Raw genomic sequence first — 215515 nt, 5'->3', positions numbered from 1 at the left:
TTTCGCCTGACGACCATAGCGTGCGGGAACCACCTGATCCCTTGCCGAACTCAGCAGTGAAACCGCTCAGCGCCGATGGTAGTGTGGGGTCTCCCCATGCGAGAGTAGGTCATCGTCAGGCACCTATTCCGAGAAAACCCCGAGTTCACTGAACTCGGGGTTTTTTCATATTCAGACCCTTAAAGTCTCACCTGTTATCATGCGCTTACGAATGACCTGCGGAGATTGTCCATGACGCTGACCACTCCAGCCCTGCTGTTTCCCGCCATCTCGTTGCTGCTGCTGGCCTATACCAATCGCTTCCTCACCCTGGCCCAGTTGATCCGCAAGCTGGCTGATGAAGAACGCAACCGGCACCAGGAGGCAAATGCCACGCAGATCCTGCTGCTGCGCAAGCGTATCTCCCTGACCAAGCGGATGCAGCTGGCCGGCGTCCTGAGCTTCCTGCTCTGCACCCTCTCCATGTTTGCCCTCTTCCTCTCTCTCGAGCTGCTGGGGGTGGTGCTGTTCGGGACCAGCCTGGTCCTGCTATCCGTCTCCCTGATCTATTCCCTCTGGGAGATCCAGATCTCCACCAATGCCCTCAATGTACAGTTGAAGGACATCGAGGAACTGCTGGCGTCTGACTCGCGCCAGGCAAAGTCGAGAAGGGAGCACCATGACCGTGGCAAGTGAACTGCTGCTCTACTGCCGTCCCGGCTTCGAGCCGGATCTTGCCGCCGAGATCACCGACAAGGCCGCCGCCCTGGGCTGGCCCGGCACGACGGAGTATCGGCCGGAGGCGGGTTTCGTCCGCTTCATGGTCGACGGAGATGAGCCGGCCAACAGGCTGCATCGGGCCCTGCCGCTGGAAAGCCTGGTGTTTGCCCGCCAGAGCCTGGTGGCCCTGTCCCCGCTCTCCCTCTCCCGTGAGGACCGGCTGACCCCCATCCTCGACCAGGTGGAGGCCAGCGGCTGGAGCTTCGACTCGGTCTGGCAGGAGACGCCGGACACCAACGATGCCAAGGCCCTGGCCGGCCTGATCAAGGCGCTGAAGCGACCCCTGGAGTCGCTGCTCAAGAAGCGCGGTGCCTTGCGGCGAAAGGCGGGCGGACGACGGCTGCACCTGCTGTGGAGCGAGGGGGATCGGGTCCAACTGGGCATGAGCTTTCCCGGCAATCGCAGCGAGGTTGTGGGCGGCATACGGCGGTTACGTTTTCCCCATGCTGCCCCCAGCCGTTCCACGCTCAAGCTGGAGGAGGCCTGGCACGAGTTCGTCCCGAGAGGCGAATGGGAAGAGCGACTAGGGGAGGGCATGCAGGCGGCCGATCTGGGGGCGGCTCCGGGGGGGTGGACCTGGCAGCTGGTGCAGCGCGGCATGCATGTCTATGCCATCGACAACGGCCCCATGGACAAGGGGCTTATGGCCACCGGGTTGGTGGAACATCTGCGCGAGGACGGTTTCGTCTGGGAACCCCCCGGACGGCTCGACTGGCTGGTGTGCGATATCGTCGACAAGCCGTCGCGGGTGATGTCGATGGTGCAGCGCTGGCTGGTACGACGCTGGTGTCGGGAGGCGGTGTTCAACCTCAAGCTACCGATGAAGCGGCGCTGGCAGGAGGTCGCAGACTGCCTGTCACGCCTCGAGTCGGCCCTCGCCGAGGCCGGTGTACGGGCGGAGGTGGCGTGTCGCCACCTCTACCATGATCGCGAGGAGGTGACGGTGCACGTGCGGCTGCTGGACTGAGCCGTGGCGGCAAACGTCAGTAGGCCGTTGCCTCGTAGATCCGGATGCTCTCCTCCTCGGTCAGCAGCGGCAGCATGCCCTGCATGACCCGTCCGCGGGCCTCGCTCTGGTACCACTCCTTCCAGGCGCGCAAGTCCCGCCACTTGGTGATCATCAGACGTCGGTCGCTGTGGCCGAGTTCGACGAGGCTCTCGCCTCCGACGAAGCCGGGAGCGCCGAGGGATTGGCGCATGGCGTCCCTTGCGGCCTCCTCGTATTCCTCCTCCAGGCCGGGCATGATGCGACGTTCGATAATGATCTTGATCATCCAGTTACTCTCCTGCTTACCTGTCCTTCAACGAGGTCATCGATGGTTGATTCCGCGGATTCCCTGCCGGCCTGTGATGCTCAGCTCGATACCACCGGGCTCTACTGTCCTGAACCGATCATGCTGATGCATAACAAGGTTCGCGACATGCAGCCTGGAGAAGTGCTCAAGGTGGTGGCCAGCGATCCAGCCACGACACGTGATATTCCCAAGTTCTGCAGTTTCCTCGGACATGAGCTCCTGATCCAGCAGGAAGAAGATGGAAGTTACCTCTACTTTATCCGTCTCGGCTGAGAGGCGGCCAGCCCGTCACTCAGCGGTAGGTTCAACGTCGATGTCGGGCATGACCATCAGGGCCAAGGCCTCGAGGGTGGTGGGATCCTCTTGCCGGATGCGGTTGGCGATCTGACGCTGGAAGAAGTAGACCACCCGGTGCTGGCTGTGGCCGGGATAGAGACAGGGATCGCCGGGCAGGATCGGGGTGGTCCTGGCGAGCCGCTCGTCGGCGAGCAGGGCCTCCACCGCGCCGTCGCTGTAGAGGCGCCAGCCGAAGACCTGCTTGAGCTGCCAGGGAGCGTCCCCCTCGTCCATGCACAGGGCGTGGGTCCCCTGCGTCTCCGGAAGCTGCTGGATCATCGTGGTCTCGTCGGTCTCTTCATAGTCGAAGTAGGCGGCGGCGTGCTCGAGTTCCAGCACCTTGTGTTCGGGGGGCTGGTCGAAGAGCTCTTCGGTTTCCGGGTCACGATAGCCGATGAATTGGCCGTGCTCGGTGTCGTCGAGACGATGGCAGGGCGTGAGGGCCTCCATCCAGGGCACCAGGCCCACCACCTCGCCATCTTCCTGCAGCCCCCATGCCAGCAGGGGCATGCCGTACAGGGTGTCGGAATCCGATGCGAGCTGGTAGACCATTTCCAGGTTGTCCAGCTCTGGTGATAGGCGTACCAGCCTGCGTCTTGCCAGCTGGCGTTGGCGCATGGCCTCGAGGTCGATGACCTGGGCGCTGCGGGGTGACTGCGGGATTCCCATGATGTCCCTCCAAGTGCTGCATGGTCACGGCCTAGGCCTGGTAAGCAGCGCACTGCGTCACTGTCGTCTCATCAATAGCACATAGTCATTGCACAGGTTAACCCCCGAGGGCTCATTGACACTGACGGGCCCATCGGGATCGAAGCGCCTCGTGATGCGCGCGGGCCTCCGTAAAGGCCGGCAGGGGCGCCTTGGAATGGGTCAGTGACAGCCACCGTCGCCGATAATCGGTGACCGTCGTCGGGGGCGCTATCTGGGCCTCAAGCAGGGCATCGATGGCTCCGAGCCAGTGCCGAGCAGACTGGTCGAGGTCCTGCAGCCACGCCGCCAGCCGGGTGGCCTCGGGAGAATCGGTCAGACGATCGATCGAGCCGGGACACGCCTCCTCATCGGTGCGAGCAAGCGCCGCCTCGATGAGCCCCGAGGCCTCGTTCAGTCGCCGTTCGGCCAGCAGCAGGGTGCGCAGCAGTTCGGCAGAGAACGGACGCTCCTGAAGGGTCTTGAAATGGCCCTCCAGGATGGCCGAATCGGCTGCCCACTCCGGGTCGAACTGGTGCAGGGTCACCTTGCGCAGATAGATCAGGGCCGTGCTGCGAAGCCGAGCCTCGCCGAGGGCCTCGGGAGAAAGGACCGAGCTTGCCCGGGAGAAGTTCTTGACCCACTCCTCGGAGGCGAACAGGGCATTCCAGCTCACCCTGGGCAGCTGCCGGGTCTTGATGGCGATGAGACGGGACAGGCGTTCCCGGCTGTCATCGGAGAGTTCCGAGGGCACTTCGCTATTCCAGCAGGCAGCCAGCTGTCGCCACAGATCAAGCTCATAGAGCCAACGTTGGCTGGGTGGGGCCACCCGGCCCAGCTGGTTGTTGCGCCCCGCCACCAGGTTGGCGATGTGGCAACCGCGCAGGGCGTAGATGTCGAGCATACCTTCGCGGGTCTCGGTGACCTCCAGTACCCGCTGGTCTCGCTCCGGGAAGGCGCCGATATTGTCCGGGGACGAACGGTGTGGTGCCTCGAGCCCGAGTGTCTCGGCCAGTCGCTGTTGGTAGTCCTCCAGCAGTGCCTCGGTTTCGCCATCGCCGCAGCCGGCCAGGATCGACAGGATCATGACGAGCAGCATGCCACGGGCCAGACGCTGGACCTCAATCATCGGGAACCTCGCTGCTGGCATGAGCCATCGCCTTGCTCATGCGCCTCAGCCGCTCGCCCAACAGAAACGCTGCGGTGGTCAAGCCGGCGACCAGGCCGATCCAGTAACCATGCACGCCCAGTGGGTCGAACCATCCGGACAGGCCGTAGCGTCCCAGCCAGTGACCGCCTCCCAGCCCCACCAGCCAGTAGGCCAGCAGGGTGATCAGCATGATGATGCGGGTGTCCTTGTAGCCGCGCAGAGCCCCGGCCAGATTGACCTGCAGCGAGTCCGACACCTGGTAGACCATGGCCAGGACGACCAGCGACAGGGTCAGGCTCGCCACCTCGCTGTTGTGAGTGTAAAGCGCGATCACCGGCTCGGCAGTGAGCCACAGCAGCAGGCTGTTCAGTCCCGCTACGGCCAGGGACACCAGGATGCCGTTCCAGGCCACCAGGCGGGCATGGTCGTGGCGGCCTTGCCCGAGGGTATTGCCTACCCTCACGGTCAGCGCCATGCCAAGCGACAGGGGCAGCATGAACAGGATGGAGGTGTAGTTGAGCGCGATCTGGTGAGCCGCCACGGTGATCTCGCCGAGGCTGGCGACGAAGAGGGCGATCAGCGTGAACAACGTGACCTCGAAAAAGATCGCCACGCCGATCGGAGCGCCCACGCGCAGCAGTTCGGCGATGAGCGACCAGCGGGGCGGGGAGAGGGGCCGCCAGAGATCGATGTCGCCATAGGCCCGGGAACGGCGGGTATAGGCGAACATGGCCAGGCTCATCACCCACATGGAGATCGCCGTGGCGATGCCGCAGCCCAGGGCGCCGAGGGCCGGCAGGCCCTGCAGCCAGTTGGGCAGCCAGTCACCGAAAAGTCCCGTCAGTCCCTCGCCGCCGTAGATCAGCACGAAATTGCAGGGGATGTTCACGCCGAGTCCCACCAGGCTGATCCACAGGGAGGGCCGGGTATGGTTCATGCCGTCGGAGAAGGCGCGCAGCGCCTGGAACAGCGCCACTCCGGGCATGCCGAAGGCCACGGCAGCCAGGTAGGCCGCGGCGCGTGTGGCGACCTCTTCGGGGACCGCCATCAGACGGAAGAGCGGCATCACCGCGCTCCACAGCAGCACCGCGGCGATGATGCCCAGTGCAAGGGCCACCCAGAGCGCCTGATGCACATTGGGCCGAATGCCAGCGGTGCGTCCGCCGCCGAGCAGTTGAGCGACGATGGGCGTCAGTCCCATCAGGGTGCCGGTCATGAACAGCATCAGCGGCATCCACAGACTTGAGCCGACCGAGACCGCCGCCAGGTCCGTGGCGCTGAGCCGTCCGGTCATCATCACGTCGACGACACTCATGCCTGCCTGAGCCAGCTGTGCCCCGCAGATCGGCAGGGCCAGGCGCATCAGCGAGGAGGTTTCCCTGCGGCTGGTGGCCAGCAGGCGTGAAGAAAACGGCACCAAGTAACGGCTCCATGCAGCAGAGGAGAGGGCGCCGTCGGTGCGCGACGAGCGCCGGGAGGACGGGCAGTCTATCAGTCGGCAGCGATTTTCGCTCCGTCCACCCAGCGCCTATAATGCCCTCCATTTGCGACTTCCGGGAGCCAGCGTGACCCACCGACTCAAGGATGTCATCGCCCTGTTCGACGGTCTCTTCCAGGAGACCTTCACTACGCGCCTCGTCCGGGGGGAAGACGAACCGCTCTATCTGCCGGCAGATGAGGCGTCCCCCTGGCATCGGGTGATCTTCGCCCGCGGCTTCTTCGCCAGCGCCCTGCACGAGGCCAGCCACTGGTGCATCGCCGGGGTCAGGCGCCGCGAGCTCGAGGACTACGGTTACTGGTACCAGCCGGATGGCCGCGATGCCCTCCAGCAACGCCAGTTCGAGACAGTCGAGGTGGCGCCACAGGCCCTTGAGCTGCTCTTTTCGCAGGCCTGTGACCTGCCCTTCAACGTCAGCGTCGACAATCTGGGTGAGGTGGAGGTCGATCGTGTGGGCTTCCAGTCGCGGGTCGAGGCGCGCGCCCAGCGCTACCTGAACGAGGGCCTGTCGGGGCGTGCGGAGGCCTTCCGCCTTGCCCTCTCGGCCTTCTACCGGGAGGGAGCCAGCCTTCAGGCCGCCGTGGCCGAGGGACGCCGTCTTCTCGGGGCGGCCTCCGGCGGGATGGTCAGGACGACAGCCCTGGAGGATAGTCCTTAACGACAGCCCTGTAGAACAGCGCTGCTCCTCAGTCCTCGAGGTCGTCACCCTCCATCAGGCGGCCATCGAACGGGGTGGCTTCGTGGGCCTCGCCACCCGGGACGAGACGCTGGTGCAGGTAGAGCATCACCTCTACCTCGTGCTCCGGCCGAAGCGGTTCGAGCCCCATCTCGCTGAACAGGTCGCCTCGGGCACGGGCCCAGTCGCCGGGTCCCAGGTCTCGGTAGAGGCTTTCGGCCGGTGCCAGCTCCACGAAGGGGTCGAGGCCGTAGGTGTCGAAGATGCGTGAAATGGCCGCTTCATCGTCGCTGACCCCCGCTGTGTAGAGGGTCTCGCTGAAGTGATCGTTCTCCAGCTCGCGGATCACGTCCAGCGGGCTCACCCCGATGCTGTTGAGCTCCTCCAGACTGTAACCGCCCAGCGAGACCATCTCGTTTTCGAGCCAGTCATCGTCGGGCTGGATCAGGGTGTGCTTGATGCGTCCGTCGGGCAGCGTCCAGGCGATCGCCAGTGGCAGGCCATTGTCGTCGCCGGTCTCTACCGCAATGAAGCCGGGCGTCTCGTTGATGCCGGAACCGGCCATGTCAGGATTCCTCGTGTTCGATGTCGTGGTGCGTCTCGCCAGGCGCCAGGCGGAAGAAGGCGCAGGCGGTGGCCGTGGTGGCGCGGGCCAGGTCGGCCTCGGCCATGCCCCGCCAGTGGGCGATCTCCCTGACGATCCAGGGCAGCAGGGCCGGCTCGTGCCGTCTTCCCTTGAGTTTGGCAGGTAAATTGCGCGGCAGCAGGTAGGGACAGTCGGTTTCTACCATCAATCGGTCCAGGGGAATCTCGCCCACCAGGTCGCGCAGGTGGTGACCGCGTCGCTCGTCGCAGAGCCAGCCGGTCAGGCCGATGTGCAGGTCGAGGTCACGGTAGCCGAAGAGCGTCTCGCGGTCGGCGGTGAAACAGTGGATCACGGCGTCCCCGATGTCGTCGCGCCAGGCATGCAGCATCTCGCGCATGCGTCTCCCGGCATCCCGCTCATGGAGAAACAGCGGCTTCCCGCTCTCCGCCGCGAGGCCTAGCTGGGCTTCCAGGGCGTGCTCCTGCTCTGCGGGGGTGGAGAAGTTGCGGTTGAAGTCCAGGCCGCACTCGCCCACTGCCACCACCTCGGGCAGGCGATGCAGGTCGCGCATGGCGGCCTCCAGCGTCGGGTCCCACTGGCTGGCGTCGTGGGGGTGCACGCCGGCGGTGGCGTAGAGCCCCGGGTGGCGCCGGGCCAGGGCCACGGCCTGCTCGGCGTGCTCCCGGTCGGTGCCGGTGAGGATCAGGGTGGTCACGTTGGCGGCTCGCGCGCGCTGGATCGTCGCCTCGAGGTCGCGGGTGAAGCTCTCGTGGGTCAGGTTGGCGCCGATATCCACCAGCGAGGCCGGTGAACGGAACCTCAGCGCCTCGGGCAGCACGTCATCGAAGGGGGGCGTTGCGTCGGCCACGGCGGAACACTCCTTTGAAAGCGGGCGCGCATTGTACCCGGGAGTGGTGGGGTGGGGCCACGCCGGCCCGGCCATGCGTTACACTAGCGCCCTCGTTGAATGAAGAGGTGAACGCGTGACCCTGCTACGTCTGGAACAGCTGCAACTGGCCTATGGTACCCAAGTGCTGCTCGACGGCGCCGACCTGGTGCTGGAGAAGGGCGAGCGCCTCGCCCTGGTGGGACGCAACGGCACCGGCAAGTCGACCCTGCTGAAGATCGTGGCCGGAGAGGTCCAGGCCGATGGCGGCAGCATCTGGCGCGCGCCGGGACTTAAGATCGGCGTGCTCGCCCAGGAACTGCCGGATGCCTCCGGTCAGACGATCTTCGACGTGGTGGCCCAGGGCCTCCCCGAGGCGGGTGAGCTGCTCTCCGAGTACCATCACCTGATCCACGAGGCCGACCCGGACATGGAACGCATGGCCAGGCTGCAGACCCGTATCGAGGCCATCGACGGCTGGTCCTTCCACCAGCGCATCGACGTCGTCCTGACCCGGCTGGGGCTGCCCGAGGAGGCCGAGATGAGCGACCTCTCCGGTGGCTGGCGTCGTCGTGTGGCGCTGGCAAGGGCCCTGGTTGCCGAGCCAGACCTGCTGCTGCTCGACGAGCCCACCAACCATCTGGACCTTGACACCATTTCCTGGCTGGAGGAGCAGCTCGCCGACTTCAATGGCGCGGTGCTGTTCATCACCCACGACCGTGCCTTCCTGTCGAAGCTTGCGACGGCGATTCTCGAGCTCGACCGCGGACGCCTGGGACGCTATCCGGGCGACTATGCCGCCTATCAGGAGCAGAAGAACCACGAGCTGGAGGTCGAGGCCCGGGAGAACGCCGAGTTCGACAAGAAGCTCGCCCGCGAGGAGGCCTGGATCCGCCAGGGCATCAAGGCACGACGGACCCGCAACGAGGGCCGGGTGCGGGCCCTGCAGCAGCTGCGCCATGAGCGCAGCGAGCGTCGCGAGCGTCAGGGCAAGGCCGCGCTGTCCGTGGACAGCGGCGCCCGCAGCGGCAAGCGGGTCGTGGAGCTCGATCACGTCACCCACCGCTTCGGTGATGAGGTGGTGATCGACGACCTCAGCCTGGAGATCCAGCGCGGCGACCGCATCGGCTTCATCGGCCGCAATGGCGCCGGCAAGACCACCCTGCTCAAGGTCCTGCTAGGTGAGCTGGAGCCCAGCGAGGGCAAGGTACTTCTCGGGACCAAGCTGAAGGTGGCCTACTTCGACCAGCTGCGCGCCGGCCTGGAACCCCAGAAGACCGTCTACGACAACGTGGCTCAGGGCAGTGACCGCATCACCGTGGGCGGCCGTGACCGTCACGTGATGAGCTACCTGCAGGACTTCCTGTTCACCCCGGACCGGGTGCGCCAGCCGGTCAAGGCGCTCTCTGGCGGCGAATCCAACCGCCTGCTGTTGGCCAAGCTCTTCACCCAGCCGGCCAACGTGCTGGTGCTCGACGAGCCTACCAACGACCTCGACGTCGAAACCCTGGAACTGCTCGAGGAGTTGCTGCTCGACTTCGACGGCACCCTGCTGCTGGTTTCCCACGACCGGGCCTTCATGGACAACGTGGTGACCAGCGTGCTGGCCTTCGAGGGCGAGGGTCGGGTGCGCGAGTACGTGGGTGGATACAGCGACTGGGTCCGCCAAGGGGGGAGGTTGCCGCCGGCCCCCTGGGAGGGGGCGGCACGCCAGGGCGCCGAGCCGTCGGCCCCGGCGGTGAGCGACAGCCAGGACCAGGCTGGGGCGTCTTCCGGCACCGCCTCGACACCACGCCCGGTCAAGCTCTCCTACAAGCTTCAGCGCGAGCTAGACGGCCTGCCCGCCGAGATCGAACGCCTCGAGGGGGAAGTGGCGGCCTTCGAGGAGCAGGTGGGCGCGCCGGCCTTCTATCAGCAGGATGCCGAGGCCGTCACCGCGACCCTTCAGTCGCTGAACGATACTCAGGCCGAGCTGGAGGCGGCCATGGAACGGTGGATGGAACTGGAGGCGATGGCCGCCGGCGAATGACCGTGGCAGCGGTGTCGGCACAGCGGTGTCTGCAGAACGACGGGCGAGATTATCCGCTGACCGATGAGGAGGCCCCTTGCACAAGAAAGGCGCCCAGTGGGCGCCTTTCCGGTGAGACGGCGAGCAGACTACTCCTCGCTCTTGGCACCCACCCGCACGGCGAGCACGTCGCACCGGGCGCCATGCAGCACGCCGGTGGAGGTGGAGCCCAGCAGCAGGGCGAAGCCGTGACGGCCGTGGGAGCCGACCACGATCAGGTCGACATCATGCTCCTCTGAGAAACGATGGATCTCGGTGTCGGGCATGCCGACCAGCACATGCTGGTTCTCGCTGGAAACATGGGTTTCGGCGATCTCGGCGAGCCGCTGCTTGGCGTGTTCGTCGAGCTGGTCCTGAATGCTGGTGAGGTCCATGGGGATGTCGCCGCCATAGGCAAATCCCAGTGGCTCCAGGGTATGCATGATGGACAGCTTGGCCTTGTTGCGATCGGCGATCTGCATCGCGCGTTCGAGGACCTTGTGGGAGTCCTTGGTCAGATCGACGGCGACCAGGACATGACGATATTCGTTGCTCATGGTGTGACTCTCCGTACAGCGTCCAGCGTATCTGGTGATGCCTCAACTCTAGGACGCCTTGCAAGACAAGACAACGACTTGCGTCAATATTTCCGAAGGAGGTCATCATGGTCTGGTTGCTGATCATCGTCATCGTCGCCCTGGTCTTCGCCCCGGCGATGTGGCTCAAGCCGTCACGCGGCCAGAAGCGCATGGGCAACCTGCGCGCGGCTGCTCGGCAGGCGGACGTGACGGTGAGGCTCGAGACGCCGCCGCTCCATGAGCCGGGCGTTTCCATGGCGGCCTATCGCTGGCCCTATGCCCAGTTGCAGCCTGGGCCCGACTTCGTGCTGGTGCGCGACGAGGTGGCCAGCCCCTCGCTCAAGCCCTTCATGGAGGGCTGGCGGTGGCGTATCGAGCCCCTTCGCCCGTTGCCGGCCTCGGCCCAAGCGCGACTCGAGGCCGTTCTGGAGGGTCTGCCCGAGGATGCGGTGGTGCTGGAGTCCGGCGCCCATGCCCTCACCCTGTGGTGGGCGGAATCCCTGGAGGTCGAGGACCTGGCACCGATCATGGAGCGAATGACCGTCCTGCGCGATGCTCTCTCGGGAAAACCCGACCGGCCGGGCGGTCGTCCCCGTCCCCCCTCGAAGCCACGCTGAATCAGATCACTCCTGCGCTTCACGGGCCTGGATCGCCAGGCCGTTCTCCTCGATGCGCGACAGCAGGTTCGCCAGCTGCGCCACGTCCTCGTCCTCGAGGCCGGCCAGCATCTCGGAACGGGCCTGGCTGACCAACGCATCGATCTTCTGCAGCAGCGGCGTGGCCTCGGGGGTCAGGAAGATCCGCTTGGTGCGGCGATCCTGCTCGCAGCCACGACGTTCGATCAGCCCCTGCTCGGACAGTTGGTCCAGGGTGCGGACCAGGGAGGGCGCCTCGACGCCGATGGCCTTGGCCAGGTCGCACTGGGGTTGGCCGTCGCCGAGCCGCCAAAGGTGGTAGAGGGTGATCCAGCGCGTCTGGGTCAGGCCCAGAGGGGCCAGGCGGCGGTCGAGGACGGCGCGCCACAGGCGTGGCACGCGAGACAGCTGGAAGCCGATGTTCTGGGGCATGGGCAATGCATCCACAGGAAGCCTGCTCGGATTGTCCGAAGCACCTGCGTGGAATGCAAGCAGGCTTATCATTGTGCCGATGGCGCCGTCGCTTGCGCGCCGGTCACTCCTGCGCCGAGGAGGAAGTGGGCGTCGTGGACTCATCGCCCTTTTCCGGTGCGTCCTGCGTGGCACTCGCTTGGGCAGTCTTCGCCTCGTCGGCGGGGGTTGCCTCACCGTCCGTCATTTCCGCCCCGGGCTCTCCGATCGCGTCGCCGGAGGACGGGGTCTCGGCTGTCTCGGACTTCGGCAGGAGCCGGCGGATATCCAGGCCCGGAATGCCGAGGGGCGATTGGATACTGCCATCGGCCAGGGTGGCCACCTCCCCATCCTCGCTGACGGTGAAGCGCAGCACCCCGATGCGCTGGCCGCTGTCGGTCATCACGTCGATGCGCCATGCACCGCTCGGGTCCGTGGGGAAGTTCTGCTTGTGACTCCAGGACCGATAGCCTTCCGCTCGTCCGCCCTGGATCTCCAGCGGAATGCGGTCGACCTCCACCCCCTCCTGCCGCCAGACGTGCACGACCTCCTCGCGCAAGCCGCGCGGCGCATGGATCGCCGTGTAGGCATAGAGCCCCTGGCCGGTCAGCGCTGTCGGCACCAGTCGCGTGCTGCCCAGCGGGCTGCGAGTCTCGGTATCGAAAGCGGGGGAGAGGGCGCTGCCCGAGATCCACAGGCTGACCGGTGGCACCCAGGCGCGGCCCATCCAGGCGCCGCCGGCCATCAGGGGAAGCAGGGCCAGCATCGCCAGATAGCGAGGCGTGGTCATCGGTCGCAGCAGGCGCATCAAGCTCGGCAGGCTGAACAGCACCATGGCGAGGATGGCCAGCACCAGGCTCTGGCCGGTGGTCAGGTGCAGCAGGGTGGGCAGGGTGACGAGCACCACAATGAAGACGCACTGGGCGTGGAAGGCGAAGTAGAGCCAGCGAAGTCGCCCTGCCAACCGATAGTAGAGCGGATCGAGTATCGACAGCAGTGCCATGGCCATTATCACCAGGGTGAAGAGCGCCTGGCCGCTGCGCCATACTGTGGTGGCGAGCAGGAAGGGCAGGGTGAAGAACAGAGTCTCCTGGTGGATCAGCTGGGTAATGAAGGTGGTCAGCCCGCGGGGCAGTCTCGGGTAGCCGCGCCGGATCAGCATGCGGCCGATCAGGCTCTCCGACAGCAGGAGTATCCAGACCATCAGCATCCCGAGGGCCAGAATGCCCCCCAGCCACTGCTGCCGCTCCACCAGAAAGAAGCTGCAAAGGCCGGTCAAGAGGGCCATCGGGGGCCACAGCCAGCTCCAGGGCCGGATGCGCTTCACCAGGCGATCGGTGCGTGCCTGCCAGGCGTCCAGATGCGGCGGGGGCCCGCCGTCAGGCGATGCGGGGGTGCGGTAAGTGTCGATCCTGGGCTCTCGAGTCATGGCCGAATCCTACCAGCATGATCCAAGCTTTAGTGAGTCGGCATGGAGATGCCATCCTTTGTGAATGGGCTTGACGTTGACGTATCACTCCCTCAAGCTGTCAAAAATCAAACGGCCGTATGAATTCTTGCATGGAGATGGATGGATGATCTATCAAGGCAATGCCATCACGGTGGCGCGTGGTCTCGATGGAGGGGGCGGGGATATCGCCATGCTCACCATCGACCTGAAGGACGAGTCCGTCAATACGCTCTCCAGCGCCGTGGTCGAGGAGCTGGGCCAGGCCGTCGAGGCGATCCGTTCCGAGCGGGGCCTTAAGGGACTGGTGATCGGCAGCGCCAAGGAGGCCTTCATCGTCGGTGCCGACATCACCGAGTTCCACGGCATGTTCGAGCAGGGCGGAGAGGTGCTGCAGCGTATGCTGGAGACCGTGCACGGCATCTTCAACGCCATCGAGGACCTGCCGTTCCCGACCGTCACCGCGATCAACGGCCTGGCGCTGGGCGGCGGCTGCGAGCTCAGCCTGACCACAGACTTCCGCGTCATGGCCGAGTCCGCGAAGATCGGCCTGCCCGAGACCAAGCTCGGCATCGTGCCGGGCTGGGGTGGTTGCGTGCGCCTGCCGCGGATCATCGGTGCCGACAATGCCATCGAGTGGATCGCCGGCGGCACCGAGAACCGGGCCGACGCGGCCCTGAAGGTGGGGGCCGTGGATGCGGTGGTGCCCGCGGAGGAACTCGAGGCGGCGGCCCTGGATATCCTGAATCGTGCCAACGGCGGCGAGCTCGACCACCGGGCCCGCCGTGACGAGAAGACCTCGCCGCTCAAGCTGGACGCCATCGAGCAGATGATGGCCTTCGAGACCGCCAAGGGCTATGTGGCCGGCAAGGCGGGTCCGCACTATCCGGCGCCGGTGGAGGCCATCAAGGTCATCCAGAAGGGCGCCGGCGAGCGGCGTGACCGGGCCCAGGCCATCGAGGGCAAGTCCTTCGTCAAGCTGGCCATGGGCGACGTGGCCTTCAACCTGGTCGGGCTGTTCATGAACGACCAGGTGGTCAAGAAGAAGGGCAGCCGCTACGCCCGCCAGGCCCGCCCGGTCAACCGGGCCGCGGTGCTGGGGGCCGGCATCATGGGCGGCGGAATCGCCTACCAGAGCGCCTCCAGGGGCACGCCGATCCTGATGAAGGACATCAAGAACGATGCCATTGAGCTGGGGCTCAAGGAGGCGCGCAAGCTCTTCGCCAAGCAGGTCGAGCGCGGCAAGCTCACCACCGCCCAGATGGCCGAGAAGCTCACCAACATCCGCCCGACCCTCTCCTACGGTGACTTCGGTGGCGTCGACCTGGTGGTCGAGGCCGTTGTCGAGAACCCGAAGGTCAAGGACGCGGTGCTCACCGAGGTGGAGGGGCAGGTGACCGAGGACACCATCCTCGCCTCCAACACCTCGACCATCTCGATAAATCGCCTGGCCGAAAACCTGAAGCGGCCCGAGAACTTCTGCGGCATGCACTTCTTCAACCCGGTGCACCGCATGCCGCTGGTCGAGGTCATCCGCGGCGAGAAGACCGGTGACGCCGCCGTGGCGGCGACCGTGGCCTATGCCCGCGCCATGGGCAAGACACCCATCGTGGTCAACGACTGCCCCGGGTTCCTGGTCAACCGGGTGCTCTTTCCCTACTTCGGCGGCTTCAGCCAACTGGTGGAGCAGGGCGCCGACTTCCAGCGCGTCGACAAGGTCATGGAGCGGTTCGGCTGGCCCATGGGGCCCGCCTACCTGCTCGACGTGGTCGGCATGGACACCGCCGTGCACGCCGGCGAGGTGATGGCCGAGGGCTTCCCGGAACGGATGGCCGGCATGGCCGGCGACCGGGGAGACGGCAAGGGCAAGAGCGCCATCCAGGTGATGTTCGAGAACGACCGCCTGGGCCAGAAGAATGCCAAGGGCTTCTACGCCTACGAGGAAGACAGGAAAGGCAAGCCGCAGAAGGTGCGCGACGAGGCGGCCATCGCGCTGGTCCGGGGCGTGGCGAAGGAGAGCCGCGAGTTCTCAGACGAGGAGATCATCGCCCGCATGATGGTGCCGCTGTGCCTGGAGACCGTGCGCTGCCTCGAGGACGACATCGTGGGCAGCCCGGCCGAGGCCGACATGGCCCTGATCTACGGCATCGGCTTCCCCCCCTTCCGCGGCGGTGCCCTGCGCTACATCGACGCCATGGGCCTCTCGGCCTTCGTCGAGCAGGCCGATCGCCTGGCCGAGGAGTTGGGACCGCTCTATGCGCCCACCGAGAGGTTGCGCGAGATGGCCGCCGCCGGCGAGCGCTTCTACCCCGCCGGGTCAGGGGACTGATTCCACCACGAACGGTCAGCCAGTGACGGTCAGTAATTCAAGGAGTTATCGATGAATGTGAATCCGAGAGACGTGGTGGTGGTCGACTGTGCCCGTTCCGCCATGGCCAAGGCCAGGAACGGGGCCTTCCGGCACGTGCGTGCCGAGAACCTGTCCGCGTCGGTGATGCAGGCGCTTCTCGACCGCAACCCGGGGCTCGACCCTGCCGAGGTTGACGACGTGATCTGGGGCTGCGTCAACCAGACCCTGGAGCAGGGCATGAACATCGCGCGCAACGCGGCGATCCTCACCGGCATCCCGCGCAGCGTGCCGGCCCAGACGGTCAATCGCCTGTGCGGGTCCTCCATGAGCGCGCTGCACATCGCCGCAGCCAACATCCAGGCCGGCATGGGTGACGTCTACCTCATCGGTGGCGTCGAGCACATGGAACATGTCGGCATGACCCATGGCGTCGACGTCAATCCTGCGGCCAGCAAGCACTTGGCCAAGGCGGCCATGATGATGGGCCTGACCGCCGAACTGCTGGGCAAGATGCACGGCATCTCCCGCGAGCAGCAGGATGCCTTCGGCGTGCGCTCCCACCAGCGGGCACAGGCGGCCATGGAGAACGGCGGCTTCGACAGCGAGATCGTCGGGATCGAGGGCCACGATGCGCGCGGCTTCCGGGTCCGGGTCGATCGCGATGAGGTGATCCGCGCCGACGCCAGCCTGGAGAAGATGGCCGAACTCAAGCCGGCCTTCGACCCGCGCAGCGGCACGGTCACCGCCGGTACCTCCTCGGCCCTCTCCGTGGGGGCGGCCGGCATGGTAGTGATGAGCGCCGAGCGTGCCCAGGCCCTGGGGCTCGAGCCTGTCGCCCGCATCCTCTCCACCGGTGTGGCGGGCTGTGACGCTTCCATCATGGGCTACGGGCCTGTGCCGGCCTCGAAGAAGGCCCTCAAGGCCGCCGGCCTGACCATCGAGGACATCCAGACCGTGGAGCTCAACGAGGCCTTCGCCGCCCAGGCCCTGCCGGTGCTGAAAGACCTGGGCCTGCGCGACGCCATGGACGAGAAGGTCAACCTCCACGGCGGGGCCATCGCCCTGGGTCATCCGCTGGGCTGCTCGGGGGCGCGCATCAGCACCACCCTGCTCAACGTGATGCAGGAGCGCGATACCAGCCTGGGCCTGGCCACCATGTGCATCGGCATGGGGCAGGGTGTGGCCACGGTGTTCGAGCGGTTGAGATAGCCTCGACACCCCACCCCATGGCCTTGCCACAACACTTGCCACAACACAGGACGGCACCCCTTGGGGTGCCGTCCTGTGTTGTGGTTCCTGTGCCTGGCGTGGGGGCGGTCAGTCGGTCACGGCGGCCATGTCCTCCTCCTCGATCCATCCCTGCTCGCGGTAGTAGCGCAGGGCGCCCTCGTGCAGGGGCGCGGTGAGCCCGTCACGGATCATCTCCTCGGGCGTCAGTGCACCGAGTGCCGGATGCGAGGCCTTGAAGCGGGCGAAGTCCTCGAAGACCGCGGCTACCAGCTGGTAGACCACGTCGGGATCGGTGTCCGCCGAGGCGACGAGGGTGCCCTTGACCCCGAAGGTGTGCACGGCCGGCTGGTCCACGCCATAGATGTCGGCGGGAATCCAGGCGCGCGTGAAGTAGGGGTAGGCACCCACCAGCAGGTCGATGGTGTCGCCCTCCACGTCCACCAGGACGGCATCGCACATTCGGATGGCCTTGGCCACCGACGCGTTGGGATGACCCACGGTATAGACCATGGCGTCGATGTTGCCGTGACATAGCTCCAGCGCCTGCTGGTCGGCCGGCAGGTTGTGGATCGAGCGGAAGTCGCTACGGCTCCAGCCGCGGGCATCCATCAGCCGCAGCATGGTGCCGCGCTGTCCCGAGCCCGGGTTGCCGATGTTCACCGAGTGCCCGGTGATGTCATTAAGGCTCTTGATGCCGGAGTCCCGGCGCACCACCAGGGAGAATGGTTCGTTGTGCAGCGAGAAGATCGATCGCAGCTTCGGGTCCGGCCCATCCTTCAGGAATCCCTCCGTACCCAGGGTGGCGTAGAGGTGGAGGTCGGACTGAGCCAGGGCGATCTTCAGCTCGCCTCGTTGCAGGGCCCTCAGGTTGGCGCTGGAGCCATCGGTGGGCTGCGCCCGACAGGGCTCCTTCAGGGTGCGACATAATGCTCGCCCGACTACATGGTAGACCCCTGCCGGGCTGGCGGTGGCGATGACCAGGGGCTCCTGGTCCTGTGCCGCGATCGGGCCCGAGAGCAGCAGACTGCCCAGGAAGGCAGCCAGGAGTCTGGCGGATGATTTCATGAAGCACCTCATGCGAGATAGCCAACCAGGGGACCCTGGACCAAAGGAGGGACCGGGGGGAAAGCCAGGGGCTGCCCCGAGATGTCTGGCCGACAGGATTGCGCCTGCGTGGCGGTTGTTGTTCGTTTTCTTACTGCTGGTTCTTACTGCTGGTTCTTGGTGCTGTTGCTTGGAGTGATGTCTTTGGTTCTGTGTTGTTTTTCAGTATGTGCTCAATCAGCCGTTTCTTCTATGTTTCCTGCTGTTGATTCGACACCCTTGAGGTATAGCATGATGCGTCCGTGTAAAGGGGCAATGGGGCCATCAACTTTAGTCGCGAAAAACAGACTTTCGTTTGATACGGGCTAGAGGATGCCGCCGTCGAGTCCTGCGGCCATCGTCATGCCCAGCTCCTCCACCTGATCGACGAACCTCTGCTGCCAGTCACCGCGCAGGATCAGCGGCGCCTGCACCCACTTCCAGCGCAGGCCGGTGACGATACTCTCCACCGCTCGCCGGGTACCCGTGCCGTCGTGGCCGGCGCGCACGTAGAGGGCGCAGGGCAGGCCCTGCTTCTCTTCCAGCACGGGGTAGTAGCTGCGATCGAAGAAGTCCTTGAGGGCGCCGCTCATGGTGCCCAGGTTCTCGGTGGTGCCGAGCAGGATGGCATCGCAGGTCAGCACGTCTTCGGGGCCCGCCTCCAGCGGCGGCTTGACCACCACCTCCACGGCCTCGATGTCCGGGTGGCGGGCGCCGCGCTCCGCGGCTTCCCGCAGCCCGAGGGTGTTGGGCGAGGGTGCATGGGCGACGATAAGCAGGCGAGGCATGGTGGTCTCCCGGGTTGAACTGGTGGCTGCCGGCCATCATGCCATGGCCGGGGAGCGTTGACAGGCGCCGGGCTTTCTCCGACGCTGAGTCGGCGCCGTCACCCCGACAACTTGATATCCAGGGAGGTTGATCATCATGGCCTTTGCACTCTCGACCATGCAGTTGGACAGCTCCGCCTTCGCGGCGGGGGGCTCCATTCCCACGCAACACACCGGAGAGGGCAAGGACACCTCGCCGGCGCTCTCCTGGCAGGGCGCCCCGGAGGGCACCAAGGGCTTCGCGCTGATCTGCCACGACCCGGATGCCCCTCTGGTGCAGAACGGCACCTATGGCTTCGTGCACTGGGTGCTCTACAACCTGCCGGCCTCCACGACCTCGCTCGAGGAGAACAGCGGCCAGGGCACCTCCGGCATCAACGACATGGGCAAGCCGGGCTACGGCGGACCCATGCCGCCAGAGGGCCACGGCGTTCACCACTACTACTTCTGGGTGCTGGCACTGGACAAGGCCACCGACCTGCCGCAAGGCCTCTCGCTGCCCGAGCTGCTCAAGCAGATCGAGCCGAACATTATCGGCATGAACCGCCTGGTCGGCACCTACCAGCGCGGCTGAGGTTGGCGGCGCCTCGTCGCGCCTCGGCAGGAAAGACGGGCCCGCGTCGTTTTACGACGCGGGCTCGCTTCGTGTTTGCCCTGGAACAGTGAAAGAGCCGACCCACGATGCCGCTCTTGTCGTCAATAACGACGCAGGCTGTAGGAGATGGCGCACACCGAATAAGACATCGGATACAACAACGCCAAGAACGTCACATCAGGCGGGCAATATTAGGATATTGCGGCTACGATGGGGCCATGATTGGCCATGCAGTGGGGCAGCAGGGATGCCACAGCCAGCAACTACTTTAGAACGGTCGCGCTTGAAATCCGCCCACGGCAATGGGGTTCGAGGGCATGCCTTTATCGGCGCGAATGAAGGATCGTTTTCGACCCGGAACCGACATCCCGGAAAAGGACGTGAGCACGTTATTCGTTGCAATGCTGCCGAGTTATTTTTAATATTTTGGCATTTCAGAAAGTTATGGGGTAGGTGAGCATGCAAAATAATATTGTTGAACGTTCATGCATGTTTAAGTGAAATATCGAGCACGCAGTGTAATATCTATTAGCCACTCAACCAAAGTAAAGGTGGTGTCATGCGACTCAAGGAAGTAAAAATAAAAAACTTTAGGGGCTATAAAGAAACAACCTCTATATCATTTGACGACGAGTTGACGGGTATTACCGGAAGAAATGACGCAGGAAAGTCTACAGTTCTTGAAGCCCTTGAAATCTTCTTTAATAATAAATCTGTAAAAATTGATAGTGATGATAAAAATGTAAAAGCTGATGAGGGCGAGATAGAGATCTCGTGTGTTTTTGATGAATTATCAGACGAAATTATCGTAGATGAGAACTACCCAACTAGTTTTCAGGCTGAGTATCTTCTAAATATTCATGGTGATATCGAAGTAGCAAAAATATATAAGGTACAGAAAGCGATCTCTGCGCCTAATATTTACATTCGATGCTTGCACCCTACCGTTGAAGGGGGCGGCGATCTTCACGGCTTGAAGTTATCTGATTTAAAGGTTCGCGGTAAAGAGCTTGGTGTCGATGAAAGTGTAGAGGATAAGCGGGTTGCCAGTTTATGGCGCTCAGCTATTTGGAAGAAATTTGACGATTTAGAGTTAGCGGACTTATATTTAGACGTAAGCGCATTAGAAAAAGACTCCAAAAACATATATAAAAAACTTGAGTCGGAAATGCCTACTTTTGCCTTATTCAAAGCCGATAGAGAGAGTAGCGATTCTGATCCTGAAGCAAAAAACCCAATTCAAGTTGCTGTAGAACAAGCAAAAAAGTCTCTCCAAAAAGAAATTGATGAATTACAGGAGAAGATTGAAAAATCAGTTCTAGAGGTTGCTGATCGTACGAAAGAGAAATTACGAGAAATGGACCCGGCACTTGCATCGGAATTACAGCCAAAATTTAAGGATAAACCAAAATGGAGCTTTAATTTTACTTTAGATGGCGAAGGTGGTGTTCCGATTAATAAACGGGGTAGCGGAGTTAGAAGATTAATTTTGCTAAACTTTTTTAGAGCGGAAGCGGAAAAAGTTAGAGTTGAAAATAGCTCTCCGAAAGTTATATATGCTATTGAAGAGCCTGAAACTTCTCAGCATCCGAGCTATCAGATTATGCTGATTGAAGCCTTGACTTCTTTGGCATGCAGGCCGGACTGCCAAATTCTATTAACAACACACGTCCCGGCGTTGGCTGGGCTCCTTCCTGTAGAGTCTATTCGTTTCATAGAAAAAGACGAAAACAATATTCCTGCAATAACAAGCGGTTCCGATGACGTGCTTGAAAAAGTTGCAAACAGTCTAGGAGTTCTTCCTGAAAGTGAGATTGCGTCATCTCAGGGAGTTCTATTAGTTGAAGGTCATAGTGATGTCACGTTTATTAACCATTCTTCTGAGCAATTAAGAAATAATGGCGACATTGGCAGCACGTTGTCTGAACTGGGCATAGCATGCATTCCTATTGGTGGTTGTGGAAATCTAAAACACTGGGTGTCAAAGAAACTTATTGATCAATTGGGGCTCGATTGGGGAATACTGATGGATTCTGATTTGGGTGACCCAATTCAGAACCCAAGGAATGTGGCCAAAATTTATGAACTGAGGGAGCAAGGAAAGATGGCGCTCCTTACCAGGAAAAGAGAACCGGAGAACTATCTGGATCCTGCGCTTTTCCAAGCTTCTCATAACATGACTATTGAATATACAGATACATGTGATGCTAAAAAGAAAATTGCAACGGCATTGACGGTTAGAAAAGACGATGTATTGGAGCGATTCTGGCCAAAAATGACAGCTGAGCAAATTAAAGAAAGATCAAAATATAATGACGATGGCATAGAAAGGTGCGAAATTTTAGAGATTATCCAAAGGGTATCGCAACTTTCAAATGGCTAACCAGGCGCTGCTGTCGGACAACCTTTCCGCTGCGCTAAAAAGTTACCGCAGAGCGCGGCGTTAGGCTATTACAGGAAAAAATTGGGAAATTGAAAATGAAGTTACTAAAAATATTTTTGTCGATTGCTGTCGTTGGAGCACTGTCCGGGTGCGCACACCGAATTAATGTTGCACCAGAACTCGCCAATATTGAGAGCCTATCTCATGGTTTTGATAACAGGTCTGTGAGTGTTGGCTATTACATACCCTCTGAGCTTCTCTCGCTTGAAGTGACAACTCCAGGTGGCGGAGGAGACAATGTCAGATACTTCCCATATCGTGACATTGAAACTGGGTACGAGCGAGTGTTGTCCAATGTTTACTCCGGCGTGGTGAAGTTGCGTTCTACTCCTGATTATTCTCGAACTAAGCAGCTAGGGCTTGATTATGTTATTCAGCCGCAAATAGTGACTAGCTCGGGCAGCACAGGGTTTTTCACTTGGCCACCAACCAATTTCACCGTCGACCTTGAAAATAGCATTCGTGATGAAAGCGGGACAGTAATAGCGGCTCCTCGTGTTGTTGGAGTTGGTACCGCTGAAACAGCTGAGCGTTTAAGTGACCATGGTGTTGCCGGAAAGCGGGCGATGAATGACGCTCTGTCGAAGATGCAAGCTGCACTACTTGGACTTAAATTGGGAGCCCCATCAAGCAACGAATCAACCATAAAAACCAAATCACCTAGGAGTTCGAGTGTTGCTTCCCGCCTGGGTGACCTTAATGAACTAAAGGGCAAGAGCCTGATTACGGAAGCTGAGTATGAAGCTAAACGCAAAGAAATATTAAATTCTCTATGACGTGAACTGACGCTTAATGCCGTCTAACGAGCCCAAGCACGCGGCCGCAGCAGAGTTGAGCCGGTGTTTGGAGCATTATATCAACTCACTAAACATCCGCTTTTGGCCGACAGCTGAAACTGCATAGGCCGTTTCGCGGCACTGGTTCGAGTCGCCGGCCGAGGCCTTACTGCCGTCGCCCGTAGCGGTGCATACGGCGCCTCAGCGCTCGCGGTGGGCCGACCAGTGACGCTGCATCTCGAGGAAGGTGATCGAGGCCGACCAGGTGATCAGCATGAAGCCGATCAGCGCCTCGGTGCCGGTAACGAAGCGCATCGGCCCGGTCGGGATCAGGTCGCCGTAGCCCAGGGTGGTGTAGGTGATCGCCGAGAAGTAGACGTAATCGAGGAACTTGAGGGTGCCCAGGCCCTCCAGGCCACCGCTGAGCGGGTGCTCGCCGAGCAGGGCCATGGCGAGGGCGAAGAGCCAGATCTGGGCGACGTGGGTGCCGAACAGCACGAAGCTCAGCATCAGGAAACGGGTCCGCAGGGAGTTGCGCGACCGCTCCAGGCGCTGCCAGAGGCGAAGCGAGACCTCATAGTGCATCACGATGCAGACCAGGACGGTGATCGTGGTGATGGCCACCGCCCACAGGTGGCCGGTATCGAAGGGGGCAGCGAACACGTTGGGCGTTCCTATCGTCGGGCGTACCGCCAGCCTAGCGTGATCCCTGCTCCGTCGCCACGGCCCGCCATGTCGCGGGTCAAATGACGCCCCCGCGGGGCGCTGCTAGGATGGGGCCATCCGTCACCAGGGTGACATGTGCCCGGCTCACCGGGCGCCGAGCAAGGAAGGTCTCATGAACAATACCTCCCCCGAGAGCGCGCCGCTGGAGGATACCCTCACGCCGCTAACGTTACGCCGTGTGGGGATCGACACCTACCGCGAGAACGTGGCCTACCTGCACCGCGAATGCGCCCTCTATCGTGCCGAGGGCTTTCAGGCGCTCTCCAAGGTGGAGATCCGCGCCAACGGCCAACGCATCCTGGCCAGCCTCAACGTGGTGGATGACACCGCCATCGTCGACTGCCAGCAGCTCGGCCTCTCCGAGGACGCCTTCACCATGCTGGGGGTGGAGGAGGGCCATCCGGTCAGCGTCTCCCAGGCCGAGCCCCCGGCCTCGATTCCCGCCCTGCATCGCAAGATCGGGGGCGAGCGGCTCTACCGCGAGGACTTCCGTCACATCATCCAGGACATTGCCGAACTGCGCTATTCCAAGATCGAGCTCACGGCCTTCGTGGTGGCCTGTGACCAGAACGAGCTCGACCGCGAGGAGGTCTTCTTCCTCAGCGACGCCATGAGCCGGGTCGGTCGACAGCTCGACTGGCGCGAGCATCCGGTGGTGGACAAGCATTGCATCGGGGGCATACCCGGCAATCGTACCTCGATGCTGGTGGTGCCTATCACCGCGGCCCATGGCCTGCTCTGCCCCAAGACCTCGTCCCGCGCCATCACCTCGCCCTCGGGTACCGCAGACACCATGGAGGTGCTGGCGAATGTCGACCTGCCCTTCGAGGAGCTGGGACAGCTGGTCCGGACCCACCGGGGATGCATCGCCTGGGGCGGCACCAGCGAGCTGTCCCCCGCCGATGACGTGCTGATCTCGGTGGAGCGCCCCCTGTCCATCGACTCGGCGGGGCAGATGGTCGCCTCCATCCTCTCCAAGAAGGCGGCCGCCGGCTCCACCCACCTGCTGCTCGACATTCCCGTGGGGCCGCATGCCAAGGTGCGCTCGATGCCGGAGGCGAGACGGCTTCGGAAGCTGTTCGAGTTCGTGGCCCAGCGCATGGGGATGACCCTTGACGTCGTGATCACCGACGGCAGCCAGCCGGTGGGGCGCGGCATCGGCCCGGCCCTGGAGGCCCGGGACGTGATGCAAGTGCTTACTAACCACCCTGAGGCCCCCGTCGACCTGCGCCTGAAGTCGCTGCGCCTGGCCGGACGCATGCTCGAGTTTGACCCCGACATGCGCGGCGGTGACGGCTTTGGTATCGCCCGGGACATCCTCGATTCCGGCCGGGCGCTGCAGAAGATGATGGACATCATCCGTGCCCAGGGCGAGAAGCCCTTCGATGCGGACCATCCCCCCCTGGCCCCGCACACCTTCGAGGTGCAGGCCCCCGGGAGCGGCGTGGTCACCGCCATCGACAACCTCTCGCTGGCGCGCATCGCCCGGCTGGCCGGCGCCCCCAAGGCCATCGGCGCTGGGGTCGACCTGATGGTGCGCATAGGCGACAGCGTGGAGGCCGGCCAGCCCCTCTATCGGGTCTATGCCGCCTATCCCAATGAGCTGACCTTCGCGCACCGCTTCACCGAGCGCGACAGCGGCTTCACCTTGGGCACCCCGGCCGAGATCACCCGGCTCAACGTCGAGCTCTGACCAGGAGGCCTGATGACCACCGCGCTGCTGCATTTCCCCGATGAGGCGGGCCCCGCCCGCCGCCTGGCCGATGCCGCCGGGTTGCCCGCGGCCCCCGTCGAGCGCCACCGCTTCCCCGACGAGGAGCTCAAGCTCACGCTGCCCTACCATCAGGCGGGAGCCTTCCCGGAGGTCCTCGTGCTCTACCGCAGCCTCGACCGTCCCGACGACAAGCTCGTCGAGTTGCTGCTGGTGGCCCGCCATGCGCGGCGCCAGGGCGTGAGGCGCCTGGTGCTGGTGGCACCCTACCTGGCCTACATGCGCCAGGACATCGCCTTCCATCCCGGCGAGATCGTCAGCCAGACCATCATCGGCGGCTTTCTCGCCGAGCTGTTCGATGCCGTGATCACCGTGGACCCGCACCTACACCGCATCGATCGCCTCGACCAGGCCATTCCCCTCGAGCACGCCATCGCGCTCTCCGGTGCCCCGCGCCTGGCCGAGCTGATCGCCGCCAGGCGCGAGAATCCTCTGCTGCTGGGGCCCGACGAGGAGGCGCTGCAGTGGGTGCGCCAGGCCGCCGGGATCACCGGTTTCGATCACGGCACCGGCCGCAAGACCCGCAATGGCGACCGGGACGTGGTGATCGCGCTGCCCGAGGTCGACATCCGGGGCCGCCAGGTGGTGCTGATGGACGACGTGGCGAGCTCCGGTCACACCCTCGCCCGCGCCGCCGAGGCGCTGCTGGCCTCCGGAGCGGCGTCCGTGGACGTGGCCGTCACCCATGCGCTCTTCGCCGGTGATGCCCTGGCGGTGATCCGGGCCGCCGGCGTGGGGGAGGTATGGAGCACCGACGCCATCGACCACGAGAGCAACGCCATCGCCCTGGCGCCGGTGCTGGAAGTGGCGCTCGCGGACGTGCTTCGCGCGTTCGCCTGAGCGCCTATTTCTTCTCCTCGGGCGTGTCGGCGCCCTGGTGACCCAGCGGCCCGGCCTGGTCGAGGCGCGGATGGTTGTCGAGGAACTCGCGGTGCGGGTCCGACAGGCCATCCAGGGCCCGGACGGTATGGGTGATGGCATGGATCGCCGCTAGCACGTCCTTGGTGTACCCGGTCTCGGAGATGGTGTGCATGTTGCGGATCGGGAAGCCGATGGAGGTGGCGGCGCAGTCCACGGCGGCGAGTACCCCGGCCATGCCGTCGGTGCCGGTGTCCGGCCCCACGATATCGCGCTGCATGGGGATGCCCTGTTCCCGGGCGGTGGTCTCGATGATCCGGTTGAGCTGCTCGCTGGCGATGGCGCCCACCGACATGGTGAATCCCTTGCCCATCTCCAGCGGCTGCATGCGCCGGTCGCCGATACCCGGGGCGGCCACGTAGTCGTGGTTCACGTCCACGGCGATGATGGCGTCTGGCCGGAGCTCGCCGGCCAGCACCCGGCTGCCGAAGCGGCCGATCTCCTCGTAGCTGGCGATGGCGAACAGCACGCGGATTTGTTCGGTACCGCCCGCCTCGGCGATCAGTCGCGCCACCTCGGCGGTGACGAAGCAGCCCAGGCCGTTGTCCAGGTAGGCGCCGTAGAAGGTGTCAGGGCTGAAGCCCGGGCGGATCGGCCGGTTCAGCAGGATGGCATCGCCGGGGCGCACGCCGAGGTTCAGCACCTGCTGCTTCTTGTTCTCGCCGTGTATCTGCAGGTCGAGGTACATCTGCTCCTTCTTCAGGCCCTTGCTGCCGTCGCGCACCGATGGGTCGGAGAAGTGGATGGCGCCCAGGGCTTCCACGGTGCCGCCCTCGATCACCCGATACTGCCCCGGGGCCGCGGGGTCCTCGCTGAACAGCTTGACCTCGTGCCCGAGCAGGGTGGTAGGCAGGAAGGAGTCGGTGTTGATCCAGATCTTGCCGTCCTCGCCGATCGAGCGCACCTGCATGCGGATCTTGTCGGCGTGGCCGATGATCATCACCTTGAAGAGGTCGTCCCGCCCCGGGTGGGTGTCCAGCACGACGCCCGCGTGGCCCTTGAACTGTTGCAGTTGCCAGTCGCCGGGCGCGAAGCCCTCGAAGTGGGGCTTCAATACGCCGTAGGTCATCGCGCCCTCCAGCCCCACCGGGCTGGGGGCGGCCAGGATTCGCCGCATCAGGTCGAACTGCGGGTCGGGCATGGGGCGGTTCCAGGGCTTGGGGGTGTCGCTCATGACGCTCTCTCGTGGTGGGAACAGAATGGACAGGATGAGGCCTTGCGCCTTGGCGGCGCAACTCAGCAGCGCCGGATCCAGTGGCGTCGGCCCATGGGATCGGGACGTTCGATGATGACCGGGGCGGCTTTGCTCTTCTCGTCCTCCTGATCTCTGCACTACAGCTTGTGCAGCCCTGGAGGGGGCACTTAAATGGAACAATCAGAGTGTGCTTGGCTTTCGCATCTGGCCTAATTTTCAGCTTTAGACTAATCTGATCCAGCGTGCTGTATCTGACGAACGACACTGCGTGAAAACGCTTTGAGGTGCTTCTTATCGTTCAAGAGTCGATTGGCATGAGGGTCTTTCGTCATTTCTGTCATGAATGTAGGTGCCGACTATAAAATGGCTTTCTGCGAAAGAAAGAACTGGCCTGACTGAAAGATAATATCCTGTAACGCTTTACCTTACTAAAAATCGCACTTTGTGCCGGGAGATAATAACATGAATAAGAAAATACTAACCTTTGTTCTCGTGACCCCCATTGCCATACTGTTGTCCAGTTCGGTACAGGCCTTCGAGTGCCCCAAGCATTTCGAAGCAGCCCAGAAGACCATCGACAAGGTGTCTGCAGACATGGAGGGTATGGCAGAGTCGATGGAGCAGCAGGATAGGGCGCTCGTGCATGCGCTGCTTGACGATGCCAAGTCGCTGCTCTCGTCGGCTCAACATAACCACGAGAAGCCGCAGGGAGCCTATGATCACGCCCGGGCCATTGCCAAGGCCGACAGCGCACACGGCTACGCAACCGCGGCCGATATGCTGCACTTTCACCACATGGGTCAGTAATACACCCGCGCGAATGAAAGTGTGAGGGTGGGGCCAGAGCGCGAGTGTCCCCGCCCGTGCTCTGGAGGTGGTTTTCATGATCATGCGCACGCTGCTTGCGCTAATGGCCTTGTTTGTTTTCGGCGAAGCGTGGGCCGAGAGTCACGGGGTGGAGTTGGCTTCGCCCATGGGCGTTCCTGAGGCCGTGCAACTCGGGCGGGATCTGGACGGGGACGGTGATGCCGATGAGGTGGACATCAGCCTGGAAATCATCGAGGTCCAGGAGGAAGTTTACCCCGGTGAATTCGTGACCTTTTGGGTGTTCGCTCCTGAAGGACGGGGTATGGTCTCCTCGGCGCGCACCCCGAGTCCGACCATCCGAGTGGAGCAGGGCGACCGCGTCAGGATCACGCTGCGCAACACGCACTATTTTCCGCATACCATCCATCTGCATGGCACTATTCATCCCAATGAGATGGACGGGGTGCCCGTGTTTACCCAGCCACCGGTAAACCCGGGGGAGGCATTTACTTATGAATTCATCGCCACGAACCCCGGCACGCATTTCTACCACTGCCATGTGCAGCCGGACGTGCACGTGCCCATGGGGCTCGTGGGGATGCTCATCATCGAGCCGAATCGGCCCGACAATGAGTTTGCGCGCCTCATTCCGGGCGCGGGGCGTATCACTGAGCTGAGCCAAGCGGCGCAGGAGCACTACCAACGAGAGTACTCGCTCGTCTACATGGACATCGATGCGCGCTTGAATCGTATTCCGGCCGCATACCACGATCCCCGCGAGATCGAGCAGCGTATGCACCGGGAATACGATTCCACACAGCATCGCCCCAACATCTTTCTCCTGAATGGTCGCGCATTTCCCTATACGCTGCGGGATTCCTTGATCGAGGTGGACACCGACGAGCGGGTCAAGCTGCGGGTGCTGAACGCCGGCGCCCGCACCATGCAGCTCCACACACACGGCCATCACCCGGTGCTCACCCACTTGGACGGTTACCCCCTGTCGCCGGAGGCACAGGTCACACGGGACGTGTTCACGATCGGGGCGGCGCAGCGCGTTGATCTCGAGCTCCGAACGGGCCGCGACGATACCTACGCCTCGGGACCGGGGGTGTGGCTCATGCACGATCACGTGGAGTCCACCGTTTCCAACAAAGGGATCAGTCCCGGCGGCGATATAACGGCCATTACCTATGAAGAGTTCGTCGGTCCCGATGGATTGCCGAAAGTCGCGACCAGCCTGGATCGATACTTCGATCCGGCCTACTACCGCGGCGAGATCCCCGTCTTCGATCCGGAGATCTTCCACACGACTCCCGAGGAGTATGCCTACGGATGGTCAGAGAAAGCGCCCATTGGTGGCGCTTTCGACTATGTGTCCCGGGAGGCGACGATGCCCCCCTTGCCGCAACGCAGCTCCATCGAGGGTCATCGCATCGTCGCCGACGCATGCGAAAAGCCACGGGGGTTCCGGCGGATTCGGGTCCAGGGTGGCACCCGGTTTTCGCGTGCCGGCGAGGTATTCGCCTTCGAGCCCCGCGTGCTGCGCGCGGAGCCCTGCGAGGAAGTGGAGATCGTCTTCGAGAACGTGGATGCGGTCCGCCACGCCCTGATGCTGCCGGGCTTGAATCCCATGTTCACGCTCGAGTTCACCGGTCCCGACACGCAGGTTGCCCGGTTCGTGACTCCCGACCGGGACATTACTCTCGACTTTCACTGCCACGTGGAGACGCATGACGAGATGGGGATGCACGGCCGGCTCATCATCGGCGAGGGCGGCCAAGCGCATGCTCACGAGGAGCAGCACGCCGTCGGGGGTGAAGAGAAGCGGCTTCATGAAGGACGCGGCGTGGTGGTCGCCGTGGACAAGCGTGCGAGCCGGTTCGTCATTGATCACGAGGAGATACCGGGGTTGATGGCGCCGATGGTGATGAGCTATCAGGTCGAGCCCGCGAGTCTGTTGCAAGACGTGATGCCTGGCGGTCAGGTCCGTTTCACCATCGACGCGACCCAGCGGACCATCATCGACATCGTCATTGAGCGATAGTGACCTGGCCCTGCTCAGGTCCGCCTCCAAGTCCACCATTCGGACCTGGGCGCAACTCAGCGGCGCCGGATCCAGTAGCGTCGGCCCACAGGGCTGGGACGTTCGATGATGACCGGCGGGACCTCGGCGTGGTCCCCATGGGGCGCATGCAGGGGGGCCTGGCCCGGCGCCATGGCGGCCTTCAGGCGGCGGATCCGCTCCCGCGTCGGGGGATGGGTGCGCAGCCAGTCGATGCCGGTGGGCGGATGGCGCCCGAACAGGGTGGCCAGCCAGCGGCCATGGTGGTGTTCCAGCACGGCCAGGGCCGAGGCGAGGCCCTCGGTGTCGCCGGTCAGGGCCACGGCGTCCAGGTCGGCGGTGTATTCGCGGTTGCGGGAGAGGGCCAGCTGCAGGAGGGTACTGAGGCTCGGGGCGAACGCCACGACCAGCAGCAGCCCCCAGGGCAGCCGGAACTCCCCGGCCAGGATCATCGGCAGCATCAGCAGCAGGCTGATCTGCAGCACGGTGGTGAGAAAGAGGGTCAGGCGCGTCATGGCCGCGGCCATTGACATCACCTGGGTATCGCCATGGCGCAGGTGGCTGACCTCATGGGCGAGCACGCCGGCCAGTTCGCGCAGCGTCAGCACGCTCAGCAGGCCCTCGGTGACGGCGATGCCGCCGTTGTGGCGAGTGCCTACGGCGAAGGCGTTGAGGTCCGGCGAGGGCGTGTAGAAGAGCTGTGGCGAGCGACCCAGGCCGGCCCGCCGGTAGAGGGTGTCGAGCAGACGGTAGAGGGTCGGCGCCTGGTGGCGTTCGAGCAGGCCGGCCCCGGCATCGGCCAGGATGATTCGGGCCGGCACCCAACTGCTGGCGAGGGCCCCGGCCACCACCGCGCCGAGGCTGACCAGCAGCCCGACGCCGCCAGCCAGCAGGTAGCCGGGCACCGCCAGCACCAGGGCCAGCCCGCCCATGATCAGCATGGTCTGCAGGCCGTTCTTAAGGCGACTGCGCCAGAGTCGTGGTGTCCCGGCCGGCATGGCGTCCCCTGTGATCTCAAGCGTGGTCGTCTGGCGGCGGCGCGAGACCCGCATGGCCTCTGTCGCTGGAGCGCGCCTGTCGCATCACACGTCCTCTCCGTTGGAGTCTACTCTACGCCGTGTGCTCTCTGCCCTGGCATCGAAACAGGCGTTGTGTGAAGGGAATTCCACTGGAAGCCGCCGCCGTCCACGTTCAGCGGCCATATCCGTCGGCCATCGGCCAGCCGGTGGTCAAGCCTGTCAAGCATCGGGAGCGTCGGCGGTGGCCCTCGTCACCTGCGGATCTCAGCGATCACCTCGCCGGTCACCTCGCTCAGCCCCGCCTCCTGGAAACCGAGGCTGGCGTAGAAATCCCGGGCGACCCGGTTGGTGGGCACATAGCAGATCGCGATTCGCTCGAAGGGTCCCTGGGCCCTGATCTCGTCCAGCACGAGCTGCATGGCCCGGTACCCGATGCCTCGGCCCTGGTGGTGCCGGTCGACCATCAAGCGAAAGATGCTGTAGGCCGGTGGCCTCCCGTGCTGGTCGAACGACTCATACATGAGAAAGCCGACCACTTCCCCGTCGCAGACAATGGCGCGAGGCCGGTAGGTCGAGTGGAGTGACGATTCGGCAAGGGAATAGAGGTTTCCGGCCAAATAGTCGCGCTGGGATGTCGCCAATTCCAACGCGATGACGGACTCGAAGTTCTCTCGTGTAACCTTCTGCAGCGATACGTCCATCGGTAATTCATCCATTCGGGAGCGGCAGGCTCCGCCTGGCAAAGGCTTGCGGACGGATCATGCCGGTGCCTCGCCGGGCCGAGCCGTGCTGTCAGTAGGGTTCATCCCCGGCAGGGGAGAGCGCGGCGCCAGGGCCAGACGGGGCAGCCTGTGATGGTCAGGTGCCCGGCGCCCCGGCCCCGTCTTCCGCATCCTGTTCGACAAAGGCGCTGCGATGGAAGGCCGCGGCTGCCTCCACCTCGGCCACCCCGCAGATGCCAGGCTCGGGGGGCGTCTCGCCGGCCAGCACAGAGAGCACGGCGTGGGTGCCTTTCGAGAGCGACTCGAGGTTGTAGCCACCTTCCAGCACGAAAACCAGGCGGCCGTCGCAGTGATGGCGGGCGAGCGACTGAAGCAGGCCGGTCATGGCCCCGAATCCCTCGTAGGAGACATTCAGGGCCAGGTCGTGCCAGTGCGGATCGAAGCCCGCCGAGACCAGGATCAGGTCTGGGCGGAACCAGTCCGCCGCGGGGGCCAGTATGTCGCGGAAGGCCTTGAGGTAGGCCTCGTCGCCGCTGCCCGCGGGGACCGGGACGTTGATGATGGTGCCCTCGCCGCGGCCGGCGCCGACCTCATCGAGATGACCCGAGCCAGGGTAGAAGGGGCTGGCGCGATGGATATCGAAGAACAGGATATCGGGATCGGCCCAGAAGATATCCTGGGTCCCGTTGCCGTGATGGGCGTCCCAGTCGATGATCATCACCCGCTGGCAGCCCAGGACCTCATGCGCGTGGGCGGCGGCCACCGCGACGTTGTTGAACAGGCAGAAGCCACGCGCCCGCACCGGCTCGGCATGATGGCCGGGTGGGCGTACGAGGGCAAAGGCAGTCTCGGTTCGGCCCTCCATGACCGCCTCTACGGCGGCGATTGAGGTGCCGGCGGCCACTTCGGCGGCCTCGATGCTGCCAGGCGAGACCGCCGTGGTATCCACATCCAGCCAGGCATTCTGTCCCCGCAGACTGAAGATCTCGTTCAGGTAGGAGGTGGTATGTACTCGGGCGAGCTGCTCGCGGGTGGCGGCTCTCCCAGGTTCGAAGACAAGGCCGGGAATCGGTTCCTGCTCCAGCAGTTGGAGAATGGCGCTCAGGCGTCCCGGATGCTCCGGATATTTCCAGGGGGCGCCGAGCCCGGAGAGCAGCTGACGGATCCTTTTGTCCATGCGGTCGGGCAGGAAGGGCACCTCGATGTCGGGCTGGTGGTCCAGCATTCGCTCGTCATAGAAGGTGATCACGCGGGTCTGGCTAGCCACGATGGCGACTCCCGAGAAGCAGTAAGATGGCGCCCGGTAGCGGGCACGTACTTGTATCATAGCCGGGATGGTCGGTGCCCTGCATCCAGTGCTGGGCCCGGTCGGCCTGCAGGGGAGCAGGCCTGGCGTGTCGGTGACAGGTCGGCGTAGGCTTTGGCACATCATGACATTGCAGGGAGTCAGCAAATGGAAGGTTTCATGCAAGCCGCACTCGAGGAGGCTCGCTTTGGTCTCGACGAAGGTGGAATTCCCATCGGTTCGGTGCTGGTGCACCACGGGGTGATCCTTGGCCGTGGCCGCAATCGTCGCGTTCAGTTGGGCAGTGCGGTGCTGCACGGCGAGATGGATGCCTTGGAGAATGCCGGCCGTCATCCGGCCGAGATCTATCGCGAAAGCACCCTCTATACCACCCTCTCGCCCTGCTCGATGTGCAGCGGGGCCATCCTGCTCTATGGCATCCCGAAGGTGGTGATCGGCGAGAACCGCACTTTCCTGGGCGAGGAGGCCCTGCTGAGAGAGCGTGGCGTGGAGGTGCAGGTGCTTCAGGATCCCGAGTGTATCGCGCTGATGGAGTCCTTCATCGCGGCCTCTCCAGAACTGTGGCACGAGGACATCGGTGAGTAGCGGCCTGCGGCGCCTGATGACGGTGAGAATCCTGTTGATCTGAGTCAACACGGCAGGGCTGTGCTAGTTTGGGGGAGTCTCCTCGGCGGTGACGGTTCGTCGCCGTCGAGGGGGAAGGCGGATGAGGGCGGCGGATCGCTGGCCTCCCGCTATCCGGTTGCGTGCCCATCGGCATGATGCCTTTCCTGTCTGTGGGAACAGACGCCACCAGGACAGAACTCTTGCTCTTCTCCCGTCTTGTCGTTCCGTTCCTCTATGGCACGCGGGCCCCATGACGCTCTCCATCCCCCGCGCCGTATACTTCGCGGCAGGCGCTGCGATGATCGGGCTCGTGGTCGTGCCGACCGAGGAGGCCTTCGCCACGGGTCTCAGTACCGCCGAGCTTGTCACGGGCCGCCTTTTCTGGGGCGCCCTGGCCGTGATCGGGGTCTGCCGCCTGAACCGCGGCGCGGTGCCGATCCAGCGCACCCCTCGGGAGCATCTGTCCCTCCTGCGTAACGGCCTGCTGATCGGCTGGGCGACTATCTTTCTCTACAGCCTGGCGCTGAAGACCAACGACGTGACACCCGTGATCGTCACCCTCGTCGGCACGTCTGCCGTCGTCGGCTTTCTGGTGGAGACCTCTGGTCGCCTGCGCCTAGAGCATGTCTTCATCCTGACCTCCGTACTGGTGGCGCTGATCGCCACGATCCTCTCGGCGCATAACGCCCGTGCGGAGGTCTCCTGGACCCTCTCGGCTGCGGTCCTGAGCGGTGTGATCTACGGTCTGCTGCCCGTGCTGCTGCGCGGGAGGGAATCCGACGAAGATCTGACCTCCGTCGGCTGGTATCTTACCTATGGGTGCGTCATTGCTGCCGCCCTGGCGCTGCTGACCACCGACACAACCATCGCTGGCCTGCTCGAGGCCGCGGGGAACGGGGATGTCATTCTCGCGGGCGCCGTCGGCACGGGCCTCGGGTACGCGCTGCTGCAGCTCGGGGTGGCCCATGGCGACGACGGGCGCGAACCTCTGAGCCCCGGGGTGGCGGGCATTCTCTACGGCTTCGAGCCGATCACGGCGATCGTTGCGGCGGCCCTCTGGCTGCGACAGCCGATCTCGCCCGAGACGATGTTCTTCAGCTGCGCCTTCCTGATGCTGGCGTTCTCAGCGGGATCGGTGCTCAAGGCACGAGTGGACTGAACCCTCGCGACAGGCGAGCGGGGCGCGGATCGGATCGCGCCGCCAGGGTCGCGTCTACCGGTCAGTGCATGGCGAGACTCCTGTTGATCTGCGTCAACACGGCCGGGTAGGGCGGGGCTATCCTGAATCCTGGGACGAGCATTTCTTAATGCTGCTGGCCGGAGCCGCCTGCCGGCGTGGTTTTCCCGGCGGTGCCGAACTCGTCCTCTTCGACCCGGTCCAGTGTGACCTGCTGATCAGGAGATATGACCATGGCCAAGAAACCCACCAAGGCTTCCAAGGATGTTCCGGTCTTTTCTGGCACTTCCGCGCCCGAGTCGTCGCGTGCGATGAGTCCGTTCCGGGAATTCGATCGGATGCTGGATACTTTCTTCGATCGCGGCTGGATGCCTTCCATGCGCGGCGAGCATCCCCTCTGGGAGCGATTCGCCGCCTTCGAGAAGGGCATGCCGAAGGTCGATGTCATTGATCGTGACACCGAGGTGGTGGTACGCGCCGAAGCCCCGGGCTTCGATCGCGAGGAACTCGACGTCTCGGTGACCGACGGCGCGGTGACCATCAAGGGCGAACACCGCGAGGAGAGCAAGAAGGAGGAGGGCGAGTACTTCCACTCCGAGATCTCTCATGGGTCCTTCACCCGGACGGTGGCACTGCCCTGCGAGATCGATGCCGACAAGGCTGAGGCCAGTTTCACCAATGGCGTCCTGGAGCTGACCCTGCCGAAGCGCAAGCAGGCCAATCGCCGCAAGGTCGAGGTGAAGTAACCCTGCTGGATCCGGCATGCCGGGACGAGCATTCCGGCATGCCGGCCCCAGGTCCTGGCCATGGTATCGAGCCTGATCGACATCCTCCGGGGCCTCATGCTCGACAAATGCCGCACAGTGAAAGGCCGCTGCGGCTTTCACCTCGGTAACGCCGCGCTGACTGGGTTCCGGTGGCGCTTCACTGGCGAACACCTTGAGCACTGACCTGACGCCGCGCCCCAACTGCTCAGGCGTCGACGCCCTGCGGGTCTCGAAGGTCACTCCGTGAACTGGCTCGAGATCGAGCAGGTGCCGAATGGCGGTGAGCCTGGCGGGGTTTTCGGGATACTTCCAGGGCACCCCTAGCCCCGACAGCAGGCTGCGGATTCGCTTATCCATACGCCCCGGCAGGAAGGGCACCTCGATATCCTGTTAATGGGCCAGCATCCGTTCGTGATAGAAGGCGATCACGCTGTTCTGTTCGGCCACCGTGAAGGCACCATGTTGTGCATGACATATGGGCGAGGCGGGTCATGCATCTGACTACGGCATATCAGGGGCCAGGCAGCGAGGGGCTTATGAACAGGCGTGGCGATCCGGCAGGTCGTTGAGCTGCTGACATCGGGGCCGCTCACCTTGGTGATGGACCGTCACATCAGCCCATCGCGTCAAGCAATCGCTCCATGGCCAGGAACAGTTGCCGACGCGGCTGCGCGCCCTCGAGTACGCCGGCGTGCTCACCATCCAGCGAAAAGCGCAGCCCCGGCACGCCGCCGATGCCTAGCTCGCCGGCGAGCCGCTGGTCGGCGAGCACCTGTTCTCGGTAGTCACCCTCGTCCAGCGCCTGGTGCAGGCTTGAGCCGTCCAGGCCGAGCCCTTCCGCTACCCCGGCGAGTGCCTCGGGGTCGGCCAGGTCCAGGCTCTCCTCGAGGAAGCCCTTGAACAGCGCCGTGCGCATGGCATCGCCGGCTCCGGGGCGGACGCCTTCCTGGTCGCCGGCCCAGGCGCTGGCCTCGTGGGCCAGCCGCGAGCGCGGCTGTAGGCGGGGAAGCCGCAGGGTCATGCCGCGCTCGGCCGCCATGGGATAGACGGCCCGCTGCCAGACGTCGTGCAGGTAGTCGCCATCGGGGTCGAGGGTCGGCTCGGGTTCGGGACGCAGCTCGAAGGCTCGCCAGCGGATCTCCACCTCGCCGCTGAAGCGCTCGGCCAGGGCCTCGAGCTCCGGCGCTTCCAGATAGCAGAACGGGCAGACGTAGTCGCTGAAGACGTCGAGGGTGATGCGCGGCCGGGTCATCGGGCCTCCTGGTGTCACGGCAAGGCCCGACAGGGTAACAGCAGGTCCAGCAGAGGACACGTCGGCCTAGCCTGCCGCCTCGTCTGCTCGGGCCGTCCGCTCCTGAGGCAGCAGGGCGGCATGGATCATGGTGTTGAGCGGGGTGTCGACGCCGACCTCTCGGCCCAGGCGCACCACCGCCCCGTTCTGGGACTCCAGCTCGGAGGGTCGACCCGCCAAGATGTCTCGCTGCATGGAGGCCGTGCTCGCGGCCGGTAGCGCGTCGATGGACGTCATGGCACGGTCCACGGCGTCCTCCGGCAGCGCCACGCCCCGGGCACGTGCTACCGCCTCGATCTCGGCGAGCAGCTGCTCGATCAGCGCGCGGGTCTCGGGAAGGGTGCGGGTCACCCCGATGGGGGCCCGGGTGATGGCCCCGATGCCGCTCATCGCGCAGATGAACTGGAACTTGCTCCATACCGCGGCCTGTATGTCGTCGGGGATCTCGGCACGCACGCCCGGGGCGCGGTCCAGGGTGGCCTGCAGGCGCCGGGCGCCCTCGGCCTGATCGGGGTGTCGGGGCCCCAGGCGCACGGTGGGGGAGACGCCGGCATGGCGAATCCGGCCCGGCCCCTCGCGCCAGGCAAGGATGCCGCACAGGCCGTCGAGCACGCCGGACTCGCCGAGGACATCGGCCAGGGTGTCGGCGGCCTCCACACCGTTCTCCAGCGGCAGCACCAGGGTGGCGGGGCCGACCATCGGGCGGATCGCCTCGGCGGCCTCGCGGACCTGCCAGGCCTTCACCGCCATGATCACCGCGTCCACCACGCCCACCTCGGCCGGGTCATCGCTGGCGCTGGCCGGCGCGATGGTCACGTCTCCCTCGACGCTCGACACGGCGAGGCCGTCGCGACGGATGGCCGCCAGGTGCTCGCCGCGGGCGATGAAGGTGACGTCCACGCCGGCCTCTGCCAGGCGGGCGCCGAAGTAGCCGCCCACGCCGCCGCTGCCCATGATCGCGATCTTCATTCTTGTCTCCTCGTCCTTCAGCGAATCCTCATCGGGAGCATACCGTCACGTGCGCGACTGGGCGATGATCGACTGGGAGATGACTCGGCTGCAGCGGCTCGGACGCGGGGGGTGTAGGCTTTCCGCCTTGATCTATATTGCACAGGACATTTTCGATGAGTGACCTGCCCAACTGCCCCGAGTGCGGTTCCGGTTTCACCTATGAAGACGGCAGACAGCTCGCCAGGCTCTCGTAAAGCGAGTGAGGCAGGATCTTCAGGTCACGGAAGCCGCCGACATCCTCGTCGGCGACGTTGTCGGACTGCATCAGGATCACCTGGTCGCGGGTCAGCGGTGGGCCGGGCAGCCATGTGGCCAGGGCGGCGAGTAGCCGCCATGCGAGGAAGGGTATCGGCACCAGGGTCCGTTCTCGATTGAGGTGGGCGAGGAGCGTCTCGAGGATCTCGCGGTAGCTCAGCACGTCGGGCCCACCGAACTCGAAGAGGCGCCGCTGGGTGGCGGGATGGCCCGAGAGCTGTGCGATGGCTCGGGCCACGTCCCCCACATGCACCGGCTGCAGCCGGGTCGTGCCGCGACCGAACAGCGGAATCAGCGGTAGCCGGGTCAGTCCCTCCAGGCCCGAGAGGAAGGCATCCTGAGGTCCGAACAGCACGCTGGGGCGCACGATGATCGCCTTGGGCATGGCCTCCAGCACGGCATCCTCGCCGCGGGCGCGGGCCCGCACATAGGCCGAGGGCGAGTCATGGGAGGCTCCGATGCCGGAGACCTGCACCAGCCGCTCTATGCCGGCCGCCCTGGCCTGACGGGCCAGCCGTCCGGCACCAGTGACATGGATCGCCTCGAAGCTGGCATCGCGCGTCTCCGCATAGAGACTGACGGCATTGACCACGGCGCTGGCGCCCGCCAGCGCCTCGGCAACGCTTGCCTCGTCACGGATGTCAGCGGCGGCCAGTTCGATGATGTCCCCCGCTTCGGCCCACTCAGGCCGCCCCGGGTGGCGGGCGGCGATGCGCACCGGGTGGCCCGTCTCCACCAGCTCCCGGACGATGGCGTCACCGAGAAACCCGGTGCCGCCGAAGACCGTGATCGGACCCTCGCGCATCATCATTTCTCCTGTGGCCGCTCAATCTCGGCCCGAATCGTCGACGCTCCGGTCGGCCGGGGAGGATCGGGTGATCGCCCGCTTGACCAGGCGAAACACCAGCCAGTGAAGGGCGGCAAGTACCGTCAATGCGGCACCGATCAGCAGCATGAAGGATGTCGACATCGGGTCTGCCTCAAACGGTTTTTTGACATGCTACCGAGGCGCTGAGCCGGGGGAAAGGTCGGTCGGCCATCGAATGCGAATGATGACAGCATCCATGAAAGAGGCGGATAACGTGCCGTGATCCGGGCGATTGGGCGGCGGGGCTTCACATCAAAATCATACAGGACTAAAATGGTCCCCAATCGAACATGAGGGGGAAATGCTCCCCCGGGGAGTGAGGCCTTGCTCAAGCTTTCGCGACTGACCGACTACGCCGCCGTGGTGATGGCGCAGATTGCCCGTCACCCGGAGCAGCCCCAGGCCGCCGCGGAGCTTGCCGAGGCGGTCCAGCTGCCTCATCCCACGGTCAGCAAGACCCTCAAGATGCTGGTGCGTGCAGGCCTGCTGGAGTCGCGCCGTGGCGCTCAGGGCGGCTACTCCCTGGCCCGCCCCGCGTCGCAGATCACCGCCAGCGACATCATCTCTGCCATCGAGGGCCCGGTGGCGATGACCGAGTGCAGCCAGGCCGGCGGTGACTGTGATCTGGCCGCTACCTGCGGGGTGGCGGACAACTGGCAGCGCGTGTCCCTGGCTATTCGCAACCTGCTCGACAGCGTGACCCTGGCCCACCTGGCCGACAAGAATCCGATCAAGCTACCGGTACAGTTGCCCATTCAGAGTGTGAGTCTGGCCGCCGAGGCCTGACGCATCCGCGCATTTCACTACCCGAGGCGAGCCTCGCTCGCCGACCCAACCGCCCGGGAGGGGAGACATCATGGCAAGTCAGGAAATGGAACAGCTTGTCCGTCGCGATTACAAGGAAGGCTTCGTGACCGACATCGAGAGCGACACGGTACCGCCAGGCCTGGACGAAAGCACCATTGCCTTCATCTCGAACAAGAAGGGTGAGCCGGAGTGGATGCTGGAGTGGCGCCTCAAGGCCTACCATCAGTGGCTCAAGATGACGCCGCCCTCCTGGGCGCATCTGGACTACCCGCCCATCGACTACCAGTCGATCTCGTACTACAGCGCCCCCAAGCGTGACGAGGACCGCCCCCAGAGCCTCGACGAGGTCGACCCAAAGCTGCTCGAGACCTACGAGAAGCTGGGCATCCCGCTTCACGAGCGGGCTGCCCTTGCGGGCGTGGCGGTGGATGCGGTCTTCGACTCGGTGTCGGTGACCACCACCTTCAAGGATAAGCTCTACGAGGCGGGGGTGATCTTCTGCTCCATCTCCGAGGCGATCCGCGATTACCCGGAGCTGGTCAAGCAGTACCTGGGCAGCGTGGTGCCCCAGGGCGACAACTACTTTGCGGCGCTCAACTCCGCGGTGTTCACCGACGGCTCCTTCGTGTTCGTGCCGGAGGGGGTGACCTGCCCCATGGAGCTCTCCACCTACTTCCGCATCAACGCCGAGAACACCGGGCAGTTCGAGCGCACCCTGATCATCTGTGAAGACCGGGCCCAGGTGTCGTATCTGGAGGGTTGCACCGCGCCCCAGCGTGACGAGAACCAGCTGCATGCCGCGGTGGTCGAGCTGGTGGCCCTCGAGGATGCCTACATCAAGTACTCCACGGTGCAGAACTGGTACCCCGGCGACGAGAATGGCAAGGGCGGCATCTATAACTTCGTCACCAAGCGTGGCGACTGCCGCGGCGATCGCTCGCGCATCAGCTGGACCCAGGTCGAGACCGGCTCCGCCATCACCTGGAAGTATCCCTCCTGCGTGCTGCGCGGCAAGGACAGCATCGGCGAGTTCTACTCCGTGGCGGTGACCAACGGCCGTCAGCAGGCCGACACCGGCACCAAGATGATCCACATCGGCGAGGGCACCCGCTCCAGCATCATCTCCAAGGGCATCTCTGCCGGCCGCAGCAACCAGTCCTATCGCGGCCTGGTGAAGGTGGGCCCGCGGGCCAAGGGGGCGCGCAACTTCACCCAGTGCGACTCCCTGCTGATCGGCGACCAGTGCGGCGCCCATACCTTCCCCTATCAGGAGATCGGCAACAGCACCGCCACCGTCGAGCACGAGGCGACCACCTCCAAGATCGGCGAGGATCAGCTCTTCTACTGCCAGAGCCGGGGCATCTCCGAGGAAGACGCGGTCAGCATGATCGTCAACGGCTTCTGCAAGGACGTCTTCCAGGAGCTGCCCATGGAGTTCGCCGTGGAGGCCGAGGCACTGCTCAACGTCACCCTCGAAGGCGCCGTCGGCTAAGGCGGCCTGACGCGTTCCGGGTGAGTGAGAAACGAATTTATCTATGCGAGCCGCTGCGGCGGCTGCCAGATCAGAAGGTAGTCAACATGCTCGAAGTCAAGGATCTGCACGTCACGATCGAGGGTTCCGAGATCCTCAAGGGGCTCGATCTGACCATCAATTCCGGTGAAATCCACGCCATCATGGGCCCCAACGGGGCCGGCAAGTCGACCCTGTCGGCGGTGATCGCCGGCAAGGATGGCTACGAGGTGACGAAGGGCTCGATCACCTTCGAGGGTAAGGACGTGCTCGAGATGGAGATCGAGGAGCGCGCCCGCGCCGGCCTGCTGCTGGGCTTCCAGTACCCTGTGGAGATCCCGGGGGTGAAGAACATCTACCTGCTCAAGGCGGCGCTGAATGCCAAGCGAGAGGCCGAGGGCCTGGGCGAGATTCCGGCGCCGGAGTTCATGAAGCTGATCAAGGAGAAGGTGGCCTCCATGAAGATGGACACCAGCTTCCTGCAGCGGGCCGTGAACGAAGGCTTCTCCGGCGGCGAGAAGAAGCGCAACGAGATCCTGCAGATGCTGGTGCTGCAGCCCAGGCTCGCGATGCTCGACGAGATCGACTCCGGCCTCGACATCGATGCCATGAAGGTGGTGGCCGACGGTGTCAACTCTCTGCGCGCCGAGGATCGGGCCATCCTGCTGGTGACCCACTATCAGCGCCTGCTCGACTATATCGTGCCGGATCGCGTTCACGTGCTGGTCGACGGCCGCATCGTCAAGAGCGGCGACGCCGATCTGGCACGTGAGCTCGAGAGCCGCGGCTATGACTGGCTGCAGGAGGAGTCTGCTGCATGAGTGATGACGTGAAGACCTTTCTCGACCGTCTCGCCGAGCGCAATGCCGGCCGCGGGCCGGAACCCACCTGGATCGCCGCCAGGCGCCAGGCGGGTGCCGCGCGTTTCGAGGCCATGGGCTTTCCCCATCGCCGCATCGAAGAGTGGAAGTACACCGATGTGCGTGCCATCGCCCGGGGCGACTTCGCGCTGGCCGACGACGCCGAGTTCTCCCCCGCCAGTGCGGCGGCGCTGACGCTGCCGATCGAGGCCCATCGACTGACCTTCGTCGATGGCGTCTTCGCCCCGGCCCTGTCCCAGCTCGACGACTTGCCCGACGGCGCGCAACTGGTACCGCTCTCGTCGGCCCTCGAGGAGAACCATGAGGCAGTGGGCGGGCCCCTGGGTCGGCTGACCGGGGTGGAGTTCTCGGCCTTCGCCGCGCTCAACACCGCCTTCATGGAGGAGGGCGCCGTGCTGCGCCTGGCGCCGGGGACCCGGGTGGAGAAGCCCATCATCCTGCAGTTCCTCTCCCGGGAGGGCGAGCAGGCGGTGATGAGCCATCCGCGCATCCTGATCCAGATGGCTGGCCGCAGTGAGGCCACGGTGATCGAGCACCACGTAGGTCAGGACGCCGCCGCCAACTTCACCAATCTGGTGGAGGAGATCATCCTGGAGCGCGGAGCGATCCTCACCCACTACAAGCTGCAGGAAGCGCCGCTCAAGGACCTGCACGTGGCCAGCATCCACGTGGAACAGGCCCGCGACAGCCGCTACACCTCCTTCAACCTCAACCTGGGCGGCGGCCTGGTGCGCAATGACCTGGTGGCCGAGCTCAACGGCCAGGGGGCCGAGGCGCAGTTCAACGGCCTCTTCTACGGCCAGGGCCGCCAGCATGTGGACAACCACACCCTGGTCAACCACAACGCGCCGCACACCTTCTCGCGCGAGAACTACAAGGGCATCCTCGACGACCGGGCCCATGGCGTCTTCAACGGCAAGGTGATCGTCAAGCGCGACAGCCAGAAGATCGAGGCGGAGCAGAGCAATGCCAACCTGCTGCTCTCCGATCGTGCGGAGATCGACACCAAGCCCGAGCTCGAGATCTATGCCGATGACGTGAAGTGCGCCCACGGCGCTACCACCGGCCAGCTCGACGAGGAGGCCGTGTTTGCCCTGCGCACCCGCGGCATCGACCTGCAGACGGCCCGTGGACTGCTGACCCTGGCCTTCGCCGGTGAGGTGATGGATGAGGTGGATCTCGATGTCGTGGCCGAACGCGTCGAGCTCGCGGTCGCCGGCAAGCTTCCCGAGCGCTTCAATCTGGCCGGCCTGGTGGAAGCCTCTGCGGCCCTGAACGAGGAGTAAGCATGGCCGATTTCAGCGACCTGACGCTGGATGTGTCGAGGCTGCGACGTGACTTCCCGATCCTCGACCGGGAGGTCCATGGCAGGCCACTCGTCTATCTGGACAATGCCGCCACCACCCAGACTCCTCGCCAGGTGATCGAGGCGTTCGACGACTACTACAGCCGTTACAACGCCAACATCCATCGGGGCCTGCACACCCTGGCCGACGAGGCGACCGCGGCCTTCGAGGGAACCCGTGAGGCCGTGCGTGCCTTCCTGAATGCGGCAGAGACTCGCGAGATCGTCTTTACTCGTGGCACCACCGAGGCGATCAACCTGGTGGCCAACGCCTGGGGCCGGACCAACCTGACGGCCGGCGACGAGGTGCTGATCTCGCGCCTCGAACATCACTCCAACATCGTGCCCTGGCAGCTGCTGGCCGGTGAGCTGGGGTTCACGATCAAGGTGATTCCGGTGGATGAGCGCGGCGTGCTGGATATGGCAGCCTATCGCGACCTCTTCACCGAGCGCACCCGTCTGGTCGCGGTGAACCACATATCCAATGCGTTCGGTACCGTCAACCCGGTGCAAGAGATGGCCCGTGTGGCCCATGAGCATGGGGCACGGATCCTTGTCGACGGTGCCCAGGCCGCGCCCCATCAGGTCATCGACGTGCGTGACATCGATGCCGACTTCTATGCGTTCTCCGGCCACAAGGTCTATGGCCCCACGGGCGTTGGCGTGCTCTACGGCCGCGCCGAACTGCTCGAGGCGATGCATCCCTGGCAGGGCGGCGGCGAGATGATCAAGACGGTCTCCTTCGAGACACCCACCACCTTCGCCGATATCCCGTATAAGTTCGAGGCCGGCACGCCGGCCATCGCCGAGGTGATCGCCCTTGGGCGTGCCCTCGAGTGGGTCGGCGAGATCGGCGTTCCGTTGATCGGCGCCTGGGAAGCGAGGCTACTCGAGCACGCCACCGAGGGTGTGCTTCGCATCGAGGGACTGCGTATCCTGGGCACCGCACCGGAGAAGGCCGGTGTGCTCTCCTTCGTGGTCGACGGCGCGCACTCCCAGGACATCGGGCTGCTGATCGACCAGCTTGGCGTGGCGATCCGTACCGGTCACCACTGTGCCCAGCCGCTGTTGTCGCAGTTCGGGGTAGACGCCACCTGCCGGGCATCCTTCGCCGCCTACAACACGCCCGAGGAGATCGACGTCTTCGTCGAGGGGCTCGAGCGCGTCGTCGGCATGCTGCGCTGAGGATTATCAAGGAGCGACATGAGCGATATCGAGCAGATTGCCACCCTTCACAGGGGGCAGGAGCTGCCCCTTCAGCGCGACGTGGAGGCGATCTCCATTCCGTTCGGCAAGGCCGTGACCATGCCGGAGGACAGCATCGTCAGCGTGATGCAGGCCAAGGGCAGCACGGTCAGCGTGGGCTTCGAGGGCCGCCTCTACCTCATCGAGGGCGCCAACCTGGATGCGCTGGGCCTTGAAGCGCTTCCTCGCCCGACGCTTCCCGAGGAGGCATCGGAGGAGGAGATCGAGCAGTTCGTATGGGACCAGCTGCGTACCTGCTTCGACCCCGAGATCCCCGTCAACATCGTCGATCTGGGCCTGGTCTACGGCTGCCGCATCGAGCGGCTGATCACCGGCGAGCGCATCGTCACCATCCGCATGACCCTGACCGCCCCGGGCTGCGGCATGGGCGATGTGATAGCTGCCGACGCCCGCAACAAGATTCTCGGCGCCCCGCAGATCAGCAAGGTTCATACCGAGATCGTGTTCGATCCTCCCTGGAGTCGTGAGATGATGAGCGACGAGGCAAAGCTGGAACTGGGGATGTTCTAGCGCCTTCTGCGGGGAGACCCATGCGCCTGCCAGTCTGGAAGGTCTTCAAGGCGGTACTGATGTCGCTGGGAGCGCTCTCGCTCCTGGCAGGGGTGCTGTTCGTGCTGGCCAATTTCTATGTGCTGGGCCGGACCCTTGGCCTCATCGAGGCGGAGCCGCAGCAGTGCGTCAGCGAACCCGTGGGCATCGTCTTCGGCACTTCTCACTGGACGCGCAGCGGGGATCGCAATCCGCACTTCGAGGGGCGCATGGATGCTGCTTCCCGACTGATCCAGCTCGGACTGGTCGACCATCTGCTGATCTCCGGCGACAACAGTACCCGCTACTACAACGAGCCGGTCACCATGTGGCGTGACCTGCGTGGTCGCGACGTGCGCGATGAAGACATGACCCTGGATTATGCTGGCTTCAGCACTTTCGACACCCTGTCGCGGGCACGGGATGTCTTCGGTGTAGAGCGGGCGCTGCTGATCACCCAGGACTGGCACCTGCCGCGGGCGTTGTTCATTGGCAAGGCGTTAGGCCTCGAGGTGCGCGGCTGTGCCGCTCCGGAGCACGTGGTGTCCGGGCTGTGGCGATTGAAGCTGCGGGAATGGGTAGCTCGGGTGGCCACCCTGGGGGATCTCTACGTGTGGGGGCGTGAGCCGCATTTCCTGGGGCCGCTGGAGCCGCTGGACATCATGCCGCGGGAACAGGATCGCCTGCTCTTGCCGCCGGGGATGTTCAGTGTTTCTGGTGCTCCGTCTGGAGACGATACAGCTCGCGAATCAGAGCCCGACAGTCCTTCCAGCAATTCTCGATGACCGGCTCGATAGTCTCGGGCAGGGGATGCGTGAAGAGCGTGGAGAGCGTCTGCATCAGCACCCGCTCCTGTTCCAGCAGCTCACCGATCACCACCAGGCTCTCGTTGCCGACGAAGCTCTTCAGGCGGCTCCACAGCCACATGTAGTCGTCACGCTCGACATCGGCGTCTCGGGGCAGCAGGTTGAGGTGCTTGCGCGCCAGATCCTGCAGCTTCTGCATGCACTTGGCCCGAGCCTCGTAGTGGGGCTTCAGGGTGTCACGCAGAGAGGGGTCCAGGCGCTCAATATTGTCCTGGAAGTAGTCGATGCTGTCGGCCATCGCCTCGAGGGCGCTGTCCATCGCCACCTGGCGATTGTCGAGAAACATGAGTTGTCACCTCCTTCGGTGACGCAGATTGTGGGGCTGTCGCCCTGCATTTGCCACCCCCGGGGCTCAATAAATTGGGGGTTCCCCGCTAGCCTTAGGGGGAAATTGTCATCCCTTGGGGCGGGGCGGGGCCTTGAACCGCGGGGCGGCGTTGCGCTCCAGATGCTCGATGATCAGGCCGGCGATGTCCTTGCCGGTGGCCGTCTCGATGCCCTGCAGGCCCGGCGAGGAGTTGACCTCCATGATCACCGGGCCATGGTTGGATCGCAGCAGGTCGACGCCGGCCACTCGCAGTCCCATGGCCTTGGCGGCCCGGATGGCCGTGGAACGCTCCTCCGGGGTGATGCGGATTGTGGTGGCGCTGCCACCACGGTGCAGGTTGGAGCGAAACTCCCCCTCGGCGGCCTGTCGCTTCATCGAGGCGACCACCTTGTCGCCGATCACGAAGCAGCGGATATCGGCGCCCTTCGCCTCCTTGATGTACTCCTGCACCATGATGTTGGCCTTCATGCCCATGAAGGCCTGGATCACGCTCTCGGCGGCCTGGTTGGTCTCGGCCAGTACCACGCCGATCCCCTGGGTGCCCTCCAGAAGCTTGATAACCAGCGGGGCGCCCCGGACCATGGTGATCAAGTCGGGGATGTCGTCCGGGGAGTGGGCGAAGCCGGTGATCGGCAGCCCCAGCCCCTTGCGTGACAGCAGCTGCAGCGAACGCAGCTTGTCGCGGGATCGTGTGATGGACACGTTGTCGTTGATCACGTAGGTGCCCATCATCTCGAACTGTCTCAGTACCGCGCAGCCGTAGAAGGTGATCGAGGAGCCGATACGCGGAATAACCGCATCGAACGGCTCTAGCTCCTGGCCCTTGTAGTGGATCGAGGGATGGTGCGAGGCGATGCTCATGTAGCAGCGCAGGGTATCGACCACACGTGCGGTATGCCCCCGTTGCTCGGCCGCCTCGATCAGGCGCTGCGTGGAGAAGAGGTTGCGATTGCGTGACAGCAGCGCGATATGCATTCAGGACTCCTGGGTCGATACAGAGAGAGGGAAGGTCAGGGTTCGCCGTGCAGGAAGGCAACGCCTGGCGCCACCAGCAGGCGGCGCAGCGCTCGACGCCCCAGCAGCATGGGGTGGCGCATGTCGCGGCGGTCGGTCAGGCTGAGTTCCACCGGGAATTCCATGGTGCCCAGTTGCATCATCGTACGGATCACGAAGCGCCACTCGGCCTGGCCGTTGGAGCTTGTCACCTGTCGCCTGTCGTGCAGGTGCATGCGGTGGACGTGGGCTGGCGTGCCGGGGCCTCCGCTGCGGGTGGTGAAGCTGACCCAGAGGTGGCCATCCTCCTCGAAGGACTCGATGTCCTCGGCATGCAGCGCCGAGGTACGGGCGCCGGTGTCGGCCTTGGCGCAGAGGCTCAGGTGAAGCTCCGGCAGGTTGACCATCTCGCGGCGACCGATCACCGCCTTGGGCGTAAAGGGCAGTTCTTTCATCATCTCGCTCCCAGGTTTCTGCGCTCAGCGTGACAGGCCTGCCAGGCGTCGGCCAATCGCGGAATCCGCCTCGGCCTCGCGTAGCGTCATCAGCAGCGGCAGACGCAGCCGCGGAATCAGCGCCAGGTCGCGGGCCACGGCCATGAAGTCGGCCGCGGGGGCCTCGGCCAGGCGCGTGAGGAAGCGGGGCAGGCGCTCGGCGTCCTCCAGGTGGTGCCAGCCGCGCCCGGCCATGGCCGCCAGCAGGTCGGGGCCGCAGGCATCCGGGTCGTCGAGCAGGGCATCGAACCAGGCGCCGGCCTGTTCGGTCGCGGCGCCACTCATTGCCCGCACGCAGGCGCAGAAGGTCTCGATATCGCCGCTGGCGCCTGCGGCCTCCCCGCGCCGGCGCAGTGCCTGTGCCAGGTCGACGTCGATATCGACATGCTCCAGACAGTAGCACAGCGAGGTCAGTACCTCGCTTGGCAGGGCGTCGAGGTGGGCGGCCAGCGCCCGGCGAGAGGTCTCGTCGCTGCGCACCACGGCATCGGCCAGACCTTGCAGGCCCAGGGCACGCCAGTCGATCGCCTGCTGCCCGGTCAGGTAGGCCTCGGCAGGTTCCAGGTGCTCACTGGCCGGCAGGTCGGCATCCAGGCTGGCGCGGGCATGCAGTACGGCCTGGAAGGGCAGCGAGGGGCTGAAGGCCAGCGGGTTATCCTTCATCAGGTTGTCGATCTCATCGCTCTCGGCACGGCCGAGGCCCTGCACGCTACGGCCGAGGGTCTCCAGCAGGCGTTGCACGAAGGCGTCTCGCGGGGCCGGGTCGATGTGACCCTGCTCATCCAGCGGCAGGGCCAGGAACCAGATCAGCGGGTCTTCCAAGTCTCCCAGGCGGAAGACCATGGCCAGGCGAGCGGTTCCCTGCCACGGCGCCGGCCAGGCCAGTTCGCCGGCCTCGAAGGCGGCCAGGGTCTCCAGCGCGCAGGGTTCGACCCGCCGACCCAGGTGGTAGAGCCTCACCTCGGCACCGCTGCGCTGGAAGAAATCATGAAGGCTGTTGATAGGTTGCATGCTGTCTCCGTATCACGAACCGTGCACTCTACCGCGCCGTCTGGGTGCTGTCAGCCGCCCGAGGACGTCGCCTCGACGAACATGAGCTGATCATTTCCTGACCAGTCGGCGCCATCACGCATGAGACGTGGGCAGGCGACACCTTTCCAGCGTTTATCCACAGGGCCGTTCAGGATATCTGTGCACTGTGCAAAAGGTGGGTGGTGGTCGTGGCCCAAGGGGTGGAAAAGCTCAAGAGGTGGAAAACCTTCGGGGTGGCCAGCGGCGGGGACGAACGGGGATAATGGGACCACATGCACCGAAGAGATTGTTCATGACGACCGTTCACGACGAACTCGGGACCGCGTTGCGCGAGCTCGAGGCCACCATGAAAGCCGCGAGCCTTTGGCGTATGGAGCGCCCCGACCCGGACGCCTTCGACAGCGTCCAGCCGTTCTGCATCGATACCATGAGCCTGCCCCAGTGGCTGCGCTTCGTCTTCATCGTGCGCCTGGAAGCCCTGGTCGAGGCACGTTCGCCGATGCCGGTGAAGTGCGACGTGGCACCTGCGGTGGAGGCCTGGCTCACGCAGGAGGGAGCCCGCGCCAGCGACCGGCTGCTGTTGTGCCGCGTTGTCGAGGAGATCGACCGCCTGGTCACCGAGAATTGAGACCGTCACATGCCTTACTATTTCGCCTATGGCAGCAACATGAACCCCGCGCGGGTCGCCGCCCGGATTGGATGCACCCGCCGCGTGCTGCCAGGTGTGCTGCACGACCATGTCCTGCGCTTCGACAAGGCATCGAAAGTGCCGGGCATCGCCCATGCCAACGTGTCGGCATCGGCCGGTGAACGGGTGGAGGGGGCGCTGTTCGAGCTCGAGCACCCCGGGCAGATCCGGGACATGGATCCCTTCGAGGGCTATCCCCACGAGTATGACCGCCATCGCCTGCCGGTCGCGACGCGTGAAGGAACCATCGAGTCCTGGGTCTACATCGCCGCGCCGGGCACCACCGCCGGAGCGCTGCGGCCGGCCCGGGAGTACCTCGTGCACCTGCTGGCCGGGGAGCCCTTCCTGACCCCCGATTATCACGCCCGCCTTGCCGGGGTGGAGGCGGTGGCCGGGCTGGATGAAGCTACCCTGGCGGCCCTAGGTCTCTCGCGACATACCCCGCGCTGAACGCTGTCCTGATTCAGCCCCAGATGCAGACGCCAGACGCGACAAGGCCCGCCGTAAGGCGGGCCTTGCACGGTTCGGGAGAGGGCGATCAGAAGCGGAAGCTGAGGCCCGCCATCACCACCACCGGGTCGATCTCGACCGTGCCGACATCCTGGCCGGCCACGGTCGCATCCGTGTCGATATCAAGGTACCAGGCCGCGGCGTTGAGCGCCCAGTTGTCGTCGATCAGCAGGTCTACGCCCAACTGGCCGGCGGCGCCCCAGGAGTCATCCAACTCGATCGACAGCCCATTATTTAGCTCCTCGTCTGAGAAGCGGGTGTAGTTGACGCCGACGCCGGCGTAGGGCTGAACGCGGGCATCCGAGCCGCCCAGAGGGTAATACTGCAGTGTCAGGGTCGGCGGCAGGTGATCGGTTGAACCATTCGTCACGTCCTCGACCTGGAAGCCATGGTCGAAGGGCTCGGCGGCCAGCAGCTCCATGCCCAGCTTGTCGGTGAAGCGATAGCCCAGAGTGAAAGCAAAGGCGCTGTCGTCGTCAACGTTGACGTCTTGTGAAGAGAGAGCCGCATCAGCAAAGGAAAGATCAAGGCTTCCGTTGTCGCTCTTGGGCTCGACCTTGGCCACGCCCACGCGGGTGAAGACGTCGCCGGCGCCATAGGCGAAGGCCTGGGTGCTGGCGGTGAAGCCGGCGGCGGCAAGGCCGGCGGCGAGCAGGGCGGGAAGGGCATTCTTTTGCATGGGTCTACTCCTGGTTTGGGGAGGGCGGCAGCGGGCCGCGTTAGAGAATGCCAGCAGTCTAGCGATGCCTCGCTGGTGCAGCATTGATCCAGCGCAAGAATTTGGCGGCATCGGATTGCAGGCGAAAAACGAAGACGCCGGGCCATCTGGCCCGGCGTTTGATGATGTCTGTCAGGAAGGTCAGAAGCGGAAGGTCACCCCGCCGCCGATCGTCATCGGATCGATCTCGGCCTCGCCAATGTCACTGCCGTTCAGCTCGACATCCGCATTGACGTCCGAATACCGGGCGAAGGCCCCGACCAGCAGGTAGTCCGTGACGGCGAGGTCCACGCCGACTTGACCGGCGAAGCCATAAGAACTGTCGATGTCCAGTCCGTCCAGTTCCTCCTCGGAGAAATGGGTGTAGTTGAGACCGGCGCCCAGATACGGCTGTACCCGGGAGGTGGTGCCGCCCAGCGGGTAGTAGTTGACCATCAGGTTGATCGGCATGCGATCGACACCACCGATGCCGGTATTTCCCAGCGCCAGGTCGTGTTCGACGGCCTCGGTGCCGTTGAGCTCGATGCCCAGCGCGTCGCTGAACAGGTATCCGACACCATAGGCAAATCCGCGCTCGTCGGAGACATTCAGGTCTGTGCCAGCTACTCGGCCGTTGTCGTCTGCGACCTCGGCCTTGGCGATGCCGCCACGCACATAGATATCACCGGCCTGGTAGGCCATGGCTACCTGGGTGGTGACGATGCCGGCGGCGGCGAGGGCGGCAGTGGCGATCAGAGTCTTCGATTTCATGGTCATGCTCCTTGTTCATCAAGAGTGCTTACGCCCGTCAGGCATCGAGTTGGCGCATGCGGGATTCTAGGGAACGGTGTATTTCAACGTCTTGTAGAACTTTTTTATCAACCTGATAGCCCAGCAGGGCGCTTTCTTTGCGATATAGCTGTACAAACAGTAGCTCGACAAACAATACTTGTATAATAATTTTTTCTTTTCCTGCCTGGCGCCTCGCCAGTTGGCCCGGTTTCGGCTTCACTGAAGGAGCGTGATGTCATCGGAGCCGCTCATGGTTGGCCGAAATCTCCGTGCCGGGTCTGCCCTCGGCATGATCGATGGAGCGATGTTGCCGCTATGTCTGGCGGCGGGGGTGGCGGTGTGGCTGCTGCTGCGTCCCGATCTCATCCAGGCGTTGCCGTTGGTGTGGCGGTTGCCGCTGATCGTGATCGGTGCCTGGGCGCTGGGGGCGGCCTTCGTGCGACCGCTGGCGCTCGAGGTGGGAGAGGGCTGGCTCTGGCGTCAGGCCGGAGCTCCCTGGAGTCACCTGGCCCTGTGGGTGTTCGCGGGGGTGATCGTGAGCCTCTCCATCCTGGGGTGAGCCCTTGACGAGGAAAGCCGCCCTCGGGCGGCTTTCGTGTTGCCTACCCCAGGCGATCAGGCCAGGGTGTGATTCTCGTGGTCGTGTGACTCTCGTGATCAGAGCGCTGGTTATCGTGGCGGCCATACTGGTTCGGTTGGCCATGTATCAGCAGCCAATAAAAAGGGCTCCCGCAGGAGCCCCTTTCACTACATCGAGTGCGTCATGCGCGCTCTTTTAGCGAGTGATCTGCTGATATTCACCAGCATCGGCAGTCACACTGCTCACCACCACGATGGCAATGAAGGCGGCGATGAAGCCAGGAATGATCTCGTATACCCCGGGACCACCCATGAACTCTCCGTTCCAGCCCAGCGAAATCCAGAGCATGACGGTGACGGCACCCACAATCATGCCCGCGAGGGCGCCGGCGCCGTTCGTCCGCGACCACATCAGCGACAGGATGATGAGCGGGCCGAAGGCCGAACCAAAGCCTGCCCAAGCGTTACTGACCAGCCCCAGGACCTTGGAATTCGGGTCAGACGCAATGACGGCGGCAACCAGGCCCACCAGCACAACACAAATGCGGCCAATGCCGACGGTTTCCTTCTCCGAAGCTTCTTTACGCAGGAACAGGCGGTAGAAGTCTTCGGTCAGTGAGGAAGATGACACCAGAAGCTGGCTGGAGATGGTGCTCATGATCGCAGCGAGCAGTGCGGCAAAGAGGAAGCCGGTGATCAGCGGATGGAACAGCAGGTCCGCCAGGATGACGAAGATCGTTTCCGGATCCTCGACATTCATGCCATTGCGAACGGCATAGGCCCGGCCGAAAATACCCAGAGACACAGCACCGATCAGAGAGATCAGCATCCAGCTCATGCCGATGTTACGGGCAATGGGAACATCCTTCTGAGAGCGGATGGCCATGAAGCGCACGATGATGTGCGGTTGACCGAAATAACCCAGCCCCCACGTCACCGCAGACAGCCAGCCGATGATCGTCAGTCCCTCCGTCCAAGACAGCAGGGTGGGATCGACGTCATTCAAGGTCTGTGATGCCTGAGCGAAACCGCCGCCACCTTCGCCAAAGAGCACCACCGCCGGCATGATCACCAGTGCCAGCATCATGATGCAGCCTTGCACGAAGTCCGTCATGCTCACGGCCAGGAAACCGCCAACAACGGTATAGGCAAGTACCACGCCCAGCGTGATGACGACGCCCGCAGCATAGTCACTCAGGCCACCGATGTTGAAAAGTCCGGCAAACGCGGTTTCGAACAACTTGCCGCCTGCCACCAGGCCTGATGCCGTGTAAACCGCGAAAAAGACAACGATGACGACAGCGGATACCGTTCTCAGCGGAATGGCCTGAGTCGGGAACCGGTTGCCCAGGAATTCCGGAATGGTGATCGCATCGTTATAGTGAAGCGTCTGTTCGCGAAGACGAGGTGCGACCAGCGTCCAGTTGAAGAACGCGCCCACGAGCAGACCGATACCGATCCAGGCCGAACCCAGACCGGATACAAACATTGCCCCGGGCAAACCCAGCAGCAACCAGCCGCTCATGTCCGATGCGCCGGCCGACAGGGCCGCCACCTGTGGACTGAGTTGTCGGCCACCCAACATGTAATCTTCGGACGTGGATGTGGATTTGCGCATCGCATAAAAGCCGATGGCGATCATGAGCGCAAAATATGCGAAAAGACTAATCCAGACACCAATAGCCATAAAACCTCTCCAGTTCTTTACGCCGGAAGTAGCTCCGACAGGTTATTGTTACGCATCATGCCAGAGTGCTGATGGCGAGCATCACGATCAGGCGGGGCGCGAAGGTGAAGCCGGTAGCGGCATTTTTATCAACCATAGGGGGCCTTCCGTGTTGTTGTGTTGATGAGTGAGGTTCACTCGTCTCCAAGCGCCAGTAGCGACGCATTGCCACCCAGGGCGGCGGTGTTCTCCGTCACGGTCTTCTCGGTGGCGAAGCGCAGCAGGTAGTGCGGTCCGCCGGCCTTGGGACCGGTACCAGAGAGCCCTTGTCCGCCGGAGGGCTGGACGCCGTCAACCGCACCGATGATGTTGCGGTTGACGCAGACGTTCCCGGCACGGATCTTCTTCGCTATCTCGTTGGCGAAAGACTGGTTTCGGCTATGCACGCCGAAGGTCAGACCATAACCCCGCCAATTGATGGAGTCGACCACCTTGTTGATCTCGCCTGCCTTGTGGCGAACGATATGCAGGACGGGACCGAACTGCTCGCGTTCCGGAGCCTCGATGCCATCGATCTCGAACGCGACAGGTGCGACGAAGGTGCCGTCGGCGGTGGCCTTGTCGGGAATACGCAGCATGGCCTCGGCGAGGCACATCAGCAACAGGCCTTCATGGGTGTCCAGGCTGTACTGCTGCAGCAGCTCATCGATGGAGTCCACCGCGGTGTCCATCTCGCGGACTTCACGCACCAGTTCAGCCGCCTGGTCGGCGGTACCCTTGAAGTCAGCCTCATCGGCGGACAGCAGGTCGATCAGTTCGCGAACGAAGGCTTCCTCATCGACCACATAGTGATCGCTGATACGCGCGAACAGGGTATCGAGTTCTTGCTGCCAGGTCTCTCCAGCCAGCATATCCTTGGCGTTTAACATCTAACCCCCAGGTTGTGAGCCGTCTTCATTGGGCGATTCTCGGCCGGAGACGACACGTCTCATGCCGTGACGGGGTTCCCATAGAGAGCGTAGGAGCCTTAGAGGCGTCCTGCTTGTCGATTTCCCGGTAGAATTTAACGGTTTGCCGGGTTATGGCCATGTGATGGTTGAAAAATCCACTTCGTCTAATAGGCATGGCTGACCTTCTGGGTCGGCTCAAGGGGGCCGGGGCTGAGGCTTCCACGCAACTGGCTGGGGGGCCTGCCGAATGCCTGGCGGCATGCACGTGAAAGGGCGCTCTGGCTGGAGAAGCCGGTCAGGGCGGCAACCTCGGAGAGCGGCAACCGGTTCTGCTGCACCAATGCTCGGGCGCCATCGAGTCGGCGTCGCATCACGTACTTCCATGGTGAAAGTCCGGTGCTTTGACGAAAACGCTCGCTGAAATGTGCCTCACTCAGGCAGGCCTCCGCGGCCAGGTCGGCCACTCGCAGCGTGTTGCCCAGGTGACGGTCGATGAATCGATCCAGGGCAGCCAGGTCGAGGCTGCGGGCGGATGTCGCTGGCTCGCTGGCCAGGCGGGCATGCAGCGAGCCCAGCAGGGTGCCGGCCATGCGCTCGTTGTGGAGGGGGGCGACGGGCCCTTCACGGCTCAGCAGGCTCAACTCCTGAAGCAGGAAATCCAGGTAGTGCTGCAGGGCAGTATCGAGCGAAAAGAAGCGTGGGGCGTCGAACAGGCTGATCAGTTCGCTATGAGGCCCCGTCACGGCGAAGGCCTGCCGAGGAAGGTCCAGTATCAGCTGGTGATTGTCGCCAGTGCCGGAATAGTAGTGCATGTGGTTGGCCGGAACGATGCAGCCCGAGTAGGGTGAAATCGAGCCACCCAGACCCTCGATATCGAACTCCGCCTCGCCGCGCAGGCCGATCACGATCTGGTGGAAGTCGTGAGCGTGGTGATGGGTCGCGGTGTCGAGCGGGATCTGGCGGATGGCGCTGGGCATGATTGGCCTCCGGCTGGGCATGGCGAGTACATGACAACACAGTGTGACGGATGGGCCTTCAACGTTTGGTGTCAGTCGCGCTTGCGCTTGAGGGCGGTATGGGCTGCCAGGTGGTCACGCAGCGCCTTCAGTTCCTCCTGCCCGGTGCTGTCGAGCAACGGCTTGCCCCTGGTCAGACGGCCATGCCGCCCGTGCTCGTCCATCAACCGCTGTGCCCGGCCTCGAATCCCCTCCAGATAGTCGTCATGGCGAATCGGGTAGCCGACCACGGCATACCATTCGGACTCGTTGACGCGACTCTCCAGCGCCTTGTCGAAGAGTTCTATCAGGTGTTCGGGCTCAGTCCGGAAGCGCGGGGTGCCAGAGAGCATCAGCAGGGCGACCATGCCGCCGAAGATCACCAGGCAGACAACGAGGACCAGCAGAAACACGTACATGATTGACGACTCCGGGAGGTCGGGCCCGTTCCAGGCCGGGTCCGGCAGTGTGTGGGAGGTGTGCGTGGCCTAGGATAGCAAGGAGTTTTGCCTGGCCTTGAGCAGTGAAATGGTATCTTCTAACACCAACGGTCGGCTGAAATGAAAACCTTGTCCGTACATACAGCCGGTGGAGCTGAGGAACTCCTCCTGCTCCGGTGTTTCAATTCCCTCGGCCACGGTCGTCATTCCGGCCATGTCGGCCATGTACACGATGGTCTTGATCAGGAAGGCGTTTGATGCCAAGGAATCACTAACGAAAGACTTGTCTATCTTTACCACCTCCAGCGGGTATCGCTGAAGATAGCCTAGGGCGGAATACCCGGTGCCAAAGTCATCCAGGGCCAGCCGGTAGCCTTTTTCGGATAGCTCGCAAAGAACACTATGTTCATTGGCATGCTCGCTGATCAACAAGCTTTCAGTTATTTCAAGGCGGATTCTGGAGAGATCGATGCCATGTCTTTCTCGAATTTCCTCCATCTTTGAAGGGAAATCGTCACTCCTCAACTGCCTTGCCGAGATATTGATTGACAGTGTGAGCTCAACTTCCGTGTCTTGTGTGATTTTTACGAGGTCGTTCAAGGCCCGATCGAACACCCAGTATCCAATATGGCAAATCATGTCGCTTTCTTCTGCCAGGGGAATGAATTCTGCTGGTGATACTTGCCCCAGTTCTTCATTCTGCCAGCGTGCCAAGGCCTCGATGCCTGTTATTTCACGATCGCTCAAGGTATAGATGGGTTGATATTCGAGGTAAAGCTCGTTTCTATCAATGGCGCCTGCAAGTTGCGACTTGACCCTGGTTCTGTTCCTGGAGGTTTCCTCCATGTCGCTCGTATAGAAGCAGTGGCCATTTTGGCCAATGGATTTCGCTTTATACATGGCGATATCGGAAAACCTGAACACGTTGGAGCAGTCAGTCGTGTCATCAGGTATGATCACGATGCCCAGGCTGGCGCCAATAACCAGCCGCATGTCGCCGATCGTGAAAGGGCTGGAGAAATGGTGGTGAATCTTCTCGATAACGCGATAGATGTCGCTATCTTCTGAAATGTCGGTCAACAGGATGCAGAACTCATCGCCGCCGAAACGTGACACAACATCCTCTTTTCTGACATTTTCAGCCAATTGTTCAGCGACAAGACATAGCAGTTCATCGCCTGTGGAGTGTCCAAGAGTATCATTTACGGACTTGAATCCATCGAGGTCAATGTATATTACCGCAGACTTTCTTTTGTGACGGATGCAATGGGATATCTCTCGGGAGACATGGTCCACAAACAGGGATCGATTTGCTAAGCCGGTCAGGAAGTCATATTTCGCCAGGCTAAGCAGCGTTTTTCGGCTGGAGTTCAGCTCTGTCAGGTGTTCCTGAGCGATTCTGCTGTAGCTTCGCAGCTTGTAGTAGAACATGGCACTGAACAGCAGGATAAACCCTCCGACGGCTATCGCCCAGGGAAGTACCAGACTCAGGAACCTCTTGCCAGCCGACTCAGAGTTCCAGATGAGATGCCCGATACTTTCTCCTTGTACATTACTTATGACAAGAGAGTTGTATTGTTCAATTTTTATATCGTTATTTCTGAAATTTTTCGAAATGAAAGTCAGTTCGCCAACCTGGAAGTCTTCGGACCATCTTGACAAGAATTCCCTGTCAAGCATCCTGATGAGAATCAAGGCCCCATGTGAGCGGTCAATCTCAAGGTTGGTTGGCTCATAGGCCGTGAAGCTCGTAATGCCAACCAGACCCGGCTCTCCATTGATGTCGATGATGCCGCTTGCCGGCTTGGGGGCGCTGAAATCAGTATGGATGGCCTCACTGATCAGCTGTTTCAGCTCTGGCGTCATTACCGCGGCGGGGATTGATGCTATGGTTTCATCGCCATGCTTTCCGTGAGCGAGTTCCCCGTTGGCATCAAGGCTCAATACCCAGTCCATCTCGTAGTTTTTCTGAAGGTATCCGCCAGCGTTGCTCTCTGCCCACTCCATATTCCTGCCATAGATGACCTCCTCCACCATTTCATTCCACCAGCCATACTCGAGGCTTATTGATGAAACGTCGTCGAGCTCCAGCTCTATAAGCCGTTCAATCTGCTCAACCGACTTATTGTTGGCAAAAAGATCTATTCTTTCGGCCGAATAGAAGACCACGGCGAAGATGGTGGCTACGGAGGCGAGGATGAGAACCAAGCTTAAGCTGATGCCATCTGAGAGAGACTTGATCGTACCGAGGCCGGCCGCGTCAGCGTCTTTCGTCTCGGCCTCAGCCATTGCCGGCCGGTGCCGGGTTTCACGCTTCATGTCTTCGGCCATATTTCTCTCATGTGTGGTATGACCTCGGCTCAGTCACTGGCATGATGGCCGTCACTAAATCGCTCGCCAATATTCACGATGCTAGGGCCTTCTTCATCGGAACGAGTATGAGATTCCTGATGCCTCAGCTGATGATCATAGCCCAGAATGCTTGAACATTCATGATTACTTGAACAGTCAGTGGCGGTGTTCCGCCCTGCCGGTGAAGCCCTTGGCGACCTGCGCGGAAGTGATACAGCCTCTCATTGGTTCGCATCAGGGAGATTGCAGGGTATGGTCTCCAGCGGGTGCCCCATCATGAGACAGCAGGGGGGCTTCTTGGGGATTACCACCCAATACAGAGACGCTTTCCGAAGATGCTCGCGATCCGCTGGTCGCGTACCGCGGAAGGAGGGTGCAGATGGTACGCAAGGCCTGGAGCGGGTGAAGGGAATCGAACCCTCGTCTTAAGCTTGGGAAGCTTCTGCTCTACCATTGAGCTACACCCGCGAGGGGATTTCGATAGTAAAACCAGATGGTTAGCCTTTGCAAGCGGCCGTTGGAGTTTTTTGCCTCTTCGTTGCTAAGCTCCTGTTTTCCGTTGCCTTGCCGAAGCGTGCCAGGCCGTGGTGCCGTTGCCCGAGGGGGCGGGGCCCATAATTTTTTGCTGACCGGCGAACTTTTCTCCTCACCGCTGTCTGAACTTGAGTAGGCAGCATCGCGATAGCAGTCGCTAACACTGTTGCCTCGGCTTGCACAATCGATCTTTCCGCCCCATGCCTCATGGGGCGGTTTTTCTTTGTACGGGCCTTGCTTTATAAAGGGTACAGGCTGTCTTCGGGTACCGGCGCTGGTGCGGCAAATGACGACATTCGGCACCAGGCCGAGGGTCAAAGGCCGCTGGCGTCACTCAGGAATGGCGCATGCGCAGCAGGGCACTGAGCACGTCACGGCGTGTGACGATCCCCACCAGTCGGCCTTGCTCGACCACCGGATAGACCTTGGGCTTTGCACCGAGCATCTCCTGGGCCAGGTCGGTGATGCTCTTGGTGGGTGGCACCGCCAGGACCTCGTTGCGCATCATTTCCCTGACCAGCGGTGGCTCCTCGTTGAGATAGGAACTCTCCAGCACCTTGCCCATCACGTCCTGTTCGGAGATGAAGCCGATCAAGTGGTCCCGCTCGTCGACCACGGGTACGCCGGGCAGGCGATGCAAGGCGAGGCCCTCTGCCAGGGTGGAGACCGAGGTCTTGCCGGTGACTCGGTAGCAGTCGCGAGACATGATCTCGCGGACGGTGGTTGGGGCCTTGTTGGGCATGGCATATCTCCTTGTGCCGAGCGTTGATGGCCGGGGCTGCGTCCCGCATCCGCGGGGCCGTCTCGTGGCGCAGCCGTGTCTCGCTCCCCATCATAGTCGACTCGTGAGCTTCCCAGCCAAGGGGCCAGCCAACGTTTCCCACGCTGTCCTGGTCGCTGCCCACCGCTCAGGAACCCGGTCCCGCTTACAGGCTCCAATATGGCACACTCATGCACATGGACCGGCGGTTGCGCCGGCGTGGAACGATCGAGGGAGCTGACTCATGGATGCTCGGGAATACATGGCGCGAAAAGGGCTGGACGGTGAGCGTGATCATGAGCGCCCCAATACCCTGGAGGAGAAGGCCTGGTCTCGTGCCAGGGAGGCCGGTGAGCATCGGCCTCGCGCCGGAACACCATTCGACTGGGAGGAGTGGGAGCGCTATCACGAGACCCTGGCCGAAGGCGCCGAGGCGCTGGAGCAGAAGATCGACCACGAGGCCCACCGCCGGGCGCTCGAGCACGAAACAAGCGCGGCCGTAGAGCACTTCACCCCGGCTGCCGGAGACAGCGTCAGGGTCGGCAGGGTGGCCGAGTCACCCCGCGTGGACCAGAACCAGGATCAGGGCCAGGAATTGGCGGCGGTCGTCCAGCCCGGAGCCGCTCTGAACGTGATGGCCGTGCTGTTGCCGCCTCTGTCCGTCGGGCTCTCTCATGGCGGTAAGAGGCGCGTGGTGGTCAGTATGGCGCTCACCCTGCTCGGCTGGTTGCCCGGGGTTGCGCATGCGGTGTGGTGGTTGCGTCACCCATCCCGTTGACGCGGCAGGTCGGAAGCGTGGACTTGGTTATACGGCCAGGGTAGGTATACTTCCCGTCAACCTTTCACTTCTCGGGAGTTTACCGTGGGCCTTCTCGCCGGCGTCACCGTCCTCTGGGCGTTCTCGTTCTCGCTGATCGGCGTCTACCTGGCCGGCCAGGTGGACAGCTACTTCTCCGTTCTCATGCGCATCGGCCTGGCGACGCTGGTCTTCCTGCCATTCCTGCGTCCCTCGCTGCTGCGCGGTGGTCAGCGCCTGGCCCTGATGGGGCTGGGGGCGGTCCAGCTGGGCGTGATGTATATCTTTTTCTACCAGTCCTTCCTGCTGCTTTCCGTGCCGGAGGTGCTGCTGTTCACCATCTTCACGCCGCTCTACATCGCGCTGCTCGACGATGCCCTGTTCGGCCGCTTCACTCCCTTCTATCTGTTGACCGCGTCGCTGGCGGTACTGGGCGCTGCGGTGATTCGCTTCCAAGGCCTAGATAGCGGATTCTGGACGGGTTTTCTGGTCGTCCAGGGGGCCAACCTCTGCTTCGCCCTGGGCCAGGTGGGCTATCGGCGGTTGTCGGCGAATCTGCCCGATTCGCTGCCGCGACACAGCGTGTTCGCGTGGTTCTATCTCGGCGCACTGGTGGTGGCCGTGCCGGCCTTCGCGCTGCTGGGCAATGCCGCGGGCCTACCCACGTCCGGGGTGCAGTGGGGCGTACTGCTGTGGCTGGGTCTTGCGGCATCGGGGCTAGGCTATTTCCTGTGGAACCTCGGCGCTACCCGCGTCGATGCCGGTGCCCTGGCCATCATGAACAATCTTCTGATCCCTGCGGGCCTGCTGGTCAACCTGGTGATCTGGAATCGTGACGCCGACCTGCTTCGCCTGGTAGTGGGCGGTGCGATCATCGTGGGTTCCCTGGCCCTCAATGAGTGGTGGCTGAAGCGTCGCAGCCTCAGTCCGGCCTGAGGGCGTTTGCCCGCCTCGTGGCCAATCGCCATAATGAGCGGCCGCGATGCGAGAGCTCTTTTCATGCCAACCTTCAAGAACATCGGTCTGATCGGTCGCCTGGGCAGCGCCAAGGTGGTCGATACCCTAAAGCGTCTGATCCGCTTCCTCGAAGCCGGTGGCTACCATGTCATCATCGAGGACAGAACCGCCACGGTGCTGCTCGACCATGGCCATCCCGAAGCCAGTCGTCGGCTCCTGGGGGAGCTCTGTGATCTGGTCATCGTGGTCGGTGGTGACGGCAGCCTGCTGGGGGCCGCCCGGACCCTCTGCCACAGCGGCACCCTGGTGCTGGGGGTCAATCGCGGGCGACTCGGCTTTCTCACCGACATCTCCCCCGACGAACTCGAGGCGCGCGTCGGCGAGGTCCTCGCGGGGCGCTACGAGCTCGAGGAGCGCTTCCTGCTGGATGCCGAGCTCTACCGGGATGGCGTCCAGGTGGGCAATGGCGATGCCTTGAACGAGGTGGTGCTGCATCCGGGCAAGGCGGTGCGCATGATCGAGTTCGAGCTGTTCATCGACAACCAGTTCGTTTACAGCCAGCGCAGTGACGGCCTGATCGTGGCCACGCCCACCGGTTCCACGGCCTACGCGCTGTCCGGCGGTGGACCGATCATGCACCCCAAGCTCGATGTCGTCACCCTGGTGCCGATGTTTCCGCATACCCTGTCGAGCCGACCCATCGTCATCGATGCCGCCAGCGAGATACGCATCCACATCGGCGAGACCAACCAGACCTACCCGCACATCAGCTGTGATGGCCAGACGCGCGCGGTGGCCAAGCCAGACGATGTCCTGGTGATCCGTCGCAAGCCCCGCCGGGTCCAGCTGGTGCATCCGCTGGGTCACAATTTCTTCGAGGTCCTGCGCAGCAAGCTGGGCTGGAGCAATCGTCTGGGCGACTGAGGTAAGCATGCAAGGCACTCTCGATGGCACCCTCGAAGGCACTCTAGAAGGCTACGACCTGATCGGTGATGTGCACGGCTGCGGTGCGACGCTCGGCTCGCTGCTCGAACGCCTCGGCTACCATCAACGCGGCGGGGTCTACCGGCATCCACGACGCAAGGTGATCTTCCTCGGGGATCTGATCGACCGGGGGCCACGTATCCGCCTGGCCGTCACCATCGCCCGGCGCATGGTGGAGGCGGGGGAGGCGCACATCGTCATGGGCAACCACGAGTACAATGCGCTGGCCTATTGCCACCACGCGCCTGCCGGCATGGGTCGCGAGTGGCTGCGTGAGCACACCCCACGACATAATCGCATCATCCGGGAGACCCTCGAGCAGTATCGCGACTACCCCCAGGAGTGGGAGGAGGCGTTGGCCTGGTTCCTGGAGATCCCTCTGTGTCTCGAACTCGACGGCCTGCGGGTGGTGCATGCGTGCTGGGACCACTCGCTGGTCGATGATCTGCGTCATGACCATCCGGACGGGCGCATCGACGAGGACTTCCTTGCCGCCTCGGTGGTTCCCGGTACCCGTGAGTTCCGTATCCTCGACCGCCTGACGCGCGGGACCCACGTGCAACTGCCCGAGGGGGTGCAGATCCAGTCGGGGGACGGCTTCACCCGGCGCAGCTTCCGTGCCCACTTCTGGGCGCGACACCCCCAGACATGGGGGGACGTGGTGTTCCAGCCCGACAACCTTCCCGGAGACCTCGAGCGTCGCGAGCTCTCCGATGAGGAGCGCTCTCGGCTCAGCTACTATGGTCCCGAGCAGCCCCCGCTCTTCATCGGCCACTACTGGTGCGAGGGTATTCCGGCCCTGCCTGCCGCCAACGTCGCCTGCCTTGACTACAGCGCCGTCAAGTTAGGCCGTCTGGTGGCCTATCGCTGGAGCGGCGAGCAGCAGCTCGACGCCAATCACTTCATGTGGATTCGCGTACCCCGTGAGGAAGAGGCTCGACCACAGCCCTGGGAGATCGATTTCGATTGATACAATTCTTTACGATAAAAGCATGCCATCAGGATGAACTCTCGTTGCTCGACGTCATCAGAGTAAGTGTTCCCTTGAAAGACCCCTTGCTCTTGTCCGGCGGCCCCCTCCGCCGGACTTTTTCTTTGCACGACCGGCAAGTGCCGTCACGGCTGGTGCGTCAACCGTTGGAGATACCGTCGTTGGAGAGAAAGAGAACATGTATCGGGTAATCCTGCTGCCCCACGATGTCGATACCCGCCCGTTGCGACAGGCACTGTGGGCCCATCGCATCGGGCATCGGTTCACTGAGGAGGGTCAAGGGCAGGTGCTCTGGCTGGTTGACCCGGCGCAGCAAGACGCGATGCTGCGCCTGATCGAGCGCTGGCAGCGCGGCGAATCCTTGATGCCCGACGAACCGCAGGTGCGCAGCATCCCGTCCGGCCGGCTGCTGGCCCCCTTCCTTCGGGTGCCGGTGACCTCCATCGCCCTGGCGCTGTGCCTGGTGGTCTTTGCGGTCATGGGCGTGCTGGGTGATCGGGTGGTCGCGGCCCTGACCATCGTGCCGGTGATCGTGGCCAACGGCGGCCTGGCCTTCGGCAACCTCGGCGAGACCCTCGCCTCGGGCCAGGTTTGGCGGCTGCTTTCGCCTGCGTTCCTGCACTTTGGCTGGATGCACCTGATCTTCAACATGCTCTGGCTCTGGTACTTCGGCCGCCAGGTGGAGGCGCTGCAGGGTAGCCTTCGGATGCTGACGCTGCTGCTGGTTGCCGGCATCGGCGCCAACCTGGCCCAGTATGCGGCCGGGACCGTGCTGTTCGGCGGCATGTCCGGCGTCGACTTCGCGCTGCTGGCCTATGTCTGGCTGATGTCCCGGCGAGCGCCGCGCAGCGGCTTCTTCGTGCCCCAGATGCTGGTGGTCTTCATGCTCGGCTGGCTGGTCTTCGCGATGACCGACATGGCCGCCATGGTAGGGTTCGGCAACGTGGCCAACGAGGCGCACCTGGGCGGGCTGGTCGTTGGGCTGGCGCTGGGCTGGTATCATTCCGGCCGTGCCCGCCGCCTATCTTAAGGCCCCTTCCTGAGAGAACCCGTCATGAGCGAGATGTCCTTCGATCGCATGATCCAGCAGATGACCCCGTCCATCTACGAGAGCCTCAAGCAGGCCGTGTCGCTGCGCAAGTGGCCCGATGGCCGGATGCTCACCGCCGAGCAGACCGAGCTCTGCCTGGAAGCGGTGATGCGCTACGAGGTGGAAAACCAGGTACCCGAGGAGCAGCGGGTCGGCTACCTGCAGCGTCGCACCTGCGGCAGCGCCAGCAGCGGTACCGACGTGCCCCCCGAGCTTGCCGGACTGGCCCGGGATGCCGGCAGTGACTGAGTCGATCGACACCGCCACGTCGGTCCAGGGCTGCCTGACCAAGATGGCCATCGAACCTGATGCCCCGGCCCGCTATGTGCTGCGGGCCGGCGAGCATCGCCTCGAGCTCAACGCCTGCCTCGGCAAGCCGTTGCGACTGGAGTGGACGGGGGCCATCGCCTGTACCCACTGCGGCCGGGCCACCAGGAAGAGCTTCGCCCAGGGCCACTGCTACCCTTGCTTCAAGAAGCTCGCGCAGTGCGACACCTGCATCATGAAGCCCGAGCTCTGCCACTTCTTCGAAGGCACCTGTCGCGAGCCCGGCTGGGCCGAGCGCCACTGCTTCCAGCCCCATGTGGTCTACCTGGCCAATGCCTCGGGGCTGAAGGTCGGCATCACCCGGGCCAGCCAGATGCCGACGCGCTGGCTTGACCAGGGGGCGGTGCAGGCCCTGCCGGTCCTCGAGGTCGATACCCGCCAGCAGTCGGGATTCGTCGAGGTGCTCTTCAAGGAGGAGGTCTCGGATCGCACCAACTGGCGGGCCATGCTCAAGGGAACCACCGAGCTCCTCGACCTGGCCGCCGAGCGTGATCGCCTGCTGGCGCGTCTGGAGAGCGGTCTCGCCAACCTTCGCGAGCGCTTCGGGGCCGATGCCATCCGTGTCCTCGATGACTCGCCGCTGAGCTTCGACTACCCGGTGCTGGAGTTTCCCGCCAAGGTGGTTTCCCATAATCTGGACAAGAATCCCCTGGTCGACGGCACCCTGCTGGGCATCAAGGGACAGTACCTGATCCTCGACAGTGGCGTGATCAACCTGCGCAAGTTCACCGGGTATGAGGTCAAGGTCTCCGCCTGATGTCTGGGCGCAGCTCATTCGTCAGACCTGAATGTGAACAGGCCCCGAGAGGGGCCTGTTGTCTATGGAAACTCGTGGATGGCAACTCGGATATCAGCCCGAGTCGGCCACTGTCGAGTAGGGATTGTCCGGCATGAGCGCCCTGGGAAGAGGCGGGCGACGCGCGCCCTCCTTGGGCCCGTAGTTTTCCGCCAGGTAGTCGAGGATGGTCGACTCGGTCTCGGCATCGAACTGCCAGAGCCCCTGTTTCTCCTGCATCCACCGGATCAGGTACTGCCAGTGGTTCCGGGAGCCGCTGTTCTGGGTGACCAGCTTGGTCGAGTGGCAGGCCGAGCAATTGCCGAGCACCGTCTCCCAGCCTTCCGCCATGATCAGGCCGGATGCCGGATCCTTTTCCTGGGCCCCCGCCGCCAGAGGCAGGCAGGCCAGGGCGACACCCAGTGCGGGCATGGCAAGTACATGCAAGTGTTTCATGGCTACCTCCTAGGCCACCTGGACCGCGATACGATGGCAGGCGTTGTTGAGATAGCCCTTGGGGTTCCAGCCCGGGACCACCATGGGCTGGGAGTGCCCGTTTTCGTCGGTGGCCTTGGCCCACACCTCATAGTATCCCTGTTCGGGAAACTCCACCGTGGTGGTCCAGCGCTGCCAGGCCAGCCGGTTGGGCGGGGCCTTCAACTCGGCCTTCTGCCAGGTCGCCCCGAAGTCGATGGAGACGTGCACTTCGTTGACGGCCAGGTCGCCGGCCCAGGCATGGCCGCGAACTGTCATGGCCTCGCCGAGGGCATGGTCGATTCCGGACCTCGGGAAGGTCACCAGGGACTTCACCGGCATCGACTCGATGGTGACGAAGTCCTCCAAGGGCACGTTGCTGCCCGGCGCGACGCGGTTCTTGGGCACGCTGTAGGAGGGCGCGCCCATCTTGGTGCCGTCATGCTTCTGGTTGCGGATCACGATGCGCTGCAGCCACTTGCCGGAGACTGAGCCCGGCCAGCCGCCACAGACCACCCGCAACGGGTGGCCGTTGAGGTAGGGGATGTCCTCGCCGTTCATCGCCCAGGCAATCAGCGATTCGTCCTCCAGAGCCTTCTCCATGGGCACGCCCCGGGAGATCGGGTCCTTGTTGGGGTCGCCGCTGGCATGGGCATCGGCGCCGTAGTAGCCGATGTAGACGGCATCGTCCTTGATGCCGCAGGCCTCCAGGACATCGCGCAGGCGCACGCCGGTGAAGGTCGGGCAGGCTACCGCGCCTGTGGTCCACTGGTTGCCGCTGGCCGAGGGCACATACTCGCTGCGGCCATTGCCGCCGCATTCCACCTGGAGCTGGTAGGTGTGGTGCTCGAACCTCTCCTTGAGGTCGGCGATGGAGAAGCTCTGCGGGTTCACGCAGGATTCACCACCGATCTCCAGTTGCCAGGCGGCGACGTCGATGCTTTCCAGGGCAGGCGGGATGCCGTTGTTGCGGACGAACATGACCTTGCCGGGGGTGACGTCGTCGTCGAGCAGGTGAGGCGGCGTCTCGGCATTGATGGGACGGTCGTTGAGGACAGTCAGTCCTTCCTTGCCTTTCAGGGTGAAGGGTTCCTCGCTCTGTGCCAGAGCGGCCGGGATCAAGCCTCCGGGCATGCGGTCAGCGAAGGGGATCGATCCACCCACGGCGGCCGCCATGGCGAGCAGGCTGGAGCGTTTCAGGAAGCCGCGGCGCGTGACAGGATCGACTTCCCTGTCCCAGAGCTCGCGGTCCGCCGACTCGGGATCTTCGGCATAGAGCTCGTGGATGCCGCGCGTCTTGGTATCGGGGGGCAATTTTGTCATGGCTGTGCTCCTGGCGTGCGTCGGTCGGCACATCCTGTGCGCGTGCCGGGCCGGTATTGTTATCGTGCCGAAGTGTTTTCTCACTTCAGGCCTTACGATATTCCAGCTTAGCAGCGAATTGTGGTTTGCAAACTCGGCTCTCCGATCGAGGGGCTCACTCTTGCTCGAAGAGATCACTCTGGGCGCGTGGCGCCCGGAAGGCCGAGGTCTCCAGTGTCTGGTCCGCCAGGGTCGCAGGGTCATTGAGTCCGAAGCGGCGGCAAGCCATCTGGAAGCGCTGCTCCAGCAGCTCCGCGAACACCCCTTCGCCCTTCATGCGCTTGCCGAAACGTGGATCGTAGTCCGCTCCACCGCGGCACTGGCGGACGAGGCTCATCACCTTGCCGGCCCGTTCTGGATAGTGGGTGGCCAGCCATTCCTCGAACAGCGGCGCGACCTCTCTGGGCAGGCGCAGCAACATCCAGCCGGCGGTGGTGGCACCGGCCTCCGAGGCGGCCTCGAGCAGGCGTTCGAGCTCATGGTCGGTCAGCCCGGGAATCACCGGCGAGACCAGGGTGCCCACCGGGATGCCGGCCTCGGCCAGAGTGCGGATCACTCGCAGTCTCGCGGTCGGCGAGGCGGCCCGCGGCTCCAGGGTGCGCTTCAGCTCGGTATCGAGGCTGGTCAGGCTGACCATCACCCGCACCAGGCGCCGTTTCGCCAGGTCCCGCAGCAGGTCGAGGTCGCGCAGGATCAGTCCGCCCTTGGTCAACAGGGTCACTGGATGGCGGCACTCGAGCAGCAGCACCAGGATGGCGCGGGTGGTGGCGTAACGGGCTTCCAGGGGTTGGTAGGCATCGGTGTTGCCGGAGAGATTGATGGGCCGGCACTGGTAGCCGGGCTTGCACAGCTCTTCCTGGAGGCGCTCCGTCAGCCCGGTACTGGCGATCAGACGAGTCTCGAAGTCCAGCCCCGGCGAGAGGTCCCAATAGGCGTGGCTCGGCCGGGCATAGCAATAGATGCAGCCATGCTCACAGCCACGATAGGGATTGATCGAGCGGTCGAAGGGCAGGTCGGGGGAAGTATTCCAGGCGAGCGCGCTGCGTGTGCGCTCCTCGCGCACCTCGGTCGCCAGGCTTGTCGGTGACTCCTCCTGCCACCAGCCATCGTCGACCGCCTCGCTGGTGGTCGGGGCGAAGCGGTTATGCGGATCGAAGGTGGCGCCGCGGCCCTTGCGGACCACCCCGGCGAGGTTGGAATAATGAACCATCTGGGCTCCGGAATGCTGTATAAATAATCAGTTTATACCGAAAGCGATGGTCTGTCAGCTCATCGGCAGAGCCTCCGCGACTGGTCAGTCCGTCGGAGGGTGCGCGTTGACGCGTCATCAAGGGGTTGCTAGCTTACCCGCACTCTCAGGTACTGGTGGAAGCATCTACCAGTGAAACGGGAAGTCGGTGATCTCATTCCGACGCTGCCCCCGCAACGGTGATCGAGGAAAGAACGGCCATCACGCCACTGTGCTGCTGCACGGGAAGGCGGTCGTTCGGGACGTCGGGTCTGCTTCATGCCCGGCGTTCACTCGTCAGCCCGGAGACCGGCCCGAGAGTTCATGCCGAGTTGCGGTGGGCAACCTCGAGGCAGGGCTGGCGCCGCTTCTCCGTTTGTCCTTCTTCCTCGACCCCTTGCCGCCTCGGCACTCAACATGCCATCACGCCGTGCGGGTGAGCACGGTGAGCAAGGGACATACCATGAAAATCAGAAACCATACCGCTTTTGGCCTTGCCTCCTTTGGCTTAGCCACGCTTCCGCTGGCCGTCCACGCCCAGTCGCCCACCGCCGACCAGGCGTCCACCACCATCGAGCTCAATCCGATGGTCGTGACCGCCGCCCTGGCCCCCCGCACCGCCGACCAGAGTCTGTCGTCCGTCACCGTGCTCGATGAGGCCAGCCTGCGTCGCCAGGATCCGGCCAGCATAACCGAGGTGCTGCGTGGCCAGCCCGGGGTTGATGTCAGCACCAATGGCAGCTTCGGCAAGGTCAGTAACATCTATATTCGGGGTACCACCAACAAACAAAGTCTGCTTATGATCGATGGCATCCGCCTGCGTTCAGCGACAGCCGGAGGAGCTGCCTGGCAGTTTCTCGATCCACGGATGTTCGAGCGTGCCGAGATCGTGCGCGGCCCCCGGGGCAGCCTTTACGGTGCCGATGCGGTGGGGGGCGTGGTCCAGCTGTTCACCCCGGAAGGGGAAAAGGGCGCTCCCCAGCCACGCATCTCTGTCGGCGGTGGCTCCTTCGAGACCCAGCGTGTCAGTGCCAGCCTCTCCGGCGCCGAGGGTGGTACCCGCTACCATGTCGGCGCCAGCCGCTTGGAAACCGAGGGCGCACCGGTGCGCCGCGATGGCGACGACAAGGGCTACGACAACACCACCGGCCTGGTGCGGCTCTCGCATACCCTGCAAGACGGCGCCGAGGTTGGCATGATCGCCCTCCGGGGCAAAGGTGAGACAGAGATCGAAGCTGGGAGCACGGATTATATCCAGCAGGTGGCGGGTATTTATGGTGAGGTTCCCGTTACCGAAAATTGGCGTAGCCGTCTAACCTTAAGCGATGCAAGAGACGAGCAGGAAACAGCTGCTTATAGCGATGCATACCTTACAAAGACTCAAACGGCTAGATGGAAGAATACTGTTGATATTGATGCCCATGAATTGATTATTGGCGCTGAGCATACAGAGGATAGTGTAGGCGGAAGCAATACGGGTAGTGGGGCTTACGATGTCGAGAGTCGTTATAATTTGGCTGTATTTGCCCAAGGGCTGCTCGATTTTTATCCTTTTTCGCTCCAGGCTAGCCTTCGACACGACCACAACGAGGCTTATAGAGAGAAAGTCACTGGCAGTCTGGCGCTAGGCTATGAACTCGATGCTCTTCATACCCTTCGGGCCAGCTATGGCACGGCATACCGAGCACCAAGTTTCAACGAGCTTTACTTTCCTTACACTGATTATGGCTTTGGCTATTCATTTGAGGGTAATCCTGACCTGAAGCCCGAGTCATCCTCCACCGCGGAGATTGGTATTCGTGGCCAATATAGCGACCATTTCTGGGACTTCGTCGTTTACCAGACTGATATTGATGACTTGATTGTGTCTGCTGGAACTTCTCTCGACAATATTGATAGTGCGAAGATAAAGGGCGCTGAGCTCTCAGCCGGCACCGATCTTGCTGGTTGGACATTGCAAGCCGCACTTACCTATACGGACGCTCAAGACTCTGATTCTGGTGAAAGGCTTCCGAATAGAGCCAAGCGAAGTTTTCGGGTCGATATCGATCGCTCAATTTCTGACTTCGATGTTGGTGCATCCTGGCTTACGCAAAGCGATAGGATCGATGGGTTCAGCCAGGAGCGTGTAGCAGGTTATGGCATTGTCAACCTGCGCGCCGGCTGGGAGTTTGCGCCGATGTGGTCTGCCCGTCTGACAGTTGATAACGCCCTGGACAAGGAGTATGAGACAGCAAAGGACTTCATCAACGCCGGCCGAGCGGCCTTTGTCAGCGTCCACTTTGGCCAGTAGGGCGTCGTTGGTGCTCCGCCGTCTGTTCGGCTGGTCTGGGCTCTGGCTTGCACTGCTGTGCGGCCTGACCGGCCAGGCAACTGCCGCCGAGGTCTGCGCCATCGACGATGCTGACCACGAGGTCTGCCTGGCGGCGCCGGCCGAGCGCATCGTCGCCCTGTCGCCGAGCATCACCGAGCTTCTCTATGCCGCCGGGGCCGGTGAACGACTGGTCGGCACCGTCGGCTTCAGCGACTACCCGCCCGCGGCGATCGAGCTGCCGCGGGTGGGCAGCCATGAGCGCCTCGACCTCGAGGCTCTGCTGGTCCTCGAGCCGGATCTGGTCGTGGCCTGGATCAGTGGCAACCCGCGGGAGCAGCTGGATCGTCTGCGTCGGCTGGGCATTCCGCTCTTCCTCTCCGAGACCCGGGACTTCGAGGGCGTGGCCGACAGCCTCGAGCGCCTGGGCCGACTGGCCGGCAGTGAGGCCTCGGCCGCCGCCACAGCGGCAGCCTTCCGCGAGGATACCCGGGCGCTGCGCGCGCAGTATCGTGCCGCTTCGCCGGTGCCGGTGTTCTATCAGGTGTGGGAGCAACCGCTGATGACAATCAATGGCGAACACTGGATCAGCCAGGCGCTCGCCCTGTGTGGTGGCGAGAATGTCTTCGCCGAGGCATCGGCGGGGGTGCCACGCGTCGGCATCGAATCGGTGCTGGCCCGGGATCCGGAGGCCATTCTCACCGGTGGGGCGGGCAGCCCCGAGTCCCCGTGGCTTGAGTCCTGGCGCGACCATGCTCGGATGACCGCGGTACGCCGCGATAACCTCTTCGTCGTCGACCCCAGCCTGGTGCAGCGAGCCACACCGCGGCTGCTGGAAGGTACCCGGAAGATCTGCGAGCACCTGGAGGTGGCGCGTGATCGTCGCTAGCCGAGTCGGCCATGGGCCGCGTCTCGCGCCCCTGGCCCTGCTGGCCCTGGCCGCGCTGCTGGCGCTGGGGCTGTCCCTGGCCCTGGGCAGCGTTTCCATCCCGTTCGAGGCACTGCTGGAGGTGCTGAACGGGGAGGGCGAGGCCCTGCATCGCACCCTGGTGCTGGAACTGCGCCTGCCTCGGGCACTGGCGGCCTTCGGCACCGGGGCCCTGCTGGCTCTGTCGGGTGCGCTGATGCAGGTGCTGCTGCGCAACCCTCTGGCCGACCCCTACGTGCTGGGGCTCTCCGGCGGTGCCGCGGTGGCCGCACTCGCGGCGATGCTGGCGGGCCTCGGCGCGACCCTGGTGGCCGGTGCGGCCTTCGGGGGCGCGCTCGCCTCGATGCTGATCGTCTTCGGGCTGGCCCACGGCACCGGCAGCTGGACGCCGACCCGCCTGCTGCTCACCGGGGTGGTGATGGCCGCCGGCTGGGGGGCGTTGATCACCTTGCTGCTGGCGATCAGCCCGGTGGAAAGGCTGCCCGGCATGCTCTACTGGCTGATGGGCGACATGGCCTACGCGGCCAGTCCCTGGCCGGTACTGGCGGTGGCCGCCGTCAGCCTGGTCGTCATGCTGCCGCTTGGTCGTACCCTCAACGTTCTGGCTCGAGGCGGGCTGCAGGCCATGGCCCTGGGCGTGGCGGTGCGGCCGCTGGAGTGGACCCTCTACCTGCTGGCCAGCCTGATGACGGCCGTGGCGGTGACCACCGCCGGCAGCATCGGCTTCGTGGGCCTGATGGTGCCGCACATGCTGCGCCTGCGACTCGGCAACGATCAGCGGTTGATCCTGCCGGCGAGCCTGCTGGCCGGCGGTACCCTGCTGACCCTGGCCGATACCCTGGCGCGGACCCTGATCGCTCCCCAGCAGCTGCCGGTGGGCGTGATCACCGCACTGCTCGGGGTGCCAAGCTTCCTCTACCTGCTCTACCGGAGCCGCTGATGGATGCCCTGGAGACACACCGTCTGGTCATCGACATTCCCGGGCGAGCGGCAGGGCGTCCGCTGGACCTGCGCGTGTCGCCGGGGGAGCGCTGGGGTGTGCTCGGCCCCAACGGCGCCGGCAAGACGACCCTCCTGCATACCCTCGCCGGTCTGAGGGCGCCGCGTGCGGGGGAGGTGCGCCTCGCTGGTCTGCCCCTGGCACGCCTCGGGCGTCGGGCCGTGGCGCGTCGGCTGGGCATGGTCTTCCAGACCAGCCACGACGACTTCCCGGCCACGGTGCTCGAGACCGCGCTGATCGGTCGCCATCCGTTTCTCTCGCCATGGCATCAGGAAGGGCCCGAGGACCTGGCCCTGGCCGAGGCGGCGCTGGCGCGGCTGGATCTCACTCATCTGGCCGATCGCGAACTCTCGACTCTATCCGGCGGGGAGCGCCAGCGCGTCAGCCTGGCCACGGTGCTGACCCAGTCACCACAGACCTGGCTGGCCGACGAGCCTACCAACCACCTCGACCTTCACCATCAGGTGGCGATCATGGACCTGCTCGCCGAGCAGGCCGCCCAGGGCAGTGGCGTGATGATGTGCCTGCACGATCTCAACCTGGCGGCGCGCTGGTGCGATCACCTGCTGTTGCTCTATCCAGACGGCGAGGCCTGCTGGGGGCCGGCGGAGGTCATGCTGGTGCCTACGGTGCTGGAACGCCTCTATGGCCAACCACTGACCACCGCCATGGTGGATGGTGCCCCGGTGTTCGTGCCACGGCGCTGAGCCCTCTCTGCGCACTTTCTTCATGGTCTCGTCCCGGATCAGGGCACGAAGCGGGATGGGTCGTCACTGATCACTGCATCGACGCCCCATGCCCAGCGAGGGGCGAAGGCAGCGGGGTCGTTGGCCGTGTAGCAGAGCAGCCGATAGCCGGCCTCGGTGATCTCTCGGGCGCGCGGCGCCTTAAGTCGCTTCCAGTCGGCATGCACGCTGTAGGCCTCCACCGCCTCGCACTGCCGTCGCCAGTCACGGCCGATCCCCTCGAAGAGCACGCCCAGCGACAGCGACTCGTTCCCGGCCTGTGCGCGGGCATGGTCCAGGGCCGTGGCGTTGAAGGAGGAGAGCAGCCTTCGTGACGTCGGCAGTGCCTCCATCACGGGGGGCAGGGCGGCGTCGACCAGTGCTCGGGGATCACGACCACGATTCACCTTGAGCTCCAGGTTAACCCCCATGTCCAGCGCCTCGAGCAGGGCCAGCATCTCCTCGAGGGTAGCCATGCGCTCGCCGCGGAAGGCGTCGCCGAACCAGCTGCCGGCATCGAGCCGTCGCGCCGCGGCCAGGTCCAGGTCGGACAGTCGGCCGCGACGGTCAGAGCAGCGCCGCAGGGTGGCATCGTGCCAGATCACCGGGGTCCCGTCGCCGAGCAGCTGCACGTCCAGCTCGACCCAGGCGACCCCCGCGGCATGGGCGGCTCGCACGGCACTGAGGGTGTTCTCCGGCGCATGGGCGGAGAGGCCGCGATGGGCGATCAGGCGGGGCAGTGAGATGTCGGGGTGAGGCATGCAGGAGCGTCCTGGTCAGCGAGGCGCCGTCCACTGGCGGCAGGGGGCTTACAGCCTATCGCCATTGGCCCCCGGCGGGAAACGCCGATCCGGCGAGGCGGGTCGCCCGGGTCGCGGTGATCGCGTCAGGATGTGGTAGGCTGCGCGTTTTCGATCCTGGCGATGGCGCCGAACACACGACGATGCGAGGACACCGAGATGAGAGTCGTGCACATCAAGAATCCCCAGCAGCGCGATGCCTGTCTGGCCCGGTTGTGCGCCGAGGCCTACGGTCAGGACGCCGGTCTCGTGCCGCTGGCGATCTTCGCCGGCACCCTGGGGGTGCTGGTCAAGCAGGAGGCGGTAAGGGTGCTGGCGCTGGTGGATGATCAGTCGCGCCCGGTGGCGCTGGCCATGCTGGTGCTCGATGAGATCGGCACCAGCATGACCGTGATGTTGCTTGCCGACCTCGAGAGCGAGACCGTGACCCGGCCGGCCGAGATACTGGTCGCCGAGTTGGCACTCAAGGCGCCATTGCGCATCGATGCCATGGGACCCGAACAGGAAGCGCGCTTCGTCGAGGCGGGCATCACCCGCTGGCTGGACGGCAAGGGCGGGGTACGGATCGGTCTCGGGCCCAAGCATCCCGCCTCGTCCCTGGAGGACCTGCCCCGCGCACTGAGCTTCGACGAGGCCTCGGTGATCCAGTCGTTAAAGCGCGACCGCGCGCTCTTCGATGACTACAAGGCGCGATTCATCCGCGGACTGGAATCCTTTCCCGCGACCCTCTGAAGCGGGTGCGACTTGACCCGTGGGGCGCTCGGCGCTTGACTGGTGGGCCCATCCCGCAAGCATCAAAAGGAAAACGACACCCATGGCCAAGCGCATCCAGTTCGCCCGTACCGGTGGCCCCGAGGTTCTCGAACTCGTCGACACCACGCCGGCCGAGCCGGCCCCCGGAGAGGTACGCGTCCGGAATCAGGCGGTCGGCCTCAATTTCATCGACATCTACTTCCGCACCGGCCTCTATCCGGCGCCGTCGCTGCCCTCGGGGCTCGGCACCGAAGGGGCCGGCGTGGTCGAGGCGGTTGGCGAGGGCGTCACCCACCTGAAGGCGGGCGACCGGGTCGCCTATGCTCAGGGGCCGCTGGGGGCCTACGCCGAGCAGCATGTGCTTCCGGCCGAGAAGGTGGTGGTGCTGCCCGAGTCCATCGATGTCGAGACCGCCGCGGCCAGCATGCTCAAGGGCCTCACGGTCCAGTACCTGCTGCGCCAGACCGCACCCCTGCAGGGTGGCGAGACCATCCTCTGGCACGCCGCCGCCGGGGGCGTCGGCTCCATCGCCTGCCAGTGGGCGAAGGCGCTGGGCGTGAAGCTGATCGGCACCGTCAGCTCCCCGGAGAAGGCGGCACTCGCAGAGAAGAACGGCGCCTGGGCGACCATCGACTACACGAAGGAGGACGTGGTCGAGCGGGTGCGCGAGCTGACCGGCGGCGCCATGTGTGATGTGGTCTACGACTCGGTGGGCAAGGACACCTGGGAGACCTCACTGGACTGCCTTAAGCCGCGCAGCCTGATGGTCAGCTTCGGCAACGCCTCCGGCCCGGTGGATGGGGTCAACATCGGCATCCTCAACCAGAAGGGTTCCCTGTTCGTCACCCGTCCGAGCCTCAACGGCTATGCCGACACCCGAGAGCGGCTGGAGTGGATGGCCGGCGAGCTCTTCGAGATGCTGGAAAGCGGCAAGGTCAAGGTCGACATTGCCCAGCGCTACCCGCTGGCGGATGCCGGCAAGGCCCAGGAGGCCCTCCAGGGCCGCCAGACCACGGGCTCGACCATCCTCTTGCCATGACCCCGGTAATCGGCGTGGGCGGAGATCACAGCGAGTCGTGGAGCTCGTCGATCAACTGCTCGCGCCGCTTGAGCGCGGTCAATCCGACATCGCCCAGCAGGTTCGCGGCCTCGCAGAGCAGTCCCTCGGCCAGCAACATGAAGGCACACATGCTGTTGCTGAAGAACAGGCTGTGGTTGGGAACAGCGAAGCTGTAATCCGCCACCTTGGCGAGGGGTGATCCGCTGGAGTCGGTCAGGGCGATGACGCTTATGCCCTGGCGGGCCGCTACCTCTGCCGTGGCCACCACGCTGGGGGTATAGGGAAAACAGCTCACCACCACCAGCACGTCGCCCTCATCGAGCTGTGCAAGCGCATCCGCGACCCCGTGCCGGACGGCGTCGAGCGGTGCCGCATCGGAACGCAGCATGCCGAGGCCATAGGCCATGAATGAGGCCAGCGAGGCGAACTGGCGCATGCCGTGAACCCTCACCCGCCTAGCCTCCACCAGCAGCCGGGCGCTCCCCGTGAAGGCTTCGCCATCGATACCTGCCACCATGTCGACGATATTGGCGTTTTCCTGACGACCCAGGCGAGCCAGCCGTGCGAGGGCATCGCCGTCACCTTCGCTGTCCAGCAGGCGGGAGACTTGATCGCTGTAGAAGCTCTTGCCCTCCGTGACGTTGCGGCGAAACACGGCCTGCAGGCCGGCGAAGCCGTCGAACCCCAGGCGCTGGGCCAGGCGCGACAGCGTCGAGGGGCTGACGCCCAGGCGCTCCGCAAGGTCGCTGATCGACGAGACCGCGGCCTGCTGGGGGGCGGTGACCATCGCCGACAGCACCTGACGCGAGCGCTTGCCCAGTCGTACCGAGCTCTCGCCGTCCTCGATCTGGGCGAGCAGGCGCTGGAGGTCGCCGAGGGTGTCCGGTCGAGAGGGCTCGGGAGTCATCATGGGGGGATCAGCACTTCCTGTGGCGATGGGGGAGGGGCATTGTAGGGCTCGTCGCTCGTGGCGTCAGACGGGTGGCGAATCTATTTGCAAAAATATTTCCTTTACATAAAAATGACAAGTTGATTTGCAAATTTCCTGGTGAGGTCAGCATGAGCCACGTCTTCCATCGTCATCTGAAGCAACAGTACCCGACCGCCGTGAGCGGCGACGGCCCCTACCTCATCGATGCCGATGGGCGTCGTTACCTGGATGCCTGTGGCGGCGCCGCGGTGTCCTGCCTGGGCCACAGCGATACCGAGGTGATCGAGGCGGTGCGTGAGCAGGTCGGGCGGCTTGCCTATGCCCACACCTCCTTCTTCACCAACGAGCCGATGGAGGCCCTGGCGGACTTCCTGGTCGAGCGGGCGCCGGCGGGCCTGTCGTCGGTCTATTTCGTCTCGGGGGGGTCCGAGGCGGTGGAGGCGGCCCTCAAGCTGGCGCGCCAGTACTTCATCGAGCGGGGCGAGCCCCAGCGCAAGCACCTGATCGCGCGTCGCCAGAGCTACCACGGCAACACACTGGGCGCCCTGGCGACCGGCGGCAACGCCTGGCGCCGGCAGCAGTTCGAGCCGCTGCTGGTTCAGGTGAGCCACGTCAGTCCTTGCTATGCCTATCGGGATCAGGCCCCCGGCGAGACCCCGGAGGCCTACGGCGAGCGTCTGGCCGAGGAACTCGAGTCCGAGATCCAGCGCCTGGGGCCGGAGAACGTGATGGCCTTCGTCGCCGAGCCGGTGGTCGGCGCGACCCTGGGAGCCGTCCCTTCGGTGCCGGGCTACTTCAGGCGGATTCGCGAGGTCTGCGATCGCCACGGCATCCTGCTGATCCTCGACGAGGTGATGTGCGGCATGGGGCGGACCGGCAGCCTGTTTGCCGCCGAACAGGAGGGCGTGACCCCGGACCTGATGACCATCGCCAAGGGCCTGGGGGCCGGCTACCAGCCGATCGGTGCGACACTGGTGAGTGAGCCCATCCGCCGGGCCATCGCCGAGGGCTCGGGATTCTTCCAGCACGGGCACACCTACATCGGCCACGCCACCGCCTGCGCCGCCGCCCTGGCGGTACAGCGCGCCGTCGAGGAACGCGGCCTGCTGTCGCGCGTCGTCAGCCTGGGCGAGGGGCTGCAGCAGCGCCTTGAGGCGCGTTTCGGCGAGCACCCCTACGTCGGCGACATCCGCGGGCGTGGGCTCTTCCGAGGGATCGAACTGGTGGCCGACCGCGGCGACAAGACGCCGTTCGATCCGTCGCGCAAGCTCCACGCGGCGGTCAAACGCACGGCCATGGACAAGGGCCTGATGTGTTACCCGATGGGTGGCACCATCGACGGCCAGCGGGGCGACCATATCCTGCTGGCCCCGCCCTTCATTCTCGAGGAGTCCCACCTGGACGAGATCGTCGACAAGCTCGACGCGACCCTGCAGACCGTCTTCGACCATACCTAACGGAGCCCCGCCCGATGTCGATCGATTCCCGTCTCTCTCCTCTGGACGAGGCCAGCATGGCGCCCGATCAGCGCCGCGTTCTGGACGCCATCCTGAGTGGCCCCCGCGGTAACCTGGATGGCCCCTTCCTGGCCTGGATCCACAGCCCGGAACTGGCCGATCACGCCCAGCGACTCGGCGCCTTCTGTCGATACGGGACCCGGCTCGAGACGCGGCTGACGGAGCTGGCGATACTCTTCACCGCGGCCTGGTGGCAGTCCCAGGCCGAGTGGCAGATCCATGAGCCCATCGCCCGCGAGGCCGGGGTCAGCGAGGCGGTGATCGAGGCCCTTCGGGAGCGGCGGGAGCCCGCCTTCGAACGCGCGGCTGAGGCGCTGGTCTATCGCCTGGGCAAGGTGCTCTACACCACGCGGCGCGTCGATGATGTGCTCTATGCCGAGGCCGTGGAGGCCTTCGGCGAGCCGGCGGTGGTCGAGCTGGTCGGCGTGCTGGGCTACTACGCCCTGGTGGCCATGACCCTCAACGTATTCGAGGTGCGTCGGGGCACCGAGCCCCTGCCGTTCGCCGAGCGTTAGGGGCTGCCAGGCAGGAAAAGCGACACACGGCCACGCGACGGGTGTCGCCCCTTCGGAGCGGCGAGGGGGAAAAGGCTGGATTTTCTGTCATGCTGTTGATGTGCTTGAGCCCTCACTGATCTACAGGGAGCTGTCATGGCCGACAGCACGCTGATCTTCATTGTCCTGGGTCTGACCCTGGCCGCCTTCGTCTGGGGGCACTTCCGCTACGACCTGGTGGCGCTCTCGGCGCTGCTCGGCTCGGTGATGCTGGGCCTGGTGCCGGGCGAGGAGGCCTTCCTGGGCTTTGGTCACCCGGCGGTGATCACGGTCGCGGCGGTGCTGGTGCTCAGCCGTGCCTTCGAGCGGTCCGGTGTGGTGGACGTGATCGCCGATCAGGTGCTGAAGGTCGGTGACCGCCTCTTCCTGCAACTGGCCGCGCTGACCGGGACCGTGGTGGTGCTCTCCGGCTTCATGAACAATGTCGGTGCCCTGGCGCTGCTGTTGCCGGTGGCCATGCGTCTGGCACGCGAGCATGATACTTCGCCGTCGATGCTGCTGATGCCGCTGGCCTTCGGCTCCCTGCTCGGTGGCCTGACCACCCTGATCGGCACGCCGCCCAACATCATCATCTCCAGCTATCGCGGCGATGTGGTGGGGGAGAGTTTCGGCATGTTCTCCTTCTCTCCGGTGGGGGCCGCGGTGGCCCTGGCCGGGCTGGCCTTCATTCTGCTGATCGGCTGGCGGCTGGTGCCCCAGCGCGCCGGCAAGGCCTCCACCGAGGAGATGTTCGATACCGCCCACTACCTGGTGGAGCTCAGCGTGCCTGAGGGCGCCAAGGCCGTGGGCTGGTCGCTGCGTGACCTCCAGCATGAACTGGAAGAGACCATCCCGGTACTGGCCGTCGTCCGCGACGACAAGCGCCGTGCGGGACATGCGTTCCACGGGACCCTGCGCGAGGGAGACATCCTGCTGGTGGAGGCGGGCCCGGATGAGATGAAGCTGCTGGAGGACAAGGCTGGCCTGGCGGTGGGCGCCGAACCTGAGGAGGAAGAGGATGACCTTCAGGCGCCAGCGGAGAACGGAGAGAGCCTGAAGGAGACGCCCGCCAAGGAGAAAGTGGATACCGAGGGGCTGCAACTGGTGGAGGCCGTGGTGCGCAACGACTCCACGATGGTCAACCGCACCGTGACCCAACTGCGCCTGCACAACCAGTTCGGCCTGCACCTGGTAGCGGTGGCCCGCGACGGGGGGCGCCTCAAGCAGCGCCTGCGCGACATTCGTTTCCGGGCCGGGGATGTGCTGCTGCTGCAGGGTGGCGAGAGCGAACTCTCGGAGAGCCTGACAATGCTCGGCTGCCTGCCGCTGGCCAGCCGCAACCTCTCAATCGGTCAGCCGCGACTGCTGCTGATCTCCCTCGCCATCTTCGCCGCGGCCATCCTGGCCATCCTGCTGGATGTCCTTCCGGCGGCGGTGGCACTCTCCACGGCGGCCATGGTCTCGTTGCTGGTGGGCGTGCTGCCGTTGCGCGACGGCTACCAGGCGATCGATGGGCCTGTGCTGGTGCTGCTCGGCGCGATGATCCCGGTGGGACAGGCGCTGGAGACCAGTGGTGGCGCGTCGATGATCGCCGACAGCCTGCTCGCCCTGGGCAGTGACTGGCCGGTGGTGGTGACCCTGACGGGGCTCTTCGTGCTCACCATGATGCTCTCCGATGTCATCAACAATGCGGCGGCGGCTGTGCTCATGGCGCCCATCGCCGCTAGCCTGGCTCACGGCTTCGACGTCTCGGTGGATGCCTTCCTGATGGCCGTGGCGATCAGCGCCTCCTGCGCCTTCCTCACGCCCATCGGGCATCAGTCCAACACCCTGGTGATGGGGCCCGGCGGCTACCGCTTCGGTGACTACTGGCGCATGGGTTTGCCGCTGGAGGTGGTGATCACCCTGGTGGCCATTCCCATGATCCTGTGGATCTGGCCACTGTAGCAGGACGCCCCGGCGGCCGGCCGGGGCGTCTTGGGATGCGGTACACGGAGAGGTGGCATCAGGCGGGGTGGTGTCGCAGCACCCTGGACGAGTCGGCGACGAAGGCGTCGTAGGCGAAGTCGTCCACGCTGAGTAGTTCCAGGACCTCGGCCTCCCGCTCCCGCATGAAGGCGGCGTCTTCTCTGCTGATCAGTCCCTGCGCCAGGGCGGCCTCCACCCGTTGTTCAGGATGCAGCGCCTGTGCCGGCAGCTTCCCCTTCGCGTAGGCCTTGTTGACCTGACGATAGAGGCCTTCGGCGCGCTCCTGGGTCGTCAGCAGGTCATTGTAGCGGGCAAGCGGGTTGTCCCGGCTGCCGTCATTCTCCTGCCAGGTAGCGTCAAGCAGGTCGCTACGCAGGGGAGTGTCCCGGGAGACGTTCTGTGCGATCTCGCGGGTCAGCGCATCCTGGGGGCGCCTCCAGCGGCGGCCGACCGGCATCACGATGAGGCGAAGCAGGCGGCCGAGTGCACGACTCGGCAGATTGTCGAAGAGTTCGTCCAGGGCCTGCTCGGCGCGGCCCAGCAGGAACCGGCAGCCATAGTGCAGCAGGGCCGCCTCGCCCTCGACCTGCTTGCCTTCGTGCCAATGCTTGAGGGTCATCGAGGCGAGGTAGAGGTTGGAGAGCACGTCGCCGAGACGGGCGGAGAGCATCTCGCGCTGCTTGAGGGTCGAACCGAGGCTCGCCATGGCGGCATCGGCGCAGAGCCCGAAGCCGGCGGAGAGACGGGAAATGTCTCGGGCATAGGGGGCGGCGACCTCGTCGAAGGGCACGTCCGGGTGGCCGAGTCCCAGGCCCTGGGTGAGGGCGCGGGCGGCGTTGCCGAAGATCAGCCCGGCATGACCGAAGAAGGCCCGATCGAAGGCCGCCAGATCATCGGCATCCTTGGCGGCCAGCTCCTCGAGCACGTAGGGATGGCAGCGGATGGCGCCCTGGCCGAAGATCATCAGGTTGCGGGTCATGATGTTGGCGCCCTCGACGGTGATGGCCACCGGGTTGGCGCTGTAGCCGATGCCGAGGTAGTTGCGCGGCCCCAGGGTCACCGCCTTGCCGCCGTGGATGTCCATGGCGTCGCCGAGGATCTGGCGCTGGAACTCGGTGAGCTGGCTCTTGAGGATGGCCGAGGGCACCGCCGGCTTCTCGCCGTGGTCGATGGTGTTGGCGGTCTGATAGACGGCGGCCCGGGCGATATAGGCCAGGGCCGCCATGCGCGCCAGGGGCTCCTGGATGCCCTCCATCTCCGCCACCGGCACGTTGAACTGGCGACGAATCCGCGCGAAGCCGCCGCTCCAGCCCAGGGCGTAGCGGGCGGTGCCGCTGGCGCCGGAGGGCAGGGTGATGCAGCGTCCGATGGACAGGCACTCGACCAGCATCCGCCAGCCCTGGCCGATCATCTCCGTCCCTCCGATAATGGTGGACAGAGGCACGAATACATCCTTGCCCTTGATCGGCCCGTTCATGAAGGGGCTGCCGATGGGGTGATGGCGGCGACCGATTTCCATGCCCTCGGTGTCGCGGGGAATCAGCGCCAGGGTGATGCCACGGTCGTTCTCCTCGCCTAGCAGGTGGTCGGGGTCGAAGAGCCGGAAGGCCAGGCCCACCACGCTGGCGATGGGCGCCAGGGTGATCCAGCGCTTATCGAAGTCCAGGCGAAGGCCCAGTACCTCCTCTCCGTCGATGACCTGCCTGCACACCACGCCGGTGTCGGGAATTGCCGTGGCGTCACTGCCCGCGCGGGGGCCGGTGAGACCGAAGCAGGGGATCTCGCGCCCGTCCGCCAGCCGCGGCAGGTAGTGATCCTTCTGTTCCTGGGTGCCGTACTTGAGCAGCAACTCGCCCGGGCCCAGGGAATTGGGCACGCCCACGGTGACCATCAGGGTCTCGCTGACCGAGAGCTTCTGCAGCACCAGTGACTGGGCCTTGGCCGAGAAGCCCAGCCCGCCGTATTCCTCGGGGATGATCATGCCGAAGAAGCCTTCCTGCTTGAGGTAGTCCCACAGCTCCTGTGGCAGGTCGGCGCTCTCACGGGCGATTTCCCAGGCATTGCACATGCCGGCGGCCACGTTGCACTGGTGGTCGATGAAGGCGCTCTCTTCTGCCGAGAGGCCCTCGTCGCGAACATCGAGGAGCGCCTGCCAGTCGGGGCGCCCCGTGAAGAGTTCACCGTCCCAGGCCACGCTGCCGGCCTCGAGCGCGGTGCGCTCGGTGTCCGAGACCCTGGGTGCTGCCTTCTTGAACAGGGCGAAGAGGCGCGGCGAGAGCCAGCGGGTGCGCAGGACCGGCAGGCCCGCCGCCGCCACCCCGGTGGCGGTGAGGAGCAGCAGCACGCCGAGCAGCGGCGAGCCCAGCAGCAGGCCGGCCAGGCCCGTCGTGGTCAGCACGACGAGGGTGGGCAGGGCGCCCGCCTCGCGGCGCATCACCACCAGCAGGCCGGCCATGGCCAGCACGATAAGGATCAGGGTCAACATGGAGCCTCTCTGTCTATAATTCGAACGTGTGTTTGAATTCTTGCAGATTAGCCTATTCCTCTGCAACGGGCCAGCCTTTGGTTCATCGTTTCGCCTGAATGTTGGCCACCCATCATGACAACGCCCCGTCCTGTGTCAGCAGGGCGGGGCGTCTGTCGTTCTCATGTGGCCTCGAGGCCGTTGGTGGTCAGGCCAGGCGGCGCCGGGGCTCCTCCCTTGCCGGGGCATCGCCTGCCACGTAGTAGGCGGCGTTCGAGCGCGGCAGCGGCTCGCGGCCACGCATCCGGTCGGCGATCTTCTCGGCGAGCATGATGGTCGGGGCGTTGAGGTTGCCGGTGGGAATCACCGGAAACAGCGAGGCGTCTACCACTCGCAGGCCCTCCAGTCCGTGCACCCGGCCCTGGCCATCGACTACCGAGCCCTCGTCCTTGCCCATGCGACAGCTGCCGCAGGGGTGGTAGGCGGTCTCTGCATGTTCGCGGACGAAGGCATCCAGCTCAGCATCGGACTGCACCTCCGGGCCCGGCGATACCTCCCGGCCACGATAGGCGTCGAAGGCGGGCTGGGCGATGATCTCGCGGGTCAGGCGGATGGCGTCACGGAACTCTTGCCAGTCCTTTTCGGTGGACATGTAGTTGAACAGGATGCTGGGCGCTGCCTTGGGATCGCGGGAGGTCAGGCGGATGCGCCCGCGGCTCTCGGAGCGCATGGAGCCCACGTGGGCCTGGAAGCCGTGGGCCTCGACCGCGCTCTTGCCGTTGTAGCTGATGGCGATGGGCAGGAAGTGGTACTGCAGGTTGGGCCACTCCTCCTCGTCGCTGGAGCGTATGAAGCCTGCCGCCTCGAACTGGTTGCTGGCACCAATTCCCTTGCCTAGCAGCAGCCACTCGGCGCCGATCTTCGGCTGGTTCCACCACTTGAGCGCCGGATAGAGAGAGATCGGCTGGGTGCACTCGTACTGGATGTACATCTCCAGGTGGTCCTGGAGGTTCTCGCCCACCCCGGGCAGGTCGTGGACCACCGGGATGTCGAGCTCGGCGAGGTACTCGGGATTGCCTACGCCCGAGCGCTGCAGGATCTGCGGCGAGGCGATGGCGCCGCCACACAGCAGCACCTCGCGGCGGGCATGGACCTCCTGGGTCTGGCCACGGTGCTGGTAACGCACGCCGGTGGCGCGCTTGCCCTCGAAGGTGATGACGTCGGTGGTGGCGCGGGTCTCGATGGTCAGGTTGGGACGCGGCTTGGCCTGGTCCAGATAGCCCCGCGCCGTGGAGGCACGTCGCCCGTTGGGCGTGACGAAACGGTCCATGGGGCCGAAGCCTTCCTGCTGGTAGCCGTTGACGTCTTCGGTTGCCGGGTAGCCCGCCTGCTGTCCCGCCTCGATGAAGGTGTGGTAAAGCGGGTTGTTGCCGGCTTTCGGAGTGGTCACGCTGACCGGGCCATCACCGCCATGATAGGCGTTGGGGCCGATGTCGCGGGTCTCGGCCTTCTTGAAGTAGGGCAGGCAGTCGGCGTAGCTCCAGTCCTCGAGGCCTTCACGCGCGGCCCAGCCGTCGTAGTCCAGGGCATTGCCCCGGATGTAGCACATGCCGTTGATCAGCGATGAGCCGCCGAGCCCCTTGCCGCGGCCGCACTCCATGCGCCGGCCGTCCATGTGGGGCTCCGGGTCGGTCTCGAAGGCCCAGTTGTAGCGCTTGCCCTGCAGCGGGTAGGCCAGGGCGGCGGGCATCTGGGTGCGGAAGTCGAAGCGGTGGTCGGGGCCACCGGCCTCGAGCAGCAGCACGCTGACGCCCTCGTCCTCGGTGAGCCGGGTGGCCAGGACGTTGCCGGCGGAGCCGGCGCCGATGATGACGTAGTCGAATTCACGGGTCTGGGACATGGGGTCTCCCAAGGCAACATCAGTATGGGGGAGGTTCCGGCGGCAGGTCTCCGCTAGGGCGCTGTGAACCCTTCCCTGGGCTCTACCGATGCCATCCCTGGCACAGGACCCTCGCTACGACCCACCCCCGGAACCCCTGGAAAGTGGGGCGTCAGAGCGGTGGCGCGGCGCTCAGAACACCGATTCGAAGGGCCCCATCTCGATCTGGACCGACTTGGTCTGGGTATAGTGGGCCAGGGTCTCGATGCCGTTCTCGCGACCGACGCCGGACTGCTTGTAGCCGCCCACCGGCATCTCGGCGGGGGACTCGCCCCAGGTGTTGACCCAGCAGATGCCCGCTTCCAGGCGCTGGATCACTCGGTGGGCGCGGTTGAGGCTCTCGGTGAAGACGCCTCCGGCCAGGCCATATTCGGTGTCGTTGGCGCGGCGGATCACCTCCTCCTCGTCGTCGAAGGCGAGGATCGACATCACCGGCCCGAAGATCTCCTCGCGCACGATGCGCATCTCGTCGGTGCAGTCGGTGAAGACGGTCGGGGCCGCCCAGGCGCCGGTGGCCCAGTGGATACCGTCTGCGTCGCCCTGGTCCCAGGCCTCGCCCCCGGCCAGCACGCGGGCGCCTTCCTGCTTGCCCAGCGTGATATAGGACAGCACCTTCTCCTGGTGCTCGAAGCTGACCAGCGGGCCGAAATTGATCGCCGGATCCATCGGGTCACCGGCCTTGATGCGGGCGACGCGCTCCTGGATCCTGGCCTCGAAGGCCTCCTTGATGCTCGCGTGCACGAACACCCGGGTGCCGTTGGTGCAGATCTGTCCGCTGGAGTAGAAGTTGGCCATCATCGCGGCATCGGCGGCGCGATCCAGGTCGGCATCGGCGAAGACGATCAGCGGCGACTTGCCGCCGAGCTCCATGGTCACGTCCTTGAGCGTCGACCCGCCGGCTGCGGCCATGACCTTCTTGCCGGTAGGGGCTTCACCGGTGAAGGAGATCTTGTCGATGCCCTCGTGGCTGGTGAGCATCTGGCCAACTCGACCATCGCCCTGGACCACGTTGAAGACGCCGTCGGGCAGGCCGGCCTCGCTGAAGATCTCCGCGAGCTTGATGGTGGTCAGCGGGGTGACCTCGCTCGGCTTGAAGACCACGGCGTTACCGGCGGCCAGCGCCGGGGCGCTCTTCCAGCAGGCGATCTGGATCGGGTAGTTCCAGGCCCCGATCGACCCGATCACGCCCAGCGGCTCCCGGCGGGTGTAGACGAAGGAGTCCTCGCGCAGCGGAATCTGGCTGCCCTCCAGGGCCGAGGCCAGGCCGGCGTAGTACTCGAGCACGTCGGCGCCGGTAACCACGTCCACGGCCGCGGTCTCGCTGATCGGCTTGCCGGTGTTGCGGGTCTCGAGCTCGGCGATCTCGTCATTGCGCTCCCGCAGCAGGGCGACGGCGCGCTGGAGGATGCGGCCGCGCTCCATGCCGGTCATGGCCGCCCAGATCCGCTGGCCCTTGCGGGCCGCGGCCACCGCGGCGTCCACATCGGCCTCGGCGGCCTGGTGGACCTCGGCGAGCAGCGAGCCGTCGAAGGGGTTCACCACGGAGAAGGTCTCGCCCGAGGTGGCGGCCGTGTGACGGCCGTCGATGTAGAGGGTCTGGGTGTCTAGGGTTGCCATGTTGGCCTCCGTTCAGGCGGGGGAAAGGGTGTCGCGGGTGTCGAGCAGGCGGTCCAGGTAGTCCCGGGCCAGGCGGCGCGCCTCGTCGCCGTCCAGGCCCCCGGGGGTCAGGGCGCCGCGCAGCCACAGGCCATCGATCAATGCGGCCAGGGCCCGTGCCGAGGCGCGCGCCTCTTGGCGGGGCATCAGCCGGCGGAACTGGTAGCAGATATTGGAGTAGAGGCGCCGGTCGTTGACCTGCTGCAGGCGCGCGAGCTTCGGCCTGTGCATGCTGCTGGCCCAGAAGGCCAGCCAGGTCTTGGCCACCGGGCCGGTGACCTGGCTGCGGTCGAAGTTTCCATCGATGATGGCAACGATATGGGCCCGGGGACTCGAAGTGGTGAGACCGCCCCGCCGCGCTGCCACTGCATCGCCCAGGTCACTGAGGATCTGGCGCATGGTGGCGTCCAGCAGGCCGTCCTTGCCGCCGAAGTAATGACTGATGATGCCGGCGGAGACGCCCGCGTGGCGGGCGATGCGCATCACCGTCGTATCGGCCAGGCCGACCTCGTCGATGGCCGCCATGGTCGCCTTGATCAGCTGATCGCGGCGGATGGGTTCCATTCCAACCTTTGGCACCGTTGCTGGCTCCTTTCCCGGGAAATTGATCTTGCAACCAATCTTGCAACCAACGCACAAAGCATGGTTACCATGTGCACAGCTTGCCATTTCTTTATTGAACGTTCAATCAATGAAGCCATGGCGGATTACCCTGCCGGCCGGTGGCGTTGCCATCGCGGCTATACTTTCATGTCCAACAAGAGGAACTCTCCCATGAACATGACCACCCTGAACCGTCGCACGGCCCTCGGTGTGGGCGCCGCCGCCCTCGGGATCGCCGTCTCCCCGCTGCAGGCCGCCGAGCCGGAGAGCTGCGAGACCGTGCGCTTCGCCGAGGTCGGCTGGACCGATATCACGGCCACCACCGCGCTGACCTCCGAGGTGCTCGAGGCCATGGGCTACGAGGCCGGTATCGATACCGTCTCGGTGCCGATCGCCTACCAGGGCCTGAAGAACAATGACTTCGACGTCTTTCTGGGCAACTGGATGCCGTCCATGGCCTCGATCAGCGATCCCTACGTCGAGGATGGTGACGTCGACCGCCTGGGAGCCAACCTCGAGGGGGCCAAGTACACCCTGGCCGTGCCGCAGTACGTCCAAGATGCCGGCGTCACCTCGTTGGCCGACCTCGCCGACAACGCCGAGAAGTTCGACAGCAAGATCCACGGCATCGAGGCCGGCAACGACGGCAACCAGCTGATACAGGACATGATCGACGATGATGCCTTCGGCCTCGGCGACTGGCAGCTGGTCAGCTCCAGCGAGGCCGGCATGCTGGCAGAGCTGAGCGCCCGGACGCCCGATGAACAGTGGATGGTGTTCCTCGGCTGGGAGCCGCATCCCATGAACACCAACTTCGACATCGCCTACCTGTCCGGGGCCGACGACTACTTCGGCCCGAACCTCGGCGGCGCCACCGTCTATACCAACACCCGTGGCGGCTACGCCGAGGAGTGCGGCAACGTCGCTACCCTGCTCAATAATCTCGAGTTCACCCTCACCATGGAGAACCAGCTGATGGGTGAGATCATGGACCAGGGCGAGGATCCCCGGGATGCGGCTCGCGCCTATCTGCAGGCCAACCCGGCGGTGCTGGACGCCTGGCTCGAGGGCGTCAACACCCTCGAGGGCGAGCCGGCACTGCCGGCGGTGAAGGCCGCGCTCGATATCTGAGGATGAGTGTCTCGCGGGCTTGCCATGACCCGGGCCCGCGTGCATAATCCTTCTCCGTTGCCCGGCCCAAGGTCGGGCAAGCTGTTGATAAGGCTACGTAGCTCAGCTGGTTAGAGCACATCACTCATAATGATGGGGTCCCCTGTTCGAATCAGGGCGTAGCCACCAGGACACGCGAAGACGCCCGTCAGGCCTCGGCCCGGCGGGCGTTTTTAGTGGCGCCTTCGGGCGGCTCGAAAGGGGCCGGAATGCCAATCGCTCCTTGACCTTGAGGGTCCGATCCGTATACTACGCCCCGTGTTCGAGGTCATTCCCCGATAGCTCAGTTGGTAGAGCAAATGACTGTTAATCATTGGGTCACAGGTTCGAGTCCTGTTCGGGGAGCCAGCTTCGCTTATCGTGCTGCAATGTACGAGGCGGCGAACACAGTGCGGCATGCGGTCATTCCCCGATAGCTCAGTTGGTAGAGCAAATGACTGTTAATCATTGGGTCGCAGGTTCGAGTCCTGCTCGGGGAGCCAACCGCTCCTAGCTGCCTGCCGCATCACCCTCGCGTTACCCCCGCATCATTCCCCGATAGCTCAGTTGGTAGAGCAAATGACTGTTAATCATTGGGTCACAGGTTCGAGTCCTGTTCGGGGAGCCAATTCTGCCTGGCCATCCTTCTTTCCGTTCCTGTCTCTGCCGGCATGGTGACATCCGTGGGCCTTTAGCACTGATAGGCTATCGGGTGGTCCGTGTCCCGTCCGAGCCGAACCATGATGAGATGGTGAAGCAAGCGGCAGGAAAGCCAGCAGCAGCAAGCCCAGACAGAAAGACGCCGGACCCCAGGGCCCGGCGAATTGCGTCATGCGGCGTAAGAGACGCTCCGCTCAGTTGAGCTCTGCTGCTAAGCTCAGTTGAGCTCTGCATAGTGCCAGCCGCCTTCCAGCTGGCGGTAGTCCAGCAGGATCTGGGCCGTTTCCAGGACCTGGGCGCGGTCGATCGGCTCTTCCTCGGGCTCGCTGTTATCGGTGTCTTCCTCCTCGTCGCGGGCGTCGGTCCAGTCCTCCAGCGGCTCCAGACCCAGGGCGAGACGACGCTCGTTCTCGAGGGCGAGCTGCTCGGCCTCCTGAGCCTCCAATTCACGCTGTCGCTGTTCACGGTTGAGGCTGACGCTGGTCTGCTGCTGGCGCAGTTGGCTTGCCAGCTCGGAGCGCTGCTCGAGGTAGTGGAAGTTCGGCTGCTTCTCGGCTCGCTCGAGGTGGCGGGTCCGAAGCGTCTCCAGGTACTGGCGGGGTTCTCCGTAGGTGCGGTACTGCACCTTACGGACCGTGTCCCACGGCAGGGCGTTATCGAGACTGCTTTCGCCGATGAGATCGGGGTCGATCAGGCTGGGGAAGTCGATGTCCGGCTGCACGCCGCGATGCTGGGTGCTCTCCCCGGAGATTCGGTAGAACTTGGCGCGGGTCAGCTTGATCTCGCCATGGCTGAGCTCGTTGAGGGTCTGTACCGTCCCCTTGCCGAAGGTGTCGGTGCCCACCACCAGGCCGCGGCCATAGTCCTGGATGGCGCCGGCGAAGATCTCCGAGGCTGAGGCCGAGAGGCGGTTGACCAGTACGGCCAGGGGGCCGTCGTAGAGGGCGCCGCTATCGGTGTCGCCATAGAGGCTGATGCGACCACGGGCATCCCGGACCTGGACGGTGGGGCCGCGGTCGATGAACAGGCCGATCAGCGAGTTGGCTTCCTGCAGGGCACCACCGCCGTTGTTTCGCAGGTCGAGCACGAGGCCCTCCACGCCCTCGGCCTGGAGGCGCTCGATCTCTCGGGCCACATCCCGGGTGGTGCTGCGGAAGTCCTCCTCGCCTGCCTGCCAGGCATCGAAGTCCACGTAGAAGGTGGGCACCTCGATCACGCCGAGGCGATGCATGCCATCGTCACGCTCGATCTCGATCACCTCGCCCTGGGCGGCCTGGTCCTCGAGATCCACGGTGTCACGGGTGATGTCGATCACCATGGAGCGTGTCATGTCGACGGCCTGGGCGGGTACCACGTCGAGGCGCACCACCGAGCCCTTGGGGCCACGGATCAGGTCGACCACGTCGTCCAGGCGCATGCCCACCACGTTGACGATCTCTCCATCCTCCTGACCCACACCGACGATCCGGTCTGCGGGCTGCAGGGCGCCATCACGTTCGGCCGGACCGCCGGCCACCAGGCTCGAGACCTTGACGAATTCGCCATCGGCCTGCAGCAGGGCGCCGATGCCCTCCAGCGAGAGCCGCATCTGGATATCGAAGGACTCGCCCTGTCGTGGCGAGAGGTACTCGCTGTGCGGGTCGATGCTGCCGGTCACCGCGGCCATGAAGAGGCCGAAGACATCCTCCTCGTTGGTCTGTCCCAGGCGCGAGAGCTGCCCCTCGTAGCGCTGGCGAAGGGTGGTCTGCACCTGCTCGGCGTCCTGGTCGCTGATGGTCAGGGAGAGGGCGGCGTTCTTGAGCCGCTTTGCCCACAGTTCGTCCAGGGCCGCCTCTCTGCTGGCCCAGGGGGTGTCCTTGCGCTCCAGCTCCAGGCGCTTGTCGCTGTCGAAGGCGAAGTCGATGCCTTCGTCGATCCGCGCAAGCAACCACTCCAGGCGCTGCTCGGCTCGCTCGTGATAGCGATGGTAGAGGGCGAAGGGGCGCGACAGATCGCCGTCGAGGAGCACCTCGTCCATGCCGGTTTGCAGGTCATTGAAGGCGGCCACGTCGCTGTCCAGCAGGTAGGCCCGCTGGCCATCGAGGATGTCCAGCAGGCGCTCGAAGGCCCGTTGCGACCAGGTATCGTCCAGGCTGACATCCGCATAGTGGCCATAGCGCAGCGACTCGGCCACTTCCATGGCTACCTGCCGCTGGGCATCGCTCGGCTCGACAGTGGCCAGCGCCGGTGTGGTGGCCAGCAGCAGGCCCAGGACCGCGGCACGCCCAAGGGTGACTAACAGGCTCATCGATGAAGCACTCCCCGATTCGTGTACACTCACTATCAATCCAGACCCCGACCCGGCTGTCGAGTTGCATGGACCGAAGAGCCATTGTATCAGCTTGGTCGTGTCGTCAAGACCCCTGAAACACCCCGCGTTAGAGGAATTCCATGACCGAGGATGCCCGACTCGAGCGTCTGCTCGACTTCCTGCGTCGATCGCCCACCCCCTGGCATGCCACGGCCAGCATGGCCCAGCAGCTGGAAGCCGCCGGCTTCCGTCGACTCGAGGAGAGCGAGGCCTGGCATCTCTCTCCCGGTGAGCGCGTCTACGTGACCCGCAACGACTCCTCTATCATCGCCTTTCAGCTGCCGCGCGAGCGGCTCTCGGCGCTGCGCCTGATCGGTGCCCATACCGACAGCCCGGGCCTGCGCCTCAAGCCCAATGCCGCCCAGTCCGCGGCGGGCTGGCTGCAGCTTGGCGTCGAGGTCTATGGTGGTGCGCTGCTGGCGCCGTGGTTCGACCGCGACCTGGGGATTGCCGGGCGGGTGCATGTGCGTCACGCCGACGGTCGCATCGAGGGGGTGCTGCTGGATATCGAACGGCCGGTGGCGATCATCCCGAGCCTGGCCATTCATCTGGACCGTGAGGCCAACAACGGGCGCGCCATCAATGCGCAGACCGAGATGGCACCGGTGTTCCTGCAGGGGGGCGGGCGGCCCGACCTCGAGCGACTGCTCAAGCAGTGGCTCGAGGAACAGCACGGCCTGGCAGAGGTGGAACTGCTCGACTTCGAGCTTGCGTTTCGCGATATGCAGCCTCCGGCGAGGGTCGGCATCGAGGGCGAACTGATCGCCAGTGCGCGGCTCGATAACCTGCTTTCCTGCTTCGCCGGCCTGGAGGCCCTGCTTGCGAGTGATGGTCGCCAGGGCGCGGTGCTGGTGGCCAATGACCATGAGGAGGTCGGCAGCGCCAGCGCCTGTGGCGCCCAGGGACCCTTCCTCGGCGACGTGCTGAGGCGGGTGAATGCCCGGCTCGGCGACGGGAGCGAGGAGGGCTTCGTCCGCCTGGTCCAGGCCTCGCGGCTGATCTCCTGCGACAACGCTCATGCCCTGCACCCCAACTTCCAGGACAAGCACGATGCCGCCCATGGCCCGGTGCTCAACGGCGGACCCGTGATCAAGGTCAACGCCAGTCAGCGCTATGCCACCAACAGTGCGACCGCGGCACTGTTCCGGGATCTCTGTCGCGAGGCCGATGTGCCGGTGCAGACCTTCGTGACCCGAGCCGACATGGGCTGCGGGAGCACCATCGGCCCGATCACCGCCACGGAGCTCGGGGTGCCGACCCTGGACGTGGGGGCGCCCCAGTGGGCCATGCACTCGATCCGCGAGACGGCCGGCGCCCGGGACGTGGAGTACCTGACGCGAGTGCTGACCGCCTTCTACAATCGCGCCGAGCTCCCCTGAGCATCGGCAGGACCACATCGGATCGGCGTGGCCCTGCCATCGCCGGCCTGCCTGATTCGCCGGCCCTAACCGACACGTCCCATGAAAAAGCCCGCCTGGCGAACCAGGCGGGCTTTTCGATATCTGTCTGGTGGCTACGCCCTGATTCGAACAGGGGACCCCATCATTATGAGTGATGTGCTCTAACCAGCTGAGCTACGTAGCCGAACAACGGGGGCGAAGTCTACGGATATGCCCCGTCATCGTCAAGCCACAGAGGGCCTGGCGCGAGTCTCAGACGTTGAAGCGGAAGTGAATCACGTCACCATCCTTGACGATGTACTCCTTGCCCTCCAGGCGCCACTTGCCGGCGTCCTTGGCTCCCTGCTCGCCGCCCAGCGTGACGAAGTCGTCATAGGCGATGACCTCGGCGCGGATGAAGCCCTTCTGGAAGTCGGTGTGGATCACCCCGGCCGCCTCGGGGGCGGTGGCCCCGACCTTGACCGTCCAGGCGCGCACTTCCTTCACCCCGGCGGTGAAGTAGGTCTGCAGGCCCAGCAGTGCGTAGCCGGCGCGGATCACCCGGTCGAGCCCGGGTTCCTCCATGCCCATCTCGTCGAGGAACATGGCTCGCTCCTCGTCGTCCAGCTCGGCGATCTCGGCCTCGATCTGGTTGCATACCGGCACCACCACGGCGCCTTCCTCGGCGGCGATCTCGTTGACCACCTCGAGGTAGGGGTTGGCCCCGAAGCCGTCCTCGTTGACGTTGGCGATGTACATGGTCGGCTTCAGGGTCAGTAAGCCGAAGCCCTTTAGCTGGTGCTGGTCCGCCTCGTCGAGACCGAAGCTTCTCAGCGGCAGGCCCTCGGCCAGGTGGGGCTGGATGCGCTCGAGGATCGCCTTGGTGGCGATGGCCTCCTTGTCTCCGCCCTTGGCCACGCGCACCAGACGCTGGATGGCGCGCTCGACGGTGTCGAGGTCTGCCAGCGCAAGCTCCATGTTGATGATCTCGATGTCGGCGCGGGGGTCGACCTGGTTGGCCACATGGATGACGTTGTCGTTATCGAAGCAGCGCACCACGTGAGCGATGGCCTGGGTCTCGCGGATGTTGGCCAGAAACTTGTTACCCAGGCCCTCGCCCTTGGAGGCGCCGGCCACCAGTCCCGCGATGTCGACGAACTCCATGGTGGTGGGCAACACCTTCTGCGGCTTGACGATCTCGGCCAGCCGATCGAGGCGCGGGTCCGGCATCGGCACGATGCCGACATTGGGCTCGATGGTGCAGAAGGGGAAGTTCTCGGCGTCGATGCCTGACTTGGTCAGGGCATTGAAGAGGGTGGACTTGCCGACGTTGGGCAGGCCGACGATACCGCAGTTGAAACCCATGGGATCTTCCTGGAAAGCGAGTTCGGGAATGGAGAATGGCCGGCATTCTACGCGAAAAGGGCGTCGGGCCGTAAGCGGGTTGGGCGGATAAGCATAGGCGCATCCCCCCTGGAGGAGTCAGCTCTTGAAGCTGTGCAGGCGGTTCATGGCCTTCGCCCAGTCGCCTTCGACGGCCTGGGGCAGGGTGGCCAGGCATTCGTCGATGGCGGCATCGATGGCGGTGCGCTCCGCCTTGCCGGGTCGCCCCAGCACGTAATGGGTCACCTGGCGAGCGTCGCCGGGATGGCCGATGCCGATGCGCAGGCGATGGAACGACCTGTCGTTGCCCAGGGCGCGGATGATGTCGCGCAGGCCATTGTGGCCGCCATGACCGCCTCCCGTCTTGTAGCGCGCCGTCCCAGGCGGCATGTCGAGCTCGTCGTGGGCCACCAGCAACTCGTCGGGCGCGAGCTTGAAGAACTGGGTGAGGGCCGCCACGGCGCCGCCGCTGCGGTTCATGAAGGTGCTGGGTTCGAGCAGGTGCAGCTCCTGGCCGTCGAGCCGCACCCGCGCATGCAGGCCCAGGAACTTCCTGTCGGGGCGCAGCTCACCTCCTGCCGCCTTCGCCACGGCCTGCACCAGCCAGGCGCCGGCATTGTGCCGCGTGGCCTCGTAGTCAGCGCCGGGGTTGCCCAGACCGATGATCGCTTTCAGCTGGCTCATGCCGCTGTCCTCGCGTGCGATGTGATGGCAAAAAAAATCAAGCGCCGAGGCGCTTGATTCCGGAAGACGCTGCGGGCATGCCGAGGGGTCGGCATGCCCGCCGGCAACGGCCGATTACTCGGTGTCGCCTTCGTCTTCGCCCTTGGACTCGTCGTCCTTGGACTCTTCGCCCTTGGCTTCCTCTCCGGCAGCCTCTTCGCCTTCTTCCTCGTCTTCATCGACGCGGACCTTGGCCTTGGTGACGCTCAGCATGGCATTGTCGTGATCTTCACCATGGGACAGCGCGACCACGGTCACACCGGCCGGCACCTTGAGGTCGGACAGGTGCAGGGTGGTGCCCAGTTCGACATCAGAGATGTCGATTTCCAGGTACTCCGGCAGGTCCTTCGGCAGGCAGCTGATCTCGATGTCGGAGGTGAGGAGGTGCAGCTCGCCATCCTCATCCTTGATGGCCTTGCAGGCATCCTCGCCGACCACGTGCAGCGGCACGCGCAGGGTGATCTCGTGGGTGGCATCCACACGCAGGAAGTCGGCATGGGTGACCAGCGGCTTGAAGGGGTGACGCTGAAGGTCACGCACCACGACCTGCTGGGACTTGCCGTCCACCTGCAGGTTGATCAGTGAGGAGAAGAACGCCTCGTCCTCCAGGGCCTTGTAGAAGCTGGTCTTGTCGACGGCGATCGGCTGCGGCGCCTGCTCACCACCATAGATGATGGCCGGCACCTGTTCGTTCGCACGACGCAGGCGGCGGCTCGCACCTTTCCCCAGGTCGTTTCGAACGCTGGCATTGAGTGTGTAATCGGACATGAAATTGCCTCTTTCTGGAAGTAAGGAAATCGCCGTGGCCCGCGACCAGACCACGGCGTTTCCGGGAGCCCCGTAGGGCGCTGCTCCGACACCACGTCCCGCCGTGCCGTCCGCCGAGGCATGCTCGGCGAAAGGCGTCAGTGGAACATGGCGCTGACGGATTCTTCGTTGCTGACCCGGCGGATCGCCTCGGCGATCAGCCCGGCCACACTGAGTTGGCGGATATTCCCGCTGCGACGTGCGGTCTCGGACAGCGGGATGGTGTCGGTCACCACGACCTCATCGAGTACCGAGGCGCTGATGTTGTCCACGGCGGGGCCTGACAGGATCGGGTGGGTGGCGTAGGCCACCACGCGCCTGGCGCCGCGCTCCTTGAGGGCCTCGCCTGCCTTGCACAGGGTGCCGGCGGTGTCGATCATGTCATCCACCACCACGCAGGTGCGGTTCTCGATCTCGCCGATGATGTGCATCACCTGGGCCTGGTTGGCCGAGGGGCGGCGCTTGTCGATGATCGCCAGGTCGGCGTTGAGCTGCTTGGCGATGGCACGGGCCCGTACCACGCCGCCCACGTCAGGCGAGACGACCACCAGGTTGTCGTAGTTCTGGCGCTCGATGTCATCGAGCAGGATCGGCGAGCCGTAGACGTTGTCCACCGGCACGTCGAAGAAGCCCTGGATCTGGTCGGCGTGCAGGTCCATGGTCATGACCCGGTCGACACCGGCCTTGACCATCATGTCGGCGACGATCTTGGCGGAGATCGGCACGCGGGCGGAGCGCACGCGACGATCCTGGCGGGCATAGCCGAAATAGGGGACCACGGCGGTGATCCGGGTGGCGGAGGCGCGACGCAGGGCATCCACCATCAGGATCAGCTCCATCAGGTTGTCATTGGTCGGTGCACAGGTGGACTGCAGGATGAAGACATCCTTGCCGCGCACGTTCTCGTTGATCTCGACCGCGACTTCGCCGTCGCTGAACTGTCCCACCGTGGCGTTACCCTGACGGGTATCCAGACTCTCGGCGACTTTTCGGGCGAGTTCGGGATTGGCATTCCCGGCGAAAACCATCAATTTTGACACGCGCAGCCACCTTTGCTGTGTTGGGTCTTCAGAGGTTAGGGTCGACGGTCGTTCCGGGACGTCAGTGATGCCTCGACGCCTGTTGGCGTTGAGGGTCATCGACCCAGCGCAGCATGGAGAGGTGAGCGGTTCAGACCGCGTGCCTTGAAGGCTTGCCAGCCCTTTGGAACCTCGGCCAGGAGACGGTCCGCCTGGGGCTCGGTCTCGAGCCGGGCAAAGACACAGGCGCCGGTGCCGGTCAGCATGGCCGGGGCCCGAACTGCCAGCCAGTCGAGTGCACGCGCCACCTCGGGATACTGTCTCCGAACGGTGGGCTCGCAGTCATTGTTCCAGCTCGCCGCTCCCCCCTGCAGTGCGCGCGCCATGGTAATCGGGAGGGTGTTGCGTGTCAATTCGGGTGCCCCGAACACCGCCGGGGTGGAAACCGTCACGCCGGGGTGGATCAACACGAACCAGGGGGTGTCGAGGGTCACGGGCGTGAGGCGCTCCCCGATGCCTTCGGCCCAGGCGGCATGACCGTTCACGAACACCGGGACGTCGGCCCCGAGGACCAGGCCGAGGCGAGCAAGCTCTGCCAGCTCAAGACCGAGCCCCCATAGGGCGTCGAGGCCGAGCAGGGCAGTGGCGGCATCCGAGCTCCCGCCGCCGAGCCCACCGCCCAGAGGCAGTTGCTTGTCTAGGTGGATGTCGGCGCCCAGCCGCGCCCCGGTCTCGGCCTTGAGCAGCCGGGCGGCCCGCATGATCAGGTTGTCCTCGCGCTCGACGCCGTCGAGGGTCGGCGAGAGTCTAAGCTCCCCGTCCTCTCGGCGGCGCAGGGTCAGGGTGTCGCCGATATCGAGGAACTGGAACAGCGTCTGCAGCTCGTGGTAGCCATCCGGCCGGCGGCCGGTGATGTGCAGCAGGCGATTCAGCTTTGCCGGAGCGGGCAGCACGAGCGAGCCGGTGGGCTTGTCGGTGCGGGGCGTGGCGTCATTCATCGAGGACGGGGCGCCACTCGGTGACCACCAGGGTCGCCCTCAAGGTGTCATAGGTCATCACCATTCGCCTGGGCAGCCAGAGGCCTTCGACGCGCGACCAGTCGCGGTACTCGATCGCCCATCCGTCCTGCTCGATGAGGCGGGGGAAACCCAGGTCGTCAGGTTCCAGTCGATGGGTGCTGCCCTCGGCGGGCAGCCCGCGGATCCACTCGGAGAGGGCGCTGACCGGCAGCGACCAGCCCAGTTGCTGCTCCATCAGGGCCTCCGGTGTCTCGGCCTCGAAGCGCCCCTCAGCGGTGGTGAGCGAGAAGCGCCCCTCGCGCCCCTCGAGAGTGCTGCGCCCGCTGCCAAAGGGACCGCTGATCAGCAGGCGGTAATAATAGGGGTGCTGGCTCCAGTCCAGGTTGGCGCTGGTGGAGTCCTCCGGGGTACGCAGGCCGACCTTGCCGGCCAGCACCCAGGTGTCGAGTTCGGCGAGACGCTGGCTCTGGCCTTGCCATTGTCCGGCGGCGCGCTCGCCTTCGGGGAGGGGCGCCCGGCCGGCGCAGCCGGCCAGCAGGGACAGGACCAGCAGGGACATCAGCAGTCGCGAGAGTGTCGTCATGTCGAGTTCCGTTCGTCAGGGTTCGGCGTTGCACCCGAGTCATTCAGCTCAGGCTGACGCTTGAGCAGCTCATCGATCAGCGGGAGCTCCTCGAAACGCTGCAGGGCCTCCTCCAGCAGGGCTCGGGCCCGTTCCTCCTCGCCGAGTGCCCAGAGCACCTCGATCAGGTGGGCGGCGACCTCCTGGTCGGGCATGGCCGACCAGGCGCGCTCGAGCCAGGGGAGGGCGCTGGCGGAGTCACCCTGGCGGTAGCGGACCCAGCCCAGGCTATCCAGAATGGCCGGATTGTCCGGATCCAGCGAGTAGGCGCGTTCGATCAGCTCACGTGCCTCGTCCAGGCGACCCTCGAGATCGGCGTCGGCGAGGGTATAGCCCAGGGCATTGAGGGCGTTGGCATTGCCGGGGTCGTGCTCGATGATATGACGCAGGTCCGCCTCCATGGCCTCGAGGTCGTCGTCGGAGAAGGCCCGCATGGCCCGCTGGTAGCGAAGCCGTTCGTCATCCGGGCGCCGCGACAGCTCGCTGTCGAGCAGGGAGTCGGCCTGTGCTTCGAGACCGGCCTCGTCCAGTAGCTCGACCTCAAGGGAGGCCAGTTCGCTCTCGTAGGCCTCGTGGCGAAGCCGCTCCAGCCGCAGGAAGGTCCGCGCGTCGAGCAGCCGGTCATCTTCGGTGAGCATCCGGGCCGCATTCAGCCGCGCCGTCAGGAACTGCTCTCCTTCCGGCACCTGGCGGTAATAGAGGAGGGCATTGTCGTCTTCGCCCTCTTCCTCGGCGATGGCCCCCAGCAGCAGGAAGGCCATCGGTGGGGCCTCATCGTTGCCGACCAGCGGCAGCAGCAGGCGACGCGCCGGTGCCAGGTGCTCCTGCTCGAGGAACAGCCGTGCCAGGCCCAGGCGCAGCGGCGGATCGTCGCCGTGCTCCTCGAGCAGGTCATTGAAGGCCTTCTCCGCGGCATCGATGCTGCCGAGGTTGAGCTCGGCCCGGGCCAGCAGCAGCATCAGGCGTGGGTCTCCCGGTGACACCTCCAGGCCCCTGCGAGCGGCTGAGCGCGCCGCCTCGGGGGTGTCGGCCTCGAGGGCGAGACGCGCGCGGATCTGCCAAAGCTCGGGAAGCTCGGGGGCCTCCCTCGCAAGGCGAGCAAGACGCTGCTCGGCCGCGGCAGGTTGTCCGGCGGCAGCCTCCAGCAGGGCGGTGGCCAGCTCGGCGTCGTGGCGGGTCGATGCCCGGTTCGCGCCGGGGCGGGCGAGATGCTCTCGGAGCCGGGTCAGCAGCGGCACCGGGTTGGCACCGGCTTCCAGCGCGCCCTCCACGAGTCCGGTCAATTCCTGAACGGCGCCCTGTTCGATGGCGGCCAGGCGATGCGCCAGAGCGGCATTCCAGTCGCCTCGCTGGATGGCGAGGCTGGCGCGCAGGCGCGAGGGGGCGTCACTCCCGGGGGCCATGTCCTGCCAGCGCCCTGCCGCCTCCTCGAGCAGTTCGGGATCCTCGCTGAAGCGAGCGGCCAGGGTCGCACGCTCGGCCAGGGCGATGGAGTCGTAACGCTGGGCGGCGTCGAGGAAGCCCCGTGTGGCAAGGACGTAGTCGCCGCGCTGGCCGGAAAGCTCGGCCTGCAGCAGGCCGGAGAGGCCGGCGGCGTCAAGCCCCCGGGTGACCGGCGGCGCGCCGGCCATGGGATCCTCCGGGGCGTCGGCGCCCGGCAGGCTCTGGCAGCCGGCGAGCAGGAGCACCAGCGCCAGGGGGGCCAGGGGAGTGGGGCGAGAGAGTCGGATGAGCGTTCCGCGGGGCATGCGCGTCTCGAGCTGGAAGCGGAGACGCCAGCATAACGGCTCGACCCGCCGGGGCAAAGCATGATCCCGGTCACGGCATGTCGGGGCGATTACGGCGGTTGGCCTGTGTTAGAATGCGGCGCTTCGAGGATGGGCGCTGCGCGCCGCCGGATATCACCATGCCGCCCTTGACGGAATCACGACTCGCGAAGATGCCGAACGCATGACGCTTCTTGCCCTGGGAATCAACCACCGGACCGCCACCATCGAGGTGCGCGAGCAGGTCGCCTTCTCGCCCGCTCAGCTGGAGTCGGCGCTGGCCGAGCTGTGCGCCCTGCCGGAGGTGCGCGAGGCGGCGCTGCTATCCACGTGCAATCGCACCGAGCTCTATTGTGTCACCGCTGTCTCCGGCGAACGCGAGATCCTCGACTGGCTGGGGCGTTTCCATGGCCTGGAGGTGGATGACCTCATGAGCTGTGCCTATCACTATCGCGAGGACGAGGCGGCTCGCCACCTGATGCGAGTGGCCGTGGGGCTGGACTCCATGGTGCTGGGCGAGCCGCAGATACTCGGCCAGCTCAAGGACGCCTACCAGTCGGCACGGCTGGCCCGTGGCCTGGGTGGGGAGCTCGAGTGCCTGTTCCAGAACACCTTCGCCGTGGCCAAGCAGGTGCGCACCGAGACCGGCATCGGCCGTAACCCGGTATCGGTGGCCTATGCCGCAGTGAGCCTGGCCAGCCGCATCTTCGGTGACTTCACCCGCTCGCGGGCGCTGCTGATCGGTGCCGGCGAGACCATCGAGCTGGTGGCGCGCCACCTCCACGAGGCCGGCGTTCGCCAGTTGACCGTGGCCAACCGCACCCGCGAGCGTGCCGAGCTCGTCTCCGGTCCGCTGGGCGGGGAGGCGATCACCCTCGATGCGATCCCCGACGCCCTGGTCGAGGCCGACATCGTGATCTCCTCCACCGCCGCTCCGCTGCCGATTCTCGGCAAGGGCATGGTCGAACGGGCCCTCAAGAAGCGTCGCCACCGCCCCGTGTTCATGGTCGACATCGCCGTTCCCCGGGATATCGAGCCCGAGGTGGGGGAGCTCTCCGACGTCTTTCTCTACACCGTTGATGATCTTGAGGAGGTCATCGAGGAGAACCGCCGGCATCGCCAGGTGGCGGCCGACCAGGCAGAGTCGCTGATCGAGCGCGGCGTGGGCAACTGGCAGCACGAACGACGCATCCGCAGCGGCGGCGAGCTGATTCGCGATGTGCGCGCCCGGGGCCAGACCATGCGTGAGCTCTCCGAGCGGCAGGCGCTGGCCCGCCTGGCCCGCGGGGAGGACCCCGAGGCGGTGATCCGTCGGCTGTCCCACCAGCTGACCAATCGCCTGCTGCACCGGCCCACGGTGGCGATGCGTGAGGCGGCTGCCCAGGAGCGTCGCGACCTGCTGGAGGCCGCCACGACCCTGCTGCTGGATGAATCCACCGACCACTCCCGATAGGATGCGCCGATGAAAGCCACCCTGCGCCAGCGCCTCGATGCCTTCATCGAGCGCTTCGAGGAGCTTTCCGCCCTGCTGGCGGAGCCCGAGGTGATCAGCGACCAGACCCGCTTTCGCGACTACTCGCGGGAATATGCCGAGCTCGAATCCCTGGTAGAGGCCTGGAGTGAATATCTCGCCGTGGAGGCCGACATCGCCTCCGCCGAGCAGCTACTGGGCGATGCCGATGCCGAGATGCGCGAACTGGCCGAGATCGAGCGCGACGAGGGGAACGAGAAGCTGGAGGCCCTCGAGGTCCGGCTCAAGCGGCTGCTGGTGCCCAAGGATCCCGATGACCGCCGCAATGTCTTCCTGGAGATCCGCGCCGGTACCGGTGGCGACGAGGCAGCGCTTTTCGCCGGCGACCTCTTCCGCATGTATTCCCGCTACGCCGAACAGCACGGCTGGAAGGTCGAGGTGGTGAGCGCCAGCCATGGTGAGCAGGGCGGCTACAAGGAGATCATCTCGCGGGTCAAGGGCGAGGGCGTCTATGCGCGCCTAAAGTTCGAGTCCGGCGCCCACCGCGTGCAGCGGGTCCCGGCCACCGAATCCCAGGGCCGCATCCACACTTCGGCCTGCACCGTGGCGGTGATGCCCGAGGCCGACGAGGTTGGCGACATCGACATCGACTCCGGCGACCTGCGGGTGGATACCTTCCGTTCCAGCGGCGCCGGCGGCCAGCACGTCAACACCACCGACTCCGCCATCCGTATCACCCACCTGCCCAGTGGCGTGGTGGTGGAGTGCCAGGAGGAGCGCAGCCAGCACAAGAACCGCGCCAAGGCGATGTCATTGCTGGCCGCCCGGCTCAAGCAGTCGGCCGTGGCCAGCCAGCGCCAGCAACAGGCCGATGCCCGGCGTTCGCTGGTGGGTTCCGGTGATCGCAGCGAGCGCATCCGTACCTACAACTTTCCCCAGGGCAGGGTCACCGATCACCGCATCAACCTGACGCTCTACAAGCTGGCCGAGGTGGTCGGGGGCGAACGGCTCGACGATGTGATCGAGCCGCTGATTCACGAGTACCAGGCCGAGCAGTTGGCGGCCCTTCAGCAGGACGCCGGATGACCCTGGATCGCCTGCTGGCCCAGGCCTCGGCGCGGCTCGCGGCCGCCGGTTCGCCAAGCCCACGGCTCGATGCCGAGGTGCTGCTGTGCCACGTGCTGGGCGTGGATCGCACCTGGCTCTATACCTGGGGAGACCGTCAGGCGCCGGTCTTCGAGTGGGCCCAGTTCGAGGCGCTGGTGGCGGCCCGCGCCCAGGGCCACCCGATCGCCTACCTGACCGGCGAACGGGAATTCTGGGGCCTGCGGCTTGTCACCTCTCCGCATACCCTGATCCCCCGGCCCGACACCGAGCGTCTGGTGGAGGCGGCACTGGCCCATGCCTTGCGCCCCGCTGGGCGGCTGCTGGACCTCGGCACCGGCACCGGTGCCATCGCCCTGGCCTTTGCCAGCGAACGGCCCGGCTGGTCGGTGCTGGGGGTCGACATCCGTCCCGAGGCCGTGTGTCTGGCCCGGCACAACGCCGAGCGACTCGCCATCACCAACGCCCTGTTTCGCGAGAGCGACTGGTTCGCCGCCCTGATGGACGAGAACGACGGCGAAGGCTTCGATCTCATCGTCTCGAACCCGCCCTACATCGCCGCGAAGGATCCGCACCTGGCAAGGGGCGACGTGCGCTTCGAGCCACACAGTGCCCTGGTGGCGGACGACGAGGGCCTGGCCGACCTGCGCCATGTGGCGCGCGAGGCCTGCCGCTACCTGGCCCCGGGTGGCTTCCTGCTGCTCGAGCATGGCTTTGAGCAGGCCAAGCAGGTGCGCGATGTGCTCGTCGCCGAAGGCTATGATCAGGTCGCGAGCCTGCGCGACCTGGGCGGCCATCCTCGGGTCAGCATGGGGCAACGGGTCGAGGAGGGGGCTGGAGGCCCACGGTAGTGATGTGGTACATCTTCCTGCAGGAAAAAACGCCACGTCTCGTCGCCTTTGCATCCGTGAAGCCTACCGGGATCGCCACGAAGGGGTGATTTTCAGGTGATCGGAGTGTCGCGACGGCGTGAAAGGCCCCACCATTCCGGCATACCCACGACAATGAAAGCCAAGACCCGCTCGCTCGACCGTATCGACCTCAAGATCCTGCGTTGCCTGCAGGAAAACGCGCGCATCTCCTATGTCGACCTGGCGTCCCAGGTCGGGCTCTCCACCACTCCGTGCCTGGAGCGCGTCAAGCGCCTCGAGCGTTCCGGTGTCATTCTTGGCTACAAGGCACAGCTCGATCCCCGGGCGCTCAAGGCAAACCTGCTGGTGTTCGTCGAGATCAGCCTGGAGACCCAATCGCCGGCGGTATTCGACGAGTTCCGTCGCGCCGTGGCCAAGCTGCCGCAGATTCAGGAGTGCCACCTCGTGTCGGGGCAGTTCGACTACATCCTGAAGTGCCGGATTCCGGAGATGTCCGCCTACCGTCAGCTGCTGGGCGACGTGGTCCTGACCCTGCCCGGGGTGAAGGAGTCGAAGAGCTATGTGGTGATGGAGGAGGTCAAGGAGGACTTCAGCCTCCATGTGCCGGACATTGAGGAACTCGAGGAGACGTGAGCCCCTCCATGGATGATGCCTCCCTGCTGCGCTACAGCCGGCAGATCATGCTCGAGCAGATCGACATCGCGGGCCAGGAGCGTCTGCTGGCCGGCCACGCCCTGGTGGTCGGTGCTGGCGGGCTGGGCTCGCCGGTAGCGCTCTACCTCGCCGCCTCGGGCCTCGGCCGCTTGACCCTGGCCGATGCCGACCGGGTGGAGCTCTCCAACCTGCAGCGCCAGATCGCCCACGCCACCGCGGATATTGGACGCAACAAGGCAGAGTCGGCTGGCGAGGCGGCGATCGCCCTCAATCCCGAGTGCACGGTTCGGGCCATCGGCGAGCATCTGGACGGCGAGGCGCTGGTCCGGGCGGCCGCGCAGGCGGACGTGGTGCTCGACTGCACCGATCGCTTCGCCAGCCGCTATGCCATCAATGCGGCCTGCCTTGCGGCCGGGGTGCCGCTGGTCTCGGGGGCGGCAATCCGCTTCTCCGGTCAGCTGGCCGTCTTTGATCCCCGTGATCCGGTATCGCCCTGCTACGCCTGCCTCTATCCGCCCGGGAAAGGCGCGCACGCGGAGGGCGACGAGGAGCTTCGCTGCGCCCAGAGCGGCGTGGTGGCCCCCCTGGTGGGTCTGATCGGCAGCTTCCAGGCGCTGGAGGCGATCAAGATCGTCAGCGGCGCCGGCACGCCCCATCGGGGCCTCTCCACCTTCGACGGTCTCACCGGCCAGTGGCGACACTTCGGGCTGCCGCGAGACCCCGACTGTCCGGTATGCGGCCTGTTGTGAGGGACGTCACCGCGCATCCCGGACAGGTTCTCGCATGACGATGTCGCCACCGCTGGAGCAACCCGCTTCCTGGTATCGAGATTCCATCGCCGTAGAGCTCGGTGAATGTCCTCCGCTCAAGGGTGAGTTCCGGGCCGATGTCTGTGTGGTGGGCGGTGGCATCACGGGTTGCTCGGCGGCCCTCCATCTGGCCGAGCGAGGCTACTCGGTGGTGCTGCTCGAGGCCGGCGCGATCGGGCATGGCGCCTCGGGGCGCAGTGGCGGCCAGATCCTGCCGGGCCTGGGCACCGACATCGCCACCGTGGAGAAGGCGCTGGGCCAGGGGCGGGCCCGGGAGATCTGGGAGATGAGCCGCGAGGCGGTGCGCCTGACGGCCGCGCTGATCGAGCGCCATGACATTCCCTGCGAGCTCTCCTGGGGCTACCTGCATGCCGCGGTCAAGCCGCGACACGTGCGCGAGCTCGAGACATTCCATGAGCGCATGGCCCGCGACTACGACTACCGTGGCCTCACCCTGCTCGAGGGCGATGCCCTTCGCGAGCACGTGGTGAGCGATGCCTATCCGGTGGCCCTCCTGGATGCCGAGGGCGGCCACCTCCATCCGCTCAACTACACCCTGGGCCTGGCCCGGGCGGCCCGCCTCGCCGGCGTAGCCATTCACGAACACAGCGCCGTCGTCGAGATCCGCCGCGGTCAGCCGGCCACCGTGGTCACCGCCCAGGGGCGAGTGACAGCCGACTTCGTGGTGCTGGGCACCAATGCGTACCAGGCGGGCCTGGTGCCTGAACTCTCCGGTCGCATCATGAGTGCCGCCAACTACATGATCGCCACCGCACCACTGTCGGCCGAGCAGGCAGCCCGTGTGCTGCCGAGAAACGATGCCCTGTCCGATGCCAATTTCGTGCTCGACTACTATCGGCTCTCCACCGACCGCCGCCTGATCTTCGGCGGCGAGGTCAGCTATGATGGCCATGAGCCGCGGGGCCTCGAGGCGCGCATGGATGCCAAGATCGCTCGGATATTTCCCGTGCTCGAGGGCGTTCCCATCGACTATCGCTGGGGTGGTGACGTGGCGATCACTCTCGACCGGACGCCGGACTTCGGTCGGTTGGGCAGAAACGTCTACTACGCCCAGGGTTACTCCGGCCATGGCATGGCGCTGGCGGGACTCGCCGGCAAGCTGCTGGCCGAGTCCATCGCCGGTCAGAGCGAGCGCTTCGACGTCTTCGCGGCCATGCCTCATCGCCGCTTTCCCGGCGGACGCCTGATGCGCAAGCCACTGCTGGTGCTGGCCACCCATTTCTACAAGCTGCGGGACCGGCTGTGAACCGAGCCATCGATAACTGGCCATCGAGAACTGGCCATCGAGGAGAAACACGGCGTCGACTCGCTGCCCGAGATGCTCGCCACGCTCAATGCGGGCCGGGGCTCCCGCTCCCACATCAGCGTGCCCTTCAGCCACCATGCGCCACGACTGGTCCCGACCGGCATCGTCTACAATACCCAGACTCTCCCGGAGGCGACGAAGAGTGGATCGCCGATGTACGACCCTGAGATCAATATCGATCTCTCCTTCGCGTTGATGGGCGACGCCCAGCCCAGCGAGGCCGACATGGAGTGACCGCGATTCACTCCCAGCAAGGAATGCCCCATGAGTAATCGACAGGAGCAGCCGCTGCTCAACGACTGGTTCCAGAACCACGGCATCACCGAGGTCGAGTGCCTGGTCTCCGACCTGACCGGCATCCTCAAGGGCAAGATCATGCCCGCCGACAAGTACCTCAAGGGTGGTCGCCCAAGGCTGCCCGACTCGATCTTCATCCAGACCGTCACCGGCGGCTATCCCGATGACGAGGATATCCGCTTCTGGAACCCCGCCGAGCGGGACATGGAACTGGTGCCCGACCCGAACGCCGTCTATCTGGTGCCTTGGGCCGAGGACCCGACGGCGCAGATCATCCATGACTGCTTTTACCTGACCGGCGAGCCGGTGGAGCTGGCGCCCCGCCATGTGCTGAAGCGGGTGCTGGACCTCTACGCCGCCCAGGGCTGGACCCCAGTGGTCGCGCCGGAGGTGGAGTTCTACCTGGTCAAGACCAATACCGACTCGGACTATCCACTGGAGCCGCCCATCGGCCGTTCGGGTCGCCAGGAGAGCAGCCGGCAGTCTTTCTCCATCGACGCGGTCAACGAGTTCGATCCACTGTTCGAGGAGATGTACGACTACTGCGACGCCATGAATCTGGATCTCGATACCCTGATCCACGAGGAAGGCGCCGGCCAGATGGAGGTCAACTTCCAACACGGCGACCCCCTCTCGCTGGCCGACCAGGTGGTGATGTTCAAGCGCACCCTTCGCGAGACGGCGCTGCGCCACGGCATGTATGCCACCTTCATGGCCAAGCCCATGGCCAATGAGCCCGGCAGCTCGATGCATCTTCACCAGAGCCTGCTCGACAGCAAGGACTGCCACAACGTCTTCGCCGACGAGGCAGGGCAGCCCAGTCGCCTCTTCCACTCCTTCATCGGCGGCCTGCAGCGCTACCTGCCCTCGGCCATGCCGCTGCTGGCCCCCAACGTCAACTCCTACCGCCGGCTGATGCGAACCGAGACCAGCGGTTCGGCGCCGATCAACGTGGAGTGGGGCATGGACAATCGCACCGTGGGGCTGCGTGTGCCGGTTTCCACCCCCGAGGCGACCCGGGTGGAGAATCGCCTGGCGGGGGCCGATGCCAATCCCTACCTGGTGATGGCGGCCTCGCTGGCCTGCGGTTACCTGGGCATGCTGGGTGGGATCGAGCCTCGTCCGCCGATGACCGGCTCCGCATGGTCCGGCGGCAACCAGCTACCCGATGACATCAGCCCGGCGCTGGACCTGCTGCACGACTGCAAGCCACTGGGCGATATTCTCGGCGAGCGCTTCATCAACAGTTACCTGGCGGTCAAGCGTGCAGAGCATCGCGCCTACTTCCAGGTCATCAGCTCCTGGGAGCGCGAGCACCTGCTGTTGCGGGTCTAGTGCCGTGACTGCGGCCAGGACCGGGGTCACGGCGGTCGTCTCATGGTGATCCTTGCATGGCCGTCGTGTTGCCGGAAATGAGATGGGTCGCGTATCACCCCGCAAGATGTTGAATGACATTACCCCCTGGAGATTTCCATGAGCCTCTCCCTCGCGACCGAGCACGTGCCATCCTGGTATGCCGCCTCGGCCACTCCCGGCCAGGTACGTCCGGCCCTAGAGGGGGAGGTCGAGTGCGATGTTTGCGTGGTGGGGGCCGGCTTCACGGGCCTCTCGTCGGCCCTGCATCTGGCGGAGCAGGGCGTCAGGGTGGTGGTTCTGGAAGCGGCGCGAGTGGGCTTCGGCGCCTCCGGGCGCAACGGCGGCCAGATCGTCAACGGCTACAGCCGCGACATGGATATGATCGAGGCCCGATATGGCGAACAGACGGCTCGTGCGCTTGGCGACATGGCCTTCGAGGGCAATCGCATCATCCGCGAGCGGGTGGCGACCTACGGCATCGACTGCGACCTGCGTGACGGCAATCTCTTCGCCGCCTGCAACGCGAAGCAGCTACAGGAGCTGCGCGAGCAAAAGATGCTATGGGAGCGCTACGGCCACGAGCGACTCGAACTGCTCGAGGGCGACGCCTATCGCCGTGAGGTGATCACCGACCGCTACACGGGGGGCCTGGTCGACCACGCCGGTGGGCACCTGCATCCGCTGAACCTGGTGCTGGGCGAAGCGGTGGCCATCGAGTCTCTCGGCGGAACCATCTTCGAGCAGAGTCCCCTCGAGCGCCTGGAGCATGGCGAGCCGGCGCGCCTTCACACGCCGCGGGGCGTGGTGAAGGCACGTCGCGTGGTCATGGCCGGCAATGCCTACCTCAAGGGTGTGCTGCCCGAGATCGAGGGCAGGGCCATGCCATGTGGCACCCAGATCATCGCCACCGAGCCCCTGGGCGAGGCGCTGGCCGCCGAGCTGATCCCGGGCGGCATGGCCGTCGAGGACTGCAACTACCTGCTCGACTACTTCCGCCTCACCGCCGATCATCGGCTGATCTATGGCGGAGGCGTCAATTACGGCGGTCAGGATCCCGACGACATCGAGGCGGTGATCCGCCCCAGGATGGAGAAGACCTTTCCCCGGCTCGCCAGCGTGAAGGTCGAACATGCCTGGAGCGGCAATTTCCTGCTGACGCTCAATCGCCTGCCGCAGTTCGGGGTCTTCAACGGGAACATCTACTACGCCCAGGGCTACTCGGGTCACGGTGTTACCTGTAGCCATCTGGCCGGACGGCTGATCGCCGAGGTGATGTCAGGGCGAGACGAGCGCTTCGATGCCTTCGCCGGGCTGCCCCACCTGCCGTTTCCCGGCGGACGCCTGTTGCGGGTGCCGCTTTCCGCCATTGGCGCCTGGTACTACCAGGCCCGTGATCGGCTGGGGGTCTGAGCCTTTTCTCCGTCGCGCAACCCGGCAGGCGAGGAGGTGGTAGTCAGGTGAACTTGCGGAAGAAATGGGTCATGTCGAACAAGTCATCGAGTCGTTCATAGCGATCACGGGCTTCGGGCCATCGCTGCTCCTGAACGGCGGCGATCATGGTCTCGAGCAGCATCATGGTCGACACGTTGGAATCCCATCCTGAGGGAATCTCTACCCAGCAGTTGAAGGTGAAGTCGGCCAGTGCCGAGATGGGGGAGCCCCACTGATCGGTGAACAGCACGATGCGCACGCCGCGCTTGCTCACCATTTCCACCAGGCGAAGCAGGTTGGTCTCATAACGCCTGATATCAAATATCAGCAGGGTTTCACCCGGCTCCATGTCGAGCACGTAATGCGGCCACGTGCCTGAGGACGAGGTCATGTGGGTCACGCGCGGGCGCACAGCCTGGAAATGTGTGAAGGCATAATCGGCCAGTGCCTGGGTGATGCGCCCGCCGACGATGTAGAGACGTCGGTCGACGTCGGCCAACTGGCTGGTGGCCTGATCGAACCTCTCCGTCTCGATATGCGCAAAGGTCTGTTGCAGATTGTTGGTCACCGCCTGGGCGAACCGGTTCAGCAGGTGCGTATCCGGTGCCCCCGATGACCAGTTATCACGGCGTTGAGTGGGCCCTACTCCCTGAGCCTCCAGTTCACGCAGCAGGGCCTTGTGGAACTCCGGATAGCCCTTGAACCCCAGCTTCTTGACCATGCGCGCCACCGTAGGAGATGACACGCCCACGTTGCCCGCCACGATGGTGATTGAGGCCAGGCCTGCCGCTGGATAGTTATCCAGCAACGCATTGGCAAACTTTCTTTCCGATTGCGTCAGCGCCGGATAATGCTGCCGGATCAGTTCGCGCACGGTGGAGTCGATGGTCGTCAAAACGCTTCCTCCCCCGGATGCCCTATCCAGACGATGACCATCATGGATCGGCGTTGAAAGTGCTTTTGAAGAAATATTGACGCATGGACTTTGCCGCGTCTATATCTTTACAGGACCTTGGAGGAGCCCTGATGTCCAGCGAAATCGAGCAGTCATCCCCATACGTCGAAATTCACAACCGGGACGCCAACGGTCCGGTCGTTCTCCTGTGCGAACATGCGTCGCATCATATACCCGAGCAATATCATGGTCTTGGACTCGATCCTGCTCACCGTCACAGTCACGCGGCATGGGATCCTGGCGCGCGCGCCGTGGCCATGAAGTTGTCGGAGAGGCTTCATGCGCCGATGGTGGCGAGCCGAGTTTCGAGGCTTGTCTACGACTGCAATCGTCCACCCGAAGCACCCAGCGCGATGCCTGAATGTTCGGAAGTCATCGACGTGCCGGGCAATCACAATCTGACGGAGTCGCAGCGTTCCGCCCGGATCGATTCAGTCTATCGTCCTTTTTGCGATGCCGTGACGAGCGTTCTGGCACAGCGTGCTGCGCACCATCTCCCGACGGTTCTGATCACCATACATAGCTTCACACCGAATTTTCATGGCCGGGTCCGTGCGGTTGAAATAGGTATTCTTCATGATGCGGACAGCCGGATGGCCGATGCAATGCTGGCGCAGTCCCAGCGCCTGCCTCATCGGCGGATCCAGCGCAATGCTCCGTATGGTCCCGAGGATGGCGTTACCCATTCTCTGAAACTCCACGGAATCGCCAACGGGCTGGCGAATGTGATGATCGAGATTCGCAATGACCTGGTTGCCACGCCGGATGACGAAGACGCCATGGCCCAGGAGCTGCTGCAACTGTTACATCCCGCGTTGGCCACATTCGAATTAGAGCTCGCATCTCAGAAGGGCAAGCAAGATGCCTAAATCCATCATGATATATATCAGCGCCGTCGATGCGATGAACCGTTTCATCGGTCGGATTGCGATGTTCCTGATCTTTGCCTTGATCGGGATTCTACTTTGGTCGTCAGCTTCCAAGGTGTTCATGACACCCTCGATGTGGACGCTGGAAACCGCACAATTCGTCATGGTGGCGTATTTCGTATTGGGTGGCCCCTATTCGATCCAGTTGGGATCCAATGTTCGCATGGATCTCTTCTATGGAGAATGGAGCCCGAAAACCAAGGCATGTGTCGATGCCTTCACGGTCTTCTTCCTGGTTTTCTACCTCGGCGTTCTTCTCTATGGCGGGCTGGTGTCGACGGCATATTCGCTCGGATACTTCGGCGATGAACCGTTCAATTTCTTTTTCAATCTCGTCTGGACGTTCATCAGTCAGGGGCCGTCAGCTGCCGGAGAAGAGCTTGGCTTCATGGAACGTAGCCCGACGGCATGGCGGCCCTTGTTGTGGCCGATAAAGACGGTGCTTTGCCTCGGAGTTTTTCTAATGATCCTTCAATCACTTGCTGAATTTTTCAGGGATATTGGCCGTCTTCGTGGGGTGTTGGACTGATGCCGTATGAGATGATCGCAATCGTGATGTTCAGCTCGATGATGCTGATGCTGCTCACCGGACAGCGTGTGTTTGGCGCCATCGGTTTTGTTGGTGCATTGGCGGGCGTCCTGTTATGGGGAACGGGTGGTGTAGACATCCCGTTTTCATCCGCGATGAAGCTGATGAAATGGTATCCGCTGCTGACCCTACCAATGTTCATCTTCATGGGATATGTGCTGTCGGAAAGCCGTATCGCGGATGACCTGTACCGAATGTTCCATGTCTGGATGGGGCCGGTGCGGGGCGGGCTTGCCATCGGAACGATAGGGTTGATGGTGCTGATCTCGGCCATGAACGGGCTGTCGGTGGCCGGAATGGCAATCGGCGCCACCATTGCCTTGCCCGAATTGCTGCGACGTGGCTATGACAAGATCATGGTCACCGGCGTCATCCAGGCGGGTTCCAGCCTGGGGATACTCGTTCCGCCCTCGGTGGTGCTGGTGCTGTACGCGATGATCGCACGCCAGCCCGTGGGGCAGCTGTGGCTTGCCGGCGTGTTGCCGGGGCTGATGATGGCGACGCTGTTTATCCTCTATATCTACGTACGTTGCCGCCTGCAGCCAGGCCTGGGACCCGTGCTGCCCGCCGAAGAACGTGATGTGAGCCTTGCCGAGAAGCTGCGTCTGCTGAGAGCGGGCCTACTGCCACTCATGATCTTTGCGGTGATGATGGTCCCCTTCGTCAAGGGCTGGACGTCACTTGTCGAAAGCTCGGCTGTCGGCGCGATGACCGCGCTGCTGGCGGCCATCCTCAAGGGCCGGATGACGCGCAAGGTGTTTGAAGTGTCCGTGCGGCAGACCCTGGCCATTTCGTGCATGTTCATGTGGATCATCCTGGCCGCGCTCGCCTTTGGTGCCATCTTCGACGGGCTGGGGGCGGTCAAGGCCATTGAGGACCTGTTTACGGAGCGCCTGGGGTTATCGCCCTGGATGATCCTGATCCTGATGCAGCTCAGTTTCATCGTGATGGGGACCTTCCTGGATGACACCGCGATGCTGGTGATCGTGGCGCCCCTGTACGTGCCGTTGGTAGACGCACTTGGGTTCGACCTGATCTGGTATGGCGTTCTCTACACGATCACTACCCAGATTGCCTACATGACGCCGCCGTTCGGTTACAACCTTTTCCTGATGCGAGCCATGGCGCCACCCGAGATTGGTCTGCTAGATATTTATCGGTCGATCATCCCTTTCGTGTTGGTGATGGCGTTTGCCCTCAGCCTGGTGATGATCTTTCCGCAAATCGCACTGTGGCTTCCGGGCTATATTTATGGGAGCTGATAGTTGCGGGACTGAACAACAAGAGCCTCACCACGGGCCGAATCCATGCTACATCCAGTAGCTGACACCAGGAGAGTGAGAAAATGACAACAAGACGCAAGTTTCTTATCACAGCCGCGACCGGTGCTGCCATCGCGCCGCTGGCCTCGAAGGTCATGGCCCAGTCATCCTCCGAGCCGACCATCAAGTGGCGCATGCAGACCTATGCCGGTGCCGCCTTGGCCGAGCATGTCGCCAAGCCTGCCATCGACCTGTTCAACAGGATCGCCGGGGACCGCATGCAGATCGAGCTGTACTATGCCGATCAGCTGGTTCCGACGGGTGAACTGTTCCGTGCGATGCAGCGCGGTACCATCGACGCCGTGCAATCGGATGATGATTCGATGGCATCGCCCACGGAAGTCACCGTCTTTGGTGGTTATTTCCCCTTTGGCTCACGCTACAGCCTCGATGTGCCTGTGCTGTTCAACCAGTATGGCCTCAAGGAAATCTGGGAAGAAGAATATGCCAAGGTGGGCGTCAAGCATGTCAGCGCCGGCGCCTGGGATCCGTGTCATTTCGTTACCAAGGAGCCGATTCGCAGCCTCAAGGATCTGGAGGGAAAGCGTATCTTTACCTTCCCCACCGCGGGGCGCTTCCTGTCGCAGTTCGGCGTAGTGCCGGTGACCCTGCCCTGGGAGGATATCGAGGTTGCCGTGCAGACCGGCGAACTGGACGGGATCGCCTGGTCCGGCATCACCGAGGATTACACGGTCGGATGGGCCGATGTCACCAACTACTTCCTGACCAACAACATCTCCGGTGCCTGGATCGGCCATTTCTTCGTAAACATGGAGCGTTGGAACGAGTTGCCCGAAGATCTCAGGCTGCTGTTCGAGGTGTGCTGTGAACAGTCTCACTACTACCGCCAGCACTGGTACTGGGGTGGCGAGGCCAGCCTTCGCGTGCATGGCGACAAGCTCGAGCTCACCACGATTCCCGATGCCGAATGGGATCAGGTGGAAGAGGCCGCCCAGGAATTCTGGAACGAGATCGCGGCGCAATCCGAGACCAAGGCCAAGGTGGTCGAGATATTCAAGCAATACAATGCCGATATGCGCAAGGCCGGCCGGCCCTACCGCTACGGCGACGCATGAGCAGACCCCGTACCCCGGCACTCGCCGGGGTACGGGGTCTGGGGATGGGGCCCGACCTAGTGCCGGGCCTTGTCATCTTGATTCCAACGAGGAGCCTCGGAAATGACCAATGCGCTGGCTTTGGATGCCCTTGAGGCCCTGAAGGCCAAGGTGGGTAGTGGCGAAGTCGACACGGTACTCGTGTGTATCGTCGACATGCAGGGACGCCTGATGGGCAAGCGGCTCCATGCGCGTCACTTCGTGGATGATGGCTGGGACGAGACGCATTGCTGCAACTACCTGCTGGCCACCGATCTCGAGATGGAAACGCCTGATGGCTATGCCAGCACCTCATGGCGAGCGGGGTATGGCGACTACATCATGAAGCCTGACCTGGCCACCTTGCGTCCCGTGCCGTGGCTGGAGGGAACGGTCATGGTGCTGTGCGACCTGCTGGATCATCATACTCATCAGCTGATACCCCATGCGCCGCGGGCCATTCTCAAGCGTCAGCTTGCCCGGCTGGAGGAGATGGGGTTCGACGCGGTCATGGCCACCGAGCTGGAGTTCTTCCTGTTCGAGAAGGGCCTCGACGAGATTCGCAAGGAAGGCTTTCGCGACCTGGAGCCGATCAGCGGGTACAACGAGGACTATCACATCTTCCAGACCACCAAGGAAGAGCATGTGTTGCGTCCGCTGCGCAACCATCTCTTCGCGGCGGGGATTCCTGTGGAAGGTACCAAGGGCGAGGCCGGATCGGGTCAGGAGGAGCTCAATATCAGGTATGCGAAAGCACTCGATACGGCGGATTATCACACCATCGCCAAGCACGCGACCAAGGAGATTGCCTGGCAGCAGGGCCGGGCGGTGACCTTCCTGCCGAAATGGCACCACGATCATTCGGGCAGCTCCAGCCACATCCACCAGTCGCTGTGGAAGGATGGGCTGCCTGTCTTCGTCGACGAGAGCGATGCCCTTGGCATGTCTGCGTTGATGAAGCAGTACCTGGCCGGGTTGCTCAAATATGCACCCGACTATACCTACTTCCTGGCGCCCTACATCAACAGCTTCAAGCGCTTCCAGAAGGGCTCCTTCGCACCCACGCGAACGGTCTGGTCGGTGGACAACCGCACCGCGGGGTTTCGTCTGTGCGCCGAGGGCACCAGAGCGGTGCGTATCGAGTGTCGCATCGGTGGCTCGGACCTGAACCCCTACCTGGCCATGGCCGGCCAACTGGCCGCCGGCATCAAGGGGATCGAGGAGGGCCTGGAGCTGTCTCCGCCCGCCGAGGGAGACAACTACGAGGGGGAGACCGGCCTGATCCCGCAAAACCTGCGCGATGCCAAGGATGCCCTGAAGGATTCCGCCATGCTGCGTGAGGCCATGGGGGATGACGTGATCGATCACTACACCCGCGCCGCGGAGGTGGAACTGGAAGACTTCGAACGCGTGGTTACCGATTACGAGGTGGCACGCGGCTTCGAGCGGTCGTAACGATAGCCTGGCGACGTCGGGCAGGCCCCGGACGAGGGCTCCCGGCCGGCATGCCCCCGGCAAAGACCAAGGGGCAGGGCCTGTGTGTGCCAGGCAGGTCATAAAGAAACGGGAGAGGACCATGGGTCACATGCTGAAATGTATTTCGCCGATCGACGGGTCGGTCTTCGCCGAGCGTGAGGCGCTGTCTCCGGAGGCCGCACGGCAGGCGGCCGACCGGGCGCGGTCGGCGCAGGCCGACTGGGCCGCACGCCCGCTCCAGGAGCGGGTCGACCTGGTGCGGGCCGGCATCGCCGCGGTGGGGGCGATGAACGACGAGGTGGTGCCGGAGCTGGCCCACATGATGGGCCGCCCGGTGCGCTATGGCGGCGAGTTCGGTGGCTTCGAGGAGCGGGGCGGCCATATGGCGGATATCGCCCAGGAGGCGCTGGCCGATATTCCGGTGGGTGAGGATGCCACGGTCAAGCGCTACATCAGGCGCATCCCGCATGGGGTGGTACTGGTAGTAGCCCCCTGGAATTATCCCTACATGACGGCCATCAACACCGTGGCGCCGGCGCTGATCGCGGGCAACGCCGTGCTGCTCAAGCATGCCACCCAGACCCTGTTGGTGGGCGAGCGCATGGCGCGCGCCTTCCACTCGGTCGGCGTGCCCGAGGAGGTCTTCCAGAACGTCTTCCTGGATCACGAGACCACTTCAACACTGATCGCCGATCGGGCCTTCGATTTCGTCAACTTCACCGGCTCCGTGGGCGGCGGACGTGCCATGGAACAGGCGGCCGCCGGCACCTTCACCGGGCTGGGGCTGGAGCTCGGCGGCAAGGACCCGGGCTATGTCATGGAGGATGCCGATCTCGACGCCGCCGTCGCTACCCTGATCGATGGGGCGATGTTCAACTCCGGGCAATGCTGCTGCGGAATCGAGCGGATCTACGTGCACGAGAGCCTTTATGAGGCCTTCGTCGCCAAGGCGGTGGCGATCGTCGAGGGCTACAGGCTGGGTAATCCCCTGGCACCCGACACGGACATCGGCCCCATGGCGAACATCCGTTTCGCCCGTGAGGTCCGGGACCAGATCGACGAGGCCCTGGCCGATGGTGCGAGGGCCCATATCTCGCAGAAGCCCGAGGATGACGGTGGCGCCTACCTGACCCCGCAGATACTTACCGAGGTGAGCCACGACATGCGCGTGATGCGCGACGAGAGCTTCGGTCCGGTGGTCGGCATCATGAAGGTCAGCAACGACGAGGAGGCGATCCGGCTGATGAACGACAGCCGGTTCGGCCTGACGGCAAGCCTCTGGACCGCCGACATCGAGCGTGCCCAGCGGGTGGGTGACCGGGTCGAGACCGGCACCGTCTTCATGAACCGCGCGGACTACCTCGATCCTGGCCTGTGCTGGACTGGCTGCAAGGACACGGGACGCGGCGGCGGCCTGTCGGTGATCGGCTACCACAACCTGACACGCCCCAAGTCCTACTACCTCAAGAAGGTGACGACATGACGCTGACTGGAAACTGGACCTATCCCACCGCCATCCGATTCGGGGCGGGCCGGCTCAAGGAGTTGCCCGAGGCCTGTGCCGAGGCGGGCATCAGCCGTCCTCTGCTGGTGACGGATCGCGGCCTGGCCGGCCTGCCGATCACCGCCGCCGCGCTGGACATCCTGGACGCCGCGGGACTGGGCAGAGGGCTCTTTGCCGAGGTCGACCCCAACCCGAATGAAAAGAACCTGGCGGCAGGGGTCGAGGCCTTCCGGGCCGGCGGTCACGACGGGGTGATCGCGTTCGGCGGTGGCTCGGGGCTGGATCTGGGCAAGATGGTGGCATTCATGTCCGGCCAGACGCGCCCGGTCTGGGACTTCGAGGATATCGGCGACTGGTGGACGCGAGCCGATGCCGAGGCGATCGTCCCCATCGTGGCGGTGCCCACCACCGCCGGGACCGGCTCGGAGGTGGGTCGGGCCAGCGTCATCACCAACTCGCACACCCACGAGAAGAAGATCATCTTTCATCCCAGGGTGCTGCCCAGGGTGGTGCTCTGCGACGCCGAGCTGACGGTGGGCATGCCCAGGCCCATCACCGCCGGCACCGGGCTCGATGCCTTTGCCCACTGTGTGGAGGCATTCTCGAGCCCGCACTATCATCCGATGAGCCAGGGCATCGCGCTGGAAGGCATGCGGCTGGTCAAGGAGTACCTGCCGCGCGCCTATGCCGACGGCACCGATCTCGAGGCGCGTGCGCACATGATGAGCGCGGCGATGATGGGCTCCACCGCCTTTCAGAAGGGGTTGGGGGCCATCCATGCGATGAGCCATCCCATCGGCGCGGTGTTCAATGCTCACCACGGCACCACCAATGCGATCTGCATGCCGGCGGTGCTGGAGTTCAACGCCGACGCCATCCGCGAGCGATTCGACATGGCGGCCGCCTATCTGGGTATCGAAGGCGGCTTCGATGGTTTCAAGGCCTTCGTGCAGGCGCTCAACGATCAGATGGGCATCCCCCGCACCCTCTCGGAGATCGGTGCGACTCCCGACCGCATCGACGAGCTGGCCGCCATGGCCATTCAGGATCCCAGCTGTGGCGGGAATCCCGTGGAGTTGACCGTCGATGATCTCAGGGCGCTGTTCCGACAGTGCATGTGACTCTCCCGCGATCGCTCCGCCCCCACTGTTGACCCGGGACATCAGAAGAGCCCCGTGATCTCTCCGTTGTCATCGATGTCGAGATGCGCGGCGGCCGGATCACGGCCAAGGCCCGGCATGGTGCGGATGTCCCCGCATAGGGCATAGACGAAGCCCGCCCCGGCGGAGAGTCGCACCTCGCGCACTGGCAGGGTCCAGCCGGTGGGTGCCCCCCGCAGGGCAGGGTCCGACGACAGCGACAGGTGGGTCTTGGCGATGCACACCGGCAGATGGCCATGGCCCTGTTGCTGGTAGCTGTCGATCTGGCGACGGGCCTCGGGGCTGAAGGAGACGTCGGCGGCACCGTAGAGGCGGGTGGCGATGCACGCGATCTTGGCGTCGAGGGGCATCTCGTCCGGGTACAGGAAGCGGAAGTTGCTGCCGCCGTCGGCGGCTTCCACCACGGCCTGGGCCAGGTCGAGGGCGCCGACACCGCCTTCTCGCACGTGGCTCGATACCGTGGCCCGGACCCCGGCGGCCTCGGCGATGTCGCGAATGGCGGCGTGCTCGCTGGCATGGTCCGAGGGGAAGGCGTTGATGGCCACCACCGGGGTGACACCGTGGATGCGAAGGTTGTCGATCTGCTTGACGAGATTGGCGCTGCCCGCGCGGACGTCCTCGGGGCTTTCCCTCAGCATGGCCGAGGGGAGTGGCTTGCCGGGGAGCATGGCGTATCGCCCCGAGTGGAACTTCAATGCGCGGACCGTGGCCACCAGCACCGCGGCGTCCGGAGTCAGCCCCGAGGCCCGGCACTTGATGTTGAAGAAGCGTTCCGCGCCCATGTCGGCCCCGAAGCCCGCCTCGGTGACGAGGTACTCCCCGCCGAGCAGGCCGATTCGATCGGCGATGATCGAGGAGTTGCCATGGGCGATGTTGCCGAACGGCCCGGTATGGATCAGGGCCGGTGCGTGCTCCAGCGTCTGCAGCAGGTTGGGCTTTATCGCTTCCTTGAGCAGCACGGTCATGGCACCCGCCGCGCCGATCTGCTCGGCGGTGACCGGCTCGCCGCTGCGGGTGAAACCGACCCTGATCCGGCCCAGCCGGCTGCGCAGGTCCGCAAGCGATGTCGCCAGGGCGAGCACCGCCATGACCTCCGAGGCCGCGGTGATCTCGAAGCTGCTCTGACGTGTCACGCCATCGGCAGACGGGCCGAGCCCCGTGACGATATGGCGCAGGGCACGGTCATTGATATCCATTACCCGTTGCCAGCCAATCGTCTCGGGGTCCAGGTCGAGGCCCAGGCGATGGTGAAGGTGGTTGTCCACCATCGCCGCCAGCAGATTATGGGCGGAGGAGACCGCATGGATGTCCCCGGTCAGGTGCAGGTTGATGCGCTCCATGGGAACCACCTGGCTGTAGCCCGCGCCGGCGGCGCCACCCTTGAAGCCGAGCGCCGGGCCCATGGAGGGCTGGCGCAGGGCGACGGTGGCGCTGTGACCCAGCTGTTGCAGGCCCTGGACGAGGCCGATGGAGGTGGTGGTCTTGCCCTCGCCCAGGGGCGTGGGGGTGATCGCCGAAACCACCACGTAGCGTGCGCGCTGACGCTTTGCCAGCGCGCCTAGGGCGGCGAGGTCCAACTTGGCGATGCCCCGCCCGTAGGGCTCCACCATCTCGCCGGGCACTCCCAGGCGGTTGGCGATCTCTTCGATGGGTCGGAGCAGAGCGTCACGGGCGATCGCGAGGTTGTCCGGCATCCCCTGTCGCGCCTGGCCGAGGTCTTGCGGTTGGCTCGTCATCGCCATGTCTCCTGAATCATCCACCGGGGCATCGATAGCCACCGTAGTCGAGCTCGGCAGGCGCCGACGAGGCGGAGCGTCGCCCGCCCGGCGATACGAGGATAGTCCAGATCGCGCATGGCCAACCATCTCGCCACCCGGCAGGGGCCGGGTGATCCGATCGCTGTCGCCATCTGGTGACAGCGAGTCAGGCATTGTGAAACCTGCGGCGAGATACTGAAGCCTTGAGTCTCGGAGGCGTATAGTGGACGACGATTCGTGTATGGCGCAGGAAGCGTCATCGCCATCGCCCTTTTTTCGTCACGCATCTCCCGGAGTCCGTGACAACAGTCTGTGACAACAACGAGGCGCAGCCGCGTCCTCCTGGAGGTGAAAGATGAGCAAGTCGATCGTGGTGGGGACGACCCTGGCCGTGCTGGGCCTGGGCGGTCTGGCCTTCGGTGCCTGGCAGGTCCAGCAGGGCCCGGAGTACGGCCAGATTACCAATGTAGAGACGCTGACCCGGACCGTGGAGACGCCGCGGGAGGTGTGTGAGTCGGTAGTGGTCAGCCAGCCGGCGGCCGCTCCGGCGGGGCAGGGCGCCACCCGTGATCCCCATCGCGTGCTGGGTACCGCCGCCGGGGCCATCGTCGGCGGCCTGCTCGGTAACCAGATCGGTGGTGGTAGCGGCAAGAAGATAGCCACGGTGGCCGGTGTCATCGGCGGCGGCCTGGCCGGCCGTGAGGTACAGGAACGCGTGGAGGCACGCCAGCATGCACAGGCGGCTCAGTCCCAGCCGCTTACCACCACCCGTCAGGAGTGTCGTACCGTGGTGGATACCCGTCAGGAGACAGAGGGCTACGAGGTCACCTGGCGCCACGGTGAGACGGTGGAGACCAGCCGCCTGGACAGCCCGCCCCAGAGTGATCGGGTGCTGCTCGAGCAGGGTCGTCCGCAGTGGGATGCCGTCTCCTCGCAGAAGGGCTGAATGAAGCCGACTCGTAATGAACGACAGCGCCCCGGCCAGTGATGGCCGGGGCGCTGTCGTTAGGGGGCAAGCAGGGTCCTCGGGCCCGGCATGCTGACGGTGGCCTCTCCAGCTGCACCAGGCCGGTGGCCCTTCAGACGTGGCGGAGGTACCAGTCGTACTCGAGCCTGCTGACCGCCTGCATGGCCTGGTCGCGTTCGGCACGGCGATTGGCCAGGAAGACCCTGAGGAAGTCTGCGCCCAGCGCTTCGGCCAGGGGGTTGCTCTGCTCCAGCAGGTCCAGGGCCTGGCGCCAGCTGTTGGTCAGGCTGGGGGCGACCTGAGCATAGGCGTTGCCGGTGATGGCCGGCGGCGGAGTCAGTCGCCTGGTCATCCCATGGTCGATGGCGGCCAGCAGAGTGGCTATCAAGAGGTAGGGATTGACGTCGGCTCCGGCGACCCGATGTTCGAGTCGCCGGGCCTGGTTGGCGCCGGATGGCACGCGCACCGCCACCGAGCGGTTGTCGTAGCCCCAGGTCGGCGCCATCGGCACGTAGAGTCCCGGCTGGAAGCGTCGGAAGGAGTTGAGGTTGGGGGCGAAGAGCGCCATGGAAGCCGGCATCAGATCGATCAGACCGGCCACTGCCTGGTGCATCAGTGGTGTACCGAGCGGGTCGCCATTCTCGGCGGAGAAGACGTTGTCTCCTGCCTCGTCGAGCATGCTGATGTGGACATGGGTGCCGTTGCCGGCTTCCTGGCCGTAGGGCTTTGCCATGAAGGTGGCCTCGAAGCCATGCCGAAGGGCCACGCCCTTGATCAGGCGCTTGAGCAGAACGGCACTGTCGCAGGCCTCTAGCGCATTGTCGCAGTGGATCAGGCTTATCTCGAACTGGCCCGGCGCACACTCCTTGAGGGCGGTATCCAGCGGGAGCTTCTGGGCCCGGGCGGTGGCGTGGACTTCCCCGAGCAGGAGGGTGTATTCATCTAGCTCGTTGATCGAGTAGAGCTGGCTTTGCGATGCGCGCTCGCCCGTCGCCGGCGAACAGGGCGGCTGGATCATGCCCAGGCCGTCCCGGCGGCGGTCGATCAGGTTGAACTCCAACTCCACGGCGACCACCGGCGTCAGGCCGGCACGATGGAAGCGCTCCCTCACCCGGTCCAGCACCTGGCGGGGGTCGGCGAAGAAGGGGCTGCCGTCGGGTTCGGTCATGGTCATCAGCGACTGGGCCTGCCGGCCGTCGCGCAGCCAGGGGCTGGGCATCAGGGTGCCCGGCACCGGCCGGCAGACGCGGTCCCCGTCACCGGTTGCCAGTCCCAGCCCGGTGGCCTCGACGGTGTTTCCCAGGATGTCCAGGGCGAACACCGAGGCGGGCAGGTGGATTCCGTCCCGGAAGGCCTTCTCGAGATTCTCGCGCGGGATGCGCTTTCCTCGCAGTAAACCATTGAGGTCGCTGATCAGCAGGTCGATACTGTCGACCTCGGGATGCTGGTCGAGGAAGTCGCGCGCTTCGTCGGCAAGAGAGGAAGACATGGAAGCCACCTGATCGGCGATGGGTCATTGTGCGGTGGCTGTCATCTTTGAATCACTGGCGTTTGTTGTCAAATTCTTTACGCATCAAGGCGGGAAGTTGCAGGGCTTCATCTGCAATTAAATTCAATAAAACAGGCGCTAATATTGTTATGTGTTGATTCTTGGCCCAATGCATCGTCGATTATTGAAAAGATTAATCAACGGCGACATGCAGAGCCAGGCCTGATCACCATCCACGCGTCTGTTTCGAGGAGACTGCCATGCATGCTCGACCCCTGGTGGGCGTGATCGCCTGTCGACGCGAGGTGGAAGGTCACCCTGCGCACATGGTCACCGACAAGTACCTCTCGGCCTTGCGCGACTATGGCCTCGCACCGGTGATCCTGCCGGTGTGGGAAGGGTCCGTGGACAAGGAACTGTTGTCGCGTCTGGATGGCCTGTTGCTCACCGGAAGTCGCTCTAACGTCGAGCCTGAGCGCTATGGGGCGCAGCGCTTGCCCGAGAATACCCGTGACGATCAGCATCGTGACGCCGCTGCGTTCGGCTTGATTCCTGCGGCTCTGGATATGGGCCTGCCGATGTTCGGCATCTGCCGCGGTTTTCAGGAGATCAACGTGGCCTTCGGTGGCACCCTTCATCAGGCCGTCCAGCAGGTTCCCGGCCGGTTCGATCATCGCGAGCCCGAGGGCGATCACGACATCCGGTATGCGCCGGCCCATGACTTGGAGATCCTGCCTGGCGGCGTGATGTCGGGGCTTTTCGGCGAGCGGCACAGCTACGTCAACTCCCTGCATCAACAAGGGGTCGCCGAGTTGGGGCTGGGCCTGACGGTCGAGGCGGTGGCCCCGGATGGGCAGGTCGAGGCGATCTCGGTCGCCGGCGCCCCGAACTTCGCGCTGGCAGTGCAGTGGCACCCCGAGTGGAAGCCCCGGGAGCATCCGCTCCATGACGCCCTGTTTAGCGGCTTCGCCGAGGCCTGCAAGGACCACTCCCGGCCCGCTGGTGTCCAGCCCCTCGACGCCTGACGCCGGCGTGTCGATCAAGGAGAACCATCATGCCGCTTTCCCTCCCGGCGCTGGACCGTGCCCACCATCTGCATCCCTTCACCGACTTCAAGGCACTGGGCGAGGAGGGAAGTCGGGTCATCACTCACGCCGAGGGAGTCTACATCCATGATGCCGAAGGCCACCGCATCCTCGACGGCATGGCCGGCCTGTGGTGCGTGAACCTCGGCTACGGCCGTCGTGAGCTGGTTGACGCCGCGACCGAGCAAATGGGTCAGCTGCCCTACTACACCACCTTCTTCAAGACCACGCATCCGCCGGTGGTCGGGCTCGCCGCGAAGCTATGCCAGCTCGCCCCCGCACACATGAATCATGTCTTCTTCACCGGCTCGGGCTCCGAGGCCAACGACACCGTGTTGCGCATGGTACGGCGCTACTGGGCGCTGAAGGGCAAGCCGTGGAAGCAGTGGATCATCGGCCGCGAGAACGGCTACCACGGTTCCACGGTGGCCGGCGTGAGTCTCGGCGGAATCTCATTGATGCACGAGCAGGGCGGCCCGGGCGTGCCGTGCATCACCCATGTCCGCCAGCCCTACTGGTTCAGTGAAGGGCGCGATCAGTGGCCCGAGGCCTTCGGCTACGCCTGTGCGGCGGCCATCGAAGAGAGGATCCTGGCACTGGGCGAGGAGAGCGTCGCGGCCTTCATCGCCGAGCCGGTGCAGGGCGCCGGTGGTGCCATCATACCGCCGGAGAGCTACTGGCCAGCGGTCAAGGAGGTGCTGGCACGATACGACATCCTGCTGGTGGTGGATGAGGTGATCTGCGGCTTCGGACGTCTGGGCGAGTGGTTCGGCAGCGACCTCTATGACCTGGTCCCGGACCTGATGCCCATCGCCAAGGGGCTGTCGTCGGGTTACCTGCCGATCGGGGGCGTGCTGGTAGGCGACCGGGTCGCCGACACACTGATCGAGGAGGGCGGCGAGTTCTTCCATGGCTTCACCTATTCCGGCCATCCCGTCTGCGCCGCCGTGGCGCTCAAAAATCTGGAGATCATGGAGGAGGAGTGCGTGGTCGAGCGGGTCCGTGATGACCTCGGGCCCTATCTGGCGCTTCGCTGGGCCGAACTCGCCGACCACCCCCTCGTCGGCGAGGCCCGCTCCCTGGGGTTGATGGGGGCCCTCGAGCTGGTCGACCCGGCCACGGGCGGACGCTTCGATCGGGCCCTGGCCGTCGGCACCCTTTGCCGCGACATCAGCTTTTCCTGTGGCCTGGTGATGCGCTCGGTGGGAGACACGATGATCATCTCGCCTCCGCTGGTGATTACCCGCGAGCAGATCGACGAGCTGGTGACCCTGGCGCGTGAGGCCCTTGACGAGACCGCAAGGCGCCTCTCGTTACCGTTTGCCTGCATACCCTAAACCCAGGAAAGATACGATTGACTCGAGCCGACCCTGAGGAGGCGCTTGTGCTTGGTGAGCTGCTGGGCGCGGTCGCGGAAGACCTGCCAATCGGCGCCCTTTGGGGCGCCGATCGTCGTTCAGGGTCGTGATGGTGGTGTGTCTGGCATCCGTCTAGGCGGCAACCTCGGGAGGGGCGGGGGGGATGTTGAGGTTCACGCGGAACAGGTTGTCCGGGTCGTAGCGGCGCTTCACCGCCTGCAGGCGTGCGAAGTTGTCGCCATAGGCGGAGGCGACACGATCGCCCTCGTCCTCGGTCAGGAAGTTGACGTAGCCGCCGCCAGTGGCGAGGGGCGCCAGGTCCCGGAAGACATGACGTGCCCAATCGCGACAGCGGTCGTCCTCGGCGGCATCCTGCCAGCGGGCATGCACGTTCATCACGTATTGGGCATCGCGTCCGGCATAGGCGGTGGCAGTGGGGTCGACCCGTGACATGGCGCCACCCAGCTGGGCAATGAAGATCTCGCATTCCGGGCCCGGCAGTTGCTCGGCCGCCTCGATGGCCTTGTCCAGTGCTTCGTCGGCGAGGTCACTGAAGTCATGGGACTTCCAGTAGTTGCGAGCCCCCGGCGCGAGCAGTGGGTCGAAGGCCGACTGGAAGCCCGCATAAGGTTGGGTCCCCAGCATCTGACCGACCGGCTCGCCGAACGCCAGCACCGGGGCCACATCGCGCTCGGCCCTGGCCGGGTCGTCGCCATGCACCAGGGCGAACACGACCACCCGCTGGCCATGCACCGCCTCGGGCAGGAAGGGCAGGGGCGGCGCCTCGCGCAGGATCGCCCATACGCTGAGCTCCTCCGGTGCCTGGCGGGTGAAGTCGCGCCAGGCCTGCAACACTCGACGAGCCTGGTCGAAGGGGTAGACCACCAGGCCCGCATGGATCTCCGGACCCACCGGGTGCAGGCGGAATTCGAAGGAGGTGACCACGCCGAAGTTGCCGCCACCGCCGCGCAGGGCCCAGAACAGCTCCGCCTCCTCATCTGCCGAGACGTGGTGACGCTGTCCATCGGCCGTGATCATGTCCACCGAGAGCAGGTTGTCGATGGTCATGCCGTGCTTGCGGGTCAACCAGCCGAAGCCACCCCCCAGGCACAGGCCGGCCACGCCGGTGGTGGAGTTGATGCCCAGTGGCGTGGCCAGGCCGAAGGCCTGGGTCTCGCGGTCGATGTCCCCGAGTAGGGCCCCCGGGGCTACCCTGGCGGTGCGTTGACGGGGGTCCACGCGCACCGTGCGCATGGCCGAGAGGTCAATCACCAGGCCGCCCTCGGCGATGGCATTGCCGGCGATGTGGTGGCCGCCGCCACGCACGCTCAGGCACATGCGCTGGGAGCGGGCGAAGTCGATGGCCTGCACAATGTCCTGATTGCCCTGGCAGCAGGCGATGAGCGCCGGGTGGCGGTCGACCATGCCGTTCCACACCTGTCGCAGAGGCGCATAGTCCGCCTCGCTCGGCGTGATCAGCCGCCCCGCCAGTTGGGACGCGAAGGTGTCGACGGCCTCGGCCGGCAGGGCGGCCCGGTCGCCCTCCAGGGTGAGATAGGTCAGTGCAGTCATGATGCTTTCCTCCTCTGCCAGGGGATGGCCGAGGCGCGGGGCCACGGTGCAATCCCGCAGGGTCATTGAAAGGCTTGTCCTGCTTAGTCTGGATGATGCCGGGCGATTCAGCGGCTCATATTTCTAGGTCTAAAGTGGCGATTTCAGCCTGGCCATGGAGGCCAGGGCGCGCCCGAGATGCAGCAGGACAGGAGGGAGTGGGGAAGGAGGAGGCGCCCGGTGGTGAGCCGCACCGGCCCGCGCAGATGCGACAGGGCCGGCTCCCGGGAGCCGGCCCTGTCGTGTCAGGATGGCGTAGCGGAATCAGCCACGCCCCCCGCCATTGCCGCTGTTACCACCATTGCCGCCGTTACCGCCATTGCCGCCGTTACCGCCGTTACCGCCGGGATCGCTGGCGCTCAGGCCGCCGGCCTCGGGACCCTGCCGTTCACTGGCCCGGGCCTTGGCCCGGGCGCTGACGGCCTGACCGTCCACACCGCCCTCGCTGACCGCCGTATAGGCCGTCTCCAGGCCGAAGCTGGCGGCCTCGGGACGACTCTCCCGGGCCTCGGCATCGAGGTTCTCCAGGGCTCGGCTGAAGTCCGGCTCGCTCTCCTCGACCACCACGCCCTCGATCTCGACGTCAACGACCTCCGGGTCGTCGCCCTCATCGGCCAGCGCGCCCAGGGGCAGCAGCCCCAGCAGCAGGGCCATGGCCATCCATGATCGTGTCGTCATCATCTTCTCTTCTCCTCGGGATCGAAGTCTTCCTGTGCTGCCTCGGGGAACGATTCTGCCCTCGGCCTGCCGTTGTTTCCCTGCGCCGGTCGGCGATGGGCCTCTTCTTGGTCCGGGCCCTGACACAACAATGAGAGAGGCGGGGCAAAGGGGCAAGTCCTTGGCGGCCCCGTCCTCACCCTTTCGTGTACACGTGGAATATACTGTATAGCCTTTGTACATTTTATGGCGTAGTCTGGTCATTAACCCTTTGAATCAGGAGACAGCCACATGTTCGGACTCTTAAAGCGTGACCCGGTGAAGAAGCTGCAGAAAGCCTACGAGCAGAAGCTCGAGCAGGCCATGCTGGCCGCCCGCAATGGTGACATGCGCGCCAACGCCTCCCTGACCGAGGAGGCGGAGGCGCTGCGCGAGGAGATTGAGAAGCTGAAGGAATCCTGAGCCGGGGGCTCAGAAGCTCCGCGCCGGGGTGGCGCAGCTGACCAGCCGGCAGGGCACGCCGCCGGCATTGCGGAAGCGGTGGGGCACGTTGGTGTCGAAGTAGTAGGCCTCGCCCGGACCCAGCAGCCGGGAGTCGGCGCCGATGGTGATCTCGATCTCTCCCTCCAGCACCACGCCGGCCTCCTCGCCCTGATGGGCGATCATCTCCCGTCCGGTGTCGGCCCCGGGTGGATAGCTCTCGATCATGAAGGCCAGGGCGCGGCTGGCGCGGTTGGCCCCGACCAGCTTGTAGATGATGTTGCCCGAGCCCACGTCGGCCAGTTCGTCGGCCGAGTAGAACACCTGGTTGCGGCTCTCGAGGTCCATGGTGAAGAAGTCCCCGACGCTCATGGGGATGGCGTCGAGGATCTTCTTCAACGAGCTCACCGATGGGCTGACCTTGCCCTGCTCGATCAGCGACAGGCTGGAGTGGGTGACCCCGCAGCGCTTGGCAAGCTCGCGTTGGGAGATACCCTTCAGGGTGCGCAGGGCACGCAGCCGTGCCCCGACCTCATCAGACATCCGTTTATCCTTCCTGCGGCACTGGCGCCATCAGCACAGTGCGTCGAGCTTTTCCTTGAGCAGTGCGTTGACCTGCTGGGGATTGGCGGTGCCGCGTGAGGCCTTCATCACCTGGCCGACGAAGTAGCCGATCATCTTGCCTCGCTTGTCGGGCTCGGCATCGCGGTACTGTGCCACCTGGGCGGGGCTGTCCGCGATCACCTGATCGATCATGGTCTCGATGGCCCCGGTGTCGGTGACCTGCTTGAGGCCCTTGGCCTCGATCACCTCGTCGGCACTGGCGCCCTCACCGATCCACAGCGCCTGGAAGACCTGCTTGGCGGCCTTGCCGTTGATGGTATCGTCGATGACCCGTGCGACCAGTTCACCGAGCCGCCGAGCCGAGACGGGGCTGTCCTGGATCGGCAGATTCTCACGATTCAGGGCCCCGGAGAGCTCGCCCTGCACCCAGTTGGCGGCCTGCTTGGCATCGCCGCAGACCTCCTGGACCTGCTCGAAGTACTCGGCCATCTCGCGGCTTGCCGAAAGCACGCCGGCGTCGTAGGCCGAGAGGCCCAGCTCATCCTGGAAGCGGGCCCGCTTGTCGGCGGGCAGTTCCGGGAGGTTATCGCGCAGGTGGTCGACATAGGCCTGGTCGAGCACCACCGGCAGCAGGTCGGGGCAGGGGAAGTACCGGTAGTCGTTGGCCTGCTCCTTGGTGCGCATGCTGCGGGTCTCGTCGCGCTCGGGATCGAAGAGGCGGGTCTCCTGCACCACCTCGCCGCCGTCTTCGATCAACTCCACCTGGCGTTCCACTTCGAAGGCGATGGCCCGCTCGACGAAGCGAAAGGAGTTGACGTTCTTGATCTCGGCGCGCGTGCCGAAGGCCTCCTGCCCACTGGGGCGAACGGAGACGTTGACGTCACAGCGCATCGAGCCCTCGGCCATGTTGCCGTCGCTGATGCCGAGGTAGGTCACGATGGAGTGGATCGCCTTGAGATAGGCCGCGGCCTCCTTGGCCGAGCGCATGTCTGGCTCGGAAACGATCTCGAGCAGCGGCGTGCCGGCACGGTTGAGGTCGATGCCTGTCATGCCATGGAAGTCCTCGTGGAGCGACTTGCCGGCGTCCTCCTCGAGGTGAGCGTGGTGCACGCGGATAGCCTTGGTGCTGCCGTCGTCCAGGGTGATCTCCACCTCGCCGGGCCCGACGATGGGATGGTACATCTGGCTGGTCTGATAGCCCTTGGGCAGGTCCGGATAGAAGTAGTTCTTGCGGTCGAACACCGAGACCTCGGGGATCTCGGCATGGATGCCCAGGCCGAACTGCACGGCCATGGCTACGGCGGACTCGTTGAGCACCGGCAGCACCCCGGGCATGCCCAGGTCCACGGCACAGGCCTGGCTGTTGGGCTCGGCGCCGAACGCGGTCGAGGCGCCGGAGAAGATCTTGGAACGGGTGGCGAGCTGGACGTGAACCTCCAGCCCGATCACGGTTTCCCATTGCATCACAGGGACTCCTCGGCGAGAGCGGGACGACGCAGATGCCAGTCGGTGGCCTGCTGGAACTGGTGGGCGACGTTGAGCAGCCGGGCCTCGGCGAAGTGGGTGCCGAGGATCTGCAGGCCCACCGGGCGGCCGTCTACGATGCCGGCCGGCACGCTGATGCCGGGGATCCCCGCCAGGTTGATGGCGATGGTGTAGATGTCCTGCAGGTACATCGAGACCGGGTCCTTGTTCGCTCCCAGGTCGAAGGCCGGGGTCGGCGAGGCAGGCCCCATCAGCACGTCGACCTCGTCGAAGGCGTCGAGGAAGTCCTGGCGGATCAGTCGGCGAACTTGCTGGGCCTTCTTGTAGTAGGCGTCGAAGAAACCCTCGGAGAGGGTGTGGGTGCCCATCAGGATGCGGCGCTTGACCTCCTCGCCGAAGCCCTCGGCGCGGCTGCGCGTGTAGAGGTCAGCCAGGTCGGTGGGGGCCTCGCAGCGGTGGCCGAAGCGCACGCCATCGTAGCGCGACAGGTTAGACGAAGCCTCCGCCGGAGCGATGACGTAGTAGGCCGGGATGGCGTAGTGGGTGTGCGGCAGGCTCACCTCGCGCACCGTGGCGCCCAGCGACTCGTAGACGCGGATCGCCTCCCCCACGGCGCTCTCCACCTGCGGGTCGAGGCCCTCGCCGAAGTATTCCTTCGGCAGGCCGATCTTCAGGCCGGAAAGCGGCGCGGCGAGCTCCTCGGTGTAGTCGGGGACGCCGCGGGCCACGCTGGTGGAGTCGCGCAGGTCGTGGCCTGCGATGGCGCCTAGCAACTGGGCACAGTCGGCAGCCGTGCGCGCCATGGGGCCGGCCTGGTCGAGGCTCGAGGCGTAGGCGATGATGCCGTAGCGTGAGACCCGGCCGTAGGTGGGCTTGAGCCCGGTGATGCCACAGAAGGCGGCCGGCTGGCGGATCGAGCCGCCGGTGTCGGTACCCATGGCGGCGGGCACCAGGCCTGCCGCCACGGCTGCGGCGCTGCCCCCGGAGCTTCCGCCCGGCACGGCGCCGCCGTCCCAGGGGTTCTTCACCGGACCGTAGAAGCTGTTCTCGTTGGACGAGCCCATGGCGAACTCGTCCATGTTGGTCTTGCCCAGACTTACCGTGCCGGCGGCCTTCAGCTTCTCGACCACGGTGGCGTCATAGGGGGCCACGAAGTTGTCGAGCATCCGCGAGCCGGCGCTGGTCTTCACGCCGGTGGTGCAGAAGATGTCCTTGAGTGCCAGCGGTACACCGTTCAGCGGGCCGGCCTCGCCTCGAGCGCGGGCGGCATCGGCGGCGTCGGCGGCCGACAGGGCCTGCTCTGCGGTCACGGTGATGAAACTGTTGAACTCGCCGTCGAGGCGATCGATGCGCGCGAGCAGACTCTCGGTGAGCTCGCGGCTGGAGAACTCGCCGGCCGCGAGGCTGGCGGCGAGCTCCGTCAGAGTCTTGTCATGCATGGGCCCTGGGCTCCGTGATGGCTTGCCGGTATCGAGTGGAAGTGGCACGAATCATTCGACGACCCGCGGTACCAGGTAGAGACCCTGCTCCACCGCCGGGGCACAGCGCTGGAACTGCTCTCGCCGGTCTTCCTCGGTGACCTCGTCGGCGCGCAGCCGCTGGGTGGTCTCAAGGGGATGGGCCAGGGGGGCGACGCCCTCGGTCTCCAGGCCCTGAAGCTGGTCGACCATCGCCAGGATGCGGCTCAGGTCGTCAAGGTAGAGGGCAGCCTCGTCGTCGTTCAGGCCTAGCCGGGCCAGGTGGGCGGCTCGGAGAACGTCTGCGTGTTCAAGCGCCATGATCGAATTTCCTCGAGACGGGGTGGGTCGGAAATGACCGCAGAAGGTACCACATCCACGGCGTGGCTGGCAGGTCCAAGAATGCTGAGCGCCGCGGGTCTTCTGCTTGCTGCGGGGGGGCCGCGGTGATACCGTTTGCGTCCGCACAGGGTTCCCCGGACTGCACTAGGTAACGACTCCATGTTCAAACGTTTGAGGGGGCTGTTTTCCAGCGATCTATCGATCGACTTGGGAACGGCCAACACACTGATTTACGTCCGCGGCCGCGGTATCGTGCTTGATGAGCCGTCGGTCGTGGCGATTCGCCAGTCCGGCAACATGCGCAGCGTGGCAGCGGTGGGTGCCGATGCCAAGCGCATGCTGGGTCGGACCCCCGGCAACATCACTGCCATTCGCCCGATGAAGGACGGTGTCATCGCCGACTTCACGGTCACCGAACAGATGCTGCAGTATTTCATCCGCAAAGTGCACCAGAGTACCTTCCTGACGCCGAGTCCTCGCGTCCTCGTCTGCGTGCCCTGCATGTCGACTCAGGTCGAACGGCGAGCCATCAAGGAGTCTGCCGAGGGCGCCGGGGCCCGCGAGGTGTTCCTGATCGAGGAGCCCATGGCCGCGGCCATCGGTGCCGGCCTGCCGGTAGAAGAGGCCCAGGGGTCCATGGTGGTCGACATCGGCGGCGGCACCAGCGAGATCGCCATCATCTCGCTCAACGGCGTGGTCTACTCCGAATCCATCCGCGTCGGCGGCGACCGTTTCGATGAGGCGATCATCGCCTACGTGCGCCGCCACTACGGCAGCCTGATCGGCGAGGCCACCGCGGAGCGCATCAAGGAAGAGATCGGCTGCGCCTACCCCGGCGGCGAGCTGCGCGAGATAGACGTGCGCGGCCGCAACCTCGCCGAGGGCATCCCGCGCAGTTTCACGCTGAACTCCCACGAGATCCTCGATGCCCTTCAGGAGACCCTGGGCTCCATCGTCGCCGCGGTGAAGAGTGCCCTGGAGCAGTCGCCGCCCGAACTGGCGTCCGACATCGCCGAGCGCGGCCTGGTGCTGACCGGCGGCGGGGCGCTGCTGCGCGACTTCGACAAGCTGATTGCCGAGGAGACCGGCCTGCCGGTGATCGTCGCCGAGGACCCACTGACCTGCGTGGCCCGGGGGGGCGGCAAGGCACTGGAAATGATCGACCAGCACACCTTCGAGCTGCTCTCCAGCGACTGACGGAGGCGCTGGCCTGATGCAGGGGGTCGAACATTAAACCGCTGTTCTCGCACGGGCCGCTGCCGGGCTATCGCATGCTGCTGTGTGCGATGCTGGCCTCGGCACTGATGTTCGCCGATACGCGCTTTACCCGCATGGAGCCCGTGCGGGCACAGTTGTCGACCCTTGTGGCCCCGATCCAGTGGGTGGTGAGCCTGCCAAGCGATGTCCTCAACTGGGGGGCACTGGCGCTCTCCGAGCAGCGTGTCCTGGTGGACGAGAATCGTCGCCTGCGCGAGCAGATCCTGACGCTCTCACATCGAGTGCAGCGGATGGCCAGCCTGACGGCCGAGAATGTGCGACTGCGCGAGCTGCTCTCGGCGACCCGCGAGCGTGACATCCCCTACATCACCACCGAACTCCTGTCGCTGGATCCCGATCCCTTCACCCATCAGATGGTGATCGACCGGGGTCGCCGGGATGGCGCCTATGTCGGCCAGCCGGTGCTGGACGCCTCCGGGCTGGTCGGCCAGATCACCGCGACCTCGGCCTATTCCAGCCGGGTGCTGTTGCTGGCCGACGCCAGCCATGCGCTGCCGGTTCAGGTGAATCGCAACGGTCTGCGCTTCGTCGTTCAGGGGTCGGGCAGTTACGATGCCTTGAACGTGGTCCACGTGTCTGACACTTCCGATATTCGTCAGGGCGATCTGCTGACGACCTCAGGGCTTGGCGGCCGCTTCCCACCCGGTTATCCGGTGGCTCGGGTCTCGGCGGTGATCCATGACCCGGGCCAACCCTTTGCCCGTGTGACCGCGGCTCCGGTGGCGCAACTGCAACGTTCCCGTCATTTCCTCCTGCTGTTTCCGCCAGCCCGGCCCGTGGCGCCCGCCGAGGGCGAACTGGGCGCCTCCGCCCTGGAGGCGGCCCAGGCCGTTGGCAGTGCGTCGGCCAATGAGGAATCGCGCTGATGGCCACGCCCTCTCCCGCCCACTTGCTGTGGATCTGGTTCACGCTGCTGCTGGCCCTTTGCCTGCAGGTGATGCCGCTGGCCGATGGCTGGCAAGTCTGGCGCCCTGATTGGCTCGGCCTGATGTTGATCTACTGGTGCATGCGGGCCCCGCTGCGGGTGGGCGTCTTTCATGGCTTCGCGCTCGGCATCCTGATAGACCTCATCGAGGGCGCACCGCTTGGACAGAATGCGCTGCTGCTGTCGCTGCTGGCCTTCCTCAGCGCTCTGGTCTACCCGCGATTCCGGGCCTACTCGCTGGTCCAGCAGGCGGTGCTGATCTTCGTGCTGCTGGGAATGGTCCAGTTGGCCGAGCAATGGATGCGCGCCCTGTTCGGGCCCTTCCTGATGCACCTCTCCTACCTGATACCGGCCCTGATCGGGGCGTTGCTCTGGCCCTGGCTCACGACGCTGTTCGAGGCGCTGGGGCGACGGAAAACCCGCGACTGAGCCGTCTAGCCCTGCGTCACCCGCCCTGGAGCTTCCATGACCCACGACCCTGTGCTGTGCCTGGCCTCGGCCTCCCCACGCCGTCGCGAGCTGCTCGCCTCGATCGGCGTGGCGGTGGACGTGCGCCCCGTTGACATCGACGAGACGCCGCAAGTGGAGGAATCGCCTCGGGACTATGTGGTTCGTCTGGCTCGGGAGAAGGCGCTGGCCGGGTCCCGCCTCACGCCGCTGCCCACCCTGGGCTCGGATACCGCCGTGGTGCATGACAGCGAGATACTCGGCAAGCCGGCAAACAGCCAGCATGCCGTGGCCATGCTGCGTTCTCTCTCCGGCCGCTGCCATGAGGTGCTCACCGGGGTGGCGGTCACCGGCCCCGCCGGGGTGCTGGCCGCTTGCGTGACGACCCGTGTCTTCATGCGCGAGATCCAGGAGGCGGAACTGGAGGCCTACTGGGCCAGCGGAGAGCCGGCCGACAAGGCTGGCGGCTATGCCATTCAGGGCCTGGCCGCGGTGTTTGTCGAGCACATCGAGGGCAGCCACTCGGCCGTGGTGGGCCTGCCGCTTTTCGAGACCGCAGACCTGCTGGCTCGTCAGGGCGTGCCGGTATGGAATGCCATGCGCTAGTCAAGGGCTTCGATGGCCACGGATCGGGACGAAGTCATTCCACGCTATGTCATAATGGCGGAAGACTTTTCTGGACAAGGAATTCCGCATGAGCGGTGAAGTACTCATCAACCTGACGCCGATGGAAACTCGCGTCGCCGTGGTGGAGAACGGCGTTCTCCAGGAGGCCTTTATCGAGCGGGCCCGGCGCCGGGGGATCGTCGGCAACATCTACAAGGGACGCGTGGTGAGAGTGCTGCCGGGCATGCAGGCGGCCTTCGTCGACATCGGCCTCGATCGTGCCGCCTTCATCCACGCCCATGAGGTGATGCCCCCGGGCACGCCGGCCGACGAGCAGGCCTCCATTGCGTCGCTGCTACATGAGGGACAGGCCCTGGTGATACAGGTCACCAAGGACCCCATCGGCTCCAAGGGGGCGCGGTTGACCACTCACCTGTCGGTGCCCTCGCGCTATCTGGTGTACATGCCCGATTCCCCCCATCACGGGGTCTCCCAGCGCATCGAGGACGAGACGGAACGCGAGCGTCTGCGTGGCATGGTCGAGGCGGCGGGGGGCGAGCAGCAGCTTGAGGTCGTCGGCGGTTTCATCGTGCGCACCGCCGCCGAGGGGGTCACCCATGAGGAGCTCTCCTCCGACATGCACTTCCTGCTGCACCTGTGGCGCCGGGTGAGTGAGCGCAAGCTGACCGTAGAGGCTCCCGGCGTGGTCTACGACGACCTGCCTTTATTCATGCGCACCTTGCGCGACGTGATGCGCGATGACATCGAGAAGGTGCGCATTGATTCCCGGGAGAACTTCGTCAAGCTGATCGAGTTTGCCCAGGAATTCATGCCTGCCGCGGTGGAGCGCATCGAACACTATGCCGGGGAGCGGCCGATCTTCGACCTGTTCAGCGTCGAGGACGAGATCCAGAAGGCGCTGGGGCGCAAGGTGCAGCTTAAGTCCGGGGGGTATCTGGTCATCGACCCCACCGAGGCGATGACCACCATCGACGTCAACACCGGCGGCTATGTGGGGCACCGCAACCTCGAGGAGACGATCTTCAAGACCAATCTCGAGGCCGCCACCGCGATCGCCCGACAGCTGCGGCTGCGCAACCTCGGCGGCATCATCATCATCGACTTCATCGACATGGATGAGACGGAGCACCAGCGTCAGGTGTTGCGCCTGCTCGAGAAGTCGCTGGAGCGCGACCATGCCAAGACCAAGTGCACGGGCGTCACCGAGCTGGGCCTGGTGCAGCTGACCCGCAAGCGCACCCGGGAGAGCCTGGAACAGACCCTCTGCGAGGCCTGCCCGACCTGCGCGGGACGTGGCACCCTGAAGACGCCGGAGTCGGTCTGTTACGAGATCTTCCGCGAGATCCTGCGCGAGGATCGGGCCTACAGCGCGGAGACCTATGCGGTGCTTGCCTCCCAGGCGGTGGTGGATCGCCTGCTCGATGAGGAGTCTGCCGCGGTGGCGGACCTCGAGGAATTCATCGGCAAGACCATCCGTTTCCAGGTCGAGATCCATTACTCCCAGGAGCAGTACGACATCGTGCTGATGTAAGCCCATGTCCACGACTCGTCTGGTCACTCGCTGGCTGTTGACCCTGGTGGCGGTGCCGTTGGCGCTGCTAGCGGTGCTGGTGCTCTCGCTGCGGTTGTTGCCATTCCTGCCGGGCGAGCAGACCGCGGCCCTTGAGAGCCTGCTCTCGGCGCGGTTCCATGCAGTGGTGGAACTGGACGGAATGACCGCTGGTCTCGTACGGCTGGATCCGCAGTTGTCGCTAGATGGCCTGCATATCCGTTCCCGGGAGGGGCCGGCTCAGGTCCCCTTGCTCGAGATCGAACAGGGGCAGTTGCGCCTGGACACGCTCGGCAGCCTGGTCGCCGGCATGCCGCTGGTGGCCGATGCAAGGATACAGGGGGTGACCGTGCACCTCTACCAGGACGAGGCCGGACGCTGGCAATGGCCGGCACCGGCGGAGCTGCCTCCCGTGCTGGTCCCCGAGACCACCTTCGACCTTGATCGCCTCGACTTCTGGGTGGGCATGCTGCTGCGTCAGAGTGCCTGGCTCGAGAACGTCAGCCTGGTGCTGCATGGCCAGAAGCAGCGTGCCGTGCTGACGGCGCCCCGCCTGGTGATGACGGGCGATGAGCGTCGCACTCACTTCGAGGGCGAGGTGCTGGTGGATGGGCAACAGGAGCATGCCATCCGGGCGGTGATGGAGCTGGTTCCCGGACCCTCGGGGCTGGGGGATTTCAGCGCGGCGCTGCAGGCCGACATGCAACTCCAGAGCCTGCTGGGGCTCTCCGAGGTGCTGGGCTACGGGGATGTCCTGCGGCTGGAGACCGCCAGCGGCGATGCTCGCCTCTGGGGTCGCTGGCAGGCTGGGGCCCTGGCCGACCTGCGTGTCGACCTCAATGCTCCCCTGCTGGCCTTGCAACAGACAGAATCGGTCGCCGACGAGGCGCCCCCGGCCATCGTGCTCAAGCAGGTGGGGGCACGGGCCCAGTGGCTGCGCGATGAGGGAGGCTGGCAGGCCTGGATCGAGGGTGATGCGAACAGCGCCGACTGGGCACGTCCCGAGGGCGAACTCGAGGCCCGGGGACCGGCCATGCCGCGCTTCTGGCATATGCGCAGCCGAGGCGACGGCTGGTGGCTCAACACCAGCGAGTTCGACCTGGGGGCCCTGGCCGCCTGGAGAGACCGCTTGCCGCTGCCTGAAGCCCTGGCGCGAGTGATCGACAGCCTGGATCCCCGGGGGCGGGTCACCGGGCTGGGGCTGGGCCGAGAAGACGGCCACTGGCTGGCCCGGGCGGCGGCGACCGAGGTGGCAGTGTCGCCCTGGGAGCAGGCTCCCGGGGTCGGTCCCCTGGATGTATGGGTGCAGTCCCAGGACCTGTCGGGGCACGTCGAGTTCGTCGGCACGGATACCCGGCTGGACTTTCCCAAGGTATTCCGCTCGCCGATGCCGCTCTCCCGGGCCAGCGGCATGATCAACTGGGCCTATGATGGCCCGCGCAGCGTCGTCAGTGGCCGGAACCTCGATGTCGTCTGGAACGGGGCCAGGGTCGAAGGGGGCTTTGGTCTCTCGGTCGGCGGGGGGCAGCGCGGTGGCTTCGGGCTCCAGCTCGACTTTCAGGACGTGGATGCCGTCGAGACCCCGCTTATCGACTGGCTGCCGGTGGGCGTTCTGACCCCCGGCCTGACCGATTGGCTCGCCGGCGGCGTGGCCGGCAGGGTGCCCGGGGGCTCGCTGCGCCTGCATGTTCCCCTGGCCAGCGAGGGGGCGCGCGTCGAGCCAACCATGCAACTGGCCCTGGACATCGAGGAGGGGCGGCTGCCTTTCGCCCCTGGCTGGCCGGCCCTCGAGGGAGTCAGTGGTCGCCTCGAGATGGACGACGGGGCGCTGACGGCGCGGGTCGACGCCGCCGATAGCCTGGGGGTCGAGGCCACGGCGGGCCGGGTGACGCTGGAGGAGCAACGGCTCGCGGTGAGCGGCGAGCTCGCTGCCACCGCAGAGGCGCTGCGTCGCTACCTGCTGGCGCTGCCCGTCGAAGGCATGGAGGCGGTGGAGTCCTGGCGAGGAGAGGGCGGGTCGACCGGCGCCCTGAACCTGGCCATGACCCTCGAAGAGCCGGGGTCCCTGGCACTGGATATCGAGAGCGAAGCGAATTTCACACGACTCGTCCATGAGCCCCTGCGGCTGGTGTTCAGTGCCCTCGATGGACCGCTGGCATGGCGCCAGCATGGGGAGGAGGGCGGCCTGGAGGGGAGGCTGACCGGACAGTTGCTGGGCGGGCCCCTGGTCGCCGAGATCGACACCGGAGCCGGCGGGCTCGACCTGTCCGGCACGGCCGAGGCGCGGGCCCTGACCGCGTGGAGCGGCACGCCGGCCCTCGGCGCCCTGATCGACGGCCGGCTGCCGTGGCAGGGGCGTCTGTCGATCGACGACGAGGGCGTTGCCCTGAGTCTCGACAGCCCGTTGGAGGGGCTGTCCATTGCCCTGCCGGAGCCGATCGGCAAGCCGCGCGAGGCACGCAGGTCCCTCCAGATGACCTTCGACCTGACCGAGGGAAGCCTCGATGGCCGTCTGGGCGACCAGCTGGGACTGCGCTGGCGAGTGCCCGCAGGCTCCGGCGCCGGCTCGGGGCAGGTGTGGCTGGGGCCCATCACGGCCCCCGACTGGTCCGGGCGTCCGGGTTGGCAGGTCGCGGCCGACCTGCCGCGTCTGCCGTTGGACCAGTGGGGCCGTTCCCTGTCGCCGCTGATCGCAGCGAGTACAAGGGGGAAGGAGGATGGTGCTCCATCGGTGGGGCTGTCCTCGCTGGCTATCGAGACCGACTGCCTGCAGGTAGGTGGTCGTTGCCTGGGCTCGCTTTCGCTGTCGGGGAACGAAAGCGCCGGAGACTGGCGGCTGGACCTGGGCGGCAGCCTGGCCAGCGGGGGTCTGACCTATCGGCCCTCCCTGGCGGCGCCCCTGGATATCAACCTCCAGAGACTCTCGCTGGATGCCCTGGTGCCACCCGCGACCGGCAGCGGCCAGCTGCTGGACGAGCTCGATGTGCCGAGCGAGGCGAGCCCTCTGCCGCAGGGACTCGCGGCGTTGCAGGCCGGCCGATTGCGTATCGCCGACATCGCGTGGCGGGGGCGGCGGCTCGGTCCCTTCGACGGTCGCTGGCGGTCGACGAGCGAACGCCTGGTGATCGACCCCCTGGAGCTGACCCTGGGTGAGATCATCGCCCGTGGCAACCTGGTGTGGGAGGCGAGCGGCGCCGGGGATAGCCTGACCCGGGGACGGCTCGACCTGGAAGGCGGTGATCTGGGCAGCGCCCTGGCGGTGCTGGACCAGCCGGTGGCCGTGCAAAGCGCCGAGACTCTGGTGAAGAGCCAGCTCGCCTGGCCGGGGGCCCCCTGGCAGTTCGCCCTGGCGCGCTCCCAGGGCAGCCTCGAGGTTGAGTTGCGCGACGGGCGCTTCGTCAACGTCGAGTCCCCCTCGGCCCGGGTCATCGGGCTGCTCAACGTCGACAACCTGCTGCGTCGTCTCAGGCTCGATTTCTCCGATGTCACTGGCCAGGGGACCGCCTTCGATCGTGTCAGCGGTGCCGCCACCCTGTATGGTGGGGTACTGGAAACCCGTGGTCCGGTGGAGATCGAGGGGCCGGCGACCCACTTCACCCTGGACGGCAGCGTCGACCTGGCTCGCCGGGAACTCGACCAGCGTCTGGCGGTTACCGTTCCGGTCAGCAACAACCTGCCGCTGGCAGCGATACTGGCCGGCGCCCCGATCGTCGGCGGTGCCCTGTTCATCGCCGACAAGCTCTTCGGCGATGCCATCGACCGCGTGACCCGAATCCACTATCGCGTGCAGGGCCCCTGGACCTCGCCGCGGATCGCTCTGGAAAGTGCCGAATGACATCACAGACTCACGACATGCTCGACGAGGCTTCTGACTTGCTGCTGACGCCGGGCGGCCTCGACCTGGCGGCCCTGGATGCCGGACTCGGCCATGCCATGGGCCGTGGCATCGACTATGCCGACCTCTACTTCCAGCGCAGCTGGCACGAGGGCTGGGTGCTGGAGGACGGCGAGGTCAAGGAGGCCAGCTACAACATCGATGGCGGCGTCGGCGTCCGTGCCCTGGCCGGGGAGAAGACCGGTTTCGCCTACTCCAACCAGATCACCGCCGATGCCCTTGCCGAGACCGGGCGCACGGCCGCCGGCATCGTGCGCAGCGGCGCTCGCCTGCCGGTGGCGCCGGGGGTGTCCATGACCTCATCGGCACGCTATGCAGGGGTCGACCCGCTCACCGGCCTCTCCGCCGAAGACAAGATAGCCATGCTCAAGCTGGCCGATCGGGTGGCCCGGGCGGCGGACCCTTCGGTGTCCCAGGTCAGCGCCTCGCTCACCGGGGTCCACGAGGTGGTGCTGGTCCGGGCCAGCGATGGCACCCTGGCGGCGGACATCCGCCCCCTGGTGCGCTTCAATGTCAGCGTGATCGCGGTGAAGGATGGGCGACGCGAGCGCGGCAGCGCCGGCGGCGGCGGACGCTATGCCATGGCCCGGCTGCGAGACGAGAACGTGGCCGAACGCTATGCCCAGGAGGCAGTTCGCCAGGCGCTGGTCAATCTGGAGGCCGTCGACGCGCCGGCCGGGCAGATGCCGGTGGTGCTGGGGCCTGGCTGGCCAGGCATCCTGCTCCACGAGGCGGTGGGGCATGGCCTGGAGGGCGACTTCAACCGCAAGGGCAGCTCGGCCTTCGCCGGGCGCATGGGCCAGCGGGTGGCCTCTAGAGGAGTCACGGTGGTCGACGATGCCACCCTGGCGGACCGTCGGGGCTCCATGACCGTCGACGACGAGGGAACGCCGGGCCAGTGCACCCCGCTGATCGAGGACGGCATCCTGACCGGCTACATGCAGGACAAGCTGAATGCGCGGCTGATGGGCATGGCGCCCACCGGCAACGCCCGGCGCGAATCCTTTGCCCACCTTCCGATGCCCCGCATGACCAATACCTACATGCGCGCGGGGAACGATGACCCCGCGGACATCCTGGCCAGCGTGTCGCGTGGCATCTACGCGGTGAGCTTCGGCGGCGGTCAGGTGGATATCACCTCGGGCAAGTTCGTCTTCTCGGCGAGCGAGGCCTACCTGATCGAAGATGGCCGGATCACTGCCCCGGTCAAGGGGGCGACCCTGATCGGCAATGGCCCCGAGGCCATGGGTCGCGTGTCGATGATCGGCCACGACATGGAGCTGGATACCGGCATCGGCGTCTGCGGCAAGGAAGGGCAGGGCGTGCCGGTGGGCGTCGGCCAGCCGACGCTCAAGCTAGACGAGCTGACCGTGGGTGGCACCCAGTCCTGAGGCAAACAAGGGCTGTTCTTGCCGAGAAGCGAAAGGTTTACAACCCCGCGGTATCGCGGATCAGGCGGAACAGTCGGCGGGCGTTGGTCGGCGGCTTTTCCTGGTCGCGTTCGCGACGGGCGTTTCGGATGAGCTGGCGCAGCGCCTGACGCTCGACGTCTGGAAACTCGACCACGAAGGCCTCCACGGCGTCGTCGCCTTCCGCGATGAGCCGGTCGCGCCACTGCTCGAGGCGGTGAAAGGCATGATCGCGGCGCAGCGTCTCGTTCTCGATCTCGTCGAACACCGCCTGGATGCCCTCGAGGTCCTCGCCGCGCATCAGCTTGCCGACGTACTGCATGTGGCGGCGGCGGGCCTCGCGGGCCTTGATGCGCCCGGTCTCCTCGACGGCGGCCAGCAGGTCATCCGAGAGCGGGAATCGCCCACGCTGGGCATCGCTCATGGCGATGATCTGTTCGCCGAGCTGCTGAAGGGCCTGCATCTCGCGCTTGAGCTGGGACTTGCTGGGCCGCTGTTCGGCCGGGGATAGGTCATCCTGGGTCATGCCGGTTCCACGTCGTCGGGGTCGAATTGCGCGCTAGTATATCAGCCCGCGGCAAGGGGCTGGACAATGCACCATCTTGAGGGCCGGCGCCATGGCCGGCCGACTGAGGAGAGACGTTCATGACACAGGCATTCGATGCCACCGCCCAGCAGGCCTTGCTGGAAAGTCGCGCCCGGATGGCCCTGGACCTGGCCCGCCAGCTCGGGGCCGAGAGCTGCGAGGTGGGGGCCAGCGTCGATCAGGGCGTCGGCGTCAGCGTTCGCGAGGGCGAGGTGGAGACGGTCGAACTGTCCCGGGACCAGGGGATCGCCATCACCGTCTATGTGGGACAGCGCAAGGGCAGTGCCTCCTCCAGCGATGCCGGCGAGGCCTCTGTGCGTGCCGTGGTCGAGAAGGCCCTGGCGATCGCCCGCCATACCGGCGAGGACCCGGCTTCGGGCCTGGCCGATGCGGCACTGATGGCCACGGACCTTCCCGATCTCGATGTCCATCACCCCTGGCCACTCTCCATCGACGAGGCCACCGAACTCGCCCTGCGCTGCGAATCGGCCGGGCGAGGCATGGCGGGCATCAAGAGCTCCGACGGGGCCAGCCTCTCCAGCGGCGAGGGGGTGCGCGTTTACGGAAATAGCCACGGCTTCCTGGGCAGCCAGCGCGGCAGCCGCCACTCGCTTTCCTGCATGCTGATTGCCGAGGATGAGAACGGCATGCAGCGCGACTACGACTATACCAGCGCCCGCGACCCGCGCGATCTGCTTGACGCCGAAGCGGTGGGCGAGAGCGCCGCCCATCGCACCCTGCGCCGCCTTGGCGCCAGGCGCCCGGCCACCGGCCGGATGCCCGTGCTCTTCGACCCGACTCTGGCCAGCGGCCTGGTCGGCCACCTGATGAGCGCCATCGCCGGGGGCTCCCTCTTCCGCGAGGCATCCTTCCTCTGCGAACGCCTGAATGATGCGCTCTTCCCGGAGTGGTTCGGCCTCGGGGAGCGCCCCATGGAGGTAGGGGCGATGGCGAGTTCGCCGTTCGACAACGATGGCGTGCAGACCCGAGACAATGTCTTCATCCAGGACGGTCGCCTGGCCAGTTACATGCTCTCGGCCTACAGCGCTCGGCGGCTGGGCCTTCAGACCACCGGCAATGCCGGCGGCGCCCGTAACCTGCGCCTCACCGCGCCGCTTGAGAGCCGCGAGTCGCTGCTCGCGCGCATGGACCGTGGCGTGCTGGTCACCGAACTCATGGGGCAGGGCGTCAATGGCGTGACGGGCGACTACTCGCGCGGTGCGGCCGGCTTCTGGGTCGAAGGCGGCCGGATCCAGCATCCGGTGGAGGAGTTCACCATTGCCGGCAACCTCGAAACGATATTCAAGGGGCTGGTGGGCGTGGGGGATGATACCGATACCCGAGGCAGCATCCATACCGGCAGCTGGCTGATCGACGAGATGATGGTGGCAGGCAGCTGACCAGCATGATGCCTGGCAAGGGCCGGTCCTGGCCTGCCCTCAGGCATCCTCGTGGAACCGGGCCTCGAAGAGCGCGATGATGGCCTCGAGGGCCGCCTCGGCGTCCTCGCCGTCGGTGCAGACCTCGAGCTCGGTGCCGCAGGGTGCGGCGAGAATCAGCAACGACATGATGTTGCCGGCATCGGCTTGCTGGCCTCCCCGGTGAACGGTGACCCGCGCATCGAAGGGCTGGCAGCACTGTACCAGCTTGGTGGCGGCGCGGGCATGCAGGCCGCGCCGATTGGTCAGGGTCAGCTTGCGTCTCGGCACGCGTCAGGTTCCTTGCTGTTGCGTGTCGTGGCCCGCCGTTTCTTCGGTGGCGAGTTTGACCTGCATCCCCAGCTCGCGATGGCGAAGTCTGACGCCGGCATGCCGCCGCGAGAGATGATTGGCCAGTCGTTCGGCCAGGTAGACCGAGCGGTGCTGGCCCCCGGTGCAGCCGATGGCCACGGTGAGGTAGCTGCGCTGGCTGTTCTGGTAGCGCGGCAGCCAGCGCTCTACCCAGGCGAGGATGTCATCGTGCATCTCGGAGACCACCGGGTAGCTGTCGAGGAAGGCGATGATGCTGGCCTCTCGTCCCGTGGCGTCCCGCAGTGCCGGGTCCCAGTAGGGGTTGGGCAGGCAACGGGCGTCGAAGACGATGTCCGCATCCAGCGGCACCCCGCGCTTGAAGCCGAAGGACTCCACGGTCAGGGTCATCTGCTCGGCCCGATGGCCCGCTACCTGGTCGGTGATGCGCCCCCGTAGCTCGTGCACCGAGAGCCGCGAGGTGTCGATCACCAGATCGGCGAGATCGCGGATCTCCGAGAGCGCCTGTTCCTCGGTGTCGATGGCCTCGGCCAGGGTCATGCCACTGCCGCGTGTGAGCGGGTGGCGGCGCCGGGTGTGGGAGTAGCGCTCCAGCAGGATCCGCGCATCGGTGGTCAGGTAGACCACCTGGCACTCAAGGTCGCGGGTGCGCAGGTCATCGAGCAACTCGGGAAAGCGTTCCAGGGCTTCCGGGAGATTGCGGGCATCGATGCTGACGGCGATCGAGGAGCGCACGCTGCGATCACCCTGGAGCTCATCAACGAGTGGGCCGAGCAGCATCGCCGGCAGGTTGTCGATGGCGTAGTAGCCCAGGTCTTCAAGCGCCTGCAGCGCGATCGACTTGCCGGAACCCGACCGGCCACTGATGATCACGAGCTGCATGCGGGTCTCCTGGTCGTGGTAATGGCCGGGCGGCCAAGGAGGATCAGCCTCCCTGGCCGCCGGTCTGGGCCTGTTGTCGAATCGCCTCCATGAGGAGCTCATGGAGCTCGCGCTGGCTTGCGCTGTGACGCAGGCGGGCCCGGGTGTCGGTGTCGTTCATCACGCCGGCGACCTGGCCGAGCAAGGCGAGATGCGCCTCGTCGGCCTCCTCGGGTACCAGCAGCACGAAGACCAGGTCTACCGGTTCCCCGTCGATGGCATCGAAATCCACCGGTTCGGCCAGCTTGAGGAAGCCGGCGATGGGTGCCTTGCAGTGAGGGTTTCGTGCGTGGGGGATGGCGACCCCGTTGCCGATGCCGGTGCTGCCCAGTCGTTCGCGGCCGATCAGTCGGCTGAAGACCTCCTGGCTGTCGAGGCTCGGCGTGTTCTGGGCAATGAAGGTGCTGAAGAATTCCAGCACTCGCTTCTTGCTCCCCCCCGGCACATCGAAGAGGGTGCGCTCGGGGGGCAGGATGGCGTCCAGTGTCATGACGGAATCAGCGGGCGCCAGCGCCCTGGGCGCGGGCCTGGGCCTTTTCCTTGTGCTTCACCAACTGACGGTCGAGCTTGTCGGCGAGAGCATCGATGGCGGCATACATGTCATTATCCATGGCCTCTGCATGGAGGTCGGCACCGGCGGCATGAAGGGTGCAGGCCGCCTGCTGGCGTTCCTTCTCCACGGAGAGGGTGACCTGCACGTTGGTGATGTTGTCGTAGTGACGCTCGACGCGGGTAAGTTTCTCCTGCACATAGTCACGCAGTGCGTCGGTCAGGTCTACATGGTGGCCGGTGATGTTGACTTGCATGACACGCTCCTTGCTCTTACGGGGTGTGAATCGATTGTAACCCTTTTTGTCGTCCTGCATACCCCCGCGGTCGAGGGGATTGGATTTCTCGCCGAATAGCGTGATTTCAATTGCTTGCGGCAAATTCGGGAGAAAGCATCCGGGTACTGGAGTGCGCCATTGGACCCCGTTCAACGCAGCCGCTTGCGCTCGCTGGAGGAGGGGATTCCCATCGCCTCGCGATATTTCGCTACCGTGCGTCGCGCGACGCCGATGCCGGCCTCATCGAGCAGGGCGACCAGCTTGCTGTCGGAGAGTGGCTTGCGAGGGGCCTCGTCCTGGATCAGCTTGCGAATCCGGGCGCGGATGGCGGTGCTGGAGTGGGCATCACCCTCGCCGTTGCCGCCTCCTACCTGGCTGGAGAAGAAGTACTTGAGCTCGAACATGCCGCGCGGGGTATGGATGAACTTCTGGGTGGTGACTCGCGAGATGGTCGACTCGTGCATCTCCACGACCTGGGCGATATCGGCCAGGATCAGGGGTTTCATGGCCTCCTCGCCATGCTCCAGGAAGTCGATCTGGCGCACCATGATCTCGCGGCCCACCCGCAGCAGCGTATCGTTACGGCTGGAGAGGCTCTTCATCAGCCAGCGCGCCTCCTGCAGGTGGTCCTTGAGGAACTGGTTGTCCTCGCTCTTGTCGGCTCGTCGAATCAGCGCGGCATAGTCGGGCTGGATGCGCAGGCGCGGCATGGCCTCGGGATTGAGTTCTACCTGCCAGCCATCGCGGGCATGCCGCGCGATCAGATCGGGAATCACATAGTCGTTGTCGTTTTCGGTGAAGGCGCTGCCGGGGCGGGGATCCAGCGAGCGTACCAGGTCGATCACCGTGTCGAGGGCCTCATCGTCGAGGCTGAGCCGGCGCTTGAGAAGGCGTCGGTCGTCGCCGGCGAGGGCCTCGAGGAACTGGCGAACCAGGCGGCGGGCCTGGGGCAAGAGCGGTGTGTCATCGGGCAGGGTGGCCAGTTGCAACATCAGGCACTCGCGCAGGTCACGGGCGAAGACCCCAGTGGGCTCGAACTGCTGGAGGCGCAGGAGCACCTGCTCGAGTTCCCGGCTCCTGAGGCCCGCGAGGCCCTGGGCCCTGAGGCCGTCGCGGATCTCCTCCAGGGGCTGGGTGAGGTAGCCGTCGCCGTTCAGGCTGTCGATCAGGCTCTCGGCGATGAGCATCTGGCGCTCGTCCAGGTTGGTCATGGCCAGTTGCCAGGCCAGATGGCCCTGCAGGCTCTGCCCCGACGCCTGACGCTCGAAATCGGGACCCTCGCCACTGCCGCCGGCAGGAACGCTACCAAGGTCCTGATAGGTATCCGACCAGTCGCTGTCGGTGGTGAGTTCGTCGGGAATCTCGCTGGCCCAGTCGTCGTCGGGTGTTTCGTCCACCTCCTCTTCGCCGAAGTCATCTTCGACATCCAGCAGGGGGTTGGAATCCAGCGCCTGCTGAATCTCCTGGCGTAGGTCCAGGGTCGAGAGCTGCAGCAGGGCGATGGCCTGCTGCAGCTGGGGGGTCATGGTCAGCTGGGTGCCGACGCGAAGCTGCAGGGAAGCCTTCATGGCCATGAGAGGAGTTCCCCCGACGTGAGGAAAACTCCCACCCTAGCCCCTGGCCGAGGGGGTTGCAACTGGAAAAATGCAACAATCGTGCCATGCGCAATCTTCATGCCGCTTAGCCATAACGACATTTATATCATGAGATTGGAGTTCAGAGCCGGAAGTCCTGGCCCAGGTAGACCTCGCGGACGCGCTGGTTGGCCAGGATCGCCTCGGCATTGCCCTCGGCGATGATCCGGCCGTCACCGACGATGTAGGCGCTGTCGCAGATATCGAGGGTCTCGCGCACATTGTGGTCGGTGATCAGCACGCCGATTTCTCGGGCCTTGAGCTGGCGGATGATGCCCTTGATCTCGCCCACCGAGATGGGGTCGACGCCGGCGAAGGGTTCGTCGAGCAGGATGAAGGCAGGCTCGGTGGCCAGCGCCCGGGCGATTTCCACGCGTCGCCGTTCGCCACCGGAGAGGCTCATGCCCAGGTTGTCGCGGATGTGCGTCACGTGGAAGTCCCCGAGGAGCTCCTCGAGCCTGGCCTCGCGGCCCCTGCGGTCGAGGTCCGGGCGTGTCTCGAGGATCGCCATGATGTTGTCGGCGACCGACAGCTTGCGAAAGATCGAGGCTTCCTGGGGCAGGTAGCCGATGCCGGCCCTGGCCCGCTCGTGCATGGCTGCGGTCGAGAGGTCCAGGTCGTCGATATGCACCTCGCCGGCATCGGCGCGCACCAGACCGACGATCATGTAGAAGGAGGTAGTCTTGCCGGCCCCGTTGGGGCCGAGCAGGCCGACGATCTGGCCCTGCCCGATGGAGAGGCTGATGTCCTGCACCACTCGGCGACGCTTGTAGCCCTTGGCCAGGTGCTGGGCTCTCAGGGTCTTCATCACTGGCCGCCCTGCTTTGCGGGCTCGAGGGTCATCCGCACCCGCTGGCGCTCCTGTACACCTTCTGCATCGGAGCGGGCCTGGACGACGCGGCGGTCGAGGAAGTATTCGAGGTAGCCACCATCGAAGGTGTCGCCACCCTGATGCAGTTCGGCGCGGTCTATCAGTTCGATGCGGCGCTCGGCGACGTGGTAGATAACGGTGCGGCCCCAGCCGCGGACCATGGGCTCGTCCGGTGCGGGCAGTTGCTCGATGTAGGCGCGCTCGCCGGTGGCGGTGGCTTGACTGAGCTGGCCCTGGTCGTTGCGCCGTATTTCCACACGGTCGCCGGTCAGCTGCATGCTCCCCTGGCGGATGTCCACATTGCCGGTATAGACGGCGGTGCCTTCGCGATCGTCGAGATCGAGCTGATTGGCCTCCACCTCGATCGGGGCGCTGGCGTCACCCTCCAATGCCAGTGCCTGAGCACTGCCTAGCAACAGGCCGATGACGACGAGGGTCGAAAGGGGGGCGAGGGAAGTTCGCGTCATGACTCGGGGTCCTCGTGGGTCTGGGGCGGATGGTGGCCGCGGACATTGTCGGTCAGCCGGGCGCGGTTGTCATGGATCCAGGCGTCGAAGCGCTCGCCGCTCATCCGCTGGGGAGGTTGGCGCAGCACAGCCGGCGTCTCGCTCCAGGCGTGGCCGCTATCGGCATCGAAATGCAGGATCTCGGTGTCCAGTTGCCAGCGCTCCGCAGGGGCCCGGAGCTGCGCATCGCCGGACAGGGTCAGCGGGTTGCCGCCCGTCTCCAGGGTGCCTCTGTCGCCGCGGGCCAGCCAGACTCGGCCCGAGTCGTCCAGCAACTTGCCCTGCGGGCGCTGCAGGCGGGTGATGTCGTCATGGGGGGTGTGGGTCAGCCGCGGAGTGTCGAGGCGCTGGTGGGGCTGCCCCTTTGCATCGAAGCGGGTCAGCCGGGCGTTCTCCAGATAGTAGTCTGGCTCGCCCGACGCGCCCCCCGGCACCGGGCCGGGGAGGGGGGCGTCTTGCAGGTCGAGCAGGGCCAGTCCGCCACCCAGGGCGAACAGCAGCAGCAAAAGGCCGGTGCGAAAGCCGGGGCGCGGCAGGCCCATGGATCAGGTCGAGCCGTGCAGGTAGGTGTCGAGCACGGCGTCCCAGTGTCCCTGGGCCTGAAGAAGGGTGTCGCAGATCTCCCGAACAGCGCCGTGGCCGCCCATGGTTTCGGTCACCCAGTCGGCCTGGCCGCGGATATAGCTCGGTGCGCCGGGCACGCTGATGCCGATCCCGGCCCGGCGGATGGCGGCCACGTCGGGCATGTCATCACCGCAGTAGGCGACCTGCTCGAGTTCGAGGCCGAGCCGTCCGCACAGCTCTCGCAGCACGGTCAGCTTCTTCTCCGCTCCCTGGAAGACATGCTTGACGCCCAGCGCGGCGGCGCGCTGGCTGACCATCGGTGAGTCACGCCCGGTGATCAGTGCCACCTCGATGCCGGCGCGCTGCACGAGCTTGATGCCGTGTCCGTCATGAGTGTGGAAGGCCTTGATCTCGACGCCATCGGCCTGGAAATAGAGGCGCCCGTCGGTGAGCACACCGTCCACGTCCAGGGCCAGCAGGCGGATGTGGCGCAGTCGGTCCACGAGCTTGCTGTCATTCAGTGGGCTGTCGTTAAGTGAAGAGGCAAGGCTCATGGTATCTCCGGGAAGTGGTCGGAATAGATGATTAAATGACGCCGGTGGCGAGCAGGTCATGCATGTGAAGGGCGCCTACCGGGCGGCCGTCGGAGTCTACCACCGCCAGTGCCGAGATGCGGCTGTCCTCCATCATGCGGACGGCCTCGGCGGCCAGGGTGTCGGGAGCGATGCGCTTGCCGGGGCGAGTCATGACGTCGTCGACGGTGAGTGCCGAGAGGTCGCTGTGCTGGTCGAGGGTCCTACGCAGGTCGCCGTCTGTGTAGACCCCGGCCAGGCGGCCATCGGCACCCACTACGCAGGTGAATCCGAGGCCCTGGCGCGTGATCTCCAGAAGGGCGTCGCGCAGGGGGCTCCCCAGCGGAACCGTGGGTAGCCGGCTGCCCTGATGCATCAGATCGGCGACCCGCAGCAGCAGGCGCTTGCCGAGGCTGCCGCCGGGGTGCGAAAGGGCGAAGTCCTCGGCCGTGAAGCCGCGGGATTCGAGCAGCGCCACCGCCAGGGCGTCACCGAGGGCAAGGGCGGCGGTGGTGGACGAAGTCGGCGCCAGGTCCAGCGGGCAGGCCTCGCGCTCGACCCCGGCATCCAGGTGGGCGTCGGCATGGCGGCCCAGGGTCGAGTCGGGGCGTCCGGTCATGGTGATCAGGGGCGTTCCCATGCGCTTGAGCAGGGGCAGCAGGGCGGTGACCTCGGCGGTCTCGCCGGAGTTGGAGAGCGCCAGCACCACGTCGCCGCGGGTGATCATGCCTAGGTCGCCATGGCTGGCCTCGCCAGGATGCACGAAGAAGGCCGGGGTGCCGGTGCTGGCCAGGGTGGCGGCGATCTTGCCGGCGATATGCCCAGACTTTCCCATGCCGATGACCACCACCCGGCCCCGGCAGGCCAGGATCAGCCGGCAGGCATGGTCGAAGGCATCGTCGAGGCGCTCGGACAGGGCCGCCACGGCCTGCTGTTCCAGTTCCAGTGTGCGGCGGGCACTGTCGCGCAGGAGGGAAGTGCCGGCCATGGAAGGAGTGTCGTTGGTCATGACAGTGATTGTTGCCCGTTGTGGGGTTTCACTCAAGGGGTCAGGCGGCAGCGGGGAGGCCCGAACTCCCCAGCCAGACCAGGTAGACGGCATAGCTCACCACCAATAGGGCGCCTGGCAGGCGTCCCAGGTGTCCCCGCCGGTTCCACAGCAGCAGGGCCCCCAGGGCCAGGGTCAGCAGCAGCATCACCGGGTAGTCGCGGCCGGCCGCCGCCGGATCGGTGGCTCCCGGCGCCAGCAGGGCGGGGATGGGCAGGACGGTCAGCATGTTGAAGAGGTTGGAGCCGATGACGTTACCGATGGCCAGGTCGTGGTGGCGTTTCAGGGCACTGACGACACAGGCGGCCAGTTCCGGAAGGCTGGTACCGATGGCCACCACGGTAAGGCCGATCACCAGTTCGCTGACGCCGAGCCCTCTGGCCAGTTCGCTGGCCCCCCACACCAGTGCCCGGGAACTGGCGACCATGATCACCAGGGTGCCGGTCAGCCAGGCCAGGGCCTGGTAAAGGGGCATGCCCGGAATCTCGCCGCCGCTGTCGCCGTCCGGGGCGTCGGCGCGGAACAGCCACCACAGGCTGAACACCAGCACCACCAGCAGCAGCACGCCGTCGAGGCGGTCCAGATGGCCGTTGGCCAGCGCATAGCCGGCCAGGCCAGTGGCGCCGAGCAGCAGCGGCAGTTCGCGGCGCACGATGGAGAAGCGCACCGGGATCGGCACTACCATGGCGGTCACGCCCAGCACGAGGGCGATATTGGCGATGTTGGAACCCAGCGCATTGCCGATGGCGAGATCCGGCGCGTCGTCCAGGGACGCCATCACCGATACCACGATCTCCGGTGCCGAGGTGCCCAGCGAGACGATGGTCATCCCCACCAGCAGGGTGCTCATGCCGGCCCGCCGGGCGGTGGCGGCGGCCGCCCCGACGAAGCGGTCGGCACTCCACAGCAGTCCGGCGAAGCCGAGCATGACGATCAGCAGGGGGAGCAGCATGGCGAGATCGAGATCCGGGGCTGGTGAATGAGGGGCGCACATTGAACCTGGCAGGCTTCGGTGGTGCAAGGGGCCTCTGGGTGCTGGCGTGTCAGGGCATGGTTAGGATACGATGTTCGATAATTTTCCCGAGGATGCTGACGCAATGACGGACTCCCCCTTCGTGGAAGTGGAGAGCCTGAACTTCTCGCGCGGCGAGAAGGAGATCTTCCGCGACGTCGACCTGACCATACAGCGTGGTCGTATCACTGCCATCATGGGCCCCAGTGGCACCGGCAAGACCACCCTTCTCAAGATGATCGGCGGTCAGCTCACCCCAGATGCGGGGCGGGTATGCGTCGATGGCCAGGATGTTCATGCGCTGTCTCGCAAGGCCCTGTTCGGGCTGCGTCGGAGAATGGGCATGCTGTTCCAGAGCGGTGCGCTTTTTTCCGACCTCGATGTCTTCGAGAACGTGGCCTTCCCGCTGCGAGTGCATACCGACCTGCCCGAGGCGATGATTCGCGACCTCGTGCTGATGAAGCTACAGGCGGTGGGGCTGCGCGGGGCCCGTGAGCTGAGGACGTCGGAACTCTCCGGCGGCATGGCCCGTCGGGTGGCTCTGGCACGCGCGATTGCCCTAGACCCGGAGCTGATCCTCTACGATGAGCCCTTTGCCGGGCAGGACCCCATCTCCATGGGGGTGCTCGTGCAGCTGATCAAGCGTCTCAACCAGGCCCTGGGGCTGACGGCCGTGGTGGTTTCCCACGACATCAAGGAGACACTGACCATCGCCGACTACGTCTACGTGATCGCCGACGGCCGGGTGATGGCCCACGGCACCCCGGCGAGCCTCGATGCGGATCAGGACCCTCGGGTCCGCCAGTTCATGCATGGCGAGCCGGACGGGCCGGTGCCGTTCCACTACCCGGCGATGGACTTCTACGCCGATATCCTGGGCACCGGGGGGCCGCAATGATCGACCGTATCCGTCGCCTGGGCCGGCGTGGCTGCGACCTGCTGGAATCGCTGGGCCGGGCCGGGATCTTCCTCGGCCAGTCTGCGGTGGGTGTGCCGAGCCGCGAAGGCCTTTACCTGTGGGTTCGCCAGATGCACTTCGTCGGCGTGATGTCCCTTGCCATCGTGCTGGTCTCGGGCCTGTTCATCGGCATGGTGCTCGCCCTCCAGGGCTATACCATCCTGGTCGACTTCGGTGCCGAGCAGGCCCTCGGGCAGATGGTGGCGCTTTCGCTGCTGCGTGAACTGGGCCCGGTGGTGGCGGCGTTGCTTTTTGCCGGGCGAGCCGGCTCGGCACTGACCGCCGAGATCGGCCTGATGAAGGCCACCGAGCAGCTGACCAGCATGGAGATGATCGGCGTGGACCCGCTGCGGCGAGTGGTCGCGCCGCGTCTCTGGGCCGGCTTCGTAGCCCTGCCGCTGCTGACCATCGGCTTCAGCGCGGTGGGGGTATGGGGCGGTCAACTGGTCGGTGTCGAATGGCTGGGGGTGTTCGAGGGTTCCTACTGGGGGAACATGCAGGCCAGCGTCGAATTCTTCGATGATGTCGGCAACGGCTTGATCAAGAGCCTGGTATTCGCCCTGGTGGTGACCTGGATCGCGGTCTTCCAGGGCCATGACCTGATTCCCACCTCGGAAGGCATCTCGCGTGCCACCACCCGCACGGTGGTCTATTCCTCTCTGGCGGTACTGGGCCTGGATTTCGTCCTCACCGCCCTGATGTTCGGAGCAACTTAATGAAGCGCAGCAAGACGATGGAACTCGGGGTCGGCCTGTTCATGCTGGCCGGTATCCTGGGGCTGGTGTTCCTTGGGCTCAGGGTCAGCGGCCTCAGCCTCAGCATGCCTAGCGAGACCTTCCGGCTCGAGGCCAATTTCGCCAATATCGGTGGCCTCAAACCCCGGGCCCGGGTCACCATGGCCGGCGTTACCGTGGGCCGGGTCGAAGCCATCGACCTGGATACCGACTGGTACGATGCGCGAGTGGTGATGGAGCTCGACGTCGAGCTGGAGGGGCAGCTGCCCGAGGACAGTACCGCCGCCATTCTCACCGCGGGCCTGCTGGGCGAGCAGTACGTCGGGCTCTCGGTGGGCGGGGCGCCGGAAACGCTCGCCAACGGTGACACGGTGCGAGACACCCAGTCTGCCCTGGTTCTGGAAGAACTCATCCAGCAGTTCGTGACCAGCATGGTCAAGGAGTGATCGACATGAAGATGATGAACCTTCGCGCCCTTTTCGCAGGGCTCTGCCTGCTGCTGGCGGCCCTGCCGCTGATGGCCGCCCAGTCCGACCAGCGTCCCGAGCAGATGATCCGGGGCAGCATCGATGACCTGATGAAGCGTATCGAGGGGCGTGAGGCGTACTTCGCCGATCATCTCGGTGAGCTCGAGGCCATCGTCGATGACAGCCTCGAGGACGTGACCGACTTTCGCTACATCGGCGCCAGCGTGATGGGCCGCTACTTCGGCAATGCCACACCACAGCAACGCTCGCGGTTCGTCGAGACCTTTCGCAAGACGCTGATCGACACCTACACCAAGGGGCTTGTCACCTTCGACTATCGCGAGATCCGCGTGCTCGACAATCAGCAGGCCTCCCGCTACGAAGACCAGGCTAGCGTTGACATGGAGGTAGTGGCCAACGACGGTACCGTCTATCCGGTCAGCTATTCTCTTCGCCTGGACGACGGGCGTTGGAAGGTGGTCAATGTGATCGTCAACGGCATCAATCTGGGCCTGACCTTCCGCAACCAGTTCGACCAGGCCATGCGCGACCACAACCGCGACTATGACGCCGTCATCGACGGTTGGTCGCCCGAACTCGCCGTGGAGGAACTGGAGCAGGGCGGTAACGCATGAGCGTGCTGCTGGATCAGCGCCATTCCAGTCTGAACGCCGATGATGGGCGCCTGGCGGTGACGGGAGAGGTCGGCTTCGAGGTGGCCTCGGCGATGGCCGAGGCCGGCGGCGATTGGCTGGTGGCCCAGCCGTCCGGCAGCGACGTGGTCTTCGACCTGATCGGTGTCGACCGGGTGAGCAGCGCCGCCTTGAGCGTGCTGCTGGAGTGGACGCGGCGAGCCCGGGAAGCGGGTTTGCGGGTCGAGCGAGTCTGTCTCTCGCCGGCACTTGATAGCCTGACACGGGTCGCCGGGCTGGATACCCTTCTGCCGCTGAAGGCCCCCGAGGGCGAGTGATCGCTGCCCGCCCCTCACCATCGCCAAGCGCGGTGCTTTTCTTTACCATGTCCTGCCATGACGAGGCGCCGCCGTCGGACAACGCGAGGCCGGCGGCGTGTTTTTCTCGCCATTCGATGAACCACAGGAGTGCCGTTGCCATGCAACCCAGTGAAGTCAAGGCGCTGCTCGAGGATCGACTCGACGGCTGCGAGTTTCATATCCAGGGCGAAGGCTGCAATTTCCAGGTGGTGGCCGTGGGCGAGGCCTTCGAGGGTCTCTCGCCCGTCAAGCGTCAGCAGATGATCTATGGTGCCCTGAACGAGGAGATCGCCTCAGGGGCCCTTCACGCGGTGAGCATCAAGACCTACACGCCGCAGCAGTGGCAGGCGGCCACCGACAATCAGGGGGCCTGAGGACGACCTTCCATGGACAAGCTGATCATTACCGGCAACGGTCCCGTCGACGGCGAGGTCTGGGCCAGCGGTGCCAAGAACGCCGCCCTGCCGATCCTCTGCGCCACCCTGCTGGCCGATGAGCCGGTAACCATCGGCAACCTGCCACACCTGCAGGACATCACCACCACCCTGGAGCTGCTTGGCCACATGGGCGTCCAGCCGGTGATGGGTGACAAGATGTGCATTCAGCTCGACGGCTCCCAGTTGACCGACTGTCACGCGCCCTACGACCTGGTCAAGAAGATGCGCGCTTCGATCCTGGTACTCGGGCCGCTGCTGGCTCACTTCGGCCGCGCGGATGTCTCGTTGCCCGGCGGCTGCGCCATCGGCTCGCGCCCGGTAGACCTGCACATCCAGGGCCTTCAGGCCATGGGGGCAGAGATCAGTGTTGAGGCAGGCTACATCCGCGCACGGGTCGACGGCCGACTGCAGGGCGCCACCATCTTCTTCGACACGGTCACCGTGACCGGTACCGAGAACCTGCTGATGGCGGCTACCCTGGCGCAGGGCACCACGGTTCTGGAGAACGCTGCCCGGGAGCCCGAGGTGGTCGATCTCGCCGAGTGCCTGATCAAGATGGGCGCCGACATCCGCGGTCATGGTACGGACACCATCGTCATCGAGGGGGTCGAGCGGTTGCACGGCGCCTACCATGACGTTATGCCCGACCGCATCGAGACCGGCACCTTCCTGGTGGCCGCGGCGCTCTCCCGGGGTCGTGTGAAGGTGCGCAGGACACGGGCCGATATTCTCGATGCGGTGCTGGCCAAGCTCGAGGAAGCCGGTGCCACCGTGACCACCGGTGAGGACTGGATCGAGCTCGACATGCAGGGACGTCGGCCCAAGGCGGTCAACCTGCGAACGGCTCCCTATCCGGCCTTTCCCACCGACATGCAGGCCCAGTTCGTGGCTATGAACGCCGTCGCCGAGGGTACCTCCAGGGTGGTGGAAACCATCTTCGAGAACCGTTTCATGCATGTGCAGGAGCTCAATCGCATGGGGGCCAACATCGCCCTGGAGGGCAACACGGCGGTGATCACCGGCGTGGAGACGCTCTCCGGCGCGCCGGTGATGGCCACCGACCTGCGGGCCTCCGCCTCCCTGGTGATCGCGGCGATGATGGCCGAGGGCGAGACCCTGGTCGACCGGATCTATCATATCGACCGCGGCTATGAGTGCATCGAGGAAAAACTGCAGCTGCTGGGGGCGCGTATCCGACGCATTCCCGGCTGAGCCCACACTTTTCGGCCGAGCCCACAACAGGCGAGACCCATGAGCAAGCAACTGATCCTGGCCCTTTCCAAGGGCCGCATTCTCGACGAGACCCTGCCCCTGCTGGCCGATGCCGGCATCACCCCGGCCGAGGACCTGGGCAAGAGCCGCAAGCTGCTGTTCGACACCAACCTGCCGGACGTGAAGCTGGTGGTGATCCGCGCCACCGACGTGCCGACCTACGTGCAGCTCGGGGCGGCGGATCTCGGGGTGGCCGGCAAGGACGTGCTGCTCGAGCATGGCGTCGAGGGTCTCTATGAGCCCCTCGACCTGGAAATAGCCCGCTGCAAGCTGATGACCGCCGGCATCACCGGTGCCGAGCCGGCCCGTGCGCGGCGCCGTGTGGCCACCAAGTTCGTTAACGTGGCGCGTCGCTACTATGCCGAGCAGGGGATCCAGGCCGAGGTGATCAAGCTCTACGGGGCCATGGAGCTGGCGCCGCTGATGAACCTGGCCGACGAGATCGTCGATATCGTCGATACCGGCAACACGCTGCGGGCCAATGGCATGGAGCCCCGCGAGCTGATCGCCCCGGTCAGCACCCGGCTGGTGGTCAACAAGGCCGCCATGACCATGAAGCATGCCCGGCTCAAGCCGTTGATCGCCCGTCTCGGCGAGGCGGTGGCGAGGCGGCGCGATGGCGCGGCCCTGTCGGCGTCGTAGCGCCGGCCGGCTGCCCCGCCGCGAGCGTGTTCCTGTCCCTGACGACGAACCCTGTTTCGAGAGGAAGCCACTGCCATGAGCGAATCCCCCCAAGAGCGCGTCGAGATCGCCCGGCTGTCGACCTCCCAGGCCGACTTCGATCGCCGCCTGGCGGAGCGGCTGGCCTGGGACGGCGTCTCGGATGCCGCGGTCAAGCAGCGTGTCGACGAGATTCTGGCCGAGGTCAGGACCCGGGGCGATGCGGCCCTGGTGGAGTATTCCAACCGCTTCGACCGTCTTGCCGTTACCTCCATGGCCGAGCTGACCCTCGGCGAGCAGCGCCTGCGCGAGGCCTATGAGGGTCTCCCGGGGGATCAACGCGAGGCACTCTCGGCTGCCGCCGAACGCATCCGCGTCTACCATGAGCACCAGAAGCCGGAATCCTGGCACTTCACCGAGGCGGACGGCACCGTGCTGGGTCAGCAGGTCACGCCGCTGGATCGCGCGGGCATCTATGTGCCGGGTGGCAAGGCGTCCTATCCCTCCTCGGTGCTGATGAATGCCATTCCCGCCCATGTGGCCGGGGTACGCGAGATCGTCATGGTGGTGCCGACTCCCGACGGCGTGCTCAACGAGCTGGTGCTGGCGGCGGCGTATCTGGCGGGCGTCGATCACGTCTTCACCCTGGGGGGGGCCCAGGCGGTGGCGGCCCTGGCCTTCGGCACCGAGACCGTGCCGCGGGTCGACAAGGTCGTCGGGCCGGGCAACATCTATGTGGCTACGGCCAAGCGGGCGGTGTTCGGCCAGGTGGGCATCGACATGATCGCCGGCCCCTCGGAGATCCTGGTGGTCTCGGATGGGGGAACCGATCCCGACTGGCTGGCCATGGACCTCTTCTCCCAGGCGGAGCACGACGAGGATGCCCAGGCGATCCTGGTGAGCTGGGACGAGGCGCACCTGGCGGCCGTGGACGCGTCCATCGCGCGGCTGCTGCCGACCCTGGAGCGCGCGGACATCGTCCGTGAGTCGCTGTCCCGCCGGGGCATGCTGATCCACTGCCGGGACCGCGACGAGGCGGTAGCGCTGATCAACCGCATCGCCCCGGAGCACCTGGAGCTGTCGGTGGCCAATCCGGAAGGGTGGCTGTCTGAGGTGCGTCATGCCGGCGCGATCTTCATGGGTCGCTATACCGCCGAGGCGCTGGGTGACTACTGTGCCGGGCCTAACCATGTTCTCCCTACCTCGGGCACGGCGCGATTCTCTTCACCGCTGGGGGTCTACGACTTCCAGAAGCGTTCCTCCATCATCCACTGTTCGGCCCAGGGCGCCGGTGAGCTTGGCAAGATCGCCTCGACGCTGGCGCGGGGAGAGTCGCTCACCGCCCATGCACGCTCCGCCGAGTACCGCCTGACGCCCTAGGCCGTCAGGGGCGCCGAGGCGTCAGGGAAGCATGCAAGAGGGCCCCGCCATCGCGGGGCCCTCTGTCGTCGTAGGGGATGCGTGGTCGCGGTTCAGCGCTGATCGGAGTGGGGCAGCGCCGGCGTCGGGCGCTCGCCCAGCTCGATATTCACCTCCCGGCGTTCGCCGCCGCGGACCAACGTCAGCGGCAGCCGGGTGCCGGGTTCCACCGCGGCAATGTCGCTCATGGTCTGCCGGGGGTCCAGTACCGGCTGGCCATCGACCTCCAGCAGCACGTCGCCGGGCTGCAGGCCGGCCCGGTCGCCGGGGCCGTCCGGAACGACTCCAGCGATGACCACCCCGATGGGGCTCTCCAGACCGAAGGAGGCGGCGAGTTCCTGGTTGAGGTCCTGGGCCTCGATGCCCATCCAGCCTCGAATGACCCGACCCCGGATGACCAGTTCCTCAAGGATGCTGCGGGCCAGGTTGGCGGGGATGGCGAAGCCGATGCCCTGGGAGCCGCCGGAGCGCGAGAAGATGGCGGTATTGATGCCGATCAGCGCACCCTCGGCATTGACCAGGGCGCCTCCCGAGTTGCCGGGGTTGATGGCGGCATCGGTCTGGATGAAGTCCTCGTAGGCATTGAGTCCCAGGTGGCTGCGCCCGGTGGCGCTGATGATGCCCATGGTGACCGTCTGGCCGACGCCGAAGGGGTTGCCGATCGCCAGCGAGACGTCGCCTACGGCGATCCGGGTGGTGTCGGTCAGCTCGATCACCGGCAGCGACTCGAGGTCGATGCGCAACACGGCCAGGTCGGTCTCCGGGTCGGTGCCGATCACCTCGGCCAGGGTCTCGCGGCCATCGCGCAGGGCGACCTGTATCTGGTCGGCCCCGCGGATCACGTGGTTGTTGGTCAGCACATAGCCATCATCGCTGATGATGACGCCGGACCCCAGGCTCGACAGCATGCGCTGCCGGCTCGGCGTCTCGTCGCCGAAGAACTGGCGGAAGAAGGGGTCCGACATGAGCGGATGCTCCTCCCGCTCGACCACCCGGGAGGAGTAGATGTTGACGACGGCCGGGGCGGCTCGCTCCACGGCCTGTGCATAGCTGGCCGGCCCCTGTTGCCTTGTCATTGGCTCTGCCTGGCGTACCTCGGGGGCTTCACGGGTTCCGGCCCCATCCTCGACGGGCATCTGTGCCGGGACGGATGACGAACGCCCGATCAGTTGAGGGAAGGCGTTGAGCAGAACGATGGCCCCCAGCACGCCGATGAGAACGGGCCAGAGATAGGGGAGCAGGGTGCGTCGCATGCGGCGGGAATCCTTGTCGACGATGCTGGGTCGCGGGGCATCCGCCCGCTGGTTACACTGTGCGGATTGTAACATCGCGAACTCGACCACGCCCGGAGGCTGCATGACGAATCGAGACGATCTGGTCGCCGCCTGTGATCGCCTGCTTGAGCCCGAACGTTTCAAGGACTATACCGCGAATGGCCTGCAGGTGGCCGGCAGGGAAGGCGTTGCCCGGGTGATGACCGGCGTGACCGCCTGCCAGGCGCTGCTCGACGAAGCCGTGGCCTGGCAGGCGGATCTCTTGCTGGTCCACCACGGCTATTTCTGGAAGAACGAGCCGGTCACCATCACCGGCATGAAGCGACGGCGTCTGGCGACGCTGCTGGCACACGACATCAACCTGCTGGCCTACCATCTGCCACTGGATGCCCATCGCGAACTTGGCAACAACGCCGAACTCGGCCGGAGGCTGGGCTTTACCGTCACGGGCTGTGCCGATGGGGTGCTCGGTGAGGGACTGGTGTGGCTCGGGGAGCCATCCTCGAGCTTCGATGCCGTCGGGCTGGCCCGCAAGGTGGGCCAATGCCTTGGGCGAGAGCCGTTGCTGATCGAGGCGCCAGGGGGCGGCGAGATTCGCCGAGTTGCCTGGTGTACGGGTGGGGCCCAGGACATGATTGCCACTGCCTTCGAGGCCGGCGCCGATGCCTTCATCTCCGGCGAGATCTCCGAGCGCACCACCCACCTGGCGCGAGAGCTGGGCATCCACTACCTGGCGGCGGGCCATCATGCCACCGAACGCTACGGGGTCCAGGCGCTGGGTGATCGGCTGGCCGCGACGTTCGACCTCGAGCACCGTTTCGTCGACATCGACAATCCCGCCTGAGCAGAACGAACACGCCCCGGAGAGAGCCGAGGCGTGCGATGGCGAGGCGGCGTGTCGTTCTCAGTAGCGCGGGGGTTGAGGGGGCGCGCCCGTCTCGCCCTTCAGGCCGAAGTCCTCGGACAGAGTCCCGCGATCGTCGGCATAGTCCCGGGGCATGGCCGGATCGGCGTCAACCTCGACGGCTACCGGCGAGACGTCGGTCATGGCCTGGCGGCGCAGGGAGGGAGCGCCGAGGGTGGTGCTGGCCTCCTCGGCTTCCTGCTCCAGGCTCCGGCTTTCCCGCTGAAGGTTGTCGGCCAGCCTGGCGATGCGCTCCAGCCTGTCGCCCATCCCATCCCTGAGTTCCGCGAAGGCACGCTCGCGTTCGGCTAGGCGCTGGCGCAGCCGTTGGGTGTTGCCGGCGCTGGCGTTGAGAAGGTGGTAGCCCAGAGCCCCGATGCCGATGCCGGCCAGCAGGCAGGCGACGGCCAGCACCCAGTTGATGTTGGTCTCGTACACGTGTGCTTCTCCCTGGAGCATTGGCCCGCATGGTGTGCGATATACCAACGTCGTCTTGTGGCCGGTTTAGGCCCGGTCGCCCATTATAGTGGCGATTCGGTGTGCCGGGTCAACGCGGGCCCGGCGCATGCCAAGTGGGGTCGAGTTGCGTATAATACTTTCCGCCAATGCCCCGAGGACAGGTCTTCAGGAATCCCCATGAGCGAGATGCACTTCCCTACGGCTTCCCGAGAAGCGCGGCGGCCCGAGACGCCGATGACCCGCTACCGTGCCGATCTCGAGCGCCGGGACTATCAGTATGATGACGCCCAGTGGCAGGCGGTGGCACACCTGCAGCGACTCTATGAGGAGTTGGTGAGCACCCCGGTCTCCCGGGTGGCACCGCCGAAGCGCAGTGGCGGCCTCTCGTCGCGGGTGGCCGGCCTGTTCGGGCGTCGCGAGCGCGCCGAGCCCGCCGAGCCGGCGCTGCCCGCCATCAACGGGCTCTACTTCTGGGGGGGAGTGGGGCGGGGCAAGACCTACCTGATGGATACCTTCTTCGAGACGCTGCCCTTTCCCGAGAAGATGCGCACCCATTTCCACCGGTTCATGCAGCGAGTGCACAACGAACTCGAGCACTACAAGGGCGAGAAGAACCCGCTCAGGCTGATCGCTGCAAAGTTTGCGGCGGAGACTCGCGTGATCTGCTTCGATGAGTTCTTCGTTACGGATATCACCGATGCCATGATCCTGGCCAACCTGCTCGAATCGCTCTTCGATCATGGCGTGGTGCTGGTGGCGACCTCCAATATCGTGCCGGGAGACCTCTACAGGGAGGGGCTGCAGCGGGCCCGTTTCCTGCCGGCCATCGATCTGCTCGAGCGTCACTGCGAGGTGGTCAACGTGGACTCGGGCGTCGACTATCGGCTGCGTGTGCTGGAGCGTGCCGAGATATTCCATGCACCGCTCGATGACGAGGCCGAAACGGAACTGGCTCGCAGCTTCCGCGAGATCGCCGGCCACGAGGGAGAAAAGGGGGTGCCCATCGAGATCAACCGCCGTGTGCTTCGCACCCGCCAGCTTCACGACGACGTGGTGTGGTTCGAGTTCTCCGAACTCTGTGACGGACCGCGCAGCCAGAACGACTACATCGAACTGGCGCGTGAGTTTCACAGCGTGCTGGTCTCCAACGTCACTCGCATGAGCGGGGCCACTGACGACCGCGCGCGCCGCTTCATCAACATGGTCGACGAGTTCTACGACCGCGGCGTCAAGCTGTTGATGTCCGCCGAGGTGCCCGCTGAGGAGCTCTATCGGGATGGGCGCCTGGGGTTCGAGTTCCAGCGAACCCTCTCGCGTCTCCAGGAGATGCAGTCCCATGACTACCTGGCGCTGCCCCACAAGCCATGACCCCCTTCCCCTGCGGGGCTGGGGTCGTGTAGAATGCGCGCTCGCACGACTGTTATGCCGTCCTCGGGGCGGGGTAACCAAGAAAAATAGGGATGGTTCCATGCCGTACAATCGGCGGCAGAACCCAATACATCGAATGGTGATTCATCCATGAAGACGTTCACTGCCAAACCGCAGTCCGTCCAGCGCGACTGGTACGTTGTCGACGCTGCTGACAAGACGCTCGGTCGTCTGGCCACCGAGATCGCTCGCCGCCTGCGTGGCAAGCACAAGCCGGAATTCACCCCGCATGTCGATACCGGCGATTACATCGTCGTGATCAATGCCGAGAAGGTGAAAGTCACCGGCAACAAGGTCAATGCCAAGACCTACTACCGCCATACCGGCTATCCGGGTGGCCTGCGCTCCATGAATTTCGAGAAGATGATCGCCCACGCACCGGAGCGTGTCATCGAGTCCGCCGTCAAGGGCATGCTGCCGAAGGGTCCCTTGGGTCGTGCGATGTACTCGAAGCTCAAGGTCTACGCCGGCACCGAGCATCCGCACGCTGCCCAGCAGCCGCAAGAACTGAACCTCTGAGGGAGTCTTCGCCATGACACAGCAGTATTACGGCACCGGGCGCCGCAAGACCTCTACCGCCCGCGTCTTCATGAAGCCGGGGACCGGCAAGATCACCGTCAACAGCCGTGAGCTGGACCAGTACTTCGGTCGCGTCACCGGCCGGATGGTGGTTCGCCAGCCGCTGGAGCTGACCAACACCCTGGGCCAGTTCGACGTCTACGTCACCGTCAAGGGTGGCGGTGGTTCGTCCCAGGCCGGCGCCATCCGTCACGGCATCACCCGTGCCCTGATGGTGTATAACGAGGACTTCCGCCCCCAGCTGCGCGAGGCGGGCTACGTCACCCGCGACTCCCGCCAGGTCGAGCGCAAGAAGATCGGTCTGCGCAAGGCGCGTCGTCGCCCGCAGTTCTCCAAGCGCTGATACGCACCTATTGTCGCAAGAAAACGCCCAGGTCCAGCGACCTGGGCGTTTTTTGTTCCGGATCAAGAATTTGTCGCCGGGTTTTCACCATGGTCGTGGAACCTTTCCTTGTGCGGGGCGACACGTTTTTTTACCATAGACTGCATTTAGTATCCGTGGTCGCGGGGGATTCACTGCCCGTGATGGAACAACGGGTAAGCTGATGGGAGAAACCTGAATATGGCAGATAACGGCGTAAACAAGGGTCGGCGCCGTTTCCTCGTAGGTGCCACCACCGTCGTGGGTGCGGTGGGTGCCGTCGGGGTTGCGGTCCCCTTTGTGGCTTCCTGGCAGCCTAGTGCCAGGGCGAGAGCAGCGGGTGCCCCCGTGCAGGCGGATGTGTCTAAGCTCGAGTCCGGGCAGCGCATGACCGTCGAGTGGCGCGGCAAGCCGGTGTGGATACTCAATCGTTCCCCGGAGATGATCGAACGTACCGAATCGATCGAAGCCGCGCGGCTGGCTGATCCGGAGTCCAGCGTGCCGCAGCAGCCCGCCTACGTGGAAGGCCCGCTTCGCTCCATCAAGCCCGAGATCGGCGTGCTGGTCGGTATCTGCACCCACCTGGGCTGCTCGCCGCTGTTCAAGCCCGAGCCGAATGCCGAAGGGGTCGGCGTGGAGAACTGGCCGGGCGGCTTCTTCTGCCCCTGCCATGGTTCGCGTTTCGATCTGGCCGGTCGAGTGTTCCGCAACGTGCCGGCACCGACCAACCTCGAGGTGCCGCCTTACCGCTTTGACAGCGATGTGCTGATCACTGTCGGCGAAGATGAGGAGACTGCCTGATGGCTAACCCGAACAAGGTCAAGGCGGAGCGCGGGTTCATGCGCTGGGTCGATGACCGCTTTCCGGCCACCCAGATGTGGCAGGACCACATGGCGAAGTACTACGCGCCGAAGAACTTCAACTTCTGGTACTTCTTCGGTTCGCTGGCGCTGCTGGTGCTGGTCAACCAGATCCTCACCGGTGTCTGGCTGACCATGAGCTACAACCCCTCCGCCGAAGGCGCCTTCGCCTCGGTCGAGTACATCATGCGTGATGTGGAGTACGGCTGGCTGATCCGCTACATGCACTCGACCGGCGCGACGGCCTTCTTCGTGGTCGTCTATCTGCACATGTTCCGCGGGCTGCTCTACGGCTCCTACAAGGCGCCTCGCGAGCTGGTCTGGATCTTCGGCATGACGATCTACCTGGCGCTGATGGCCGAGGCCTTCATGGGCTATTTGCTGCCCTGGGGACAGATGTCCTACTGGGGTGCCCAGGTCATCATCTCGCTGTTCTCTGCGATCCCGGTGATCGGTCCGGACCTGACCCAGTGGATTCGGGGTGACTTCCTGATCTCCGGCATCACACTCAACCGCTTCTTCGCCCTGCATGTGGTGGCATTGCCTATCGTGATCCTGGCGCTGGTGGTACTGCACATCATCGCCCTGCACGAGGTCGGGTCCAACAACCCCGATGGCATCGACATCAAGAAGAAGAAGGATGAGGCCGGCAAGCCGCTGGACGGCATTCCCTTCCACCCGTACTACACGGTGAAGGATCTCGTCGGCGTGGCGGTGTTCCTGTTCGTCTTCTGCGTGGTGATCTTCTACTTCCCGGAAGGGGGAGGGTACTTCCTCGAGAAGCCCAACTTCGAGCCGGCCGACCCGCTGAAGACGCCTAACCATATCGCGCCGGTATGGTACTTCACGCCCTTCTACGCGATCCTGCGCGCGATCACCTTCTCGCTGTTCGGCCTCGACGCCAAGTTCCTCGGTGTCATCGCGATGGGCGCGGCGATTGCGGTGCTCTTCGTGCTGCCGTGGCTCGATCGAAGTCCGGTGAACTCCATGCGCTACAAGGGCTGGATGTCCAAGGTCATGCTGGCACTGTTCGCGATCAGCTTCGTGATCCTGGGCGTGCTCGGGGTATTGCCGGTCACCGAGGGGCGCACCCTGCTGTCCCAGGTGTGTACCGTCATCTACTTCGCCTTCTTCCTGCTGATGCCGTTCTACACCCGGCTGGAGAAGACCAAACCCGTTCCGGAAAGGGTGACTGGCTAATGAAAAAGCAACTGTTCGCACTGCTCTTCGCGCTGGTGCCGATGGTCGGGTTCGCCGCCGGAGCAGGTGGCGTCAATCTGGAGGAAATGAACCCGGACCTCGAGGACAAGGCCTCGCTGCAGAACGGCATGAAGCTCTTCGTCAATTACTGCATGGGCTGCCACTCCCTGGAGCACCAGCGGTTTGCGCGTGCCGCCGAGGATCTGGATATGCCCCAGGGCCTCGTCGAGGACAACCTGATCTTCTCCCCGAATCTGGCCTTCAATGACCAGATGCATATCGCCATGGGCAGCGGCGATGCGGAGAACTGGTTCGGTGCTCCTCCCCCGGACCTTACTCTGGAGGCACGACTGCGGGGCACCGACTGGATCTACTCTTACCTGTTGAGCTTCTACAAGGATCCTTCGCGGCCCACCGGCGTCAACAATGCGGTCTTCCCTCTGGTGGCCATGCCCAACGTGCTGGAGCCGCTTCAGGGGGTGCAGGAGAAGGTCTGCGCTGCCAGTGACAAGCCGGTGGCAGGGGCCGAGCTGGATCCGCTGACCGGGAAGTACCAGTCCTGCGAGACCCTGCAGGTCACCCAGCCCGGCGAGATGGAGCCGAAGGAGTTCGAGACGGCGGTCTACGACCTGACCAACTTCCTGGCCTATGCGGGTGAGCCGTCCAAGCTGCAGGCCCAGTCGCTGGGACCCAAGGTGCTGATCTTCATCTTCATCTTCGGCGTCATCGCCTACCTGCTCAAGCGCGAGTACTGGCGCGACATTCACTGATCCGTTGGCGACGTAGAACCCAGGGGCGCATGGCCGCAGGCCGTGCGCCCCTGTGGTGTACGCCCGATACCGGGCAGCATGATCGCCCTCAAGGCGGGGCCGGTCGTGTTATCATCTCGGCACGAACTGATGCGAGGATTGTTACATGGGTGTAGTGGCCAAGCGGTCGTCGATGATCTTCTACTCCGGAGGGGATGACCATTACAGTCATCGTGTGCGAATCGTGCTCGCCGAGAAGGGCGTGGCCGTTGATATCGTCGAGGTGACTGACGAGCAGCACCCGGAAGAGCTCGCCGACCTCAATCCCTACAACAGCGTGCCCACGCTGCTCGATCGCGACCTGGTGCTCTACGAATCCAAGGTGATGATGGAGTATCTGGACGAGCGCTTCCCACATCCGCCGCTGCTGCCGGTGTATCCCGTGGCGCGTGCCAAGAGCCGGCTGTGGATGCACCGCATCGAACGCGAATGGTGTCCACTGGTCGAGCAGATCCAGAGAGGCGCCAAGAAGGACGTGGAGAAGGCTCGCAAGGAGTTGCGCGAGAGCCTGGTCGGCATCTCGCCGATCTTCGAGGACATGCCCTTTTTCATGAGCGAAGAGTTCACGTTGGTGGATTGCTGTCTGGCGCCGATCCTCTGGCGCCTCCCGGCGCTGGGCATCGAGCTGCCCGAGAAGCAGGTCAAGCCGCTGCTGAGTTACATGGAGCGCCTGTTCGATCGTGATGGCTTCAAGGCGGCGCTCAGCGAGAACGAGCGCGAGATGCGTTCCTGATCTTCTTTTCATCCCCCGGCACGGCCGGGGTCTCACCCCAGGAGGGCCAATCATGCAATCGAGCCGTCCCTATATTGCCAGGGCCCTTTACCAGTGGCTGCTGGACAACGAGTTGACGCCTTATATCGTCGTCGATGCCGAGCAGGAGTGTGTCGAGGTTCCCCGGCAGTTTGTCCAGAATGGCCAGATCGTGTTGAACCTTGCGCCGACGGCCATTCGTGACTTCTCCCTGGAAAACGACGCTGTCAGCTTCTCGGCACGTTTTGGCGGCCGTCCCATGCAGGTGATGGTTCCCATGGAGGCATTGATCGCCATCTATGCCCGGGAGAACGGCGTGGGCATGGTCTTCGGCCATGAGCCGGTACTTCCGGTAGAGGCCGCCGAGGCGGACGATTCCCCGTCGCTCAGCGAGGTGGAAAGCCAGGTCGATGCCGGTGAGGGCGAAGATGGTGACGAAGCAGCCCGGCCGCGCAAGGGGCGTCCCTCGTTACGGGTCATCAAGTGAGATGATCGCCAGCTCCTGACGGGGCGAGGCATCTACACACAACGGCAGGCCATGGGGCCTGCCGTTGTGCGTTCCGGGGGCGGTCAGTCCAGGTAGTCGAATACCTTGACGATTCTCTGCATGCCGCCCACGCCGCTGACGGCCTGGACGATGCGCTCGGCCTCATTGCGTGTGACGATGCCCATCAGGTAGACGCTGTTGTTTTCGGTGATTACCTGGATGCGGCCCGAGTCGATCTCCTGGTTGGCCACCAGGTTGGTGTTGATACGGGTCCGCAGCCAGGTATCGGCAAGGCGCTGTCCGGCCGGCAGGTTGGCGGCGATGGAGAGTTCATTGTGCACCTCGCGCACGTTGCGCACCTGGCCGGCCACCTGCTCGGCCTTGCCCCTGAGCTCCTCGCTGGGGACCTGGCCGGTGAGCAGCACCACGCCATTGAAGCTGTCGACGTTGATGCGGGCATCGCCCAGCCGGGCATCGGTGCGGCCGAGGTTGTGGGCGACCTTGGTCTCGATGCTCTCGTCCTCGACCTGGGTGCCGAACGTGCGCTCCCCGTAGTTCTCGTCGATGGTACCGGGGTTGGTGACACCGGTGACGGCGGTACAGCCGGCGACGCCGAGGGCCAGGGAGAGCAGCAGGGGCGTGATCAGGGAGGTCTTGGTCATGGTATTACTCGCTTGTCCCGAAGAGTTGTTCATCGATCAGGTCGCACAGGCAGTGGATGGCCAGCAGGTGGACCTCCTGAATACGTGCCGTCGAGGTCGCCGGCACCCTGATCTCGCAGTCGTCCTGACCCAGTAACGAGGCCATGTCGCCCCCGTCGCGGCCGGTCAGGGCAATCACCGTCATGTCCCTATCATGGGCGGCCTGGATGGCCTGAATGACATTGGCGGAGTTGCCGCTTGTGGAGATCGCCAGCAGGATGTCGCCGGGTTGGCCCAGGGCGCGGATCTGCTTTGAGAAGACCTCGTTGTAGCTGTAGTCGTTGGCGATGGAAGTCAGTGTCGAGGTATCGGTGGTCAGGGCCAGGGCCGGCAGGCTGGGTCGCTCGCGCTCGAAGCGGTTGAGCAGTTCCGAGGAGAAGTGCTGGCTGTCGCCGGCACTGCCACCGTTGCCGCAGGCCAGGATCTTGCCCTCGTTCACCAGGCACTGGACCATCATCTGGCTGGCGACCTCGATGAAGGGCGGTAGCACCTCGCTGGCGTAGGTCTTGGTGTCGATGCTGGCATTGAAGTGGCCGAGTATGCGCTGCTGGAAATCCATGCGGGGTTCCTGATTCTTTGGCAGAGTGGCTTGACCGGTCAGGACGCTTCGAAGGCATTCGCGACCCAGTCGATCGCGAGGTCGGGTGGCGTGCCTGTCACGGCCAGCACGTCGAAGCGGCAAGGACATGATAGCCCGTTGCGCTGGAGATAAAAACGCGCCGCCCGGATGAGGCGACGCTGCTTGGTGGCGGTGATGGTCTCGAGGGGGTGGCCGTGGCGGCTGTCGGCACGGTGGCGGACCTCGACGAACACCAGTACGTCGCCGTCGCGCATCACCAGGTCGATCTCGCCGCCCTTGGCATGCTGGTTGCTGGCTTCGAGCACCAGCCCGCGCGAGCACAGCCAGCGGGCCGCGAGTTGCTCGATGGCGGCGCCACGGGTCCGGGCATCATGGGGCCCGTTCATCGCCGAACACGCCCGGGATCAGTACCGGTTGGGGCAAGCCGTTGACGAACCGCGCCCAGGGCAGTCGGCGTCGGATGCGGCCATCCTCCTCCGCGCTCAGCGTGCCGGTGGCGCCGAACAGGTCGCTACCGCTGATGGTCTGCAGCTGTGGCATGCGCATGGCCAGTTCATAGGCATCCACGCCCATGGCCATCAGGCGGAACATCGTGGAGTTGGACTCCTCGCGCAGCAGGCGATAACTGGCCAGGAAGGGCAGGGCTTCCACGCCGCCCACGGCCGCATCGGGGATCTGCCAGGGGATGTCGACAAACAGCACGTCGTTCAGGTCCCCGTCCAGTCGGGGCTGCAGTTGTCCATCGAAGAGGTGGGAGGTGGCATATATCGGCAGTTCGCCGCTGTCGATATAGTCCAGATTGGGCGGCACCTGGCGGGCGAACTCGGGCAGTGCCAGCAGGAACAGCATGTCCGGTTGCGGGTTGGTGACGGCCCGTTTCGCGCTCTCGGTGGCCGGCGCCTGTGGGTTGTAGCGGACCGCGTTGGCGATTTCGCCACCGAGGTCGCGCCAGGTATCCCAGAAGGCCTCGCCCACGCGGCGGCCCCAGTCGTTGTCGGGGACCATCAGGGAGGCCAGGCGGTGGCCATCCCCCCAGGCGCGTTGCGCGGCCTGGCGGGCCTCGTCCTCGGCGGAGAGGCCGTACTGGAAGAGCCCCTTGGCCCGGTTACGCTCACCGCGGCCATAATTGAGCGCCAGGGTCGGCATCGGTACGCTCTCGCGCTGCTCCAGCCTGCTGACGGCGTCCTTGTCCAGCGGGCCGATCACCACCTGTGCCCCGCGCGCCGCGGCTTCCCCGTAGAGGGCATCCAGGTCGCCGAGGCTGCTGTCGAAAAAGCTCAGGCGGGCGCCGCTGTCGATGCCCTCCAGGTGGTGAGTACGGATGCCCTGACGGGTCGCCTCGGCAATGCCGGCAAGAGGCCCGGACTCCGGCAGGAAGACCGCGATGTGATCCACTCGCTGCCCACGAAGCTCACTCAGGGCAGTGATCTCGCCGGGGAGTCGTCGGGCCGCTGGATGGCCGCGATAACGCTCGCGCCAGTCATCGAGGCGGGCGAAGAGGCGCTGTATATCGCTGCCGTTGGAGCGAACCAGTTCGGCCAGGGCGACCCAGCCCGGGGACAGGTCGCCACCTCCCTCGCGCAGGGTGGTCAGCTCGCGGTTGTCCAGGCGGGAGAGCTGTGCCCAGATCGGGTCGATGAGGTCGTCGCGGTCGGTCTCGGCCTGAACGCGGATCAGTGCCTGGGCGGCAGCAAGGGGCTCATCGACCTCGGCCAGGGCCATGCCGAGGCGTTCGCGCAGCGTCAGGGAGGTCTCGCGGGCCAGGTCGACCTCGCCGAGCAACTGTCCGGCCTGGATGACCGCCCAGGGGTCTCCCTCTGACTCGCCCAGTTCGGAGAGCAGCAGGGCCCAGCGCATGCGGGCCTGGCGTTCCAGCCGGCTGTCGTCGATCTGCTTGGCGACGTCCAGTGCCTGGGTGCGACTGCCCTGGCGTGCTAGGATATCGGCCGCCTCCAGGCGGGACAGGGCCGCCTGGCCGGGTTCCTGCTGCTCGGCCTGCTGAAGTAAACGCTGTGGGTCGACATCGGGCTGTCGCTCGATGATGCCCGGTTGAATACTACAGCCCGCGAGGAGCAGCGCAGTCAGCGCGGCGGCCAGCGGGCCGCGTAACGAGATATTCATGATTCCTTCCCTTGTTTCCATGGCCCAGAGTGTCCATGTCCCACAGCATCCCAGGAGCCGAGATGTCCGATACGCCTGCCGGTTCATTGTACGTGGTCGCCACACCGATTGGGAATCTGGATGACCTGAGCCCGAGGGCCGTCCGGGTGCTCGGCGAGGTGGCGCTGGTTGCCGCCGAGGATACCCGGCACAGCGGTCGATTGCTGCGCCACCTGGGACTGTCTCGGCCGATGCTATCGCTGCATGAGCACAACGAGGCCTCGCGGGTCGACACCCTGGATGCCCGTCTGCTCGCCGGTGATGATGTTGCCCTGGTCTCGGACGCCGGCACGCCGCTGATCAGCGACCCGGGTTTCGTGCTGGTGCGTGAGCTCCGGGCGAGGGGGCGTCGCATTGTCCCGCTCCCGGGGCCCTGCGCCCTCGTTGCGGCCCTGTCCGCGGCTGGGCTGCCTACCGACCGATTCCTCTTCCAGGGATTTCTCCCTGCGAGGGCCGGGCCCCGCCGTACTCGGCTGGAGGCGCTGGCTTCCCGTGAGGAGACCCTGGTGTTCTACGAGTCTCCCCACCGGATCCGCGACACCCTGGCAGATCTCGATACGGTGCTGGAGGCTCGCCGGGTGGTCCTGGCGCGTGAGCTGACCAAGGCCTTCGAGACCTTCCTCGATGGCACGGCGGCCGAGTTGCTCACCTGCATGGAGGCAGACCCGGACCAGGCCCGCGGCGAGTTCGTGGTGATGGTGGCCGGGGCACCTGCGCGCGGCGAGGCAGAACAGTCGGCGGTGGAGGCCGATGCCCTGCTGTCGGCCCTGCTGGCCGAGGGGGTGGGTGTCAAGCAGGCCGCCGCCGTGTCCGCGCGGCTCATGGGCGGCGTGAAGAAGGTGTGGTACGCCAGGGCCCAGGCCCTCAAGGACGGCCATTGAGGCGGCGCAAGGGCGCTGGTATCCTTGCCGCGGGAGTCGGCCAGACAGTCGCCGCTGTCCCTGGCCCTCGGGCCATGGGTGGGGGAGGAAAGTCCGGGCTCCACAGGGCAGAGTGCCAGGTAACGCCTGGGCGGCGCGAGCCGACGGAAAGTGCAGCAGAGAGCAGACCGCCTACGTCCCCCTCGGGGGGCCGGTAAGGGTGAAAGGGTGCGGTAAGAGCGCACCGCGCGCCTGGTAACAGTGCGTGGCAAGGTAAACCCCACTCGGAGCAAGACCAAATAGGAACCCCATGGCGTGGCCCGCGCCGGGTTCGGGTAGGTTGCTGGAGGGTCGTGGTGACACGGCCCCTAGAGGAATGACTGTCCACGACAGAACCCGGCTTACCGGCTGGCTCCCTTTCATTCCGAATATCGCCGTTGCGAACGTTGCCTTCATAATTCCTGCCATCGAGACGAGCATGCCGCCATCCGCCCCTGAAGAGCCCGTCCGTGGCTTCCGTCATGCCAGCGTGCTGCTCGATGGCGCCGTGGAAGCGCTGGTCCATGACGCGGACGGCGTCTATCTCGACGGCACCTTCGGTCGCGGCGGCCACGCTCGTGCCATCCTCGAGCGGCTGGGTCCGCAAGGACGCCTGCTTGCCATCGATCGCGACCCCCAGGCGGTCGCGGAGGCGGGGGGCATCACGGATGCTCGCTTCGCCATCGAGCGGGGCGAGTTCGCTCGTCTCGGAGAGATCGCCGACCGCCATGGCCTGCATGGCCGACTGTCAGGCGTCCTGCTCGACGTCGGCGTCTCGTCTCCCCAGCTCGATGATCCCGAGCGCGGCTTCAGCTTCCTGCGGGACGGGCCCCTGGACATGCGCATGGACCCCGACCATGGCGAGAGTGCCGCCGGCTTCCTGGCGCGTGCCGGTGAAGGCGAGATCGTGCGGGTCTTCAAGGGCTATGGCGAGGAGCGCTTTGCGCGTCGTCTGGCGCGGGCCATCGTGGCCCGGCGTGACGAGCGTCCCTTCGAGCGGACTGCGGACCTCGCCGAGGTGGTCAAGGCCGCTCATCCCGCCTGGGAGAAGGGCAAGCATCCCGCGACCCGGGTCTTCCAGGCGCTGCGCATCCAGGTCAATGGCGAGCTTGATCAGCTGGATGCCGCCCTCGAGGCGGCCCTGGAGGCCCTCGCCCCGGGCGGCCATCTGGTGGTGATCAGCTTTCACTCGCTGGAGGATCGCCGGGTCAAGCGCTTCATCCGCGATCATGTGCGTGGCGACACCGACCTGCCGCGCGGCATGCCGCTCCGCGATGACCAGCTCAAGCGGCGCCTGGAGTCGCTGGGCAAGGCGCGTCGACCCTCCGCCGAGGAGGTCGAGGTGAACCCCCGTGCGCGCAGTGCGGTGATGCGTGTGGCGCGCAAGCGATACTGAGGTTCACCATGGCACAGGGACGATCCTCGATTACCTCTTCCTTCGGTTGGCCCCTGCGCCTGGTGGCGTCGCCGATGCTTCTGCTGGTTGTCATTCTTCTGGCGGCCTGCCTGGCCTCGGCCCTGGCGGTGATCACTACCAGCCATCTGACCCGTGACCAGTATGCCCGCCTTCAGCACCTCGAACGCGAACGCCAGCAGCTGCAGACCGAATGGGGCCAGCTGCTGCTAGAAGAAAGCGCCTGGTCCTCACCGGCTCGTGTCGAGCGTCTGGCCCAGGAACGCCTGGAAATGCGCCTGCCCGACATCGACGAGATCGAGGTCATCCGGCCTTGAGTGCCGAGTCCCGCAGCGGCGTGACGCCGCGTCGTCCACCACCCTCGGCCCCCATGGGCAAGGTGCGCTTCCGGGTGATGATGGCCCTGGTGGTGCTGGGGCTGGCTCTGCTGGCGTGGCGCATCATCGACCTGCAGGTCTTCGATCGTCCCTTCCTGCAAGGGCAGGGCGATGCCCGGACCCTGCGTACCGATATCATCCCTGCCCATCGGGGCATGATCATCGACCGTAACGGCGAGCCGCTGGCCATCTCCACACCGGTGGTGACCCTCTGGGCCAATCCCCAGGACCTGCCGGAGGACGATATCCAGCTCCTGATGCTGGCCAGCGCCCTGGGGCAGGAGCTCGACACGCTCAACGAGCGCATCGACCGCTATGCTGAGCATGAATTCATGTACCTCCAGCGCCGCATGACGCCCGAGGCGGCACAGCGGGTGCTCGACCTGCGTGTCCCCGGGGTGCATGCCCGCGAGGAGTACAAGCGTTACTACCCGGCAGGAGAGGTGACGTCCCAGCTGCTGGGGGTGACCAACATCGACGACCAGGGCCAGGAGGGGCTGGAGCTCGCCTACCAGCCCTACCTCGCGGGTATCCCCGGCAAGCGTCGGGTGCTCAAGGACCGCCGCGGGCGCCTGGTGCGTGACCTGGCATTGCTTCGAGAGGCCCAGCCCGGGGGCGACCTCACCCTGGCGCTGGACCAGCGCCTGCAGTACATGGCCTATCGTGAGCTCAAGGCGGCGGTCACCGAGCACGACGCCGACGGCGGTATCGTGGTGATGCTGGATGCCCGCAGCGGTGAGGTGCTGGCCATGGCCAACCAGCCTTCCTACAACCCCAACAACCGGGCCGGGCTCGATCCTCAGGGGCTGCGCAACCGGGCCATCGTCGATGTCTACGAGCCGGGGTCGGTCATCAAGCCCCTGGCGATGGCGTCCATGCTGGAGACCGGAGACATACCGCTGGATACGGTGGTCGACACCTCGCCAGGCTGGATGGTGATCGACCGCTTCACCATCAAGGACATCAGCAATTACGGCAAGCTGACCCTGGCCGGCATCCTCGAGAAGTCCTCGAATATCGGCATGTCCAAGCTGGCCCTGCGCCTGGAGGACCCCGTGGTTCCGGCCACCTATCGAGCCCTGGGACTGGGTCATAGCCCGGGCACCGGCTTCCCCGGCGAATCTACCGGCAGCATACCGGCCCCTGTACGTTGGTCGAGTAGTCAGTGGGCGGCCCTTTCCTACGGTTACGGCCTGTCGGTCTCGGCAATGCAGCTGGCCAGTGCCTACACCGCCATCGCCAACGAGGGCCGCCGTCTGCCACCCTCGCTGCTCAAGCTCGGCCAGTCCCCGGCCGGTGAGCCGGTCATCGACCCGGACGTGGCCAGGCGGATACTGGTAATGATGGACAAGGTTGTCGCGCCCGGAACCGGCGCCCGTCGGGCCCTGGTGCCTGGATATCGGGTCGCCGGCAAGACGGGAACCGTACGCAAGACCGATGCCGGCGGGTACCAGGAGAAGGCCTACCGCAGCCTGTTCGTCGGAATCGCGCCCGTTTCCGACCCTCGGATCGTCACCGTGGTCATGATCGACCACCCGCGGGGCGACAGCTACTACGGCGGGGCGGTGGCGGCGCCGGTCTTCTCGCGGGTGGCCGGCAACGCCCTGCGCCTGCTGGACGTGCCGCCTGATGCCCGGGAACCGGAATCATGATCGCAAGTTCAGGAGAGAAGTCGAGATGCAGTTGAGTGCCCAGCGACTCGAGACGGGCCTGATCGGGCTCTGGCCCGATTGCCGCCTTGATCGGGCGGACGTCTCCCTGCCGGATCCCGTTCGCCTGGTGCTCGACAGCCGTGGGGTCGGCGTGGGGGATGTCTTCGTGGCGGTGCCAGGGGTGGAGGCCGATGGGCGCGAGTTCATCGGCCAGGCGCTGGCGGCAGGGGCATCGCTGGTGCTGGCCCATGATGATGGCACGCCCGGGCCGGACGATGACCGGGTAGTCTGGCTGGCGGGGCTGCGCGAGGCCCAGGGCGAGCTGGGTCGCGTCCTGTTCGACGTGCCCCGGGAGCTGGAGTTGATCGGCGTCACCGGCACCAATGGAAAGAGCTCCGTGACGCACTACCTGGCCGAGCTCAGCCATGCCCTCGGGGTGGATGCCGGGGTGGTCGGTACCCTGGGCCATGGGCGTCCCCATGCCCTGGCGGCGGGTAGCCTGACGACGCCCGGCCCCCTGGCCCTGCAGGCGGCGCTGGGCGAGCTGGCCGCCGACGGTGTGCGGCGCGTCGCCATGGAGGTCTCCTCCCATGCCCTGGAGCAGGGGCGTCTCGATGGCTGCAGCGTCAGGGCCGCGGTGTTCACCAACCTGAGTCGAGATCATCTGGACTACCACGGCAGCATGATGGCCTATGCGGCCGCCAAGGCGCGGCTGTTCCGTCGCCACGAGCTCGAGCTCGCCGTGGTCAACGGCGACGATCCGCTGGCGCGACTGATGCTTGCCGGGGTGCACAGTGGCGTGCGTGTGCTGGCGGTGGGCCAGGACGAGGCGGTGACCCTGCGCGTCGTCGACTGGCACCCCCATGTTGACGGTCAACTGTCACTGGTCGCCACGCCGGAGGGCGAGCGCGAGCTCGAGCTGTCGCTTATGGGCCGTTTCAACCTGGACAATGTGCTGCTGGCCATCGCCACCCTCCATGGCCTGGGACATCCCCTGGAGGTTCTCTTCGAGGCGGCGGCCGACCTCGCCCCGGTGCCCGGCCGCATGGAGCGGCTGTCGCGCCCGGGTTGTCCCACGGTGGTCATCGACTATGCCCACACCCCGGCCGCGCTGGATAATGCCCTGACGGCGCTGCGGGCTCACTTGCCGGGTGACGGCCGCCTGTGGTGCCTGTTCGGCTGCGGCGGCGATCGCGACAGCGGCAAGCGCCCCCTGATGGCCGCGGCCGCGGCACGCCATGCCGACGTGCTGGTGGTCACCGACGACAACCCGCGCGGGGAGGCACCCGAGGTGATCCGTGCCCAGGTCCTGGAGGGCCTTGATGCCTCACCGTCATGCGAGGTCCGTGAGGTCGCCGGTCGCGGCGAGGCCATCGCCCGGGCGCTGGCCGAGGCCGCCCCGGACGACGTAGTGCTGATCGCCGGCAAGGGCCACGAGAACTATCAGGAGGTGGCGGGGATGCGACATACCTTCTCGGATCTCGCCGAGGCCGAGCAGGCCCTGGCGAGCCGAGTCGGGGAGGGCGGACGATGAGCGGCATCGGCCTGCAGACGCTGGGCGAGGTCGCCGTCGCCCTCGGGCTGGCCCGGCCCGCCGAGGACCCAGCTGTCGACGCGATCGTCACCGATACTCGGCGGCTCATGCCCGGTGCGCTGTTCGTGGCGCTGCGTGGCGAGCGTTTCGATGCCCACGACTTCGTTGGCCAGGCGCGCGAGGCCGGGGCCGTGGCCGCGCTCGTCGAGCGGCCGGTGGACGACCCGCTGCCCCAGTTGGTGGTCACCGATACCCGGCTCGCCCTGGGGCTGTTGGCTCGCGCGCGTCGCCTGGCCTGGGGCGGGGGCCTGGTCGCCGTTACCGGTAACAGCGGCAAGACCACGGTCAAACAGATGCTGGCGACCCTGCTGGGCCGCAGCGGGACGACGCTCGCCACCCAGGGCAACCTCAACAACGATATTGGCGCGCCCCTGACCCTGCTGGCGCTCGAGTCCGGCCATCGCCAGGCGGTGGTGGAGCTGGGTGCCAACCATCTCGGCGAGATCGCCTGGACCTCTGCCCTGGCCGCCCCCCGGGTGGCGGTGATCACCAATGTGACCGGTGCCCATGTGGGCGAGTTCGGCGGCATGGGCCGCATCGCCCAGGCCAAGGCCGAGATCCTGGCCGGCCTGCCGGACGACGGCGTGGCGGTGCTCAATCGCGATGATGCCTTCTTCGCCACCTGGGCGAACCTCGCTGCGCCGCGGGAGGTGCTCGACTTCGGGCTGGATCCTCGGGCCCGCTTGCGCGCTGAGGCGCTGGCCTGCGACGCCCTCGGGCGCTATGCTTTCACGCTTGTCCGGGATGACCGTGAGGTCGGCCGGGTCGGGCTGGCCCTGCTGGGGCGACACAACGTGGCCAATGCCCTGGCGGCTTCGGCCGCGGCACTGGCCATGGGACTCGCCGAGGCCGACGTGCTGGCCGGGCTCGAAGCGGTGGCGCCGATGCCGGGCCGGCTCAGTGTCGTGGAAGGCCTCAACGCCACACGGCTGCTGGATGACACTTATAATGCCAACCCCGGCGCGGTGAAGGCGGCGCTCGATGTCCTCGTGACGCTGCCCGGGCCGCATTGGTGCCTGCTCGGCGCCATGGGAGAACTGGGGGGAGAGTCCGATCGGCTGCATGCCGAACTCGGGCGTTACGCGCGGGAACGGGGAATCGACTTCCTGGGCACCCTGGGCGAGCCGGCACGACCGGCCAGCCAGGCCTTCGGCGAAGGCGGGTGCCACTTCGACGATCGGGAGGCGCTGATGCGCCACGTCCTCCACCATCTACCGCCTGGGGCCAGCGTGCTGGTCAAGGGCTCGCGCAGTGCCGGCATGGAACGAGTCGTTGCCGCCCTGCGCGCGGATGCTTCAAGGTGAACGCGATACATGCTGCTCTTTCTGGCTGATTTCCTGGCGCAATTCCAGAGTGCCTTCAACGTCTTCGACTATCTGACCCTGCGCATGATCCTGGGTACCCTGACCGCCCTGGTGCTCTGTCTGTGGCTCGGGCCGGTGATGATTCGCCGTCTGGTGGAACGCCAGATCGGCCAGGCGGTGCGCGACGATGGCCCCCAGTCCCACCTCTCCAAGGCCGGCACCCCGACCATGGGCGGCGCGATGATCCTCATGGCCATCGCGGTGAGCACCCTGCTGTGGGGCGACCTCACCAACCACTATGTGTGGGTGGTGCTGGCGGTGACCCTCGGCTTCGGTGCCATCGGCTGGGTGGACGACTTCCGCAAGGTGGTAGAGAAGAACCCACGAGGGCTGCCGGCCCGCTGGAAGTACTTCTGGCAGTCGCTGATCGGCCTGTCCGCAGCCGTGCTGCTCTATGTCACGGCGGCCTCGCCGGTGGAGACCAGCCTGATCGTGCCCGTGTTCAAGGAGTTCGTGCTGCCCTTGGGAGTCTTCTACATCGTGCTGACCTACCTGGTCATCGTGGGCAGCTCCAATGCGGTCAACCTCACCGACGGCCTCGACGGCCTGGCCATCATGCCCACCGTGCTGGTGGCCATGGGGCTGGCCGTGTTCGCCTATGCCAGTGGCAACACGGTATTCTCCGACTACCTGCAGATTCCCTTCATCCCCGGCGCCGGCGAGCTGGCGGTCTTCTGCGCCACTATCGCAGGGGCGGGGCTCGGCTTCCTGTGGTTCAACACCTACCCGGCCCAGGTCTTCATGGGGGACGTGGGGGCGCTCGCGCTGGGCGCGGCACTGGGCGTGGTGGCGGTGATCGTGCGCCAGGAGGTGGTGCTGTTCATCATGGGCGGGATCTTCGTCATGGAGACCGTCTCGGTGATCCTGCAGGTGGGCTCCTACAAGCTCACCGGGCGCCGGATATTCCGCATGGCCCCGCTGCATCACCACTACGAGCTCAAGGGCTGGCCCGAGCCGCGGGTCATCGTGCGCTTCTGGATCATCACCGTGGTGCTGGTGCTGATCGGTCTGGCAACACTGAAGGTCCGCTGATCGCCCCAGGGGGTCGAGACGCCATCCGCAAGGAGCCGAACATGCTCGAGGTCCCGAAGGGAACGACGCTGGTGGTCGGGCTCGGAGTGTCCGGGCGGGCCATCTGTCGCCATCTGAGCCGGCTCGGTGTCCCTTACATGGTCGCCGACACCCGGGCCGTGCCGCCCGGGCTTCAGGACTTCCAGGCCGCCCATCCGGGCATTCGGGTCCACTGCGGGCCGCTCACCGACCTCAATCTCTCCGAGGTCGAGGAGGTGGTGCTGAGCCCCGGTATCGACCCGCATGCCCCGGGGCTCGTCGAGTTGGCCGGACGCACCCGCGAGGCCACCGGTGAGCCGCTGCTGGTGGGCGAGATCGCGCTCTTCGTTCGCGCGGCCCGGGCCCCCATCGCCGCCATCACCGGCTCGAACGCCAAGTCCACGGTCACTACCCTGGTGGGCGAGATGGCCCGTGAGGCCGGGCTTCGGGTCGCCGTGGGCGGCAACCTCGGCACGCCGGCCCTGGATCTGCTGGCCGAGGAACCCCACGCCGACTGTTACGTGCTGGAGCTTTCCAGCTTCCAGCTCGAGACCACGCCCAGACTGGGCGCCGAGACGGCGGCCTTCCTCAACCTCTCCGAGGACCACCTGGACCGCCACGTCGACATGGCCGGGTACCGTGCCGCCAAGCTCGGCATCTTTCGCGGCGCCCGGCATGGGGTGGTCAATGCCGAGGACCCCATGACCTGGCCGGAGACGCCGCTGCCCGCCGAGGACCGATTCACCACCCGCCTCCCCGAGGACGGGGCCTGGGGTATCGGCCGCTACCAGGGAAGCGACTGGCTGATGCACGGTGATGAGCCGCTGATGCTCGCCGGCGAGGTTCGCCTGCCCGGTCGCCACAACCAGGCCAATGCGCTGGCCGCCATGGCGATGGGGCGCCGTCTCGGGCTGCCGCTGCCCGCGATGATCGAGGTTCTGCGGCGCTTCCCCGGTCTTCCTCACCGCGGCGAACTGGTGGCCGAGATCGATGGTGTGCGCTGGATCAACGATTCCAAGGGAACCAATGTCGGCGCGACCCTGGCCGCCATCGCCGGTCTCGGGCCGACCCTGACCGGTCGGCTGATCCTGCTGGCCGGCGGGATCGGCAAGGGGGCCGATTTCCGTCCCCTGGCCGGACCCCTGGCACGCCATGGCCGCGAGGCGATCCTCTTCGGGCGCGACGCCGAAAGCCTCGCCCGGGCCCTGGACGGCCGGCTGCCCGTGACCCGTGTGGATGACCTGTCCGCCGCCCTGACGCGGGCGGCAAGGGTCGCCGAACCCGGGGACTGCGTGCTGCTCTCGCCGGCCTGTGCCAGCCTCGACCAGTTCACCGATTACCAGGAACGCGGCGAGTGTTTCTGCCGAGCGGTCCGCCGTCTGGCGGGGGAGGACTCATGAGACGAATGGGGCGTCTGCGGCGGCGATTGAGCACCGCCGACCATGCCTTCGATGGCTGGCTGGTGCTGGCGTCGTTGGCGCTGCTGTTGATCGGCTGGGTGATGGTGACCTCGGCCTCCAGCGAGGTGGCCTCGAGTCTCACCGGCAACCCCTGGTATTTCAGCGTGCGTCACGGGACCTTCCTGCTGTTGGCGCTCGTCGTCGGGGTGCTGGCCCTGTGCGTTCCGCTTTCCTGGTGGAAGGCCAACGGCCCTTTACTGCTGCTGGTTGGCCTGGTCCTGTTGCTGCTGGTGCTGCTGGTGGGGCGCGAGGTCAACGGCAGTCGTCGCTGGCTCTCCGTGCCGGGCGTGCCCTTCAACCTGCAGGCCTCGGAGGTCGCCAAGTTCTGCCTGATCGTCTATCTGGCCGGATATCTGGAGCGCTTCCTGCCCCAGGTGAGGCGTGAATGGGGCGCCTTCCTGCGCCCTCTGGTGGTGATGGCCGTGGTGGCGGGGCTGCTGATCCTCGAGCCCGACTATGGTGCCGTGGTCGTGATGACCGGTGCGGTGATGGGCATGTTGCTGATGGCCGGCGCTCCCTGGGGGCGTTTCCTGGTGCTGCTGCTGCTGGTGGGCACCCTCGGGGCCCTGGCCGCCGTCGCTGAACCCTACCGGATGGCGCGCCTGACGAGCTTCGCCGACCCCTGGGCCGACCAGTTCGACAGCGGCTACCAGTTGACCCAGGCCCTGATCGCCTTCGGGCGCGGCCACTGGCTGGGTACGGGACTCGGCAACAGCGTTCAAAAGCTGTTCTACCTGCCCGAGGCACACACCGACTTCGTCTTCGCGGTGCTGGCCGAGGAGCTCGGCCTGGTCGGCGCCATCGCCGTGGTGGGGCTCTTCGCCCTGCTGATCTGGCGCGCCATGTCGGTAGGACGCCGGGCGGAGCTTGCCGGCCTGGCCTTCGCCGCCTACCTCAGTTACGGCTTTGCCCTGGTCATCGGTGCCCAGGCCTTCATCAATATCGCCGTGAGCACGGGCATGCTGCCGACCAAGGGATTGACCCTGCCGCTGCTCAGCTACGGGGGGTCGAGCCTGGTGGTGAGCAGCGTGATGGTCGCCCTGCTGCTGCGCGCCGACATCGAGACCCGCGAGGTGCGCCGCCGGGCGCGTCCCACGGCCACTCGGCCGCCATCTCACGGTCAGACACAAGGAAGCGCAACATGAGTCGACACCAGGGACGCCGCGTACTGATCATGGCCGGGGGCACCGGTGGCCATGTCATCCCCGCCCTGTCGCTGGCCCGCGGGCTGGCCCAGGAGGGGGTCGAGGTCGCCTGGCTCGGCAGCCCGCGGGGCATCGAAAACCGCCTGGTTCCCGAGGCCGGCATTCCCCTGTCGCTGATCGCGGTGAGCGGCCTTCGCGGCAACGGCCTGACCGGTTGGCTGCTGGCGCCCTTCAACCTGATGCGTGCGGTATGGCAGGCGGGGCGAGTCATCCGCGACTTCGACCCGCAACTGGTCGTCGGGCTGGGAGGCTTTGCCAGCGGTCCCGGCGGCCTTGCCGCATGGCTGATGCGCCGACCGCTGGTGATCCACGAGCAGAACGCCGTGGCCGGGCTGACCAATCGCGCCCTCTCGCACCTGGCGCGGCGCGTCTACGCCGCCTTTTCTCAGGCCTTTCCCGACCGGGCCGAGGTTATCGGCAATCCGGTGCGTGCCGAGATCGCCGACCTCGGCCAGGAACCAAGAAAGGCGGGCGAGATGGCCGGTCGGCCACTGCGCCTGCTGGTAGTGGGCGGGTCCCTGGGAGCGCAGGCCCTCAATGAACGGCTGCCCGAGGCGCTGGCCTCCCTACCCGAGACGCACCGCCCCGAGGTGCTTCACCAGGCCGGCCGCGACAAGGACCAGGCGACCCGCACTGCGTATCGTGAGCAAGGTGTCGAGGTCGAGGTGACGGCCTTCATCGACGACATGGCGGCGGCCTATGCCTGGGCCGACCTGGTGGTCTGCCGGGCCGGTGCCCTGACCGTGGCGGAGCTGGCCGCCGCGGCGAAGCCGGCGCTCTTCGTGCCTTTCCCTCACGCGGTGGATGACCACCAGACGGCCAATGCCCGGGCCCTGGTCGAGCAACAGGCGGCCCGGCTGATGCCCCAGCAGGAAATGAGCGCAGCGGCGCTGGCCGAGTGCCTGACGACGCTGCTGGACCCCGACACTCTCGCCACCATGGCGGCACGGACTCGTGCCTGTGCCCATCTCGATGCCGTCGAGCGCCTGGTGGCCGGTTGCATGGAGACAGCTTTTGAGCGATGAGACCCTCGGGCCGGTTCCCGGCCAGACTACCCCCCCGCACCCCGGGCGCGGACTGGGCATGCGTCGTATCCGTCGTATCCATTTTGTCGGCATCGGAGGGGCGGGCATGTGCGGCATCGCCGAGGTGCTGGCCAACCAGGGGTACACGGTAAGTGGCAGCGATCTGAAGGCCTCGCCGGTGGTGGCCCGCCTGCGGCAATGCGGCATCCGCGTGGCCCTCGGTCATTCCGCCGACAATGCCGTGGATGCAGACGTCGTCGTGGTCTCCACCGCGGTGGACGAGACCAACCCCGAGATCCGCTGGGCCCACGAACACCGTGTGCCGGTGGTGCGCCGTGCCGAGATGCTCGCCGAACTGATGCGTTTCCGCCACGGCATCGCCGTGGCCGGCACCCACGGCAAGACCACCACCACCAGCCTCACGGCGACCCTGCTCGGCGAGGGTGGGCTCGACCCGACCTTCGTGATCGGCGGGCGGCTGACCAGCGCCGGCACCAATGCGCGGCTGGGAGAGGGTGACTACCTGGTGGCGGAGGCGGACGAGTCGGATGCCTCCTTCCTTCACCTGCAGCCCATGGTGTCCATCGTCACCAACATCGATGCCGACCACATGGCCACCTACGGAGGCGACTTCGAGCGACTGAAGGGCACCTTCATCGAGTTCCTGCACAACCTGCCGTTCTATGGCATGGCGATCCTGTGCATCGATGATGTCCATGTGCGCGGCTTGCTCGATCAGGTCAGTCGACAGTTCTTCACCTACGGTTTCAGCGAGGACGCCGACTACCGCATCGAGGACTTCATCCAACTGGCAGGCGAGGTACGCTTCACCGCCGTGCGGCCGGAAGGGCTGGCGCCGCTGAAGGTCCGCCTCGCCATGCCGGGGCGCCACAATGCCCTCAATGCCCTGGCGGCGATCGCTGCTGCCAGCGATGCCCGTGTGGCTGATGATGCCATCCTGCGCGGCCTGGCGAACTTCGCAGGTGTGGGGCGCCGCTTCCAGGTGCATGGCCACTACCTGGCCCCGGAGGGCGAGGGCCAGGTGATGCTGGTGGACGACTATGGCCATCATCCCCGTGAGGTGGAGATGGTGATCGACGCGGTCCGGGCGGGTTGGCCCGAACGGCGTCTGGTGATGGTCTACCAGCCGCACCGCTACTCGCGGACCCGCGATCTCTACGAGGACTTCGTGCGGGTGCTTGCCGGGGTCGACACCCTCTTGCTGCTCGATGTCTACAGCGCCGGGGAGGCGCCGCTTGCCGGGGCCGATGGTCGCACCCTGGCCGGTTCGATTCGTCAGCGTGGTGCGGTCGACCCGATCTTCGTTCAGGACAAGAGCGAACTGCCGGCGCTGCTCGCGAGGGTGTTGCGTCCCGATGATATCCTGATCACCCAGGGGGCAGGCGATGTGGGGGGGATTGCCCAGCGGCTGGCCGATGCTGCCCTGAATCTCGACGAGGTGACACTATGATGCACGATGTGGGCCGGGTGGTGGTGCTCTTCGGCGGGAAGTCAGCCGAGCGTGAGGTGTCGCTGAAGAGTGGTGCCGCCGTGCTGGAGGCGCTGAAGCGTTCGGGGGTGGACGCCATCGGCTACGACCCGGCTGATGGCGGACTGTCGGGCCTCGAGGCCCTGGCACCGGACCGTGTCTTCATCGCCCTGCATGGCCGTGGAGGCGAGGACGGCACCCTGCAGGGGGCACTGGAGCTGCTGGGCATTCCCTATACCGGCAGCGGGGTGCTGGCCTCGGCGCTGGGCATGGACAAGCAGCGCACCAAGCTGGTCTGGCAGGCGCTGGGTCTAGCGACCCCTGAGAGCGTGATGCTCGGGCCCGACGCCGACTGGCAGGCGGTAGTAGAACGTCTCGGCCTGCCGCTGATCGTCAAGCCGGTTCACGAGGGCTCGACCCTGGGCATCAGCATCGTCGGCAGCCGCGACGCCCTGGAGGCGGCCTATCGCGATGCGGCGCGCTTCGATGCCCGGGTGATGGCCGAGCGCTTCATCGAGGGAGCGGAGTACACGGTGCCTCTGCTCGGCAGCGACGTCCTCCCGGCCATCCGTGTCGAGGTCCCGGGCGGCTTCTACGACTACGAGGCCAAGTACGTTTCCAACGACACCCTCTATCACCTGCCTTGTGGCCTGTCCGCTGACGAGGAGGCCGAACTCGCCGCCCTCTGCAGTGAGGCCTTCGCGGCCATCGGCGCCGAGGGGTGGGGACGAATCGACGTGATGCGCGACGGCCAGGGGCAGTTCTGGCTGATCGAGGTCAATACCGTGCCGGGGATGACCGACCACAGCCTGGTGCCCCAGTCGGCGGCCCACGCCAACATCGATTTCGATGCCCTGGTGCTGCGCATCCTCGCTACCTCCGGGGAGCGCTGCTAGTCCATGGCGGCTCGTGGAAGTCTCGTCGGGGTGCTGCTGCTGGCCCTGCTGCTGGGAGCCGGGGGCCGGGCCCTTTGGGTCTGGCTGGACCGCCCCATCGAACGGGTCTCGGTGCGTGGCGACCTGCAGTATGTCAGTGCCGACTATCTTCGTGCTCGGCTGGCGCCACTGATTCAGGGACAGACCTGGCTCTCCGCCGACCTGCCGGCGCTGCGTCGTCGGGCCCGGGAAATCGGATGGTTGAACGAGGTTCGTGTCAGCCGTGAGTGGCCTGATGCCCTGAGCTTCGACCTGGTCGAGCAGGTGCCGGTAGCGCGCTGGAGCGACGGGCGCCTGCTCAATCCCGAGGGCGAGCCCTTTGCCTTCGGTCCGGTGGAACCGCCCGGCGACCTGCCGGACCTTGCCGGTCCGCCCGACAGCGGCGGCGAAGTCCTTGAATACCGAGCTCGGCTTGCCTCGCAGCTCGCCGCCCTGGGGATCGAAGTGCGGCAATTACGTCTCGAGCCGCGTGGGGCCTGGCGTTTTCAGCTCGATAGCGGGGTCTGGGTGATGCTCGGCCGCAACGACCGCGCCTCCCGCCTGGGCCGTCTGGTTGCCGCCTGGGAGCGTGAACTGGGTCCTCTGGCATCGCATATTCGTTACATTGACCTGCGTTATCCCAACGGGGTCGCCGTGGCCTGGCATGGAGAAACCGAACCTCTCGAGGAAGAGTCAGCGGCAGACGGTTGACGGGTTTATTTAACAAATCTCCCGCTATCGCGGCATTTCGGGTGTTTCTTTCGCGGCAAAATCGCCGTATCGTGTCCGGTGTTTTAACAAAAGGGCTGGTGGAACAAGTCAAGTTGTTCCTATAATTGCCCAAGGCCAACTTTTCACGATTAATCTTTCCCTTTGGGGTCAGGTTCGAGGAGACTTCCCGACTCATGGCAGGTCCATCCAATGCGTCCAATATGGTAGTCGGGCTGGATATCGGAACATCCAAGGTCGTGGCGATCGTGGGACAGCCTACCGACGATGGCGGGATCGAAATCGCCGGTATCGGCTCACACCCTTCACGCGGCATGAAGAAGGGTGTGGTGATCAATATCGAGTCCACGGTGCAGTCCATCCAGCGTGCTGTTGAAGAGGCCGAACTGATGGCCGGTTGCGATATCCATTCCGTTTATGTGGGGATCGCCGGCAGTCATATCAGTTCAATGAATTCCGATGGCGTGGTGGCAATCAAGGAGCGCGAAGTTGCCTCCTCCGATATCGACCGCGTCATCGACTCCGCCAGGGCCCGGGCCATCTCCGAGGGGCAGCGGGTGCTGCATGTCCTTCCCCAGGAGTTCGCCATCGATACCCAGGGGGGTATCCGGGAACCGCTAGGCATGTCCGGGGTCCGCCTCGAGGCCCGGGTCCACCTGGTCACCGCGGCCCTGAATGCCGTTCAGAACATAGAGAAGTGCGTGCGACGCTGCGGGCTCGAGGTGGACTCGATCATCCTGGAGCAATTGGCCTCCAGCCACGCGGTCCTTACCGAGGACGAGCGCGAGCTCGGCGTCTGCATGGTGGACATCGGCGGCGGAACCACCGACATCGCGGTGTTCACCGAGGGGGCCATTCGTCACACCTCGGTGATTCCCATTGCCGGCGACCAGGTCACCAACGACATCGCCATGGCGTTACGTACGCCCACGCAGCATGCCGAAGAAATCAAGGTCAAGTATGCCTGCGCCTTGACCCAGCTTGCCTCCAGTGACGAGATGATCAAGGTGCCAAGCGTGGGTGACCGGCCGGCGCGGGACCTTTCCCGCCAGGCGCTGGCCGAGGTCGTCGAGCCCCGCTACGAGGAACTCTTCACCCTGGTGAGAGACGAGCTGCGTCGCAGCGGCTACGAAGATCTCGTCGCCGCAGGCGTGGTCCTGACCGGGGGTACCTCTCGCATGGAAGGGGTGGTCGAGCTGGCCGAGGAGATCTTTCACATGCCGGTACGTATCGCCTGCCCACAGAATGTACGCGGACTGGCGGACGTGGTGCGCAATCCGATTTATTCGACGGGTGTTGGTCTGCTGCATTACGCTCTACAGGAAACCCGTAAGGGGCATCGGCGCCGGGAGGCTGGTGGCAGCATTGCGGCGCTGCCGAGGCGTGACGACATCACACGACGTGACGTGGGGGAAGGGATTCCGGCGTTGGCAAGAATCAAGGGCTGGTTCAAAGGAAATTTCTGACAGGGCCGCGGTTGCGGTCCAGGAGACGGGACTCATGTTCGAACTGGTAGATAGCGCACCCTCTAGCAGTGCAGTCATCAAGGTCATTGGCGTCGGGGGCGGTGGCGGCAATGCCGTCAACCACATGGTCGAGAGCAACATCGAGGGCGTCGAGTTCATCTGCGCCAATACCGATGCCCAGGCCCTCAAGCGAGTCGCCGCCAAGACCGTACTCCAACTCGGCAGCGAGATCACCAAGGGCCTCGGGGCCGGCGCCAATCCCGACGTCGGCCGACAGGCCGCCATGGAAGATCGAGAGCGCATCGCCGAGCTGCTCAGCGGGGCCGACATGGTCTTCATCACTGCCGGCATGGGCGGCGGGACCGGCACCGGTGGTGCTCCCATCGTCGCCCAGGTGGCCAAGGAACTGGGCATTCTCACCGTCGCGGTGGTCACGCGTCCCTTCCCGTTCGAGGGGCCGAAGCGCATGCGCGCCGCCGAGGAAGGCATGAAGGAGCTTTCCGAGCATGTCGATTCGCTGATCACCATTCCCAACGAGAAGCTGCTCTCGGTGCTTGGCAAGAGCGCGACCCTGCTGACTGCCTTCAGTGCGGCCAACGACGTACTGCTGGGCGCCGTTCAGGGGATCGCCGAACTGATCACCAGTCCCGGCATCATCAACGTCGACTTCGCCGACGTGCGCACCGTGATGTCCGAAATGGGCATGGCGATGATGGGCACCGGCGGGGCCACCGGCGAGAATCGCGCTCGCGAGGCCGCCGAAAAGGCCATTCGCAGCCCGCTGCTTGAGGACATCGACCTGCATGGCGCTCGTGGCATCCTGGTCAACATCACGGCCGGTCCGGATCTCTCCATCGGTGAGTTCAATGATGTCGGCGCCACCGTCCAGGAATTTGCCTCCCAGGATGCGACCATCGTGGTCGGCACCTCCATCGACATGGACATGACCGACGAGCTGCGTGTCACCGTGGTCGCGGCCGGTCTCGAAGGCAATAAGGCCCAGAAGTCGGCCGCCCGCGAGGCCTCGCATCGTAGCGAAGCCGGCAGCTATCGTCAGCGCCCCCAGGCGGCCGCCAGTCGCGCCCAGGCCACGGCACCCAAGGCAGAACCTCAGGAGGCGTCTCGGCCCCAGCCGGAGAAGCGCCAGTCCCAGGAACTCGATGACTATCTGGACATTCCTGCCTTCCTGCGCCGTCAGGCCGATTGACCTGACCCATCGTGGGAACAGCGGGTGCCAGGTGATCTTTCTTTGTTGAAACGGCCGTTCGGTGTTATAGTGAACGCTGTTTGATAACCAACGACTGCCTGGCGACTGCCCATGATCAGACAACGAACCCTCAAGAATGTCATCCGCGCCACCGGCGTCGGCCTGCACTCCGGCAAGAAGGTCTACCTGACACTTCGGCCGGCACCGGTCGATACCGGGATCGTCTTCGTGCGTACCGACCTCGAGCCCGAGGTGCAGATTCCGGCCCGTGCCGAGAACGTCACTGACACCACCCTGTGTACTGCGCTTTCCGCGGGCGGGGCCAAGGTCGCCACCGTCGAGCACCTGATGTCGGCGTTTGCCGGCCTGGGGATCGACAACGCCTATGTCGACGTCAGTGCCCCCGAGGTACCGATCATGGATGGCAGTGCGGGTCCCTTCGTCTTCCTGATCCAGTCGGCAGGCATCGCCGAGCAGGGTGCGCCCAAGCAGTTCATTCGCATCAAGCGCGAAATCGTGGTGCGCGAGGACGACAAGGAGGCGATCTTCCTGCCCCACCAGGGCTTCAAGGTCTCCTTTGCCATCGACTTCGACCACCCGGCCTTCGAGGATCAGTCGCAGACCGCCATGGTGGACTTCTCCACCACTTCCTTCGTCAAGGAGGTGTCCCGGGCGCGGACCTTCGGCTTCATGCGCGACCTGGAGTACCTTCGCTCCAACAACCTGGCGCTGGGCGGCAGTCTAGACAATGCCATCGTGGTCGATGATTACCGCATCGTTAACGAGGGCGGTTTGCGCTACGACGATGAATTCGTCAAGCACAAGGTGCTCGATGCCATCGGCGACCTCTACCAGCTCGGCCACAGTCTGATCGGCGAGTTCCGCGGCGTGAAATCGGGCCATGCCCTGAACAACCAGCTGTGTCGCGCGCTGCTGGCCCAGCCGGAGGCCTGGGAGCTGGTAACCTTCGAGGGCGACGCCGAGAAGTCGCCGATCTCCTACGCTGCCCCTGCCATGGCCTGAGGCGTCTAGTTTCCCAAGGCAGTCTTCAGGACGCCGCCACCCGGGAGGGTGGCGGCGTCCTCGTGTCGGGTCATTGTCTTCCGGAATTCTCGGCGTGGGCAGCCAGGCGCTCCAGGGCGTTCTTGAGCCCGGGGTCGTCGACATCGGCGGCACAGCTGGATATCTCGTCGGCGGCCTTCGCCGGCATGCGACGCACCTGGCGCATGGGGGCCCGGGTCGGACGCACCGGACGAACCTTGAGGGTGAATCCTGTGACTGCCTCGAAGCCCGGCAACTGGTGCAGCAGATCGAGCAGGCGGGGCTGTTCATAACGCAGCCGGGTCAACCAGGCGGCGCGGTCGGTAATGAGGGCCAGCCGCCCCTGGTGATAGCCGCCCACGAAGAGGTGCTCGCGCATCTCCTCGGGTAGGTGACCACGCAGGTGCTCCTGGGCACGCTCGACCAGGGTGGCCATGCGCATCAATGCCCCCAGTTCGCCGTGACCTTCCAGCAGCCGGGACATGGGCTGTGCTCTGAACCGCTTAACCTTTATACTCATCAGCCTGATTCTCGGGGCCTGACCCTGACGTTACGCGTAGGCTGCCATCACCCAGGCGGCCTTCGAACAGCCAGAGCCTAGCACGCACCGGAGACCGTCGACAGCATGCCAGCCGCCATCACCGACAACTGCGCCGGCCTCCAGGGAGCGCGGCGCATGCGCCGCGCGACACGCTGGTGGCTGGCCGGCCTTCTGGTCGGCTGCCTGCTGCCGACCGGCCTGGCCCATGTGGAGTCCCTGCGGCCCGTCGAGCGCGCCGCCCAGATCAGCATCCTGGTGCCGGCCTTGCTGCGCGTGCGTTCCCGCCTTCAGGCCCGTCGTCGGGCCCTGGTGCGCTGGGTCCAGCGGATCGTCGTCTGGCCAATGGCGGCGTGGGGAGCCTGCATCCGCCCTGTCGCTGTGACCTACCCTCCGGTCGCCGCCCATGACGTCCTGTCGCGTCGTGGCCCTCCCGTGCGCCGGTAATGAACAGTCTTCGGAGATGTCGCGGGCCGATGTTCGCGACACGATGCCACATGCAGCAACTGGACCTTTCATGATCAACAACCTGTTACGCAAGGTCGTCGGCTCCAAGAACGACCGCGACGTCAAGCGCATGAGCCGCGAGGTGGCGGACGTCACCGGCCTGGAAGCCGAACTCGAGTCTCTCGACGAGACCGCTCTGAAGGCCCGTACCGGCAAGTTTCGCGAGCGCCTCGAGGGAGGCGAGTCTCTCGACGCCCTGCTTCCTGAAGCCTTCGCCACGGTGCGTGAGGCCAGCCGGCGTGTCATGGGCATGCGACATTTTGATGTGCAGATGGTTGGCGGTGTCACCCTTCACCGCGGCCGCATTTCCGAGATGAAGACCGGTGAGGGCAAGACGCTGGTGGCGACCCTGGCGGTGTATCTCAACGCCCTGCCGGGCAAGGGTGTGCACGTGGTCACGGTCAACGACTACCTGGCACGTCGTGATGCCGAATGGATGCGTCCGCTCTACGAATTCCTCGGCCTGTCGGTGGGGGTCATCTACTCCGGCCAGTCGTCGGAGGAGAAGCGCCACGCCTACGGCTGCGACATCACTTACGGTACCAACAACGAGTTTGGCTTCGACTACCTGCGTGACAACATGGCCTTCTCGCTGGAGGAGAAGGTGCAGCGTGATCTGCACTTCGCCATCGTCGATGAGGTGGATTCGATCCTGATCGATGAGGCGCGCACCCCGCTGATCATCTCCGGGGCGGTGGACGAGAATACCGAGCTCTATGAGGTGGCCGAGCGCCTGGCACATCACCTCGAGCAGTGCAGCGACGAGGAAGATCCCGAGAGCGGCGACTTCACCCTCGACGAGAAGCAGAAGCAGGTGGAACTCACCGAGGGTGGCCACCACAAGGTCGAGGGACTGTTGCGCGATCAGGGCCTGCTTGGCGAGGAGGACTCTCTCTATGCCGCCCAGAACCTCAACCTTCTGCAACACATGCATTCGGCGCTGCGCGCCCGCCACCTCTACCATCGGGACGTGGATTACATCGTCAAGGATGGCCAGGTAGTAATCGTCGACGAGCACACCGGCCGCAGCATGCCGGGGCGGCGCTGGTCGGAGGGCCTGCACCAGGCCGTGGAGGCCAAGGAGGGTGTGCCAGTCCAGCGCGAGAGCCAGACACTGGCCTCCACGACCTTCCAGAACTACTTCCGACTCTACGATAAGCTCTCCGGGATGACCGGCACCGCCGATACCGAGGCCTTCGAGTTCCGCCAGATCTACGGTCTGGACGTGATGGTGATTCCCACTAACCGGCCGCTCATCCGCCAGGATCTCAACGACCTGGTCTACCTCACTGCCGAGGAAAAGTTCGAGGCGATCATCGAGGACGTTCAGACGCAGACGGAGGCTGGTCGTCCGGTGCTGGTCGGTACGGCCTCCATCGAGACCAGCGAGTACCTGGCCAACCTGATGAAGCAGGCCGGCATGGCCTTCAACGTGCTCAACGCCAAGCAGCACCAGAGCGAGGCGGAGATCATCGCCCAGGCCGGCCGTCCCGGCGCCGTCACCATCGCCACCAACATGGCCGGTCGCGGGACCGACATCGTGCTCGGCGGCAACTGGGAGGCCGAGGCCGCCAAGCTGGAGAATCCGTCGGAGGCCCAGCTCGAGCAGCTCAAGGCGGAATGGCAGGCTCGCCACGATGCGGTGCTCGAGGCCGGTGGCCTGCACGTGGTCGGCTCCGAGCGTCACGAGTCTCGGCGCATCGACAATCAGCTGCGAGGCCGTGCCGGTCGCCAGGGCGATCCGGGCTCCACGCGCTTCTTCCTCTCCCTGGAAGACAACCTGATGCGGCTGTTCGGTTCCGACCGTGTCCAGCGCCTGATGCAGGCGCTGGGGCTGGAACGAGGCGAGGCCATCGAGCACAAGATGGTCTCCAACGCCGTCGAGCGGGCGCAGAAGAAGGTCGAGGGCCGCAACTTCGACATCCGCAAGCAATTGCTCGAGTACGATGACGTGGCCAATGATCAGCGTCGGGTCATCTATGAACAGCGCAACGAGATTCTCGCGGCCGACGATGTCTCCGACAGCGTCATTGGCATCCGCGAGGAGGTGCTGGACCTGGCCATCAGCGAGTTCGTGCCGCCCCAGAGCCTGCCCGAGCAGTGGGACCTGGCCAGCCTCCAGGATCACCTGAAAGGAGAATTCAACCTGGAGGCCCCGGTCGTCCAATGGGCCGAAGAGGACGACCGCTTCCACGAAGAGCAACTCCGAGAGCGGCTCCAGGTTATGCACCGTGAGGCCTACGAGGCCAAGGTCGCGGAAGCCGGCGAGACACTGATGCGCCGCTTCGAGAAGCAGGTGATGCTCCAGGTGCTCGACACTCGCTGGAAGGAACACCTGCAGTCCATGGATCACCTGCGCCGCGGGATCCATCTGCGTGGCTACGCCCAGAAGAACCCCAAGCAGGAATACAAGCGCGAATCCTTCGAGCTGTTCCAGCACCTGCTGACCAACATCAAGGCCGACGTGACCCGGATTCTCAGTCATGTTCAGGTACGCCGCCCCGAGGAGGTCGAGGCCCTGGAGCGCCAGCGTCGCGAGGCCCTGGAGCGCGAGAAGTCCACGGCGTCGAGCCGTCATGACGAACCTTCCATGGCCGCCGGCCAGCAGGATGAGGCCCCGCCCGCTCCGGCCCCTGGTGCCGACGGTCGCCCGCTGCGTCGCGAGGGCCCCAAGGTAGGACGCAATGATCCTTGCCCTTGCGGGTCGGGCAAGAAGTACAAGCAGTGCTGCGGGAAGCTGAACTGAGGTGACAGGCCGGTAAGGCCCCCGGCCGGAAAAAGGAGACAAGACGATGGCAGTGGGCGAGACACGTTTTCCGGAGATGCCGGAGATCGAGGGGCTGCGACTGGGGGCCACCATGGCTGGCATCAAGAAGCCCGGTCGACGTGATCTGGTGGTGATCGAGATCACCGAGGGGGCCCGGGTGGCAGGCGCCTTCACTCGCAACGCCTTCTGTGCGGCACCGGTGACGGTGGCGAGAGAGCACCTCTCTGCCTGCACGGCCCGTGGTGAGGCCCCGCGCTATCTGGTGGTCAATACCGGCAATGCCAATGCCGGGACCGGTGAGGCAGGATTGCACGACGCCCGCGCTACTTGTGCCGAGCTTGGGGGACTGGTCGGGGTGGGGGCGGAGCGTGTGCTGCCGTTCTCTACCGGGGTGATCGGCGAGCCGCTTCCCATGGACCGCCTGCTGGCGGGCCTGCCCGGCGCCGTCCAGGCCCTCGATGACGGGTCCCACGCCTGGCAGGCGGCGGGCGAGGGCATCCTCACCACCGATACGCGTGCCAAGGGCGCCAGTGTGACCCTGGCGCTGGGTGACGAGACGGTGACCATCAACGGCATCGCCAAGGGCTCGGGGATGATTCGTCCCGACATGGCCACCATGCTCGCCTTCGTGGCCACCGATGCCGCCATCGAGCCGTCCCTGCTCGACCAGCTTCTGCGCGAGGCGGTGGAGCGCTCCTTCAATTGCATCACCGTGGACAGCGACACCTCGACCAACGATGCCTGCATGCTGATCGCCACCGGCCGCGGCGTTTCTGTGGTCGATGGTGAGGCGCTGACCCGCTTTCGTGAGGGGCTGCTGCAGGTGATGACCGAGCTGGCCCAGGCGGTCATCCGTGACGGCGAGGGCGCGACCAAGTTCGTCACCCTGCAGGTCGACCGGGCCCGAAGCCGGCGTGAGGCCCTGGACGTGGCCTTCACTGTGGCACACTCGCCGCTGGTGAAGACGGCCCTCTACGCCAGTGATGCCAACTGGGGGCGCATCCTCGCCGCAGTAGGGCGCGCGCCCGTCGAGGACTTCGACGTGAACCGGGTCACCATTGATCTGGGCGAGGTGCGGTTGGTCGAGAACGGTGGCCGAGCCTCGGGCTACACCGAGGAGGCAGGCAGCGCCGTGATGGCCCGCGAGGAGATCGATATCCGCATCGCCCTGGGGCGCGGCGAGCAGGGCGCCACGGTCTGGACCTCGGACCTGTCCCACGAGTACGTGACCATCAATGCCGACTATCGCAGCTGACCGACGCGATCGGTCGGCAGCCAGACAGAAACCCCGCGCGGCGGCAAGGCCGCGTGGACCAGCGGGTAGGAGTCAATGAACGCAATGGTGAAGAGAAGGGTGCATGTGGCGGCGGCCGCCATCATCAGTGGCGACGGCCGTGAGGTGCTGCTCGCCCGTCGTCCCTCCAACGTCGATCATGGAGGCCTCTGGGAGTTTCCCGGCGGCAAGCTGGCGCCCTATGAGACCGGTCTGGAGGCGTTGAAGCGCGAGCTCCATGAGGAGCTCGGCGTCGAGATCCGGCGGGCCCAGCCGCTGATCCGCATCCACCATGAGTATTCCGACAAGCACATCCTGCTGGACGTGTGGCAGGTGCACGACTTCGCCGGCGAGCCGTTCGGTCGCGAGGGACAGGCCGTGCGCTGGGTCCCCATGACCGAGCTGGTGAACTACCCCTTCCCGGCGGCCAACCTGCCGATCCTGCGTGCGGTGATGCTGCCCACCGAGTACCTCATCACTGGAGAGGAAACCGACGAATCACTGTTTCTCGAGCGTCTGGTTCGCGCCCTGGACGAAGATGGCGTTCGCCTGGTCCAGCTACGTGCCAAGTCGTTGGGCGAGGCACAATACCTGAAGCTTGCCGAGCAGGCCCTGGACATCTGCCGGCAAAAGGACGCCCGGCTGGTGCTCAATGGCGAGCCGTCGTTGCTGGAGGTCGTGGACGCCGATGGCATCCATCTGACGAGCGATCGGCTGATGAGCCTGGAGCGGAGGCCGCTGGCCGAGGGGAAATGGCTCTCCGCCTCGACCCATGATCGCCGCCAGCTGGCACAGGCGCTCCGCATCGGCTGCGACTTCGTGACCCTGTCGCCTCTTCGGACCACACCATCCCATCCTGAAGTCGCGCCGATCGGCTGGCACGATTTCCAGCAACTGGTGGAGCATGCCGGCATGCCGGTCTTCGCCCTGGGCGGCATGACCCGCTTCGATGCCCGCCATGCCCGGGCCGTGGGTGCCCAGGGTATCGCCTCGATCCGCGACTTCTGGAAGTAATCAGCGCCGAGCTGAAAGCGCCAAGCAAAACCCCGGAGGTCGCCCTTCGGGGTTTTGCCGTTGCTGGGGGAATCCTGGGCTTGCTTGGCCGCTTGGCCGCTTGGCCGCCTAGTCCCGATAGCGCCGGGTCAGGTTATGATAGGCGTCGATTCGGCGGTCACGAAGGTAGGGCCAGATGCGGCGCACCTGCTCGCTGCGCGCCATGTCCAGGGTCACCAGCATCCGCTCGGCCTCCTCGCCGGCGTGGGCGAGGAGCTCACCCTGGGGCCCACAGATGAAGCTGCCACCCCAGAAATCGATGCCCGGCGTCACGCCGGAGGGGTCCGGCTCGTGGCCGATCCGGTTGGCGACGATCACCGGCAAGCCGTTTGCCACCCCATGGCTGCGCTGGATCAGGGTCCAGGCGTCCTTCTGGCGCTGCTTCTCCGGGTTGTCGTCCGGCGGATGCCAGCCGATGGCGGTGGGGTAGAGCAGCAGCTCCGCACCGGCCAGGGCCATCAGCCTGGCGGCCTCGGGATACCACTGGTCCCAGCACACCAGCACGCCGAGCCGGCCAAGCGAGGTGTCGATGGGCGTGAAGCCCTGGTCTCGGTTGTCATCCTGGTCCCCGGGGGTGAAGTAGAACTTCTCGTAGAAGCCTGGGTCGTCGGGAATATGCATCTTGCGATAGTATCCGACCCGGCCGCGCTCCCGGTCATAGACCACGGCGGTGTTATGGTAGAGGCCGGGGGCGCGACGCTCGAACAGCGATCCCACCAGCACGATGTCGAGTTCCTTCGCCAGGGCCGCGAGCCGGGTGCCGGTCGGCCCGTCCAGGGGTTCGGCCAGGTCGAAGACGTCGGTGTCCTCAGTCTGACAGAAGTAGTGGGTGGCATGTAGTTCCTGGAGCATCACCAACTGGGCGCCGGCGGTGGCCAGCTCGCGGATGCCGGCCTCGCTCTCGGCCAGGCTCCTGGTCTTGTCGGGCCAGGCAGGCTGCTGGACCAGGCCCACCTTCAGGGTGCGGGTCATGGGGCTCTCCTCGTGGGTGATGGCCTGGGGGCGTCGGCCAGGCTGCCGGCGGGCAGCTGCATGGTCAGGCAATGCAGGCTGCCATGCTGGCGGATCACGCTCAGGCAGTCGATGGGAATGATGTCACGGCCCGGGAAGGCACCGGCCAGGGCGGTGAGCGCCCGGGTGTCGGCGGCATCTCCGTAGGTCGGGACCAGCACGGCGCCATTGATGATCAGGAAGTTGGCATAGGTGGCGGGCAGGCGGTGGCCGTCGACCGGGTCTTGGCAGGCGCGCGGCCAGGGCAGAGGGATCAGGCGGTAGGCCTCGCCGTCGGAGCGCCGCAGGGCCTGAAGCTCGGCCTGCATGGCGGCGAGCGCCGGGTAGTGGGGGTCGCTCGGGTCATCGCACTGCACATAGGCCAGGGTGGCCGGGTCGCAGAAGCGGACCAGCGTGTCGACATGGCTGTCGGTGTCGTCACCTTCCAGGTGGCCGCTGCCCAGCCACAGCACCCGCGTGACCCCGAGCTCCGCCTTCAGGCGCGCCTCCATGGCCGCGCGGTCGAGGCCGGGGTTGCGATTGGGGTTGAGCAGGCAGGCTTCGGTGGTCAGCAGGGTGCCCTCGCCGTCGGTGTCGATGGCTCCGCCTTCCAGCACCAGGTCGCTCGAGGTCAGCGGGCAGGCGAAGGTGCCGGCCTGTGCCAGGCGGCGGGTCAGGGTGTTGTCTTGTAAAGCCTCGTACTTGCCGCCCCAGCCGGTGAAGACGTAGTCGAGCAGCATCGGCTCGCCGTCGCGGGTCACGGCGATCGGGCCATGGTCGCGGGCCCAGGTGTCGTCGGCGGGGGCGACCACCAGGCGGAGGCGGGCGGGATCGACGCCCAGACACTCGAAACGATGGGTCAGGTGGGTGCGGGTGGCTGCGTCCGGCACGGCGATCAGCACGGCCTCGTAGCGGGCGATGGCCACCACCATGGCCTCCAGGGTGGCCTCGATGCGTTCGAGCATGGGGCCCCAGTCGCTGTCGGGGCTGGGCCAGGTGAGTTGCACGGCATCCTGGGGGTGCCATTCGGGAAGCAGGCGATGGGCCATGGGTGCGGATCTCTTGCGGGTCGTCTCGGGTCGTGCCGGCGCAATGTAGGCCGCCATCGGCAATGATGCAATGATCGCGCAAGCGGGCGCCGCCGGCGATGCAGCAGATGCCAAAAAACCGTACCATGGGCGCCCGCCGACAAGGAATGTTCCCATGCTCGACCGCCTACCCTTCCTGATCGGGTTGCGCTATGTGCGCGCCAAGCGTCGCAACCACTTCATATCCTTCATCTCCCTCACCTCCATGCTGGGCCTCATGCTGGGGGTCGCGGTGCTCATCCTCGTGCTTTCCGTGATGAATGGCTTCGACCATGAGCTGCGGACCCGGGTGCTGGGGATGGTGCCCCACAGCAAGATCGAGTCTCCGGGAGGGCTCACCGACTGGCGTCCCCTGGCCGAGCGCCTCATGGAGCGTGAGCGGGTGATCGGCGCCGCCCCCTATGTGGAGCAGCAGGGCATGTTCTCGGTGGGTGGTCGCAACGAGGGCGCCATGGTCAACGGCATCGACCCCGAGTGGGAGAGTCGGGTGTCGATCGTCGACGAGAACATGCGTCTGGGAAGGCTCGACGACCTGGCGCCGGGCGAATGGAAGGTCGTGCTGGGGTCTATCCTCGCCCGCCGCCTGAGCGTCGGGGTAGGGGATCGCGTCACGCTGCTCGTGCCCGAGGCCTCGATCACCCCGGCCGGCGTTTTCCCGCGACTCAAGCGTTTCACGGTGAGCGGCATCTTCAGCGTCGGCGCGGACCTGGATGCGACCCTGGCCTATGCCCATATCGAGGACATGCAGACCCTCGCACGACTGGGTGACGCCGTGGGCGGCCTGCGCCTCGAACTTGACGACCTGTTCGCCGCGGGCAGCGAGACCCAGGCGATCATCAACCATCTCGGCGCCGGGTACCAGGGGCTCGACTGGACCTACTCCCACGGCAACCTCTTTCAGGCGATCCAGATGGAGAAACGCATGATCGCGCTGCTGCTGACGGTCATCATCGCCGTGGCGGCCTTCAACATCGTCTCCACCCTGGTGATGGTGGTCACCGACAAGCGGGCCGACATCGCCATCCTGCGCACCATCGGTGCCACCCCGCGCTCGATCATGGGCATCTTCATGGTCCAGGGGCTGGCAATCGGGGTGATCGGTATCCTGGTCGGGGTCGTGCTGGGCGTGCTGCTGGCCTTGACCGTGTCGGACCTGATCGGCTGGGTGGAGAGCACCTTCGGCATCCACTTCCTCGATGCCGGTGTCTATTTCATCAGTGAGCTGCCGTCGAAACTGATCTGGTCGGATGTGCGCAACATCGTGACTGCGGCCTTCGTCCTGACCTTCCTGTCGACCCTGTATCCGGCCTGGCGGGCCGCACGGGTCCAGCCTGCCGAGGTACTGCGCTATGAGTGAGACGGCCATGACGCCACGACACGATGCGACCTCCCGAGCGGAGCGGGTGATGCTCGAGTGCACGGATCTGACTCGCATCTATCGCGAGGGCCCGCGGGACCTCACCGTGCTGGACGGGCTGGAGATGCGGGTGCTGGCCGGCGAGCGGGTCGCCGTGGTCGGCAGCTCCGGCTCCGGCAAGACCACGCTGCTGAACCTGCTGGGCGGATTGGATCGTCCCAGTCGCGGTGAGGTGTGCATCTCCGGCGAATCCTTGCTGGCGCTGAATGACGCCGACCTGGGACGATTTCGTAACCGCCATATCGGCTTCGTCTACCAGTTCCACCACCTGCTGGCGGAGTTCACGGCGCTGGAGAATGCGGCCCTGCCGCTGATCGTCCGGGGGCAGCGCAAGCGTGTTGCCGAGGATCGTGCGCGTAAGCTTCTGGAGCGGGTCGGCATGGCCGAGCGGGCCGATCACAAGCCGGGCGAGCTCTCCGGGGGCGAGCGTCAGCGTGTGGCCATCGCCCGGGCGCTGGTCACCGACCCGAGCCTGGTGCTGATGGACGAGCCCACCGGTAACCTGGACCAGGTCACCGCCGCGAGCATCCTGTCGTTGATGGACGAGCTGGCGAGCAGTGCGGCCTGTGCCTTCGTGATCGTCACTCATGATCTCGGCCTCGCCGCCCATCAGGACCGCGTGCTCAAGCTCGACGGTGGACGCCTGGTCGAGCAGCCTCCTCACGCCTGAGCTTGCCCTGTCTCGCGGCGTATATGCGGCCGGCGCCCTGGCGTCGGCCGCTGTCGTTGCCGTCTCACTCTTCCGGGGTGGCCTTGCGAGGTCTCCGCCGCCGGCGGGTACGCTCCCTCCAGCTCCGCGATACCTGCCAGCGCCACACCAACCGGATCGCCAGGTTGGCCAGGGTGGCGATGATCACGGCCGCGACCAGCGAGCCCAGCGCGAGCGCCGGGAGGATGTCCACCAGCTGCTCGGCGATCCACTGTGTGGAGATCCGGTTCGGCGCCTGCCGAACCGGCATGTCGAGCAGCCAGGCCCCAAGGCGATAGTTGCCGAAGAAGATCAGCGGCAACGTCAGCGGATTGGTGATCCACACCAGTCCAATCGAGAGCGGCAGGTTGCAGCGCAGCAGCCAGGCGCCGAAGGCGGCTACCAGCATCTGGAAGGGGATCGGCAGCAGGGCGCTGAACAGCCCCACGGAAAAGGCATTGGCCACGCTGCGCCTGGTCAGCACCCACAGCGAAGGATTGCCGATCAGGTGGCTGATGAAGCGCAGTGAGCGCCGACGCCTGAGGGCATCTGGATGGGGCAGGTAGCGCTGCAGCAGTCTGCGCGGCATGAAGACGAGCTCGCGGCCTTGAAACCCGAGCTATTATCCATAGAAGTCGCGTGCCTCGCCATGATGCCTTTCGATGTCTCGCCGCGCAGGGCGGAAGGGCGCGCGCTCGCCGTTCAGGGACGAAACCATGCCGTTGGGTCTGGCCATTCCTCTGGCCCTTGCCGTGCTGGCCGGCGCGCTGGGAGGCCATCTTGCCATGCCGGGGACCGCCGAGGTGCTGTCGGTCGTCCTGCTGATGGCCCTGGCCGGACGTCGCCCAGGTGTCGCCCTGGGTCTGGTGGTATCTGCCGTGATCGCCGCTCAACTGCTGATGGTAAGGGGCGGCGAGCTCGCCCCGGGACTGACCCGCCAGGACCTGCGTCTCGAGGGGCGCCTGGTCTCGGTGAGTCGGGACGAGGGCCTGACCCGGTTGCTCCTATCGGTGGAGGATTGTCGAGCGCTGGCGGTCGGGTTGCCGGAGTGTGACGACCTGGCCCGGGTGCGACTTTCCTTCTACGACGCCCCCGCCCTGGTGGCAGGGGAACGCTGGGCACTGACGGTGCGCTTGCGCCCGCCGGGAGGCTTCGCCAATCCCGGTGCCTTCGACTACCGCGCATGGCTGTGGCGGGAGGGTATCCAGGCCAGCGGCTATGTGCGCCGTGACCCGCCTTCGCGGCGTCTCGCCGATTCCGCCCCCTCGCCGCGCCGGCTCGCCCTGGACCACCTCGACGAGCAGGGGCTGACTTCACGCCATGCACGATGGCTGGCGGCCCTGACGCTGGGGGCGAGCGAGCGGCTCGAGCAGGCCGACTGGGACTTGCTCAATGCCACCGGCACCACCCATCTGATGGTGATCTCCGGTCTGCATGTGGGGCTGGTGGCCACCTTTGCCCTGTGGCTCGCCCGCGGACTGGCCCGCCTGGTTACGCCCGCTGCCTGGCGCCTGGCGGTCTGGCCCTGGTGGCTTGCCGGTGCGTCGGCAGTGGGGTATGCCGTGCTCGCCGGCCTGGAGCCCCCCGCCCTGCGTGCCATGATCATGACCCTGGTGGGACTGTGGGTGGCCAGTGGGCGACATGCTCCAGGTCCCTGGCAGGCCTGGTGGCTGGCGTTGGGGCTCGTGCTGATGGTCGACCCGCTGTCGGCCTGGCGTCCCGGCCTATGGCTCTCGTTCGGTGCCGTGGCGTTGTTGATCCTGATCTGGCAGGGAAGGCCCCGGCCGCAGGGTACGACCGGTTGGCTGTGGGCCCTGGTTCGCTCCCAACTGCTGCTGGCGCCAGTGATGGCCGCCGCCGTGCTGCTGGCCTTCGATCGGCTGGCGCCGGCGGCCCCCCTGGTCAACCTTCTCGCCGTCCCGCTGGTCAGCAGCCTGCTGGTACCCCTGGGGCTGCTCGGCTGGCTCACGGCCTGGCTGCCTCCACTCTCGTCCTTTTGCTGGGGCCTGTTCGGCCTGCTTGTCGATGCCCTGGCCGGTGTCCTCCACATGGCGGCTACCTGGCTGCCGCTGTGGCGACCGGATCCACGGCAGGTGCTCCCGATCGGACTGGCGCTGGGGTTCTCAGGCCTGCTGTGGGCGCTGCCGGGCCTGACCCCGCGCCTGCGCCTGGCGGCAACGGGCATACTGGTGCTGGTGCCACTGGCCCTCTCTTCGACGTCGCCATTCCCCGTCGAGGGGCTGCTGCGGGTCCGGGTCCATGACGTGGGCCAGGGCCAGCTCATCGAACTTCGCACGGCCGGTTATCGCGCCCTCTACGATACCGGGCCACGCTTCGGTTCCGGCTATATGCCGCTTGGCTCGCTATGGCCACCGGGTCAGCATTTCGACGACGTCATCGTCAGTCATGCCGACCAGGATCATGCCGGCGGCCTGCCGGCCCTGCGAGAATCACATCGGGCGGCGCGCCTCCTGGCTCCCCCCGGCGAGGCCCTCGGATTACCAGCGGAGCCTTGTGCGGCGGGTCAGATGTGGCGACACGATGGCGTGACCTTCCGTATCCTCTGGCCGCCTTCGGATACCACGGAGCTCTCCGCCAATGACCGCTCCTGCGTGCTGCTGGTCAGCGTCGGCGACCAGCGATTGCTGATCACCGGTGATGTCGGCCGCGACGCCGAGCGGGGCTTCCTCGGCGATCTCGAGCCGCAGGTGACGTTTCTGGTGGCGGGGCACCATGGCAGCGCCACCAGCTCCGGTGTTCAGCTGGTGCGTCGACTGGCCCCGCGCCACGTGATCTTCAGTGCGGCGCGGCACAACCCCTTCGGCCATCCGACGGACAGCGTCGTGCGCCGATTCCGCGATGTGGGAAGCTGTCTCTGGAGCACCTCCCGAGATGGCGCCGTGACGCTGTGGCTCGGCGACGATGCGCACCGGAGGGTCATCGCCGAGCGGCCGGTGATCTGGCGGCGCGGCGGTGTCGGAGTCGACTGCCTTGCGTTAGAATCGCCTCACTGATATCTGACCCTAGGGTCGGTCACACGCAAGGGGAATGGCATGGACATGATGGATGCCCTGATTGCCGGCGGCTGGTTGATGTTGCCGCTGCTGGGCTGCTCGCTGGCGGCCACGGTGATCATCATCGAGCGCCTGTGGACCTTGCGCGTACGTCGCATCGCGCCCCGCGGGCTGGGGCTGGAGGTCTGTCGGCTGGTGGCGCATGGGCAGGTCAACCTCTACTGGCTTGAAGCACATTCCCCGCTGGGAGGCGTGCTCGCGGCGGGGCTACGCAATGCCCGGCTCGGCCACGAGCAGGTGCGAGCCCGGCTGCAAGAGGCGGCGACCGCGGTCATTCACGACCTGGAGCGTTTCCTGAGCCCGCTGGGTACCATCGCCGCCATCGCGCCGTTACTCGGCCTGCTGGGCACCGTGGTGGGCATGATCGAGGTGTTCGCGGTGATCGTCAGCGGAGACGGGGCCAGTCGCACCGCGGATCTGGCCGGCGGCATCTCCAGGGCCCTGGTGACCACCGCGGCGGGCCTCACGGTAGCGATCCCCTCGCTGATGTTCCATCGCTACTTCCAGCGTCGTGTCGAGGACATCACGGTGCGCATGGAGGAGCAGGCCGGCCAGGTGGTCGAGTACCTCGCCCATTATCCTGGCGAACTGGTGCTGGCCGAACGGCATGGTGACGAGTCGCATTCGCCGGCGCGGGGCGGCGAGCAGCAGGAGGCGGATGGACGCATTGCCCCGAGGGTGAAGCAGTCGTGAGGTTTCCCCGGCGGCGACGCGACCCGGTGGAGGTCAATCTCACTCCACTGATCGACGTGGTCTTCCTGCTGCTGATCTTCTTCATGGTCTCGACCACTTTCGAGACTCGACAGGCGCTTGAGCTCGAGCTGCCCGAGAGTCAAAGTGGTCAGGAAATGGAAGCCATGCCGGTGACCCTGGTGGTCACCGCGGCGGGCGAATACCGTCTGGATGGCCGGATCTATTCGGCCGACACGCTGGGAGATGCCCTGGCAGCAAGGGCCGAGGAGGCCCGTGAAAACGGCCTCGTGCTGGAGGCCGATGGCCGAGCCGCCCACGCCGATGTGGTACGGGTGCTTGACCGGGCCGCCGGCCTTCGGATCCTGCAAGTGCGCATCGCCACGGATTCCGTCTCAACCCCTCAAGCGGAGACACCGTGATCGAACACTCCGGTTGGACCCTCTACAAGCGCCTGCTGAGCTATGTGAAGCCCCACTGGCGCGCCTTCGCCTTGGCGATCCTTGGTTATGTCATCTACGCCGCCTCGAGCACCGCGCTTGCCGAGATGATGAAGCGGTTGATCGATGGCATTCAGGACCCGGACGCCGCCTTCCGGCTATTCCTTCCGTTGTTCGTGGTGGGCATGTTCGTGGCCCGCGGTATCGGCACGTTTCTGGGCACCTACTTCATGAGCAGCGTGGCCCGTAACCTGGTCCATGTGCTGCGCTGCGACGTCTTCAACCACATGCTGCACCTGCCGGGCCGCTTCTTCGATTCCCACTCCACGGGTCACCTGATCTCCCGGGTGACCTTTCACGTCGAGCAGGTCACCGGTGCCGCCACCAAGGCCATCACCATCCTGCTGCGCGAGGGCTTCTTCGTGATCGGCCTGGTGGCCTACCTGCTGTGGACCAACTGGATGCTGACCCTGCTGTTTCTCGCCGTGACGCCGCTGATCGGCGGCGTGGTCAGCTATGCCAGCAAGCGCTTCCGGCGGATCTCGCAGCGCATCCAGCGCTCCATGGGTGACGTCACCCATGTCGCCTCGGAGGCGCTGTCCGGCTACCGAGTGGTGCGCACCCACGGCGCCGAGGCCTTCGAGAAGGCGCGCTTCGCCCAGGCCAGCGAGGTCAACCGCCAACAGAGCATGAAGGAGGCGCTGACCAAGGCCACCAGTACGCCGGTGATCCAGTTGCTGGTAGCGCTGTCGCTGGCGGTGCTGGTGTGGCTTGCCATGTCACCGACCCTGCTGGATGCGATGACGCCGGGGGAGTTCGTGGCCTTCATCACCGCCGCCGCGTTGATGGCCAAGCCGGTGCGCCAGCTCACCGAGATCAACAGCGAGATCCAGAAGGGCATCGCCGCCGCCGGCGAGCTGTTCGGTTTGCTGGAAGAGCCTCTTGAGAGCGACACCGGGACCCATGAGTCCGACCGTCTCGAGGGTTGTGTTCGTTTCGAGGGGGTGCGCTTCGCCTACGGTGACGACCAGCCCGAGGTGCTCAAGGGAATCGACCTCGAGGTGGCGCCCGGTCAGATGATCGCCATCGTCGGTCGCTCCGGTAGCGGAAAATCGACCCTCGTCGGCCTGCTGCCGCGCTTCTATCGGCCCACCGCGGGACGCCTGCTGATCGATCAGGTGCCGCTGGACGATTACCGCCTGCTACCGCTGCGCCGCCAGATCGCCCTGGTCTCCCAGCAGGTCACCCTGTTCAATGCCAGTATCGCCGACAACATCGCCTACGGTGTGCCACAGGCGGACCCGTCGGCCATCGAGGCCGCCGCCAGAGCCGCCCATGCTCACGAGTTCATCGAGCGCATGCCGGGAGGCTACGACACCCTGGTGGGCGAGAACGGCGTGATGCTCTCCGGTGGCCAGCGCCAGCGATTGGCCATCGCCCGGGCGATCTTCAAGGACGCACCACTGCTGGTCCTCGACGAGGCTACCTCGGCCCTGGACACCGAATCCGAGCGTCATATTCAGGCGGCCCTGGAGGAGGTATGTCGGGGCAGGACCACCTTCGTCATTGCCCACCGCCTCTCGACCATCGAGCGGGCCGACCGCATCCTGGTCATGGAGCAGGGCGAGATCATCGAGCAGGGCTCCCACGCAGAGCTGCTGGCTCGCGACGGCGCCTATGCGGCCTTGCACCGGCTGCAGTTCCAGGAGCCCGGGCCAGCATGAGCGGCCCCGGCGAGTGTTGGCTGACCGCGGCCTACCGCGGCGACGCCTGGCTGGTCGCCCTGCGGCCGCTGGAAGCCCTCTATCGCCTGGTCATGCGCCGTCGCGCCGCGGCCTATGCATCAGGCCGCAAGCCCGTTTGGCAGGCCCCTGTTCCGGTGATCGTGGTAGGCAATATCACCCTGGGCGGTACAGGCAAGTCGCCGCTGGTTGCCTGGCTGGCTCGTCACCTGGCAGAGAGAGGGTGGTCGCCGGGCATCCTGTCGCGAGGCTATGGTGGCAGCAGCGAACACTATCCGCTGCTGCTGGACGCAGCTACCCCGGTTGAGGCCTGCGGCGATGAGCCCCGCATGCTGTCTGACCAGACCGGCATGCCGGTAGTGGTGGACCCGGACCGGCCTCGCGGGGCCAGGCGATTGCTCGAGGCGGGGTGCGATATCCTGATCGGTGACGATGGCCTGCAGCACCTGGCGCTGGGCCGTGACCTGGAACTGGTGGTGGTGGATGGGCGGCGCGGTTTCGGCAATGGCCGCTGCCTGCCGGCGGGCCCGCTCCGCGAGCCCCTCTCGCGGCTCGACCGTGTGGATGCGGTGCTGGTGAACGGGCCCCCTGCCTTCACGCCACCGTCCGGTGCTCACGGCATGGTCCTGGCCCCTTCCGCCTGGCGTCGACTGGACGACGGCCAGCGCCTTCCGCTGACCCCCTTGCCCTTCGAGGGCCCAGTGAATGCCCTGGCAGGAATCGGCAACCCGCGGCGCTTCTTCGAGACGCTGGCGGACCTGGCCGTGAAGGCACTCCCGCACGTCTTCGATGACCATCACCGCTATACGGCCGACGACCTGACCTTCCACGATGGCCGGGCGCTGGTGATGACCGCCAAGGATGCCGTGAAGTGCCGGGGCCTGGCCCCCGACGGGACCTGGGTCCTGGAAGTAGAGGCGCGCCCCGATGCCGCCTTCATCGCCTGGCTGGCGAGGTGGCTCGACAGCCTGTCATCATCAAATCCGGCGCCGGGCGAGGCCCGTGCGGCCAATTGAACCACACCACGAGGGGACGTCATGGACAAGCAACTGCTGGCGATGCTGGTCTGCCCGCTGTGCAAGGGCAAGCTGAAGTACAACCGCGAGGCTCTTGAGCTCGAGTGTCGCTTCGATGGCCTCGCCTATCCGATCCGAGATGGCATCCCGGTCATGTTGCCCGAGGAAGCACGGGCGATGGATGTCGACGAGAAGTTGCACGAGTCCCCGGGACGCATGGGGAAGTCGTGATGGCAGGCGCCGAGTCCTTCATCGCGGTGATTCCCGCGCGCCACGCCTCCTCGCGCCTGCCCGGCAAGCCGCTGGCCGAGATTGCCGGCGAGCCCATGGTGGCGCATGTCTGGCGGCGCGCCGGCGAGAGCGGGGCCTCGCGGGTGGTGGTAGCCACCGACGATGAACGGATCCGTGACGCCCTCGTGCCCATCGGGGCCGAGGTGGTGATGACGCGGGCCGATCATCCCTCCGGCACCGATCGCCTGGCCGAAGTGGCCGAACGCCTCGGGCTTTCCGACGACGCTGTGCTGGTCAATGTGCAGGGTGACGAGCCGCTGATACCGCCCGTGCTGATCGATCAGGTGGCCGCCCGGCTGTTCGATGATCCCGAGGCGTCCATCGCCACCCTGGCCGAGCCGATCAGCGACGTCGAGACGCTCTTCAATCCCAATGCGGTCAAGGTGGTGCGGGCCCTCTCCGGGCGCGCCCTCTATTTCTCGAGGGCTCCCATCCCCTGGGACCGAGACGCCTTTGCCAGTCGTCCCGAGATGCTCGAGACCGATGCCTGGCTGCGGCATATCGGTCTGTATGCCTATCGGGTGGGTTTCCTGGCCGATTATCGCGACTGGCCGCCCTCGCCGCTGGAACGCCTGGAACAGCTCGAACAGCTGCGGGCCCTGCACCATGGCCATGCCATCCAGGTCGCCCTGGCCCGGGTGCCGCATCCGGCAGGAGTGGATACCGAGGAGGACCTGGTGCGGGTTCGCGAGCTGCTCGATGACCGAGGCCACCGAGGAGGTTCCTGATGCGCGTGCTTTTCGTCTGCCTGGGCAACATCTGCCGTTCGCCCACCGCGGAAGGGGTCTTCCGCTACTACCTCGAGCAGGCTGGCCTTGCCTCGCGGGTCGAGGTCGACTCCTGCGGCATCGGGTCCTGGCACGTGGGCAAGGCGCCGGATCCTCGTGCACGGGAGGCCGCGGCCCGGCGTGGCTTCGACCTCTCCAGCCTGCGGGCCCGGCAGCTTGCCGGGGAAGATTTCGAGCGCTTCGACTACGTGCTCGCCATGGACCACGACAACCTCACTGCCATCGAGGCGCAACGCCCCGAGGATAGCGATGTGGTCACGGGGCTCTTCCTCGCCTTCGCCGGTCTGCCCGATCGTGCCGTGCCCGATCCCTACTACGGTGACGATGGCGGTTTCGAGGCAGTGCTCGACCTTATCGAGTCGGCCTCCCAGGGCCTGCTTGCCGAGATCGAATCGCGCCTGGAGACCGGGCCTTGAGCCTGGTGCTCCAGTCAGACCACGACCTTTCCCGGGCCAATACCTTGGGGCTGCCCTGCCTGGCCGAGTGCTATGCGGCGCCGACGAGCCTTCTCGAGCTGCATGAGGCGCTGGACCTCGCGCAGCGGCAGGACTGGCCACTGACGGTGCTGGGCGGCGGCAGCAACCTGATCCTGCCCGAGCGGCTGGGAGGGTTGGTGGTCCAGCCGGCCATGCGCCATTGGTGGCTGGAAGAGCAGGGCGAATCCGTGCTGGTGCATGCCGAGGCGGCGATGGGGTGGCACGAGCTGGTGATGGCCCTGGCACACCTGGGCCTGTGGGGCACCGAGAACCTCGCGCTGATCCCCGGCCACTGCGGGGCTGCGCCGATCCAGAACATCGGCGCCTACGGGGTCGAACTCGGTGACGTTCTCGAGGCGGTGCACCTGATCCATCTCGACGACGGCCGCGAGGCGGTGCTTTCGTCCGCCGATTGCGCCTTCGGCTACCGGGACAGCGTCTTCAAGGGCGCACTGGACGGCCGAGTGGTGATCACCCGACTGGTGCTGCGCCTCTCGCGCACGCCTCACCCCCGGCTTGGCTATGGCGACCTGGCCTGCCGGCTCGAGGCCGAACCGTCGGCGCTGGCGGTGGCTCAGGCAATCTGTGCGATCCGTCACGAGAAACTTCCCGACCCGGCGCTCCTGGGCAATGCCGGCAGCTTCTTCAAGAACCCGCTGGTCAGCGGGGAGCTTGCCCGGCGACTGATGGCCGAGCATTCCGCGATGCCGCACTTTCCCCAGCCCGATGGTCGGGTCAAGCTGCCGGCCGGCTGGTTGATCGATCGCTGTGGCCTGAAAGGATGGCGGAAGGGTCACTTCGGTATGCATGATCGCCAGGCCCTCGTGCTGGTGCATTTCGGGGGCGGCAGTGCGGATGAATTGCTGGCCTTCGCCGGAGAGGTGGCCGCACGGGTACGCGAGCGCTTCGGCGTCATCCTGGAGCGTGAACCACGGATGGCCGACGACTAGGGCAGGCCGGTTCAAGCCCCCGCCGATCGAACGCTGGTTCCCAGACGACGACGCCCGCAGCCATGGCTGCGGGCGTCGTCGTTGAGGTGGGCAGGGCCCTTGTTTATCCCTGCGTGCCCTCCTGGGCCTTGGCCTCCTGCTCGCGCCGGCGGATCTCGCGCGGATCGTTATGCGCGCGACGACCTCGGCGGCGTGACGCCTTGGCGGCCGATTTCTGCTCGGGCTTGGCCGGTTTCTCTGCCTTGGCTTTCTCGTCGGCCTTGGGCTTGTCTTCGGCCTTGGCGGACTGAGGCTCGGACTTGGCCGGTTCCTCGACCTCGGCCATCACATCAGCCTTGGTCTTCTCTTCGACCTTGGCAGGCTGCGGCTCGGACTTGGGCTGTTCCTCGACCTCGGCCTTCGCATCGGCCTTGGGCTTGTCTTCGGCATTGACCGGCTGCGGCTCGGACTTGGGCTGTTCCTCGACCTCGGCCTCCACATCGGCCTTGGTCTTCTCTTCGACCTTGGCGGGCTGCGGCTCGGACTTGGCCGGTTTCTCGACCTCGGCCTTCGCAGCGGCCTTGGTCTTCTCTTCGACCTTGTCAGGCTGCGGCTCGGACTTGGCCGGTTCCTCGACCTCGGCCTTCGCAGCGGCCTTGGTCTTCTCTTCGACCTTGGCAGGCTGCGGCTCGGACTTGGCCGGTTCATCGACCTCGGCCTTCACATCGGCCTTGGTCTTCTCTTCGACCTTGTCAGGCTGCGGCTCGGACTTGGCCGGTTCCTCGACCTCGACCTCGGCCTCCACATCGGCCTTGGGCTTGTCTTCGACCTTGGCAGGCTGCGGCTCGGACTTGGCCGGTTCCTCTACCTTGGCCTCGGCGGGTGCCTGCTCGGCCTGGGGGGCTTCGGAGGCTTCTGCCTGAAGACGCTGCTGCTCGGCCTCGGCCTCGGGGTTGATGGCATGCTTGCGCGTGCGGTTGCGAGGATTGTTGCGGGTCCGCTTCGGCTTGCCATCGTCGACGGGCTCTGTGGTCGTGGGCTTTTCAGCACGTTTCTCGTTCTGCTTGTCGGCCACCTTCTCGGCAGGCTTTTCGCTTGCCTTCTGGCGTCGTGCATCCTCGCGCGGCTTCTCGTCACGGGGCTTTTCGTCACGCGGCTTCTCGTCACGGGCCTTGGACGCCTCCTGTTGGCGCGGTGCCTGGCGGTTGTCATCCTGGCGCCCACGTCCGCGACCGCCACGATTGCCGCGATTGTCACGGTTCTCGGTGCCGGTGGACTTGCTATCACCACGCCCGCCGTCCTGGCGTTGAGAACCGCGACGCTCGTCGCTGCGCTGTCGACGCTGACGGCCGCCTCGCTCATCATCGCGCGAGGCGGGCTTGCGCGATTCCTGGTTGCCACGTGACTCTTCGCTGCGGGCAGCCGGTTTTTTCTGCTGGCCGGCCGGGGCCTCGTCGCCGCCCAGAAGTTTGGTCAAGCCCTTGACCAGGCGTCCTAGGACACCGGCCTCGGGCTCGATGGCCGGCGCCTTGGTGGCTGGCGTCTTGGCAGCCGCCGCGGGCGGTGGTATCGGGGCCTCTTCTTCCTTCTGCAAGGAAGCGGGCGCCGGCTCGTGGTGGATCACCGTCTTGACGGCGGCCTCGGCGCGCTGGACCGGCTTGCCGAAGGCGGCATCCGGCTCCTTGCCCACATCGGTATCGCTGGGCAGCTCGAAGCTGGAGAGGTTGGAGGTGCCTTCCTCGTCCATGTGGTCGTCGCGCAGGCGCTGCACGTCGTAGTGGGGCGTATCCATCTCGGGGTTGGGCAGCATCACCACTCGCACACCCTGGCGACGCTCGATCTCGGCCAGGACGCTGCGTTTCTCGTTGAGCAGGTAGGTGGCCACCGGCACCGGCAGGATCGCGCGGATCTGGGCGCTGCGCTCCTTCATGGCCTCTTCCTCGATCAGGCGCATGATGGACAGTGAGATGGAGCGCACGTCGCGGATGGTGCCCTGGCCGTCACAGCGCGGGCAGACCACGCCGCTGGTCTCGCCGAGCGAGGGGCGCAGGCGCTGGCGTGACATTTCCATCAGGCCGAAGCGCGAGATACGACCGATCTGCACCCGGGCGCGGTCGAGTTTCAGCGCGTCGCGCATGCGGTTCTCGACCTCGCGCTGGTTGCGCGCCGGGCTCATGTCGATGAAGTCGATCACCACCAGGCCGCCGATGTCACGCAGGCGCAGTTGACGGGCGATCTCGTCGGCCGCCTCCAGGTTGGTCTGCAGGGCGGTCTCCTCGATGTCGCTGCCACGGGTGGCCCGCGCCGAGTTGATGTCGATGGAGACCAGCGCTTCGGTATGGTCGATGACGGTGGAACCGCCCGAGGGCAGCTTGACCTCACGCTCGTAGGCGGTCTCGATCTGCGATTCGATCTGGAAGCGCGAGAAGAGCGGCACCTCATCGACGTAGAGCTTGATCTTCTGTTGGTAGGAGGGCATCACCTGGCGGATGAAGGTCAGTGCCTCCTGATGGACCTCTTCGCTGTCGATCAGCACCTCGCCGATGTCCTGGCGCAGATAGTCGCGCATGGCGCGGATGATGACGTTGGATTCCCGGTAGATCAGGAAGGGCGCAGGGCGCTGGCCGGCCTCTTCGGTGATCGATTCCCACACCTGGACCAGATAGTCGAGGTCCCACTGCAGTTCCTCGGGAGAGCGACCGATGCCTGCGGTGCGCACGATCAGACCCATCTTGTCGGGAACCGTCAGGTGGCTCATGGCCTCCTTGAGCTCGCTGCGCTCCTCGCCCTCGATGCGTCGAGATATGCCGCCGGCACGCGGGTTGTTGGGCATGAGTACCAGGAAGCGGCCGGCCAGGCTGATGAAGGTGGTAAGCGCCGCCCCCTTGTTGCCGCGCTCTTCCTTGTCGACCTGAACGATGACTTCCTGGCCTTCCTTGAGCACTTCCTTGATGCTGGGGCGCCCGGAGGGTTCTTTCAGGAAGTAGTCGCGGGAGACCTCCTTGAGGGGCAGGAAGCCGTGGCGTTCGGCACCGAAGTCGACGAAGGCGGCTTCGAGGGAGGGTTCGACCCGGGTGATCTTGCCGCGGTAGATGTTGGCTTTCTTCTGTTCCCGGGCACCGGACTCGATGTCCAGGTCGTAGAGGCGCTGTCCATCGACCAGCGCGACGCGCAGCTCTTCCGGCTGGGTCGCATTGATGAGCATCCGTTTCATGTCGTCTCGCAAATATGGACGCGCCGGATGGCGGTCAACGACGGAGGCGAACCGCTGGCTGCAGCGTGCCTGTGCTCAGCGCATGTCGCGGATGCGGTATAGCGCCCGGCCGTACCGGAGCATCCTTGCACGATGGATCCGGTGCGGCATGATCATGTTGAGTACGGGGCGGTGGCAGGACATGTCTCGGCGGGGCATCGCCCATCCGGTCCTGCGGCCACCGCCAACACCTGGCATTCATCGATTCGCCTACGCCGGCCTCCGGCACGTTGTTGTACGTATCCCTTTCTCTCCTGTTGCGCTGTCATTGGCGCAACAGGAGCCGGGCGTGGCGTGTTATCGCGTGCTTGTCGGCGGCGGGACCCCCCGGATTGGCGAGGGATCGTCGCGGCCTTATCTTTTCGCTTCGGCCTGCGTGTCTGTCGTGCAGGCGCCTTGGGGGTCTTCACTACCCTTTGAAGCGAGTTGTCAATATACCAGCAAAGGGGGTGACCAGCAATTGGCGCAGGATGGTGCCCAGTGCGGTAGAATGCGCCTTTCGAGCGGGTATCCAGTGGAGTGGCGGCATGGCCGAAGGGCGCGAGGTGCAGTGGGTGGAAGTGACCGAGGGCCAGGTCGGACAGCGGGTCGACAATTTCCTGTTGACGCGCATCAAGGGGGCGCCGCGGGCCCTCATCTACCGCATCGTGCGCAAGGGCGAGGTGCGGGTGAACAAGAAGCGGGTCAAGGCCGATACCCGTCTGGCGCTGGGGGATCTGGTGCGCATCCCGCCGCTTCGCCTCAGCCCCCGTGAGGCGGTACGCGAGGTCAGTGACAACCTGCGCAACCTGCTGGCCGGCAGCGTGCTGGTGGAAGGGCGTGACTGGCTGGTGATCAACAAGCCCTCGGGGCTGGCCGTGCATGGGGGCAGCGGGGTCAAGATTGGCCTGATCGAGGCGTTGCGTCAGGTGCGCGAGGACCTCGACTTCCTGGAACTGGTGCACCGCCTGGACCGTGACACCTCCGGCTGCCTGCTGCTGGCCAAGTCTCGCCCGGCGCTGCTGGCGCTCAACGATTCGCTCAAGCAGCACCGCATGGACAAGCAGTACCTGGCGCTGGTAGCCGGCCGCTGGCCGGCACGCAGGGACTTCGTAAGCGCTCGGCTGGATCGCTTCGAGCTGGGCAACGGCGAGCGAAGGGTTCGGGTCGATGCGGCCGGCAAGGTGGCCCGCACCCGTTTCGCGGTGCGCGAGGCCT

At 65.4% G+C, this 215515-nt stretch carries 204 protein-coding genes, 6 tRNA genes, 1 rRNA gene, 1 other RNA gene, 1 pseudogene and 1 riboswitch (1 of these 214 cut by a window edge); of the genes and pseudogenes, 130 read left to right on the top strand and 83 right to left on the bottom strand.

Annotated features, from left to right (window positions below; translation table 11 throughout):
- Positions 1-5: 5 nt before the first annotated feature.
- The 3 genes from rrf (at position 6) to rlmM (ending at position 1726) form a co-directional block, all read left to right on the top strand.
- Positions 6-121: ribosomal RNA gene (gene rrf / locus ABE960_RS13315) — 5S ribosomal RNA — on the top strand.
- Between the two features lie 110 nt (positions 122-231).
- Complete coding sequence (locus ABE960_RS13310) at positions 232-675, top strand: DUF2721 domain-containing protein (protein ID WP_349762762.1); 444 nt, start codon at positions 232-234, stop codon at positions 673-675.
- The gene (gene rlmM, locus ABE960_RS13305; RefSeq protein WP_349762761.1) at positions 659-1726 is read left to right on the top strand and encodes a 23S rRNA (cytidine(2498)-2'-O)-methyltransferase RlmM; all 1068 of its coding nucleotides are present in this window, start codon (positions 659-661) and stop codon (positions 1724-1726) included. Before ABE960_RS13310 ends, rlmM begins: the two co-directional genes overlap by 17 nt.
- 16 nt (positions 1727-1742) lie before the next feature.
- On the opposite strand, the gene ABE960_RS13300 is transcribed toward rlmM, so the two are convergent.
- On the bottom strand, positions 1743-2033 hold the full coding sequence (locus ABE960_RS13300; RefSeq protein WP_349762760.1) for an antibiotic biosynthesis monooxygenase family protein: 291 nt from the start codon (positions 2031-2033) through the stop codon (positions 1743-1745).
- Between the two features lie 42 nt (positions 2034-2075).
- Between ABE960_RS13300 and tusA the strand changes: the two genes are divergently transcribed.
- The gene (gene tusA / locus ABE960_RS13295; protein WP_349762759.1) at positions 2076-2327 is read left to right on the top strand and encodes a sulfurtransferase TusA; all 252 of its coding nucleotides are present in this window, start codon (positions 2076-2078) and stop codon (positions 2325-2327) included.
- Between the two features lie 15 nt (positions 2328-2342).
- Here the strand turns inward: tusA and ABE960_RS13290 are convergent, their stop codons facing one another.
- From ABE960_RS13290 to ABE960_RS13280, 3 genes are all read right to left on the bottom strand, one after another.
- Complete coding sequence (locus tag ABE960_RS13290; RefSeq protein ID WP_349762758.1) at positions 2343-3059, bottom strand: hypothetical protein; 717 nt, start codon at positions 3057-3059, stop codon at positions 2343-2345.
- 112 nt (positions 3060-3171) lie between these two features.
- Positions 3172-4206 carry a DUF3080 family protein gene (locus ABE960_RS13285; protein WP_349762757.1) on the bottom strand — a complete coding sequence of 345 codons (1035 nt, stop codon included), beginning with the start codon at positions 4204-4206 and terminating at the stop codon, positions 3172-3174.
- Positions 4199-5590, bottom strand: coding sequence for an MATE family efflux transporter (locus ABE960_RS13280; RefSeq protein ID WP_349762780.1), 1392 nt, complete (start codon positions 5588-5590; stop codon positions 4199-4201). Before ABE960_RS13280 ends, ABE960_RS13285 begins: the two co-directional genes overlap by 8 nt.
- 202 nt (positions 5591-5792) lie before the next feature.
- Here ABE960_RS13280 and ABE960_RS13275 point away from each other — a divergent pair, with 202 nt between their 5' ends.
- The gene (locus tag ABE960_RS13275; RefSeq protein WP_349762756.1) at positions 5793-6383 is read left to right on the top strand and encodes an elongation factor P hydroxylase; all 591 of its coding nucleotides are present in this window, start codon (positions 5793-5795) and stop codon (positions 6381-6383) included.
- 28 nt (positions 6384-6411) lie between these two features.
- Here the strand turns inward: ABE960_RS13275 and ABE960_RS13270 are convergent, their stop codons facing one another.
- Both ABE960_RS13270 and ABE960_RS13265 read right to left on the bottom strand, forming a co-directional pair.
- Positions 6412-6966, bottom strand: a complete 555-nt coding sequence (locus tag ABE960_RS13270) for a hypothetical protein (RefSeq protein ID WP_432765374.1) — start codon at positions 6964-6966, stop codon at positions 6412-6414.
- 1 nt (position 6967) lies between these two features.
- On the bottom strand, positions 6968-7855 hold the full coding sequence (locus ABE960_RS13265; protein WP_349762754.1) for a TatD family hydrolase: 888 nt from the start codon (positions 7853-7855) through the stop codon (positions 6968-6970).
- Between the two features lie 115 nt (positions 7856-7970).
- On the opposite strand from ABE960_RS13265, the gene ABE960_RS13260 reads away from it, so the two are divergent.
- Entirely contained in the window at positions 7971-9902 is a 1932-nt protein-coding gene (locus tag ABE960_RS13260; RefSeq protein WP_349762753.1) for an ATP-binding cassette domain-containing protein, read from the top strand.
- A gap of 128 nt (positions 9903-10030) precedes the next feature.
- Here ABE960_RS13260 and ABE960_RS13255 read toward each other — a convergent pair whose 3' ends face one another.
- Positions 10031-10477 carry a universal stress protein gene (locus tag ABE960_RS13255; RefSeq protein WP_349762752.1) on the bottom strand — a complete coding sequence of 149 codons (447 nt, stop codon included), beginning with the start codon at positions 10475-10477 and terminating at the stop codon, positions 10031-10033.
- A 107-nt stretch (positions 10478-10584) separates the two neighbouring features.
- Between ABE960_RS13255 and ABE960_RS13250 the strand changes: the two genes are divergently transcribed.
- The gene (locus tag ABE960_RS13250) at positions 10585-11115 is read left to right on the top strand and encodes a preprotein translocase subunit YajC (RefSeq protein ID WP_349762751.1); all 531 of its coding nucleotides are present in this window, start codon (positions 10585-10587) and stop codon (positions 11113-11115) included.
- A gap of 6 nt (positions 11116-11121) precedes the next feature.
- Here ABE960_RS13250 and slyA read toward each other — a convergent pair whose 3' ends face one another.
- Both slyA and ABE960_RS13240 read right to left on the bottom strand, forming a co-directional pair.
- Positions 11122-11565 (bottom strand): transcriptional regulator SlyA, encoded by a 444-nt coding sequence (gene slyA / locus ABE960_RS13245; RefSeq protein ID WP_349762750.1) that lies wholly within the window; start codon positions 11563-11565, stop codon positions 11122-11124.
- A 103-nt stretch (positions 11566-11668) separates the two neighbouring features.
- On the bottom strand, positions 11669-13012 hold the full coding sequence (locus ABE960_RS13240; protein ID WP_349762749.1) for a DUF5924 family protein: 1344 nt from the start codon (positions 13010-13012) through the stop codon (positions 11669-11671).
- 145 nt (positions 13013-13157) lie between these two features.
- Here ABE960_RS13240 and fadB point away from each other — a divergent pair, with 145 nt between their 5' ends.
- Both fadB and fadA read left to right on the top strand, forming a co-directional pair.
- The gene (gene fadB, locus ABE960_RS13235) at positions 13158-15359 is read left to right on the top strand and encodes a fatty acid oxidation complex subunit alpha FadB (RefSeq protein ID WP_349762748.1); all 2202 of its coding nucleotides are present in this window, start codon (positions 13158-13160) and stop codon (positions 15357-15359) included.
- Positions 15360-15410: 51 nt separating this feature from the next.
- Positions 15411-16589 (top strand): acetyl-CoA C-acyltransferase FadA, encoded by a 1179-nt coding sequence (fadA, locus tag ABE960_RS13230; RefSeq protein ID WP_349762747.1) that lies wholly within the window; start codon positions 15411-15413, stop codon positions 16587-16589.
- A gap of 108 nt (positions 16590-16697) precedes the next feature.
- Here fadA and ABE960_RS13225 read toward each other — a convergent pair whose 3' ends face one another.
- Positions 16698-17675, bottom strand: a complete 978-nt coding sequence (locus tag ABE960_RS13225) for a TAXI family TRAP transporter solute-binding subunit (RefSeq protein WP_349762746.1) — start codon at positions 17673-17675, stop codon at positions 16698-16700.
- Between the two features lie 344 nt (positions 17676-18019).
- Positions 18020-18481 (bottom strand): flavodoxin family protein, encoded by a 462-nt coding sequence (locus ABE960_RS13220; RefSeq protein WP_349762745.1) that lies wholly within the window; start codon positions 18479-18481, stop codon positions 18020-18022.
- Between the two features lie 136 nt (positions 18482-18617).
- On the opposite strand from ABE960_RS13220, the gene ABE960_RS13215 reads away from it, so the two are divergent.
- The 3 genes from ABE960_RS13215 to ABE960_RS13205 all read left to right on the top strand — a co-directional run bounded on the left by ABE960_RS13215 (position 18618) and on the right by ABE960_RS13205 (position 22334).
- Positions 18618-19094 carry a YbhB/YbcL family Raf kinase inhibitor-like protein gene (locus ABE960_RS13215; protein WP_349762744.1) on the top strand — a complete coding sequence of 159 codons (477 nt, stop codon included), beginning with the start codon at positions 18618-18620 and terminating at the stop codon, positions 19092-19094.
- Positions 19095-19674: 580 nt separating this feature from the next.
- On the top strand, positions 19675-21498 hold the full coding sequence (locus ABE960_RS13210) for an AAA family ATPase (RefSeq protein WP_349762743.1): 1824 nt from the start codon (positions 19675-19677) through the stop codon (positions 21496-21498).
- A gap of 95 nt (positions 21499-21593) precedes the next feature.
- Positions 21594-22334, top strand: a complete 741-nt coding sequence (locus ABE960_RS13205) for an SHOCT domain-containing protein (protein WP_349762741.1) — start codon at positions 21594-21596, stop codon at positions 22332-22334.
- 201 nt (positions 22335-22535) lie between these two features.
- Here ABE960_RS13205 and ABE960_RS13200 read toward each other — a convergent pair whose 3' ends face one another.
- Positions 22536-22997, bottom strand: coding sequence for a potassium channel family protein (locus ABE960_RS13200; RefSeq protein ID WP_349762740.1), 462 nt, complete (start codon positions 22995-22997; stop codon positions 22536-22538).
- 175 nt (positions 22998-23172) lie between these two features.
- Between ABE960_RS13200 and ABE960_RS13195 the strand changes: the two genes are divergently transcribed.
- Positions 23173-24753, top strand: coding sequence for a thymidine phosphorylase family protein (locus ABE960_RS13195; protein ID WP_349762739.1), 1581 nt, complete (start codon positions 23173-23175; stop codon positions 24751-24753).
- 12 nt (positions 24754-24765) lie between these two features.
- Complete coding sequence (locus ABE960_RS13190; RefSeq protein WP_349762738.1) at positions 24766-25671, top strand: ribose-phosphate diphosphokinase; 906 nt, start codon at positions 24766-24768, stop codon at positions 25669-25671.
- Between the two features lie 4 nt (positions 25672-25675).
- On the opposite strand, the gene ABE960_RS13185 is transcribed toward ABE960_RS13190, so the two are convergent.
- Positions 25676-26923 carry a M20/M25/M40 family metallo-hydrolase gene (locus ABE960_RS13185; protein ID WP_349762737.1) on the bottom strand — a complete coding sequence of 416 codons (1248 nt, stop codon included), beginning with the start codon at positions 26921-26923 and terminating at the stop codon, positions 25676-25678.
- 483 nt (positions 26924-27406) lie between these two features.
- Between ABE960_RS13185 and ABE960_RS13180 the strand changes: the two genes are divergently transcribed.
- A complete protein-coding gene (locus ABE960_RS13180) occupies positions 27407-27751 on the top strand; it encodes a hypothetical protein (protein WP_349762736.1) in 345 nt (114 codons plus the stop codon).
- Between the two features lie 76 nt (positions 27752-27827).
- The gene (locus ABE960_RS13175; RefSeq protein WP_349762735.1) at positions 27828-29798 is read left to right on the top strand and encodes a multicopper oxidase domain-containing protein; all 1971 of its coding nucleotides are present in this window, start codon (positions 27828-27830) and stop codon (positions 29796-29798) included.
- A gap of 56 nt (positions 29799-29854) precedes the next feature.
- Here the strand turns inward: ABE960_RS13175 and ABE960_RS13170 are convergent, their stop codons facing one another.
- The 3 genes from ABE960_RS13170 to ABE960_RS13160 all read right to left on the bottom strand — a co-directional run bounded on the left by ABE960_RS13170 (position 29855) and on the right by ABE960_RS13160 (position 32824).
- Entirely contained in the window at positions 29855-30868 is a 1014-nt protein-coding gene (locus ABE960_RS13170) for a zinc metalloprotease HtpX (RefSeq protein ID WP_349762734.1), read from the bottom strand.
- Between the two features lie 218 nt (positions 30869-31086).
- Positions 31087-31536, bottom strand: coding sequence for a GNAT family N-acetyltransferase (locus ABE960_RS13165; RefSeq protein ID WP_349762733.1), 450 nt, complete (start codon positions 31534-31536; stop codon positions 31087-31089).
- 157 nt (positions 31537-31693) lie between these two features.
- On the bottom strand, positions 31694-32824 hold the full coding sequence (locus tag ABE960_RS13160) for a histone deacetylase family protein (protein WP_349762732.1): 1131 nt from the start codon (positions 32822-32824) through the stop codon (positions 31694-31696).
- Positions 32825-33010: 186 nt separating this feature from the next.
- Here ABE960_RS13160 and ABE960_RS13155 point away from each other — a divergent pair, with 186 nt between their 5' ends.
- From ABE960_RS13155 to ABE960_RS13145, 3 genes are all read left to right on the top strand, one after another.
- The gene (locus tag ABE960_RS13155) at positions 33011-33448 is read left to right on the top strand and encodes a nucleoside deaminase (RefSeq protein ID WP_349762731.1); all 438 of its coding nucleotides are present in this window, start codon (positions 33011-33013) and stop codon (positions 33446-33448) included.
- Between the two features lie 271 nt (positions 33449-33719).
- Positions 33720-34628, top strand: a complete 909-nt coding sequence (locus ABE960_RS13150) for an EamA family transporter (RefSeq protein WP_349762730.1) — start codon at positions 33720-33722, stop codon at positions 34626-34628.
- A 251-nt stretch (positions 34629-34879) separates the two neighbouring features.
- Positions 34880-35392: an Hsp20/alpha crystallin family protein gene (locus ABE960_RS13145; RefSeq protein ID WP_349762729.1), complete on the top strand. Its 513-nt coding sequence runs from the start codon at positions 34880-34882 to the stop codon at positions 35390-35392.
- 634 nt (positions 35393-36026) lie between these two features.
- On the opposite strand, the gene ABE960_RS13140 is transcribed toward ABE960_RS13145, so the two are convergent.
- The 4 genes from ABE960_RS13140 to ABE960_RS13125 all read right to left on the bottom strand — a co-directional run bounded on the left by ABE960_RS13140 (position 36027) and on the right by ABE960_RS13125 (position 38940).
- Entirely contained in the window at positions 36027-36665 is a 639-nt protein-coding gene (locus tag ABE960_RS13140; protein WP_349762728.1) for a DsbA family oxidoreductase, read from the bottom strand.
- A gap of 66 nt (positions 36666-36731) precedes the next feature.
- Complete coding sequence (locus ABE960_RS13135) at positions 36732-37673, bottom strand: 2-dehydropantoate 2-reductase (protein WP_349762727.1); 942 nt, start codon at positions 37671-37673, stop codon at positions 36732-36734.
- 199 nt (positions 37674-37872) lie between these two features.
- The gene (locus tag ABE960_RS13130) at positions 37873-38775 is read right to left on the bottom strand and encodes a complex I NDUFA9 subunit family protein (protein WP_349762726.1); all 903 of its coding nucleotides are present in this window, start codon (positions 38773-38775) and stop codon (positions 37873-37875) included.
- A 21-nt stretch (positions 38776-38796) separates the two neighbouring features.
- Complete coding sequence (locus tag ABE960_RS13125; protein ID WP_349762725.1) at positions 38797-38940, bottom strand: hypothetical protein; 144 nt, start codon at positions 38938-38940, stop codon at positions 38797-38799.
- 222 nt (positions 38941-39162) lie between these two features.
- Here ABE960_RS13125 and ABE960_RS13120 point away from each other — a divergent pair, with 222 nt between their 5' ends.
- From ABE960_RS13120 to ABE960_RS13090, 7 genes are all read left to right on the top strand, one after another.
- Positions 39163-39624 carry an SUF system Fe-S cluster assembly regulator gene (locus ABE960_RS13120; RefSeq protein ID WP_349762724.1) on the top strand — a complete coding sequence of 154 codons (462 nt, stop codon included), beginning with the start codon at positions 39163-39165 and terminating at the stop codon, positions 39622-39624.
- 70 nt (positions 39625-39694) lie between these two features.
- Complete coding sequence (sufB, locus tag ABE960_RS13115) at positions 39695-41137, top strand: Fe-S cluster assembly protein SufB (protein ID WP_349762723.1); 1443 nt, start codon at positions 39695-39697, stop codon at positions 41135-41137.
- Positions 41138-41223: 86 nt separating this feature from the next.
- Positions 41224-41976, top strand: a complete 753-nt coding sequence (sufC, locus tag ABE960_RS13110) for a Fe-S cluster assembly ATPase SufC (protein WP_349762722.1) — start codon at positions 41224-41226, stop codon at positions 41974-41976.
- Complete coding sequence (sufD, locus tag ABE960_RS13105) at positions 41973-43322, top strand: Fe-S cluster assembly protein SufD (protein WP_349762721.1); 1350 nt, start codon at positions 41973-41975, stop codon at positions 43320-43322. The genes sufC and sufD overlap by 4 nt, the downstream gene beginning before the upstream one ends.
- Positions 43323-43324: 2 nt before the next feature.
- Positions 43325-44566 (top strand): cysteine desulfurase, encoded by a 1242-nt coding sequence (locus tag ABE960_RS13100; protein ID WP_349762720.1) that lies wholly within the window; start codon positions 43325-43327, stop codon positions 44564-44566.
- Positions 44567-44584: 18 nt separating this feature from the next.
- Positions 44585-45157 carry a putative Fe-S cluster assembly protein SufT gene (gene sufT / locus ABE960_RS13095; RefSeq protein ID WP_349762719.1) on the top strand — a complete coding sequence of 191 codons (573 nt, stop codon included), beginning with the start codon at positions 44585-44587 and terminating at the stop codon, positions 45155-45157.
- Positions 45158-45177: 20 nt separating this feature from the next.
- The gene (locus tag ABE960_RS13090; RefSeq protein ID WP_349762718.1) at positions 45178-45960 is read left to right on the top strand and encodes a SanA/YdcF family protein; all 783 of its coding nucleotides are present in this window, start codon (positions 45178-45180) and stop codon (positions 45958-45960) included.
- Here the strand turns inward: ABE960_RS13090 and ABE960_RS13085 are convergent.
- The 4 genes from ABE960_RS13085 to ABE960_RS13070 all read right to left on the bottom strand — a co-directional run bounded on the left by ABE960_RS13085 (position 45881) and on the right by ABE960_RS13070 (position 48867).
- Complete coding sequence (locus ABE960_RS13085; protein WP_349762717.1) at positions 45881-46327, bottom strand: hypothetical protein; 447 nt, start codon at positions 46325-46327, stop codon at positions 45881-45883. The genes ABE960_RS13090 and ABE960_RS13085 overlap by 80 nt on opposite strands.
- Before the next feature lie 108 nt (positions 46328-46435).
- Entirely contained in the window at positions 46436-47344 is a 909-nt protein-coding gene (gene rimK / locus ABE960_RS13080; protein WP_349762716.1) for a 30S ribosomal protein S6--L-glutamate ligase, read from the bottom strand.
- 35 nt (positions 47345-47379) lie between these two features.
- Positions 47380-47817 carry an ATP-dependent zinc protease family protein gene (locus tag ABE960_RS13075; protein WP_349762715.1) on the bottom strand — a complete coding sequence of 146 codons (438 nt, stop codon included), beginning with the start codon at positions 47815-47817 and terminating at the stop codon, positions 47380-47382.
- Positions 47818-47841: 24 nt separating this feature from the next.
- Entirely contained in the window at positions 47842-48867 is a 1026-nt protein-coding gene (locus ABE960_RS13070) for a DUF3549 family protein (protein ID WP_349762714.1), read from the bottom strand.
- A 313-nt stretch (positions 48868-49180) separates the two neighbouring features.
- Here ABE960_RS13070 and ABE960_RS13065 point away from each other — a divergent pair, with 313 nt between their 5' ends.
- The gene (locus ABE960_RS13065; RefSeq protein WP_349762713.1) at positions 49181-49516 is read left to right on the top strand and encodes a YqcC family protein; all 336 of its coding nucleotides are present in this window, start codon (positions 49181-49183) and stop codon (positions 49514-49516) included.
- A 9-nt stretch (positions 49517-49525) separates the two neighbouring features.
- A complete protein-coding gene (locus ABE960_RS13060) occupies positions 49526-50026 on the top strand; it encodes a gamma-glutamylcyclotransferase family protein (protein ID WP_349762712.1) in 501 nt (166 codons plus the stop codon).
- Positions 50027-50114: 88 nt separating this feature from the next.
- Here the strand turns inward: ABE960_RS13060 and ABE960_RS13055 are convergent, their stop codons facing one another.
- Together ABE960_RS13055 and ABE960_RS13050 are read right to left on the bottom strand one after the other, a co-directional pair.
- Entirely contained in the window at positions 50115-50765 is a 651-nt protein-coding gene (locus ABE960_RS13055; protein WP_349762711.1) for an OmpW/AlkL family protein, read from the bottom strand.
- Positions 50766-50945: 180 nt separating this feature from the next.
- Complete coding sequence (locus ABE960_RS13050) at positions 50946-51554, bottom strand: OmpW/AlkL family protein (protein ID WP_349762710.1); 609 nt, start codon at positions 51552-51554, stop codon at positions 50946-50948.
- A gap of 271 nt (positions 51555-51825) precedes the next feature.
- On the opposite strand from ABE960_RS13050, the gene ABE960_RS13045 reads away from it, so the two are divergent.
- On the top strand, positions 51826-52134 hold the full coding sequence (locus ABE960_RS13045) for a hypothetical protein (protein ID WP_349762709.1): 309 nt from the start codon (positions 51826-51828) through the stop codon (positions 52132-52134).
- A 216-nt stretch (positions 52135-52350) separates the two neighbouring features.
- Here ABE960_RS13045 and putP read toward each other — a convergent pair whose 3' ends face one another.
- From putP to ABE960_RS13010, 7 genes and pseudogenes are all read right to left on the bottom strand, one after another.
- Entirely contained in the window at positions 52351-53841 is a 1491-nt protein-coding gene (gene putP, locus ABE960_RS13040) for a sodium/proline symporter PutP (protein WP_349762708.1), read from the bottom strand.
- Positions 53842-54014: 173 nt separating this feature from the next.
- Positions 54015-54590 (bottom strand): annotated as a pseudogene (locus tag ABE960_RS13035) (aldehyde dehydrogenase family protein); the annotation flags it as partial.
- Between the two features lie 344 nt (positions 54591-54934).
- A complete protein-coding gene (locus tag ABE960_RS13030; RefSeq protein WP_349762707.1) occupies positions 54935-55747 on the bottom strand; it encodes an AraC family transcriptional regulator in 813 nt (270 codons plus the stop codon).
- Positions 55748-55818: 71 nt separating this feature from the next.
- Positions 55819-56184 (bottom strand): hypothetical protein, encoded by a 366-nt coding sequence (locus ABE960_RS13025; protein ID WP_349762706.1) that lies wholly within the window; start codon positions 56182-56184, stop codon positions 55819-55821.
- A 69-nt stretch (positions 56185-56253) separates the two neighbouring features.
- Positions 56254-58536 carry a bifunctional diguanylate cyclase/phosphodiesterase gene (locus ABE960_RS13020; protein ID WP_349762705.1) on the bottom strand — a complete coding sequence of 761 codons (2283 nt, stop codon included), beginning with the start codon at positions 58534-58536 and terminating at the stop codon, positions 56254-56256.
- A 415-nt stretch (positions 58537-58951) separates the two neighbouring features.
- A tRNA-Gly gene (locus ABE960_RS13015) sits at positions 58952-59025 on the bottom strand.
- A 400-nt stretch (positions 59026-59425) separates the two neighbouring features.
- Positions 59426-59833: a CBS domain-containing protein gene (locus ABE960_RS13010; RefSeq protein WP_349762704.1), complete on the bottom strand. Its 408-nt coding sequence runs from the start codon at positions 59831-59833 to the stop codon at positions 59426-59428.
- 262 nt (positions 59834-60095) lie between these two features.
- Here ABE960_RS13010 and ABE960_RS13005 point away from each other — a divergent pair, with 262 nt between their 5' ends.
- From ABE960_RS13005 to ABE960_RS12975, 7 genes are all read left to right on the top strand, one after another.
- Entirely contained in the window at positions 60096-60629 is a 534-nt protein-coding gene (locus tag ABE960_RS13005; RefSeq protein WP_349762703.1) for a YqaE/Pmp3 family membrane protein, read from the top strand.
- 84 nt (positions 60630-60713) lie between these two features.
- Positions 60714-61583 carry an EamA/DMT transporter family protein gene (locus ABE960_RS13000; RefSeq protein ID WP_349762702.1) on the top strand — a complete coding sequence of 290 codons (870 nt, stop codon included), beginning with the start codon at positions 60714-60716 and terminating at the stop codon, positions 61581-61583.
- A gap of 63 nt (positions 61584-61646) precedes the next feature.
- Positions 61647-62528: an NAD(+) kinase gene (locus ABE960_RS12995; protein ID WP_349762701.1), complete on the top strand. Its 882-nt coding sequence runs from the start codon at positions 61647-61649 to the stop codon at positions 62526-62528.
- A 7-nt stretch (positions 62529-62535) separates the two neighbouring features.
- A complete protein-coding gene (locus ABE960_RS12990) occupies positions 62536-63558 on the top strand; it encodes a metallophosphoesterase (RefSeq protein ID WP_349762700.1) in 1023 nt (340 codons plus the stop codon).
- A 199-nt stretch (positions 63559-63757) separates the two neighbouring features.
- Positions 63758-64609 (top strand): rhomboid family intramembrane serine protease, encoded by an 852-nt coding sequence (locus ABE960_RS12985; RefSeq protein WP_349762698.1) that lies wholly within the window; start codon positions 63758-63760, stop codon positions 64607-64609.
- Positions 64610-64633: 24 nt separating this feature from the next.
- Positions 64634-64918 carry a YeaC family protein gene (locus tag ABE960_RS12980; RefSeq protein ID WP_349762697.1) on the top strand — a complete coding sequence of 95 codons (285 nt, stop codon included), beginning with the start codon at positions 64634-64636 and terminating at the stop codon, positions 64916-64918.
- Positions 64902-65753: a DUF2797 domain-containing protein gene (locus ABE960_RS12975; RefSeq protein WP_349762696.1), complete on the top strand. Its 852-nt coding sequence runs from the start codon at positions 64902-64904 to the stop codon at positions 65751-65753. Before ABE960_RS12980 ends, ABE960_RS12975 begins: the two co-directional genes overlap by 17 nt.
- 93 nt (positions 65754-65846) lie before the next feature.
- Here the strand turns inward: ABE960_RS12975 and ABE960_RS12970 are convergent, their stop codons facing one another.
- The 3 genes from ABE960_RS12970 to ABE960_RS12960 all read right to left on the bottom strand — a co-directional run bounded on the left by ABE960_RS12970 (position 65847) and on the right by ABE960_RS12960 (position 68817).
- The gene (locus tag ABE960_RS12970) at positions 65847-66227 is read right to left on the bottom strand and encodes a hypothetical protein (RefSeq protein WP_349762695.1); all 381 of its coding nucleotides are present in this window, start codon (positions 66225-66227) and stop codon (positions 65847-65849) included.
- Between the two features lie 9 nt (positions 66228-66236).
- Positions 66237-67568: a sulfite oxidase gene (locus ABE960_RS12965; protein WP_349762694.1), complete on the bottom strand. Its 1332-nt coding sequence runs from the start codon at positions 67566-67568 to the stop codon at positions 66237-66239.
- A gap of 154 nt (positions 67569-67722) precedes the next feature.
- Positions 67723-68817 (bottom strand): PA0069 family radical SAM protein, encoded by a 1095-nt coding sequence (locus ABE960_RS12960; RefSeq protein WP_349762693.1) that lies wholly within the window; start codon positions 68815-68817, stop codon positions 67723-67725.
- Positions 68818-68947: 130 nt separating this feature from the next.
- Positions 68948-69167: riboswitch (cobalamin riboswitch) on the top strand.
- A 131-nt stretch (positions 69168-69298) separates the two neighbouring features.
- Here ABE960_RS12960 and ABE960_RS12955 point away from each other — a divergent pair.
- From ABE960_RS12955 to ABE960_RS12940, 4 genes are read left to right on the top strand one after another with little or no spacing between them, the layout of a single operon-like run.
- Positions 69299-71128, top strand: coding sequence for a TonB-dependent receptor domain-containing protein (locus tag ABE960_RS12955; protein ID WP_349762692.1), 1830 nt, complete (start codon positions 69299-69301; stop codon positions 71126-71128).
- Positions 71129-71138: 10 nt separating this feature from the next.
- Positions 71139-72035, top strand: a complete 897-nt coding sequence (locus tag ABE960_RS12950; protein WP_349762691.1) for a cobalamin-binding protein — start codon at positions 71139-71141, stop codon at positions 72033-72035.
- Positions 72022-73014 (top strand): FecCD family ABC transporter permease, encoded by a 993-nt coding sequence (locus tag ABE960_RS12945; RefSeq protein WP_349762690.1) that lies wholly within the window; start codon positions 72022-72024, stop codon positions 73012-73014. The genes ABE960_RS12950 and ABE960_RS12945 overlap by 14 nt, the downstream gene beginning before the upstream one ends.
- Entirely contained in the window at positions 73014-73781 is a 768-nt protein-coding gene (locus ABE960_RS12940; protein WP_349762689.1) for an ABC transporter ATP-binding protein, read from the top strand. Before ABE960_RS12945 ends, ABE960_RS12940 begins: the two co-directional genes overlap by 1 nt.
- Before the next feature lie 38 nt (positions 73782-73819).
- Here the strand turns inward: ABE960_RS12940 and ABE960_RS12935 are convergent, their stop codons facing one another.
- Positions 73820-74560, bottom strand: a complete 741-nt coding sequence (locus tag ABE960_RS12935) for a glycerophosphoryl diester phosphodiesterase (RefSeq protein WP_349762688.1) — start codon at positions 74558-74560, stop codon at positions 73820-73822.
- A gap of 198 nt (positions 74561-74758) precedes the next feature.
- On the opposite strand from ABE960_RS12935, the gene ABE960_RS12930 reads away from it, so the two are divergent.
- On the top strand, positions 74759-75331 hold the full coding sequence (locus ABE960_RS12930; protein ID WP_349762687.1) for a hypothetical protein: 573 nt from the start codon (positions 74759-74761) through the stop codon (positions 75329-75331).
- 82 nt (positions 75332-75413) lie between these two features.
- Positions 75414-76391, top strand: coding sequence for an NADPH:quinone reductase (locus ABE960_RS12925; protein WP_349762686.1), 978 nt, complete (start codon positions 75414-75416; stop codon positions 76389-76391).
- A 25-nt stretch (positions 76392-76416) separates the two neighbouring features.
- Here the strand turns inward: ABE960_RS12925 and ABE960_RS12920 are convergent, their stop codons facing one another.
- Positions 76417-77322, bottom strand: a complete 906-nt coding sequence (locus ABE960_RS12920; RefSeq protein WP_349762685.1) for a MurR/RpiR family transcriptional regulator — start codon at positions 77320-77322, stop codon at positions 76417-76419.
- Positions 77323-77471: 149 nt separating this feature from the next.
- On the opposite strand from ABE960_RS12920, the gene ABE960_RS12915 reads away from it, so the two are divergent.
- From ABE960_RS12915 to ABE960_RS12905, 3 genes are all read left to right on the top strand, one after another.
- A complete protein-coding gene (locus tag ABE960_RS12915) occupies positions 77472-78800 on the top strand; it encodes an aspartate aminotransferase family protein (RefSeq protein WP_349762684.1) in 1329 nt (442 codons plus the stop codon).
- 14 nt (positions 78801-78814) lie between these two features.
- Positions 78815-79375, top strand: coding sequence for a carboxymuconolactone decarboxylase family protein (locus ABE960_RS12910; protein ID WP_349762683.1), 561 nt, complete (start codon positions 78815-78817; stop codon positions 79373-79375).
- A 135-nt stretch (positions 79376-79510) separates the two neighbouring features.
- A complete protein-coding gene (locus ABE960_RS12905; RefSeq protein ID WP_349762682.1) occupies positions 79511-81340 on the top strand; it encodes an SLC13 family permease in 1830 nt (609 codons plus the stop codon).
- A 58-nt stretch (positions 81341-81398) separates the two neighbouring features.
- Here the strand turns inward: ABE960_RS12905 and ABE960_RS12900 are convergent, their stop codons facing one another.
- From ABE960_RS12900 to betI, 4 genes are all read right to left on the bottom strand, one after another.
- Complete coding sequence (locus tag ABE960_RS12900; protein WP_349762681.1) at positions 81399-83846, bottom strand: acyl-CoA dehydrogenase; 2448 nt, start codon at positions 83844-83846, stop codon at positions 81399-81401.
- Between the two features lie 187 nt (positions 83847-84033).
- Complete coding sequence (gene betA / locus ABE960_RS12895; RefSeq protein ID WP_349762680.1) at positions 84034-85725, bottom strand: choline dehydrogenase; 1692 nt, start codon at positions 85723-85725, stop codon at positions 84034-84036.
- A gap of 171 nt (positions 85726-85896) precedes the next feature.
- Positions 85897-87381 (bottom strand): betaine-aldehyde dehydrogenase, encoded by a 1485-nt coding sequence (betB, locus tag ABE960_RS12890; protein WP_349762679.1) that lies wholly within the window; start codon positions 87379-87381, stop codon positions 85897-85899.
- A 12-nt stretch (positions 87382-87393) separates the two neighbouring features.
- Complete coding sequence (betI, locus tag ABE960_RS12885) at positions 87394-87999, bottom strand: transcriptional regulator BetI (RefSeq protein WP_349762678.1); 606 nt, start codon at positions 87997-87999, stop codon at positions 87394-87396.
- 195 nt (positions 88000-88194) lie between these two features.
- On the opposite strand from betI, the gene ABE960_RS12880 reads away from it, so the two are divergent.
- The 5 genes from ABE960_RS12880 (at position 88195) to ABE960_RS12860 (ending at position 89800) form a co-directional block, all read left to right on the top strand.
- Positions 88195-89154 carry a choline ABC transporter substrate-binding protein gene (locus ABE960_RS12880; protein ID WP_432765373.1) on the top strand — a complete coding sequence of 320 codons (960 nt, stop codon included), beginning with the start codon at positions 88195-88197 and terminating at the stop codon, positions 89152-89154.
- Positions 89155-89245: 91 nt separating this feature from the next.
- Positions 89246-89322 (top strand) — tRNA-Met (locus ABE960_RS12875).
- A gap of 143 nt (positions 89323-89465) precedes the next feature.
- Positions 89466-89541, top strand: a tRNA-Asn gene (locus ABE960_RS12870).
- A 58-nt stretch (positions 89542-89599) separates the two neighbouring features.
- Positions 89600-89675 (top strand) — tRNA-Asn (locus ABE960_RS12865).
- A 49-nt stretch (positions 89676-89724) separates the two neighbouring features.
- Positions 89725-89800, top strand: a tRNA-Asn gene (locus ABE960_RS12860).
- A 249-nt stretch (positions 89801-90049) separates the two neighbouring features.
- Here ABE960_RS12860 and ABE960_RS12855 read toward each other — a convergent pair.
- The gene (locus ABE960_RS12855; RefSeq protein WP_349762677.1) at positions 90050-92119 is read right to left on the bottom strand and encodes a carboxy terminal-processing peptidase; all 2070 of its coding nucleotides are present in this window, start codon (positions 92117-92119) and stop codon (positions 90050-90052) included.
- A gap of 143 nt (positions 92120-92262) precedes the next feature.
- Between ABE960_RS12855 and ABE960_RS12850 the strand changes: the two genes are divergently transcribed.
- Entirely contained in the window at positions 92263-93561 is a 1299-nt protein-coding gene (locus tag ABE960_RS12850; RefSeq protein ID WP_349762676.1) for a M18 family aminopeptidase, read from the top strand.
- Positions 93562-93689: 128 nt separating this feature from the next.
- On the opposite strand, the gene ABE960_RS12845 is transcribed toward ABE960_RS12850, so the two are convergent.
- The 8 genes from ABE960_RS12845 to ABE960_RS12810 form a co-directional block, all read right to left on the bottom strand.
- Positions 93690-93766, bottom strand: a tRNA-Met gene (locus ABE960_RS12845).
- Between the two features lie 68 nt (positions 93767-93834).
- Positions 93835-94926 (bottom strand): redox-regulated ATPase YchF, encoded by a 1092-nt coding sequence (gene ychF / locus ABE960_RS12840; RefSeq protein WP_349762675.1) that lies wholly within the window; start codon positions 94924-94926, stop codon positions 93835-93837.
- Between the two features lie 117 nt (positions 94927-95043).
- Positions 95044-95628 carry an aminoacyl-tRNA hydrolase gene (pth, locus tag ABE960_RS12835; protein ID WP_349762674.1) on the bottom strand — a complete coding sequence of 195 codons (585 nt, stop codon included), beginning with the start codon at positions 95626-95628 and terminating at the stop codon, positions 95044-95046.
- A gap of 114 nt (positions 95629-95742) precedes the next feature.
- A complete protein-coding gene (locus ABE960_RS12830; RefSeq protein ID WP_349762673.1) occupies positions 95743-96435 on the bottom strand; it encodes a 50S ribosomal protein L25/general stress protein Ctc in 693 nt (230 codons plus the stop codon).
- Positions 96436-96572: 137 nt separating this feature from the next.
- Entirely contained in the window at positions 96573-97514 is a 942-nt protein-coding gene (locus tag ABE960_RS12825) for a ribose-phosphate pyrophosphokinase (RefSeq protein ID WP_349762672.1), read from the bottom strand.
- A 95-nt stretch (positions 97515-97609) separates the two neighbouring features.
- On the bottom strand, positions 97610-98491 hold the full coding sequence (gene ispE, locus ABE960_RS12820) for a 4-(cytidine 5'-diphospho)-2-C-methyl-D-erythritol kinase (RefSeq protein ID WP_349762671.1): 882 nt from the start codon (positions 98489-98491) through the stop codon (positions 97610-97612).
- The gene (gene lolB / locus ABE960_RS12815; RefSeq protein ID WP_349762670.1) at positions 98484-99095 is read right to left on the bottom strand and encodes a lipoprotein insertase outer membrane protein LolB; all 612 of its coding nucleotides are present in this window, start codon (positions 99093-99095) and stop codon (positions 98484-98486) included. Before lolB ends, ispE begins: the two co-directional genes overlap by 8 nt.
- Entirely contained in the window at positions 99092-100882 is a 1791-nt protein-coding gene (locus tag ABE960_RS12810) for a tetratricopeptide repeat protein (RefSeq protein ID WP_349762669.1), read from the bottom strand. The genes lolB and ABE960_RS12810 overlap by 4 nt, the downstream gene beginning before the upstream one ends.
- Positions 100883-101084: 202 nt before the next feature.
- On the opposite strand from ABE960_RS12810, the gene hemA reads away from it, so the two are divergent.
- The 9 genes from hemA to ABE960_RS12765 all read left to right on the top strand — a co-directional run bounded on the left by hemA (position 101085) and on the right by ABE960_RS12765 (position 110200).
- Positions 101085-102353: a glutamyl-tRNA reductase gene (hemA, locus tag ABE960_RS12805; RefSeq protein WP_349762668.1), complete on the top strand. Its 1269-nt coding sequence runs from the start codon at positions 101085-101087 to the stop codon at positions 102351-102353.
- Positions 102354-102362: 9 nt separating this feature from the next.
- Positions 102363-103457 carry a peptide chain release factor 1 gene (gene prfA / locus ABE960_RS12800; protein ID WP_349762667.1) on the top strand — a complete coding sequence of 365 codons (1095 nt, stop codon included), beginning with the start codon at positions 102363-102365 and terminating at the stop codon, positions 103455-103457.
- Entirely contained in the window at positions 103454-104326 is an 873-nt protein-coding gene (gene prmC / locus ABE960_RS12795; RefSeq protein WP_349762666.1) for a peptide chain release factor N(5)-glutamine methyltransferase, read from the top strand. The genes prfA and prmC overlap by 4 nt, the downstream gene beginning before the upstream one ends.
- 153 nt (positions 104327-104479) lie before the next feature.
- Complete coding sequence (locus ABE960_RS12790; RefSeq protein WP_349762665.1) at positions 104480-104980, top strand: Lrp/AsnC ligand binding domain-containing protein; 501 nt, start codon at positions 104480-104482, stop codon at positions 104978-104980.
- A gap of 8 nt (positions 104981-104988) precedes the next feature.
- A complete protein-coding gene (locus ABE960_RS12785) occupies positions 104989-105750 on the top strand; it encodes a HesA/MoeB/ThiF family protein (RefSeq protein ID WP_349762664.1) in 762 nt (253 codons plus the stop codon).
- Between the two features lie 34 nt (positions 105751-105784).
- On the top strand, positions 105785-107077 hold the full coding sequence (locus ABE960_RS12780) for an NAD(P)/FAD-dependent oxidoreductase (RefSeq protein ID WP_349762663.1): 1293 nt from the start codon (positions 105785-105787) through the stop codon (positions 107075-107077).
- A gap of 72 nt (positions 107078-107149) precedes the next feature.
- Positions 107150-107371, top strand: a complete 222-nt coding sequence (locus ABE960_RS12775; protein WP_349762662.1) for a hypothetical protein — start codon at positions 107150-107152, stop codon at positions 107369-107371.
- 30 nt (positions 107372-107401) lie between these two features.
- Entirely contained in the window at positions 107402-108769 is a 1368-nt protein-coding gene (locus ABE960_RS12770; protein ID WP_349762661.1) for a glutamine synthetase family protein, read from the top strand.
- Positions 108770-108907: 138 nt separating this feature from the next.
- A complete protein-coding gene (locus ABE960_RS12765) occupies positions 108908-110200 on the top strand; it encodes an NAD(P)/FAD-dependent oxidoreductase (RefSeq protein ID WP_349762660.1) in 1293 nt (430 codons plus the stop codon).
- A 43-nt stretch (positions 110201-110243) separates the two neighbouring features.
- Here ABE960_RS12765 and ABE960_RS12760 read toward each other — a convergent pair whose 3' ends face one another.
- Positions 110244-111116 carry a MurR/RpiR family transcriptional regulator gene (locus tag ABE960_RS12760; RefSeq protein ID WP_349762659.1) on the bottom strand — a complete coding sequence of 291 codons (873 nt, stop codon included), beginning with the start codon at positions 111114-111116 and terminating at the stop codon, positions 110244-110246.
- Between the two features lie 131 nt (positions 111117-111247).
- On the opposite strand from ABE960_RS12760, the gene ABE960_RS12755 reads away from it, so the two are divergent.
- From ABE960_RS12755 to ABE960_RS12725, 7 genes are all read left to right on the top strand, one after another.
- On the top strand, positions 111248-112045 hold the full coding sequence (locus ABE960_RS12755; protein WP_349762658.1) for an N-formylglutamate amidohydrolase: 798 nt from the start codon (positions 111248-111250) through the stop codon (positions 112043-112045).
- Positions 112038-112634: a TRAP transporter small permease subunit gene (locus tag ABE960_RS12750; RefSeq protein ID WP_349762657.1), complete on the top strand. Its 597-nt coding sequence runs from the start codon at positions 112038-112040 to the stop codon at positions 112632-112634. Before ABE960_RS12755 ends, ABE960_RS12750 begins: the two co-directional genes overlap by 8 nt.
- A complete protein-coding gene (locus tag ABE960_RS12745) occupies positions 112634-113956 on the top strand; it encodes a TRAP transporter large permease (RefSeq protein WP_349762656.1) in 1323 nt (440 codons plus the stop codon). The genes ABE960_RS12750 and ABE960_RS12745 overlap by 1 nt, the downstream gene beginning before the upstream one ends.
- A gap of 83 nt (positions 113957-114039) precedes the next feature.
- Positions 114040-115092 carry a TRAP transporter substrate-binding protein gene (locus ABE960_RS12740; RefSeq protein WP_349762655.1) on the top strand — a complete coding sequence of 351 codons (1053 nt, stop codon included), beginning with the start codon at positions 114040-114042 and terminating at the stop codon, positions 115090-115092.
- 102 nt (positions 115093-115194) lie between these two features.
- Positions 115195-116565, top strand: coding sequence for a glutamine synthetase family protein (locus ABE960_RS12735; protein ID WP_349762654.1), 1371 nt, complete (start codon positions 115195-115197; stop codon positions 116563-116565).
- A gap of 130 nt (positions 116566-116695) precedes the next feature.
- Positions 116696-118069: an aldehyde dehydrogenase family protein gene (locus ABE960_RS12730; RefSeq protein WP_349762653.1), complete on the top strand. Its 1374-nt coding sequence runs from the start codon at positions 116696-116698 to the stop codon at positions 118067-118069.
- Positions 118066-119211, top strand: coding sequence for an iron-containing alcohol dehydrogenase (locus ABE960_RS12725; RefSeq protein WP_349762652.1), 1146 nt, complete (start codon positions 118066-118068; stop codon positions 119209-119211). Before ABE960_RS12730 ends, ABE960_RS12725 begins: the two co-directional genes overlap by 4 nt.
- Positions 119212-119252: 41 nt before the next feature.
- On the opposite strand, the gene ABE960_RS12720 is transcribed toward ABE960_RS12725, so the two are convergent.
- Positions 119253-120986, bottom strand: coding sequence for a formate--tetrahydrofolate ligase (locus tag ABE960_RS12720; RefSeq protein ID WP_349762651.1), 1734 nt, complete (start codon positions 120984-120986; stop codon positions 119253-119255).
- A 376-nt stretch (positions 120987-121362) separates the two neighbouring features.
- Between ABE960_RS12720 and ABE960_RS12715 the strand changes: the two genes are divergently transcribed.
- Positions 121363-121953, top strand: a complete 591-nt coding sequence (locus ABE960_RS12715) for a glycine zipper 2TM domain-containing protein (protein ID WP_349762650.1) — start codon at positions 121363-121365, stop codon at positions 121951-121953.
- Positions 121954-122086: 133 nt separating this feature from the next.
- On the opposite strand, the gene ABE960_RS12710 is transcribed toward ABE960_RS12715, so the two are convergent.
- Positions 122087-123463: a glutamine synthetase family protein gene (locus tag ABE960_RS12710; RefSeq protein ID WP_349762649.1), complete on the bottom strand. Its 1377-nt coding sequence runs from the start codon at positions 123461-123463 to the stop codon at positions 122087-122089.
- Positions 123464-123723: 260 nt separating this feature from the next.
- Between ABE960_RS12710 and ABE960_RS12705 the strand changes: the two genes are divergently transcribed.
- Both ABE960_RS12705 and ABE960_RS12700 read left to right on the top strand, forming a co-directional pair.
- Positions 123724-124488, top strand: a complete 765-nt coding sequence (locus ABE960_RS12705; RefSeq protein ID WP_349762648.1) for a gamma-glutamyl-gamma-aminobutyrate hydrolase family protein — start codon at positions 123724-123726, stop codon at positions 124486-124488.
- A 29-nt stretch (positions 124489-124517) separates the two neighbouring features.
- Positions 124518-125885: an aspartate aminotransferase family protein gene (locus ABE960_RS12700; protein ID WP_349762647.1), complete on the top strand. Its 1368-nt coding sequence runs from the start codon at positions 124518-124520 to the stop codon at positions 125883-125885.
- Positions 125886-126038: 153 nt separating this feature from the next.
- On the opposite strand, the gene ABE960_RS12695 is transcribed toward ABE960_RS12700, so the two are convergent.
- Entirely contained in the window at positions 126039-127478 is a 1440-nt protein-coding gene (locus tag ABE960_RS12695) for an FAD-binding oxidoreductase (RefSeq protein WP_349762646.1), read from the bottom strand.
- 303 nt (positions 127479-127781) lie between these two features.
- Entirely contained in the window at positions 127782-128198 is a 417-nt protein-coding gene (locus ABE960_RS12690) for a hypothetical protein (RefSeq protein ID WP_349762645.1), read from the bottom strand.
- A 267-nt stretch (positions 128199-128465) separates the two neighbouring features.
- On the opposite strand from ABE960_RS12690, the gene ABE960_RS12685 reads away from it, so the two are divergent.
- Positions 128466-128636, top strand: coding sequence for a DUF6435 family protein (locus ABE960_RS12685; protein ID WP_349762644.1), 171 nt, complete (start codon positions 128466-128468; stop codon positions 128634-128636).
- A 9-nt stretch (positions 128637-128645) separates the two neighbouring features.
- Here the strand turns inward: ABE960_RS12685 and ABE960_RS12680 are convergent, their stop codons facing one another.
- The 4 genes from ABE960_RS12680 to gatC are packed head-to-tail and all read right to left on the bottom strand — an operon-like array spanning position 128646 to position 132481.
- The gene (locus ABE960_RS12680) at positions 128646-129197 is read right to left on the bottom strand and encodes a cupin domain-containing protein (protein WP_349762643.1); all 552 of its coding nucleotides are present in this window, start codon (positions 129195-129197) and stop codon (positions 128646-128648) included.
- 30 nt (positions 129198-129227) lie between these two features.
- Entirely contained in the window at positions 129228-130682 is a 1455-nt protein-coding gene (gene gatB / locus ABE960_RS12675) for an Asp-tRNA(Asn)/Glu-tRNA(Gln) amidotransferase subunit GatB (RefSeq protein WP_349762642.1), read from the bottom strand.
- The gene (gene gatA, locus ABE960_RS12670; RefSeq protein WP_349762641.1) at positions 130682-132142 is read right to left on the bottom strand and encodes an Asp-tRNA(Asn)/Glu-tRNA(Gln) amidotransferase subunit GatA; all 1461 of its coding nucleotides are present in this window, start codon (positions 132140-132142) and stop codon (positions 130682-130684) included. Before gatA ends, gatB begins: the two co-directional genes overlap by 1 nt.
- A 51-nt stretch (positions 132143-132193) precedes the next feature.
- Positions 132194-132481, bottom strand: coding sequence for an Asp-tRNA(Asn)/Glu-tRNA(Gln) amidotransferase subunit GatC (gatC, locus tag ABE960_RS12665; protein WP_349762640.1), 288 nt, complete (start codon positions 132479-132481; stop codon positions 132194-132196).
- 180 nt (positions 132482-132661) lie between these two features.
- On the opposite strand from gatC, the gene ABE960_RS12660 reads away from it, so the two are divergent.
- The 7 genes from ABE960_RS12660 to tldD all read left to right on the top strand — a co-directional run bounded on the left by ABE960_RS12660 (position 132662) and on the right by tldD (position 142614).
- Positions 132662-133699: a rod shape-determining protein gene (locus ABE960_RS12660; protein ID WP_349762638.1), complete on the top strand. Its 1038-nt coding sequence runs from the start codon at positions 132662-132664 to the stop codon at positions 133697-133699.
- Positions 133700-133773: 74 nt separating this feature from the next.
- Complete coding sequence (gene mreC / locus ABE960_RS12655) at positions 133774-134646, top strand: rod shape-determining protein MreC (RefSeq protein ID WP_432765372.1); 873 nt, start codon at positions 133774-133776, stop codon at positions 134644-134646.
- A complete protein-coding gene (gene mreD, locus ABE960_RS12650; protein WP_349762637.1) occupies positions 134646-135134 on the top strand; it encodes a rod shape-determining protein MreD in 489 nt (162 codons plus the stop codon). Before mreC ends, mreD begins: the two co-directional genes overlap by 1 nt.
- A gap of 36 nt (positions 135135-135170) precedes the next feature.
- Entirely contained in the window at positions 135171-135758 is a 588-nt protein-coding gene (locus ABE960_RS12645; protein WP_349762636.1) for a Maf family protein, read from the top strand.
- An 88-nt stretch (positions 135759-135846) separates the two neighbouring features.
- Complete coding sequence (gene rng / locus ABE960_RS12640; RefSeq protein ID WP_349762635.1) at positions 135847-137310, top strand: ribonuclease G; 1464 nt, start codon at positions 135847-135849, stop codon at positions 137308-137310.
- Between the two features lie 4 nt (positions 137311-137314).
- Positions 137315-141163 (top strand): YhdP family phospholipid transporter, encoded by a 3849-nt coding sequence (locus tag ABE960_RS12635; protein WP_349762634.1) that lies wholly within the window; start codon positions 137315-137317, stop codon positions 141161-141163.
- Positions 141160-142614: a metalloprotease TldD gene (gene tldD / locus ABE960_RS12630; RefSeq protein ID WP_349762633.1), complete on the top strand. Its 1455-nt coding sequence runs from the start codon at positions 141160-141162 to the stop codon at positions 142612-142614. Before ABE960_RS12635 ends, tldD begins: the two co-directional genes overlap by 4 nt.
- A 37-nt stretch (positions 142615-142651) precedes the next feature.
- Here the strand turns inward: tldD and yjgA are convergent, their stop codons facing one another.
- Positions 142652-143158, bottom strand: coding sequence for a ribosome biogenesis factor YjgA (gene yjgA, locus ABE960_RS12625; protein ID WP_349762632.1), 507 nt, complete (start codon positions 143156-143158; stop codon positions 142652-142654).
- 119 nt (positions 143159-143277) lie between these two features.
- Here yjgA and pmbA point away from each other — a divergent pair, with 119 nt between their 5' ends.
- Complete coding sequence (gene pmbA, locus ABE960_RS12620) at positions 143278-144618, top strand: metalloprotease PmbA (RefSeq protein ID WP_349762631.1); 1341 nt, start codon at positions 143278-143280, stop codon at positions 144616-144618.
- A 39-nt stretch (positions 144619-144657) separates the two neighbouring features.
- Here the strand turns inward: pmbA and ABE960_RS12615 are convergent, their stop codons facing one another.
- The 11 genes from ABE960_RS12615 to ABE960_RS12565 form a co-directional block, all read right to left on the bottom strand.
- Positions 144658-144927, bottom strand: coding sequence for an HPr family phosphocarrier protein (locus tag ABE960_RS12615; RefSeq protein ID WP_349762630.1), 270 nt, complete (start codon positions 144925-144927; stop codon positions 144658-144660).
- A gap of 3 nt (positions 144928-144930) precedes the next feature.
- Positions 144931-145848 carry an RNase adapter RapZ gene (gene rapZ, locus ABE960_RS12610; RefSeq protein ID WP_349762629.1) on the bottom strand — a complete coding sequence of 306 codons (918 nt, stop codon included), beginning with the start codon at positions 145846-145848 and terminating at the stop codon, positions 144931-144933.
- 43 nt (positions 145849-145891) lie between these two features.
- Complete coding sequence (gene ptsN, locus ABE960_RS12605; protein WP_349762628.1) at positions 145892-146377, bottom strand: PTS IIA-like nitrogen regulatory protein PtsN; 486 nt, start codon at positions 146375-146377, stop codon at positions 145892-145894.
- 7 nt (positions 146378-146384) lie between these two features.
- A complete protein-coding gene (gene hpf / locus ABE960_RS12600) occupies positions 146385-146693 on the bottom strand; it encodes a ribosome hibernation-promoting factor, HPF/YfiA family (protein WP_349762627.1) in 309 nt (102 codons plus the stop codon).
- A gap of 170 nt (positions 146694-146863) precedes the next feature.
- Positions 146864-148288, bottom strand: a complete 1425-nt coding sequence (locus ABE960_RS12595) for an RNA polymerase factor sigma-54 (RefSeq protein WP_349762626.1) — start codon at positions 148286-148288, stop codon at positions 146864-146866.
- Positions 148289-148430: 142 nt separating this feature from the next.
- Positions 148431-149156, bottom strand: a complete 726-nt coding sequence (gene lptB / locus ABE960_RS12590; protein WP_349762625.1) for an LPS export ABC transporter ATP-binding protein — start codon at positions 149154-149156, stop codon at positions 148431-148433.
- Positions 149156-149686 carry a lipopolysaccharide transport periplasmic protein LptA gene (gene lptA / locus ABE960_RS12585; RefSeq protein ID WP_349762624.1) on the bottom strand — a complete coding sequence of 177 codons (531 nt, stop codon included), beginning with the start codon at positions 149684-149686 and terminating at the stop codon, positions 149156-149158. The genes lptB and lptA overlap by 1 nt, the downstream gene beginning before the upstream one ends.
- Positions 149683-150267 (bottom strand): LPS export ABC transporter periplasmic protein LptC, encoded by a 585-nt coding sequence (gene lptC / locus ABE960_RS12580; RefSeq protein WP_349762623.1) that lies wholly within the window; start codon positions 150265-150267, stop codon positions 149683-149685. Before lptC ends, lptA begins: the two co-directional genes overlap by 4 nt.
- Positions 150268-150270: 3 nt before the next feature.
- Complete coding sequence (locus ABE960_RS12575) at positions 150271-150843, bottom strand: KdsC family phosphatase (protein WP_349762622.1); 573 nt, start codon at positions 150841-150843, stop codon at positions 150271-150273.
- Positions 150844-150874: 31 nt separating this feature from the next.
- Positions 150875-151849 carry a KpsF/GutQ family sugar-phosphate isomerase gene (locus ABE960_RS12570; RefSeq protein WP_432765371.1) on the bottom strand — a complete coding sequence of 325 codons (975 nt, stop codon included), beginning with the start codon at positions 151847-151849 and terminating at the stop codon, positions 150875-150877.
- Positions 151850-151910: 61 nt separating this feature from the next.
- On the bottom strand, positions 151911-152861 hold the full coding sequence (locus tag ABE960_RS12565) for a calcium/sodium antiporter (protein WP_349762620.1): 951 nt from the start codon (positions 152859-152861) through the stop codon (positions 151911-151913).
- Positions 152862-153006: 145 nt separating this feature from the next.
- Between ABE960_RS12565 and ABE960_RS12560 the strand changes: the two genes are divergently transcribed.
- From ABE960_RS12560 to hisD, 9 genes are all read left to right on the top strand, one after another.
- Positions 153007-153819: an ABC transporter ATP-binding protein gene (locus ABE960_RS12560; RefSeq protein WP_349762619.1), complete on the top strand. Its 813-nt coding sequence runs from the start codon at positions 153007-153009 to the stop codon at positions 153817-153819.
- Positions 153816-154595 carry a lipid asymmetry maintenance ABC transporter permease subunit MlaE gene (gene mlaE / locus ABE960_RS12555; protein WP_349762618.1) on the top strand — a complete coding sequence of 260 codons (780 nt, stop codon included), beginning with the start codon at positions 153816-153818 and terminating at the stop codon, positions 154593-154595. Before ABE960_RS12560 ends, mlaE begins: the two co-directional genes overlap by 4 nt.
- Positions 154595-155059, top strand: coding sequence for an outer membrane lipid asymmetry maintenance protein MlaD (gene mlaD / locus ABE960_RS12550; protein WP_349762617.1), 465 nt, complete (start codon positions 154595-154597; stop codon positions 155057-155059). Before mlaE ends, mlaD begins: the two co-directional genes overlap by 1 nt.
- A 5-nt stretch (positions 155060-155064) precedes the next feature.
- Entirely contained in the window at positions 155065-155715 is a 651-nt protein-coding gene (locus ABE960_RS12545; protein WP_432765370.1) for an MlaC/ttg2D family ABC transporter substrate-binding protein, read from the top strand.
- Positions 155712-156050 (top strand): STAS domain-containing protein, encoded by a 339-nt coding sequence (locus ABE960_RS12540; RefSeq protein ID WP_349762616.1) that lies wholly within the window; start codon positions 155712-155714, stop codon positions 156048-156050. Before ABE960_RS12545 ends, ABE960_RS12540 begins: the two co-directional genes overlap by 4 nt.
- 140 nt (positions 156051-156190) lie before the next feature.
- Positions 156191-156445, top strand: coding sequence for a BolA family protein (locus ABE960_RS12535; protein WP_349762615.1), 255 nt, complete (start codon positions 156191-156193; stop codon positions 156443-156445).
- Positions 156446-156457: 12 nt separating this feature from the next.
- A complete protein-coding gene (gene murA, locus ABE960_RS12530; RefSeq protein WP_349762614.1) occupies positions 156458-157720 on the top strand; it encodes a UDP-N-acetylglucosamine 1-carboxyvinyltransferase in 1263 nt (420 codons plus the stop codon).
- 39 nt (positions 157721-157759) lie between these two features.
- A complete protein-coding gene (gene hisG, locus ABE960_RS12525; RefSeq protein WP_349762613.1) occupies positions 157760-158422 on the top strand; it encodes an ATP phosphoribosyltransferase in 663 nt (220 codons plus the stop codon).
- A gap of 75 nt (positions 158423-158497) precedes the next feature.
- Positions 158498-159820, top strand: a complete 1323-nt coding sequence (gene hisD, locus ABE960_RS12520) for a histidinol dehydrogenase (protein WP_349762612.1) — start codon at positions 158498-158500, stop codon at positions 159818-159820.
- A 92-nt stretch (positions 159821-159912) separates the two neighbouring features.
- Here the strand turns inward: hisD and ABE960_RS12515 are convergent, their stop codons facing one another.
- A complete protein-coding gene (locus ABE960_RS12515) occupies positions 159913-161112 on the bottom strand; it encodes a Do family serine endopeptidase (protein ID WP_349762775.1) in 1200 nt (399 codons plus the stop codon).
- Between the two features lie 103 nt (positions 161113-161215).
- Between ABE960_RS12515 and ABE960_RS12510 the strand changes: the two genes are divergently transcribed.
- On the top strand, positions 161216-161977 hold the full coding sequence (locus ABE960_RS12510) for a Nif3-like dinuclear metal center hexameric protein (RefSeq protein ID WP_349762611.1): 762 nt from the start codon (positions 161216-161218) through the stop codon (positions 161975-161977).
- Positions 161978-162037: 60 nt separating this feature from the next.
- Here the strand turns inward: ABE960_RS12510 and ABE960_RS12505 are convergent, their stop codons facing one another.
- Positions 162038-162475 carry a ZapG family protein gene (locus ABE960_RS12505; RefSeq protein ID WP_349762610.1) on the bottom strand — a complete coding sequence of 146 codons (438 nt, stop codon included), beginning with the start codon at positions 162473-162475 and terminating at the stop codon, positions 162038-162040.
- A gap of 207 nt (positions 162476-162682) precedes the next feature.
- On the opposite strand from ABE960_RS12505, the gene zapE reads away from it, so the two are divergent.
- The 8 genes from zapE (at position 162683) to ABE960_RS12465 (ending at position 168971) form a co-directional block, all read left to right on the top strand.
- On the top strand, positions 162683-163864 hold the full coding sequence (zapE, locus tag ABE960_RS12500) for a cell division protein ZapE (RefSeq protein WP_432765376.1): 1182 nt from the start codon (positions 162683-162685) through the stop codon (positions 163862-163864).
- 150 nt (positions 163865-164014) lie between these two features.
- A complete protein-coding gene (gene rplM / locus ABE960_RS12495; protein WP_349762608.1) occupies positions 164015-164443 on the top strand; it encodes a 50S ribosomal protein L13 in 429 nt (142 codons plus the stop codon).
- Between the two features lie 13 nt (positions 164444-164456).
- Complete coding sequence (gene rpsI, locus ABE960_RS12490) at positions 164457-164846, top strand: 30S ribosomal protein S9 (RefSeq protein ID WP_349762607.1); 390 nt, start codon at positions 164457-164459, stop codon at positions 164844-164846.
- A 219-nt stretch (positions 164847-165065) separates the two neighbouring features.
- Positions 165066-165665, top strand: a complete 600-nt coding sequence (gene petA / locus ABE960_RS12485) for a ubiquinol-cytochrome c reductase iron-sulfur subunit (RefSeq protein ID WP_349762606.1) — start codon at positions 165066-165068, stop codon at positions 165663-165665.
- Entirely contained in the window at positions 165665-166924 is a 1260-nt protein-coding gene (locus ABE960_RS12480) for a cytochrome b (protein ID WP_349762604.1), read from the top strand. Before petA ends, ABE960_RS12480 begins: the two co-directional genes overlap by 1 nt.
- Positions 166924-167694 (top strand): cytochrome c1, encoded by a 771-nt coding sequence (locus ABE960_RS12475; protein ID WP_349762603.1) that lies wholly within the window; start codon positions 166924-166926, stop codon positions 167692-167694. The genes ABE960_RS12480 and ABE960_RS12475 overlap by 1 nt, the downstream gene beginning before the upstream one ends.
- 145 nt (positions 167695-167839) lie before the next feature.
- A complete protein-coding gene (gene sspA / locus ABE960_RS12470; RefSeq protein WP_349762602.1) occupies positions 167840-168466 on the top strand; it encodes a stringent starvation protein SspA in 627 nt (208 codons plus the stop codon).
- 52 nt (positions 168467-168518) lie between these two features.
- Positions 168519-168971, top strand: a complete 453-nt coding sequence (locus tag ABE960_RS12465) for a ClpXP protease specificity-enhancing factor (RefSeq protein ID WP_349762601.1) — start codon at positions 168519-168521, stop codon at positions 168969-168971.
- 83 nt (positions 168972-169054) lie between these two features.
- Here the strand turns inward: ABE960_RS12465 and ABE960_RS12460 are convergent, their stop codons facing one another.
- From ABE960_RS12460 to ABE960_RS12445, 4 genes are read right to left on the bottom strand one after another with little or no spacing between them, the layout of a single operon-like run.
- The gene (locus ABE960_RS12460) at positions 169055-169633 is read right to left on the bottom strand and encodes a BON domain-containing protein (RefSeq protein ID WP_349762600.1); all 579 of its coding nucleotides are present in this window, start codon (positions 169631-169633) and stop codon (positions 169055-169057) included.
- Between the two features lie 4 nt (positions 169634-169637).
- The gene (locus ABE960_RS12455) at positions 169638-170231 is read right to left on the bottom strand and encodes a phosphoheptose isomerase (protein ID WP_071941788.1); all 594 of its coding nucleotides are present in this window, start codon (positions 170229-170231) and stop codon (positions 169638-169640) included.
- A gap of 38 nt (positions 170232-170269) precedes the next feature.
- Positions 170270-170638 (bottom strand): YraN family protein, encoded by a 369-nt coding sequence (locus ABE960_RS12450; protein WP_349762599.1) that lies wholly within the window; start codon positions 170636-170638, stop codon positions 170270-170272.
- Positions 170622-172373, bottom strand: a complete 1752-nt coding sequence (locus tag ABE960_RS12445) for a penicillin-binding protein activator (RefSeq protein ID WP_349762598.1) — start codon at positions 172371-172373, stop codon at positions 170622-170624. Before ABE960_RS12445 ends, ABE960_RS12450 begins: the two co-directional genes overlap by 17 nt.
- Positions 172374-172435: 62 nt before the next feature.
- Between ABE960_RS12445 and rsmI the strand changes: the two genes are divergently transcribed.
- The 17 genes from rsmI to lpxC all read left to right on the top strand — a co-directional run bounded on the left by rsmI (position 172436) and on the right by lpxC (position 191280).
- Positions 172436-173293 (top strand): 16S rRNA (cytidine(1402)-2'-O)-methyltransferase, encoded by an 858-nt coding sequence (gene rsmI, locus ABE960_RS12440; protein ID WP_349762597.1) that lies wholly within the window; start codon positions 172436-172438, stop codon positions 173291-173293.
- Positions 173294-173325: 32 nt separating this feature from the next.
- Positions 173326-173692: RNase P RNA component class A (rnpB, locus tag ABE960_RS12435), an RNA gene on the top strand.
- A 58-nt stretch (positions 173693-173750) separates the two neighbouring features.
- Entirely contained in the window at positions 173751-174707 is a 957-nt protein-coding gene (gene rsmH, locus ABE960_RS12430; RefSeq protein ID WP_349762596.1) for a 16S rRNA (cytosine(1402)-N(4))-methyltransferase RsmH, read from the top strand.
- Between the two features lie 8 nt (positions 174708-174715).
- Positions 174716-175042, top strand: a complete 327-nt coding sequence (gene ftsL / locus ABE960_RS12425) for a cell division protein FtsL (RefSeq protein ID WP_349762595.1) — start codon at positions 174716-174718, stop codon at positions 175040-175042.
- A gap of 53 nt (positions 175043-175095) precedes the next feature.
- On the top strand, positions 175096-176754 hold the full coding sequence (locus ABE960_RS12420; protein WP_349762774.1) for a peptidoglycan D,D-transpeptidase FtsI family protein: 1659 nt from the start codon (positions 175096-175098) through the stop codon (positions 176752-176754).
- Between the two features lie 25 nt (positions 176755-176779).
- Entirely contained in the window at positions 176780-178288 is a 1509-nt protein-coding gene (locus ABE960_RS12415) for a UDP-N-acetylmuramoyl-L-alanyl-D-glutamate--2,6-diaminopimelate ligase (RefSeq protein ID WP_349762594.1), read from the top strand.
- Positions 178285-179652, top strand: a complete 1368-nt coding sequence (locus ABE960_RS12410) for a UDP-N-acetylmuramoyl-tripeptide--D-alanyl-D-alanine ligase (protein ID WP_349762593.1) — start codon at positions 178285-178287, stop codon at positions 179650-179652. The genes ABE960_RS12415 and ABE960_RS12410 overlap by 4 nt, the downstream gene beginning before the upstream one ends.
- Before the next feature lie 9 nt (positions 179653-179661).
- Positions 179662-180744 carry a phospho-N-acetylmuramoyl-pentapeptide-transferase gene (mraY, locus tag ABE960_RS12405; RefSeq protein ID WP_349762592.1) on the top strand — a complete coding sequence of 361 codons (1083 nt, stop codon included), beginning with the start codon at positions 179662-179664 and terminating at the stop codon, positions 180742-180744.
- Between the two features lie 41 nt (positions 180745-180785).
- Positions 180786-182162 carry a UDP-N-acetylmuramoyl-L-alanine--D-glutamate ligase gene (gene murD, locus ABE960_RS12400; RefSeq protein ID WP_349762591.1) on the top strand — a complete coding sequence of 459 codons (1377 nt, stop codon included), beginning with the start codon at positions 180786-180788 and terminating at the stop codon, positions 182160-182162.
- Positions 182159-183367 (top strand): putative lipid II flippase FtsW, encoded by a 1209-nt coding sequence (gene ftsW, locus ABE960_RS12395; protein WP_349762590.1) that lies wholly within the window; start codon positions 182159-182161, stop codon positions 183365-183367. Before murD ends, ftsW begins: the two co-directional genes overlap by 4 nt.
- The gene (gene murG, locus ABE960_RS12390; RefSeq protein WP_349762589.1) at positions 183364-184452 is read left to right on the top strand and encodes an undecaprenyldiphospho-muramoylpentapeptide beta-N-acetylglucosaminyltransferase; all 1089 of its coding nucleotides are present in this window, start codon (positions 183364-183366) and stop codon (positions 184450-184452) included. The genes ftsW and murG overlap by 4 nt, the downstream gene beginning before the upstream one ends.
- A 58-nt stretch (positions 184453-184510) precedes the next feature.
- Positions 184511-185923: a UDP-N-acetylmuramate--L-alanine ligase gene (gene murC, locus ABE960_RS12385; RefSeq protein WP_349762773.1), complete on the top strand. Its 1413-nt coding sequence runs from the start codon at positions 184511-184513 to the stop codon at positions 185921-185923.
- Positions 185920-186837, top strand: coding sequence for a D-alanine--D-alanine ligase (locus tag ABE960_RS12380; RefSeq protein ID WP_349762588.1), 918 nt, complete (start codon positions 185920-185922; stop codon positions 186835-186837). Before murC ends, ABE960_RS12380 begins: the two co-directional genes overlap by 4 nt.
- Positions 186838-186840: 3 nt before the next feature.
- Positions 186841-187566: a cell division protein FtsQ/DivIB gene (locus ABE960_RS12375; RefSeq protein ID WP_349762587.1), complete on the top strand. Its 726-nt coding sequence runs from the start codon at positions 186841-186843 to the stop codon at positions 187564-187566.
- A gap of 194 nt (positions 187567-187760) precedes the next feature.
- On the top strand, positions 187761-189050 hold the full coding sequence (gene ftsA / locus ABE960_RS12370; RefSeq protein WP_349762586.1) for a cell division protein FtsA: 1290 nt from the start codon (positions 187761-187763) through the stop codon (positions 189048-189050).
- Positions 189051-189084: 34 nt separating this feature from the next.
- Complete coding sequence (ftsZ, locus tag ABE960_RS12365; protein ID WP_349762585.1) at positions 189085-190257, top strand: cell division protein FtsZ; 1173 nt, start codon at positions 189085-189087, stop codon at positions 190255-190257.
- Positions 190258-190368: 111 nt separating this feature from the next.
- Positions 190369-191280 carry a UDP-3-O-acyl-N-acetylglucosamine deacetylase gene (gene lpxC, locus ABE960_RS12360; RefSeq protein ID WP_349762584.1) on the top strand — a complete coding sequence of 304 codons (912 nt, stop codon included), beginning with the start codon at positions 190369-190371 and terminating at the stop codon, positions 191278-191280.
- A 70-nt stretch (positions 191281-191350) separates the two neighbouring features.
- On the opposite strand, the gene ABE960_RS12355 is transcribed toward lpxC, so the two are convergent.
- Positions 191351-191782, bottom strand: a complete 432-nt coding sequence (locus tag ABE960_RS12355; RefSeq protein ID WP_349762583.1) for a DUF721 domain-containing protein — start codon at positions 191780-191782, stop codon at positions 191351-191353.
- A 141-nt stretch (positions 191783-191923) separates the two neighbouring features.
- Here ABE960_RS12355 and ABE960_RS12350 point away from each other — a divergent pair, with 141 nt between their 5' ends.
- The 4 genes from ABE960_RS12350 to ABE960_RS12335 all read left to right on the top strand — a co-directional run bounded on the left by ABE960_RS12350 (position 191924) and on the right by ABE960_RS12335 (position 197397).
- Entirely contained in the window at positions 191924-192283 is a 360-nt protein-coding gene (locus ABE960_RS12350; protein WP_349762582.1) for a hypothetical protein, read from the top strand.
- Positions 192284-192353: 70 nt separating this feature from the next.
- Positions 192354-195089 carry a preprotein translocase subunit SecA gene (secA, locus tag ABE960_RS12345; protein ID WP_349762581.1) on the top strand — a complete coding sequence of 912 codons (2736 nt, stop codon included), beginning with the start codon at positions 192354-192356 and terminating at the stop codon, positions 195087-195089.
- Between the two features lie 46 nt (positions 195090-195135).
- Positions 195136-196365 (top strand): bifunctional glutamate N-acetyltransferase/amino-acid acetyltransferase ArgJ, encoded by a 1230-nt coding sequence (argJ, locus tag ABE960_RS12340; RefSeq protein ID WP_349762580.1) that lies wholly within the window; start codon positions 195136-195138, stop codon positions 196363-196365.
- An 84-nt stretch (positions 196366-196449) separates the two neighbouring features.
- Positions 196450-197397 (top strand): Nudix family hydrolase, encoded by a 948-nt coding sequence (locus tag ABE960_RS12335; RefSeq protein ID WP_349762579.1) that lies wholly within the window; start codon positions 196450-196452, stop codon positions 197395-197397.
- Positions 197398-197505: 108 nt separating this feature from the next.
- Here ABE960_RS12335 and ABE960_RS12330 read toward each other — a convergent pair whose 3' ends face one another.
- The gene (locus tag ABE960_RS12330) at positions 197506-198408 is read right to left on the bottom strand and encodes a carbon-nitrogen hydrolase (protein ID WP_349762578.1); all 903 of its coding nucleotides are present in this window, start codon (positions 198406-198408) and stop codon (positions 197506-197508) included.
- Positions 198405-199475: an agmatine deiminase family protein gene (locus tag ABE960_RS12325; RefSeq protein ID WP_349762577.1), complete on the bottom strand. Its 1071-nt coding sequence runs from the start codon at positions 199473-199475 to the stop codon at positions 198405-198407. The genes ABE960_RS12330 and ABE960_RS12325 overlap by 4 nt, the downstream gene beginning before the upstream one ends.
- Positions 199476-199629: 154 nt before the next feature.
- Between ABE960_RS12325 and ABE960_RS12320 the strand changes: the two genes are divergently transcribed.
- Both ABE960_RS12320 and ABE960_RS12315 read left to right on the top strand, forming a co-directional pair.
- Positions 199630-200871, top strand: coding sequence for a lipoprotein-releasing ABC transporter permease subunit (locus ABE960_RS12320; protein WP_349762576.1), 1242 nt, complete (start codon positions 199630-199632; stop codon positions 200869-200871).
- Positions 200872-200878: 7 nt separating this feature from the next.
- Positions 200879-201601 carry an ABC transporter ATP-binding protein gene (locus ABE960_RS12315; RefSeq protein ID WP_349762575.1) on the top strand — a complete coding sequence of 241 codons (723 nt, stop codon included), beginning with the start codon at positions 200879-200881 and terminating at the stop codon, positions 201599-201601.
- 64 nt (positions 201602-201665) lie between these two features.
- Here ABE960_RS12315 and ABE960_RS12310 read toward each other — a convergent pair whose 3' ends face one another.
- Positions 201666-202208, bottom strand: coding sequence for a DUF2062 domain-containing protein (locus ABE960_RS12310; protein WP_349762574.1), 543 nt, complete (start codon positions 202206-202208; stop codon positions 201666-201668).
- Between the two features lie 127 nt (positions 202209-202335).
- Here ABE960_RS12310 and ABE960_RS12305 point away from each other — a divergent pair, with 127 nt between their 5' ends.
- From ABE960_RS12305 to murB, 9 genes are read left to right on the top strand one after another with little or no spacing between them, the layout of a single operon-like run.
- Entirely contained in the window at positions 202336-204633 is a 2298-nt protein-coding gene (locus tag ABE960_RS12305) for a DNA internalization-related competence protein ComEC/Rec2 (protein ID WP_349762573.1), read from the top strand.
- 39 nt (positions 204634-204672) lie between these two features.
- Positions 204673-205386, top strand: coding sequence for a MotA/TolQ/ExbB proton channel family protein (locus ABE960_RS12300; RefSeq protein WP_349762572.1), 714 nt, complete (start codon positions 204673-204675; stop codon positions 205384-205386).
- Positions 205383-205805: an ExbD/TolR family protein gene (locus ABE960_RS12295; protein WP_349762571.1), complete on the top strand. Its 423-nt coding sequence runs from the start codon at positions 205383-205385 to the stop codon at positions 205803-205805. Before ABE960_RS12300 ends, ABE960_RS12295 begins: the two co-directional genes overlap by 4 nt.
- Positions 205802-207547: a lipid A export permease/ATP-binding protein MsbA gene (msbA, locus tag ABE960_RS12290; protein ID WP_432765369.1), complete on the top strand. Its 1746-nt coding sequence runs from the start codon at positions 205802-205804 to the stop codon at positions 207545-207547. The genes ABE960_RS12295 and msbA overlap by 4 nt, the downstream gene beginning before the upstream one ends.
- A complete protein-coding gene (gene lpxK, locus ABE960_RS12285) occupies positions 207544-208581 on the top strand; it encodes a tetraacyldisaccharide 4'-kinase (RefSeq protein ID WP_349762570.1) in 1038 nt (345 codons plus the stop codon). Before msbA ends, lpxK begins: the two co-directional genes overlap by 4 nt.
- A 21-nt stretch (positions 208582-208602) precedes the next feature.
- A complete protein-coding gene (locus ABE960_RS12280; protein ID WP_349762569.1) occupies positions 208603-208812 on the top strand; it encodes a Trm112 family protein in 210 nt (69 codons plus the stop codon).
- Positions 208812-209600 (top strand): 3-deoxy-manno-octulosonate cytidylyltransferase, encoded by a 789-nt coding sequence (kdsB, locus tag ABE960_RS12275; RefSeq protein ID WP_349762568.1) that lies wholly within the window; start codon positions 208812-208814, stop codon positions 209598-209600. The genes ABE960_RS12280 and kdsB overlap by 1 nt, the downstream gene beginning before the upstream one ends.
- Positions 209600-210076 carry a low molecular weight protein-tyrosine-phosphatase gene (locus ABE960_RS12270; protein WP_349762567.1) on the top strand — a complete coding sequence of 159 codons (477 nt, stop codon included), beginning with the start codon at positions 209600-209602 and terminating at the stop codon, positions 210074-210076. Before kdsB ends, ABE960_RS12270 begins: the two co-directional genes overlap by 1 nt.
- On the top strand, positions 210073-211086 hold the full coding sequence (murB, locus tag ABE960_RS12265; protein WP_349762566.1) for a UDP-N-acetylmuramate dehydrogenase: 1014 nt from the start codon (positions 210073-210075) through the stop codon (positions 211084-211086). The genes ABE960_RS12270 and murB overlap by 4 nt, the downstream gene beginning before the upstream one ends.
- Before the next feature lie 103 nt (positions 211087-211189).
- Here murB and rne read toward each other — a convergent pair whose 3' ends face one another.
- The gene (gene rne / locus ABE960_RS12260; protein ID WP_349762565.1) at positions 211190-214279 is read right to left on the bottom strand and encodes a ribonuclease E; all 3090 of its coding nucleotides are present in this window, start codon (positions 214277-214279) and stop codon (positions 211190-211192) included.
- 566 nt (positions 214280-214845) lie between these two features.
- On the opposite strand from rne, the gene ABE960_RS12255 reads away from it, so the two are divergent.
- On the top strand, positions 214846-215515 hold the 5' portion of the coding sequence (locus ABE960_RS12255; protein WP_349762564.1) for an RluA family pseudouridine synthase. Its footprint extends 278 nt past the window's final position; the window shows 670 of its 948 coding nt (coding positions 1-670); its start codon is at positions 214846-214848; its stop codon lies off the right edge, out of view.

The organism is Halomonas aquatica (assembly GCF_040196335.1).
Taxonomy (GTDB): Bacteria; Pseudomonadota; Gammaproteobacteria; order Pseudomonadales; family Halomonadaceae; genus Halomonas; species Halomonas aquatica.
This window is presented reverse-complemented; position numbering and strand designations above follow the sequence as displayed.

What these genes read in the sequence shown, in the direction of transcription:
- ABE960_RS13310 (WP_349762762.1), top strand. Translation starts at nt 232, where the DNA reads ATGACGCTGACCACTCCAGCCCTGCTGTTTCCCGCCATCTCGTTGCTG.
- rlmM (WP_349762761.1), top strand. Translation starts at nt 659, where the DNA reads ATGACCGTGGCAAGTGAACTGCTGCTCTACTGCCGTCCCGGCTTCGAG.
- ABE960_RS13300 (WP_349762760.1), bottom strand. Translation starts at nt 2,033, where the DNA reads ATGATCAAGATCATTATCGAACGTCGCATCATGCCCGGCCTGGAGGAG.
- tusA (WP_349762759.1), top strand. Translation starts at nt 2,076, where the DNA reads ATGGTTGATTCCGCGGATTCCCTGCCGGCCTGTGATGCTCAGCTCGAT.
- ABE960_RS13290 (WP_349762758.1), bottom strand. Translation starts at nt 3,059, where the DNA reads ATGGGAATCCCGCAGTCACCCCGCAGCGCCCAGGTCATCGACCTCGAG.
- ABE960_RS13285 (WP_349762757.1), bottom strand. Translation starts at nt 4,206, where the DNA reads ATGATTGAGGTCCAGCGTCTGGCCCGTGGCATGCTGCTCGTCATGATC.
- ABE960_RS13280 (WP_349762780.1), bottom strand. Translation starts at nt 5,590, where the DNA reads ATGCGCCTGGCCCTGCCGATCTGCGGGGCACAGCTGGCTCAGGCAGGC.
- ABE960_RS13270 (WP_432765374.1), bottom strand. Translation starts at nt 6,966, where the DNA reads ATGGCCGGTTCCGGCATCAACGAGACGCCCGGCTTCATTGCGGTAGAG.
- ABE960_RS13255 (WP_349762752.1), bottom strand. Translation starts at nt 10,477, where the DNA reads ATGAGCAACGAATATCGTCATGTCCTGGTCGCCGTCGATCTGACCAAG.
- ABE960_RS13250 (WP_349762751.1), top strand. Translation starts at nt 10,585, where the DNA reads ATGGTCTGGTTGCTGATCATCGTCATCGTCGCCCTGGTCTTCGCCCCG.
- slyA (WP_349762750.1), bottom strand. Translation starts at nt 11,565, where the DNA reads ATGCCCCAGAACATCGGCTTCCAGCTGTCTCGCGTGCCACGCCTGTGG.
- ABE960_RS13240 (WP_349762749.1), bottom strand. Translation starts at nt 13,012, where the DNA reads ATGACTCGAGAGCCCAGGATCGACACTTACCGCACCCCCGCATCGCCT.
- fadB (WP_349762748.1), top strand. Translation starts at nt 13,158, where the DNA reads ATGATCTATCAAGGCAATGCCATCACGGTGGCGCGTGGTCTCGATGGA.
- fadA (WP_349762747.1), top strand. Translation starts at nt 15,411, where the DNA reads ATGAATGTGAATCCGAGAGACGTGGTGGTGGTCGACTGTGCCCGTTCC.
- ABE960_RS13225 (WP_349762746.1), bottom strand. Translation starts at nt 17,675, where the DNA reads ATGAAATCATCCGCCAGACTCCTGGCTGCCTTCCTGGGCAGTCTGCTG.
- ABE960_RS13220 (WP_349762745.1), bottom strand. Translation starts at nt 18,481, where the DNA reads ATGCCTCGCCTGCTTATCGTCGCCCATGCACCCTCGCCCAACACCCTC.
- ABE960_RS13215 (WP_349762744.1), top strand. Translation starts at nt 18,618, where the DNA reads ATGGCCTTTGCACTCTCGACCATGCAGTTGGACAGCTCCGCCTTCGCG.
- ABE960_RS13210 (WP_349762743.1), top strand. Translation starts at nt 19,675, where the DNA reads ATGCGACTCAAGGAAGTAAAAATAAAAAACTTTAGGGGCTATAAAGAA.
- ABE960_RS13205 (WP_349762741.1), top strand. Translation starts at nt 21,594, where the DNA reads ATGAAGTTACTAAAAATATTTTTGTCGATTGCTGTCGTTGGAGCACTG.
- ABE960_RS13195 (WP_349762739.1), top strand. Translation starts at nt 23,173, where the DNA reads ATGAACAATACCTCCCCCGAGAGCGCGCCGCTGGAGGATACCCTCACG.
- ABE960_RS13190 (WP_349762738.1), top strand. Translation starts at nt 24,766, where the DNA reads ATGACCACCGCGCTGCTGCATTTCCCCGATGAGGCGGGCCCCGCCCGC.
- ABE960_RS13185 (WP_349762737.1), bottom strand. Translation starts at nt 26,923, where the DNA reads ATGAGCGACACCCCCAAGCCCTGGAACCGCCCCATGCCCGACCCGCAG.
- ABE960_RS13180 (WP_349762736.1), top strand. Translation starts at nt 27,407, where the DNA reads ATGAATAAGAAAATACTAACCTTTGTTCTCGTGACCCCCATTGCCATA.
- ABE960_RS13175 (WP_349762735.1), top strand. Translation starts at nt 27,828, where the DNA reads ATGATCATGCGCACGCTGCTTGCGCTAATGGCCTTGTTTGTTTTCGGC.
- ABE960_RS13170 (WP_349762734.1), bottom strand. Translation starts at nt 30,868, where the DNA reads ATGCGGGTCTCGCGCCGCCGCCAGACGACCACGCTTGAGATCACAGGG.
- ABE960_RS13165 (WP_349762733.1), bottom strand. Translation starts at nt 31,536, where the DNA reads ATGGACGTATCGCTGCAGAAGGTTACACGAGAGAACTTCGAGTCCGTC.
- ABE960_RS13155 (WP_349762731.1), top strand. Translation starts at nt 33,011, where the DNA reads ATGGAAGGTTTCATGCAAGCCGCACTCGAGGAGGCTCGCTTTGGTCTC.
- ABE960_RS13150 (WP_349762730.1), top strand. Translation starts at nt 33,720, where the DNA reads ATGACGCTCTCCATCCCCCGCGCCGTATACTTCGCGGCAGGCGCTGCG.
- ABE960_RS13145 (WP_349762729.1), top strand. Translation starts at nt 34,880, where the DNA reads ATGGCCAAGAAACCCACCAAGGCTTCCAAGGATGTTCCGGTCTTTTCT.
- ABE960_RS13140 (WP_349762728.1), bottom strand. Translation starts at nt 36,665, where the DNA reads ATGACCCGGCCGCGCATCACCCTCGACGTCTTCAGCGACTACGTCTGC.
- ABE960_RS13135 (WP_349762727.1), bottom strand. Translation starts at nt 37,673, where the DNA reads ATGAAGATCGCGATCATGGGCAGCGGCGGCGTGGGCGGCTACTTCGGC.
- ABE960_RS13130 (WP_349762726.1), bottom strand. Translation starts at nt 38,775, where the DNA reads ATGCGCGAGGGTCCGATCACGGTCTTCGGCGGCACCGGGTTTCTCGGT.
- ABE960_RS13125 (WP_349762725.1), bottom strand. Translation starts at nt 38,940, where the DNA reads ATGTCGACATCCTTCATGCTGCTGATCGGTGCCGCATTGACGGTACTT.
- sufB (WP_349762723.1), top strand. Translation starts at nt 39,695, where the DNA reads ATGGCAAGTCAGGAAATGGAACAGCTTGTCCGTCGCGATTACAAGGAA.
- sufC (WP_349762722.1), top strand. Translation starts at nt 41,224, where the DNA reads ATGCTCGAAGTCAAGGATCTGCACGTCACGATCGAGGGTTCCGAGATC.
- sufD (WP_349762721.1), top strand. Translation starts at nt 41,973, where the DNA reads ATGAGTGATGACGTGAAGACCTTTCTCGACCGTCTCGCCGAGCGCAAT.
- ABE960_RS13100 (WP_349762720.1), top strand. Translation starts at nt 43,325, where the DNA reads ATGGCCGATTTCAGCGACCTGACGCTGGATGTGTCGAGGCTGCGACGT.
- sufT (WP_349762719.1), top strand. Translation starts at nt 44,585, where the DNA reads ATGAGCGATATCGAGCAGATTGCCACCCTTCACAGGGGGCAGGAGCTG.
- ABE960_RS13090 (WP_349762718.1), top strand. Translation starts at nt 45,178, where the DNA reads ATGCGCCTGCCAGTCTGGAAGGTCTTCAAGGCGGTACTGATGTCGCTG.
- ABE960_RS13085 (WP_349762717.1), bottom strand. Translation starts at nt 46,327, where the DNA reads ATGTTTCTCGACAATCGCCAGGTGGCGATGGACAGCGCCCTCGAGGCG.
- rimK (WP_349762716.1), bottom strand. Translation starts at nt 47,344, where the DNA reads ATGCATATCGCGCTGCTGTCACGCAATCGCAACCTCTTCTCCACGCAG.
- ABE960_RS13075 (WP_349762715.1), bottom strand. Translation starts at nt 47,817, where the DNA reads ATGAAAGAACTGCCCTTTACGCCCAAGGCGGTGATCGGTCGCCGCGAG.
- ABE960_RS13070 (WP_349762714.1), bottom strand. Translation starts at nt 48,867, where the DNA reads ATGCAACCTATCAACAGCCTTCATGATTTCTTCCAGCGCAGCGGTGCC.
- ABE960_RS13065 (WP_349762713.1), top strand. Translation starts at nt 49,181, where the DNA reads ATGACGACCGTTCACGACGAACTCGGGACCGCGTTGCGCGAGCTCGAG.
- ABE960_RS13060 (WP_349762712.1), top strand. Translation starts at nt 49,526, where the DNA reads ATGCCTTACTATTTCGCCTATGGCAGCAACATGAACCCCGCGCGGGTC.
- ABE960_RS13055 (WP_349762711.1), bottom strand. Translation starts at nt 50,765, where the DNA reads ATGCAAAAGAATGCCCTTCCCGCCCTGCTCGCCGCCGGCCTTGCCGCC.
- ABE960_RS13050 (WP_349762710.1), bottom strand. Translation starts at nt 51,554, where the DNA reads ATGAAATCGAAGACTCTGATCGCCACTGCCGCCCTCGCCGCCGCCGGC.
- ABE960_RS13045 (WP_349762709.1), top strand. Translation starts at nt 51,826, where the DNA reads ATGGTTGGCCGAAATCTCCGTGCCGGGTCTGCCCTCGGCATGATCGAT.
- putP (WP_349762708.1), bottom strand. Translation starts at nt 53,841, where the DNA reads ATGGCTATTGGTGTCTGGATTAGTCTTTTCGCATATTTTGCGCTCATG.
- ABE960_RS13030 (WP_349762707.1), bottom strand. Translation starts at nt 55,747, where the DNA reads ATGCCCAGCGCCATCCGCCAGATCCCGCTCGACACCGCGACCCATCAC.
- ABE960_RS13025 (WP_349762706.1), bottom strand. Translation starts at nt 56,184, where the DNA reads ATGTACGTGTTTCTGCTGGTCCTCGTTGTCTGCCTGGTGATCTTCGGC.
- ABE960_RS13020 (WP_349762705.1), bottom strand. Translation starts at nt 58,536, where the DNA reads ATGGCCGAAGACATGAAGCGTGAAACCCGGCACCGGCCGGCAATGGCT.
- ABE960_RS13010 (WP_349762704.1), bottom strand. Translation starts at nt 59,833, where the DNA reads ATGCCCAACAAGGCCCCAACCACCGTCCGCGAGATCATGTCTCGCGAC.
- ABE960_RS13005 (WP_349762703.1), top strand. Translation starts at nt 60,096, where the DNA reads ATGGATGCTCGGGAATACATGGCGCGAAAAGGGCTGGACGGTGAGCGT.
- ABE960_RS12995 (WP_349762701.1), top strand. Translation starts at nt 61,647, where the DNA reads ATGCCAACCTTCAAGAACATCGGTCTGATCGGTCGCCTGGGCAGCGCC.
- ABE960_RS12990 (WP_349762700.1), top strand. Translation starts at nt 62,536, where the DNA reads ATGCAAGGCACTCTCGATGGCACCCTCGAAGGCACTCTAGAAGGCTAC.
- ABE960_RS12985 (WP_349762698.1), top strand. Translation starts at nt 63,758, where the DNA reads ATGTATCGGGTAATCCTGCTGCCCCACGATGTCGATACCCGCCCGTTG.
- ABE960_RS12980 (WP_349762697.1), top strand. Translation starts at nt 64,634, where the DNA reads ATGAGCGAGATGTCCTTCGATCGCATGATCCAGCAGATGACCCCGTCC.
- ABE960_RS12975 (WP_349762696.1), top strand. Translation starts at nt 64,902, where the DNA reads ATGCCGGCAGTGACTGAGTCGATCGACACCGCCACGTCGGTCCAGGGC.
- ABE960_RS12970 (WP_349762695.1), bottom strand. Translation starts at nt 66,227, where the DNA reads ATGAAACACTTGCATGTACTTGCCATGCCCGCACTGGGTGTCGCCCTG.
- ABE960_RS12965 (WP_349762694.1), bottom strand. Translation starts at nt 67,568, where the DNA reads ATGACAAAATTGCCCCCCGATACCAAGACGCGCGGCATCCACGAGCTC.
- ABE960_RS12960 (WP_349762693.1), bottom strand. Translation starts at nt 68,817, where the DNA reads ATGGTTCATTATTCCAACCTCGCCGGGGTGGTCCGCAAGGGCCGCGGC.
- ABE960_RS12955 (WP_349762692.1), top strand. Translation starts at nt 69,299, where the DNA reads ATGAAAATCAGAAACCATACCGCTTTTGGCCTTGCCTCCTTTGGCTTA.
- ABE960_RS12940 (WP_349762689.1), top strand. Translation starts at nt 73,014, where the DNA reads ATGGATGCCCTGGAGACACACCGTCTGGTCATCGACATTCCCGGGCGA.
- ABE960_RS12935 (WP_349762688.1), bottom strand. Translation starts at nt 74,560, where the DNA reads ATGCCTCACCCCGACATCTCACTGCCCCGCCTGATCGCCCATCGCGGC.
- ABE960_RS12930 (WP_349762687.1), top strand. Translation starts at nt 74,759, where the DNA reads ATGAGAGTCGTGCACATCAAGAATCCCCAGCAGCGCGATGCCTGTCTG.
- ABE960_RS12925 (WP_349762686.1), top strand. Translation starts at nt 75,414, where the DNA reads ATGGCCAAGCGCATCCAGTTCGCCCGTACCGGTGGCCCCGAGGTTCTC.
- ABE960_RS12920 (WP_349762685.1), bottom strand. Translation starts at nt 77,322, where the DNA reads ATGATGACTCCCGAGCCCTCTCGACCGGACACCCTCGGCGACCTCCAG.
- ABE960_RS12915 (WP_349762684.1), top strand. Translation starts at nt 77,472, where the DNA reads ATGAGCCACGTCTTCCATCGTCATCTGAAGCAACAGTACCCGACCGCC.
- ABE960_RS12910 (WP_349762683.1), top strand. Translation starts at nt 78,815, where the DNA reads ATGTCGATCGATTCCCGTCTCTCTCCTCTGGACGAGGCCAGCATGGCG.
- ABE960_RS12905 (WP_349762682.1), top strand. Translation starts at nt 79,511, where the DNA reads ATGGCCGACAGCACGCTGATCTTCATTGTCCTGGGTCTGACCCTGGCC.
- ABE960_RS12900 (WP_349762681.1), bottom strand. Translation starts at nt 83,846, where the DNA reads ATGTTGACCCTGATCCTTATCGTGCTGGCCATGGCCGGCCTGCTGGTG.
- betA (WP_349762680.1), bottom strand. Translation starts at nt 85,725, where the DNA reads ATGTCCCAGACCCGTGAATTCGACTACGTCATCATCGGCGCCGGCTCC.
- betB (WP_349762679.1), bottom strand. Translation starts at nt 87,381, where the DNA reads ATGGCAACCCTAGACACCCAGACCCTCTACATCGACGGCCGTCACACG.
- ABE960_RS12880 (WP_432765373.1), top strand. Translation starts at nt 88,195, where the DNA reads ATGAACATGACCACCCTGAACCGTCGCACGGCCCTCGGTGTGGGCGCC.
- ABE960_RS12855 (WP_349762677.1), bottom strand. Translation starts at nt 92,119, where the DNA reads ATGAGCCTGTTAGTCACCCTTGGGCGTGCCGCGGTCCTGGGCCTGCTG.
- ABE960_RS12850 (WP_349762676.1), top strand. Translation starts at nt 92,263, where the DNA reads ATGACCGAGGATGCCCGACTCGAGCGTCTGCTCGACTTCCTGCGTCGA.
- ychF (WP_349762675.1), bottom strand. Translation starts at nt 94,926, where the DNA reads ATGGGTTTCAACTGCGGTATCGTCGGCCTGCCCAACGTCGGCAAGTCC.
- pth (WP_349762674.1), bottom strand. Translation starts at nt 95,628, where the DNA reads ATGAGCCAGCTGAAAGCGATCATCGGTCTGGGCAACCCCGGCGCTGAC.
- ABE960_RS12830 (WP_349762673.1), bottom strand. Translation starts at nt 96,435, where the DNA reads ATGTCCGATTACACACTCAATGCCAGCGTTCGAAACGACCTGGGGAAA.
- ispE (WP_349762671.1), bottom strand. Translation starts at nt 98,491, where the DNA reads ATGAATGACGCCACGCCCCGCACCGACAAGCCCACCGGCTCGCTCGTG.
- lolB (WP_349762670.1), bottom strand. Translation starts at nt 99,095, where the DNA reads ATGACGACACTCTCGCGACTGCTGATGTCCCTGCTGGTCCTGTCCCTG.
- ABE960_RS12810 (WP_349762669.1), bottom strand. Translation starts at nt 100,882, where the DNA reads ATGCCCCGCGGAACGCTCATCCGACTCTCTCGCCCCACTCCCCTGGCC.
- hemA (WP_349762668.1), top strand. Translation starts at nt 101,085, where the DNA reads ATGACGCTTCTTGCCCTGGGAATCAACCACCGGACCGCCACCATCGAG.
- prfA (WP_349762667.1), top strand. Translation starts at nt 102,363, where the DNA reads ATGAAAGCCACCCTGCGCCAGCGCCTCGATGCCTTCATCGAGCGCTTC.
- prmC (WP_349762666.1), top strand. Translation starts at nt 103,454, where the DNA reads ATGACCCTGGATCGCCTGCTGGCCCAGGCCTCGGCGCGGCTCGCGGCC.
- ABE960_RS12790 (WP_349762665.1), top strand. Translation starts at nt 104,480, where the DNA reads ATGAAAGCCAAGACCCGCTCGCTCGACCGTATCGACCTCAAGATCCTG.
- ABE960_RS12785 (WP_349762664.1), top strand. Translation starts at nt 104,989, where the DNA reads ATGGATGATGCCTCCCTGCTGCGCTACAGCCGGCAGATCATGCTCGAG.
- ABE960_RS12780 (WP_349762663.1), top strand. Translation starts at nt 105,785, where the DNA reads ATGACGATGTCGCCACCGCTGGAGCAACCCGCTTCCTGGTATCGAGAT.
- ABE960_RS12775 (WP_349762662.1), top strand. Translation starts at nt 107,150, where the DNA reads ATGCTCGCCACGCTCAATGCGGGCCGGGGCTCCCGCTCCCACATCAGC.
- ABE960_RS12770 (WP_349762661.1), top strand. Translation starts at nt 107,402, where the DNA reads ATGAGTAATCGACAGGAGCAGCCGCTGCTCAACGACTGGTTCCAGAAC.
- ABE960_RS12765 (WP_349762660.1), top strand. Translation starts at nt 108,908, where the DNA reads ATGAGCCTCTCCCTCGCGACCGAGCACGTGCCATCCTGGTATGCCGCC.
- ABE960_RS12755 (WP_349762658.1), top strand. Translation starts at nt 111,248, where the DNA reads ATGTCCAGCGAAATCGAGCAGTCATCCCCATACGTCGAAATTCACAAC.
- ABE960_RS12750 (WP_349762657.1), top strand. Translation starts at nt 112,038, where the DNA reads ATGCCTAAATCCATCATGATATATATCAGCGCCGTCGATGCGATGAAC.
- ABE960_RS12745 (WP_349762656.1), top strand. Translation starts at nt 112,634, where the DNA reads ATGCCGTATGAGATGATCGCAATCGTGATGTTCAGCTCGATGATGCTG.
- ABE960_RS12740 (WP_349762655.1), top strand. Translation starts at nt 114,040, where the DNA reads ATGACAACAAGACGCAAGTTTCTTATCACAGCCGCGACCGGTGCTGCC.
- ABE960_RS12735 (WP_349762654.1), top strand. Translation starts at nt 115,195, where the DNA reads ATGACCAATGCGCTGGCTTTGGATGCCCTTGAGGCCCTGAAGGCCAAG.
- ABE960_RS12730 (WP_349762653.1), top strand. Translation starts at nt 116,696, where the DNA reads ATGCTGAAATGTATTTCGCCGATCGACGGGTCGGTCTTCGCCGAGCGT.
- ABE960_RS12725 (WP_349762652.1), top strand. Translation starts at nt 118,066, where the DNA reads ATGACGCTGACTGGAAACTGGACCTATCCCACCGCCATCCGATTCGGG.
- ABE960_RS12720 (WP_349762651.1), bottom strand. Translation starts at nt 120,986, where the DNA reads ATGACGAGCCAACCGCAAGACCTCGGCCAGGCGCGACAGGGGATGCCG.
- ABE960_RS12715 (WP_349762650.1), top strand. Translation starts at nt 121,363, where the DNA reads ATGAGCAAGTCGATCGTGGTGGGGACGACCCTGGCCGTGCTGGGCCTG.
- ABE960_RS12710 (WP_349762649.1), bottom strand. Translation starts at nt 123,463, where the DNA reads ATGTCTTCCTCTCTTGCCGACGAAGCGCGCGACTTCCTCGACCAGCAT.
- ABE960_RS12705 (WP_349762648.1), top strand. Translation starts at nt 123,724, where the DNA reads ATGCATGCTCGACCCCTGGTGGGCGTGATCGCCTGTCGACGCGAGGTG.
- ABE960_RS12700 (WP_349762647.1), top strand. Translation starts at nt 124,518, where the DNA reads ATGCCGCTTTCCCTCCCGGCGCTGGACCGTGCCCACCATCTGCATCCC.
- ABE960_RS12695 (WP_349762646.1), bottom strand. Translation starts at nt 127,478, where the DNA reads ATGACTGCACTGACCTATCTCACCCTGGAGGGCGACCGGGCCGCCCTG.
- ABE960_RS12690 (WP_349762645.1), bottom strand. Translation starts at nt 128,198, where the DNA reads ATGATGACGACACGATCATGGATGGCCATGGCCCTGCTGCTGGGGCTG.
- ABE960_RS12685 (WP_349762644.1), top strand. Translation starts at nt 128,466, where the DNA reads ATGTTCGGACTCTTAAAGCGTGACCCGGTGAAGAAGCTGCAGAAAGCC.
- ABE960_RS12680 (WP_349762643.1), bottom strand. Translation starts at nt 129,197, where the DNA reads ATGTCTGATGAGGTCGGGGCACGGCTGCGTGCCCTGCGCACCCTGAAG.
- gatB (WP_349762642.1), bottom strand. Translation starts at nt 130,682, where the DNA reads ATGCAATGGGAAACCGTGATCGGGCTGGAGGTTCACGTCCAGCTCGCC.
- gatA (WP_349762641.1), bottom strand. Translation starts at nt 132,142, where the DNA reads ATGCATGACAAGACTCTGACGGAGCTCGCCGCCAGCCTCGCGGCCGGC.
- gatC (WP_349762640.1), bottom strand. Translation starts at nt 132,481, where the DNA reads ATGGCGCTTGAACACGCAGACGTTCTCCGAGCCGCCCACCTGGCCCGG.
- ABE960_RS12660 (WP_349762638.1), top strand. Translation starts at nt 132,662, where the DNA reads ATGTTCAAACGTTTGAGGGGGCTGTTTTCCAGCGATCTATCGATCGAC.
- mreC (WP_432765372.1), top strand. Translation starts at nt 133,774, where the DNA reads ATGCTGCTGTGTGCGATGCTGGCCTCGGCACTGATGTTCGCCGATACG.
- mreD (WP_349762637.1), top strand. Translation starts at nt 134,646, where the DNA reads ATGGCCACGCCCTCTCCCGCCCACTTGCTGTGGATCTGGTTCACGCTG.
- ABE960_RS12645 (WP_349762636.1), top strand. Translation starts at nt 135,171, where the DNA reads ATGACCCACGACCCTGTGCTGTGCCTGGCCTCGGCCTCCCCACGCCGT.
- rng (WP_349762635.1), top strand. Translation starts at nt 135,847, where the DNA reads ATGAGCGGTGAAGTACTCATCAACCTGACGCCGATGGAAACTCGCGTC.
- ABE960_RS12635 (WP_349762634.1), top strand. Translation starts at nt 137,315, where the DNA reads ATGTCCACGACTCGTCTGGTCACTCGCTGGCTGTTGACCCTGGTGGCG.
- tldD (WP_349762633.1), top strand. Translation starts at nt 141,160, where the DNA reads ATGACATCACAGACTCACGACATGCTCGACGAGGCTTCTGACTTGCTG.
- yjgA (WP_349762632.1), bottom strand. Translation starts at nt 143,158, where the DNA reads ATGACCCAGGATGACCTATCCCCGGCCGAACAGCGGCCCAGCAAGTCC.
- pmbA (WP_349762631.1), top strand. Translation starts at nt 143,278, where the DNA reads ATGACACAGGCATTCGATGCCACCGCCCAGCAGGCCTTGCTGGAAAGT.
- rapZ (WP_349762629.1), bottom strand. Translation starts at nt 145,848, where the DNA reads ATGCAGCTCGTGATCATCAGTGGCCGGTCGGGTTCCGGCAAGTCGATC.
- ptsN (WP_349762628.1), bottom strand. Translation starts at nt 146,377, where the DNA reads ATGACACTGGACGCCATCCTGCCCCCCGAGCGCACCCTCTTCGATGTG.
- hpf (WP_349762627.1), bottom strand. Translation starts at nt 146,693, where the DNA reads ATGCAAGTCAACATCACCGGCCACCATGTAGACCTGACCGACGCACTG.
- ABE960_RS12595 (WP_349762626.1), bottom strand. Translation starts at nt 148,288, where the DNA reads ATGGCCATGAAGGCTTCCCTGCAGCTTCGCGTCGGCACCCAGCTGACC.
- lptB (WP_349762625.1), bottom strand. Translation starts at nt 149,156, where the DNA reads ATGAAGACCCTGAGAGCCCAGCACCTGGCCAAGGGCTACAAGCGTCGC.
- lptA (WP_349762624.1), bottom strand. Translation starts at nt 149,686, where the DNA reads ATGACGCGAACTTCCCTCGCCCCCCTTTCGACCCTCGTCGTCATCGGC.
- lptC (WP_349762623.1), bottom strand. Translation starts at nt 150,267, where the DNA reads ATGGGCCTGCCGCGCCCCGGCTTTCGCACCGGCCTTTTGCTGCTGCTG.
- ABE960_RS12575 (WP_349762622.1), bottom strand. Translation starts at nt 150,843, where the DNA reads ATGAGCCTTGCCTCTTCACTTAACGACAGCCCACTGAATGACAGCAAG.
- ABE960_RS12570 (WP_432765371.1), bottom strand. Translation starts at nt 151,849, where the DNA reads ATGGCCGGCACTTCCCTCCTGCGCGACAGTGCCCGCCGCACACTGGAA.
- ABE960_RS12565 (WP_349762620.1), bottom strand. Translation starts at nt 152,861, where the DNA reads ATGCTGCTCCCCCTGCTGATCGTCATGCTCGGCTTCGCCGGACTGCTG.
- ABE960_RS12560 (WP_349762619.1), top strand. Translation starts at nt 153,007, where the DNA reads ATGACGGACTCCCCCTTCGTGGAAGTGGAGAGCCTGAACTTCTCGCGC.
- mlaE (WP_349762618.1), top strand. Translation starts at nt 153,816, where the DNA reads ATGATCGACCGTATCCGTCGCCTGGGCCGGCGTGGCTGCGACCTGCTG.
- mlaD (WP_349762617.1), top strand. Translation starts at nt 154,595, where the DNA reads ATGAAGCGCAGCAAGACGATGGAACTCGGGGTCGGCCTGTTCATGCTG.
- ABE960_RS12545 (WP_432765370.1), top strand. Translation starts at nt 155,065, where the DNA reads ATGAAGATGATGAACCTTCGCGCCCTTTTCGCAGGGCTCTGCCTGCTG.
- ABE960_RS12540 (WP_349762616.1), top strand. Translation starts at nt 155,712, where the DNA reads ATGAGCGTGCTGCTGGATCAGCGCCATTCCAGTCTGAACGCCGATGAT.
- ABE960_RS12535 (WP_349762615.1), top strand. Translation starts at nt 156,191, where the DNA reads ATGCAACCCAGTGAAGTCAAGGCGCTGCTCGAGGATCGACTCGACGGC.
- murA (WP_349762614.1), top strand. Translation starts at nt 156,458, where the DNA reads ATGGACAAGCTGATCATTACCGGCAACGGTCCCGTCGACGGCGAGGTC.
- hisG (WP_349762613.1), top strand. Translation starts at nt 157,760, where the DNA reads ATGAGCAAGCAACTGATCCTGGCCCTTTCCAAGGGCCGCATTCTCGAC.
- hisD (WP_349762612.1), top strand. Translation starts at nt 158,498, where the DNA reads ATGAGCGAATCCCCCCAAGAGCGCGTCGAGATCGCCCGGCTGTCGACC.
- ABE960_RS12515 (WP_349762775.1), bottom strand. Translation starts at nt 161,112, where the DNA reads ATGCGACGCACCCTGCTCCCCTATCTCTGGCCCGTTCTCATCGGCGTG.
- ABE960_RS12510 (WP_349762611.1), top strand. Translation starts at nt 161,216, where the DNA reads ATGACGAATCGAGACGATCTGGTCGCCGCCTGTGATCGCCTGCTTGAG.
- zapE (WP_432765376.1), top strand. Translation starts at nt 162,683, where the DNA reads ATGCACTTCCCTACGGCTTCCCGAGAAGCGCGGCGGCCCGAGACGCCG.
- rplM (WP_349762608.1), top strand. Translation starts at nt 164,015, where the DNA reads ATGAAGACGTTCACTGCCAAACCGCAGTCCGTCCAGCGCGACTGGTAC.
- rpsI (WP_349762607.1), top strand. Translation starts at nt 164,457, where the DNA reads ATGACACAGCAGTATTACGGCACCGGGCGCCGCAAGACCTCTACCGCC.
- petA (WP_349762606.1), top strand. Translation starts at nt 165,066, where the DNA reads ATGGCAGATAACGGCGTAAACAAGGGTCGGCGCCGTTTCCTCGTAGGT.
- ABE960_RS12480 (WP_349762604.1), top strand. Translation starts at nt 165,665, where the DNA reads ATGGCTAACCCGAACAAGGTCAAGGCGGAGCGCGGGTTCATGCGCTGG.
- ABE960_RS12475 (WP_349762603.1), top strand. Translation starts at nt 166,924, where the DNA reads ATGAAAAAGCAACTGTTCGCACTGCTCTTCGCGCTGGTGCCGATGGTC.
- sspA (WP_349762602.1), top strand. Translation starts at nt 167,840, where the DNA reads ATGGGTGTAGTGGCCAAGCGGTCGTCGATGATCTTCTACTCCGGAGGG.
- ABE960_RS12465 (WP_349762601.1), top strand. Translation starts at nt 168,519, where the DNA reads ATGCAATCGAGCCGTCCCTATATTGCCAGGGCCCTTTACCAGTGGCTG.
- ABE960_RS12460 (WP_349762600.1), bottom strand. Translation starts at nt 169,633, where the DNA reads ATGACCAAGACCTCCCTGATCACGCCCCTGCTGCTCTCCCTGGCCCTC.
- ABE960_RS12455 (WP_071941788.1), bottom strand. Translation starts at nt 170,231, where the DNA reads ATGGATTTCCAGCAGCGCATACTCGGCCACTTCAATGCCAGCATCGAC.
- ABE960_RS12450 (WP_349762599.1), bottom strand. Translation starts at nt 170,638, where the DNA reads ATGAACGGGCCCCATGATGCCCGGACCCGTGGCGCCGCCATCGAGCAA.
- ABE960_RS12445 (WP_349762598.1), bottom strand. Translation starts at nt 172,373, where the DNA reads ATGAATATCTCGTTACGCGGCCCGCTGGCCGCCGCGCTGACTGCGCTG.
- rsmI (WP_349762597.1), top strand. Translation starts at nt 172,436, where the DNA reads ATGTCCGATACGCCTGCCGGTTCATTGTACGTGGTCGCCACACCGATT.
- rsmH (WP_349762596.1), top strand. Translation starts at nt 173,751, where the DNA reads ATGCCGCCATCCGCCCCTGAAGAGCCCGTCCGTGGCTTCCGTCATGCC.
- ftsL (WP_349762595.1), top strand. Translation starts at nt 174,716, where the DNA reads ATGGCACAGGGACGATCCTCGATTACCTCTTCCTTCGGTTGGCCCCTG.
- ABE960_RS12420 (WP_349762774.1), top strand. Translation starts at nt 175,096, where the DNA reads ATGGGCAAGGTGCGCTTCCGGGTGATGATGGCCCTGGTGGTGCTGGGG.
- ABE960_RS12415 (WP_349762594.1), top strand. Translation starts at nt 176,780, where the DNA reads ATGCAGTTGAGTGCCCAGCGACTCGAGACGGGCCTGATCGGGCTCTGG.
- ABE960_RS12410 (WP_349762593.1), top strand. Translation starts at nt 178,285, where the DNA reads ATGAGCGGCATCGGCCTGCAGACGCTGGGCGAGGTCGCCGTCGCCCTC.
- mraY (WP_349762592.1), top strand. Translation starts at nt 179,662, where the DNA reads ATGCTGCTCTTTCTGGCTGATTTCCTGGCGCAATTCCAGAGTGCCTTC.
- murD (WP_349762591.1), top strand. Translation starts at nt 180,786, where the DNA reads ATGCTCGAGGTCCCGAAGGGAACGACGCTGGTGGTCGGGCTCGGAGTG.
- ftsW (WP_349762590.1), top strand. Translation starts at nt 182,159, where the DNA reads ATGAGACGAATGGGGCGTCTGCGGCGGCGATTGAGCACCGCCGACCAT.
- murG (WP_349762589.1), top strand. Translation starts at nt 183,364, where the DNA reads ATGAGTCGACACCAGGGACGCCGCGTACTGATCATGGCCGGGGGCACC.
- murC (WP_349762773.1), top strand. Translation starts at nt 184,511, where the DNA reads ATGCGTCGTATCCGTCGTATCCATTTTGTCGGCATCGGAGGGGCGGGC.
- ABE960_RS12380 (WP_349762588.1), top strand. Translation starts at nt 185,920, where the DNA reads ATGATGCACGATGTGGGCCGGGTGGTGGTGCTCTTCGGCGGGAAGTCA.
- ABE960_RS12375 (WP_349762587.1), top strand. Translation starts at nt 186,841, where the DNA reads ATGGCGGCTCGTGGAAGTCTCGTCGGGGTGCTGCTGCTGGCCCTGCTG.
- ftsA (WP_349762586.1), top strand. Translation starts at nt 187,761, where the DNA reads ATGGCAGGTCCATCCAATGCGTCCAATATGGTAGTCGGGCTGGATATC.
- ftsZ (WP_349762585.1), top strand. Translation starts at nt 189,085, where the DNA reads ATGTTCGAACTGGTAGATAGCGCACCCTCTAGCAGTGCAGTCATCAAG.
- lpxC (WP_349762584.1), top strand. Translation starts at nt 190,369, where the DNA reads ATGATCAGACAACGAACCCTCAAGAATGTCATCCGCGCCACCGGCGTC.
- ABE960_RS12355 (WP_349762583.1), bottom strand. Translation starts at nt 191,782, where the DNA reads ATGTCCCGGCTGCTGGAAGGTCACGGCGAACTGGGGGCATTGATGCGC.
- ABE960_RS12350 (WP_349762582.1), top strand. Translation starts at nt 191,924, where the DNA reads ATGCCAGCCGCCATCACCGACAACTGCGCCGGCCTCCAGGGAGCGCGG.
- secA (WP_349762581.1), top strand. Translation starts at nt 192,354, where the DNA reads ATGATCAACAACCTGTTACGCAAGGTCGTCGGCTCCAAGAACGACCGC.
- argJ (WP_349762580.1), top strand. Translation starts at nt 195,136, where the DNA reads ATGGCAGTGGGCGAGACACGTTTTCCGGAGATGCCGGAGATCGAGGGG.
- ABE960_RS12335 (WP_349762579.1), top strand. Translation starts at nt 196,450, where the DNA reads ATGGTGAAGAGAAGGGTGCATGTGGCGGCGGCCGCCATCATCAGTGGC.
- ABE960_RS12330 (WP_349762578.1), bottom strand. Translation starts at nt 198,408, where the DNA reads ATGACCCGCACCCTGAAGGTGGGCCTGGTCCAGCAGCCTGCCTGGCCC.
- ABE960_RS12325 (WP_349762577.1), bottom strand. Translation starts at nt 199,475, where the DNA reads ATGGCCCATCGCCTGCTTCCCGAATGGCACCCCCAGGATGCCGTGCAA.
- ABE960_RS12320 (WP_349762576.1), top strand. Translation starts at nt 199,630, where the DNA reads ATGCTCGACCGCCTACCCTTCCTGATCGGGTTGCGCTATGTGCGCGCC.
- ABE960_RS12315 (WP_349762575.1), top strand. Translation starts at nt 200,879, where the DNA reads ATGACGCCACGACACGATGCGACCTCCCGAGCGGAGCGGGTGATGCTC.
- ABE960_RS12310 (WP_349762574.1), bottom strand. Translation starts at nt 202,208, where the DNA reads ATGCCGCGCAGACTGCTGCAGCGCTACCTGCCCCATCCAGATGCCCTC.
- ABE960_RS12305 (WP_349762573.1), top strand. Translation starts at nt 202,336, where the DNA reads ATGCCGTTGGGTCTGGCCATTCCTCTGGCCCTTGCCGTGCTGGCCGGC.
- ABE960_RS12300 (WP_349762572.1), top strand. Translation starts at nt 204,673, where the DNA reads ATGGACATGATGGATGCCCTGATTGCCGGCGGCTGGTTGATGTTGCCG.
- lpxK (WP_349762570.1), top strand. Translation starts at nt 207,544, where the DNA reads ATGAGCGGCCCCGGCGAGTGTTGGCTGACCGCGGCCTACCGCGGCGAC.
- ABE960_RS12280 (WP_349762569.1), top strand. Translation starts at nt 208,603, where the DNA reads ATGGACAAGCAACTGCTGGCGATGCTGGTCTGCCCGCTGTGCAAGGGC.
- kdsB (WP_349762568.1), top strand. Translation starts at nt 208,812, where the DNA reads ATGGCAGGCGCCGAGTCCTTCATCGCGGTGATTCCCGCGCGCCACGCC.
- ABE960_RS12270 (WP_349762567.1), top strand. Translation starts at nt 209,600, where the DNA reads ATGCGCGTGCTTTTCGTCTGCCTGGGCAACATCTGCCGTTCGCCCACC.
- rne (WP_349762565.1), bottom strand. Translation starts at nt 214,279, where the DNA reads ATGAAACGGATGCTCATCAATGCGACCCAGCCGGAAGAGCTGCGCGTC.